This is a genomic window from Zoogloea sp. 1C4 (assembly GCF_009469605.1).
Classification (GTDB): Bacteria; Pseudomonadota; Gammaproteobacteria; order Burkholderiales; family Rhodocyclaceae; genus Zoogloea; species Zoogloea oryzae.
Genome location: NZ_SSXU01000009.1, coordinates 1 through 162,587, shown reverse-complemented (window position 1 = coordinate 162,587; position 162,587 = coordinate 1). Strand labels below are relative to the sequence as shown.

The window sequence follows — 162,587 nt, the reverse complement described above, 5'->3', positions numbered from 1 at the left end:
CAGACCGTGCTTGACGCCATCGCGTGTGCCCGCTGCCACATCCAACCTGATCGAAGTTACCCCAGGCCACGACGCGTCAAGCCGCACCAGCATTTGGCATATAAGGGGGCTTAAGTTGGGAGCATTGGTCGCGCAGGCCCCTCATGATGAGATTGATTTGGCGCATGTACATGCTCTGACTGCCAATCGCGCCCATCAGGAATTTCCAGTGGGCGGCCTTAAGCTCGGAGGCAGAGAAAGCAATCGGCTTAACCTCGATATCCGGGTACTCGGCCCGGCGATCATCCACCTTGTTCGCAGGGGTAAGAATCAGCACATCCTTCAGCGCTTCTGGGTTGGCCTTGTAACGTTCGCGAAGGACACGAATCTCCTCATCCACCGAGTTGGCATTGATCATCGAGGTAAACTCCGGTGCATAATCCTGCGTCGGGCTGTAATGGAAGATGACCGTGGCAAGCGGGCTTGGCAGCACGTTGATATGCTGGAACGGCATGGAGGCCATCTCGATTACCGTTCCAAGGGTGTAGCTCTTGCCGCCGCCTTGAACCCCAAAGAGACTGATCGTGTGGGTGTGGTTGAGATCTAGCGCGACCTTTCTACCGGAGACCTCTCCGAGTAATCCGTACTGAGGCGAGTCGCCATTGACGCCGAGCATGATGTCATAGCTGGCCTCTGCTTGAGGCACAGGCTCAGACGCCGGGTGCCCTTCAGGCTCTGGTTCAGCATGCGCTTCCGGTATCGCAGCCACGGCAGGTTGTTCGTCCTCCTTTTCGACTTCCGAAGCGATAGAAGGCGGAGGGGGTGGCTCGACAGGGCTCACCTGTTCTTCTGCCTCTTGATGAGCAGGCGCAGGTGCTCCCTCTGCGGCCGAGGGTGCTGGCGCGGTGATTGGTACCTCCGGATCATCGTCCCAGAGCTCATCCACCGTCCAGGACGTTGACCGTGCTCTCTTGGGTGCGATAAAGGCCGCGGTCTCAAGTTTTGGCACGTTCGGTATGAACTGCTCGCTAAGAAGGTGCGCGGTCGGTTCTTCCTCAATCTCGACGGAAACAGGCTTGCGGCAGTTCTCCAGTAAGGCGCGAATGAGATCCTTACCGATGCGGTGGAATTCAATGCCAACCTCGTTGTCCGGGGCCTCGGTTCCGGTCTTGTCGAAGTCGAAGATCAGGGCGCAGCGTCTGAACTGAAGCGAGTAGCCCTGCTCGATGGATTCAAGTAACCCTCGTGCTTCCTGCGCAGCAGTCGCATCAAAGATCCCGTAACGCAGTGAGCGCTCTAGATAGAAACGAAGGATCTGAGCCAACTCCCGGCTCTTGAGCAATCTATCCGGCCGGTCCGGCTTCTTCAAGGCCGGGTCAAAGTGGCGCTGGAGGATGCGCTCGCTCTGATTGATCTGGGCGGAAATCCGTTCCTTCAGTTGGTTGAAGGCCGCAAAGTCGCCAACTTGCGAATAGCATTTCACCTCGACCAGGTTGCAAGTGATCGTTCTGGTGTTCAAATCCAAGTCGAACAATCCCAAGTCGGTGCGTTGCAGGCTGATGGCATCATTGACATCGTCTGACTCACCGCTTGAGCGGTAAAGGTCCGTGTGCGCATCCAACGGCACAATGACCTGATTGCTCAATGCGCCCTGATATTCGAGGTAGAGCCGAGCCAAAGCCAGACCAAGTGCTTCCGCCTGTTGTGTGCGAGCAGAAATCAGCTTCAGGGCAAGCTGACCGGACAGCGACCGCAGATTTGCCAGGATCTGAACCGACTGCTCGCCGTCGGCGGACAAGCCATGCTCAAGCAGCACCGGCTTCAGCATCGCCTCCAGTTCATCGTTTGAGCGCGACGAGATGATCAGGTTGTGTGTCGCCTGGGAGCTGGCTCCCGGCACATAGTCAATCAGATAGTCCGGTCTGTTCTTCCGGCCGCCATGGTCGAAGAACTCAATCCCCATATTTCGGTCGATGGTGAACACCCAATCGCTGATCTGGTGAACCTCGTAGATCAGTTCTCGTTGGGCCACATCGAGGCCAAGGGTCACCACAGGCACAGCCTTGAAGCTGGCACCAGAAGCAGCAACCGCTGAGGTAGCAAAACAGAGGTGTCGGCTCAGGGACGACAGCAAATCGAAGCACGCCGCATGGTTGTCCGCGCCGAGGGAGCGCCCGACAATCGGCCGCTTGTTCCAGAAGGTCCCCGAATCGTCATCAACGAACTCAGTGTCGAAGTCCTGTATCAGCCCATGCAGCGGGGTCACCCCCATCGGCTTCTCTGCAATGGAAAGCTCCTCGGCGGGAAACACATCCAGAAGAACACTGATGTGCGCCGGGAACTCCTTGGAATTTGCATGGAATTCATTCAGTGGGTGCTTGGCCAAGTTCAGCTTGGAGAACAGATGGCTGCCCGTTGAGGTCGCAAATGCGTCGGCGGCCTCGTTTACCGTGGCTCCGGGACGGACCATCGACTCAAGTGCCTCGCCCAAAACAGGTGAGTCGGGATCGGTGGTAAAGAGCCGCACGTCATAGCGCAAATCGGCATGCTCGCGCTTCTGCTGGAGCGATAGCAGAGCCTCCGCAATCACCGAGCCGGCCCCGGGGTTGAAGATGTTCAGTGATAACTCTCGAACATAGGGATGCTGAGAGAGATAGCGCTCGATCTTGTCCGCAATGACTTGTCCGGAAATATCTGATCCCGCCGCAGAGGGCTCGGCCAAGCCGAGAGCTGAACAGATTTCCGCCATCAGACCACGGGAATTTTCCTCGGTCGTCGGGGCGTAGAGCGCCCAGAAAGCATTCAGGTTGTCCACCGGAGTGAAGATGCGGCCATCCTCGACGGGAATACCGACCGGATAGGCAGAGGGCACAAGGCCATCCAACAGCGCGGAACGGACGTGAGGAATGTGATCCTTCCCGCCTGACTTGATCTTCTCAATCCAATCCTTACCCAGGGCGACCCAACTGCTCAGCCACAAGGCACGGAGCGGATGGGTTGGGGAGACCAAAACAGCCTCCCGGTGCCTTCCACCGAAGTCGGTCAAGATGACATGAATGGAATCGACGGCCAGCACATTTCTGAGCGCTTGCAAGTGTTGCTGACGCTCGGCACCAGAAGTCGTCTCGGCCTGACGGATGAGGTTCCTGACCAAGTCAAGGTAGCTTTCAGCATACGCGAGGCATTCCCTTTCCGAGTCGCGGAACGAAAGCCCCTGCATGATCAGCTCGGCAGTGTCTTTGCGCACTGCTGCAAAAAACTCTTCGCGGGCAGCCAGGAAGGAAGCCATCGCGGCGGAAGATGGCAGCGTGAGTCCAACCTCGGAAGGCGGCTCGGCGGTATCCAGATTGATCTGCATTCGCCAGCCTGACGGGTGCTTGGGCTCCGCCAAGACGCGCTGCTCGATGGTTTTGAGCATACGCGAAAGCGGGATCTGAACCGCGCCCTCACGACCGAATTTTGCGTGTAGGGTTTCCTGGCGAGAGGTCTTCTTGGAACGACCGCCCTCGGCCCAGGCGACACCACTGATGGCGATATCATCGGGATCGCGTTCATCGCCCAGGGCAGTCAGTTGCAGCCGGAAACGCGCATGCTCCAGGCTCTGCTCAATGGGTATGGCGCGTTGCGGTGGTTCTTCCTCGATGTTGCCACCGGGCAGGACGTAGAAAGGTTCGCTCTCGTAGGAACGTCTTGCGCCCTCGGAGACGGAATCCGCTTCCAGCGGAATCGGATCGCCATCGGCCGTCCAAGGCATTACACGGATGAAATGCCAGCCTTCCTCGAATTCGATCTTATTGAGCTTGGCCAAGTTGGTCGTGCATTGCAGGCGGTTCGGCGTCCAGGCCTTGACTTTTTTAGATTTTCCTACCGGGCCGTCATTCTGCGAAATGATCTGAACCGTAAAATGATCAAGCCCGCTGACCTTGCCGGGGTGAGGGCTAACCTCGAACACCACGTTCATTTTGCGGCGGTCGTTCGGCACCAGAACCTGTTGCCCGATGAGGCCGGAGAGTTGGTCGTCGGTCTCATCCTCCTGAACGACCGGCAAGTCGGTCTCCAGCACTGTCAGCAGGACCTTGTCCAGCGAAAGCTCTTCCTGGAACGTCCACTTGTCGAAAGAAATGCTCCACCAGCTCTTGTCGGTCGCGATGGGCGGCGTCCAGGATTCGGGCTCCTGGACATCGTATTTTTCAAAGTAGGTGAATAGTCGCAACTCCAATGCCTTGTCGCTGAGTCCCATATCGGCGATACGACCACGAACCGACTTGTGCGAGGCCATCAGACTGCGGACGCTGCCAAGGTTACGGCGAATCTTGCCATTGACCATGCCGGGATCGGCAAAGAGCTTGAAGTCTGGAATCAACGTCAATTCATACAGGCTGGCCCCGAGGGTTTCTCCATCAATCCCGTTTTCGAGCGCAGTGAGCAGGTACCGCACGCGGGAAACATGGTCGGCAAACAGCCACTCCTCCTCGGTGAGGATGCCCAAAAGATCGCGAGCATGGCCAACCAGTGTTGTCGGGAGCCGATCAAGCAGCGAGTCGATAAGGTCCTCGTAGATACCGGCGAAGGTCAGCTCCTCGAAGGTCGCCACACCGAAAGAGTCCTCGGCGCTGGTGCGAAGCGAAGTCGGTATGAAGACCAGCAAAGGCTGACGCAGCTCGCCGTTCGCGTCCGGGTTGCGCAACTCCACCAGTTTGGTGGAAGTGACTCGGAAGGGCTGGCCCTCCTGATCATGGCTGCCGAGGATAAAGATGTTTCCGTCGGGCCGGGTCCGACGTAGTTCCTTGCAGACCGACTCCATTACTTCGTCATCGAGATCGGTGACCCGCATGCAGTGGCCTGGGCCACGGTCACCCAGGATCGCTTCGATACGGGGGCACAGCAGACAAGCGACCGCCGCGTTCAACTTATCCTGGGAAAGCTTGGTGAACGCATTACTCATGCGTGCCTCCCGTTTTTATCTGTTCCGTCATTTCTCTCAATCGCATAGCGGGGCGATACCTTCTGGGTCACGTAGGCATCCGACAGGTCCTCGTAGAACCCGATTTCACGCAGGCGACGCTTGAAGGCTTCGAGGTTGAGGCGCAGGGCGCGTCTGTCGAGGATGCTGCCGTTGGCCTGTGCTCCTTCCGGCAGCCGGTCGATGTGAAGGCCGTAGCGGCTTCTCAAAAAGGCCAGCAACTCCTCGATGCGAACCTCGCGGGTCACGAAACGCCCGTCATCCTGAGTGAGCACAGCCACCTGAAGGAGCACTTCAAGAAGCTTGCTTCCCAGCACAAACCGCCGAGGACTTCCCTTGGTTCGGGATTGGGCCAGCAGGCCGTTCTCCTTGTTCTTCAGCAGCAGTGAGTCCAGGCACTCAGTGATGTACTGGCGGTGATACTTGCCGCGATATGCCATCAGGATTTCGATGAAGGATTCGAACTCACCAAGGCCCATGGCGGTGACTTCCCGGATCTCCGGATCGATGTCCTCGTTTCCAGAGGTCGATTCCTCGATCAGGCTGGCCAGGCGGAACTTGAAGTAGGCTTGGAGTTCGGCGTCGTGCTCGGGCTTCAGTAGAGAAACCAGATCGCCGACGGTGAACACGCCGCCCCCTGGAGTAGCCAGCTTGCCCGTCTTCTTGCTCAGGTATTCCGCCATCTCATCGAGCTTCTTGACGACGAAATTGGCCTGCACAAAGGCAGGAATCTGGCGATAGAGCCGGTCAGTGGACTTGCGAGCCAGCTCGACCATATGCGGATTGTTGATGTCCCCCATATCCACGACCAGCGCCACGGGATCAGGTGAACTCTCCAGCGCATTGTCCGAGCGCTGCTTCACTAGCTTGGGCAGCATCTGCAACAGCTTGAGGTGGTAGAGCGCCAGATGGAATGCCATCAGGGTTTTGAGATAGTCCACCAGCACCGAGCGAGGAATATAGGGCTCATAGGCCAGTAGCCGCAGAATGTCGTCGGCCATGATGTCGGCCTGATCGATCAGAAGTGGTGGAAAGCGCTCGGGCTCCTTGGAGTCCTGTGTGTCCTGAGTAACTTGGGAGTCGAAGCGAAGTAGCGCTTGGGTTTCTACATCGACGACCGTGCCGGATTCATGCCTACCGGTTACATGGTCAATCCCAGGGAAAAAGAAGCGTTTTAGCGTGTCTCGGGCGGCCTGGCCCTTGCCTTTGCGGGCATAGTAGAGCATCCAATAAATCTGCTCGGCTGCCCCATAATCACGGCAGTGCTTCGCATTTCGAAATTTGTAGGTCTCTCCATGAAGCGGGCGCGGAGAGGCGACAGCTTGATTCGACTTGCCCCGATTTACCACATCAAGAAGTTCGGTCTCTACCCACTTGTGGACAATGGAGGGATGTTCGTCAAAGCCCTCAAAATACTGCTTAACCTCTTCGGACAGCATCATTTCATCTGCAAATTCTTCTGGCTGTAAAATATTTGCGCGTGGCGGCTTGCGACTGCCATAGCCATTGAATTTGAGGCGAGGAAAGAGCATGGTCAGCACACGATCCATTTCCGTGTGCTGCCAATGCAAATAACTGACCTTAGGTGTTCTGAACTCCTTGTCTCTACCCTTGATTGACATGATATTCAGCCCCCTTTTCAGAAACACCCAATGCCAATACGCCATCCTCTTTTCTGTTTATCTGGTAGAACCGGAGCCCATTTTCCGTCAGCAGAACTTCTTGATAGAGTGCAGCAGATAACAGGTTTTTAAATACAGCCAGACTTAACAAGAAACCTTCCTGTTCCTCGATGCTGGGACGGTAGCCGTTGTTGAGCCGCATCAGCATTTCATAGATGTCAAGATTGATGCGCAGGCTGGCCTTGTGCCCGTCGCCGGAGTCGTAAAGCAGCACCAGCGCCTGAGACAGGCATTCAAGGAAAGGATGAGCCGCTGTTTCCTGCTCGGTGCGGAGCGTGAAATGGTCGCCGTCAAAGAGACGGTAACTGCGGATGGTGCCCTTATCCACCTGGCGAACACGCAGCGCCAACTGGTTGCCCAAACGCGCCGGATCGCTCAGACCTTCGCCCCGGTTGATGGCTCGAAGAATGGCGGTAACCTCATCTGCGCTTTTTGCTCCCGGCTGCTCAATGGCATCCAGGAAGGGATCGATGCTTCCATATGGCAGCATCTCCTTCCAGCCGATGTCGCGTCGCTCAAAGAAATGGCGACGGCGCATATGCGATAGATAATTGCGGTGCTTGGCGATCAGTCGAGCACGGTTCTTCGACGAGTAATCGCGAGGCAGATTGCGGAACAGCGTCGCCACAAGTTCATCGTCGTACCCAGCCCGCTCCGCGAACGAGAAGCGGCTCATGGCCTTGGTCTTGGGATTGAGGAAGCCAAGCTCGCGGTCCAGATCGGGATTGCTGACTTCGGCAACGTCAATCTCGCGCAGCAAGGCAATCAGCCGGTCATTGGATCCTTCCGCCCCACCAAGCCACGAGTTGAAATAGAAACCGTCAAGGATGCGATTCTGGGTTTCTTCTCCGCCGTTCTGATAGAGGTGGTGAATGCCGTCGCAATCCTGGGTGCCTACCAGCATGAAGGCCAGCGCCGAACGAAGGTCGCGCATGGTGATGTGCAGTCGGCCGCGCAGGTGGGTGATGGTGTAGAGCATCTTCAGGCGTTCGATCACCTTGGGACCGGCAACCGGGTCCTGGAAGGTCCGGGCGTTGTGATAGGCGTAGCATTTGCCCTTGAGATCGCACTTGTCGCATGCCTGCCAGTATTCCTGCTGCGTCATGCGGGCGATCAGCCGCTCCAGAATCGAAGGCTGACCTTCCTCGGGTTCGGCGACCACCGAGCGCAGGTTGAGGTTGATAACTGCGATACCGCCTTCCGGAGCAGCTCCGGCCAAGCCATGCTGGATCTGCTTGGCGAGCAACGGGAACTCTTCTTCATGCTCAAGGAAGAAGTCGACCAGCCGTCCCTCGTTGATGGCGATCAGGCGGGTCTGATTCTCGGGCCAGCCGGAGGCATCCTTGCCCGCGAAGGGAGCGAAGAACTTCTGAAGCACGGCATCGTTGCGCTCGTCGCCTTCATCCTGGCTGCCGTCGTAGTTGCTTTGGTAGGTATGCCCCTTGAGCTGGAACACAGCCCCATTCGCGCCGCGCTGCATCTGTGCGCCCTTGCTCTCGGCAAAGGCCTCGAACTGCTGGATGAAGGCCGTCTTGCCGTCACCGGCGTTACCGCTGATGATTACCAAACGGAACTCGCCCTTGAGCAGCGCGGGCTTGAGCTTCTCGTCCAGATAGGTCGGCACGTAGGTGGCCTTGCCAACTTCGTCGAGGCCACGGGTGCCTGCGTTGGACACCTGGCTCTGGCTATAGAGCGTCAGCAGGTGGGTGACAAAGGGGTTGGTATTGGGCTTGGTTGGCTCGAAACCCAGCTTGGACACCACCTTGGGTCCGGCACCAATCTCGCCGGTCGTCAGCACCGAGCGCAGGCGCTTGACCTCGGCCAGGGCAATCAAGAACTCCTCCGCCGACGCAAAACGGTCCTTGCGCTCCGGCGCGATCATCTTCGCCAGCACATTGACCAGCGACGAGCTGAGGTCGGCGCAGCCTTTGAACTGCTTGGGGTCCCTGGGCTGAGTCTTGATCGGCGGCGTGGGATCGTCGAATGGATACTTGCCGGTCAGGCACTCATAGAAGGAGATGCCCAAGGCATAGAGGTCACGATCCATTCGATCCGAAGCATCCGGCTCGGAGGAGTAGTCGTAATCCGGCGGCAGGTAACGGCGCGTGCCGCCACCACCTTGAACCTCATCGTTCTCGGAGACCGCGACGTTGAAATCGATGATGCGGACGCCTTTGTCCGTCCATAGCAGATTGGAGGGCTTGACGTCCTGATGGTAAACGCCGTGCTTGTGGAGATGGGCCAGCCCCTCGGCGGCCTCGCGCACGATGCGCACGGCATCATCCAGCGACAACGCCTCGGCATCGATCAGATCGGAAACATCCAAACCTTCCACATACTCAAAGACAATGTAAGGCGTCTGCTTGGCATCGGCCATGCGATCCGCCCAGATCACCTTCACCACATGCGGATGTTCGGGGAGATTGGTCAGGGTCTTGTACTCGCGGCGCAGCCGTTCGTACACGCTGCGACGGTCCTTGGTCACCAGTTTGATGACGCGCACCACATCGCCCAGGGAATCGAACACCTTGTAGGCAACGCCGAAGCCGCCGCTACCCAACTTCTTCTGAATGCGGAAGCGATCCGCCAGGATGAAATCCTGCGGCAAGTTCATCAGGTTATCCGGGAGCTGTGGCACAACCACGGCCGGGCCGCTCACATCCGGGCCGGAGTCATTCTTGGCCTCGGGCAGAATCAGGTCATCCAGGGCCTTGCGAGCGATGGCTGCGCTCGTGTGCCGTTCCTCGGGGTCAAACTCGCAGAACTTCTGCAACCACTCGTCGATCCCCTTGGGCAGGTCCGGCTTGTGCTCCGAGGGCTTGATGGGGAACTTGCCATCGGCCTCCATCATCTGGTCGACGCTTTCAAAGGGCAGCTCGCCGGTCAGCAGTTCGTAAAAGATCAGCCCGGCGGCATAGAGGTCGGAGGCAATGCTGGCCTGGGTCGGGTCCTTGAAGCACTCTGGAGCCTGGTAGGCAGCATCCAGATCATCCACCACCTGATCGGCGATGGTAGAGGTGCGGTTCTTGCCCACCCTGGCGAAATCGAAATCGGTTACCCGGGCCTGGCCGCCCTTGGTCAGCAGAATGGCGTCCGGGGTCAGGTTGCGGTGGATCACCTCATGCCGGTGCGCATGGTCCAGGGCCGACAGCACGTCGCGCATCACTTGGAGCTTCTGATCGAAGGTCAGCGCCATCGAGACCTTGTTGATGTGGAGGCGCAGGGCCTGGCCAGGCAGATCCTCAGTGACCAGCACCACCTTGTCTTCATCGTCGGAGACGAACAGATCCTTCACCGCTAGCACATTGGCGTGGGTCGGCATGTGCGCCACGGCGCGATAGGCGTTGCTGATCTTCTTGAACTCTTCCTTGCGGGCGGCCTCGTCCTGGTACGGGTCGGCCTGGTAGACCCGCAGGCGGGCCATGCCGCCGCTCTTGCCCAACAGGTTGTGCTTGGCGCGGTACTCGGTATAGCGGTCGGTGCCGCCGAGCTTCTCTTCCACTTGCCAGTCGCGGAACACCAGCGCCGCGCTCTTGGGCTTGGCGTTGCCGGTGATCGCCTTGGCGATCTGGGAATGGAAACGGGTGATGCTATCCAGCCGGTTGTCAGGGATGCGGCTCGCGTCGCGGAAGTATTTCAGGCAGTGCTTGAAGTCGGTCACGTCCGGGCTGTCGATGCCCGCCTGATCGAACACGGTGGCGTCATCGGCAGTGAGCAACACGGCGGCATGGACATGAGCCTTGCGCAGCTCGATCTGTCCGGGATTGCTATCGCGGATGAAGCTGGCCATCACCTTCGCGTGGTGACGAAGCTTCGCGAGGGGCGAGTGAAACGGTTGCCGCCCCTGCGGATACCACTTGGAGCCATACACATCGATGTTGCCCCGCGTCCCTTTGACATCCACCAGATACACCGCGTGAGGCGCGAGGATGGCGATGTCGATCTCGAATACCTCCTGGCCTTGGCGCATCTCGAAGTTGTGGAAGATCAGCCAACCATCGGGCAGATGATCCCGAAGGAAACCGATGGCCTGGCGTTCAGATTCGTTCGCGGGTTGCCCGATGGGTATGACCTTCGCCATTAGCGGCCTCTCTCCTCAATGGTGCGCTCGACGAGGGTGCGGGCTTCGTCTTCGAGCCTTATGGCCTCATCGCGGGCCTCATAAGCCTCCAGGACTAAGTCATGGCACTTCTTGCGGACCGCCTGTTCTGGGTAAGGGATCGGTAAAGACGGCAAAACTGCATAATGGAAATCTTGAAGTTTGCTTCCTGTCGAAGCAGAGCGGAGCATTCGGAATGCCGTTTCTGAACGCATAAATGCAAACAGCGCCCCTCGTTCGATCTTCGCTTCGTCGGCAATGACTCTCAGGAAGTGCTGTGAATAGGCTCGCTCCAGCATGCTTCCGGTTATATACTCAGCACGGCAGAATAACTCCCCCTCACCAAGCGTTCCTTGGGCGGCCACCAGTATCGTGCCATCGGAAACGAGAACTTCCTCTCCAACTGAGGCTTTAGCAATCCAACGCCCTTCTGGACGCAGCCAAAAAATCTGCTTTTGGCCAACCAGTTGATAGGAGTGTTCGGGAGCTGCATCAATTCGCTTAAATCTTGGACCGCTGCGTAACGTTCCTTCCTCGCATATTTCACCAAGCGACTTGTACCGACCTAGTTTGATTTGCGAGCAAAGCCGCTCAAATCGAGGATTAAAATTTAAAGCCCGCAAAGACTTCGAACTTACAGAGGTGGCAAATCCAAGATCACTGCCCCACGAGTGCCACTCCGTTGGATTAATATCTGAAATCCCAACAGAATCAAAATAGAGTTCCGTAGCCTCGTTAAGCTTTGCTTGACTGTTACTAAGAAGGCTTCCAGAGCGCTGGATTAACTGGTCTGCAACCGCCTCCACCTCTCCCAATCGTGGCACAGGCAAGTTGCTGACATGGTGTGGTTCTATACTTTGAATTATCGACCCGTAAGTTCCAGAGACAACAAGAGGAATTCCAAAGCGAGATGACAGATAAGCAAAGATGTAGCCTTCTGGTACTTTATTCGCGTCGGGAACTATCCGCATTACGTGCTCAGAGCAGGCCATGCCATCCATGCTCTCGCGAGCAAACGCCATCCTCCCTGTCGTACCTGAACGAGTAATCAGCGTCCAGCCTTTCCGTATGGTGAACTGTGAGTTTCTGTTCACCTGCTTCTTGGACAGCAGGGGTTGGTACGTGAGGTCGAAAGCCAAAATATCTGTGCTTCCCATAAAGGGAACACCATGCTGAGCATCCAGAACATACTGTCTGCCCTCTCTGCCTGCATGAAATATGTCTTTTGTAAGGCTCTCAAGTGGTTCTGCGCTGAACTGCCTCATTAGTTCGGCAGCTTCTATAGCGCCAGACATATAAGGCCCGCAGTCCAAGCGACGGCCATTGTGCTCCAGCCAAGAACTTGGCACAGCTTTTACCTGGAATTTTCTGCTCATAACGTCACCTCGCCGGTTGCGCGGAATTCCTTGTATTTCTCTGCCACCAGCGGCAGCTCGTCATGAACGCGGCGGTTGCGACGTGTGGTCCGGCGGATTTCCACTTCACCACCTTCACGAACTCGCTCAATCACTTCCTCATCGAAAACCAGTTCTTCACCATCCAGGGCTCGCTGGAACAGGAGATTGCCCCGGGCATCGACACCAGCCCGATCCACCACGGCCATGAAGACCCTGTATTCGGGATGCTCGGTATTGATCAGTTCCTCCTGGCTGCGGCGGCGTAATACCAAAAGGCTCGGCAAGGCGGGCGTCAGGCCATATTCCTTCACCGTGACCTTGAACGGCTCCACCGGCAGGTCAACCGAGGCCAAGACCTCGCAGTGGCGCAGAATCCACCAGCGCACGTACTCATCGCCGGGATTGCCCAGCAAGCCGTCGGGCAGCAGGATGCCCACGCGGCCGGTGCCGGGTTTCACCCATTGCAGGGCGCGTTCGATAAACAGCACCTCGGGCGGCACACCGCCGGTGCTCAGATTGCCGGTGTTGCGGAATCCACCTTCCTCGTCGCGCTCCCAGTTGTTGCCCAGGTCGTAACGCTCCAGGATGGAGGCGTCGCTGACCGTGTCTTGAGTCGAGAACCAGGGGTTGAGCAGAACCATATCCATGCTGCCCAGCGGCATGGCCGGGCGAGCGGCTTCAATGCCATCCAGATCGCCGTCCGGGAAGGTGCGAGCATCGATGCGGAACACACGACCGGGATTGCCGGTGGTGAACAGCAGGTTCATGCGGCTGGCCACGGCCAGGAAGGGATCAATGTCGCAGCCGAGGGCATTGCTGGCCGCCCAGGCGGCGGTTTCGTTTTGCGCTTGGCGGATCTGTTCGTTGGTGGCCTCTTCAGGCGTGGTGCCGAGGCCTGCCAGTTTCTTCTTGAAGATGTGCGCGGCGGTCATGGCCAGGAAAGTGCCGGTACCGCTGGAGCAGTCCATGATGCGTTCGCCGGGTTGCGGGTCGAGCATCTCCACCGCCATTTCGGCCACATTGAGCGGCGTGGGGTAGCGGCCCTCACGGCCGTCCATCACGCTGCGGGCAACCGCACGGAAGGCCCCGGTGCGGTGACGGGGCTGGGTTTCGCTCAGGGAGTAACGGGCCAGCTCCATGACCACGCGGGCGGTCTCGTGGGGTTCCAGCGTCAGATCCCAGCCACGGGTCAGCAGGTTTGGTTGCCAGGCCTTGGCGGCGGCAATGGATTCGGTGATGCGCTGGGCAATGGCCTGTTGGCCCGCCTCGGTGAAAGGCTCGTCACCCCTGATCCAGAACCTGCGCTCACCGGTGGGCAGGGTCTCGTCGTGGATCTTGGCCAGCATCAGCACGGCCAACTGCTTGAAGGAATCCTTGTGATCGAGACCAAGGTTGCGGTTCAGATATTGGCGGCAGCGCATCAGGGCGTCTTCCAGATCTTCCGCTTCGGCGCTGACCTGAATGACACCGCCGGTGCGATCGAGATCGGTGGTGCGTTCGCCCGGAACCGGCCAGACACCCAGCGGTTTGGGCCGGACTTCAAAACGGGTGCGCTCGACCTGGAACAGGAATTCCTCCTGTCCGTTGGTCCACATGCCAAGGGTCGCGCCCGGGATCAGTTCAAGCAGTTCCTTGAGCTCGCGCAGGTCGGTGTCGGCCTCGACAATGGAGCGGAGCTTGTCGCGCTTTTTCTGATTTTTGCAGACGATGATGCGCTGCAGATTGTCGTTGTTGTGCTCGGCATCGGGGCGGAAAATCGCGATGTCGATGCGCTTGCGCCCCTGGCCGGAGATCTGCGGGTTGTAGTTCACCTCCAGGTCGTTCCGATCAAACCCGTAGCTTTCGATGAGCTGGCGCAGAACCTTCTGCACCAGCAGCTTTTTGGCTGAGGCGCTTTCCTTGTTGCCGGTCAGGATGTCGATGAAAAAGTTATCCGGGCCGCTCTCTTCGGCAGCATCCTGCGGGGCCTCGATGATGTCGTCGTCGTTGTCGTCGCTCATCTGCTTGCCACCTTATTCGCGGGGCGTTCATGCGTCCGGCTGGGCGAGGATCTCTTGGTGGGTGTCCGCCCATCGTGTTCGCTTAGGAATTCACGGTACTTCTCAGCGATGACCGGCAGATCGTTGTCCTCGATCTTCTCACTGCGGGTCAGGGTCCGTTCCACGAAGCGTCCACCGATGCGGATGCGCTCGACGTGCTGCTTGGGTTCAACGATCTCTTCGCCATCCGGTGTGCGCTTGTAGAGCTTGTTGCCGCGGCGGTCGAAGCCAACCTTGTCGGCAACGGCCATGAAGACTGGGTATTCCTCGGCATGGCCCAGGGCCTCGCGATGCTTCTCCTGGTCGTCCTTGCGGCGCAGGAACAGCAAGCTGGTGAGGATGTTGACGTTGGCTTCGGCAATGAAGGCTTCTACCGGCAGGTCGACGGAAGCAAGCACCTGCGTTTCGCGCATGATCCACCAGCGGATGTATTCCGCGGCCGGGTTGCCGAGAACTCCGTCGGGAAGAACGATGCCCATGCGGCCGGTTCCCGGCTTGAGCCACTTGATGCAGCGCTCGATGAAGAGGATCTCGGGGGCAACGCTGCCCTTGAGAACGCCGGTGTTGCGGAATCCACCTTCGCCGTCCGGCTCCCAGCTATGAGCCAGCTCGTACTGCTCCAGAATGTGCTTGTCGGTAATCGGGATGTCGGAGCCGAAGGGAGGATTGGTGGCGATGATATCCACCGACGCCAGCGGGATCTCCTTCTTGACGCTCGGCAAGTCCGCTAGATGCCCCAGCGGAAACTCCAATGAGTTGATGTTGTAAATGTGTCCACGGCCGTCGCCCGCCAGCACCATGTTCATCTGAGCGGCGCGGATCAGGAACGGGTCGAAGTCCGTGCCGAAGACATTGGCGGCGGCATACTCTTTCAGCCGTTCGTGGATGTTCAGGAACTCGGTGGTGTTCTCGTTTCCGGCCTGGATGTTTTGCTCTTCGCGGAACTTCTTCAGCATGTGCCCCAGGGTCGCGACCAGGAAGCCGCCGGTGCCACAGGCCGGGTCCAGCAGAGTCTCGGTCTCTTTGGGGTCGAGCATCTCAATGACCAGCTTCACGACGCCTCGAGGAGTGAAATACTGGCCCCGGTCGCCACGCAGGTTAACGCCAACCAGCTCCTGGTAGGCCAAGCCCTTGGCATCGACGTCAGTTCGGGTGAAGTCGTACTTGGCCAGTTCCGAAACGATAAAGGCCAGTGCCCGGTCGGAGAGGGTGATCTCCTCGTTGCCTCGGAAAATATTCTTGTACTGCTTCTTGACCTCGGTGAAGAGCTCCTCGATGCGGGCACGGATGGCTTTGCGCCCTTGTGGCTCGAACTGCTCCCTGGGACCAGCCCAGAAACGGCGCTGCCAGGCCTGCCGCTGCTTGGCACGCAGGTTCTCGTCGTGCATCTTGCAGAAAATTAGGTACAGGAATTGCCAGAAGGCGGCGTCCTTGGGCATGCCCTCGTTGCCATGAATGAAGTTGTGGCAACGCCGGAAGGTGATCTTCAGCATCTCGTTGTCGGCGACACGGGTATGGGCATCGGAGATGACCTCCTTAGTGCCGACCGACTCTTCGGCCATCGGCCAGTCGCCGATGGGGTTGCACTTGGTTTCGAAGCGCTTCTGCTCTTTCTCGACAAAGAAGAACTCCAGGCCGTTGGTCCACAAGCCGTATTGAACGGCATCGACCTCGCGCATGATGGTTTCGATCTCGTCGAGGTCTTTGGCGGCCTGCTCAAAGTCGCGGATGCGCATGGCATTTTTGCCGACGTTCGGTTCCTGGCGGCAAATCACGGCGCGGCTGAGATTCTCAATCGTGTGGTCCTTGCCGTGGTGGAAGATGGCCACATCCACCTTCTTGCGCCCGCCAATGGAGAAATCCAGCTCCATGTCTTCCGGCGAGAATCCGTATTCATGGATCAGGGCACGAACCACCCGCTGCCGGACGAGTTCTTTTTTCGTTTCCTTGACCTGTCTTCCGGAAACGTAGTCGAGCGTATATCCCGCCGGGATGGTGTTCTCGGCCTGCTTGTTCTTCTTTCTGCTCATATAAAAACTCCGTTCACCGAGGCTGGGGTCATTTCTGGTCTTCCTCGCCGAAATCATGGGTTGTGTGTTTCTGCTGCTCTATCCATGCATCGATGTCCTTTCGGGCGAATCGCCACTGACCTCGCACCTTGAACGCAGGTAGTTCTCCGGCCTGGGCCATGGAGTAGACCGTCTTCTCGCCGACCTTTAAGAGCGTGGCGACCTCTTTAACCGTGAACACCTCTTCCCCAAGCATTTGTTCGCTCCTGAAAAGTGACGACGTGGGCAGGTTGGCCGGCATGGTCCTGGCCCAACATCGGCAGGAAAGAGCAAACTTTACCAAACAATGGCGCAGTCTACTAAGAGTGTTGTATGTTGCACAACACTAAACATTCGGGGTAGGATGTGCGGCATGACTAGCTTTGGAGAGACGATTCGCGACCTTCGGGTGGCGCAGAGCCTTGGGTTGCGCGAGGCGGCAGGCATAGTCGGCATTTCGCCGGCCTACCTGAGCCGTATCGAGCGTGGCAAGGAGTCTCCGCCTAGGCCCGAGGTCATCAAAGCTCTAGCGAAGGTGCTGGCGGCAGATCCCGACGTCTTGTTCCGCCTATCGCATTCGACTGACCCTGAAGTCGTCGACTACTTGCACGCGCAGCCTGAAGCGATGGCTTTAGTGCGATACCTCAAGGAGGCGTCATTGCCCGCAGAAGACGTCGCAAAGTTGTTGGAGCTTGCCGAGTCGCTGTCTCGCCCTACCAAGTAGGAGAACTGGGCAGGAGGCCTGCAGCAGGCGGCCCGAGTGGATAGTGAGGTGCTGCGATTTCAGTGGCAGCGGCTTCAATGCGCGGGGGATAGGCATGGCACGAATCAGAAAAATCGAGATCGCCAACTTCCGCGGCATCCAGCTGCTGGCCTGGTGCCCGACGCCAGGCATCAACTGCCTGATCGGCCCGGGCGACAGCGGCAAGTCCACGGTACTGGACGCGATCGATCTATGCCTGGGGGCCAGGCGCAATGTCCAGTTCTCGGATGCGGACTTCTTCGGCCTGGACATCACGACCCCAATCAGCATCACGCTGATGCTCGGCGACCTCGATGACAGCATGAGGACGCTGGAGAGCTTCGGTGCGTTCCTGCGCGGATACCATGCCAACACTGGCGTCGTCGAAGACGAGCCCTCTGCCGGCGCGGAGGTTGTGCTCTGCCTGAACTTGACGGTCGCCAGTGACCTGGAGCCCTCGTGGACCCTTGTCTCCGACCGCGCCGCACAGCAAGGCATCGTTAAGACGCTCGCATGGAAGGATCGCGTCGCCCTGGCGCCCACTCGCATCGGCGCGCTGGCGGACTTCAACCTGGGATGGCAGCGCGGCTCGGTACTGAACCGCATCTCGGAAGAGCGAGCCGACGCTTCAGCCGCTCTGGTCAAGGCCGCAAGGGATGCACGCAGCGCCTTCGGAGACCAGGCCGAACAACAGTTGGGAGAAGCGCTGGGGATCGTCACCACCACTGCTCAGGAGCTGGGCGTCAACATCGGCGCCAAGGCTAAGGCGCTGCTGGATTCGCATTCGGTGTCGTTCGGTGGCGGCACCATCTCCCTGCACAACGAAAGCGGCATCCCGCTTCGCAGTCTGGGCGTCGGGTCCACGCGTCTGCTTGTCGCTGGCCTGCAGCGCAAGGCGGCCGGTCAGGCGTCGATCGTGCTCTCGGATGAACTGGAGTACGGGCTGGAGCCGCACCGCATCGCGCGGTTCCTGGGTTCCCTCGGTGCCAAGGAGGCCGCAGCTCCGCTGCAGGTGTTCCTCACCACCCACTCACCCGTGGCGCTGAGAGAACTGTCGGGCGGCCAACTCTTCGTCCTGCGCCGCGGCCCCCTCGGCCACGAGGCTCGCCTGGTCGGCGCCGACAATGATATCCAGAGCACGATCCGCCTCTATCCCGAGGCCTTCCTGGCTGGCTCCGTGGTCGTGTGCGAGGGAGCCAGCGAGATAGGCCTGCTGCGCGGACTGGACTTATACAGGCTTGACCAGGGGAATGCATCGCTGGCTGCATTAGGCGTGGCCCTCGTCGACTGCGGCGGCGGGGAGCCGGATCGACCGTATGCCCGGGCCGCAGCATTCCAGTCTCTGGGCTACCGGGTGATGGTGCTGCGCGACGATGACAAGAAGCCCACACCTGCTATCGAGCAGTCATTTGTCCAGAACGGTGGCACCGTCGTCGCCTACCGAGCGGGCCGGGCGCTGGAGGACGAGCTGTTCGGCAGTCTCACGCCGGCTGCCTGCCAGAGGCTGATCGGCTACGCCGACGAATTGCATGGCGACCTGATCATCGAACACCTGCGCACCGTCTCGAACAACACGCTCACCTTCCAGCAGATCTGGGACGAGATCCAGAACACCGGCCTCCTGTCGGCCGAGCGCAGGGCCATTCTTGGTCAGGCGGCGCGCATCCGAAAGGCTGGCTGGTTCAAGCAAATCTCGTGGATGGAGGACGTGGCGAGGACCATCGTTGCACCGGACCTGCATCTTTGCGATCAGGGCTTCCGTGCTCTGATGGACCAGGTATTCGGGTGGGCCGCTGATGGACCACGTTGAAATCGACCTTCGTGCAATCGAACGCGGAACCGTCACCGCACCGGCCGGCTGCGGCAAGACACAGTTGATTGCCCACGCGCTTGCCGGTCATCGGGGCAACAAGCCCATCCTCGTGCTGACACACACGAACGCCGGGGTCGCGGCCCTGCGCGGCCGGCTGGACCGCGCCGGTGTGCCAGCAAGCACCTATCGATTGAGCACGATCGATGGCTGGGCCATCCGGCTCATCTCGACCTTTCCCGGCCGCAGCGCCCACGATCCGGAGATTCTGCGGCTGGCTGCACCTGCGCGGGACTACCCGGCAATCCGCGACGCCGCCTGGAAGCTCCTGCAAGCCGGGCACGTCAGTGAGGTGCTGAAAGCCTCATATGCGCATCTGATCGTGGATGAGTACCAGGATTGTTCGGTGCCTCAGCACTACATCGTCTATTTCCTCTCGTTGATCTTGCCGACCTGCGTGCTGGGCGACCCCATGCAGGCGATCTTCGGATTCCGGGGCAATGCGCTGGCCGACTGGAACCAGCACGTGTGCGCGCATTTTCCTGTCGTCGGGGAACTGGCAACGCCCTGGCGATGGCGCAACGCCGGCGCGGAAGCGCTGGGACAATGGTTGCTGGAGGCCCGCCGGTTGTTGGCGGTGGGGCAGTCGGTGGATCTGCGTAGTGGGCCACCGGAGCATGTGACCTGGATGCAGGCCGTACCACCCAACGACCATGCCCAGCGCCTAGCCGCTGCGAGGACGGCATCGCCAACCGCTGACGGGCGCGTGCTCATCATCGCAGATAGCCGCAACCGAGCAGCACAGCAGAACTTTGCGAGCCAGACGCCGGGCGCTTCGACGGTCGAGGCCGTCGATCTGCAAGACCTCATCGCCTTCGCCAGCAACTTTGATGCGGGGGCACCGAATGCCCTCGCGCAGTTACTGGCGCTGGCGCAGAGCGTCATGACCAATGTGGGCGTGGCGGAGTTGACGCGGCGCCTGGAGTCGTTGGCAAAGGGAACTGCAAGGAATCCTCCGAACGAGGCAGAAAGCCGCGCACTGGCGTTCGGGCGCGCGCCCTCTCTCGCTGCGGCCGCCGCGCTGTTGTCGGAGCTGCGGGCACTGCCGAACGTGCGTGTGCATCGGCCGGCCATCCTCTACGGGGTGCTCAAGGCGCTCCGAGAAGCCTCGTCGGGGGCCGTCCCTCTGACAGAAGCGGCCCGGCGCGTGCGGGAAGAGAACCGGCTGTTGGGGCGCCCGCTACCAAAGCGCGCCGTCGGCAGCACGCTGTTGCTCAAGGGGCTGGAAGCCGAAGTCGCGGTGCTGCTAAATATCGAGGGCATGAGTGCGCAGAACCTCTACGTCGCCATGACCCGGGGGTCGATGAAGCTCGTAGTGTGTAGCGCCAGTCCAGTGATCGGTTAGAGACACTTCTTGAATGTCGCCGCCGCAATGCACACCGCCACGCAGAGCAATGCGGCGCTGGGCAGCAGGATCAGCAGCGGGTTCACGCTGACCGGCAGTGCCAGGTAAGTCACCCACGGCAGTACGGCCAGCGGGATCAGGCTGGCCCTGGCGCGGTGATAGATGAACCCCGACTCGCGGCCCGCGCCGAAGCGGCGGATGTCCACCAGCCCGACGAAGGCGGCACGCTGCGACGACATTGGTTTGTGTGCCGCTATTCCACAGGGGAGAATACTGATCCTTGGCCTGAGCCTGGCACCAACTCAATATACAGGGCATTTCGGCCAACAATGACAGCGAGCGTTGGTCGCTTATCCCGACGCTTGGCCGACAGACGGTTCCACTCCGATCTATCGAGGCCCGACGGGTTGGGGTTGTCTTCCGGATGGGTGTGCCATTCGCCCAAATAGCGGATGGTTCCCTGGCTCGCCGTCCATCGAGCCAGTGCAATGGCTTCGTGGCCGAATGGCATTCTCTCGAACAGGTAGCGAAACCGTTTGTCCCATGCCGTGGGAACCGTTGCATGCTCAATGAGCATGTGAGTTCCATGGACCGAACCGAGTAGCAGCCCGCCAGCTTCGCAGTCAGAATCACTGGCCTGGACATGCTGGCGGAAGGTCTCCAGCGTGGACTTCGAAAAATGCAGCAGCGTTCTGTTGTCGTCGGCCTCCCAAGAACTCATGAATTGCATAATGGGCACTCCCGATCCCGCGGCGGATCGCAATCGGGTGTGGCAAGCTGCTGGGCGCGGTCGATCAACCTGGTTCGTAACGCGGGGGTATAAACGCCGTTGACCCAATCGAGGGTCATCTCAGCGCCCAGGCTGGCAGCGTGCACCGACACCGAAGCGGGGAATGGCACGTACAAGCCTTCGCATCCATGCCCCGCCAGAATGGCAGGAAGAGGATCAGTGATAGAACGGAACTCGCCTCTTCTGTTGCTATGCCAAAGACATCGATAGCACGCATCAGATGCTTTCGTCCTCAGGAGCGCACGGACAGCCGTTCCCGGCCCCTCGATCCAGACCGAAAGCATGGGCGTCGGAGGCGGATAGTGGCCGCACAGCCAATGCCCGAGAGATTCTTCCCCGGTGGCATCTATGAGCAGGTCCAGCTCTCCCAGTTGGGCATGCCTGACATCCACGGGCAGCGCGCGAATCTCGGCGCCTGGCGCCAAGCGCTTGAGTTCCTTCGCCATAGCCTCGGCCTTGTTCGACAGCAGGTCCGGGAATCCGAGGCGATGGCGCCCGATGTTTTGCGGGAGAAAGCAATCGAAATCCACCAACGTGAGTTTTCCGCCACATGTCCCCGCCCCAGCCTTGACAAGCATGTCCGACAGATAGCCACCAATCGTGCCGCATCCAACGACGGCGATGTTCTTCCCTGCAAGCGTCTTTGAGTTCGGCATGTTCCGCTGGGCAAGGTACCGATCGTCAATTCTGACCACCGAAATGGGCATCACCTTCAACCCATAGCTCGAATCCCTGCGATCTGCGAGCTTGCTCTTTTGGACAGGACTTTGGCGGTCGTAGAGAACCGCAAAGCCATAGGTCATCAGCGGAGACTCGATGACGATCAGAACTCCGTTGGCCTTCTTCCTCTCCCCCTCCTTGATACGCTCGTGAATCTTGCGCCGGCACCGGGGATCAAGAGTGCTCTGCCACGCCAGGATATCCCCGACTGTTTCAGGAGGCCAATTGCTAGTCAGAGGGCGCGGTTGAGCACCGGTCTTTACTCGGTAAGTCAGCACCGTTCTATCGGTGACCTGGTAGCCGAGCGACTTCAGCTTTTCAGTTGTTCGATCTTCGTTGTCGGTGATGAACCACAAGGGGCACCCATTGGCATGCGCGACGATGCAGTTCTGTCGCCCTAGATCCTCGCCTTGCATGTCCACGAAACAATGCCAGCCGTGCCAATAGGCGAAGAACTCTTCCGCGAGGTCTTCGATCATCTCCCCCTGCATGATCTGCCCGAACACGACGGCCGCGCGTTGCAGGCACGCCAGCGACTGTCCGACAGGATCGTAGATGTCCAGAACGACGGTGCCCTTGGCGAGATAGCAAAGCCCGCCATCTGCGCCAAGATGAGGAACCGCTGCGGGCAGCTCAGGAGGGATTTCCAGCAGCCGGATGCGAGGCAAGTCGAAGAACGTGGGGTCGAGCTGGACTTCGCACGGACAACCCTTGTCCGCTTGGGGCGAGGTCAACCGCCCGTGCAGCCTGAACCAGCCGTCATCCGTCTTGCCAACAAACGCGAAGCCTCGCTGCTTGAAGGCCTCGATCACGTCTGCGACCGCTGCGGCGCTGCTCATCCAGCTTTCGTTCGTCCGATGAGTTCGCTAGGACCAGCAGTAGCGGGAGCCGCGGCAATGGTGGCGGCAACGGACACCACCTTGACCCGATCCGGCTCGTTCGGAAAACGCGGGCCGAATTCGCCTCGCATCCAGATGCAGGCCTGTGAAGGACTGCCGGCGCCGGTTGCTCCGCGAAGCACCTTCTCAAACTCTTCGAATGCTTTGGCCGCATCTTCGACACCCGCTTGGCCAAGTCGCTCCGTGAGCGATTCGGACTCTTCCACGGGGTTGTTCACTCCCCCACGCAACCGGGCTGGCAGTGCCGCGACGACATCCAGCAGAGCGAGGTCGTCGCGCCTATCGCGTTTCTCAAAGAGCGGGGCCGCGGCGGCCATCAACAGGATCGAGGCAGGTCCTCCGCTGGACCACTTCCAATCGCGGAACGCCTTCAAGTAACGAACCACGCGGCGGAACTGCTCCCCCTTGGCTTCCACTTCGCCCAGGAACCATTCCTTCACGGGCCTCGGGTCAGAGGACATCCAGTTGCATTCACGATGGGCCAGGAGAACCTTGTCAGCCGGCAGCGCGGTCCAGGCATCGCGCTCTGCCATGTTCACCGCTTCCGTCAGCGAGTCGTAGCCATATCGCTCCATCGAAGCCTTTGCGAGCGTGACAAATTCCTCGTCGGGAATGGCGTACAGAGGAATATCAATGTGAGCATACGCAGCAATGACGATGCGGATGCAGGTCGGCTTGTCGGTGACAAGCTTCCACCGCCTTTCCTCGACCAGCGGCTTCAATGCTTCTTCCGCAGCGGCAAAGAACACCGTCGCCGCAGTGCTGGGACGCTTCGTCTGCGAGACGAAACTCATTGGCAGATAGCAGCCATCATCGACATCCGCCTGCTGAGGGTGTTGTGCCGGGGCGTTCAGCGTCTTGTATGCCCACGACCCTTGCGTGAAGAAGCGCGGCTGCGGCACGTCTTCCGTGTATCCGTTTGCCCTAAGCACGCGGGGGATGCCTGTGCGCAGGCAGTCCCTGACGTCAGTGCGTGCGCTGGCGATCCAGGCGCGCTGCCCAGGCGTCAGATCCAGCTCGTCGTGCATGCAGGATTCGTCATCAAGGGTGGTGAAGAAGAGTGGGCTCAAGTTCAGCATGCGGCCTCCGGAACATTCTTGTTGGGGCCGTGATAGAAGATGGGAGCGCCGGCCTGGTGCGCTCGAAATGGTTGGAAAAGAGGATCGCCGAGCGCACGCTGCGCCGCGTGGTTGCCGCGATCCTTGAGCGTATTCGTGGCGCCAATGGAAACCCGATCCAGCGCCTTCACGTCCTTGCTTTGATCCGGCGTCGCCTTGTCGTCGATCTGGAAGTAGTTGTTGCCCAACGCCTGCCGCAGCATGTAGTCCACCGACGACTCCTGGGCGGAGATCACGAGATCGAAGAGTCCCCCGCGCCACTTGCCGAATCCGCGGTCGAGGCTGGCGCCGCCACGAACGGTCGCACCGATGGTCATCGTGCCGATGGCGAGGACCCGAACCAGCGCATCCTGCTTCGGCGCCAGGAACGTCTTGACTTCGTGCAACCCGAACAGGCCCGGGGCGTTGCCCACCAGCCCCCCATCCGCGAAGACACCGCGGTCGTTGCGCGCCAGAGGAAAGTAGACGGGCGCGGCGGCTGTCGCCAACGCCACATCAACGACCTTCATGCGGTGATCCAGCTCAAAGGACGGATGGTGCGGTGTCTTGAAGAACTGCCCGCGTCCCGTCGAGTAGTTGACTGCCGGCACAAGAACACGATGCTTCAGGTCACCTATCGTGGTCCCTTGGAAGCGCTCGGTCAGTACCTCTTTCAATCCCGCTGAGTCATGCTTTGCAGTCAGCCAGAATCCCAGAAGCCGCCGCGGCAGGCTGCGGCAGCCAAAGATGCGGCTGCCCTGTTCTTCAAACAGTGCCTTGAGTTCGTAGGCCGGAATTTCCGCAGCCAGCCCCAAAGCCAGCATCCCTCCTGCCGATGTGCCGCAAATCAGATCAAAGTGCGAAGCGATCGGACGGCCCAGCACGGTTTCGAGTTCGGCGAGAACCGTGGCGGTGTACAGGCCGCGATAACCGCCCCCTGACAGGGCGAGCACATGGTAGGTAGGGATGCCCGTCATGGCACTTCAGCCCTTCGGCGGGAAGGAGTCGTTGCCGTGGCTGTCCTTGTCACGGATACGGCCATCCGGACGATGGATGACGAGTTCGGATTGCTGGTTGCGTGCGATATCCCTCGCTGCGTCAATGGCCTGTTGCTGCGTGTCGTGCACGGAGGTCGCCCGCTGATTGCCGGCTCCCTTCACGGCCCAACCGTCCTGATGAGGAACAACATGCTGATTCTTGCCTGCCATGATGACTCTCCTACAGTGGAACTATCGAAGTCCCAGCCGCTCGGCTAGGTTGTCAACGGCCGCCCGCTGTAGCACAATTCGTTGCTCACGCAGACAACAGGAAGGCCGAGCCAATCCAACCTGGAGCAGGCGTAAAACCTACATCTGTTGTCTGGCTGGACAACAATGTATCAGAGCGCGTGCGCCGGTGCAACTGGGCGTGCGGTGTGCGCCTTTGAACATCAACCGGATGTGGAGGGGCAACAGAGGGCTTGGCCCTTCTTCCCGCAACCGCAAGGATCAGAACTCATGCCGCAAACAGGCCTAGGCGTCGCCCTCAAGACGCTACGCGAACGCAGAACCCTTTCCCTGCGTGAGATCGGCCAGCTATCGTCAGTTGATCATGCTTATGTCCACCGTCTCGAAACAGGCGAGAAGACAAACCCATCCCAAGACTTGGTTGAGAAGCTATTGAAGGTTCTCAAGCCTGGGGAAAGAGATGCCGCACTCGTGATGTGGCTGGTTGACCACGCAGATGCTGATCCAAGCCTTGTTGAATTCGTGCTACAAGATCCCTCGATCAGCATCGATGTTTTTTCGGCCGCGGCTGGAGTCAGGCATCGGGGAAATGCAAGGCCTGATCCCGCGACGCTCATCGCCCGAATCAAGAAGGCCTTCGACGACGACGAGGACGACTGAACATGGACGAGGCGGATGTCAGGCAGAGAGCGCGCGCGTTTGTCGCGAGAGTCGATGTTTCGAACATCCGAGAAGACCTGTCCCCGTATGTGACCGCGGCTAACGCCAAGGTCAAGAAGGATGAGCTTGGCGATGGGGAGTCCGGCTATACCGTTACCAAGCCGAACGGGAAGCACATCATCACGGTGAATTCGCTGGAAACCGAAGAGCGCCAGCGCTTCACTGTCTGCCACGAAATAGCTCATATCGTGCTCGGCTTGGAATCAAGTCACGACGAGGTGCCGTCATGGTCCTATGCAAAGCGACATCCGAACGAGATCGCCTGCGACACGTTTGCCGCTGAACTGCTGATGCCCTATCAGCAATGGCTCTCCGCTGTTCCCAAGGAAGAGCCCTCCCTGGATCTCATCCAACACATGGCCGACTTGTTCGGCACATCATTCCCTGCAGCGGCGTCAAGGTTTGCCAGTCTTAGTGACATGCCGTGCGCATTCGTCACCATGGAGCGCGGTGCGGTGCGGTATGCCGCACGCTCAACGGCCTTGCGGCAAGCTGGGGCCTGGATACCTCCCAGGTCGGTCATTCCAGCAGGCTCCGTGGCTCACCGAATCCGCTCTTCAGGGAATAGCTCCACTGATACGGGGGAAGTTTCACAGGACGTCTGGTTCGACAACTGGGAAAAGGGCCTTGACCTCTGGGAACTTTCAAGACATTACCAGCGCACCGATACCACCATCTCCTTGCTATGGTTCGACAGCGACGATTTGCCGGAGGTTGAGGTGAACCGCTTCGGCGCACGTGTCGAAGACGATGGAGGCTTGGCTGAACTGACGGGAGAACTGCCATGGCCGGGGCGAAGCAGGCGCCGCTGAAAAGCGATCACGGCCACGACCGCAAGGAGGTTACTCCTATACGCCATTCGCGCGTTCTTACAGGTACTTCTTGAACGTCGCCGCCGCAATGCACACCGCCACGCCGAGCAACGCGGCGCTGGGCAGCAGGATCAGCAACGGGTTCACGCTGACCGGCAGTGCCAGGTAAGTCACCCACGGCAGCACGGCCAATGGGATCAGGCTGGCCCTGGCGCGGTGATAGATGAACCCCGATTCGCGTCCCGCGCCGAAGCGGCGGATGTCCCGGCGCACCAGGCCGTCCACGAGGCCGACGAAGGCGGCCATCAGGAACAGCGGCAGGGTCAGGCACAGCACCAGCAGCCGCACGAGGAAGACCAGCGTCGTGTAGGCCGCCGCGATCAGGTAGCTCTCCACGTTCACGTAGACCAAGCCGATGTAGTAGCGGAAATCCTTGGTCGGGCGATGGCTGCCGGCGCTGGCCTGCCCCGAGGCGTCGCGTATCCAGTCCAGCAGGCCGCTCTTCACGAACAGCCAGTCGTAGCCCTGCTCGACCAGCCGGTGCGCGGTGCGCCCAGGCTCCTGCACCAGCGCGCTGCGCGTGAAATGCGTGGAGAGCTGATCCAGCTCGTAGTGCAGCATGCCCTGCGCGTGGCGCCAGCCCTGCTCGGGCCAGAAGAAGTGCATGCCGACGCATTCGATCAGGATGCACAGCAGCAGCGCGCCGCACAGCACGCCGAAGAAGCGGAACGGCAGCGCGACCAGGCCGGCGATCAGCCCTTGCTGTCGTTGCTGCTGGCGCTGGGCCGCGACGGCCGGATCGCTCACGCTTCGGCCTCTTCAGCCGCGGCCATCTGCTTGAAGTCGTCCAGCAGGTCGTCGGGCAGCGCTTTGTCCTGCAAGCCGGGGATGCCTTGGTTCTCCCACCAGTCTCCTGCCTCGACGTAGTGCTGCCGCATGTAGCCGGCCAGCTCCTGCAGATCCTTCGGCATGGCTTCGTCGGGGTCGGGTGCCGGAAGCGGCATGCGGACTTTCCAGAGGTTGCCGCCCTCGGTCAGCGCGAAGCATTGCCCCTTGGGTAGTGCCACCACATGCGCGGGCTCGATCAACGGCACGCTGTTGCTGCTGATGCGGTCCTGGGTGTTGGACGTGAAGGCGGTATTGCCGTGCGGGTCGGAGCTGTCGGTGGCGCCGCTCATCAGTGCCGTGGCGTACACCTCGACCTTGGGCAGTTGTCGCGTCAGCAGCTCGGCGGTGGCGGTCTCGCGCACGCGCAGCATGAACAGGTTGTTGAAGTTGCCGACCACCTGGCCGGCCTTGGCGCGGTTGCCGATGCGCGCCTCGATGTCGCTCAAGGTCTGCGTGTAGGCCGTCACCTGCACGCCGGCACCGCCGCCCTTGTTGACCATCGGGATGAACTCGTCGCCCATGAGTTCATTGAATTCGTCGGCATGGACGTTGATCGGAATCTTGGTGCCCGCCGCGGCGCCGGGTAGCCCGTCGTCGATGCCGAACTTGTAGATGTGGCCGGCGACCGAGACCAGATCGCTGAACATCGAGTTGCCCACCGCCGCCGCGACTTCGGCGTCGGACAGCGCATCCAGCCCCACGTAGACCACCGCGCGTTTGCGGATGACCTGCATCCAGTCGAAGATCGGCCGCGGGTCGCTCAGATCGGAGTAGTTCGGCGCGAGCAGTTGCGCGATCTTGCCGGTGGTGAGCTTCTCCAGCAGCGGCAGCAGCGAAGCGACGATCTTGTCGAAGTACGTCCGGTCGTAGCGCACGGCGCTGCGCAGGCCGTCGAGCACCGGGTCATAGATGCGCACCTGGGACAGGTACTGTTCGAGGGCCACCACGCGCTTCTCGCGCCCGATCATGTTGCGTGGGATGTTCTTGTCGTTCAGCTTCGCTTCGAGCTGGACGATGATCTCCCAGGCCTTCGGCTCGTTTTTGGCGAAGTAGTGCTGGGCGTACTCGATGAACAGCGCGTCGATGTTGATGACGTGGCGCTGGATCAGCAGGTAGTCGGGACGCTGCCCCAGCTCGACCAGGGCGCGGGCGATGATGTTGACGAAGCGCCAGGCGAATTCGCGGAACGCGGCGCTGTTGCCTTCGCCCGAGAGCTGCCCGGCGATGCGCGTGGCTACTTCGGAGATCCGCCCGAACCGGCCCACGGCGTTGTAGCGCGCCGAGATGTCCGGCCAGCCCAGATGGAACACGTAGAACTCGCCTTCGCGCCCGGCGCGCTTGGCCTCGACGTACATGCGCTTCAACAGGTCCGCATCGCCCTTGGGGTCGAAGACGATCACCACCTCGTGCTCGCCGCGGACCTTGCGGCGGATGTCCTGGGTGACGAACAGCTCGGCCAGCCGCGTCTTGCCCACGCGCGTGGTGCCCAGCACCAGGGTGTGGCCGACGCGCTCGCCCAGCGGCAGCGTGACATCGACCTCGTGCGGCTCGATGCCATGCAGGCGCGGCATTCCGCCGAGCGGCGGCAGCGGCCGCGCCGGGTTGAGCGGGCTGTCCCAGGCCAGCGCGCGCGCCAGCTTCGAGACAGGAAACGGAGCGAACTCAAGCCGCTCCTCCAGCCGCCGGGCGGCCCGGTAGATCACGGTCGGCTCGACATAGCGGCGGAACTCCGGCCGGTAGGTCTGCATCAGCCGGTGCGTGTGCCGCTGCTCCCAGCGAAAACCCCGGCCGACGAACAGCCGTTGCTGACTCACCGGCACGTCGCGGCTGGTCATCACGTAGCGCGGCAGACGGCGGATGTTGCGGCGATAGCGCAGGATCGCCCAGGCATCGCGCAGGCGAATCGCGCCGAAGGTCAGGAAGGCCAGCGCCGAGCCCAGGCCGAGCAGCGGGTTCAGCGCGAGCGACCACGGTGCCACCAGGCACAGAATCGCGGCGCCGGCGCAGACCGCCACGGTATGAAGCTCCACCGCTGGCCGCAGCAGCACCTCGACCGCATGCGGTTGGGCCATTTGCGCACCTACTGCTCGACACCGGTGGCCGTGATGAGCACCGGGTAGTGGCGCAGGCCCAGGCGCTGGGCCAGGTCGTCGCCGGAGACCGGCGAGAGGGTGAGGCCGGGAGCCAGCCTACGCAGCGCCGTCAGCGCGGCCACCGACTCCACGTTGACCACCAGGCCCACGGCGCCCAGCTCGCGCAGCGCCGCCTGCCGCTGCCGCAGCCAGGCGCGCGAACGCTCGTCGTCGCCGATCAGGAACAGCGCCGTCAGGCCCGGCGCCCGGATGACGCGGCGCTGCACCTCGCCCGGCGACAGTTGCGTCGAGCGCACCGGCAGCATGGCGGCTTCGGCGTCGGCCGTGTTGCCCGCGCGAGGGGCCGGCATCGGGGCCGGCGGCGTGGCCTGATCTGGCTGAGGATTCAGCGACTGGTAGTACGGCAGCGCGGAGTCGCCGCCACGGTCTTCGACGACGATCAGCGGCGCGGAGGCGGTCTGGGCGAAGACGGTGGTCGTGGACAGCAGCCCGATGGCGGCGATGAGAACGATGTGGTTCATGGCGTAGTGGCCTGAAGGGTTGGAACGGGAACGCCGGGGTCGAGCACGCGGGTCAGGTGCCGATGCACACTGCGCCGGTAGCGCGCCGCGGGTGCCCCGCCGGCGGGCCGGTGATAGCGGCCGATGGCAAGCAGCCAGTCCTCGCCCGGCGTGTACTGTTCGCGCAGGATTTCCGCCGCGATGGCGAGGTTGCGGTACGGGTCCAGCAGCTCGCAGGGCTGCGTGTAGCGATGCGTGTGGTAGCCGAGATTGACCTGGCCGAGACCGGCGTCGATGCGATTGGCCGGCGTGTGGGCGAGCGCCCGGCGCAGCCCCGCACAGGCCTCGGCGCGGGTGGCGTAGCGCTGCGGCGTGCCGGCGACGTTGAGCGTCCACGGCCAGGGGATCAGGCGCCCGCGCAGCATGGCGCCGCTCTCCTGCAAGGCCACCGCGTACAGCACCGCCGCCGGCACGTCTGCACGATGCGCCGCCAGTCGATAGGCCGGCGGCGGCACTTCCCGCGCCAGGGCGGCCAACGCCCAGCCGCCGGTGGCGAGCAGCAGCGCGGCGCTGGCGCAGCGGATGGCGACGCGGGACGGCCGACGCTCCCGGCCCGGAGTACCTATTGCCGCTGCCACTGGCCGTTCACCTCGCGCACCACGGCCGGCAGCTCGCCGGGCAGGCCGAGCGACAGCCAGCGCCCCGCATCGTGGTTGAGCGTGATGGTGCGGGCGCGCACCCTGGCCGGGTCGATGCCCGCCTGGGTGGCCCACTGCCGGATGCGCGCGTCGTCCTGACGGCTGCCGACCATGTAGAGATCGAAGGCCGTGCCGGCCGCCTGCAACTGCTGCACGCGCTGCGCGCACGGTGCGCAGTCGGCCTTGACGAAGACCGCCAGGCGCCCGGAGCCGGTGTTGCCGGCACCCTGCGCCTTGGCGCCGGGGAGGCTCACGCGCGGCTGGCCGGGAAACAGGCGCTGCCACGCCGCGTCGTAGGCCCGCTGGTAGGCCAGCGTCTTGCCGACGCGCCGGGCCTCGGCCTGCACCTGCAACTCCGCATAGCGCCTGCGCTCCTCCTCGCTGCGGGCCTCGATGCCCAGCGCCGTGAGCGGATCGAGCTGGGGCGAATAGACCCCGAGCGGCCCCTGCATCAGTTGCCGGTAACGTGCCCACTCCTCGGGCTGAAGCCCCCACTCCCGCGCCTGCCTCTCGTCGAGCGCGGCATCAGTGCCCGGCTGCACCTGGGCGGGCACCATGCGCGAGTTCGTCACCGGGGCCGGCTGGGCGGATGCGCCGAAAGCGGCGAACAGCACGATGGCAGCGAGCAAGGGCCGCAGGTTCATGGCGACCTCCTACGGCACCGCAACGCGCTGCGTCTGGCCGTTCACCTGGAACACGCCCGCCTGCGCCTCGATGGACTGCAGTTGCCAGCCGCCCTCGGCATCGCCCTCGCGCAGCAGCCGGGCACCCGCGAGCGAGGCCGCGGCGGTGGAGGTGATCGACAGAAAGCGCTCGCCTCCACGCAGCTCCACGCCGAGCACCCGGAACGGCGGCTCCGGCGCCTTGGGCTTCGTCGTAACCGGAGCGCGCGGGCGAGCGGCGGATGCCACCTGCCGGGTTTTCTCCAGGCGGGTTTCGATTCCGTTCACGCGCGCCAGCAGCGTCTGCAGGTCGACGGCCAAGGCCCTCGCCTCATCGGCCTCTTCGAGGCGCGCCATCCGTTCGTCCAGCGCCTGCCGCGCGGTGGCGAATTCGGCCTGGCTGATCGGCGCCGGCCGGCGCTTGTCCGCATCGGCCTGTTGTTCGAGATCGGCCACGCGCAGGACCAGCGCATTGACCTGCGCATCCTGTGCGGTGCTCTGGGTCTGTTCGGCGAGCCGCGACAGGCCGACGCTGTTGATGAGTGCCACGGCACTGATGAGCAGCAGCCAGAAGGCCGCGGCGACCTTGAGCCAGCGCGTGCGGGAATTGCGCTCGGATGGCGCTTGGGGGAAGGTCATGGCTGCATCTCCTCGGGCCGGTCGGCGTCCGGCACGGGCGTGGCGGTGCCGGGCGGGTCAGCGGAATGGAAGGTGGGAGCACCGTGCCGGCTGAAGCAGACTTGGCGGGTCAAGTCATCGACCGACAGCTCCCAGGCGGGGCCGGCAAGGGTCAGCAAGGCATCGCGCAGCATCAGCGGGCCCAGGCGCAGGTGTGCGGCAGGCAGCGGCAGCGCGTAGAGCGTAGCGGCCTCGGCCGCATCGCAGAGCCGATAGCCGGAGCGCAGCAATACGTGGCGCATGGCATCGCCCACGCTGGCATCGAGCATGGGCGGAATCGAGACCTCCACCGCCTGCTGCAAGAGATCACGCTGCGCAGGTTCCGGCACCAGCTCGACCAGGGTGTAGCGGCCGTAGCGGGCCACGGGCACCAGTCGCTGCTCCAAAGCTGGCTCGTCGGGTGGCGGCGCTTCTATGTGGTCAGGGGTGGCCGGTGTCGTCGTGCAGCCGGACAGCAGGCCGCTGAGCACGACGAAGATGCAGAGGAAACGAGGCAAAGACGGCAGCATGTGGCACCCCACGGTGACGGGATGCCTGCACCATTGCAGAACCGTGCTGCGCGGGCTGCCGAAAATCCGAAACGCGCGGCGCCCCATTTCCCCAAGAAGGGGCGCTCGCTACACAGTTCGACCACCCAAACAAGGAGAAGGAAGTTGGCGAAAGACGATGCAGATAAAGCGGGCAGCACCGCCGCTGTCGAAAAAGGTCTTGGAGCGCTGGAGAGAGCCTGGGATGCCCACTGGGCGTTGCGGTTGATTTGCCTCGTCCTGTTCCTCGACATGGCCATGATGCTTCGTGCCGGTCGAGGGCTGTGGCAGTGGTCGGCCGGCGACAAGGCGCTACTGAGTGATGTGGGATGGGTCGCAGTCCTCGTCGTCGCCTTCAGCTTCGCGGTAGCCATCGTGATCCCCGTCGTCCTGATCGTGCTGCGTCAGATCAGCGTTATCGTCCTCAGTTGGCTGCCGGGCTTTCTCACGGCTTCGGCTGAGCCGGCCTACCAGAGGCCACTGGGATATGCACCTGCACGCGACTTCCGAAACCTGGCTCTGCGCGAGAAGGACAATTTCCTGTTCCGCATGTATGAGGCACATGAACAGAAGAAGCAGGCCGAGAGACTGGCTCGGGAGCGAGCCGGCGAGCTGACGGCGGCAGCCCTTCTGGCGGCGCTGGCGGATTGGCTGCTCGTGCAGTGGATCTCCGGTAGCGTCGGCTTGATCGGCACGATCGTCGAGGCGCTGGCCGGCTGGGCGCCCATCGTCACGGCGGTCACCCTGCTGTGCGCTGGTTTCATCCTGAAGTGGGCCTGGTTCTCGGACACCCCTCCCGACGTGATCTACTACCCGCCGCTGGATCAAGAACTGCGGGACAAGGAACGGGAAGCCCGCGGGCTTTGCTGAAGAAAGAAGCGGCCCCCGAAGGGGCCGCCAAGTTCAGCAACGCTCAATGCACCAACTGCCGAGCCAGTGCCACCTCCACCGAGTCGCCATCCTGGTTCAGGACATCGAGCCCGGATTCAGGAACGTCGCCCGAGGTGGATTGCGACACCATGATCTTCCGGGCCATCAACCCCAGGCAGGTCATCTGCGAGGAGTTGGCGTAGCCGAGGTAGATCACGCGCACCGGCTGCTTCTGGCCGATGCGCCAGGAGCGCCGGGCGGCCTGCTGCAACGAATACACGTTGTAGCCGGACTGGAGGAACACGATGGTCGGGAACTCCAGCAAGTCCAGGCCGGTTTTCACCAGCTCGGGATTGGTGATGAGCACGTCGATGCCACGGTCCAACTGCTCGGCGATCCAGTCCTCGCGGCGGGAGGCATCCACGCTCGCGCGCAGCACCGCCACCTTGAAGCCTTCCTGCTCCAGCAGCACCTTCAAACGCGACGTGGTGTCGCGCGTGCCGGTGTAGACCGAATAGACCAGGGTCTTGCGCCCTTCTGCCTTCTCCTGCTTGCAGATCTCGATCAGCTCGCGTTCCTTGGGCATCACCTCCAGCTCGTTGAACTGAGCCGGAACGAACGCCAAGGTGTTGCGCGTGCGCGGATGCACCACCGTTTCCGACCGGAAGCAGCAGTCCGGCCAGGCCAGCAGCACGTTGAGGACCACACCGAGCAGCGTCGTGTCGCGCTTCGCCAAGGCCTGCTTCAGCTCCTGGGTCAGCCGACCCGCCAGATCGCGGTAGGCCGCGGCTTGCGCCGTGTCCATCGCGACTTCGCGGAACTCCTCGTCGTAGGGCGGCAGCACGTTGCCACCGATGTCCTTCAGCTTGAGGAAGACCGTGAACGGCAGGACGCAACGCAGCACGCCCTTGGGACCGAACCCCGGCGCTTTGACCGTGCGCACCGATACCTTGGTGCCCTTGGCCGTCTTGTGCGCCGTGCCCGCGCTCTCGGAATAGATGTCCTTGAGCACGCCGTGATCGCGCATGAACGCCATCGCGGCCGAGGTCATGCTGCCGCTCTTGGTCGGGCGGTAGCCGTCTTCGATCATCCGCCCAGGCAGGGCTCGGAACAGCAGGTGGAACAGGTCGTCGCCGTAGCCGCCCATCAGTGTGCCGGTGAGCAATAGCGTCTTGCGCGCCTTGGCCGCCAACACCCCCATGGCCTGGCCCTGTGCGGAGCCGCCGTTCTTGTACTCGTGCGCCTCGTCGGCGATGAGCAGGTCGAACGTGCCTTGGGGAAGCTGCCTCTTGATGAACTCGGACGGCTGGTAGCCGCCCTCGCCGAAGCCGAACTCCATGTTGGCCATCGCACGTTCCATGCGGTGGGCTTGCCGGTCCGAGAAGACCAGCTCGCCGTTGCCATCCATCAGGTTGATGAACTCGTGGATGTTGTCCCCGAGCATCGACGCGAGGAAGGCGTCACCGAACTTCTGCATCAGCTTCTGCGCGGTGACTTCGCCAATGGTTGGAATACGCTTCAGTGCCTTGAGCACGGTCGAGGACTGGTCGCTGGCGGACAGGCCTCTGGGACGGATCAGCGTCCACAGCGGTGAGGTGCAGTGGCTGCATTTACGGCGGGACTCTTCCGCTTCTAGATCGATGGTGTTGACAGGCTCGCCGTCCAGGTCGGTGATGACATGCCCGCAAGCCGGGCAGGCCCCCACGTCGCCGTGAGGCGTGCGCCGCCGAACGAAGACAGGCTTCCAGTGGAACCCCATCCGCATCCGCACGCGGCCCAGGACGAAGAACTCCTGGCCCTGCGCCGGCACGCCCAACTGCTCACGCAGTTTCAGCAGCTTGACCAGCGTGTCCGGGCCGTTGAGCACCCAGACCTTGGCCCCGGCCACCGTCTCCTGGATTTCGCGCCGCCACTTGTAGACCAAGTGGGGTGGCGAGAGCACCAGGGTGCGGCGGTAGCCTTCGGCGTTGAGCACGGCGGCGGTGGCAATACCCACCGTCGTCTTGCCGCAGCCCATCTCGCCGTTGACGATCGCGGCGCGTTCGCCGCGATCGACCAACAGCTCGGTGACGGCGTGGACCACATCGGCTTGCGCCGGGAACAGCTTGCGCTTGAGCGCGGCGAGGATCAGTTGCCGATGCACCCGCACCTGGCCGGTGTAGACCGGAGGATTGGCGCGGTTGAGCGAGTCGAGCAGCTCGTCGCCGAACTCGGACACGAAGTCCTGCAGGCTGAGCGTGAGGGGTGAAGCGGCCGCTTCGAGCAGGTCGCCCTGCACAGCGGTTTCGAGAACGGTTTCGAGATCGAGGGACATGGTGATGCTCCAAAAAAATGAGGCATGCACCTCCCCCACGGGGCGGTGACATGCCCCTGGGTGGGAAGAAAGATGCGGCATAGAAACGTGTAGGTGCCGCTGGATGCGGATCAGTATTCGCTGGGCAACAGCAGCGTGGTGACGCTGCGATCCCATTCGGTGATGATCCAGAGCTTCAGGTCGCGCGTGACCTGGTAGGACGAGAACAGACGATCCTCACCGGATTGCAGCGCGGCGTCGTTCTGCCGTCGATCGCTGTCGTCCAGGTCGCCCCAATCGCCATGAAGATGGCGGCGCAGGTACGGCGAGGGGTTGAGCCAGCCCTGTCGGACCAGCTCGTCAACGCCGGCGGTCATGACCACCTGCCCTGGCGAAAAGCGTGCTTGTGACGCGAGGTTGAGGACTGCGAGTGCCATGGTGGTTTCTCCTTCTGGAAGAAGGGGCCGCGGCACCCCATCGGGGCAACGTGACCCCGGTGGGTGGATGAAAGCGACGGCGAACCGTCAGGGAACCGCGATCAGCGATCAGCGATCAGCGATCAGCGGATGGTCAGCACTTCGCCCCACGTAGGCGAGCCCAGCGTCAAGTCCCATGCACGAATGACCGGCACGAACTTGTCGGTGAGGATGCGCGTCTCGGCCACGGAGCCGTCGTCGCGTTCGGTGTATTCCGTCTGGAGAGTCTTCTCCTTGTGGGTGTCACCTTTGACCACCAGCACTCGCCCCGACTTGGACTTCACCACGCCGGAGATCGCGCCTGCGGCCAAGGCCAAGGCGAGATGCCAGTGCGACAAGGCCCGCGCGGGCGGACGCAGCGATTGCTGCGCGGCGCCCAGGTGGGTATCGAGCGCCGGCCAGAGACCTTGCAGCCGGCCGACTTCATCGGCGAACTGCTCGGGCTCCATCGTCACGCGATAGAAGTGCTCCGGCTCGGCCGGGCTGGCAGGGACGGTGTAGGGCAGGAACGGCCATTCGATCGGCAGCTCCTCGGCTTCGGCGTCGCCCTGTCCGATCTGCAGCAGCAGACCGCGGGTGGCCTTGACCGAATCCGATGCCTGGTCGCGCTGACGAATCCTGCGACCGAAGATCACCACCTGCTTGAACTGCGTTTCCACCGCACGGTAGATGCGCAGGTCGGCGAAGTGGCGCGTCAGCCATCCGACCAGCTCGGCGTCGAGCACGTAGGACGGCACGATGAAGATCAGCACGCCACCGTACTGCAGCAGCGGCAGCGCGCGCTGATAGAACAGCTTTTCCAGCCGCGCACGGCCCTGGCCCTGATAGCCGATGTTGCCGTTCACGTCCTTGCTCAGGTCGCCATACGGCGGGTTCAGCCACAGCAGCCCGAAGGACTGGCGCGAGATCAGCGTGTCCATCAGGTCACCGTGGATGCAGCGATCGACCAGTTGCCGTGCGTGGCGGGCACGCTCGGCGTCGTACTCGACGGCGAAGGCCTGGACCTGCTCGCGCCCGAGGGCGTGGGCGGCTTCGGCGATCGCCACGCCTTCGCCGGCGCAGGGATCGAGGATGGACATGGAGCCGGGAGACGGCACCAGTGCGGACAAGGCCCGCTCCAGCGTCGGCTCGTCGGTGGGGAAGTAGCCGTTACGAATGAAATTGCGCGCCAGGCGCGGAAACATGAGTGCCATGGATTTCTCCTGGTGATGGATGAGGGAAGGCGGGCACGCGCGGCGCGCATGCCCGTGGGGATGGCTCACGCCACACGCCGAAGCGGTGCGTTCGCGGCCAGTTCGTACTGCGTGGTGCCGAGGGTGCCGTTGCGGATCAGCTCGCCCAACGCCTTCGTCAGCGCCGGAACATCGAGGGCCAGCCGATGGCCTTCCAGCGGCCCGAGGGCCAAGGGAAGACCGGTCAGCATCCGCCGTGTCTGCAACAGCTCCAGCACGGTGTCGCGCCAGTGGTCGAGCAGTGGCAGCGGGCAGGTGTCCTGCACCAGCGTCCACAGCCGGTCGAGCCGGTGAGCGGAATTCCTGGGCAGAAGCGCTAGCGCGCTGGCGTTGGCCTTGTCTGGCTTCACGCAGCGACGATCGAACAGCCACACATTCGTCAGCGAACCGAACAGCGTTCGCCGATAGGCGCGGGTGATGCGCTTTTCCAGGTTCTCGACGTTGCCGACGAAGACCGGGATGGATGCGCCCTGCTCGGTGATGACGTGGAACTGGTCGAGCCCCTGTTCATCCCGGCCGAGGGTCAGGCGGGCAAGGAACTCCTGAACGGCGGTGTCGCGCGCCCAGATCGAGAGAAAGACGAGATTGCCCTGCTCGTCACCGACGCAACCGTCGGCCATGAGGTCGGGGCATTCGTCGATGCGGTACAGCGGTTTCGCGGAAGAAGGTGCAGGCATGGTGATGTCCTCTTGGAAATGAAGGAGCAACCACAGCCCGCGGGGCCGTGCTCGCCCCGGTTGGGTGAAGGAAGATGCGTGCCGCTAGACAGCGCGGCCCGCGTGGAAGCGGTGAACCCGCTCGCGCCACTCGGGGCTTTGCACCGGCGCCATGTCGAGATAGCGCAGCGGGCACGAGTAGTAGTACGGATGCACGGACTCATCGAGGGACTTGTAGCCCCAATCGCCGCCCGAGCTTTCCAGCAGATGGCAGCCGATGTAGCAGACGGACTCACCGGCCGCGAGGCCCATGACGCCCGCTTGCTTGGCGGTGACGCGAACCACGGTCCACAGAACGTCGCCGTCCAGCGTGTGGTCGATGACTTCGCAGCAAGCGCGTTCGGACGCCTGCGGAGCGATCAGCTCGCGGATCAACTGATCGCGCGTCTGACGAACGAAGGTCCAGCCCATGAAGGTCTCCTTGAAGAAATGGCCGGAGCCCTCCCCGTCGGGGGAGAACCCCGGCGGGTGGCGGAATGCCGCGCAAGGCGGCGGATGGATCAGGCAGCTTTGAGGTGCCAGTCCTGGGACAACGGAGCGAACTCGTAGCCGAGCTTGTCGAGACGGTCGCGCTGCTGACGCAGCACACGACGATCCACGGTCGCATCGAGCTTCACGGTCTCGCCCAGGGGCCACAAGGCACCGAACAGCGCCGCGTCGTCTGCCTCGGCCGAGGCCGCAGCGGACACGGGAGCCGGTTCGCTGCCAAACGGCGTGGTATCGACCAGGGGATCGCGCGGACTGCGCGGCTTCGCCTTCGGCTTGGCCGGGGGCGATGCCGGCGCGGGCGCCTGCGCTTCCTCGTCGATTGGATCGACTTCCTGCGGACTCAGCCGGCGGGCTTCGTCGCGGCTCAGGGCGTCGATGTTGGACAGCGTCATCCCGCCCAGATGGGCGCGGATCTCGATGACCATGCGGCCGTTGGCGTTGTACGTGGAGGGGCGAATCTCGACGATGACGAAATCACCGTCGTACTTGCCCTCGCGGTACTGATCGAGTTCGGCGTTCTTCACGACGAACTCGCCGATCGAGGTCGCCAGGCGGCCGACGTTGAAGTCGCCGTTCCTGCCGTGGATGGTCTTGATGGCCAGTTGGCCGGGGATGGTGATCATGAAGGTCTCCTGCGGACGAAGAGAGGACAAGGCCCCGGGGATGGGGCCTTGCGGATCAGAACGACTCGGCAACGGCCAATGCGGGGGCATCGGCAGCGTCGTCGGCAGCATCGGCGACGGGCTTGGAAGGCTCCGGTGCCGAGGCTTGCTGAGCGTCGGACGTCACAGGGACTTCCGGGTCCCGCTCGTCGGTCTCGGTCGGCTTGGGTTCGGCCTTGTAGACGAGCTGGCCGTCGACCTTGATCCAACTGACGAACAGCAGGCGGGCCTTGAGGCTCACCCCCTGCTCGCCGGCACGCTTGCCCTTGGAGTAGGTGAAGGTGTCGGTCCACAGGTCGCCCAGGCGGAACCCGATCATCACCTTCTTCTCGGCGTCGACCGCCTGAATGCAGCGGCGCACCAGGTGCTGCGCTTCCGATCCCGATACGCGCGTGTCGAAACGCACATACGAGACGTCATCGCTGGGACCGTTCAGGGCCGCGATGTCGCAGGCCAGGAACGCATCGCCTTTCTTGGGCTTCACTTCGCGGATGCGATTGAGATACCCGAGGCCGGTGATGTGCAGATCGAAGTAGGACTTCTCGGTGGAAGTGGTCATGGTGAATCTCCTGGGAACAATGAGGCGGAGACACACCCGACCCAAGGCGGGGAAGGTGTGGAACCCCCGCGTGGGTTGATGGAACAGCTTGGTGGCATCGCCATCGAGAACCGATGGCCGTTCGCGCATGGATGCCGGTGCGAACTGGGGTGATCGACGCGGTCGGAACCGCGTCGCAGCCTTGAAGATCGTGGCTGCCTGGGCATGTCGCTGACGGACGTCAGCGGAACATGGCCGGAAGCGTGGCGCCGGGACGGCGCGCAGGCGAGCGGCAATCGGCACTCGCGGCTGTCCGCATTGCCGGGAAGAAATAGGCCCCCTGAGCGGGGGCCAGGGATGGGCGGTCAGTTACCGCTGGGCGTGGAAGGAGCCGCCTGCAGCGACAGGTGTGTCGCGGTGGCGGACACGTCGAGGTCGTCCTCGCTGTGCAGGATGCGCGCAAACACGCCCTCCTGCGGATCGAAGAACTCGCCAAAGTCATCGCCGCCGAACTCGGCGCGCGCCAGCTCCCACCAATAGTCGAAGGCATCGACATCCGGGTTGCAGCCGGCGGCGTAGGCGATGGTCTTCTGGCGACCATCGGGCCGGCGCTCGCCGCGCTCGGCCAGGAAGTACACGCCCTGATCCTTGACCAGGATGACGTGGCATTGATTCGCCACCGCTTCGGCGAGCACGGGCCGCAGCTCCGTGCCTTTGAATCGAACAGTCATGGGTGTGATCTCCAGGGAGGCAGGAAGAGAGGCTTCCCGCCGCGAGGGCGGGAAGCTGCTGGGAGGTCAGTGCCGGACAGCCTTGCGACCCGACAGGCACTGCACGCGGATGCGTCTCCAGCTCCCGTCGTCGAACAGCCGTTCCAGCGTCTCGCCGAGGGTGTCGAAGAACACCTCATCGACCCGTTCGATCAGCTCTCCGTCGCGGTGCAGCTCCACCGCGTAGAGGTCGGGGCCACGCTCATACAGCACGGTGACGCGACCCTGGAACTTCATCGTGGCGACGGTGAAGCCGATGGCCGGCGGCGTGCGGATGATGTCGGCGGGCAGCGGATCGACCCAGGTGATGTCCCGCGCACCGGCATCCACCAGCATGTGGGTGATGCGACGGAAGCCGTCGGGAGCGGGCAACTGCTCCAGTTGGTCGATCAGTTCCTGCAGCTCGGGGCAGCGGGGCTCGGGGATCGGCAGCTTCGCCGGTGCGGACCCGAGCACGAACCGCTTCACCGTGTAGGGCTGGCCGTCGGCGGTGAACTCGGTCTGCTCCTCGGGCGTGTCCGCCCGCTGACCGTCGAAGCGGCGTCTGACATAGGGTTCGACCTGCACCTTGGCGCCCTCGTCGGGCACCTCGGTCACGAGCGTTCGATCGAGCACCGCGAACTCGGCTCGTCCCGTCTTGACGACGATGGCCTCGTCGGTGGTGGCGATGACCTTGCCCTCGAAAGGCTTCGGGTCGATGTGAAAGCCCAGCGTCGAAACCTTGGGCTGGCCGTTGAAGATGTTGAACTTGAACGAACGGACGTTGGAAGGCACATGACCGACAACGAGCGTCGGCATCTGTGCGCGGATGGCTTGGGTATCCATGGGGAGACTCCTTGTGGCAACCAAGGGACTCCCGCCCGCAAGGGAGGCGGTCCCTTGAGGGTGAGGTGGATGGACGCGGTATGCGTCCGGCGAAAGAAACGACCAGCACGGCGAACCGCGCCGCAGTCTCGAAGGTCTCGACTGCCTGGGCATGCTGCCGGCAACGCCAGCGAACATGCGGCCAGCGTGCGGCACATGGCGGCGGCCGTCCGTTGGGAATCGGCAATGCGCCGGCACCGCGTTCCGCGAAAAAGAAGAGCCCCGACGTGGGGGCTCGAATGGGTTGCGGGTTACTCGTCGTCGTAGAGCGTCAGCCCGTCCAGCACGGGCGCGTCGGCATCGAACACCAACATGCGAACGTCAGCGAGCGCAGCCAGGTGCAACACTTCCACGAGGGACTCCGGCACGCCCTTGGCCCGGTGCTCCTGCCGCAGCTCTTCGGCGGTGATGCCCTCGACATGCTGCAGGTTCGCATCCGTCCAGGGCGTGGCGATCAGCTTCACGCCGACCGCCGGGCTGTAGGGAATGCGGAAGGCCACGAACAAAAAACCGCCCGGCGTGGCGATGTCCGCCAGTTCGGCGAGGAAGCGGCCGGCCTCCTCGGTGATGTGCGCCGAACTGATTTCCCAAGCACGGCTGTAGAACCCGGTCTCGAAGCGCAGGCGGCGTACCACCTCGCGCGCGGCTTCCTCGGAGTAGGTATCGCCGACGTGCAGCGGCTGGCCGGCTTCTTCGGCCATGACGGCGTAGACGAGGTTTCGGGCGATGCCGTGGCTGGGGCACTGCGCGTCCAGCTCGGGCGGCACGTTCTGGCCTTCCGTGATCAGCGCGAAGTCGTCGCAGAAGACGCAGGCATGGCGCTCGACCTGGCTGTCCGGCAGGTGCGACTGCGAGACGTGCAGCGGCAGATAGCTCAGCGGGCAGTCGTCGTCGTAGGAAATGGCGAGCAGCCGTTGCACGGACAGGCCATCGTAGCCGCGGACGAAGGGGTTGTTGGAATGGGACATGGGATTCCTCCAGCAGAGGATGGCCGAGGCAATCCCCTGCCGGGGATTGAACCCCAGCGGGCGGATGAAGTGGCAGCCGGTCAGCCGGCAGCGGTGTCGGGCCGCCCTGGTGGCGGGCGGTGCAGGTCAGTGGAAGATGCTGATTCGGAACATGGCCGCTCCTGCGAAAGGAAGGAGGGACATGGCCCCGAACGGGGACGCATGTCCCTCGTGGGGTGGGATGAAAGGACGGTGGGTTGCCAGGCGCGGCTCACCAGCCGTTGTAGTGCAGCGTGAGGTCAGCGATGACCTGGCGCCGTTCCAGATCGAGGCCGCCGAAGTCGGACAGCCCCTCGAAGCCGCAACGCTTGAGCATCGCGCCGCCCTCGCGGGAGTTGTAGAAGCTCACCATCGCGGACAGGAACATGCGTTGACCGCTGCTCAGCACGCCCAGGGCGTCGTTGAGCATCAGCATGTTGGGCCGCAGGTCCCACTTGGTGGTGGCACGCTGCAGACCTTCGCGTGTGCCGTCGCCGAACCACTCGTGGCCGGCGATCTGCGCGCCGCGCTTCCAGGCCTCGAAGAAGGCCTGCGGTGCAGCGTCGAAGTGCGCCTGTTCCAGCGCCATCTGATCGAGCACGTCTTCGGGTAAAGACAGATTCATGAGAGAACTCCTTGAAGGGTGGGAATCAGGGGTGAGCGCGCTGTGTCCAGGCATGGGTATCCAGGGCGCGCTGTGCTGCGAGGTGGGTCGGGAAATACTCGACGGACTCCCGCGATACCGGGCCTTCGTCGTCTTGCGTGCCGATGTAGTGACCGGCCGCGCTGCGCAGCACCTGTAGCGGCAGACGCTTGCCGGTCCAGGCCAGCGCCAGCGCACCACTGCGCACTGCGGTTGCAGAGGAAGATGCGGAAGGTTCAGACATGCCGTGCTCCTTGGTGGTGGGGCGGGGAGCACGCATCCCGCAGGGGATGGGGTTCCCCTCGGGTGGTTGAGAAAAGTGCATCGTCGCCAGGCCGGCGAGCGTCCGCGGTGGGCGATGCGAAGCGGACTGGATCGGTCGACGCGGCGAACCGCGTTGCAGTCTTGAAGACCGAGACTGCCAGGGCATGCCGCTGACGACTTTCAGCAACGCATGGCGTGAGGATGGGCGCGAAGCATGGCTGCCGTCGCAGGGAAAACCGAATCGCGGACGGCCCGCTTTAGGGCAGGCCCGCGTCACGGGACAAGGCAAGGACCAGGGCGCCGAAGGCCACGCGGGCCTTCGGCTGGAGAGGAAGGAAAACCACCTGTGGGCTGCGTCAGCGCAGGCCGTCGTCAAAGCCGTTCGCTGCGTCAGCAATCGCACCCGGCCCGTTTCGTGGCTGGGGCCGGAAACCTCTGGCGTGCATCCACACACAAAGGGAGCCCGTTGTTCCGCCGGCGGGCACCGGCACGGAATACCCTCGGCCCAAGGGGCCTCCTCACGGCTCGCGCGGCGGCAAGGCGTCAGGAAGCCCCTCGTGGCCGAGGCAAGGCACACCGATCAAGGGAATGGCGGCGGGCGCGATTCGTGGAGCAATGACCTTCTCGCCCCGTCGCCCGATGGTGGGCAGACGGGGCGCGCACACCGTTGCAGAAGGAGACGCGCGCTTTGGAGTCCCGCGCGGTGCGGGACGTTTGCCTCGCCGCCAGTGAAGGGCCGGCGCGGCAGGGGGAAGCGAGGATCAGGACGCCTTGGAGGCAGCGCGCCGCTTGCGCGGTGCGCTGCGCCGGCCCGTCGGGGACTCGAGCGGCAACGTGCCCTTGCAGTCCGGGTAGCGCGAGCAGGACCAGAACGCGCCGCTCTTGCCCGTGCGCTGCTGCATCGGTGCGCCGCACTGCGGGCAGGCCGGCGCCGGCGGCAGCTTGAGCGAGAGCGTTGCGCCGCGGTACTGCTGCACGAGCTGGCCGACCCACACGGACTGCTTCTCGATGAAGGTGTCCAGCGCCATCTGGCCGGCCTCGATCATGTCGAGCGCCTGCTCCCACACCGCCGTGGTGCCGGGGTCGGCGATGGCCGAGGGCACCGCGTCGATGAGCGTGAATGCCGCGTCGGAAGCGCGGACGGCGCGGCCTTTCTTGACCAGGTAGCCGCGACCGATCAGACCGTTGATGATGTTGGCGCGTGTCGCCTCGGTGCCGATGCCGGTGGTATCTCGCAGCTTCTGTTTCAGGCGCGGGTCGGTCACGAACTTGGCGACGGTCTTCATGGCCTTGATCAGCTCGCCCTGCGTGTAGGGTTTGGGCGGCAGCGTCTTCAGCGCCTTGAGATCCACCTTTCCGACCGGGCAGGACAGGCCCGCATGCAGGGCGGGCAGCACCTGGCTGCGCTGCGCATCCTCGCCATCGGCATCGTCCGGCCCCGGCGTCGCCAGCACCTCACGCCAGCCGGTGACGGCGATCTGCTTGCCCACGGCCGCCAGCGACTGACTGCCGCACGAGAACTGCGCTACCGTCCGGTCGAACTCATGGTGCGGGAGGAACTGCGCGAGGTAATGGGCGCGGATCAGCCGGTAGACGGCCAGTTCCTTCTCGTTCATGGCCGACAGGTTGGCGGGCTCCAGCGTCGGGATGATGCCGTGGTGAGCCGACACCTTGCCGTCGTTCCATGCACCCGAGCGCTGTTGGCGATCCAGGCGGTCGATCAGCGGCCGCAGGCTGGGGTCGGTCTTGACCAGGCTGTCGAGTACGGTCGGCACCTCGGCCAGCATGCTCTCGGGTAGGTAGCCCGAATCCGAGCGCGGATACGTTGTCGCCTTGTGTGTCTCGTACAGCGCCTGGGCAATGTCCAGCGTCTCCTGCACGTCGAGGCCCAACTGCTTGGAGCACACCTCCTGCAGCGTGCCCAGGTCGAACGGCAGCGGCGGTGCCTCGCGCACGCGCTCGGTGTCCACCGACACGACCTGCGCATCGCGTGCCGCGCGAATGCGATCCGCAGCCTGCTGCGCCACCGGCTGCTGAAGGCAGCGACCCGCTGCATCCGTGCTGCCTTCGGGCGGTATCCAGCTCGCGGTGAAGGATTGGCCGGCATGGGATAGCAGCACATCCACGGCCCAATACGGCATGGAGACGAATCGCGCGATCTCGCGATCACGATCCACGACCAACTTCAGCGTCGGCGTCTGCACGCGCCCCACCGACAGCACGCCCGTATAGCCGGCCTGGCGCCCCAGCAGGGTGAACAAGCGGCTCAGGTTCATCCCGATCAGCCAGTCGGCACGCGAACGGGCGAGTGCGGAGAAATACAGCGGCAGCGTCTCGGCGGACGGTTTGAGCGCGCCCAGCGCCTTGCGGATCGACGCATCGTTGAGCGCCGACAGCCACAGGCGCTGAATCGGCCCGCGGTAGCCGCACAGGTCGATGATCTCGCGGGCGATCATCTCGCCCTCGCGGTCGGCGTCGGTCGCTATCACCAGCTCGCCCGCCTTGGCGACGAGCTGCTGCACGACCTTGAATTGCGCTGCGGTCGCCGCCTTGGGCTCGACACGCCAACGCTCAGGAAGAATGGGCAGTTGCTCGATGGCCCAGCGCTTGTATTGCTCGCCGTAGCCTTCGGGCGGAACCGCCTCCACCAGATGACCGATGCACCAGGTCACGACGACACCCGCGCCGCTGTAGCAGCCGTTGCCGCGTTGAACGGCACCCAGCACACGGGCGATGTCCTTGCCCTGGGAGGGCTTCTCGCACAGGAACACGCGCATGAAGCCTCCTTGGAAATGTGCGGTTCATCGGATGGGCGTCAGCTTGGCGGGGCCAGGAGATGCCGGCAGCAAGGAAGCCGATTGATGCAGACACCGCTTTGTGATCGGCAGGCGGTCCGTTGCCGCAGCGGTGCGCATAGACCGCAGGAGTTGGCACAGCAAGAGCGTCGTTTCTGGAGGGCGGCTGGAACTCCGTGGACGACCTTGGAGCTATCCCCTGGGGATAGCTCGCTGGTGCATCGCGGGCGTATGACGGTTGCTACAGCCGCCCTCGGGGGAACGGCGATGGGCGAATTACTGTCCGCCGGCGGGCTTGGCGCTGAGCGCCACCGACTCGATGCGGTACGGCAGGATGCCCACGCGCCGCGCCTCGACCTTGAACGTCACGCGCTCGTTCTCGTCGGCGTCCTCCCATTCGTCGCGCACGGTGCGGCCCTCGACCAGCACCCGCATGCCTTTCTGGTACAGCGTCTTCCAGTGCTCGGCGTCGCGGTGCCACAGCTCCACGGGCGCCCAGAAGCCGCCGCGATCTTCGTACTCGCCGTCCTTCTTCGGGATCGGGTTGTCGAAGTAGACGTTCAGGCGCAGCAGCCGGCGCGGCTCGTCGTTGCCGTTCGGAAATTCGCGGTAGTCCGGCGCAGAACCGATGTTGCCCTCGCCGACGAAGTGCGTGCTCATGGTGACTCCTTGGTGGTGGGTGGAACGGACGCGGTATGCCCGTGGACGCGCCGCAGGTAAGCCGCTTCGGCCTGCGCGGCCTTGTTGGCGCATTCCAGGGCTTGGCGAGCGATGCTGTGGGTCAGACTGATCTGCATGTTCAGCACGATGCGCTGCAGTTCGATCGCGTACAGCTCGTCGATCAGCGAGGCCGGCGTCGCGGGGTTGGCCAGCAGGGCCTCCCACAACGCCACGCCCATGGAGGAACGGTCGAGGTTGCGCCAGCGCAGGAAGGTCGTCCCTGCGCCAGTGGCCTGCTGGGCCAGTTGCACGTCGAGCAGGCTGAAGGGATAGGCGCGCGCCTGGGGCAGCACGCGCCGCTGCGCCAGGCCAATCACGTCGTCGCGCAGCGCTGCGCACTGGCTGGCCCAGGTCTCCAGACTCCCCTTACCCTTAAAAGGCTGTAAAAGGCCTTTTAGGTAGCCTGCGTGTTCCAGCCGCTGGAAGTCCGCCTGTTCCAGCGCCACGAAGCGCGTGGAGTGGCTGATGGGGATCGATGCTGTCATGCGCCCGCAGCCTCATCGCCCGCCGCACCATCGGCTGTGCCATCCGTGTGAGCCGGCGCATCGGGCTCGATGGCGGGCGCTGCAGGCGGCGTGCCGGGCTTGGTCGTCCGCCGCGCGATCGGTGGCGCGAAGCGCGAGCGGCGCGTGCCTTCCAGCACGTCCTGCGGCAACTCGCCGAACTTCTCCAGCGCCGCTCGCGCCGCCGCGTTCTTCGCCGCGAAGTCGTCGCGCGTGGTGCCCGAGTAGCGGTACTGCTGGGCCAGCGAGAACAGGCTGCGCAGCGCGTGCGCGCCATCATTGAGCCAGCGCTCCAAGGTGCTGCGGTCGATCAGCGCCGTGTGGTGCGCCAGGATGAGTTTGCGCGCCAGGTCGTCGTAGTCAGCCAGCAGGTACACCGCCATGAAGCCGAGCTGGGCGTTCACGAACAGCGGCAGCTTCACCGGCTGCACGTTCATGTTCTCGCCCAGGGACAGCGCCGCTGGCACGTCGGCCAAGGCCTGATCCACCTGTTCGCGCAGGGTCTGCAGACGGGTCTTGGTGTCGGCGAGCTTGTCCTCGATCCGCAACATCCACCAGTCCGAGTACGGGTCGTCCTGCTCGGCGCCGCGCTTCATCTTGTTCATGGCGCCGATGAAGCCGTTGAGACCGATGATGCCTGGGCGCCCCTCGGTCGGCGCACGGCCGTGCCAGATGCGCGAAGCGTGGTGCGTGTGCAGCGTCAGCGACATCGCGCTGCGCAGCGATCCGAGATTCAGTTGCAGGGGTTCTGTGCGTTCGTTGGCCATGAGAGCGACTCGCGGTGAAGGGGCGAGTCGCCAGCATCGGCATCGGCCGGAAGGCTGTCAGTCAACAAACCGCAGCCCATGCGCGCCCGGTTTGTTCTGCGCGGAAGGCTGTGTGTGCCGGCTATCCCCTGGGGATAGCTCGGCGGAGTCGTTCGCGACTCGCGCGGAGGTGAGACCGCGTCGCGGGGCTATGCCTCGCGAGGTCTGTACCAGGCGGCCCGTTGCCCCTCCACCTCACGGTAGCGAAGCTCGAACAGGCGGCACTCGTGCACCACCTGCCGCCAACTGCTGCAGCCGTACTTGGCTGGAAGCTGCTCGGGATGCCGGTCCGCGATCCAGCGGCCAGCGGCGGCGATCGGTGTCCAGCCCTCGACGGCCAACTGCGCGGCGGCCTCGCGTAGCGCACGAACGATGCCGGCGGCCGGCCAGTCCACCGTGCCGTCCGGCGCGATGCCATTGACCACCAGGTCGTGGAACACATCCGACTGGACGAATTCCGCTGCCAGGCGCCGCGCCTGATCCATGTGCTCGGCCCAGCCGCGCAACTGCTCGAAGTGTTGATCGATGCGCGTGTAGGCGAAACCGAGTTCGTCCTGTGCAGCGCGGCACCCGTCCACGGTCCATAGATCGTGCTGGTCGATGAAGTGGTGCACCAGTGTGTTGCGCAGCGATACCAGGTCTTTGAGGTCGGCCTGGGTCTTGGCGTAGTCCTGCGCAGACAGGCTCAGTTGCACGCGCGTGCGAAAGGAGATCACGTCGCCGGGAAGATCGTCGTCGCGTTCCTCGCCGCCATTTCCATCGGTGACGACATACGAACCAAACAGTTGTCCGATCAACGTGCCCAGGGTCTTGGTCGCGGCATCTTCAATCCGCGCTGCGCGAATGGCCTCCAGCGAATGCGCCGGGCCTGAAATCTCGTGGTGGGCCACGATGGCTTTCATGAGGCGCTCGTATTGTTGAAGGCGCAACAGGCATCTGCCCAGCAAGCGCTGAACGTCTTGCTGTAGTGGTTGCAGTGCGTTTGTGGCGGGGGAAGTCGTCATGTCCATCGTCGGCCGGGCTCGTGCGTGGCTGTCCTCGTCTGATTCACAGGCGACAGTTTCGCCTGTCATTCGGCGGGCGACAATCGAGCGCGGCGGAAAGATGTCTGTTCCAGCTATCCCCTGGGGATAGTCAACATCAGCGATCACGCAAGGCTTCTCGGAGCTGAGCCAGGTAGGCACGTGCGACCTCGGGGTCAGCCGCACGGGATGCCGGCGGTGACGAGGGCGCAGGTGACGGGGGCGCTGGCGGTGCCGATGCACTTTCTCCGGCCCAGGCCTTGAACTCCCCGCGGATCGCCTTCTGGATGATGCCAAACAGGTAGCCGGCCGGGTTGCGTACCGCGCTGTTGTGGCAGCGTGCCGCCCACTCGTCGAGAACGGCCTGCCTCTGCGCCTCGTCCACCTGCTGCAGCGCCACCAGCGCGCCGGCCTGCTGCTCGTCCTTCAAGCGCAGGAAACGCTCGGGTAGCCGCAGGTTCTGCAAGGCCCTCGCGCGCGGTACTGTACGTACTTCATTTATACGATCATTACGTACTGTACGGTCCTCCTTCGGAATCCGAAGAGAGCCGTCCGGCGCGGGTTTCGGTCCTGCTTCGGATTCCGAAGACGGGCGCGCAGCATTCCGAAGAAGGGCTTCCTGGCCTTCTTCGGATTCGTGGTCCGCACCCTCCTGTGGATAACCTGGCGTCGTCCAGCCATGCAGCGCCATGCGCTGCGCCAGCACCTGCAAGCGGGTCGGCAATGTGCGACCGCTGAGCAGCGGGTCTTCGGCAATCTCCTTGAGCGTGTTCATGCCCACGATCTGTACCGCCTTGGCGGCATGGGTCAGCGCCTGGCTGACCAGGCCGAGGTAGTCGGCATCGAGCTGCATCGCCTCGAAGGGCGACAGCGGTTCGTCGTGCAGCACGTAGAGGTTGCCTTGGATGCGGCCGGTCTTCGGGTCGCGCCGCCGCCGCGCCAGGCTGAGCCAGCGCGTCAGCCGCAGCAGCGTCAAGGCGCGCGCCACGGTCTCGTGCGAGGCTTGCGCAGCACAGGGCATGGACGCCAGATAGGGGCGGAGCTGGTCGTAGGTGGGAAAGGCGGTCACGCCGTCGTCGTTGAGCTGCAGGCGGAACACCTGCCAGGCGTTGCGCTCCAGCGGCGTCAGGCGCCGGTCGAGGAACAGCCTGCGCGGCACGCTCTCATGGCGGTTGCCGCTGTAGAGGAAACCGTCGGCGGCCGGCGCCGTGCCCTGCGCCGGTTCCTTCGGCTCAAGGTGCCGCAGCGCCTCGTCGAACAACGCCGACAGCGCAACCGGGCCTTCGCGCCGTGGTGCGCCGCCCGTGGTCATGGCTACACCAGCCCCTGGTCGATCCAGTTCCGTATCGCCGACCAGATCACCGACATGGGCAGGCTCATGGCCTCGGCCAGGTCCATGGTCAGCGCCAGCATCGCCATGTCGTCGGTCGGGGCGATATGGCGCTCGGCGACGCCGGCCTTCCAGCGCTCCCACAAGGCCACGTCCTGCGCCTCGTCGAGCACCGGATGCCGGCCCTTGCGCTTGGGCAGCCCGAGGATATCGCGGCGCAGCGCCACTTCCTGATGCGTGAGGCCGTAGAACTTGCTGACCATCTCCGTGCTCGCCCCCAGGCGCAGCATGCGGTCCACCGTGGCGATCTCCCGCTCCACGTCGTGCACCTGGCTCAGCAGCCGCTTCAACACTTCCCGGTTCACCGACACCGAACACCACGACACCGTGGCATTCACCAGCATGCTCACGAGCTCGGGGTGTTTCAGCGCATCCAGCTCCTCCTCGCCGAAGCCCATGGCCTTGCAGCGGCGCAACTGGCCGTTGCGCAGGTCATGCAGGGCCTGGGCGATCACGGCCTGGTTGAGCGGGTGCGGTGCCGACATACGGGAGCCTCCCGCGCTCAGGAATCCTGGCTCGCTACGCCGGCTTCCAGATCCAGCAGCCGGCGCGCCAGGCGCAGCAGACGGAACAGCTTCACCAGCGCAGCATCGCTCAGGCGTGTGGCCGAGCCGCCATGGCCATGGAGCAGCGCCGCCAGCTCGTCGGCCAGCCGCGCGCGGTCCAGTCCGTTCGCGGCGGGCGGCGCCGCACTCAGCGCATGCAGCAGGGTCAGCACCGCCCGCGCGAACGCCGGCAGCGCCTTCGCCTGGCCCACGGGCGGCGCCACGCAGACGAAGCCGATGCCGCCGTCGCTGGCCTCAATGTGGTCGGCTACCGCTGCGTCCCCGGCGATCTCGCGCGCGAATTGCGCGATGTGCACGCGCAGGCGATCCGGCGCGTCCAGCCCCGGCTCGATGTACCAGACATCCGAGATGGGATAGAGCCCGCCAGCCTGCACGGGGATCGCACGCAGCGCGTCGGCCTCGAAGTCGGGTAGCTTGTCGCCGAGCTGGTCCGCGACCATCCGTTGGATGGACTGCAGGCGCTCGGTGGTCGGCGCCGGCGTCACGATGTGCCCTTGCAGGCGCTCGTCGCGTTGCCCGTGCTGCTCCTCCGGCGCTTCGGGCGGTGCAGGCGGTGTCGCTGCTGGCGCCGGAGGCGCGACCGGCGTGGTGTCGCGCGGCACAGACGAGGCGGGTGGCTGCCGAGGGGCGGAGACCGGCGGGGGAGGAGCAGCAGGCACGACAGGCGCTGCCGATGGCGTCGGCGCCGCCGGTTCGCTGGTCAGCGCACGCTGGCGGCTTTCGCTGTCGTTGATCTCCAGCGCCAGCGTGTCGTAGTCCGCCTCCAGCAGCTCGGCCATCTGGCCGACCAGCTCGTCCTGCACCCGCTGCGGCGAGAAGTCGTCCGGCTGTGTGTCGAACTGCGTCAGCACGTCCTGAAACAAGGTGGCGAAGTCCACAGTCACGGTGCGGCCCAGCGCACGCCGCTCCCAGGTGCGCTCGCACGCCTTGCGCAGCACCGCGAGCCGGTCCACCTGATGCCGGCCCAATCCGCCGTACAACAGCGTCGGGATCGCCGGCAGTAGATTGCGCACCGCATCGTTCATGCGGCTGATGTGTGACTGCGGCACCGGATAGCCGTCGGCAGTCAGTCGCCGCGCGAGTTCGCTCTGCGACAGCGCCTGGCCGCTTTCCTGCTCGTAGAACTCGCGCGCCTTCTCGATGCCCAAGGCCCGCTCGATGAAGGTCAGCCCGCCGCGCAGCTCGTTCTCGGCCAGATGCCCGGTCAGCGCCACGATTTCGCCGCGCGCCGGCCACGGGCGGAACAGGCACGCAATGCGGAAGAAGCGCTCCTCCTTGGTCTCGCTCCACAACTCGCGCAGGATCGCCAGCCGCGTGTTGCCGCCGTTGCGAATGATGTAGTGCGCCTCGCCCGGCCTGCGCGTGATCGCGGGGGGCGCGTCCAGCCCGCGTTCGCGGATGGACGCCTTGATCTCCGCATAGGCCGGGTTGCGCGTCACGCGCGGGTCGTGGTCGTAGGGCCGCAACTGGTCCAGCGTCACCACCATCGGCGTGTCGGCGATGGGGTCGCTCAAGGTCGCGGCCGAAGGGCCGCTGCGCTCGAAGCCGGTGGCCAGCAGCTTGGCAGCCATGTCCTGCGGCGTCAGCTCAGCCACGGCCGTTCTCCTGCGCCTGCCGGTCGGCGCGGCGAAGTTGCGCGCGGGCATTGCGGTCGGCACGGTGGTCGCTCGCAGTCGAACTGGTGTAGATCGAGGCGCAGCCTCGTTTCGTGAATTTCAGGTGCCCGCCGGACGTGCGTACCACGCGCCAGCCTTCGCCCAGCGCGAACTCGATCAGCGCGCGCAGCCGTTCACGGCCGCGCGCCAGTTCATGCGCGCTCGCCATGGCCGGCCCCTCCCGCATCGGTCCGGCCGGTGACCTGCGCGAAGCGCTCCCGCCACGCGGGGAACAGCTCGCCGGCCAGCGTGCGCATGGTGTCCAGCGCCGCGGGCGCCGTGCGTCCAGTCGGCTGCCGGTACTCCACTCGATGTACCGGCAATCCTCGTGTCGCAGCGCGCGGATAGGCCTCGATGGCCGGCACGTCGATGTCCAGCACCTGCACGCCGACCTGTTCCTGGAACACCTGTCGCAGCGCCTGCTGGACAAGCCGCGCGTTCGACGACACCGGATGCACACGGTTGATGAGCAGGCGCAGCGGCGGCGGTTCGATGCCCAGGTGCCGATACGGCGCGATGTCCTCGATCAGTTGCAGCGTGCCGCGCCGCAGCTCGCGCGCCGCGAGGATTTCCGGCGTTACCGGCGACAGCGCCAGGTTGGACGCCAGCACTGCCATCTCCAGCAGCACGCTGCGCGCGCCCTGCGTGTCGATCAGCAGCAAGTCATAGTGCGGGCGGAAGACGGGTAGCAAATGGCGCAGTCGCAGGCGCCCATCCGGTGCGTGCAGCAGCAGCGTGTTCAGTTCGCCGCGGTCGTCGTTGGAGAGCACCAGGTCCAGGCCAGCGATTGCGGTGCGCGACACCAGTTGCTCGATGCGCCGTTCGTTGAATGCCAGCATCTCGTAGATGCCGCCGGGCGCGCGCACGTCCAGCGTGAAGTAGCTCGACAGCGTGGGCTGCACGTCCAGGTCCAGCAGCAGCACGCGTAGCCCGGCATCGGCGATGAAGCCGCCCAGGTTGGCCGCCGTCGTGGTCTTGCCCACGCCGCCCTTGGTCGAAATGATGGACACCACCTGCATAAGCTTCTCCTCGTCGAATGGCATGAACCGAGACGAGGCGTCAGGCGCGCTCTTTGAGGCGATCAGCGATCCACTGTTCGATCTCCACCGAGTCCCAGCCCACCGCGCGCACGCCCAGGCGCAGCGCCTTGGGGAACTTGCCTTCCTTCATCAGGCTGTAGATGTGCGCGCGCTTGAAGCCGGTCTTGGCTTCGACCTCGGCGCGGCGCAGGATGCGGTGCTCGGGCGGCAAGGCCGGCGCGATGGTCTGCGAAGACATGAGAGGCACTCCTTGACGCTCGATGGCGTTGTTCAGAAAGTGCCTCGCATTCCATATGCTGCTGCTGCGAGATTCACTGCAACTGCAGAACACGCAACTGCAATTGCAGTCTGCTGTTACAGGCTCAGCGCGATGCCTCCAGGTGGCGACGCGCCTGTGCCAGCTTGCTCCACAGCGTTCGCTCGCTGATGCCGGGCCGCCCTTCATGGTGGGCCAGTAGCGCACTGATCACCGCATCCATGTTGCGGAAGGACGAGTAGGCAGAGCCCGCGGGGGACTTGCCCAACAGCAATGTCAGCAGGCCGCCAATGATGTTCAGGTAAGTCGATTCGCTGCGCAGGCCCGGTTCACTCGCATCGCCCTCACGAATGCTACTGGCATGCTCCTTCGCCAACGCTTCGTGCTGTGCCTTCAGCGCCGCATGTAGTTGTGCGAGTTCGGCAAGCTGCAGCTTGGCGGCCTCGCGATCGGCTAGCAACACGTTCAGCATGGCGACGCTCACCGAAGGATGCAGTTCGCGCTCGATGCCGTCGAACAGGAATGGAGGCCGCTCACCGGGGTAGTAATGCGACATCCACGCCTTCAGGTCGACGTGGCGCACGATCAACGCAGGATCGTCGAGTGCGGGGCGCTGAGGTTCCTGCGCCATGCCTGCCTTGCCGTAAGAAAGCTCATCGTGTGCCAATGCGTCGAAGATGCGCTCGGAGAAAAGGCGCAGCAAGGGCCAGCGCGGAAAGTCGTTCGGCTCAGGCATGGCACGTGGCCCGAGCGTTTCCAGAATCCGCGGCTCAAAGCGCAACAGTCCCGCCCAACGGACGGCCGCCTCGATCGGGCGGTAGTAGATCCTGGCGCCAAAGGCAAGGCAACTCGATTTCTCCATGTCGCGTGCGTCCCATCGTCGGATCGAACTCTGGCAGACGCGCACCGCCCAAGTGGGCGAGGCGATTGCCCAGAAATCCGGATGAAGCGCAGGACCGGCCGGGATCGTGGAAGGAAGCGTTGCATCGGCGCTGACGGCCGGCTAAGGGCGAACTACATCTTGCTACGCTTGAAACTCCTCAACCATGATGCGGGCGCTTTGCCTTTGGACCGGCACGCGGCTTGGTGGTCGCGCTCCCCTGGAGTCAAGCATGGGTGCCGCGCTTTACCCGAAACCTGGCCAAAGTTTTCCGTAGGAATTCCAACGGCGTAAAGTGCCAATGCGTCAACAGGATGAGCCGGTTTGCAACCAGCAAAAGCTCATGCGTTCCGCGTCAGTGAAATGACCGCGGCGGCGAGCCCGCAGGCGAGTGCCGGAGTACGGAAGGGCGCAGCAATTGCGTCGAAACTGGAATCAGTACAGCGCATGAGCCATGCAGATCGGGGCAGCCGCAAGACCAAAGATGAATCGCGCAATCCGAGAAAACTAGCCGCGCACCTTTCGATAGATCTGCGTCAAATCGCGCGTGATGTGCTTGCGTCCTGATGACATACACGTTCGGCGCGTTCGATGAACCGCTGCAACGGCTCCGTCATGCCACCCTCGGTTCGTAACAGATAGGTGGTTATCGATGCGCTCTGACCGGCCAACGGGCGGACAACAACATCCGCCGGCTGGCAAGTTGCCAAGTGCGCGGCAGTGGAAAAACCTAGCCCGTACCCTGCGGCCACCAACGTCAGCATCAGCCCGTGAGAAGCGGCATACTCAGCCACGATCGGTTGGACATCGACAGAGCGGAACAGTCGTTCGCTCTGCCGACCGCAACCTTGGCATGCCCGTGGATCACAAAGTACCAGCGGATAGCTCACCACTTCCTGCAACGGCACTTCCTTGAAGGCTACAAGCGGGTGCCGTGCGGGCAGGATCACTACCAAGGGGTCGGCCCACAGCGGCTCAGCAATGATCCCGTCCTCCACTTCATTGACCATTGCAAAGCCGGCGTCGAACAGATTTGCGTTCAGCCCCTGCACGAGTTCGGTCAGCGGTACTTCGGAGAGCCGGATGTTTACCTGCGGCGACTCTTCGCGGCACAGTGCAAGCAGTGCTGATAGCCTCGCCCGTCCTATGTCTCTCGACAGCGCGATTCGCAAAATGCCCTGAGAACCGGAGGCAGCAGCCTTCGCGCTGGCCACTGCCTGCTCAACGCTCAACATGATGCGGCGGGCGTCGTCGAGGAAGACTCGCCCTGCCCAAGTCAGGGTTGCGCCCCGCGGCGTGCGACTGAGCAACGTCACGCCTAGAGTTGTCTCCAACTTGCGGATCGTGCGTGATAGGGGAGATTGTTCTATATGCAGCCGCCTAGCGGCTCGACCGAAGTGCAGTTCCTCGGCTACAGCAATGAAACAGCGAAGATGACGTAAGTTCATGCGCAGTCCCTCGTGACGTGACCAGTCCTTATGATCGTAGGGAGCCGCATGCGTGCGGAGACGAGGCCGGCATGTCTTGCAGCGGCTGCCGTCGCTGGCTCACAGCACGCGGGCAATGGTGTCCGGAGTTATTGCAACGCTGCTTGAACGCGGGCGGCGGTCATGGCGGATGGCTAGCTAGATCACTCGCGCCAGCGCGCCTCGGCTAGTCTTCTGTGGCCGCAGCGACCCGAGGAAGACAGTCGCGGCGTCTTACGTCACTCCCCGAGGGCGAGCGATTTGGTCTGTCGACACGGGCGGCGGCGCAGCGTCTGAAGTTCGCGCCAGCGGGCATCGCGCCGGATGAACTGTCGATGGGCATGTTCGGCGAATTCGAGATCGCCACCTGTAACCGCGCTGCTGAAGCACTGCGGCCGGAGCAGTCGCAGCAAGCGGCTGACGCGGGCGGACAAGCAATTCCTGTAACATGTGCCGCGCATCTTCACTGCCTTGCAGCAAGCCCGCGACAGCGTGAGGGGAGCGGCCAACGGCCTTCACGGTCAGCAACGCATTACGCTGTCCGATGGCATCACCCCGTCGCGCTTGCCGACCTTGCTGGCGTTAAGCTGGCAGGAGGAGCCCGACGTCGAGTTGCGCCTGTTCGAGGTGTCACTGTCGCAGCAAATCAAGGGGCTGCATGGCGATCTGCATGACCTAGGGCCCAGTCTGGTGAAGTGGATGACGACATCGTGGCTAAGGCGCTTTGGAGCGCCCCCCCTCATGGTCGCGGCGCCGGCATGGCATCCGCTGCTCAAGCACAAACGTATCTCACTGGACGAGGTGCTGCGTTATCCGCTGGTGCTGGTGACCCACATGCATACGGGAGTCATGCACGTCAGATCCAACGAGTGCTGCCGCGGGTGAAGCAGGAACCCGTGATCGCTGCACGGGTGGCTTCCTGGGAACCTGAAACGCGTCGAGGTATTGGAGTTGACCCGGTTCCGTGGACACATCATTCTTTGTGTTCAAGGAGTCGCAAATGTCAAAAGTACGACCGCCGTACCCGGCGGAATTCCGCCAGCAGATGGTCGAGCTGGTTCGAGCCGGGCGCTCACCCTCGCAGCTCTCTCGTGAGTTCGGTGTCACGGCCCAGTCCATCACCAACTGGGTCGGCCAGGCCGCCATCGACGACGGCAAGCCTTTACCAGGCAAGGAAGGCCTGACCACCGCAGAGCGGGAAGAATTGGTGCGGCTGCGCCGGCAGTTGCGCCAGGTCCAGACGGAGCGCGACATCTTGGCAAAGGCTACGGCCTGGTTCGCCGGTCGCAGCGATGCGACATCCACGAAGTCTTCGGACTCGTGATGGCGAACCAGGCCGACTTATCCGTGCGCACCATGTGCCGCGTCCTTGGTGTCTCAGCCAGCGGGTTCTATGTCTGGCGAGAGCGTGCCCCGTCCCAGCGGCAGCATCGCCAACGCGGTGATGACCGAGCGCATCCGCCAGATTCATCAGGACTCCTACGAGTCCTACGGCATGCCCCGGGTGCGTGCCGAGCTCATCGAGCAAGGCGTGTGTATCAGCCGCCAGCGCGTGGCTCGTCTCATGCGGCAAGCCGGCATCCACGGCATCAGCAAGCGCAGAGGCTTCACCGTCACCACCCGCCGTGACAAGCGTCAGACCCCGGCCCATGACCTGGTCAACCGGCGTTTCCACGCCACAGGTCCGAACCAGCTGTGGGTGGCGGACATGACCTACGTGCCCACCTGGATGGGCTTCCTCTATCTGGCCGTGGTCATCGATGTCTGGAGCCGGCGCGTGGTGGGCTGGGCCATGGGAGAGCGCATGACCGCCGACCTCGTGCTCGCGGCGTTGAACATGGCCCTGGAGCAGCGCAAACCCAAGAGTGTCATCCACCACTCGGACCAGGGCAGCCAGTACACGAGCGTGGCCTTCGGCGAGCGCTGCCGGCAGATGCAGGTGCGACCCTCGATGGGAACGGTGGGCGATGCCTACGACAACGCGATGGCCGAGAGCTTCTTTGCCAGCCTGGAAGGCGAACTCATCGAGCGCAGCACCTTCCAGAGCAAAGCACAGGCCCGCATGGCAGTCTTCACCTGGATTGAAGGCTGGTACAACCCCCGGCGCCGGCACAGCGGTCTGGGCTACCTCTCACCCCTGAACTTTGAAAGGAGCAACGAAGCGCTGTTTGATGTTGTTGAAGATGCCGTCGTGCATGTCCAGACAACACCCGAAACGGTTTGAGAATCAAACCAATACACGTCCACGGAAGTGGGTCAACTCCAGTATATTGATTGGACAGAAGCTAGTCTTCCGTCAACAGGTGTAGCCATCCCTTGCTAGCGGCTTCCACCATAGAACTTTTCCACGAACGAGCGACGGTAACTCTGGTGGCAGGCTAGGCAGCTTTGCTGGGTTTTGGAGAAAGCCGCGATGACTGCTTGGCCGTCATTCCGCTGTGCAGCCTCGCCCATGGCGGTCGCGGCGTCATGAACCTGTCCATCAAGACCCCGAAACTTTCCAGCGTCTGCCCCAAGCCAGGCAAGGATGCGCATCTTTTCCGACATGGGCGGCTCGGCATGCTTGGCAATTCGTGGTGCTAGCTCGGCGACCAGTGGCCAGTCTTCTTTGGAGATCGCGCCCGTGACGACTTGCATGTCGCGCCCGAGTCTTTCCATTATGGTACGAAGCGCCATTGGCTTTGCCGCCTCTACGGACTGCGCACCGAGTGCCGTGGCGAAGGTTGCCAAGAGCACGGACAGCGAGACTGTGAAGAACGATCTGGGTTTCAAGGGCTGGTTCACGAATTTCTCCATTGATGTTGTGACGAATGCTTTGGGTCTAACGAATGGTTGCAGGTGTCCTCAAAATTCCAAGCTCAGCGCGATCGATCCGAATGCGTGATAGCCCGCCTGCTGGTCGAACTCGCGGGTTCTCCAAACGCGCATCACGGCAAGCCGCACGCCACGTCCAGCAACGATCCATTGGCTGCTGATGCCGAGAGCTGCTTGCGCGACCCAAGGCCGCCGGCTGACATGGTGGCTATTCCGGAACATGTTTCCGTCGAGTGAGAAGTCCCAGGCGACGGCTTTACCCTCCAGGTTCAGGAAGACATGTGCCCCAGGTTTGGGCGCCAGGACCGATTGCGGCGTTGTCGTGCGCAGATCGGCAACACCAGAGGGCGGGCGGTTCTCCGCGCCAGGGCGGATCGGATAGCTGCCGAAGTCGTTCGGTATGTTCCAGCCCGCGCGAAACTCCACGCCGGTACTGGCGGCGGTTTCAATGTTTCCGACCCGCAGGGCATAACTGCCGATCACGTCGCTGCCCCATCCAGGGCGGACCGCACCCTCCGTGTACGGCTTGAACTTGCGTTCCATGGCCATCTGAAATGTCGGCTCGTTGCGCAACTGGTTGTCCCAGCCGCGAAAGCGCTCAATGCCGCGTGCCCGATGCACCAGATCCTGAGATTGCTCGGCCAGCGACCAGGGGCCGATCACGCCCAGGGTCAGCTCACGCACGTCAAGCATTTCGTAGCTGGCGGCTTGTGGGTGGATGCGGCGATTCCACGCCAAACCCAGGTAGAGCAAACCAGCGTACGGTCGGTCATCTGGAATCACATCGGTGCGCGTCTTGTTCTCAGGCGTGTACATGGCTTGGCCAAAGCGCACAACGAGGTTTTGCGACGACGAGTGGGCGCCGGCGTCGTGCCAGAAGCCTGGATCAGCCCAGCCGATGAAGCGGGCATACAAACCAATCGGCTGGGGCAGGCACTCCGGACGGAGCCCGCCTTGCAGATCGCGTGAGACTGCTGTTAGCGCGACACCGTTGGTGTAGTTGCGATCGGAGCCGGTGAACAAATCGTTCTCCAGACGCAGGGTGCCGCCCCGCAAGCGCAGGGATTGCCCTGGCGAGCAGGAGGTAGGATTTGCAGAGAGCGAGAAGTCGGAACCGAAAGCAGAAATCGGGCTGAACAATGCACAGGCAATCAACAAGGTGGCGCACTGCATCGACTGCTGCACCTTGGTGCCGCACAGGCTCCGGCAATACCCGTCGACGCCGATCATGTCGCCCCATCGCCTGCTGCCCTGTTGACGTAAAAGCGTTCGAGGGCACTAACGATTTCCTCGGCTTCGTCTACGCAGGTGAACAAGTCGAGATCGGATGAAGAGACATAGCCTTCGTCGAGCAGAAGATCGAAATCAACTACGCGACGCCAGAATGCACGGCCGACCAGCACCACCGGAATACGCTGCATCTTTTCGGTCTGGATCAAGGTGAGCACCTCGAACAGCTCATCGAGCGTTCCATAGCCACCGGGGAAGGCCACCAAGCCCTTGGCGTGCAACAAGAAGTGCATCTTGCGCAGCGCAAAATAGTGGAATCGGAACGCCAAATTTGGGCACATGTAGGGGTTGGGTGCCTGTTCGTGGGGCAGCGTGATGTTGAGGCCAATCGAACGTGCGCCGACCTCGAAAGCACCGCGGTTGGCGGCCTCCATGATGCCGGGCCCACCCCCGGTGACGACGACGAAATCACGGCGGTTTTGCTGCTGGAAACGCGCCGAAATAAGGCCCGAGAAACGCCGCGCTTGCTCGTAGTGGCGTGCCTGTTCGACCCGGCGATTGGCTCGGGCAAGCTCTTGCCTCAGCCCGACATCCTCCGGAGTGACGCGCGCCTGACGCTCCAGCGCGCCAAGACGGGCTTCTGCCGTCTCGGCATCGCTCACGCGTGCGCTGCCGAAGACCACTACCGTCGAGCGAATGCCTTGCTCGTGCAGGATGCGGTCAGGCTTGAGCAGTTCGAGCTGCAGTCGCAGCGGCCGCAGTTCTTCCTGGCCAAGCAGCTCGATGTCTTCGTACGCAAGACGGTACGTTGGCGACTCGCGGATGGCGCGCAGGCGTTCATCGAGATCTTCGGCGGGCTTCATCACTCGTGCGCCAGAAAGTCCGGCCAGCGCAGCGCATGACCATGCTCGGGCACCGTGACCTGCCAGCCGAGTTGCCGTTGCAAGAGTTCGGCGAAGGTCTGGGCGGCGGACAGTTCCCCATGCACCACGAAGGTTTGCGCCGGGGGGTGAATAAAACCCCGAGCCCAATCCAGCAACGCCTTTTGGTCGGCATGCGCCGAGAGGCCATCCACGCTGTGGATCGCAGCACGTACCGGAATGTCCTCACCGAAGATGCGCACGCGTTCGGCCCCCTCGATCAGGCGCCGGCCAAGCGTCCCCTGCGCCTGGAAACCGGGAAACAAGATGCTGCATTCGCGGCGTGGCAAGTTGTGCCGCAGGTGGTGCCGGATGCGTCCCGCATCGCACATGCCGCTGGCAGAAATGATGATGGCTCCGGAGCGGATCCGGTTCAGCGCCATGGACTCCTCAGCGCTCGCTGTGAAACTCAGGTATGGGAGGTTCTCGCCGCGCGCGTGCCAGCCGGCCAACCGCTTCGCCTGTTCGTCGAACAATTCGAGATGCTCGCGCGTGATGCGCGTGGCCTGCGTGGCCATCGGCGAATCGACAAATACCTTCGGTTGCCGCAGCCGCCCCTCGCAGGTGAGTCGGTGCAGGTGATAAAGGATTTCCTGGGTTCGGCCGACCGCGAAGGCCGGCACGATGACATTGCCGCCGCGTTCGAACAATGTCTTTTCGACGATGCCGATCATTTCCTCTTCGGTCGCCGAGAAATCCTTGTGCTGGCGGTTGCCGTAGGTGGACTCGATGACGAGGATGTCGGCGTCCTCGATGGTTGTCGGGTCGCGCAGTATCGGGCGCCCCGGCTGGCCGAGGTCGCCACTGAAAACGAGCTTTGTCGGGTCGCCATGTTCGGTGACCCAGACCTCGATGATGGCCGACCCAAGAATGTGCCCGGCATCGCGGAATCGGGCGCGCACCCCGACGCGGGGCGCGAACTCCCGGTCGTATTCGATGCCTCGCACCTGCTGCAAGCAGTCGCTGGCATCCTGCAGCGTATACAGCGGCGGCAGTGCGTCCTTTCCGCGGAGTCGCTGCGCATTGCGTTTTGCATCGCTCTCCTGGATGTGGGCACTGTCGGGCAGCATCACGCCCAGCAGATCAACCGTGGCGGGAGTGGCGTAGATGGCCCCCTTGAACCCGGCGCGCGTGAGTTTGGGCAATAGCCCACTATGGTCGATATGGGCATGGGTCAGGAGCACGAAATCAATCGACGCCGGGTCGAACGGGAATGGCTCATGGTTGCGCGCCGCCGCCGTGCGGCCGCCCTGAACCATGCCACAATCCACCAGGAAGCGTACGTTGAGCGCTTCCACCAAGAAACACGACCCGGTGACTTCGCGCGCAGCGCCCAGAAAATGCAGTTTCATGGGATGCTCACTCCGGTTTTTTCTTTTGTATCGGGCAAGTGCTCAGGCCAAGCAGACGGTAGCCCGGACAGCGGCCAGCCAGGCCGGTGATGAGCGGCATGAATCCAATGAGTCCCAGCCAACGCCAGGATGAATCCAGCCACAGCGGGAGGCTGAGCAGAACCAGTCCGACGACGATGCGGACAATGCGGTCGAGACTTCCAACGTTGATTTGCATGACGGTCTCCTTGTGTTGAGTCAACGGCTTGAAAACGCGACGGGGGCGGCAGCGCCCCGCAGCGGATGGGTTGCGGTCGATGCCGTCGTGGATACGTCCCAGCCGCCACCAAGGGCCTTGTACAGCGCCACCAGTTGCACGGCGGCGTTGGTATGTGCGCGCGCGGCTGCGGTTTCGGCTTCGTGCAGGCTGCGCTGGGCGGCCAGCAGTTCGACCAGCGCAATGTCGCCTGCCGCATAGCGCGCCTTGGCGTGGCCGTAGCTGGTGCGCGCGGCATCCAGTGCCATACCGCGGCGCTCAAGCGTGTCTAGCCCGCCGTGGTAGTCGCCCAGCGCGCGCTCGGCGTCGCCCAGCGCCGTCAGCACCGCCTGCTCATAGGCCAGCGCGGCCTGCCGCTCGGCCGCCTCGCGTGCCCGAATTTCGGCGCGCACACGGCCGCCGTCGAACAGGCGCCAGGAAATCAGCGGCAGGATGGAAAAACGCGAGCTGGATGCATCGAACCAATCGCCCGTACTGAGCGCTTGGAACCCGCCGCCGACACCGATGGAGAGTTTGGGGAACAACTCGGCCGTGGCCACGCCGATGTCGGCGGAACTCGCTGCCAGGCGACGTTCCGCAGCCAGCACGTCCGGGCGCCGGCGCAGCATCTCTGCGCGCTCGCCCACCGGCAGCGCCCGCAGCGTGCTCGGCGTCAAGGGGCCATCCAGCAGTGCCAGCTCCCGCTCCGGCGGCGCGCCCAGCAGCACGCCCAGGCTGAGTATCGCGGCGCGCTGACGCGCCTGGATATCCGGGATGAGCGCGTTGACTGCTGTCCATTGGGCGTACGCCGCCTCCACGTCGGCGGCCGACGCGTCGCCCAGCGCATGCCGCAGGCGCACCAATTCCAAGGTCTGCTGCAGCGTATCCAGTGTGGCCTGTTGTGCGTGCAACTCGTAGCGGGCGCCGACGGCGGTGAACCAGGTGCGCGCGACCTCGGCCACGATGCGCATGCGTACGCCCTGCGCCTCGGCTTCGGTCGCCTGCAGGCGGGCGCTGGCGCCTTCCAGCGCCCGCCGCCTGGCCCCGAACAAGTCGGCCTCCCAGGCCGCGTCGAAGCCCGCGTCGTAGATGGTCTGCGTGGCGTCAAGGCCGGGGATCGAACCTACGGGCAGGGGTCCGTTCTCGCTTTGACGGCGCCGGTTGACGCTCGCGCCAGCGGCGGCGGTGGGCAATGCCTCGCCGGCCACACGATCGCGCAGGGCGCGTGCCTCATCGATGCGTGCCGCAGCCTGGCGCAGATCCAGGTTCTGTGCCAGCGCCGTGGCCATCAGGCGATCGAGGATGGGATCGTCCAGTGCAGACCACCATTGGCTCAAGTCTGCGGACTGAGATTCGCTTGCCAACGGCAAGCTCCAGCCGCTGCCGACGTCGACCGGCGGCGGCTCGCGGTAGTCGGGGCCCACGCTTGCGCAGGCAGTCAGCAGCACGCAGGACAGGGCCAGCGCGAGCGGACGCGCGCGCCCAGGGGTCAGGCCGGTGACGGTTGCGCGAAGAAAGGGAGTGCGGGGCTTGGATTTCATTGCAGGCGTCCTCGGACGAATACGGTGGCCATCGTCAGCGTGGCCAGGGCGATGACCGCCAGCGGCCACAGGCTGGCGAGAATGTCACCGGGCGGCATGGCCTTGAGAAAGCTGCCTTCGACGATGATGAGGAAGTGGGTCAGCGGAATGGCCTGAGCCAGCCATTGCAGGACGACAGGCATGTTTTCCACAGGCGTCGCAAAGCCTGACATCAGCACCGCCGGCACGCCGACGGCGAACGCCCCCAGGATGGCCTGCTGCTGCGTCATGCTGACCGCGGAAATCATCAGACCGATGCCGACCACCGAGGCGATGAACAGCACCAGGCTGGCAAGCAGGAGTGCAAACGAGCCCGTAAACGGGATGCCGAACAGGAAGACGCCCGCGCTGATCATGAACAGGCCCAGCCCGGTGCCAATTGCGAGTGCCGGCAGCGACTTGGAGATGATGATCTCGGGCGTCGAGGTGGGCGACACCAGCAACTGGTCGAAGGTGCCCAGCTCGCGCTCGCGCGCGATCGACAACGAGGTAATCAAGAGCGAGCTGAACAACGCCAGGATGCCCGTCAGCCCGGGCACGATGAACCAGCGGTAGACCAGATTCGGGTTGAACCAGTGGCGCACGACCACGGGCGTTGGTGCCTGGGCGTCGGGCACGACCTCGGCGCCGACATCGGCGGCGATGGTGGACAGATAGGCCACGGTGATCTGCCCGGAGTTGCTGCGCCGGCCATCTACCAGTACCTGCGCGCGGCCACTTTCGCCGGCAGCGATGGAGCGCGAGAAATCCACCGGGATGGCGAGCGCGGCGATCACCTCGCCACGGTCGATCAGCTCGTGCAGTTGCTGCTGGCTGTCGACATGCCGGATGTGGGTGATGAAGCGGGCGCTGTCCAAGCGCTGTACCAGCTCGTGCGACCAGCGCCCCGTATCCTGGTCGTAGACGGCGATATCGACGTTGCGCACTTCCAGCGTCGCGGCAAAGGCGAACACCAGCAACTGCAGGATCGGCGGCACGAACACCACCATGCGGCTGCGCGGGTCGCGCAGGACGCTGAGCACCTCCTTGATGAACTGGGCGCGCAGGCGGGTCAACGAGAATGCGGACGTCAACATCGCTTCACTCCAGGTTCTTGCGCGTGGCGCGCTTGGCGATCACGAAGAACAGCACCCCGATCGCCGCCATGGCCGCCAGGTTGGGCAGGAACACGGCCCAGATGTCGCCGGCCAGGAACACCGTCTTCAGCGAATCGACGAAGTAACGCGCCGGAACCAGCCGGGTGATGGCCCGGATCGGCGCGGGCATCGCGTCGATCTCATACAGAAAGCCCGACAGCATGAAAGCCGGCAGAAAACCCGTGAACAGCGCGATCTGCGCTGCCAGGAACTGGTTGCGTGCCAAGGAGGAAATCAGCAGACCCTGACCCAGCGCCGGCACCATGAACACCGCCGACAGCAGCAGCAGCGCCGCCAGCGAGCCCCGCATCGGGACCCCGAACACGAACACCGCCAGCGCCGCCGCACCCAGCGTGGACAGCATGCCGAGCACGAAGTACGGCAGCAGCTTGCCGATCAGAATTTCGGCCACCGAGGCCGGCGTGGACAGCACCGCCTCCATGGTGCCGCGCTCCCATTCACGCGCCACCACCAGTGCAGTCAGCATGGTGCCGATGATGGTCATGACGATGGCGATGGCACCGGGAATCAGTGCGCGTCGGCTTTCCAGCTCGGGGTTGAACCAGTAGCGCGGTTCCAGCATGACGGCCTGCGCTGGTGCTCCGACGTCCAGTCCGGCACGCCAGGACTGGACCACGCCACGGGCGTAGTTCTCGACGTAGTTGGCGGTATTGGGGTAGGAGCCATCGGTGACGATCTGCACCAGCGGCTCGCTGCCACGCTGGGCCAGACGCTGCTCGAAATCCTGCGGAATCACCACGTAGCCGCGCAGGTCGCCTGAGACCAGTTGGTCGGCCACTTCGCGCCGGTCATGGGCGAAGTGCGTATTCAGGAAGCGGGTGCCCGAAAACGCTGCGGCCAGCGAGTGTGCCGATGCGCCGGGCGACTCCAGGACCACGCCGACACGGACATCCTTCGCATCCAGCGACACCGCATAGGCGAACAGCAGCAGCAACACCACTGGCAGCACGAACGCGATCAGCAGCGTCGAGGGGTCGCGCAGCGCCTGGTAGCTTTCCTTGGTCACCAGGGCGCCCAAGCGCCGCAGATCAAAACGGCGCAAGTCGGTCTGCAGGGGGCCACTTCCGTCTTTGTGCATTGTGGCGCCGTTCATGTGGCGGCCTCCAGCTCGCGGTCTGACGACTCCACCAGGTGAATGAAGGCGTCCTCCATCGTCGGGTCGGGTCGTTCGGGGCTGACCGCCGAACGTTTGAGCGCGTCGGGCGTATCCAGCGCGATCAGTTGCGCACGCGAGAGCATGGCCACGCGGTCGCAGTATTCGGCCTCGTCCATGAAGTGGGTGGTGACCATGATGGTCACGCCCTTGCGGGCCAGTCCGTTGATGTGGGTCCAGAATTCGCGCCGGGTGATCGGGTCCACGCCCGAAGTGGGTTCATCCAGGAACAGCACGGGCGGCCGGTGCATCAGCGAACAAGCCAATGCCAGGCGCTGCTTGTGGCCCAGCGGCAGGGAATCGGGCGTGGCGGACAGCCAGTCGCCCAGATCGAAGGTTTCGATCATCTCGGCAATGCGCTCGCGCCGGGTGTTGCCTTCCAGTCCGTAGACGCCGGCCGAGAATTCCAGGTTCTGCTGCACCGAGAGCAGGCCGTAGAGCGAAAACTTCTGCGCCATGTAGCCGAGCCGGCTCTTGGCTGCGCCGGTGGCGCGGCGCAGATCATGGCCAACCACATGCGCTTCGCCAGCAGTGGGTTTCAACAGGCCGCACAGCATCTTGAAGGTGGTGGACTTGCCGGCACCGTTGGGGCCGAGCAGGCCGAAGATTTCGCCCTTTTGCACCTCGAAGCTGACGTTGTCGGTGGCGGTGAACTCGCCGAAGCGCTTGGTGAGGTTTCGGCACGACACGGCAATGTCGAAACCCAGCTCAACCGGCGGCAGACGCTCGGCCAGCGTCGACGTGCCGCCGGGGCCGCCACCGAGCAGATCGATGAAGGCGTCTTCGAAGCGCGCAGGCACCTGCGCCAGCCGCACCTGCGCCTGATCGGACAGGGCCTGGAGCTGCTCCGCCTCGGCGCCCTCGCGCAACACCACGCGCACGCCGGCGCCCTGGATCACGCCATCGCTCACGCTGGGCAGGTCGAGTGCCTGGGTCAGGACCGCTCGGCGCTCGGCACCGACGTCTTCCAGACGGAAACTGCGGCCTTCGAGCCGCGCGGTGAGTTGCTGCGGCGGGCCATCGAACAGGAGCTGTCCCTGGTTCAGCAACAGCACGCTCTCGCAGCGCTCGGCTTCGTCGAGATATGCGGTGGACCAGACCACGGCCATGCCCTCGTCGGTCAGCGCCTGCACCATGCGCCACAAATCCTGGCGGCTGACCGGGTCGACACCCACGCCCGGCTCGTCCAGCAGCAGCACCTTGGGCCGCGCCATGAGCGCACAGGCAAGGCCCAGCTTCTGCTTCATGCCGCCGGAGAGCTTGCCGGCCAGACGCTTGGTGAAGGGCCCGAGCCGCGTGAACTCCAGCAGCTCGGCAAACAGATCGGCGTTACGATCCACATCCATGCTGCGCAACTGCGCATACAGGCGCATGTTCTCCATCACCGACAGGTCTTCGTACAGACCAAAGCGTTGCGGCATGTAGCCGCTGGCGACGTGGATGGCGTCGTTGTCCTTGACTACGTCATAACCGGCCAAGGTGACGTGGCCGGCGTTCGGCATCAGCAGGCCGGTCAGAATCCGCATCAGCGTCGTCTTGCCGGCGCCGTCGGGGCCGACCAGACCCGTCAGCCGTCCATAGTGGATGCGCGCGCTCAAGCCCCGCAGCGCCTTTACGTCGCCGAAATGCTTGTCCACGTCTTCGATGACGATGGCAGCGTCTTCGCCCGCACCCGCAGGCACGGCGGCGATAGCAGGGCTTGCCTGCATTTCAACGCTCCCCCGCCGGGATACGAGTGCCGGCTTTCGCATCGACCTCGATCGTCACCGGCATGCCCTGGCGCAAGGCACTGTCGCTGTCGGCTTCGTCGATGACGATGCGCAGGCGGTAGACCAGATCCGTGCGCAAATCCGTCGTCTCCACCGTCTTGGGGGTGAACTCGGCGCGCGGCGAGATGAAGCCGATCTGGCCGCGATAGACCTTCTCTGATGAATCGCTTTTGACGCGCACCACAGTACCGGGCGCGATGCGCCCCAAGTCCGACTCGCCCACGTAGGCGCGCACGTAAACCGGCTTGTCCAGGCTCAGGCTGTAGACCGCGCTCTGGCTTGCGACCATGCTGCCGGGCTCCCGCACTCGTGCGATGACGGTGCCGCTACTGGGCGCCATCAACTCGGTGTCCGCCAAGGCTGTCGTGGCTTGCGCTGCGGCGGCCTGTGCGGCCGCAAGGCGAGCTTCTGCCGCGGCGATGTCTTCCTTGCGAAAACCTTCGGATGCTTGCGACAGGGCCGCCTTGGCCGCTTCGACGCCAGCGGTTGCCTGGTCGCGCGCCGTGCGGGCGGCATCGACCGTGCGCTGGCTGCTGGCGCCCGATGCCAGCAGGCCACTCTGGCGCTGGAAATTGCGCTCGGTCTCGGTGGCGAGCGCCTGGGCCTGCCTGAGGGCTTCGCGCGCCTGGGTGATTTCCTGCGGTCGCAGGCCGCGGCGCAGCTTGGCCAGTTCCGCCTGCGCCACCTGCACCTGGGCCTGTGCTGCCGCAAGTGCTTCCCGATAGGGTTGCGCGTCAAGCGCCGCCAGGCGCGCGCCCGCGCTGACGGCATCGCCCTCATCGAAAGCCATTTGCATCACGCGCCCGGGCTGACGGAAGGCCAGTTGCACCTCGCGGATGTCGACGTTGCCGTAGAGGCGCAATGCATCTTGTTGTCCATGGTCGCGCGACAGCCAGAACGCCAGTGCGCCGCCAAGAGCGAGCACGACGACGGCGATCACGACCCAACGGGTTTTCTTGAAGAGGAGGTTTGGAGTTTTCATCGATGGGTTTCCGCTGGATAAAGGTGCTCAGTGCTCGCGTGCGACCGGCGCATTCGCCGCTGACCGGCGCCAGGCGATGGCCGCTATGCCAGCCCACACCAACGTGCGCAGCGTCATGGCGACCACCGTGCGTCGCTCCCAGGCGCCACCCAGAGCCACATGCACTCCGAAAGCGAGGAACACGAGTGCGGTCGCCACCGTGATGACAATCGCCAACCACGCGGCCCAGCGCCGGCGCATCCACAAGCCGACGCCGGCGACGATGTAGGCGAACCCGGCCAGAAAATTGAACCAGAGCACGAAAGGCACATAGTGGCCGGCAGCCTGGCGCGCCGCGCCGTCGACAAACAGAACGGCGCCGCCCTCCCGAAGAGTGAGCAGGCCGAAGCCGATCGCGAGCAGGGAGATCAGCCAGTTCCAGAGGCTGCGTTGTGGATGAGTGGTCATCTTCATGGCCTTTACTTGATCGCGGAAACTCCCAAGCCTTCGCCGTCGTCGCGGCGTGCGTGTGCGTTCCGCCGGGCGGTCGGGCTGAGTGTTGAATGACGCGGATTCGCGCTGGAGGCGCAACGCGATCGCATGACCGTGGTGTGCCTCTCGGCCGACCGGGCAACTGCGTGGCGGCAGGATGGAAGGCGTTTCATCGGGTGTGCGTGATGCCACGGAGATAGATGGCAAACACGGCTGGCGCATCACGACGAATGCGACTGACCTTGCCGGCCAACAGCGACTGCATGACCAGTCCCTGGATCGTGCCGATGAACAACACGGCGGCGGCATCCACGTCCAGATCCGCATCCAGGTCGCCTTGCGCCTTGCCTGCCTCCATCAGGCGGCGCAGGCGCTGTTCGTATTGACGGAGCAAGGTCTGCACCATCCGCTTGGCGAGCGTCTCGCCAGAGCGTTGCAGTTCTCCGAACAGCATGCGCGGCACGCCGGGATGCTTGGCCACGAAGTCGATGTGCGTCATGAACATGGCTTCGAGTGCTGCGGCAGGAGACGCGGCGCCCTCGGCCGCCTTGTCCACGCGCACCAGTAGACGCTCACCGACCCAGGTCATCGTTGCCTCCAGGATCGCGTCCTTGGTGGGGAAGTGGCGAAACAGCGCGCCCTGCGTCAAACCCATTCGATCGGCGATGGCCGTGGTCGTGATTTCGGCCGGGTTTTGCTCCGCGGCCAAGTCCACCACCGCTTGCACTGTGGCAGCACGCCGCTCTTCAGCGGACAGATGTTGAGGACGTTCGCTCACCGATCAGACTCCATAAAGTAAGTGACCTATTACTATCCTAACATGCAAAACATCCGCGTCGCAAGATCGGGAATACGGTTCATCGCACGGGAAAGGATGGTTCCTGCCCCATCCATGGATCGTGGCCAAGTGAGCTGACGAGACCCAGGAAGCGAACACACCCCTCAGGCGGATCATGAGTAATCGGTCGGCAAGTCGGCCACCTCAGTCAGAGCAAGAGAAGCGATTTCGTTCGAGCGAAGGCGGAAATCCCCCGGGCGTTCTTCAAGGCTTTGCATCTTTTCCCGTAGGCATTATGATAGTAATAAGTTACTTACAACATCGGAAGATCAGAGATGAACACCCTTGCCATACCTGACAAGCCCGCGCCGGCACCGTCCGTCTGTCACCCCGATGTCCTGGATACGCTTGCGAACGCGTGCCGGGCACGCGGCACTGGCGGGTTGTCGCCGGCGGCGGGTTTGCTGGCTTGGTACGACTGGGCGCTGCACCTGAGCCTTTCACCGGGCAAGCAGCGCAGCCTGATCGACAAGGGGTTGCACAAGCAGCGACGCTTGGCGCGTTACGTCGCGCACGCTGCAAGTGCCCACGGCTGCCCCACGTGCATTGAGCCGTTGGAACAGGATCGGCGCTTCGAGGCGCCGGCCTGGCAGCAATGGCCGTTCAACGTGATCCACCAGGGCTTCTTGCTGCAGCAGCAGTGGTGGCACAACGCCACGACCGGCGTGCGCGGCGTGTCGCGCCATCACGAGAACATGGTCACTTTCGCCGGGCGGCAGTGGTTGGACATGTGGTCGCCATCGAATTTCGTCTGGACCAACCCGGAAGTGCTGGAAGCCATCAAAACCAGCGGCGGCGTCAACCTGTGGCGCGGCGCGATGAACTTCCTCGACGATGCACAGCGTCTTGCGCTTGACGATGAACCGGCCGGGGTCGAAGGCTTCAAGGTCGGCCAGGACGTGGCGGTCACGCCAGGAAAGGTGGTGCTCCGAAACCACCTCATCGAACTGATCCAGTACACGCCGACGACGCCCGATGTGTATGCCGAGCCGGTGTTGATCGTGCCTTCCTGGATCATGAAGTACTACATCCTCGACCTGTCACCGCACAACTCGATGGTGAAGTACCTGGTCGACCAGGGGCATACGGTGTTCATCCTTTCCTGGAAGAACCCGACCGCGGCCGATCGCGACCTCGGCCTCGAGGATTACCGGTGGCTGGGGGTCATGGATGCACTGGACGCGGTCACGGCCATCGTGCCCGAGCGCAAGGTGCAGGCGGTTGGCTATTGCCTGGGCGGCACCTTGCTGACGATCGCCGCAGCCGCGATGGCGCGCGATGGCGACGAACGGCTGCGCAGTTTGACGCTGCTGGCGTCGGAGACCGACTTCCGCGAGTCGGGCGAAATCGCGCTTTTCATCGACGACAGTCAACTCGCCTGGCTGGAAGCCGGGATGTGGGACAAGGGCTATCTCGACGGCAAGCAGATGGCCGCCTCTTTCCAGATGCTCAACTCGCGCGACCTGATCTGGTCGCGCCGCGTGCGCGAGTACCTGCTGGGCGAACGGCAGGAGTTCAATGACCTGATGGCATGGAATGCCGACGTGACGCGCATGCCGTATCGCATGCACAGCGAGTACCTGCGGCGTTTGTATCTGAACAACGATCTGGCCGAGGGACGCTACCGGGTCGGCGGACGGCCGGTGGCGATCGCCGACATCGAAGTGCCGATGCTCATCGTCGGCACGGTGCGCGACCACGTTGCCCCCTGGCCATCCGTGTACAAGATGCATCTGCTCAGTGATGCAGAGCTGACCTTCGTACTGACCAGCGGCGGGCACAACGCCGGCGTGGTCAGCGAGCCGGGGCACCCCCGGCGCAGCTACCAGATTGCGACCCGCAGCGTCGGCGCTCGCTACGTCGATCCGCAAACGTGGCGTACCGAAACCCCTCTGAATGAGGGCTCCTGGTGGCCAGCCTGGCAGCAGTGGCTGGCACGACATTCGACCGAGCGGGTATCGCCGCCCGCCATGGGCGGCACGCAGGTCCCGCTTGGTGATGCACCGGGAACCTATGTGGCAATGCGCTGATACGACGCGCCGAAGCCGAGACAAGACAAGACCATTTCAACAGGGACATCGCTAGGGATGGCCTACACCCGCCCCGAAGGGGGCCCACCATGACCGAAGGGCACTGCAATGAGCAACGAACTGCCAATCCATCTCTACAAAGCCAATGCCGAGCTGCAACTGCAGATCACGCGCTTGCTGCAGGAGAGCAGCCATCACTGGCTCGAAGTCATGCAACAGCTCAGCGCTGGCAGCGTGCTGGAGACCACCTCGCGCATCCAGGGCCTCCAACAGGCGGCCGACTGGCAAGCGCTCGCGACCTTGCCGTCCGAGGTGTTCTGGCGTCTGTGCCAAGGCCGCATGGGCGATGCCCAAGCGGTCGGGCAAGTAGCAGCCAAGAGCCAGACGGCCTTTGCCAATGGACTGCGCCAGGCGCTCACGACTTGGCAGGAGTCTGTCTCCGAGGCATTCGGCGCGAGTGGCGACGCAGCCTCTTTCACGCAGCTTTGCCAGCGCTGGACGCAGCCCTGGACCGCCCCAAGCGCCGTACCCCAGGGCAAGACCAAGAAATGAGGGGACGGCAATGAATACGACGCAACGGACGGCGCTGGTGACGGGAGGCAACCGGGGGTTGGGCGCTGCGATCGCCCGTGCCCTGCACGATGCCGGCCACCGCGTGATCGTCACGCATACCCCCGGCAACACCACGATTGGCCAGTGGCAGCAAGCGCAAGCGACACAGGGCTACACCTTTGCTGCCTACTGGGTGGATGTATCCGACTACGAATCAACGCAGGAACTGGCGCGGCGCATCCACGCCGACGGTCATCGGATCGACATCCTGGTGAACAACGCCGGCATCACCCGCGATGCAACGCTGCGCAAGCTCGACAAGGCCGGTTGGGATGCCGTACTGCACACCAACCTGGACTCCATGTTCAACGTCACCAAGCCGTTCATTGATCCGATGGTCGAGCGCGGCTGGGGTCGCATCGTCAACATCTCGTCGATCAACGGCAGCAAGGGCCAGTTCGGGCAGACCAATTATTCGGCGGCCAAAGCCGGCGTGCACGGGTTCACGAAGGCGCTGGCGCAGGAGGTCGCGCGCAAGGGTGTGACGGTCAACACCGTGTCGCCGGGTTATCTGGCCACCGAGATGGTGATGGCGGTGCGGGAGGACATGCGCCAGAAGATCATCGATGCGATTCCGGTTGGCCGTCTGGGCCAGCCGGACGAGATTGCGGCACTTGTCGCCTTCATCGCCAGCGAAGCCGCCGCCTTTATGACCGGCAGCAACGTGGCGATGAACGGCGGCCAGCATATGTATTGAGTAGTCGAGGGGCCTGCGGCATGAAAGTCTGGACCATTCGCTTGGGCAGTTCACCGAAGAGCATCCTTTACACACTCGGGTGCTCGGACACGAAGCATGCGCATTGACACGAGGGTGTTTGCGTGCTGACGGATAGTGATCTGCAAGTCCTCCGGTTGACCGCACGTTTAGCAGGCGTCGTCACCCTGATCCTGATTGACATCCCCATCGCTTGGTGGCTGGCTCGTACCAAGACCTGGTGGAAAGGGCCGATGGGAGGCTGCCTTGGAGCCTAGATTGCTACGCTATTTCGTTGCAGTCGCGGAAGAGCTGCATCTCGCCCGCGCGGCCGAGCGTCTCGGGATCGAGCAATCTCCCGTATCGCGAGCAATGCGCGACCTGGAAAGCCAGCTTGGCGTGCAGTTGTTCGACCGCAGCACCCGCCTGACGCGGCTGACCTGGGCCGGCCAGGTGTTCCTAGGCGAATGCCGACGCGTGATGGCCACCGTGGAGCAGGCAGTCAAGAGTGCCAAGGCGGCGGCACAGGGCTACCAGGGCCATCTGCGCATCGCGATCTGCGACGGCCTGGCGCAGCCCCGCATCGCCACCTTGCTGGCACGCAGCCGCGAGGAGGAGCCCGAGATGGAGATTCGCGTCTTCGAGCTGCCGTTCGCGCAGCAGCTCAAGACGCTGCACGACGATCTGCTGGACATCGGCTTTGCGTTGTCAAACGCGGTACATGATGGCCTCGTCGCCGAGCCGGTGTGGACCGATCCGCTGTCGGTGATCGTGCCCGCACGCCACCCCTTGCTGGCACACGTGCAGGTGCCGCTGGCCGAAGCCCTGAAGTTCCCGCTGGTTCTGTGCCATCCCGAATCGGGATCGGGCTGCCGCCATCAGATTCAAGCGCTGCTGCAGGACGCAGGCACGCCGCTCAAGCTGGTCGATGAAGTGACCAGCCTGGGCGTGATGCTGACCCTGGTCGGTGCCGGCTACGGCATCGGCTTCGCCATCGCCTCGCAGGTGCAGACGCTACAGCGCCCGGACATCTCCATTCGTCCCTTGGCCGGCAGCCCACCGGTGCTCTCTACCTACCTGCTGCGCCGCCGGGGCGAACCCTCGGAGCCCATGAAGCGGTTCATCGAGCGGGCGAAAGGCGGGCGGGACCGCGCCTGTCGATGATGAGTCAATCCTTTGAGGACGCAGCTCACCTGTCCGTAGCGGCCTGTGGCGTGATGTGCCAGTGGACAGATAGACTTCGGTATGAAATCCGATGCTCTGGCTGTTGATGGATGTGCTTGGCTCGCTTTGGATCACCCGCAACGGCCTGCGTTGACCAGGCCGAAGACTTGAGTCCACAATCGAGTCCATTCCGTGACGCTTGGATCGGAAAAAACGTTCGTAATAAACGAGTTAGCGACCGGGTGCTGTTCCCATCGCCCGCTCCACATCGGATTCCGGCAGGTCATTGATCTGCAAGCAAAAAGCCAACCTGAAGAGGTTGGCCTTTTGCTGTCTGGTCGATTCCTGGTCGGAGGTGGGTAGGGCTCGGTCAGGTCACATCAAGACCGATCGCTGGCGCACCACAGTATTCACTTCCCGCCGTCAGTCCGCGTAAAGCCAGGTAGCCCGGATGCCACATCACGAAATGCAGCCAGCGCAGCCTCCAGGTGCTCGATGATCTCCTGCTGCAACACATCCGGAGGTGGCAGGTCGTCCAGGTTTTCCAGGCTGTCATCCTTCAGCCAGAAGATGTCCAGGCTCGCCTTATCGCGGGCGATCAGTTCGTCGTAGGTAAAGAACTTGAAGCGCTCGGTTTCCTTGCGCGCATGCCGGTTTTCGGGGTTGTAGCAGACAACGAAATCCTTCAGGTCGTCGAGCCTCAACTGGCGGGTCTTGAGGGTGAAGTGCTTGTTCGTGCGCAGGTCGTAGAACCACACACCTTTCGTATGCACCCGCCCATCCTTTGGCGCGTTGTCGAAGAACACCACGTTGGCCTTCACGCCCTGGGCGTAGAAGATGCCGGTAGGCAGCCGCAGAATGGTGTGCACATCGCAGTTCTCCAGCAGCTTGCGGCGGATCTTCTCGCCGGCGCCGCCTTCGAAGAGCACGTTGTCAGGCAACACCACCGCGGCCTTGCCATCCACCTTGAGCATGCTGACGATGTGCTGCAGAAAGTTGAGCTGCTTGTTGGACGTGGTCTGCCAGAAGTCCTGCCGCTCATAGGTGAGCGCATCGCGATCTTCCTCGCCCTCCTCGTTGGTGATGGTCATGCTGCTCTTCTTGCCGAAGGGCGGGTTTGCCAGCACGTAATCCACCCTGATCTTCGGCTCGGCGATCAGCGCATCCGCGCGCTCCACCGAAGGTTCACCGTCCAGTTCACCGATGTTGTGCAGAAACAGGTTCATCAGGCACAGGCGGCGCGTGTTGGGCACGATCTCGTTACCGTGGAAGGTCTTGTCACGCAGGAAGCGCGCCTGCCTTGGGTTGAGCTTCAGCAGGTCCCGGCGCAGCCACTCGGCGTGATCCTTCAACCACTGCCCGGAACCCGACAGCCACTCGTTGGCCGTCAGGAAGAACCCACCCGTGCCGCAGGCCGGGTCGGCAATGGTCTTTTCCGGCTGGGGGCGGACGCAGGCCACCATCGCCTGGATGATCGCCCGGGGCGTGAAGTACTGCCCGGCGCCGCTCTTGGTGTCTTCCGCGTTCTTCTGCAGCAGGCCCTCGTAGAGGTCGCCCTTGGTGTCGGCATCCAGCCCTATCCAGTTTTCGGCATCGATCATCTGCACCAGGCGTGCGAGCTTGGCCGGGTCCTGGATCTTGTTCTGAGCCTTGAAGAAGATCGCACCCAGCATGCCCGACTCCGAGCCCAGCTTGTGCAGGATCGCCAGATAGTGGGCCTCCAGCGGCTCGCCGGTCTTGCCGCGCAGGCTCGCCCAGTCGTAGCCCGCGGGGATGCGGGTGTCGCGCTTGTAGGGTTCCTGCGCGTATTCATGGGCGAGCTTGAGGAACAGCAGGTAGGTGAGCTGCTCCAGATAGTCGCCATAGCCCACCCCGTCGTCGCGCAGGGTGTGGCAGAAGTTCCAGACTTTCTGGATGAGGGAGGAGGTGTTCATCTTCAGCGTTCCGTGGCGGCGGGCATCAAATACCCATCAAGTAGCGTTCTCTTCGCACCGCTTTGTTTTTTAATGGGTTTATTTTCTCGGACGACAAGTGCCGGGCGTTCCGTCAAGTACCCATCAAGTAAATCACGCCCAACTCGGCACGTAACGCCTAAGCTTGGGAGCCGCGTCGGGGTCGTGCAGACGGACCATTCCCGCACCTAAAGCCTCCTTGATGAGGCGAGAGGCGGTGGCGCTGTTCTTCGTATCGATGCCGAAGCGTTCCCGCAGGGAGCTATTGGTCATGAATTCCCGCTGCACATATCGCAGGCAGGCGTGCAGATACACGGCGCGGACACGATCCGCCTGATCCATCTGCGTCAGGCTGCGAGGTGCGAACAAGGTGCTGCGGGTCGAGTCGCCCACCACTTCGAAGGCCGGTGCAGGCAGCTGGTAAAACTCCGCCTGGGACACCACCTTGTCCACACCGCTGCCACGCTCTTCACAGATGCCCATGCGCCGCATCAGCGAAGCCAGTGCCTCATTGCGGGAGCGCGGCGGACTATCCAGCATCCGGGCGGTGTCCACCAGAGGCAGGCCCGGGTTGGTGATCTCCATCCGGTCATCAAAGATCTCCACCATGGGACCGCTGCCAGTGATGGAGAAATCCTGATGGATCAGTGCATTGGCAACCAGCTCCCGAATTGCCAGCTCCGGATACACCGGAACCGCCTTGCGTAGCGCTTGCCCGATCACCTCATTGACCGGAAGAAGTCCATTGATGAAGCCGATCAGCCCCTCGAATCCAGCCGCATAGCCTTTGGTGCCCGTCTGCTCCCGCAAGGTCTCCACGCGGCCTTTACCCTTGTAAACAATCACACGCACGGCCTTGCGCTGAAGTCGCCCGAAATCCGACAACTGCTTGGCCAGCAGGATTGCGCCGAGATTCATCACATTCCAGTAGCCACCACCAGCGGGCTCGATCAACCGGTCGGCGGCAAGGGCATCCAGAATGGCAGCCCGGCCATCAGGCAAGGGGCGGTCAATCAGGTCAAAGTAGCCCGGGTAATCCAGCCGCTTCAGCACCTCATCCGCGCTCAGCTTTTCGACGGCCGGCAAGCGCTCGAAGGGCGTGGCATCGAGCACGCGCCAGAGCTCACGTTCTTTTTCCTGGAAGTCTTTCAGGCGCTTCTTGTAGGAACCGATGCGGATGAACTCGGCCCCGCCGAACTGCACGGGGTGTCGGTACGCGCAATCAATCTCCAGCAGCACCAACGGCAATCCATCCAGTTCCAGCCGGACAAAGTGAAAGCCAATTTTCGGGGCCAGCTGACGCAGCAGCCAGCTCTCCAGTTCTTCGTTGCCGATACGTTTGCAAGCAGGGTCGAAAGTCGTGCCGATCGCCTGATGCGTCGCATCATCCACGCCCCAGAGCAGATAGGCATGGGCCTTGCCCTCCAATGCCGCGGTGTTGGCCAGCGCCGAGATGTACTCGCCTATCTCCTGCGGCTCCGCATTGTTGTGCTTGAACTCCAGCCAGCCCGTTTCGCGTGGCAGGGAACACAGTTCGTGAGCCAGGCTGGCCCAATACTGTTCGTCACGCATGGGAGGTTTCTTTCGCCTTGCGTCCGCGGGGTTTCTTCGCACCGGCTTGTGCGCCCCGCTGGTCGCGGATGCGTTCGAGCAGCGCGCTGGCGGGTTCGTCGTTGGGGTCCTGCGGCACAAGCTGGCCGGAGAAGGCAGCGCGGAGGATGTTCTGGAGTTGGGTGGAGGATTGCTTTAGGGCGAGCGCTATCGCAGCCCCCTGCCGTTGAGCCTCATCTGTCAATTCCCGTAATACACGGACGATCTCCAACTGCTCTTCGACTGACGGCAAGGGAAACTCCAACGTGCCAAATCGGCCAGCACCCAGATGCGCAATATTTGTCGTGATCTTGGCAATCTTGCGGAACTTGCCCGAGTGCATGTAATGCAAGAAAACAGCAAGCGCGTACTCGGCCAATACACCGCTCTCCGCTCGGAATCGAACCAGTGTGTTTGTGAAGCATGCTCGTGGAAGCTCGCCGCGGAAGATGGCAGGACGCCCGACCCACTCCAGACTTTGCCCTTCATTCAGCAAGACATCTCCGGCAGCAAGCTTGAATGCTGCTTCGTCCTCCTCGGAAAAGTGCATCTCCATAACATCCGAGACATCGATACGCTCCTCAAAGACGTTCGCCACTCGCAGATAAGGCACCATATTTGGGCCGGTATGAAACTGTGGAGCCCTCTGGCGACCAAGCTGCACCGCTCCCATTTGCTCAATTCGCGCCCACGCCCACCCCTCCGGCAATTCCGGCAGCTCAGCGGTATCCGACTGCACCGGCTCGGGGTATTTCTTCTGCCAATCCTTTGGCGGGGTCTTGCCTTGCGCCTCGAACTTCGCGAGCTGCCCGGCTTCCCAGCGGGCGCGGCGCTCGGCGAGGATGCGCTCCAGCAGCTGCGCGCCGGTCTCAGTGGGGCGATTCCGCTGACGCCATTCGGCGGTGAGGTCGCCGGACACGGCGGCTTTCAGCAGGGATTGACGGTACTGCGCGAGTTTCTTCTGCGCCGCCTTGAGCTCGGCCACGCCGGCGTCGAGGTCGGATAACAGTTCTTCGAGTTTAGCGACGATACGGGTTTGTTCGCCGACTGGGGCAACGAACAAAGGCAATTGCCGCATAGCTGCGCTCGTGAGCTTCAATCGAGTTGAGCCCGTAACGAACGGGCGATAGTCGACGACATTGAGTTGGTGGCAAAGAAACCGGTTGTCAATTAAGCCGCCCGCTCCGGCAAGAACATGGGCGTGGTTGTTGACCCAGAAGCGCCCGTTCGCTAGGTAGGCCTTGTCTTTCACCGGGTCAAGAAACGGTGCCGCATCTTCACCGAGTAGCACTCGCTGGCCCTCTGATCTGTAAGAATCAATGAGCCCAACTTGGCCGGTTGCACCGTAATACGGGTAGAGGTCGCGCTCAGATTTGCCGCTAACGCGACTCTCTCGTTCGGATGAGTTGATGGGTTCGCGCTCGAAATCCAAGACGTCGACAACTGAATCCAATGTCGTCTGACACCACCCACTCGGCAATTCCCTCACGCCACCAACTCCCCATTCATCTCATCCATCAACGTATCCAGCTCCTTGCCGAACACCCCCCAGGCTTTCTGCAGCCCGCCCTTGTCCGCCAGCTCCGCGTAGTCGAAGTCATCCCGGTGGATGGCGCAGGCGCTGGCGATGTGGTCCTTCATCAGGCGCAGCCATTCGGTCTGCTCGGGGGTGAAGGCGGTGGCGCGGCGCGCATTGTGCCGGAAGATCCAGGCCTGGAAGCGTTTATCCACCTCGTCGGCGAAGGGCTTGAGTTCGCCGTCCAGCCCCAGCGCGAAGCGCAGCAGCGAGACCAGATCGGTGAGCTGGCGCTTGCTGTTCAAGCCCTTCACCTGGCTGGCATGCACGCGGGCGTAGGCGCTCCACAGTCGCTCGGTGGTGAGCATCAACGGCGGCCGGGCGAGGTGGGCGTGGAGTTCTTCGATCATCTCGAAGCTCAGCGCCCGACGCTGGTAGGGCTGCTGGTAGAAGAAATCCAGTGCGGCGATCTCGTCCTTGTGCTGCTTGATGTAGTCGGCAAAGCCCTGGATCACGGCCCTGGCCTCTTCCTCGGCTTGCTCGGCAAAGCCCGAGAAGACCACCTGATCGGTGTTGATGTGGTCGATGAGCTGCTCGCGCTCGCGGCGGGCGTTCTCGATCTCGTCGCGCAGTTCGGGCTTGTCGAAGGGCGCGCAGGCGGCGGCCACGCGTTCGGCGCGGGCGGCCTCGATCTCCTCGGGCAGCAGGGTGTCCTCGGTGCGGGTGATGCCTGCGGCCCTGGCGGTGGCCAGCGCAGCCTGCACGACGGCGTCCGGGTCGAGCGCGGCGATCAGGCGCTTGCCGAGTTCACCCACCGGAATGCCGCCGCTGGCTTGCTCGATGCGAGCCTGGGCCTTGGCGTCGAGCTGCTTGGCAAGGCGTACCAGCCGGTTGGCAAGGGAGAGCACGGTGTCGTCGTCGCGGCTGCCCATGGCCACGCCTTGCAGCAGGTCCTTGAGCGGCACGCCGGGCTTCTTTTCCAGCGGCCGGCTTTCGGTCTTGAGGGATTTCTCTACGCCCACGGCGTCGATCAGCACGAAGCGGGTCTTGGCACCGTCCGCGCTGTTGCTGACGCGCTTGAGGCTGTCGCCATCGAGGCTGCGCACCCCGCGGCCTTTCATCTGTTCGTAGTAGCCCCGGCTGCGCACGTCGCGCATGAACAGCAGCACTTCGAGCGGCTTCACGTCGGTGCCGGTAGCGATCATGTCCACCGTCACGGCGATGCGTGGGTTGTAGTCGTTGCGGAAGCTGGCGAGCACGCTGTCGGCGTCTTCCTCGGCGCGGTAGGTGACCTTCTTGCAGAAGGCATTCCCCTGGTCATACACCTCTCGAACGATGTTGATGATGTCGTCGGCGTGGCTGTCGGTCTTGGCAAAGATGAGCGTCTTGGGCGTCTCTTTGCGGGCCGGAAAGATCTGCGTCTCGACGGCGGTCTTCATGGCCTGGATCACCTGGCGGATCTGGCTGGGGTTGACCACAGACTTGTCGAGCTCCTTGCCGGTGTAGGCGGTGTCGTCCTCGGTCTGGGCCCAGCGACGCTTGCGGGTCTGGCGGTCGCGGTGGTCCACCCATTCGCGGGCTTTCAGCGCGGCGCCTTTCTGGGTGATCTCGGTTTCGATGGTGTAGACGTCATAGCCGACGTTGACGCCATCGGCGACGGATTGCTCGTAGGTGTATTCGGCGACGATGTTCTCGTTGAAGAAGCCGAAGGTGCGCTTGTCAGGGGTGGCGGTAAGGCCGATCAGGCTGGCGTCGAAGTAGTCGAGCACCTGCTTCCACAGGTTGTAGATGCTGCGGTGGCACTAGTCGATGATGATGAATTCGAAGGTCTCGACCGGTACGGCCGGGTTGTAGCGGACGAGCTTTTCCTGCTTTGCGGTTTGCTGGACTTCGTTGAGCGAGACATCCTCGGCCGATTCGTCGATCGGTTCGCCGCTAAGGATGGAGTACATGCGCTGGATGGTGCTGATGCACACCTGCGAATGCGGGTCGATGCTGGGCGAGGCGAGGCGCTGCACGTTGTAGAGCTCGGTGAACTTGCGGCCATCGTCGGGCGGCGTGTAGGCCATGAACTCCTGGTGGGCCTGCTTGCCGAGGTTTCGGGTATCCACCAGAAACAAAATGCGCTTTGCCCCACCGAACTTGAGCAGGCGATAGACCGAGGTGATGGCGGTAAAGGTCTTGCCCGCGCCGGTAGCCATATGTACCAGAGCCCGGGGCTTGCCCCGCGCCAGCGACCTCTCCAGCCCGGTGACGGCGCTGATCTGGCAGTCGCGCAGGTTCTCTTCGGGCAGCGGTGGCATCTGCCCGGCAAGCCTCGCGCGCAGGGTGTCCGGCTGCGCCAGCCAGGTGGCCAGGGTTTCCGGCTTGAAGAAGTGGAAGATTTCGCGGGATCTCGGGGCTGGGTCGGCGCCGTCGGTGAAGCGGATGATCTGGCCGGTGGCCTCGAACAGAAAGCGCAAGGGCGCGTCGCCCTTGCGCCACTTGAGCCGGGCGGAGGCGTAGCGCTCGGTCTGGGCCTCGGTGACAGTCAGGTTTTCGCCGGCGCTGTCCCGCTTGGCTTCGATCACGCCCACCGCGTCACGGGCAACGAACAACACGTAATCCGCAGGCCCGGTATCGGTGGGGTACTCGCGTACTGCGATGCCAAGCCCCGCCGACAGGTCGAGCTTCTTCAGATCCTGCACGATCCAGCCAGCCTTCTCCAGCCGACTGTCGATCTCGATTCTGGCCAGAGACTCCGGAGTCATCGCTTTTTCTACGCTCGCCGCTTTTTGTTGATGTTCGACGAATATTTTAGTGGAGATAGACGGATGCCTTCACCTCTATTGCAGAAGATTCCGGGCAAGATGCAGCTATTCGTTCCGGTTTGCCCCTACAGCAGGTGCCGATCACCAAAACTTGAAGCCGCAACAAACATCGCCCACGAGAGCGAGCCCCCCCAAGGCGAATCCTCAAACCCTAAGCGGTCCCTCCCCCTGTCGGCAACCTCCCCAACTCCGCCTGCAACCGCTCAAACAGCGCCATGACGTCCTCGGTACGCTGCACGCAGCCCAGCACCACCTTCTGCGACTTGGCGCTGCGCGGCTCGGACACCTTAGTCGGACACCTTAGTCGGATACCCCAGATCGGTCAGCCAGCGCGGGATAGCTGTAGGTCCTGGTCAGCCCCAGGTCTTCATGGGCGTACGCTCGTAGGAAGGCCCGGCGCAGCAGATCGCTGGCGGGCATGCCCTCGCGGACGTTGAGCGTTGCCTTCCCCTCGGCACGGAGCCGGGAGCGGATCAGGCCCAGCTGGATCGCCTCGTCGAGCGACCGCCAGTCCGTCATCGTCTTCAGGCAGCGCTTGCCCCGCCACGCATCGAGGGTGGCCCGTGCCGAGTCGAATTCCTCGACGCTGGCCCACGGCCGCGTGTCGAGGCTGACGTGACCCCGCTGGCGGCTCGCCACGTCGATCATCCGCGGGTTGCACGGCGCCCGCTTTTTGCCGCCAGCGCCTCCGGCGAGTCCTTGCCCTTGAGCGCTTCCTGCTCGGTGCGCAGCGCTCGCGCTGCCTTCACGGAGGGCCCGAACAGGCGCGTGCGCGGCACGCCATCGACCAGCGTGTCACCGGGAAACAGGCGCCACGGGTAAAGGACGCCTCAGCGGATCTCGGCCGCCGTCGCGTAGGCTGTACCCTGTAGCAGAAAGATCAGGCCCCTGCCGCCGCGGGAGACGGCGAACACCGGGAAGCGGGTGTCGTCCGGGTGCGCGAATTCGACGAGGGCATACCCGGCCACATGGCAGAGGTAGTCCTCGACGTCGAGGCTCGCCCGCGGGTTCTCGAGGTCGATCAGCGGCATGTCCGCGAGGCCGGTCGAGTAGGCCCCGGTCAGGAAGGCTTCCTGAATCCGCCGCATCGGTGTCGGCTCGACGCCCTTGATGGTGCGCCGCTTCTTGGTCAGGGCGTTGTAGGCCTCGGTAGTGGCCTTGTGCAGCCCGAAGGCCTGCAGGCTATACGCCCCTACGGCGGGAGTTGGACAATGGCTGCTGACAGGATGGGAGTAGCTCCGACAGATGAAACGTACGGCAATCTGCCGTATAATTTTCCAAAGGAGAAACAACGCCATGCCCACAGTCAACCCCACCGCCCGGCTTGAAGCCCGAATCAGCACCGACCTTCACGCGATGCTCAAGCGCGCCGCGGAGTTGCAGGGGCGAACCATGACCGATTTCGTGGTTGCCGCCGTACAAGACGCAGCCCAACGCGCCATCGAGCAGGCTGAGGTCGTCCGGCTTTCGCTGGCAGACCAGGAGTGCTTTGCTCAAGCGCTGCTGTCACCGCCCCAGCCCGCGCCGGCCCTGGACCGTGCCTTTGAGCGCCGTCGCAAGCTCCTGCAGGCGGAATGAGCGGGGCACCCTTTCGCGTCGCGCCGCTCGATGCCGCCCATGAGCGCGATGAATTCCGCTGCGGTTCCGCTGCGCTCGACCGGTATCTGCGAGAGCAAGTCACTCAAGACATCCGGCGCCGCGTCGCGGCGTGTTTCGTTGCGCTGACCGGTGAGCAGCGCATCGCGGGCTACTACACCCTCGCGTCGGCAAGCCTGCTGCTGGCCGACCTGCCCCCTGGAATCGGCAAGAAGCTGCCCCGCTACCCGACCGTGCCGGCCGTTCGCATGGGGCGCCTGGCGGTCGATGAAGCCTTCACTGGGCAGGGACTCGACGGTGCGCTGCTGGCCGATGCGCTGGAGCGGGCAATCCGATCGGAGATTGCGGCCTACGCCCTGATAGTCGATGCCAAGGATGACACGGCTGCCACCTTCTACCGACACCACGGCTTCATCCCGCTGCCAGACACGCCATTGACGCTGTTTCTTCCGCTCGCAACCGCGCAGGCGTCGCAGAACAGGGGCAACGAGACGCACTGATCTGCGCCCGCTCCACATCGGATCCCGGCAGGTCGTTGATCTGCAAGCAAAAAGGCCAGCCTAAAGAGGTTGGATTTTTTTGCCTGGTCAGGTGTCGATCGAGGCAATTCAGGCTCGATCAGTCCCTGAAAACCCCTCCAGTCACTGGCGCCGAAAGCACGCTCCAGCCCTGAGTCCACCGGGGGGCACGCTCCCGCTGCGCTCGACGGGATCTCACCAGCCAGCCCCCAACCACCGGCCTTTCCTTGACATCCCGTCCGGGCACCGCGCTCCCGCCCCCCCGGCGCCTGCCGCTGTCTCGCCTTTACGCCCGCACATCCACCCGGGCACGGAAAAAGCTCTCAAGCAGAGCGGGCGCCGCGTTCTGCTCCGCCCTTACCCGAGGAGGCCGCTGCCATGTGCCCTGCGCTCAAGGCTCACCGGATCAACATCGCCCTGTGCCTCTTCCACGGGGCGCTGGCGGTGTTTCTGTTGATCCTGCTGCCGGTGGATGCGGCCTGGGGCTGATTGCTGTTGCCGTGGGTGTTGGTCGCCAATGGCTGGTGGGCGCTCATTCACGAGTCGCTGCATGGGGTGCTGCACCCGGATCCGGGGGGAAACCTGCGCTGGGGGCGGATTCAGGGGGTGTTGTTTGGTGCGCCCTACGAGTTGCTGCGCGGGGGGCATCTGCTGCACCACGCGTTCAGCCGGGACGAGCGGGACAGGACGGAGGTCTTCACGCCGGGGCCGCGGGGGCAGGCGGCGGTTCGGCTGGCCTATTACTTCCGGTTGCTGGGCGGGCTCCATCTCTTCGAGGTGGCGGGCGGGCTGGTGGCGCTGCTGCCGCGCCCGATCATCCGGCGTGTGGCGCGTGCGCTCGCCCGGGACGACAACGTCGTCGAGGCCCTGGCTGCCCGGCTGCAGGCGCCGGACACCTTCCGGCGTTACCGGACGGATGCCGCGGCGATCGCGCTGCTCCATGCGCTCGCCTTCGCGCTGTACGGCGCCCACGCCTGGATGCTTTTGCTGGCGCTGGCCGGGCGGGGGCTGCTGGTGAGCCTGCTGGATAACGCCTTTCACTACGGCACACCCCTCGGCCAGCGCCGGCATGCGCGCAACCTGGCCGCGCCTCCGGTGCTCGGGGGGCTGATCCTCAACTTCAACCTGCACGGCAGCCATCACCTGCGCCCGGGCCTGCCGTGGTGGCGGCTGGGCGAGTTTCACTGCGCGGCGGGCCATCCGGTCGACGGCGCGCTGGTTCCCGCCGTGCTGGCGCAGCTGGCCGGGCCGATTCCGCTGGGCGACTCTCGCCTCCAGGCGGCGCCTTCCCCAGGGCACGGGGCGAAGCCAGGCTGACCGCGCCCGGGCAATTTGCCCGACCTGCCTGCCGATTTTGCCCGTTGCCCGGCGGGAGGCCCCCCGAACCCCGCGCCGGGCCTAGAATCCGCAAAAACAAGACCTCATCCATTTCCCCGGAGACAACCCATGAAACGCGCCCCCCGCCGCCAGCTCATACTGGCGCTTGCCGCCCTGCTGCTCACAGCCCACCTGCCGGCCCAGGCCGACGAACAGATGGACGCCATCCACAAGCGCGGGCGGCTCAAGGTGGCCGTGTACAACAACTTCCCGCCCTATTCCGACGCCGGCAAGGGCATCGACGTGGAGCTCGGGCAGGCGCTGGCGGCAAAGATGGGGCTGCAGGCCGAGATCATCGGCTTTCTGGCCGGCGAGGACATGGGCGACGACCTGCGCAACATGGTCTGGAAGGGCCACTACCTGCGCGGCGAGCCGGCCGACGTGATGCTGCGCGTGCCGGTGGACCCGGTGTTCGCCAAGGACAACGAGCAGGCGCGCATCTTCGGTGCCTACCAGCAGGAGGTGATGGGCATGGCGCGGGTCGCCAGCCGCATCCCCGCCCCCAGCGGCTCGGCGGCGGTGGCGCTGGAGGTGTTCACCCGCGAGAAAATCGGCGTCGAGGGCGACACCCTGGCGGATGCCTTCCTGGGCGGCGCGCTGCAGGGCCGGCTGCGGTCCAACATCACCCACTTCAAGTCGATCGGCGAGGCCGTCAAGGCCCTGAAGGAAGACAGCGTAGCCGCCGTGATGGCGCCCCTGGCCGAGCTGGAAGGCGCGCTGGTGGGCGAGACCCGCTTTGCAGTGGAAGAAGCCAAGCTGGGCGAACTCAACCCCAAACGCTGGGCCATCGGGATGGCCGTGAAGGCCGATTCCGAGGAACTCGCCACCGCCCTCAGCAGCGCCCTCGCCGACCTGCAGAAGGACGGCACCGTGGCCGCCATCTTCAAGCGCCACGGCGTGACCCTGCGCACCCACTGATCCGGGCCGAACGATGCGCACATCCATTCGACTCCTCCCCGCCCTCTGCGCCCTGGCCCTCGCTCCGGCCTTCGCCGCCGACATCGACTGGCCCACCTACGGGCTGGATCTGAACAACCAGCGCTACGCCACGCCCAGCCAGATCAACACCGGCAACGTGGGCAGGCTCACCCGCGCATGGGCCTACCAGAGCGGCGTGAAGGCCACCTTCCAGAGCACGCCGATCATGGTGGATCGCACGGTGTATCTGTCGCTGCCCTTCAACGGCGTGGTGGCGCTGGATGCCGTCACCGGCAAGCAACTGTGGCGCTACGAGCACCCGCGCAAGAAGGATTACCCCATGTGCTGCGGCCCGGGCAACCGGGGCGTGGCGGTGGCCGACGGCAAGGTCTTCATCGGCACCGTGGATGCGCGGCTGGTGGCGCTGGACGCGAAATCCGGCAAGGTGGTGTGGGATGTGGAGGTGGCCGACAGCGACAGCGCCCGGCAGGAATCCGTGACCACCCTCAACGAATCCGACCCGCTGCGCAAGGCCACCATCGCCGGGCAGTCCGGCGTGGGCATCGCCATGGCGCCGGTGGTCTACAAGGGCAAGGTGCTGATCGGCGTGACCGGCGTGGGCTACGGCCTGCATCTGGATTCCGACCGGGACGGCGCGCCCCTGGGCGCGGTGGTGGGCTTTGCCGGCAGCTACGGGCGCCCGGGCTTCCTCGCGGCCTTCGACGTGGCCACCGGCAAGCGGGTGTGGCAGTTCGACACCATCGCCCCGACCAACTGGGAAGGCGAGTTCCGCCGCACCACGCCGGATGGCGTGTCGCTCCACCGGGACATCGACAAGGAGCGCGCCGACCTGCCCAGATACCCGGACGCGGCCCACTACGGCGGCGGCTCGGCGTGGTCCACGCCGGCAATCGACACCGAAAACGGCCTGCTCTACTTTGGCACCGGCAACCCGTCGCCCCAGATGGACGGCACCTCGCGGCCGGGCGACAACCTGTACACCGTGTCGCTGGTGTGCCTGGATGTGGCCACCGGCAAGATCCGCTGGCACTACCAGCAGGTGCCCCACGACCAGTGGGGCTACGACGTGGCGAGCCCGGCGGTGCTGTTCGACTACCCGCACGAGGGCAAGGTGGTGCCGGCGGTGGGCCAGGCGGCCAAGATCGGCTGGTACTACATCCACAACCGCCTCACCGGCGAGTTGCTGAAGAAATCCGACGAGTTCGTGGTGCACCAAAACACCTTCACCAACCCCACGCCGGAAGGCCAGGTGATCCTGCCGGGCGTGCTGGGCGGCATCAACTGGTCGCCCACCTCGGTGGATGCGAAGAAGCTGGTGGCCTATGTACCGGCGATCCACTGGCCGGTGAAATACACCAAGAAAGTGATCCCCGCGACCAGCGCCAAGCCGGCGGTGGAATACACCACGCTCGAGCCGCTGATGGACGTGCCCCGCTGGGGCGTGCTGTCGGCCATCGATCTGGCCACCGGCCGGATGAAGTGGCAGCACAAGACCGCCCAGCCCCTGGTGGGCGGCGTGCTCGCCACCGCGGGCGATCTCGTCTTCATGGGCGAAGGCAACGGCCGCTTCAACGCCTACGACGCCGCCAGCGGGCAAACCCTGTGGAGCGACCAGCTGGATGCCGGCGTCAATGCGCCGCCTGTGACGTGGCAGATCGACGGCGTGCAGTACGTGGGCGTGGCCGCCGGCGGCAATCAGATCTTCGGCTACAAGGCCGGCGACACCTTCCAGGTCTATCGCCTGGGGCAGTAACGCGGCGAGGCCCGGCCCCGGGCCTCAGCCGATCAGCTTGAGCTTCATGGCCAGCCGGGCGAGCTCGATGTCGGTGCGCACGCCCAGCTTGGTCTTGATCTGGTAGTGCACGTTCTGCACCGTCTTCGGGCTGATGTTGAGGATGTTGCCGATCTCCTCGGTGCCCAGCCCATCCAGCAGCAGGCGCAGGATCTCGAACTCCCGCGGGTTGAGCTCGTCGGCCGGGTTGCCGGCGCCTTCCAGCAGGGTCAGCGCCATCTCCGGCGCGATGTCGGGGCTCAGCACCTTCTCGCGGCGGGCCACCTTGTACACCGCCTGGATCAGCACATCCGGGCTGCTGCTCTTGGTCACGTAGCCCAGCGCCCCGGCGCGGATCGCCTGGGCCGCGAAGAGCGGGTCGCGGTGCATGCTGAACACCAGGATGCAGGCCTCCGGCTGGCGCTGGAGGATGCGCCGGGTGAGCTCGATGCCGCCCATGCCGGGCAGCGACAGGTCGAGGATGGTGAGGTCGGGCTGGCCTTCGCGCAGGATCTGCAGGGCCTCTTCGGCAGAGCCGGCCTCGGCCTCGACGCGCAGGTCGGCCCGGCGCTCCAGCAGACGGCGGTAGCCTTCGCGGACCACCGCGTGGTCGTCGACGAGCAGGATGCGGATCACGGGGTCTCCTTGGTGGTGGCGTCGTCGGCACTGGCGACGGGTAGCTGCACGCTTACCCGCGTACCGCGCTCGGGCGCGGGCTCGATGCGCAGGGTGCCGCCCAGCGCCAGCACCCGCTCCTCCATGCCCAGCCGGCCAAAGCCGCCGGGCTTGCCGGCGGGGCGGGTGTCCTCGCCGCCATAGCCGAGCCCGTCGTCGCGGATTTCGAGCAGCAGCCCGGTTGCCTCGCGCCGCAGCGTCACCTCAACCCGGCCTGGCTGGCCGTGGCGAACGGCATTGGTGAGGCTCTCCTGGATGATCCGGTAAACGCTCACATTGATGTTGTCGGGCAGGTCATCGAGCCCCTCGTCGGCCTGCAGCGTGAAGCGAATGTCGCGGCTGCGCTGGTTCCAGCCGGCGATCAGCTGCCGGAGGCTGGGCAGCAGCCCGAACTCCTCCAGCCCCGTGGGGCGCAGGCGGTGGAGGATCTGCTGCAGGGTTTCCATCATGTGCCCGACTGTCCTGACGATGGAGTCGGCACACGGGCGCAGGGCCGGCACGCCCTCGTCGGCGAGTTCGCGGGCGAAGGCGGCCTCGGCGTTGAGGGACGCGAGATACTGGCCGAACTCGTCGTGCAGCTCCCGCGCCAGGTGCTGGCGCTCCTCCTCGCGCACCGACAGCAGCCGGTGGGCCAGGCGCTGCTGGCTGTGGATGGTGCGGGCGAGGCGGTCGGCCAGATGATTGAAGCCCTCGGCGATGCGGTTGAGCTCGATCAGCGCGAAGCCGGGCATACGCGCCTTCAGGTCGCCCCGCTCCATCCGCCCAAGGGTGCCGAGGATCGCCTCGGACGGCGCCAGCGCGTTGCGCACCGGCCGATACACGAAGAAGCTGAAGAGCAGGATCATCGTGCTCACCGCCACCAGATTGGCCATCTTCAGGGCCAGCTCCAGCACCTCGCGGCCGTAGTTGGGCGTGACCACCAGCTGCCCGCCGGTGATGCCCGGGTACTGCCCGATGCTGCCGCGAAACTCCGCGTCGTTTCCCACCACGCGGCGCATGAACGCCTCCACCGGCGCCGGCAGGCTAACCGCCTCGGCAAAGCACTGGCGATAGGTGGCGTGGGTATGAAAATCGCTCATCTCTATGCAGAAATCGATCACCTGCCCCATCGCCTTGAGGGCGGAAAGATCCAGGTTGAGCTCGGCGAGGGTCGCGTCGTAGGCCGAGTAGTTGCGGTTGATCTCTTCGGTGATGAGCTGGCGGATCGCCACGCCGGTGCGCTGAATGTCGCCGCGCACCCGGTAGCGGGCCTCCAGCAGCGTGACCACCGCGCCCAGCAGCAGCACGATCAGCGCAAACAGGCTGACCCGGACGAAGAGATGGCGCTTGAGGTCGAGCGGGCGCAGGCGGGGAGCGGCAAGCATGGCGAGGGGTGTCAACTTCGGTGGACCCACAGGATGCCGCAAAACCGCAGGGTAATTTGCCCGACGTGACGTGGGGCATCCGCCCGACCTGCCGACTCTCAGAACGCGTCCTTCGGCGCCTTCTTCTCGAACACCGGCGAGGCCGGGCGCTGGAAGTTCACCTCCAGCATGTCGGACCGGAAATCGGTACCGGCATCGTTGCCGGAGAACAGGTCGGCGATCCGCTTGCCGGACTTGAAGACCATCACCGAGATGCCCTGGGCCATGCCGGTGGCCTCGACCACGTAATAGGTGAAGGGGCCGCGCTGGAAGGCGAAGATGTCCTCGCCCATCCGCGGGCCGGTGGCACGGCTGGTGAGGGCGGCCCTCTCTGCGGCGCTGGCGACGTGCTCGATCTCCACCTCACCCGGCTTGCCGTAGCGATAAACGAAGCGACCGAAGGGCTCCTTCGGCTTGTCGGCGCAGAGCGAGACGAGCTTGCCGCTCTTGCGGACGACGCCGTTCCCGTCGAGCTTGCCCATGCGGGCGGCGCCGGCCAGCCGGGCATCGTCGATCCCCGCGCAGGCCGCGTACGCCCGAAGCCTCGCCTGCCCAACAGTTTTCCGGGACAATCCGGGCCCGTCCCGCCAGCCCTTCGCCCGCCCATGCAGCCGCTCCTCGACGCCATCGCCGCCCTCACGCCGCCCACCGACGCCGGGCGTATCTTCCACGGCCGTGGCGGGCTTCATCCGGGCTGCGAGCAATGGACGCTGGACGCCTATCCGCCGGTGCTGCTCCTCACCAGCTTCGAGCCGGCCACCGATGACGAGCTGGCTGCCATCGGCGCGGCGCTGGAAGCCCGTTGGGCGCAGGTCGCGCCGGGCGAGCCGCTCAACTGGGTGTATCAGTACCGCTTCGAGGCCCGCGCCGAGACGCGGCTGATGGCCGGCAGCGTGCCCGAGCCCCATGTGGTCAGCGAGGACGGGGCGCGCTTCCGGGTGCATCTGCTGCGCGGGCTCAACCACGGCTTCTTCCTCGACATGGCCGAGGGCCGGCGCTGGGTGCGGGCGCAGATGGCGGCGCGGCCGGGGCAGCGGGTGCTCAACCTGTTCGCCTACAGCTGCGCGTTCTCGGTGGTGGCGCTGCAGGCGGGCGCCGGGCAGGTGGTGAATGTGGACATGGCCGGCGGCGCGCTCTCCATCGGCCAGAAGAACCACCAGCTAAACGGGCTGGGCGCGGGGGCGAGCTTCATGCCCCACGACATCTTCGCCTCGTGGGGCAAGATCAAGCGCAGCGGGCCCTACGATCTGGTGGTCCTCGACCCGCCCAGCTACCAGAAGGGCAGCTTCGTGGCCGAGAAGGATTACGCCCGGCTGGTGCGCCGCCTGCCCGACCTGCTGGAGCCCGGCGGACAGGCGCTGCTGTGCCTCAACTCGCCCAAGCTGGGGGCGGATTTCCTCCACGGGCTGATGGCCGATAACGCGCCGGCGATGCAGTTTGTGGAGCGCCTCGCCAACCCGCCGGCCTTTGCCGACGTGGCCCCGGAGCGGGCGCTGAAGGTGCTGGTCTACCGCGCACCGGGCTGAGGCGCCCTGCGCGGAAGTCAAGTTCCGGCAAGAAATGCCGAAGAGCGTGTGTCACCCGCGCACGTCCTGCCACGACGGGTGGCCTGCCCGATCAATCATCCGATGGCCCCTGCCATGTTCAAGCCCCTTCGCGCCGCCTGTGCGCCGCTTCTCCTCATCGCCGGGCTGGGCCTTGCCCAGCCGCTGCTCGCCAACGATCACGGTGGCGGGGGCGGCGCCGACCTCGTCACCCTCGAGACGATCACCACCAACCTGGCCGCGGACGCCGACGGTTCGAGCCGCTTTGTGCAGCTGGCGATCACCCTGCGTCTGGACGACCCGAAGGGCGCGGCGGCGATCAACGCCTACATGCCCCAGGTGCGCAACGACATCCTGATGCTGCTGGCCGGCCACAGCGGCGCCGAGCTGAAGACGACCAAGGCCCGCGGCGACCTGGCCGAGGAGATCCGCGACGCGATCAATGGCATCGTCGGCAACCCGGCCTACACCGACAAGCGCGGCCATCGCCAGCCCGCCATCGGCCCGGTGAAGACCACGCTGTTCACGAATTTCATCATCCAGTAGGTGCGGCCGGCAAACGCGCATGCCTGTTGAATTCATCACACACTCAAGTCTTGTTCGGTAATACCGTAACACCGGCATGGCCTTTGCTATGTCAAAGAACAGAAAACAGGACGGAGACACCGACATGAACACCCTGCACTTTCACTTCCAGTTGGGCACCGCGCTGCGGGCAATCCTGGCCTGGCTGGCCGATACGACCCAGGAGAGCCGTTCCGCGCGGCTTTCGACCATGGGCATGGCGGCCTGCCGGCGGGATGGCTACGGCTTCGAGCACCCGGGCGAGGACCACCGCTTCCGCTGAGGCGCGCACCAGCATGGTGCATCCGGCCGACCCATGCGCACCACTGGTGCCCCGGGCCAGGCACCCCGTGGATCGGACTTCGGTCCGAGCAACAGGGTGCAACCACAAGATGCCCGAAAGTGACAAAGCCGCCCGCGGGCGGCTTTGTCGTTGCTGGCGCGGGAGCGCTCAGTTGGCAGCGTCGTCCGCGGCAGCCGCCGCGTCGTCGGTGTTCTCGACCGGCAGGGTGACGGTGAAGGTCGTCCCCTTGCCCACCGTGCTGGCCACGTCGATGGTGCCGTGGTGCTTGCCGATGATGCCGTAGGCGATGGACAGGCCGAGCCCGGTGCCCTTGCCGATGGGCTTGGTGGTGAAGAAGGGCTCGAAGAGATGGGCGAAGTTCTCTTCGGGGATGCCCACCCCGTTGTCGCTCACGTGGATGCGCACGGTGCCGGTGGCGTCGTGCTCGGTGGTGATGACGATCTCGCCCTTCTCGGGGATGGCGTGGGCGGCGTTGACCAGCAGGTTCATGAACACCTGGTTGAGCTGCGAGGCGATGCAATACACCTGGGGCAGCGCCGGGTCGTAGTTCTTGACCACGGTGCACTTGTACTTGATCTCGTTCCAGATGATGTTGAGGGTCGAGTCGATGCAGGCGTGCAGGTCGGCCCAGCCCCAGCCGGCGCCGCCGACGCGGGAGAAATCCTTGAGGTTCTGGACGATGTCCTGCACCCGGGTGAGGCCGTCCTTGGATTCGCTGAGGAGCTGGAAGATGTCCTCGTGCACGAAGTCGAAATCCTTCTGCTTCTTGAGGGCTGCCAGCTCGGCGGCGTCGGGAGCGGGCAGCGCGGCGGCGGCCTTGTCGTCGTAGGCCCGGAGGATCTCGAAGATGCCCGTGAGGTAGCCTTCGAGGGTGGTCACGTTGGAGCGCACGAAGCCGATCGGGTTGTTCAGCTCGTGGGCGACGCCGGCGGCGAGCTGGCCCAGCGAGGCCATCTTCTCGGACTGCAGGAGCTGGTTCTGGGCGTCTTCGAGCTTGCGGTTGAGCTCGCGCTGGTGGGCCAGGGACTGGGCGAGCTGCTCGCGCTCACGGCGCAGCTCGATCTCGGCGGCCACCTTGTCGGTCACGTCGTTGGCGTAGACCACCACCCGCGGCGGGTTGCCGGGCACCGGATAGACGGTGACGTGGAAGATGCGCCCCCGGTTGGCGGCGTCGATCTCGGAGCTGTGGCCGGTGGCGAGCACCTCGGCGATCTGGTCGGCCAGGCGGATGCCGAACTCGGGCGGCAGCAGGTCGAAGAGGTTCTGCCCCGACAGCCGGGCGGGCGTCGAGCCGAAGAACTCGGCGCCGATGCGGTTGATCGCCATCAGCGCACCATCGGGGGTGATCATCGCGATGAGCTGGTCGGCGCTGTCGAGGATCGCCCCGAGGGTCTCGGTGCGCTCCATGACCCGGGATTCGAGGGTCTCGTTCTGGGTGCGCAGCTCGTCCTGGGCCTGCTTGAGCTTGAGGTGGCTCTTCACCCGTGCCAGCAGGATCGCGGCGCGCAGGGGCTTGGTGATGTAGTCGGCGGCGCCCAGCGACAGGCCGTGCTGCTCGTCCTCGTCATTGACCCGGGCGGTCACGAAGATCACCGGGATGTCGCGGGTCACCGGGCTGGCGCGCAGGCGCTGGATGACCTCGTAGCCGTCCATCTCCGGCATCATCACGTCGAGCAGGATCAGGTCCGGGCGCGGATCGGCGGCGGCAATGCCGAGCGCCACCGGGCCGGATTCGGCGGTGAGCACGTTGAAGTGCCCCTCCAGCATCCGGCTGACGCCTTTCAGGTTGATCCGGGAATCGTCCACCACCAGGATGGTGGGCGCCCCCGGCTCCACCGAGGGCTTCTGTCGTTCTGGGGTCGCCAGCATCTTGTCGTCTCCCGAGGTCTTGCGCGCACCGGCTCTCTCCGGGCACAGGCTTCGTCACATCCGGTCATTACGGAAGCCCGTCCACACGACTTGATAGCCCGCCAAAAATATCCTGTCTGCAAGCGCCGGGCCGTGGGGCGGCGCCGGTTTACCCGGATGGGCCGCTGTCATCCTTTTCTGGGATCATCCGGTCTTTGCCCATCCGGAGCCGCTTCCGATGCCTGACTCCTCCAGCACCCTGTTCACACCCTTTTCCCTCGGCAAGCTCAGCCTGCCCAACCGCATCGTCATCGCGCCCATGTGCCAGTACTCGGCCGACGGCGACGGCAACGCCACCGACTGGCACCTGATCCACCTGGGCAGCCTGGCCCTCTCGGGTGCCGGCATGCTGATCATCGAGGCCACCGCCGTGTCGCCGGAAGGCCGCATCACCCACGACTGCCTGGGCCTGTGGTCCGACGCCAACGCCGCCGCCCTGGGCCAGGTGCTCGACAGCGTGCGCCACCATTCGTCGATGCCGCTGGCGATCCAGCTCGCCCACGCCGGCCGCAAGGCCTCCAGCGCGGTGCCCTGGGCCGGCGGCCAGCTGCTGTCGGTCGAAGACGGCGGCTGGCCCTGCGTGGCCCCGTCGGCAGTGGCCTATTCGGATGCCGAGCCCGCCCCCACGGCCCTCGACGCCGCCGGCCTCGTGCGCATCCGCGACGCCTTCGTGGCCGCCGCCCGCCGCGCCGCGCGCATCGGCATCGACTGCGTCGAGCTGCACGGCGCCCACGGCTATCTGCTCCACGAGTTCCTGTCGCCCCTCAGCAACATCCGCGACGACGCCTACGGCGGCAGCCTCGAAAACCGCATGCGCTTCCCCCTCGAGGTGTTCGACGCGGTGCGCGCGGCCTTCCCGGCCGACCGCCCGGTGGGCATGCGCATCTCCGCCACCGACTGGGTCGAGGGCGGCTGGGATCTGGAGCAGAGCGTGTCCTTCGCCCAGGCCCTCAAGGCCCGCGGCTGCGACTTCATCCACGTGTCCACCGGCGGGCTGTCGCCGCTACAGAAGTTCGCAGTGGCGCCGGGCTTCCAGGTGCCGTTTGCCGAGCGCATCCGCGCCGCAACCGGCATGCCCACCATCGCGGTGGGCCTCGTCACCGAAGCCGAACAGGCCGAGGAGATCGTCGCGAAGGGTCAGGCCGATCTGGTCGGCGTGGCCCGGGTGATGATGTACGACCCCCACTGGCCGTGGCACGCCGCCGCCAGGCTCGGCGCGAAGGTGAATGCCCCGCGTCAATACTGGCGCAGCGCGCCGCGCGGTGCCGGCGATTTGTTCACCGGCGCGAAGATCGGCATGCGCTGAAGCGGCGTCAGGCGCTGGCCGGGCGCCGGTGACGCAGGATCGAGCGCACCATCGCCTCCGGCTCGATGGGCTTGGCCAGGTGATCCACCATCCCGGCCGCCAGGCAGGCCGCCCGCTCCTCGTCGAGGGCGTGGGCGGTCTGGCCGATCACCGGCAGATCCGGGGCGATGCCGCCCAGCAGGCGGGTGGCCGTGTGGCCGTCCATCACCGGCATCTGCACATCCATCAGCACCACGTCGAAGGACGCCGCGCCCTTGGCCAGCACGCAGTCGATGGCCGCCTGGCCGTTATCCACCAGCGTCACCTCGGCGCCTTCGCTGCACAGGTGGTCTTCGAGCACCATCTGGTTCACCTCGTTGTCCTCGGCCACCAGCACCCGGATGCCGGTCAGCCGGGTGCCGGGTTCGCCGTCGGCGCCCTCCGGCTCGGTCTCGGCCGGCGCCGCCGCCAGCGGCACGTAAGGCAGGCGCACCTCGAAGCTGCTGCCCTGGCCCTCGACGCTCTCGGCGCGCAGGCTGCCCCCCATCAGCCCGACGATGCGATGGGTGATCGTCAGCCCCAGCCCGGTGCCGCCAAACCTGCGGGTGGTGGAGTTGTCGGCCTGTTCGAAGGGCGCGAAAACCTTCTCGATGTCGGCCTGACGCATGCCGATGCCGGTGTCGCTGATGCGCAGCACCAGCTCGTCGCCCTCGGCCCCGGCGTAGAGGGTGACGCTGCCGTGCTCGGTGAACTTGATGGCGTTGGAGAGCAGGTTCACCAGGATCTGCCCGATCCGCAGCGGATCGCTGATGCACGCCGCCGGCAGCGACGGCGCCCGCTGCAGGCGGATCGTCAGGCCCTTGTCCTCGGCGCGTTCGTCCATCAGCGCCAGGGTGTCGCCGATCACCTTGATCAGATCCACCTCGATGGCCTCGATGCCCAGCTTGCCGGCCTCGATCTTCGAGAAATCGAGGATGTCGTTGATGATGCCCAGCAGCAGCTGGCCCGATGACAGGATGCGCCCGAAGGTGTTCTGCGCGGCATCCCGCCCGACGCTCTCCCGATAACCCATCCGCGCCAGGCCCAGCACGCCGTTGAGCGGGGTGCGGATCTCGTGGCTCATGTTGGCGAGGAACTCGCTCTTCACCCGGGCCAGGCGCTCGACCTCGGCGCGAGCGGTTTCCAGATCGGCGGTGCGCGCGGCGACGAGCTCCTCGAGGCTGTCCCGGTAGCGGGCCAGCTCTTCATCCTTGCGAATCCGCTCGGTGACGTCCTGCAGGATGGTGATGCCGCCCGTGATGGTGCCGTCCGCATCCCGCAGCGGCGCGCAGGACACCGACACCAGCAGCTCCTTGCCGGCGTAGGAGGTGCGGTAGCCGCCCTCGTACTCGCCCAGCTCGCCGGCCAGCGCCGCGCGCATGGCGGGCAGGATGCGCTGGTCCTTCAGCGTCTTGCAGTCGAGGCTCAGCATGTACTCGTGGGGCACGGCCATGATGTTGGCGAACTGCAGGTTGCAATAGACCACCTTCAGATCGGTGCCGTACTGCAGGATGCCCACCGGCGAATACTGCAGCAGCAGGCGGTTGCGCTCCTCGCTCTCGCTGCGGGCCAGCTCGGCCAGCTTGCGGTCGGTGACGTCGGCCTGCACGCCCTCCCACAGCACCGCGCCGTCGTCGAGCCGCGTCGGCCGGGCGATCACCCCGACCCAGCGGATCTCGCCCCTCACCTGGACGCGACCCTCCCAGGTGAAATCGCGCTCGCTGTCGAAGCTGCCCGCCCGCGCATTCTTGAGCGCCGGGCGATCGTCCGGATGAACCTGGGAGAACACCTGCCGCGCGTCGGCCATCGCCGCCTCCACGGTCACCCCGAGCTGCGAGCAGAAGCGCGGGCTCACATAGGTGAAGCGCGAAAGCCCGTCGGGCTGCCAGCGGAAGCCGAACACGCCGGTGGGGATGCGCGCCACCAGCTTCTCGTAGTCGGCCACGGCGCTCTGCAGCGAGGCCTCGACCTGCTTGTATTCGGTGATGTCCTGCACCGCACCGTGGACGCTCAGCGGGTGGCCGGCGGCATCGCGCTCCATCAGGCCGACCCCATGCACCCAGCGGATCGCCCCGTCGCGGCAGATGATGCGGTAGCTCTGGTCGAAGGGTTCGCCGTTCTGCACCAGCCCGACCATGAAGCGCTCGATCACCCGGCGGTCGTCCGGATGAACCAGCTCGATCCAGTCTTCCGGCACGAAGGGCCGCTCCCGCGGCACACGGAAGACATCACGCAGGGTGGGCGAAGAGGTCGTGACCTTGTTGCTCAGGTCGATGGAGTAGACGCCCAGCTTGCCGATGCCCTCGGCGGCGGCCAGGGCCCGGTCCCGCACGCGCAGCTCGCCCAGGGTGGCGGCCAGGCGCACGTTGGACTCCCTCACCTGGCTCGCATCGTCCTGCTGACGCCGGTAGAGATGGCCGATCAGCAGCGCCGAACCGCCCGAGACGATCAGGAAGGCCGTCAGCAGGATGCCGGTCTGCCAGGCTTCCCGATGCCACTGCACGAGATAGTCGTGGCTCGATAGGCTCACCCCCACCACAAAGGGCAGGCCATCGACCCGCTGCACGGCCAGGAAGCGTTCGCTCCCGTCGCCGCCATCGCCGCTGTCCGTGGCGCGGAACACCGCGGCGTTCTGGCCGGCGCCCAGGCGCTCGCGCACGCCCTCGGCCGACCACACCTCGCCGATCTCGCCGGCCGGGCCGGTGACGGGCGGGTAGCGGGTGATGAGGCTCAGATCCTGATAGCGCAGCATCGCGCTGCCGCCGGGCCCGAGGCTCGGACGGGACAGCATCGCGGTGAGGTATTCGACCGGCACGATGGCCACCACCACCCCGGCAAAGCTCCCGTCGGCGCGGTTGTAGCGGCGGGCAAAGGGCACGATCCAGGTCTTCACGACCCGCCCGATCACCGGCCGCGACACCGTAAGCCCGGCCGCCGGATTGGCCTTCAGCGTGCGGAAGTATTCCCGGTCGGAGATGTCGGCCTTCAGCACCGGACCAAGGGCCCCTTCCCAGCGCAGCGCGCCGTTGGCGTCGTAGACGCGCACGCCCTCGATCTCCGGCAACCAGCCCTTGTAGCGCATCAGCATTGCGCGGATCTCGTCGGCGGTGAGGTAGGACTGCCCTTCCGCCTCCTCCCGTTCGAGTTCGTCCGCCAGCGCCCGCAGCGCCAGATCGATGGTGCGACCGCTGTTGGCGAGGCCCTGATCAAGGGCGCCGGCCAGGTTGCGGGCGTTCTGGGCTACCAGGGCTTCCGTCTGGGCGCGGCTGCCGATGAGGCTGAACACCCCCAGCCCGATCGCCAGCAGGTTGCTCAGGACCACCGCCATGATCAGCACGACGACGAAACGTCGCTGTCGCTCCGGCGCGAGGAGGGTGGAGAGGAAACGGGACAGCACGTTCATGGGCGGCGGCGACCTGGATCGGCAAGCGGGCTCGACCTTTCGCAACCCGTTGCGAAGGCCTGTCGCTCTCTATCGGCATCCAGCTGCTGCCCTGAAGGCTGGGCGCGGTGACGGGCCTTATCGGCGGGCGAAGATCGGGGCGCTGAGGATCACCTGGCGCTGGATTCCCACCAGCCGTTCGACGATCACCCGCCACGCCAGACTATCCACCCGGGCCCGCGCCGCCAGATGCAGGCTCGCGCGAAGGTCGGGGGATTCGGCCAGCGCCACCGCCCCGGCCACGAAGCCGGGCTCGTCGCCCGGCTCGGCCAGCCATCCGTGTACCCGGTGGTCGATCAGTTCATGGGCAGCAGCGTCCCGGTAGGCTACCACCGGCAGACCGCTGGCGAGCGCCTCGGCCACCACGTTGCCGTAGGTTTCGGTAAGACTTGGAAACACGAACAGATCGGCGCTGGCGTAATGCGCGGCCAGCAGCACGCCGGTCTGGGCGCCGACGCACACCGCCTCGGGCAGCCGCGCCCGCAGCTGCGGCAGGGCCGGGCCATCGCCCACCAGCACCAGCCGCGCCCGAGGGTGGCGGGCCCGCACGGCCACGAAGGCCTGCTCCAGCAGGGCCAGGTTCTTCTCGGGGGCGATGCGCCCCACGTACAGCACCGCCAGATCATCGGGCGCCAGCCCCCACTGGCGGCGCAGGGCATCGCTACGCCGAGCGGGGTCGAAGAGGGTCGTATCCACCCCGCGGGAGACCACATCCACCCGCGGGATGCCCTGCCCCGCCAGCTCGGCGCACAGGGCGCGGGTGGGCACCAGGGTCAGGTCGGCCCGGTTGTGGAACTTGCGCAGGTAGGCCGCGATGGGCCGCTTGAGCCAGCCCACGCCGTAGTGGCCGGTGTAGCGGTGGAAGTTGGTGTGGAACTCGCTGATCACCGGCAGGCGCAGCTTGCGCGCCGCGGTGAGCGCCGACCAGCCCAGCGGCCCCTCGGTGACCACCTGCACCACGTCCGGCCGCTGGTGCGACCAGCGCCGCAGCAGCACCTTCTGGGCCGGCAGCCCGAGCTGCAGGTTGGCGTATTTGGGGATCGGGATGCCCCGGGCGAGCATCTGCTCGACCCCGTCGGCGGCAATGACGGCTCCTTCGTGGGCCTGGCGCGGGCGGATCAGATCCACCCGGTGGCCGGCGGCGACGAGCCCCTCCACCATGCGCCCGGTGGTCATCGCCACCCCGTTGATTTCGGGCGGATAGGTTTCGGTCACCACGGCAACCCGCAGCGGGCCCTTGTGGCTGACGATTTCCTGGCAGACGAGTCCGGCGTTGTCCATCCGCCCAGTGTCGCCGGCGGATGCTGCACGGGCGTTACCGGCAGGTGATGGTGGGGTGACGGCCCGCCCGGTCCACGAAAAACCGGCGAGTCCCCACCCGGCTGGCTGCCCCGGCCGGGTGGAAACTCGCCGATCTCTCAGGAGGGCGACCACTGCCGCCCTCCCCCTCCCAGCCCTTGCTGGCGCTTACTGGCCGCCCTGGTCGGTGGTGCCGATGACCACGGTGGTCACCTTGCCGCCGATGGTCAGCAGCAGGCGCACCGGCAGACCGCCCGGCGGCACGTTGGTGGCCGACACGCTCATGCTCTGCGGATCGTGCTTGATCCACGCCGGCACCGGGCTGCCGTTTTCCATGCGGATGGTGCTGGCGGCAAGGGCAGACTGCCCTTCGCCGGCATAGACATCCTTCGGCACGCTGAACACGAAGGTGGACTCGCCGCGCGGGATGCTCACCCGCACGAGGCCCGTCTGCGTGCTGGCCGGGGCCTGCAGGAGCTGCACATTGACGCCGGACTGGCTGCCCTCGGAAGTCACCGCCGACGACGCCCCCGAACCGCTGCCAGCGGCCGGCGCCGAAACCGCGCCGGACACACCGCCGCTGCCTGCGGTGGCCGGAGCCCCCGCCTGCACGCCGCCGCTGCCCGCCGTACCGGAACCGGAACCGATGCCGGCGCCCGAGGCGATGCCGCCCGAACCACCCGCGCCCAGGCCGGACGACGCGGTGCCACTGCCACCCAGGCCTCCGCCCGCACCGCCAAGACCACCTCCCGTGGCGCCGGTGAGGCCGCTGCTGGCGCTGCCGCCAGCGAGACCGCCGGAAACCCCACCCGAGCCGCCCACCACGCCGCTGGAGCCGCCCGTGCCCGGCAGGGCCGAATCGAACACCTGCGCCTGCGGCTGCACCGGCGTGTAGGTGGTGACCGGGGTGGCCGGAACCGGCGGCGGCGGCACGACGCTATCCAGCGCCGAGATGTTGCCGGTGGTGCTGGCGGTGGTGGCGACGAGGCGGTAGTTGCCCGCGTCGGCACCGGCCAGGGCGATGCCCTGCACCTGGATCGGCTTGCCGAGGCCGACTTCCGCCGTATCGAAGCTGGCGCTGGTGTAGGACAGATTCAGCAGATCGCCGGCCAGACGGTTGTCGGACAGGCTGACCGGGGCGCTGGTGCTGCCGTCGTACAGCTTGCCGTTGGTGCTGACAGCAACCGTCAGGGCACGGGCGGCCACGTCGGCAGTGGCGCCGGAGAGGTCGCTGACCGTGTAGTTGCCGGCGTCGGCGCCGGTGAGGCCCAGACCGGCGATGGTCACCGCCCTGGCGCTGCCAGCCTGCTTGTTGGCGAAGCTGCCGGTCACGCCACTGGCGTCGATGCCCACCGTGTCGCCCATCACCACGCCGGCCAGCACCGCAGCGCCGGCGTCGACGCTGGCCACGCGGGTGCCGTCGTACACCTTGTTGGCGGCAATGATGCCGCTGGCGGTGAGGGCCTTGGCGGTAATGTCGGCAAACGCCGCCGCATCGCCAATGGTGTAGTTGCCTGCATCGGCGCCGCCCAGGGCCAGGCCGCTGACGGTGACCGCCTTGGCCACGCCCACGTTCTTGCTGGCGAAGCTGCCGGTGGCCGCGGTGGCCACCAGGCTCACGTCGTCGGCACCCTGCACGCCGCTGGTGAGGCGGCCGGCAGTGGTGTCGAGGGTGGCCGCGGTGGTGCCGTCGTACACCTTGCTGGCGGCGCTGATGCCATCGGCGGTGAGGGCCCGCGGGGTGATGTCGGCGGTCGGTGCCGCGCTGGTCGTCACCGTGTAGTTGCCGGCGTCGGCGCCGTCGAGGACAAGGCTGGTGATCGCCACCGCCTTGGCTGTGCCGACGTTCTTGTCGGCAAACTGGCCGGTGCCGCTGACGCCCACGCTGTCGCTGCCCACCAGGCCGCTGAAGCTGGCGGCGCCGGTGTTGAGGGTGGCGGCGGTGGTGGCGTCATACACCTTGTTGCTGGCGGTGATGCCGCTCACGGTGATCGCCTTCGGGGTGATGTCGGCGGTGGTGGTGGCCGCGCCGGTGAAGACGTAGTTGCCTGCGTCCGCGCCGCCCAGCACGATGTTGCCGATGCTCACCGTCTTGCCGGTGCCGGCGTTCTTGTCGGCAAACACGCCGCTGGCGCTGGCCACGCTCAGCACGTCGCCCGCCAGCGTGCCGGTGAAGCCCGCCGCGCCGGTGTTGAGGGCGGCCGCCACGTTGCCGTCGTACACCTTGCTGGCGGCGGTGATGCCGGTGACCGCCGTCAGGCTGGCCGGGGTGATGTCGGCGGTGAGGCCGACCGGCAGCTGCAGCGTGTAGGAGCCCGCGTTGGCGCCCGAGAGCGCGATGCCGGTGACGGTGACCGCCTTGCCGGTGCCGGCGTTCTTGTCGGCGAACACGCCGCTGCCGAGGCCCACGCTCACCACGTCACCGTCCAGCAGGCCGGACAGCACGGCGCCGCCAGTGCCGAGCACCGCCGCGGTGGTGCCGTCATACACCTTGCCCAGGGCCTGCACGCCGGAGATGGTCAGCAGGCGGCCGAGGATGTCGGCGGTGGTGATGGCGGTGGTGTTGAAGGTGTAGTTGCCGATGTCAGCGCCGCTCACGCTGATGCCATTGACCGTCACCGTCTTGCCCAGGCCGCCGTTGGCGTCGCTGAAGGCGGCGCCGGTGTAGCTGACCGCGAGGCTGTCGCCGCTCGCCCGGTTGTCGGACAGGGTGACGCTGGCGGTGGTGTTGCCGTCGTAGGCCTTGTTGATGCCGGCGGCCGACACGTTCAGCGTGGCCTTGCTGATGTTGGCGAAGGCGGCGGTGGTGGTGTTGGCGGTGTAGTTGCCGGCGTCGGTGCCCGACAGGCTGATGCCGGAAACCCCCACGTACTTGTTGAGGCCGACGTTCTTGTCGAGGAAGTTGGCGGTGTAGCCGAGGGTCAGCACGTCGCCGTTCACCCGGTTGTCCGCCAGGCTGACGGTGGCCGTGGTGGTGCCGTCGTACACCTTGTCGACGCCGGTGGCGGACACCGTCAGGGCGCGCGGGGTGATGCTGGCGTGCATGCCGGTGGGCTGGATCAGGTTGTAGTTGCCGCCATCCGCACCCGACAGCACGAAGGCGCTGCCGTTCACCAGCTTGTTGGCACCCACGTTCTTGGTGTCGAAGCTGCCGGTGATGGTGCCGATGCTCACGTCGTCGGCGCCGATCACGCCGGTGAGGCCCGCCACGCTGGTGTTGATGGTGGCGGTGGTGGTGCCGTCGTACACCTTGTCCATGGCCACCACGCCGACCACATTCACGTTGGCCCTGACGATGCTGGCCGTGCCGGTGGCCGTGGAGGCCACCTGGTAGTTGGTGGCGACGCCGCCATTAAGGCCGTCCAGCAGGCCGATGCCGGTGATGGTCACGGTCTTGCCGGTGCCGGCGTTCTTGTCGGCGAAGCGGGTGGTGCCGGCCGAAACCGGGATCACCGTCTCGCTGCCCACCAGGCCGACGAGGCTCATGCCGTTGAGGGTGGCGTTGAGGGTGCCGTCGTAGGTCCGGTCGGCCACGTCGGCCACTACCGTCAGCTGGGCCTTGTCGATGGTGCTGGTGGTGTTGCTGGCGTAGGTGACGGCGTAGTTGCCGCCGCTGGCGCCGTCATTCACCGTCACGCCGCCCACCGTCACCGTCTTGCCGCTGCCGGCGTTCTTGTCGGTGAAGGCGTAGGTGCCGCCGGAGAGGCTGTCGAGCGCGCCACCGTTGCTGGCGTTGGTGTAGAGCGTGCCGGACAGCACGACCGGGGTGCCATTGGCCGACAGCCCGCCGTCGTAGGCCTTGGTCACGTCGCTGGTGCCGACGGTGATCGCAGCCTTGTCGATGGTGCTGGCGGTATTGCTGGCGTAGGTGACGGTGTAGTTGCCGCCGCTGGCGCCGTCATTCACCGTCACGCCGCCCACGGTGACCGTCTTGTTGCCGGTGCCCGCGTTGGCGTCGGTGAAGGCGAAGCTGCCGCCCGAGAGGTTGTCCAGCGCGCCGCCGTTGCTGGCGTTGGTGTAGAGCGTGCCGGCGGTGACCACGGCCGTACCGGCGGCGCTCAGGGTGCCGTCGTAGGTCTTGGTGACGTCGCTGGTGCTGACGGTGATCGCGGCCTTGTCGATGGTGCTGGTGCTGTTGGCCACGTAGCTGACGGTGTAGTTGCCGCCGCTGTTGCCATCGTTCACCGTCACCGCGCTGGTGTTCACCGTCTTGCTGGTGCCGGCGTTGGCGTTGGTGAAGGCGAAGGTGCCGCCCGACAGGTTGTCGGCGCCGAAGAGCTGGGTGCCGCCCGCCGCGACCACCGCCGTGCCGGCTGCGCTGAGGCTGCCGTCGTAGGTCTTGGTCACGTCGGAGGTGGTCACCGACAGGTTGGCCTTCGTCACGTCCACCGTCTGGCTGCCGCCCACGAAGGTGTAGTTGCTGGCGAGGCCGGCGCCGGCGGTGCCGTCACCCACCAGGGAAAGGCCGCTCACGTCCACCGTCTTGCCGGTGCCCACGTGGCGGGTCGCCACGCTGCCGGCGCCCGACAGGGTGAGGGTTTCGCTGCCGACCAGGGTGCCGAGGGTCAGGTCGCCCGTGCCCACCACGGTGGTGCCGTCGTATACGCGGCTGCCGGTGAGGCTGACCGCGTAGGGGTTGATGGTGCTGGTGGTGTTGCTGGCGTAGGTGACGGTGTAGTTGCCGCCGCTGGCGCCGTCATTCACCGTCACGCCGCCCACGGTGACCGTCTTGTTGCCGGTGCCCGCGTTGGCGTCGGTGAAGGCGAAGCTGCCACCCGAGAGGTTGTCCAGCGCGCCGCCGTTGCTGGCGTTGGTGTAGAGCGTGCCGGCGGTGACCACCGCGGTGCCCGCCGCAGTCAGCGTGCCGTCGTAGGTCTTGGTGACGTTGCTGGTGCTGACGGTGATCGCCGCCTTGTCGATGGTGCTGGTGGTGTTGGCCACGTAGCTGACGGTGTAGTTGCCGCCGCTGTTGCCATCGTTCACCGTCACCGCGCTGGTGTTCACCGTCTTGCTGGTGCCGGCGTTGGCGTTGGTGAAGGCGAAGGTGCCACCCGACAGGTTGTCGGCGCCGAAGAGCTGGGTGCCGCCCGCCGCGACCACCGCCGTGCCGGCTGCGCTGAGGCTGCCGTCGTAGGTCTTGGTCACATCCGAGGTGGTCACCGACAGGTTTGCCTTCGTCACGTCCACCGTCTGGCTGCCGCCCACGAAGGTGTAGTTGCTGGCGAGGCCGGCGCCGGCGGTGCCGTCGCCCACCAGGCTGAGGCCGCTCACGTCCACCGTCTTGCCGGTGCCCACGTGGCGGGTCGCCACGCTGCCGGTGCCGGAGAGGGCGAGCGTCTCGCTGCCGACCAGGGTGCCGAGGGTCAGGTCGCCCGTGTTCACCACGGTGGTGCCGTCGTACACGCGGCTGCCGGTGAGGCTGACCGCGTAGGGGTTGATGGTGCTGGTGGTGTTGCTGGCGTAGGTGACGATGTAGTTGCCGCCGCTGGCGCCGTCATTCACCGTCACGCCGCCCACGGTGACCGTCTTGTTGCCGGTGCCCGCGTTGGCGTCGGTGAAGGCGAAGCTGCCACCCGAGAGGTTGTCCAGCGCGCCGCCGTTGCTGGCGTTGGTGTAGAGCGTGCCGGCGGTGACCACCGCGGTGCCCGCCGCAGTCAGCGTGCCGTCGTAGGTCTTGGTGACGTCGCTGGTGCTGACGGTGATCGCCGCCTTGTCGATGGTGCTGGTGGTGTTGGCCACATAGCTGACGGTGTAGTTGCCGCCGCTGTTGCCATCATTCACCGTCACCGCGCTGGTGTTCACCGTCTTGCTGGTGCCGGCGTTGGCGTTGGTGAAGGCGAAGGTGCCGCCCGACAGGTTGTCGGCGCCGAAGAGCTGGGTGCCGCCCGCCGCGACCACCGCCGTGCCGGCTGCGCTGAGGCTGCCGTCGTAGGTCTTGGTCACGTCGGAGGTGGTCACCGACAGGTTGGCCTTCGTCACGTCCACCGTCTGGCTGCCGCCCACGAAGGTGTAGTTGCTGGCGAGGCCGGCGCCGGCGGTGCCGTCGCCCACCAGGGAAAGGCCGCTCACATCCACCGTCTTGCCGGTGCCCACGTGGCGGGTCGCCACGCTGCCCGAGCCGGAGAGGGCGAGCGTCTCGCTGCCCACCAGGGTGCCGAGGGTCAGGTCGCCCGTGCCCACCACGGTGGTGCCGTCATATACGCGGCTGCCGGTGAGGCTGACGGCAAACGGGTTGATGGTGGCGGTGGTGCTGGCGGTGGTGTCGGCCAGGGCGTAGTTGCCGGCGTCAGTGCCCGTGAGGGTGATGCCGGTGATGTTCACCGTGCCCGAGGTGGCGCTGGCGTTCTTGCTTGCGAAGTTGCCGGTGGCGGTATCGACCGCCAGCACGTCGCCGGCGTACTTGCCGGTAAAGCCGGCCGATCCGGTGGCGAGGGTGGCGCTGTCGTTGCCGTCGTAGGTCTTGTCGCTGGCGGTGATGCCGGTGACGGCGCTGAGGGTGGCCTTGGTGATCTTGCCGATGTTGGCGTCGATCGCAGTGGAGCCACTGGCGAGCTTGTAGCCATACACCACGATGCTGCCGGCGCTGGCCGAATCGATCACCGGGCTGACCGAGACCTTCTTGGCGTTACCGACGTTCTTGTCGTCGAAAGTGCCGGCGGTGCCAAAGACCACCGCGTCGCCCGCCAGCAGGCCGGCGGTGACGTTGTAGTTGCCCTGGACGAGCGTGGCGGTAACGGTGGAGTCATAGACCCGCTCGACGCTGCCGGTGAGGGCCACGGAGAGCTCCGGCGCCAGGGTGTAGAGCAGGCCATTGCCGGTGCCCAGCACGCTGGTGGTGCCGTAGGTGGCGTCGTACTGCTTGAAGTCCGGCGCGAGGCCGCCGAGGGTGTCGGCGGCCGGGTCGGTGGACCACACCTGCCAGTGGCCGGTATCCACCGTCAGCGCGGCGGCGCCGGCGTGGTTGGTGAAGTTGGCGGCCGAGGCCAGGGTGATGTCGGACGCGCCGCTCACGGTGATGCCCTTGTCGAGCACGATGTCGCCGCTGGTGGTGCGCAGGGTGACCGGACCGCTGGCAGTGATGCCGTCGATGCCGCCGGCGGTGCCCACCGCCAGGGTCTGGGCGTTGGCGAGGGACAGCGCGCCGGAGACGCTGCTGGCCGCCACGGTGCCGATGCGGTTGGCGTTGTCGAGGGTGACCGACTGGGCGCCGGTGATCGCCAGCGTGCCCACGCGGACCGCGGTGTTGGCAGCCTGGGTGAGGTTGCCGGTGCTGCCCACCGCCAGGTTGGCGGCGGTCACCGAACCAAGGGCCAGATCGCCGCTGGCGTTGAGGGTGGCGTTCATGCCCACCGCGGTGGCGGCTACGTGGCCGCTGAACTGGTTGCCGGCGTTGCCCAGGTTGAGGGCACCGGCGCCGCTCACGGCGGAGCCGGCGTTGGCGGCGCTCTGCTGGACGATCAGGCTGATCGCGCCCAGATCCAGCGCGCCGGACTGGTTGATGCCGGTGATGCCCGACGAGCCGGAGTCGCTGAAGGTGCCCTTGGTGGTGATCTTCAGCAGGCCGCCGATGTTGTTGCTGTCGTTAAGCACGATGGCGTTGCCGCTGGCGACCGCCGAGATGGTCTTGCCACCGGCGTCCGACACCACCTGCAGGCCGCTGGCGAGCTTGGCGCCGGCGACGCTGGCGGTGGAGGTGGTCACCCCGTTGAAGGCCGAGGCCTGCAGGGTGGTGCCGCTCATGCTGAGGGTGATCACGCCGAACAGGCGGATCTCGTTGCCCGACACGGCTGCCGAGCCACCGCCGATGAGGTTCTTCGACGAGTTGCCGGAGCTGAACTGACCCGCGCCGACCAGATCGAAGCTGCCGCCCACCTGCAGGAAGGCGTCCTCGGCCGGCGGGGTGCCGGCCTTCTGGGTGACGGCGCCGGTGCTGTCGAGGGTGAAGGCGCCGGCGATCAGGGAGTCGTCGAGCACGGTGCCGGCGGCGTGGACGTTCTTGACGGCAACGTCGGCGGCTTCGTAGGCGGAGGTGTCGAGGGTCAGGTTGCCACCGATCAGGATCGGGGCGCCGACGGCCTGGGTCAGCGGGCCGCCGAGGGTCAGGCTGACGCTGGAGCTGCCGGCGGTGTTGGTGATGCCGACGATCTGCAGCGCGGCGGTGTCGACGGTGCCGACCTCGACGCCGTCCTGATCCACGAAGGCCAGGCTGGCGCCGCCAGAGAGCAGCGCGGCGAGCACATCCACGTCGTTGCCGGTGTTGGCGAGGGTGACGTTGCCGGCCGACTTGATGGCCAGCTTGGCGGCCTTGATCGGCGCGGCACCGCTCTGGGTGATGACGCCGGCCGACTCGAGGCGCAGCTCGTCGAGGGCGTGGGTGCCACCCAGCGCGGCAACAAAGTTGAGGCCGCCGCTGCCGGTGGCGAGGCGCAGGGTGCGCGGGGTGCCGGCGGCGTCGCTATCGACCGTGCTGGCGAACTGGATGGTGCTGGTGCCGCCGCCGGTGTTGATGCTGACCGGGCCGGTCAGGGTGGCGGCGGACGCGAAGGTGACATCGGCGCCGTTGGTGGTGATGTCGCCCGCGGTGCTGATGCCGCCACCGGCGGTGATGTGGACGGCCCCGTCGGCGTTGATGTCGCCGGACGCCGACAGCGCCGTGGTACCACTTTGATTGAGGGTGACGCCGCCACCGTTGGTGGTGGTGATGCCGGCGTTCACCGCGAGGTGGGTGCCGGCGAGGCTGACCCCGGCGGCGGTGTCGGTATCGACGGCGCCGTTCAGGGTGGTGGTGCCGCTGCCAGCGGTCTGGACGAGCGCGCCGGCGCTGATCGCGTTGGCGGTCACGTCGTGGGCGCTGGTGACGGTGAGGGTGCCGAGGCGGCCGCTGGCCGCGCCGCCCACCGCGCCGGTGAAGCTCACGTCGCCGCTGCCGGCGACGACGGTGAGGTTGTTGCCCTCGCCGGCTTCGGAGTTCAGCGTGCCGCCGAAGCTGACCGCGCTGTTGGTGGTGGTGACGGTGACGCCGGTGAGGAGCTCGACCGCGTCGTTGTAGGTCTGGGCGCCGCCGGTGGTCACGTTGCCGCCGAGGCGGGTGGTGCCGCCGGCGTTGGTGGTGACGCTGGCCGCGCGCACCGCGTCGGCGAACAGGGTGGTGCCGGTGCTATCCACCGCCAGGGCGCCGAGGGCGGTGGTGCCGCCGACCAGGCCGCTGAAGGTGACGTCGGCGCTGCCGCTGCCCACGGTGAGGGCCGCCGTCTGGCCGGCGGCGGAATCGACGGCCTTGTCGAAGCTGACCGCGCTGTTGGTGGTAGCAAGGCTGACGGCGGTGAGCACTTCCACATCGTCCTGGAAGTGCTGGGCGCCGGTGGTGGTGATGTTGCCGCCGAGCTGGGTCTTGCCCGGGGCGTCGGTGGTGACGCTGGCCGCCGTGACCGCCGCGTTGAACAGGGTGGTGCCACCGCTGTTCACCACGATCGCGCCCGGCGCGCCCTTCACGGCGCCGCCGACCACGCCCATGAAGCTCACGTCGCCGGTGCCGGCATTGACGGTGAGCGGGTTGGCTTCGCCCACGCCGCCGGTGACCTGGGAATCTACGCTGCCGCCGAAGGTGACGGCGCTGTCGGTGGTGGCCAGGGTGAGCGGGGCCTGCAGCTCGACCGCGTCGTTGTAGGTCTGGGTGCCGGTGGTGGTGATGTTGCCGTTGATCTGGGTGGTGCCGCCGGCGTTGGTGGCAACGCTGGCGGCAGTCACCGCGGCGTTGAACTTGGTGGTGCCGGTGCTGTTGACCGTCACCGCGCCGAGGGTGGTGGTGCTGCCGACCACATCGGTGAAGGTGACGTTGCCGCTGCCGGTACTCACGGTGAGGGCGTTGGTCTCGCCAGTCTCGGAATCCACCGTCTTGTCGAAGGTGACGGCGCCGTTGGTGGTGCCGAGGGTGATGCCCGAGCGGACTTCGACGATGTCGTGATAGACCTGCGCGCCGCTGGTGGTGACGTTGCCGTTAAGCAGCGTGGTGCCCGGCTCGTCGGTGGTGACGCTGGCGGCGCTCACCGCTGCGTCGAAGCGGGTGGTGCCGGCGCTGTTGACCACCAGCGCGCCGAGGGGGCTGGTGCCGCCGACCGTGCTGCTGAAGGTGGCGTTGCCGGTGCCCACCGATACGGTGAGGCCGCGCGGCGTGCCGTCGGCGTCGAGGCTACCGTTGAAGACCACGTTGCCGCTGCCGGCGCCGGTGCTGAGCACCCGGTCGCCGCCGCTGACCTGGGCCGGGCCGGTGACGCTGATGTTGCCGCCGGCCGCCGCGGTGGCGGCCACGCCACCGCTGGTGTCGATGGAGCCGGCCAGATGCACGCCGCTGCCGCCGGTGAGATCCACCGCGCCGCCGGTGCCGGTGCCGGTGCCCTGGCCCAGCGCGGTGATGGTGGAGGTGGTGAGCACGCCGTCGGCGTTGAGGGTGACGCTGCCCGCCGAAGCGCCGCTGGCGCCGGCGCTGCCGCTGGTGACCAGGGTGCCGGTGTGCACGTTGCCGCCGCTGGCGGTGGTGGCGACGTTGATCGCCCCGCCGTTCTGGTAGGCGCCGGCGGCGTAGGTGATGTCGCCGAGGGTGGAGATGGCGACCGAGGACGAATCGAAGCTGCCCACGCCGGTGGCGCTGAAGCTGCCGCCGCGGGTGGTGATGGCTTCGCTGACGGTGACGGCCACCGGGCTGCTGCCCAGGTCGATGGCGCCGCCCTGGGTGCTGATGCCGGTGACGACACCGTCGCCGCCGCCGACGGCGTAATCGGCGCCGCTGCGGTAGGTGAAGCCTTCACCGACGCCGGTGATCTTGGCCGCAACCAGATCGACGGCGTTGGTGGTGTCGAGCAGGCTGGAGGCCTTGGCGGCGTTCACCAGCAACTTGCCGGCGTTGATCTCGTTGCTGCCGTCGGCCTGGCTGACTGCGCCGGCCGCGGCGTTGAGGCGCACGGTGCCGCCGTTGCCGTTGGCACCGGCGCCATCGCCGGCTCCGCCGCGGGCGGTGATGGCGCCCGCCACGGTGAGGGTGTCACCGGCAGTGGTGAGGGTGATGTTGCCGGCATCGCCGCCGGCGCCGCCGAGGCCAATGTCGGCATCGGAACCCGAGGTGATGATGTTGCCGGTGCGCAGGTTGCCGGTGCTGCCAGTGGCGGTGGTGGTGAGGCTCACCGAACCGCCGGCGGTGCCCGGGGTGGCGCTGCGGGTGTCGATGGTCTGGCCGGCCGAGTCGATGCCCGGGGCCGACAGGCTGATGGACGCGCCGCCGGTGGTGATGCCGGTCGGATTGACGGAGCCGATGGTCAGCGCGAGCTTGCTGGACAGGTTGACCGCGCCGGTGGCGTCGGAGGCGAAGGTGCTCACCTCGTTGAGGGGCACGCCGGTGTTGGCGGCGTTGAGGGTGTAGCTGCCGCTGCCCTGCAGGCCGAGCTTGGCCGACAGGATGGCGCCGGTCTGGGTGACCGGGCCGGCAGAGTTGAGGACGGTGCTGCCCAGGGTTTCGACGCTGGTCACCGAGAAGCCGTCGGCGTCGGTGAAGCGTATGGTGCCGCTGGGGGTGGACGTGCTGCCGGCGATGGCCGCGTCGGCGGCGTCGCGCACCTTGACGGTGAGGCTGTTCACGTCGTTGCCGGCGGCGTTGAGGATGATGTCGGCGCCGCTGTTGCTGAGGGACTTCACCGTCAGGGTGTCGGCCACGACGGTGCCGGGGAAGCCGCTCGAGTCGGTGGAGATCGCCCCGTGGGCGGTGAGCGTGGCGGCGCCGGTGGTTTCGATCTGGCGCACCGCGAAGCCGTTGGCGTCGTTGTAGGTGATGGTGCCGCTGCCAGCCGCCGCGCCGCCGGCGTTGCGGCTGCGGAGGCTCAGTTTGGCCACGTCGTTGGTGGCGTTGGTGAGGGTGATGCTGCCGTTGTTGGCGGTGGTGACGGCAAGGGAATCCGACGCGAGGGTGGCGCCCGCCCCGACCTGCTGGACGAGGCCGACGGCATCCACCGTGACCGCGCCGCTGGAGCTGATGTTGGCCAGATCCGCGGTGGAGCCGGAGGTGATGGAGATGGTGCCGGTGCCCGCCTGGTAGCTGTAGTACTGGCCCATCACGAAGCCGCCGGTGCCGGAGGCGGTGACGTCGATGGTGCCCGCGCCGCCGGTCTGGAGCATCAGCGGGGCGCCGGCCGAGCCGGTGGAGTGGGTGATGGTGTCGCCACTGAGCAGCAGGTTGCCGCTGGTGGAGATCACGCTCTTGGAGAGGTTGACCTCCTTCTGGGCGACCACATTCACGCTTCCGCTGCCGGTGGTGATGGTCTGGTTGACCTGCACGTTGCCGTTGGTGGCAACCGCCGGGGTCGAGGTGGTGGCGTACAGCGAGACGCTGCCCGAGCCGGTGGTGAGGGTGCCCGGGGTGGTCAGGTTGCCGTCGAGGGAGCGGAACTCGATGTTGCCGGTGGTGGTGGTGAGGTTTTCGGTGGCCAGCACGAGCTGGGTGCCGGCGATGGCGGTGATCGAGGTGCTCTGGGCCAGCTTGCCGGTGAGGGCGTTCATGCTGAGCTGGTTGGCGTCGCGGATCGACACCTGGCTGCCGGTGGAGGTGACGGTGACCTGGCCGGTGAAGTCGTTGAGGGCGCTGTCGAGGGTGATGTTGCCGGTGTTGCCGAAGATCGAGGCGGTGGTGGACTTGATCGACGAGCCGGTGGTCTGGGACACCGCGATGCCCTTCAGCACCATGTCGACACCGGTGGCGTCGACGCTGTGGGTGTCGAGGTCGAGCACGCCGTCGGTGGTCTCGATGCTGGAGGCCGCGCCGGCCACCACGTCACCGGTGAGCTTGAGGCCGGCGGTGCCGGCGCCGCCCAGATCCTTCAGGGTGAGCGCGCCGGTGGTGATGAAGCTGCCGAGGTTGTCCAGGTAGGTCTTGTTGAGGGTGACCACGCCGGCCTTGCCAGCCAGGGTGGCGGCCGACAGGGTGCCGGTGTCGGCGACCTGGGCGACGGTACCGGTGACTTCCTTGCCGCTGACGCCGAGGGTCACGGTGCCGGCGGTGGCCGACACCACGTTGAGGGTGGCGTTGGTGGCGCCGACGATCTCGATGGCGGTGCCGGCGGTGCTGGCAGTCTGGGTTGTGCCGAGCAGGCTGATGTTGAAGGCGTTGCTGCCGCCATCGACGCGGATGCTGCCGCTGTCGGCATCGATGACGGAGCCGAGGGACTGGGTCACGCTGTCGCCGCCCAGGAACACGTCGCCGTGGGCGGTGATGCTGCGCACGCCGATGGCCAGGGCGCCGCTGGCGCCGTCGCCGGTGGCGGTGCGCAGGCGCAGGCCGCCGGCGCTGGTGATGCTCTGGGTCAGCGAGAGGCCGGAGGTGGAATCGTAGGCGTCGAAGTCGTACTGGACGGCGGCGTTGTCGCCCACCGAGATCGCCCCCAGCTGGAAGATCTTGTTGCCGGTGTTGGCGAGCACCGCCGAGCTGCCGCCGGTGACGTTGAGGGTCTTGATATCCACCGAGGTGGTGGCGCTCTGGGTGATCGCGCCGGTGATGGCGCCGATGGTCGGGGTGCTGTCGCCGAGCACCAGGCCGCCGTTGGGGGCGCTGATGTTTGGCAGGGCCAGGGCGCTGGTGCCGCGGATGGTGACGGCGCTGGCGCTGGCGCTGGCGGTCTGCACCGTGCCGCTCAGCACGATGTCGCCGGAGGCGGTGCCGTCGTGGCCGGTGAGGGTGATGGTGCCGCCGCTGGTGCCGGTGGACGGGCCGGTGCCGACGCTGCCGCCGGTGGCGTTGATGCTGCGGGAGGCCTGGATGATGCCGCGGCCGGTGAGGGCGATGTTGCCGCCGCCGCTGGCGTATTCACCGGCGGAGATGCCGTAGGTGGTGAGGGTGCCGGTGCTGTTGTTGGTGATGGAGCCGCCGCCGGTGAGGGCGATGCCGCCCGTGCCGGCGCTGATGGCGCCCTGAATGTTGACCCAGCCGTTGGTGTTGCCGCCGTAGCCGCCCACGCTGACCGACTTGGTGGCAGCATTGGCGGAGAGGCTGCCGGTGCTGGTGAGGGTGATGCCGTAGTTGCCGTTGGAAATGCTGACGTTGCCGCTGGCCGACGACACGGCGCCGACCACCGTGAGGTTGCGATCCTGGTTGTAAAGGTTGAAGTTGCCGCCGGTGGCGAAGTAGCCGAGCCGGTAGAACTGGTTGCTCGAGTTCATATTCACCGAGCCAGCCACCGCACCGATCACGTCGGTAGTGTCGGACTCGGAGTAGATGCGACCGACCTGGGTGACGTTGCCGGTGAGCGGCACGTCTGCTCCGCCCACGCCAGTGCCGACGCCACCGAGCACCACCTTGCTGCCGCTGCGCAGCTCGATGTTATGGAGCTGAACGTTGTTGGCGTTCTGGATGAAGATGTCGTTACCCGAACCGATGATATAGAGCCGGTTGTTGAGGGTGACGTTGCCGCCGCCAGCGTCGAGGATCAGGTCGCCGCCGCCGCCGTGGTGGGCCTGCAGATCGACGGAGTTGATGATTCCGGCAGCGCCGGAATAGATCTCGATGCCCTTGGCGTACATCGTGCCGCTGGTCAGGTTGGCGCCGCCGGTGGTGGTGATGGTGATCTTGCCGGCACCGCCGTGATGGCCTTCGATGGAGCCCGAGGCGCTGAAGCCACCGGCACCGGCGGTCAGCACCATGCCCTTGCCCCGGTTGGTGCCCGACAGCGTCATGGCGCCCTCGGTGGTTGCGGTGAGCAGGGTGTCGTAGCTGCCGTCGTAGATGTTGGTCAGCAGGAGCCCGTTGCCCTCGGCATCCTTGTCGTAAAGGGTGATCGCGCCGCCGCGGCGCACATAGCCGACCTGGCCGATCTCGTTGGTCACGTTGCTGAGGTTCAGCGGGCCGCCCAGCTGGAAGGCCTGGATGACGCCCACCTTGACCGCGGTGTTGGCCGCCTGGCTCACGGCGCCATTCGCGTACAGCCAGTGGCCGCCACTGCCGTTGAGGCTCTGGTAGGTGTTGCTGCCGAGCACCAGGCCGCCGCGGTTGCCGGCGACGCCGGCCGTGATGTCGCCCAGCTGCACGGCGGCGGTGTCGTCGATGGTCACCGCGGCGCTCGAGTTGCTGCCCGCATTGACGGTGCCCGCGAGGGTGACATCCCCGAGGGTGTTGGTGGCGTAGTCGCTGCCGTACAGCGTGACCGTGCCGGAGGTGGACGAGATGGTGGAGCCCGCCGACTGGGTGATGCCGCGGCCGCGCAGCACCACATTGCCGGTGGTGGCGGTGATGTTGCGGGTGCCGACGGCCAGGGCGCCCACACCCGTGCGGATGTCCACCCCGGTGGCGGTGACGTCGCCGGTGAGGGCCATGCCGGTGACGCGGCCCTTGGCCTGGATGGTCAGGGCGCCGCCGAGGGTCACGCCGCCCAGCTCGTCGATGATGTTGGAGTTGTCGCCGACATTGATGGTGGTGGTGGACGCCACCTTCAGGGTCTTGATGTTGATGGTGTCGCTGTAGCTGGCGCCGGAGTCGTACTGGAGCACGTCGCCACGCACGTCGGCGTTGCTGGCCGCCGAACCACCCGAGAGCTGGCCGATCTCGAGGGTGCCGCCGGTGGCGGTGGCCGCCCGGATCACCACTGCCCCGCTGCTGGCGGTGGCCACGTAGGCGTTCTGCAGCAGGATCGCCGAGGTGCCGGCGGTGTCGGCGTCGGTGCTGGTGAGGGTGCCGTACGACTGGATGCGCCCGCCGCCGCCATTGACGCGGATCTTGCCGCTGCCGGCGTTCACGGTGGAGGCCATGCCGGCGGCGCCGGTGTTGCCGAAGGTCACGCCGACGCCCGAGAGGTTCACCTGCCCGCTGGTGGTGGTGATGTCCAGGTAGTCGCCGGTGAGGTTGAGCGCGCCGGCGCTGGAGCTGACCGTGATGGCGCCGCCGGTGCTGGTGAGGTCGGTGTCGTAGCCGTTGGAGATGTTGCCCGAGGCGCTGAGGGTGATCGCGCCGGCGGCGGTGGTGAGGTCGGCGTAGTTGGCGAGCGTGAGCGTGCCGTTGGGGGCCGCGATGCTGATCGGTGCGCCGCTGGCGGTGCTGGTGACCGAGCCATAGACGGTGACGTTCTCGTCGCCGGCCACGTTGTTGGCGCTGCCGGTGGTCTGCAGCTGCAGGCCGGAGGCGCCGTCGTAATACTGGGCGTAGATGTTGCTGCCATTGATGAGCAGGCGGCCGGTGCTGTTCACCGCCACCAGGCTCTTGGCCGAGACGTTGCGGTTGAGGCTCAGGTCGGTGCCGGTGCTGACCAGGATGTCGCCGAGGCTGTTGGCGCCGCCGACGCTGCCGCCGCCCACGTCCCAGCCCACCGAGATGGCGCCGCCGCCGGTGCCGTTGAAGGTCAGGTCGTTACGTTCGGCGGCCTTGCTGTAGAGGTTCTGGGCGACGCTGATGGCGCCGCTGCCGCGGGTGAAGGTGACGGCGTCGTCGAGCCAGGTGTTGATGGTGTTGAGGGTCACCGTGCCGTTGCCGGTACGGGTGTCCACGGTCATCGCACCGCTGCCGTTGGCCACGGTGTCGTCGCCCAGATGGATGTTGTAGCTGGCGTTGATGGTCACGCCGCCGGCGGCGTTGGTGGTGAGGTTCTTCTCGACGGTGGTGTTGGCCGACGAGGACACCGTGAAGCTCGACAGCGGGGCCGAACCGCCGACCACGCCGCGCAGGCGCACGTCGCCGGTGCCGGCGGTGAGGGTCAGGCTGCGCGCGGTGCCGTCCGAATCGATGGTGGACAGGGCGTAGATGTTGCCCGACGTGGCGCCGGTGGAGACCAGCCGGTTGGCGGTGAGGATGGTCGGGGTCTGCAGCTCGATGTAGCCGCCCAGGCCCTGGGTGCTGGCGCCGGAGTAGCCGCCGCCGATGGCGAGCAGGTCGCCGTTCAGGTAGATGTTCTTGCCCGTGCCGGGGGCGCCGATGATGATGTTGCCGGCATTGCCGCCGTTGCGGTTGGTGGGGTTGGAGGCTTCCGGGGTCGCGTCGCCCCCCGAGGTGGTGATGGCGCCCACGTTCACGTCGCCGGTGGTGGCGGTGATGCCCACCGCCGCGGCGTTACTGCCCACGCCCAGCAGGTTGTTGGCGCCAGTGGTGGTGATGGCCTGGAGGGTCACGTTGCCCTGGGCCGTCACGCTGACCACGCCGGACGCCGTGCCGGTGTCGCCGTCGGCGGTGGTGACGATGTTGGCGCCGGCGATGGCGGTCACGTCGCCACTGGTGGCGGTGAGGTTGACCCGGCCGCCCTTGGTGCGGATCGGGTCGTTCAGGGTGATCGAGGTGCCGGTGACCGACACGGTGCCGCTGGCCTGGCCGGCGCTGCCGGCGGTGCCGCTGATGACGTTGCCGCTGGCCGAATCCAGGGTGACGGCGCCGGTGCTGCTGTCGCCGAGGGTGATCGCGCCGCCGGCCGAGGCCGACACCACGGTCACCGCGCCGGTGATGTGGGCCAGGGAGATGGCGCCCAGGCCATCGGCCGACACGCTGGTGTCGCCGCCGGCGTGCACGTTGCCGGTGTAGATGATCGAGCCGTTGGAGCCGCTGGCGGTGGACAGGGTCAGCGCGCCGCTGCCGCTGTCGAGGCCGGTGGCCGAGCCGCCGGTGGTGATCGAGCCGCCCGAGGCGATGCTGACGCCGCTGGTGGCGCTGGCGCCATTGAGCACGGTGGCCACCGAGTTGACGAGCTGCACGCTGCCGCTGGTGGTCGCCAGCGACATCGCACCGACGAAGCGGTTGCTGGCGGTGGTGAGGTCGATGTTGCCGCCGGCGGTGAAGCTGGCGGTGCCGGCCACGTCATACACGCCGGCCCCGGAGACGGCGCCGCCCGCGACGACGGTGAGGTTGCCGCCGTAGGTGCGCACGGTGCCGGCGTTGCTCAGGGCGCCGCCGGTGGCGGTGAGGATCATGTTGCCGTTGCCGGCGGCGATCATCGAGACGCCGCTGTTCACGGTGATGTTGTTGGCGGCGGTGAGGCTCAGCGAGTAGTTCGAGAACCAGCCCAGGGTGCTGGCGACGGTGATGTTGCCGGCCTGGCTGCCGCCGCTGCCGGTGGTCACTGTGACGTTGCCGTTGGCCAGCGCGTTCTGCAGGGTGGCGACGCTCAGCACCGAGTCGTCGCCGTCGGCGTCGAAGCCCGAGGCGATGGTGTCGGCGCCGCCGCTGATGGTCAGGTTGTGCGGGTCGAGCAGCAGGGAGCCGGCCTGGCCGGCGCTGGCAAGCAGGTTCACCTGGCCACGGAAGTCGAGCACGCCTTTGCCGGAGACTTCGGCAAAGCCGCCGTCGCCGCCGTGCGCGCCGCCTTGGGCGCTGATCTGGCCGAGGAAGCGGGTGTTGCCGTCGGCCCACACGATCACCTTGCCGCCGTTGCCAGCGTCGGTGGCGTCGGCACGGATCACCGCGCCTTCGGCCACGAAGGTGGCCTGCGCGTTCGCGATGTCGGGGTTCTTGCCCTGATAGTCGCCGCCCACCAGCACGGTTCCGCCGCCGGTGGCCCCGGAGGCATCCAGCTCGGCGCCTTCAAACAGGCCGACGTGATCGCCGGTCAGGGTGATGCTGCCGCCGCGGCCACGCCGGCTGCCGGCGCGCAGGCTGCTGCTGTCGAGGATGGCGGTGGTCGGCGGGGTGTTGTCGGCGGGCGCGGTGGGCGCCTTGCGCGGGCCGCCCTCCAGGCGGACCTGCCCGCCGGCGAGAAGGCCGGAGACATCCATGGTGGCGGCAGAGAGAGTGATGTTGTTGCCCGCCTCGACGTGGACAGCGCCGCCCTCGCCTGCTTCGGCGGTGGCGTCCACGGTGCCGGAGACGGCCACGTCCTGGGCCGCCTTGACGGTGACTTCGCCGCCCTTGTCGGCGCCGGAGACATCCAGCTTGCCGGTGGCGGTCTGGGTGACGGTGTCGGCGGTGATGCTGACGCGGCCGCCGCTGCGGCTGGCGCCGGCCACCACGGGTTCGGTGGCGGCGGCGCCCTTGGCGGAAATGGTGCCGCTGTTCACGACCACCGGCGCGGTGACGCTCACCTCGCCCGCCGGGCTGCCGTCGCGGCCAGCGTCGGCGCTGACGGTGCCGGTGTTCTCGACGCGATCCGAGGCTTCCAGGACGATCTTGCCGCCCTTCATGGCCATGCCGGTGGCTTCGAGCTTGCCGCTGTTGCGCACGATGCCGCCCTGCAGGCGGTCCACGGCCCGCGCGGAGAGAATGATGACCCCGCCCGGCGCCACCACGGCGCCCTTGTTCTCGACGAGGGCCTTGATCTTCGAGGGTTCGACGACGATGCCGGCGAGGCTGTTATTGCCGTCGAACTGCAGCGTGACACGCTCGCCCGAGGCCAGCGCGACGGTGCCCATCCGGGCGACGATCACGCCTTCGTTGCGCACTTCGGGCGCCAGCAGGGCGATGTAGCCGCCCAGCGCGGCGCGCAGTTCGCCTTCATTGACGACGCTGCCGGTGCTGCCGTTGCGGGCAAAGCTGGACTTGCCGGCCATGAAGTCGGCGTTGGCGACGTCGTGGGTCGAGGCCACCAGGCCGCCCACGTCCACGCTGGAGCCCTTGCCGAAGTACACGCCGTTCGGATTGACCAGCACCAGCTGGCCGTTGGCGGTGATCTTGCCGAGGATCTGCGAGGCCTGGGTGTCCATCACCCGGTTGAGGGTGGCCGACGCGGCGGACGGCTGGTTGTAGTTCACCTGGGCCGCGGCGCCCACGTTGTAGCTGCTCCAGTCGATGACCGCGCGGTTGGAGGCCTGGTTGATGTCCATCCGCGCGCCGCCCTGGCTGATCGCGGCCTGGCCGGCCACCACGTTGCCGCCGGTGGGCAGCTGGCCGGCGGCCGGCGGCGCCGCGAAGGCGTTCATCCCGAAGGTGAGCAGCGCCGCACCCAGCAATCGCTCACGCCAGCGCCCCGCGCCCTCCCCCGTCACCGTGGCGGCGGCCGCGCCGCCCACCCGGGCTTCCGAACCGGTCACGCCGCTGGACTTGCCGCGGCCGCGCGCGATTTCCGCGACGACGACCCAGGCATCGTGGCGATGGCTCCAGACAAGACGGTAGATTCGGTTCATCGATGCATGCCCGTTCATGGGAGCGCTCCTTCAGGATTCAGATTTCAGGTGACGTGGGGTGCGGAGGGGTGCCGGATCAGTTGGCCAGGCCGGAGGGCGCGGGCTGACGGCGAAGGAGTTCGAGCAGGTTGCCCAGGGACAGCAGGTGGGCGTAGATCAGGCCCAGCTCGCCGGTGGCGAACCATGCCTTGAGGGTGTCTTCGGGGATCTCGCGCAGCTTGGCCTCATCGACCACCAGCAGGCCCTGCAGGGTGAAGTTGCGGCCGTCGTTGAGGGCGGCGCTGGCCTGGGCTTCCATCAGGATGCCGGCCTCTTCCAGGTGCTGGACGAACTGGCGGGTGAGGATGTTCTGGCGCTGGAACTCGGTGAGCATCTCGAGGGCGCCCTGGATCGGCGCGGCCGGCTCGCCAGCGGCGTCGAACAGGGGCTCGCCCTCGGCTTCGTTGAAGCCCTCGAAGTCGCGGTCGACGCACAGGGTCAGCTGGTCTTCACCGGTCTCGGCGAAGACGAAGGGGTAGCGGCGCACGAAGGCCGGGATGTACGGGGCGGTCCACTTGCCGTCGTCGTCCACGTAGAGGTTGCGGCCGCCGGGCAGGCCGGTGAGCGCCACCGGCACGAGGTCGCCGTTTTCGACGCGCAGAAAGGCGATCGGGCTCTGGCGGGCCACTTCGGCGAATTCGCCGATGACGATGGGCAGGCTGGTGGCGTGGCCGGCAAAGTCGAGGCTGTCGGCGGGCTTGAGCTTGAGGGCGGCGTGCTGGTTGCGGTCGAGGGCGACGACGTTCTTGTAGAAGAGCAGAGTGGTCATGGTGTTGTGGTCCGTAGGCTGGGAGGGAACGGGAAGTCGGAGGCGGATCGCGGGGCGGGTCAGAACGGGAGCGTGGCCATGAACCAGAAGCGGTTCAGGTCCTTGGTGCCGTCCTGGTCCTTGCCGGTGGCGGTCGGGTTGGGGTTGGTGCCGATGCGGTGGGCCCAGGTGAGCCGGAAGTTGGCGCGGAAGGGCGAGGCCCAGGCCATGCTCATGCCGGCGCCCTGGAGTTCCAGGCTGTTCTTGACTGCGGCGCCGGTGAAGTCGTTGTTGTGATTGACCTTGACCCGGCCCCAGTCGTAGAAGCCGGTGAGGGACAGGTTCGCGGGCAGGCGGTAACGCAGCTCGAGGTTGATCAGGTCGCCTTCGGAGCCGCCGGCCTCGCTGGCCGGGTAGGCGCGCACGCCGTTGGCGCCTCCCAGGTAGAAGCGCTCGCCGGAATCCAGGTTGCGGCTGGCCATCTGGCCGCTCCAGGCGGCGAAGAGGGTGAGGTCCGGGGTGATCGCCTGCAGGCGGTTGAGCGCGTAGCGGTAGATCTGGTAGCTGCCCTGGGTGTTGGCGCCGGCGGCGTCGGACACCTGGTTGGGCGAACCGCCGAGATCGACCTTGCCCGACGAGAGGGTCAGCGCGCCGGTGGTGGCGCCGCCGCCACCGAGGCTGTCGAAGGCGTTGCCGGACAGGCCGACGCTGGCCACGTTGATGCCGTAGTCGCTGGTGGCCGCGTCGAGGGATTCGTTGTAGTAGCTCTTGCGATCCCACGCGAAGCGCAGGTAGAGGTTCTTCATGCGGCTGCGCACGATGGGGTAGCTGGCATCCACCCCGGCGCTGCTGGAGCGGCCGCGCAGCTTGTAGCTGGAGAACTCCGGCGTCACCACGTCGTAGCGCAGGCCCGAGTAGTTGGCGCCGAGCCGCCAGCCCTGGTTGCCGACAGGCAGCGAATACACGCCGCGCACGTACTCGCTGCCTTCGCTCTTGATGAGGTTCACGCCGATCTGGTCGCCCAGGCGAAAGGGGCTGCCGGCGAACAGCGAGGCGGTGACGCGGTTGCCGCCGGTGGAGCGCGAGCCGGTGTTGTCGAAGCCCACGTCGCCACTCAGAAAGGGCTCCGGCTCCATGTTGAGGAGCAGGTCGGTCTCGCCGTCGTTGGCGCCTTCCTTCAGGTTGCCTTGCACCGTGACGCCGGGCAGGTCATCCACCAGCAGCAGGGCGCGGTCGACGGCTTCGGCATTGAGCGGCTGGCCGGGCTGCTGGGCGGCGGACACCATGCGACGCGCCACCTCGGGGGACAGGCGCAGGCTCTCGGGGGCTTCGATCAGCACGCTGCCGAGCACGGCCTCGACGATCTGGATGGTGACCACCCCGTTCTCGATCTCCTGCTTGGGCAGGTAGGCGCGCACCACCCAGCCGGCGTCGCGGTACACCGCGGCCACCGCGGCGGCGGCCTTCTGCAGCTCGCTGAAATCCAGCGGCCGGCCGACCCACGGGGCCACCGCGGGCTGCAGGCGGCTCTCGTCGAGCAGGGTGTTGCCCACAAAGCGGAAGCGGCTGACGGTGATGACCATGCCGCTGACGGGCTTCATCTCGGGCTGGGGGGCAACGCTCGGTCGGCGGACCTGGGGCAGGTTGGGCTGCTGGCCGCGCTCGATCTGCTGCATCAGTGAGCCCGCATCGGGGGCGGCGCTCTGGGCCTGGGCGGCGCCGATGCCGCTGGCGAGGGCCAGGGCGAGGACGGCAAGGGTCGTCGGGTGGGTTTGGCTATGCAAGATGGACCTCGGCAATCTGTGGCTGACGGGCACCGGCAGGCCAAAAAGCGACCTGTCACCAACTTCATCGAGCCCTGAACGGACGCAAAAATACCATCTTTCTCGTTTTTTTCAAATTTGCATTTATTGATGATTGTCGGCGCTTGCCTTGAAATGCCATTCCAAGGCCGCACATTTAACATTTTTATGTTTTATATCAATGATATTTTGCTGATCAACGGCCACCTTGGCGATGCTCAAAATGGGAACCACGCCAGACGCAATACCTCAAATTCGTTAAATTAGACATAATCGATAGGGGTTTTGCCTAAATGGCCGCGCGGGCGGACGGACAAGGGCACGGCGCACGCCGGCCGGGTGGGCATGCGTCGACGCCAAACCCCTGAAACGGCAGCGGAAAAGGCATATCATTCGGCCCCTCATGCGCATCGAACATCTCCGCCAGCGCCTTGCCGATCTGGGCGCCAAACCCGTGCACATCCAGCGCGTCCTGCGCGCGTGGACGCACGCCCTGCCCCTTTCCGCCGGCCCGGCCCGGCGCGGCCCGAACCTGCCCCAGGCGGTGCTCGACGCCCTGCCGGCGCTCACCGCCGAGCTCGACGGCCTCGCCCGGCTGCATTCCGAGCACCCGGCCGAGGACGGCTCGGCGCGCCTGCTGGTGCAGCTGCCCGACGGCCAGACGGTGGAGAGCGTGCTGCTCCCCCGCGACGGCCTGTGCGTGTCGAGTCAGGTGGGATGTGCGGTGGGCTGCGTGTTCTGCATGACCGGCCGGGACGGCCTGCTGCGTCAGGTGGGCAGCGCGGAGATCGTCGCCCAGGTGGTGCTGGCGCGGCGCCAGCGGGCGGTGAAGAAGGTGGTCTTCATGGGCATGGGCGAGCCCGCCCACAACATGGAAAACGTGATCGAGGCGATCCAGCTCCTCGGCACCGAGGGCGGCATCGGCCACAAGAACCTGGTGTTCAGCACGGTGGGGGATCACCGCGTCTTCGAGCGCCTGCCCACGCTCACGGTCAAGCCGGCGCTGGCGCTGTCACTCCACACCAGCCGCGCGGATCTGCGCTTCGAACTGCTCCCCAAGGCTCCGCGCATCAGCCCGGACGAGCTGGTGGAACTGGGCGAAACCTACGCCCGCCGCACCGGCTACCCGATCCAGTACCAATGGACGCTGATCGACGGGGTGAACGACACGCCGGAAGAGCTGGACGGCATCGTCCGCCTGCTCGCGGGCAAGTACGCGATCATGAACATGATCCCGTACAACGCGGTGCCCGACCTGCCCTTCCGCCGCCCGGCGTGGGACAAGGCCGCCGACATCGCCCGCCAGCTCCACCGCCGCGGCATCCTCACCAAGCTGCGCAACTCGGCGGGGCAGGACGTGGAAGGGGGCTGCGGGCAGCTGCGGGCGCGGGTGCTGGGCGACGAAACCCGGCCGGCAGAGGCGCCGGTGAAGTTCGTGAGCAGATCGTAGATCGGGTTGGCCAAGCGGGCGTGACCCGACATGGAAGCGCCGCCCCCGTCACGCCAGATCCGAAGGCCCCGCGGGCGGCTCGACAGCGCGTCGGCGCTGCGTGTTGATAACGTGGGAGGTGTGTCGGGTTACACCCTGACGGGCTAACCCGCCGGGCGGGTGGGGGAAGTCCCTTTGTAGTCCTACAGAACTAATTAGTGCATTTAGTCAACGCAGTAAGCAGCAGGAGGACCAAAAAGATCAGAATTAAGGCATCCCTATCTCCGCTGTCTCTCGTTCTCCACCCATTTATGGTCCTGATTTTGTACGTACCTCTAGTTTTAGTTCCAGCCGCGACCATCACAAAGTAAATCACGGCCACAACGAGTACGACTAAGAACGCGAAAAAGTCTTTCATTTTTTCTCAAATTCGGAATTTAGTCTCGATAGTCGAGTGAAGTTCGTTCATCGAAATTGACGGACCCTCTCGCCAAGAAAAAACAACGGACTCACCCCTCCATCAACACCTTCCGCAGCCCTTCCGGCACATCGGTGAGCACCAGCGTGTTGTTGGTCGGGTCGTACTGGACGGTGCCCGAGCGCAGGCCGGCGCGTTCGAATTCCAGCTTCCAGTCCTGCGCCGCGGCCTTGAAGCGGATCAGCGGGCGCAGGGCGCGCTTGTCGGGGACGAAGCCGGTGGCGAGGTCGACGGCCTCGTCCTGCAGGCGCTCGACGAGCTTCTGGGGCGCGTCGGGGAAGACCTGCTCGGCCACGCTGGCGAGATCCAGCGGTGCGCCGCTCTCGTGCATCTCCTCAAGCACCAGGTGGGCGCGCTCCAGCAGTTCGTCGCGGGCCGGGGCTTCGAGCTGCTGGGTGTCGGCGAAGTGGGTGAGCGTCTCGACGAGCTTCTTGGTCTCCTTGAGAGCGATGACCACGTCGGTGCAGCCGAGAAAGCGCTTGAACCAGCCGGCCACGTCGCCGCGCCCCTTGAGGAAGGCGATGTAGCGCTCGGCGCCGGCCTGCCAGGCGGTGAGGTCGATGCGCCCGGCCACCTGCAGGCCCGAGAAATCCAGGTGCGGGTTGTCGTGGATGGCGAGGCCATCGTCGATCACCGAGCCGACGGTTTCCTGCAGGAGCGCGAAGTACAGGCAGTCCGCCCCGAAGATGGTGGCGCGGGCGATGACCAGAAAGCCGGCCTCTTCCACCCCATCCTCATCCACCCGCTGCTGCAGGTGGGCCAGCGCCTCGGCGCTGAAGGCGGGGAAATCCAGGCTGCCGTCACGGGTGTAACGGCGCACCAGATTGATCATCGGGAAGTTGTGCTCGTCCCGCTCGAAGCAGCCGTAGCCCTTGCCCGGGCGCTCGGCGAAGTGGCGGCACAGGCGCTCCATCAGGCCCACCGCCGGCGCGTCGATGACGTTGGGCGCCGGCCGGGGCTGGACGCGGGACGGCCCTTCGCCGAGGCGGGCGAGACGGTGGATGACGAGGGCGGAGATGACGTGGGTCTGTTCCATGGCGGGACGGGTGCTGCGGGTGATGATTGAGGTGAGAAGCGGTGCGGGCGTGCTGCCCGCGGCCGCTCAGAAACGCATCTTCTTGCGGTTGCCGGGCAGCTGGCGGAGCTGCTCGCGGCGCAGTTCGGCCGCGGTGGGCTTCTTTGCCGGCGCAGCCGGCTGGGCGGCGGCAAGCTCGGGCGGGATGTTGGCGCCCACGCCCCGCGGGCAGAAGCCGGTGGTGGCGCAGGTGCAATTGACGCAGGGTTTGCGGGAAGGCTTCATGGGTGCTTAACCAAACAGGACGAGCCCCCAGACTACCACCGCATTCACCAGCGCCACGAAAACCGCGGCGCTGCCGATGTCCTTGGCGCGCTTGGCAAGGTGGTGCTGCTCGAAGGAGATGCGGTCCACCGCCGCCTCGACGGCGGAATTGACCAGCTCGACCAGGATCACCAGCAGCACGCTGGCGATCATCAGCGCCTTGCCGATGCCGCTGGTGGGCAGCCACAGGGCCAGCGGCACCAGCACCGCGGCCAGCCACACCTCCTGGCGGAAGGCGTCTTCGTTGCGATAGGCGGCGGCGAGGCCGGCCATCGAATAATGAAAGGCGTTCCACACCCGGGTGATGCCGGTCTTGCCTTTGAAGGGGCTCTCGTTCATGGCGATGGCAAAAATCGGCAAGCCTGCGGGGCTCAGGTGACAGGGATGTGATCGGCCAGGTAGCGCTGCACCTGGGCGGCAAACGCCTCGGGCACCTCGAAGGGCGCCAGATGCCCGGCATCCAGCGCCACGAAGCGCCGCTCGGGGATCATGTCGGCCATGCGGCGCACCACCTGTGGCTGGGAAACCTGATCATGCAGGCCCGCCACCACCAACGCCGGTACGTCGATGGCGGCGAGCGAGGCCCGCTGGTCGAAACGCACCAGCGCCCGCATCGCGGCGCGGTAGCTGTCGGGCGGGATGTCGGCCATCACGTCGACGGCGGCATGAAGCACCTCGGGGTCGACATCCGGCCCGACCATCGTCGGGATCAGGTCCACCGCGATGTCGCGCATGGTCGCGCCTTCATCGAGCGGGCCGATGCGCCGGGCCAGGAAGGCCTGCTGCAGCGGCCCCGCGGGCGCGCCGAAGGCCGGCGTGCAGCACGCCAGCACCAGCCCGGACACACGCGCCGGAAAGCGCGCGACGGTCTGCAGGGCGATCATCCCGCCCATGCTGTGGCCGACGAGCACCGCGCGATCGAGCTCCGCGGCGTCGAGCAGGTCGACCACCGCCGCCGCATAGCCGTCGAAATCCACCGGGTCGATGGGCGCGCTGGCGCCGTAGCCCGGCATGTCCCACGCGAGCCCGCGCCAGCCCGGCGGGGTGATCGCCGGCAGGATCGACGCCGCACCCTTCGCGCCGCCGCTCACCCCGTGCAGGAACAGCAGCCCGCGGGGGCCGGCGCCGGTCTCGATCCAGCGCGGGGCAGCCATCAGGCGAGGCGCTGGTAGGCGCCGCCCTGGAAGAGCAGCGGCTTCTTGTCGGCGTCACGGTCGAAGCGGATCACCTCGTCGATGAAGACGATATGGTCGCCGCCCGGATGGCGCGCATGGGGCCGGCACACGAAGCGGGCGCAGCAGCCGGCGAGCAGCGGCACGCCGCCCTCGCCGTCGGTGAACTCGACGCCGGCAAAGCGGTCTTCCACCCGGCTGGCGAAGCGGTTGGAGAGCTCCTGCTGGTCTTCGGCGAGCACGTTGATCGCGTACACTGGCGCGTTTTCAAGGGCCGGCACCAGCTGCAGGTGGCTGGACAGGCTCCACACCACAAGCTGCGGCACCAGCGACACCGAGTTGAAGGAGCTGACCGTGAGGCCCACCGGCCGGCCGGCGCCGTCGCGGGTGGTGACCACCGTCACGCCGGTAGGAAACATGCCCAGCGTGTCGCGAAAGGCGCGCACCGCCGGGTCGTTCTTGGGAGCATTCATGATGAAATCGGACTGGCCGGGCAAGTTTGCAGCCCGGCAACCTGTTTGGGGAGGCGCGATTATCACGCGCCGCCCGGCGAGCGTCGAGGGGATGCTGCGGTGAACAAATCCTGGCCCGCGGGCATCGCGCCCTTTCCCGGCACGCCCTTCGCCCGCCGCCTGATCGACTGGCAGCGCCACCACGGCCGCCACGACCTGCCCTGGCAGAACCGCGACGCCTACCGGGTGTGGCTGTCGGAGATCATGCTCCAGCAGACCCAGGTGGAGACGGTGATCCCGTATTACGCGCGCTTCCTGGAACGCTTCCCGACCCTCGAAAGCCTCGCCGCCGCGCCGGTGGAGGATGTGCTGGCCCGCTGGAGCGGCCTGGGCTACTACGCCCGCGCCCGCAACCTGCACAAGTGCGCCCAGGCGGTGATGACCCGCCACGGCGGCACCTTTCCGGCCGACCCGGCGCTGCTGGCCGAGCTGCCGGGCATAGGCCGCAGCACCGCCGCGGCGATCAGCGCCTTCAGCTACGGCACCCGCGCGGCGATCCTCGACGGCAACGTGAAGCGCGTGTTCGCCCGGGCCTTCGGCATCGACGGCTTTCCCGGCACCAAGGCGGTGGAAAACGCCCTGTGGGATCTCGCCGAGGCCCTGCTGCCCGAGCGCGACGTGGACATCTACACCCAGGCCCAGATGGACCTGGGCGCCACCCTGTGCACCCGTGGCAAGCCCCGCTGCGGGCAGTGCCCCCTCGCCGACGGCTGCGTGGCCCTGCGTGACGGCCGAGTGGCCGAACTGCCCACCCCGCGCCCGAAGAAAGCCGTGCCCGAGCGCCACGGCCGCTTTGCGGTGATCGTCGCGAACGGCGCGGTGCTGCTGGAGCGCCGCCCCCCGGCTGGCATCTGGGGCGGCCTGCAGAGCCTGCCGGAGCTGCCCGAAGGCGCCGACACGGCCGAATGGGTCGCCCGGCGCTTTGGGTTGCCGGTGACGCGGGTCGCGCCGCTGCCGGGGCTGCGCCATGTGTTCACCCACTTCGTGCTGCATCTGGCCCCGGAGCGGGTGGAGGTGGCTGCCGGCGACGGGGTGCGGGACGCGGACGGGCTCGACTGGTGGCCGCTCGACGCGCTGGCCGACGCGGCCCTGCCGACGCCGGTGCGCAAGGTGCTGGAGGCGCTGCAGCGCGCTACCGGCTGAACCCCCAGCCGGCCCTCACTCCGCGGCGCGCTTGGGCGCCCGGCTTTCCACAAAGGTGCGCAGCGTCCAGATCAACTGGGGCGACAGCACCGTCTTCCAGGCCGGCATGTGGCTCACCCCGACGCGGACCTTGCCGTTCTGCACGGAATCCAGAAAGTAGGCGTCGTTGTCGGCCAGGCAGTGGGCGCGCACCGCCGGGTCGGCGATGGGCCGGCAGGCCTTGTCGAGGCGGGCGAGGTCGGGGCCCGGCATGTTCCGGCTCACCGCATCGACGCCGTGGCAGCGGGCGCAGGTCTGGTTGAAGAGGGTCCGGCCAATCTCCGCCGCCCGGGCATTGCCCCGGTAAGGGTTGCCCTCGCCGGCCGGTGGCGGCGGCAGGCCGGTGGTGTCCACGTCGAAGGTCGCAACGGCGGGCTCGGCCACCTCGAAGGCCAGGGCGGGCTGGACGAGCAGCGCCAGCGCCCCCGCGACGACAAGTCGGAAGAAGGAAGTCATGGCGTCACCAGTCGGTCGGACAGCCGACGCAGCCGTCGAAGGTCGAGTCGGGAAAGATCGTGTAGCGCAGCAGGGCGCCTTCCAGGTTGGCGCCGCGCAGGTCGGTGGCGTTGAACTTGGTCTCCTGGAGGTTGGCGTTGGTGAGCCGCGCCTTGTTGAACCACGTGAAGGCGGCGCGGGCCGCTTCCATGTTGGCCGCGGAGAGATCGGCGCCAGTGAAGTCGGCGCGCATGATGCGGGCGAACTCCAGGTCGGCCCCGACGAGACGGGCGTTGCGGAAGGAGGCGCCCGGCGCGTTGGCCTTGGAGAGGCGCGCGCCGCTGAGATCGGCGCCGTCGAAGATCGCCCCGGCCAGATTGGCTGCGCGCAGGTCGGCCCGGGCGAGGTTGGCGCCGGTGAAGTCGGCCCCGGCGAGGTCGAGGGCCGACAGATCCTTGTGGCGCAGATCGGCGCCCCGGCAGCGGGCGTGGGGCCACATGCCGCAGGTGCCGTGCACTTCGGGTTCGGCGGGATTAGCCCGCGCACCGGCCTCGGGGCCGGCAAGAAGCAGCGCGACGGCCATCGCCGCCAGCGCCGCACGCGGAAAGACGGACAGCATGAGGTGTCCTTTCTCGTTGGATGGAAGGACGACGGCCGGCGATGCGCACCGGGCGCACGCCGCCGTCGCGGCCAGGCTGGCCGGCGATGCCCGCGGGAGACGGCGCGGACATCGCCGGGTCAGGCTCAGCGACCTGCCTTGGGCAGCTTGAAGACCCAGTAGGAGCCGCCCTGGGTGACCTGCTTGGTCAGATCGGCCATGTCGCCGCCCCACAGGGGCACGGCGCCGCCGTAGCCGGAGGACAGGCCGATGTACTGCTCGCCGTCCTGTTCCCAGGTGATGGGCACGGAGACGATCCCGGAGCCGGTCTGGAATTTCCACAGTTCCTTGCCGGTCCTGGCGTCAAAGGCCTTGATGAAGCCATCCGAGGTGCCCGTGAAGAGCAGCCCGCCGGCGGTGGTCAGCGTGCCGGCCCACAGGGGGAACTTCTCTTTGTGTTCCCAGGCGATCTTGCCGCTCTTCGGATCGATCGCGCGCAGGGTGCCCACGTGGTCGTCGAACAGGCGCTTGATGCGGAAACCCTGGCCCAGGTAGGCGGAGCCGGCCTTGTAGGTCAGGTGCTCGGTCCAGTAGTCCATCGCCCAGTGGTTGGCGGGGATGTAGAACAGGCCGGTGTCCGGGCTGTACGACATGGGCATCCAGTTGGTGCCACCCAGAAAGGGCGGGGAGACGAAGACACTGTCACCCTTGTCGGCGCCGGCCTTCGGCTCGGGCGGACGGTTGCCCGTCTCGATGGGCTTGCCGGTAGTCAGGTCCCAGCCCTTGGCCCAGGTGATGCCGTCCACGAACGGCCAGGCGCCGATGAGCGACGTGGGCTTGTTCGGGTAGCCGGCGCCGTTGGTCAGCTTTTCCCGGTCGGTCACGAAGAAGAAGCCGTTGCGGTCGGCGTGGGCGGATGCCTTCACGAGCTTGCCGGTCTTCGGGTCCTTGTACTCGAAGAGCACCACCGAGTTGTTGCCGGAGAAGTCCCAGGCGTCGTTGGGGGTGTGCTGGAAGAAGCCCTTGAGTTCGCCGGTGCTGGCGTCCACGTAGGCCTGGCCGGAGGTGAACAGGCTGGGCCAGTTGCGCGGATCGTCGCCTTCCTGGGTGCGCTTCCAGGTGTTCCACGGCGCCGGGTTGCCGGTGCCGATCACGACCATGTTCTTCTCGAGGTCGAAGCTGGCGGTCTGCCACGGGGCGCCGCCGCCGTGATGCCAGGCCTCGGTGGGCTTGCCGTCCTTGTCCTTCGGCCAGGTGGGGGCGCTGGCGTCGCCGGTGGGGGTGCTCTCCTTGCCGTTCAGGCGACCCATGTGGCCTTCGACCATCGGGCGGGCCCAGACTTCCTCGCCGGTCTCCGGATCGCGGGCGAACAGCCAGCCCACCACGCCGAACTCATCCCCCGACGAGCCGTGCACCAGCAGCACCTTGCCGCTGTGCTGGTCCTGGATCACGAAGGGCGCGCCGGTCATGGTGTAGCCGACCTTGTGGTCGCCCCACTTCTTCTTCCAGACCACCTTGCCGGTGTCCTTGTTGAGGGCCACGATGCCGGCGTCCAGGGTGCCGAAGTAGATCTTGTCGCCGTAGATGGCGGCGCCACGGTTGACCACGTCACAGCACGGGCGGATGTCTTCCGGCAGGCGGGCCTCGTATTCCCACAGGCGCTTGCCGGTCTTGGCCTCAACCGCGTAGATCCGCGAGTAGGACGAGGTCACGTAGATCACCCCATCATGGACGAGCGCCTGGGCCTCCTGGCCGCGCTGCTTCTCGCCGCCGAACGAAAAGCTCCACACCGGCACCAGGCCGGCCACGTTCTTGGTGTTGACCGTCTTGAGCGGGCTATGCCGCTGAGCCTTCAGGCCCAGGCCGTAGGTGAGCACGTCGCCCGGGGTCTTGTCGTCGTTGCGGATGTCGTCCCAGGTGACGGCCTTGCCAGCGGCCTGGGCGCCACCTGCACACAGCGTGGCCAGCGCAAGCGCCAGCAAGGCCGGCTTGAGCCGACGGGCTTGATTGATTCCTTTCATGGGGACTCCTTGTCTCCGGATTGTTGTGATGTCCTGCGCGTGGCCATCGACCTCCCGTGATGCCAACGCCCTGCGCTAAATCCAGTATCCAAGGCGCGCTTTACCCCTGTCGCGGGAGATGCTCCCCGCAACGTCGGGAAACTTTCCCGGCCTGAAAACCGCCTCAGGCTGGCACGGGCGTTGCACACTGTTCCGTTCGAGGACAGCAGAACCAAAGGAGCACGCGATGAAATGGCTTGGTGAGAACCGGGGCGCGCAAGGGGCGCAGGAGACCACACACGCCCTCACCGAAGCCCCGACGGGCCCGATGGCCCACGAGGCGGCGACGGCCGACCGGCACACCGCCGCCAGACGCGGACAGCACCGCCCGCGGAGACGTCCTACCCTGCCGCAGACAGACCGCTCCAATGTGACGCAGCCGGCAGGCACAGCGGAGCGCGGCGCGGGCAGCGCGGCAGAGACGGGCCTGCAATGATCCGGATCATGCTCGTGGAAGACCACGCCGTGGTGCGCACCGGCTACCGCCGACTGATCGACGCAGAAACGGATCTGGTGGTGGTGGGCGAGGCGGCCACCGCCGATGAGGCTTATGGGCGGTTGTGCGAAAGCGGCGGCGTCGACGTGGCAATGGTGGATCTGAGCCTGCGCGAGAGCAGCGGCATCGATGCCATCCGGCGCATGCTGGCGCGGGAACCGCAGCTGCGGGTGCTGGTGGTCAGCATGCACGACAACCCCAGCTTCGTCGTTCAGGCGATGCGCGCAGGCGCTCTTGGCTACCTCACCAAGAACAGCGAACCGGGCGAGGTCCTGACGGCGATCCGCGACGTTGCCGTGGGGCGCCGGGTGCTGTCGGCCGAGGTGGCGCAGGGCGTGGCGAGCGCGGCCCTGGCCGAGGAAGCGCCCCTTTCACGGCTCACCCCGCGGGAGTTCGACGTGCTGCGCATGGCGGTGAACGGTGAATCGGTGGATGCCATCGCCCAGCGCCTGCATCTGAGCCAGAAGACGGTGCACAACCACATGTCGTCGGTGCGTCAGAAACTCGGCGTCGACAACGACTTCCATCTCCTGCGGCTGGCCGTGCGACATGGGCTGACCGACCTGCCCGCAGGCGCCCCCCTGCGCATGGCCCCCACCTGACGACGGCCCCTGCGTCGCGCCCCCATCAGCCAGTCTCTGCGCCGGAACGAGCTCAGCCCACCAGCTTGTGCTGCTTGAGGTAGGTGTGGAGGATCTCGAGCCGCGAGATCGTGTCGTCCAGTTCGAGCAGGCGCACGCGGGCTTCGGGCGGGATGGGCAGCACCTCCGCCAGGCGGTAGCCGACCCAGGTGGCGTCGTCGAAGCGGTGGGGCGGCGGGAAGACGGTCTCGCCGGCGTCGCTGACGATGGCCTGGAGCAGCGGCAGCATGTCGGCCAGCGCGGGCGGCACGGGCTGGGGCGCGGGTTCAGGCAGCCATTCGACGCGGGCGGTCTGCAGCTTGTCGTGCTGGATGGTGCGCTCGACGATGCGGAAGCGCGGGCCGCCGCGGGTGGTGATGAAGAGCAGCCCCGGCTGGGACATGTCCCAATCGACGATGCTCGCCATGCAGCCGATGTTGTGGGGCACCGCCGCATCGCCCACCTCGGCGCCCTCGCGGATCAGGCACACGCCGAAGGGCGCGTTGGCCTTCATGCAGCGGGCCGCCATGTCGAGATAGCGCGCCTCGAACAGCTTGAGCTGCAGCAGGCCATCAGGAAACAGCACCACGCCCAGGGGAAAGAGCGGGATCTCGGCGGGCAGGGCTTGGGCGGTCATGGCGGGATGGGGAGTGGGTGGTGGGAAGCAGGTAATGGGTAATGGGTAATGGGTAATGGGTAATGGGTAATGGGGAGTGGGGAGTGGGGAGTGGGTGATGGCTGAACCGGCGTGGCCGCTGCGATTACCTCAGTGACAGATCAGAAAACGGGAAAGGGGTTCAGCAGCTTCCACCCATTTCCCACTACCCAATCCCCACTACCCAAAAAATCAATGCCGATGCACCGCCCCGATGCCCTCGTGGGCCACGCCGTGGGCGTCGGCGGCGTGGTGGCCGTGGCGCAGACGGTCGTGCACACCGATGTCGTGGGGCACCCATTGCTTCACCAGCGAGCCGACGATCATCCCGACCGCGCTGGCGATCAGCCCGGCCAGCTGGGCGGGCACGAAAGGGTCGTCGCCGCCGGCCAGATGCACGCCGAGCCACACCGAAATGCCACAGAAGATCGAGGCCAGCGCGCCCTGGTTGGTGGCGCGCCGCCAGTACAGCCCGCACAGCAGCGGGATGAAGGCCGACACCAGGGTGATCTGGTAGGCGTTCTCGACCATCTTGAAGATCGTCGCCTTGGAGAACATGGCGTACAGCGTGACCAGCACGGTGAAGATCAGCGTCACCACACGCATCCAGAACAGCAGCTTTTTATCGGTGAGGTGCGGCAGCGCCGGCTTGAGGATGTTCTCGGTGAAGGTGACCGACGGCGCCAGCAGCGTGGCCGAGGCGCAGCTCTTGATCGCTGACAGCAGCGCGCCGAAGAACATCACCTGGGCGAACAGCGGCGCCTTGGAGAGCACCAGCTCCGGCAGGATCATCTGGGAATCGGAATCGATCAGGCGGGCGACCATCTCCGGGTCGATCAGCGTGGCGGAATAGGCCAGGAACATCGGCACGAAGGCGAACAGGAAATACAGGCTGCCGCCCAGCACCGAACCCCACACCGCGATCTTCTCGGACTTGGCCGACTGCACCCGCTGGAAGACGTCCTGCTGGGGGATGGAGCCCAGCATCATGGTGATCGCCGCGGCGATGAAGGCGATCACCTCCTTCGCATCGGGCGGCGGCAGCATGTTGAACTTGCCGGATTCCATCGCGTGGTTCACCACCACCCCCACCCCGCCAGCCATGCCGCTCACCTCGCCGCCGATCCACAGCATGCCGATCACGATGATGATCATCTGCAGGAAATCGGTGACCGCCACCGCCCACATGCCGCCGAACAGGGTGTAGATGAGGATGGTGCCGGAGCCGATCCACATGCCCATCGTCTTGCTGATCTCACCGCCCGACACCACGTTGAACACCAGCCCCAGCGCCGAGATCTGCGCGCCCACCCAGCCCAGGTAGGAGATCACGATGGCGACGGTGGTGAGCACCTCGACACCGCGCCCGTAGCGCTTCTTGTAGAAGTCGCCGATGGTGAGCAGGTTCATGCGGTACAGCGGCGCCGCGAAGAACAGGCCCACCAGGATCAGGCACATCGACGAGCCGAAGGGGTCGGCCACCACGCCGTGCAGCCCCTCGTTGAGGAAGGTGGCCGGCACGCCCAGCACGGTCTCGGAACCGAACCAGGTGGCGAACACCGTGGCGGTGACCATGTAGAAGGGCAGATGGCGGCCGGCCACCGCGAAGTCCTTGGTGTTATGGACCCGCGTGGCGGCGGCGAGGCCGATGGCCACCGAGATCAGCCAGTAGGCAATGACGAACCAGAGAAGCATGCGCAAAAACGGAAAAAACGTTGGCGAATCCGCGGATTATAGGGGCCTGGGGGCGGAAAGAGGGAAACCCGGAACAGCGGCCTGCGCGACGCACCAACTCGGGGCACAGCCGCCTGCGTGCCCCCGTTGACCCCCGTCAAGGTGCACCGGGCAGCGGGCGCCTATAGTCCCGCCGCGTCATTCCTGCCGCCCCACTGCCCATGACTTCAGCGCGCCAAATCGAACTGGTCTGCCCCGCCGGCAGCCTGCCCGCCCTCAAGACCGCCGTGGACCACGGCGCCGACTGTGTTTACCTCGGCTTCAAGGACGCCACCAACGCCCGCAACTTCAGCGGCCTCAACTTCGACGACAAGGCCCTGGGCGAAGGTGTGCGCTACGCCCACGACCGCGGCCGCAAGGTCCTGCTGGCCCTCAACACCTACCCGCAGACCGACAACTGGCAGCGCTGGACCGGCGCCGTGGATCGGGCCGCCGCCTTCGGCATGGACGCGGTGATCCTCGCCGACCCGGGCCTGATGGCCTACGCCCGGCGCGTGCATCCGGACCTGCGCCTGCATCTGTCGGTGCAGGGCTCGGCCACCAGCTACGACGCGATCAACTTCTACCACCGCCACTTCGGCATCTCCCGCGCGGTGCTGCCGCGGGTGCTGTCCCTGGCCCAGGTCGAGCAGGTGATCGCCAACACGCCGGTCGAGATCGAGGTCTTCGGCTTTGGCGGGCTGTGCGTGATGGTGGAAGGGCGCTGCGCCCTCTCCGCCTACGCCACCGGCGAGTCGCCCAACTGCAACGGCGCCTGCTCGCCGGGCAAGCACGTGCGCTGGGAGCAGACCCCCAAGGGCATGGAGACGCGCCTGGGCGGCATCCTGATCGACCGCTTCGCCGACGGCGAGCGGGCCGGCTACCCCACCCTGTGCAAGGGCCGCTTCGACGTGAATGGCGAGACCTACTACGCCATCGAGGAGCCCACCAGCCTCAACACCCTCGAGCTGCTGCCCGAGCTCGCCCGGGTCGGCGTGCGCGCCATCAAGATCGAGGGCCGCCAGCGCAGCCCGGCCTACGTGGCGCAAGTCACCCAGGTATGGCGGGCCGCCATCGACCGCCTGCTGGACGACCCGCAGCCCTTCCGCGTCGACCCGGCCTGGATGAACGCCCTCAACAAGAACTCCGAAGGGCAGAGCCACACCCTGGGCGCCTACTACCGCCCCTGGAAATGAGCCGCCCCCGAACCGCCCGAAAGCCCGACCACCGATGAAACTCGCCCTCGGCCCCCTGCTCTACTACTGGCCCCGCCAGTCCACCCTCGCCTTCTACGCCGACATGGCGGATTCGCCGGTGGATATCGTCTATCTCGGCGAGACTGTCTGCTCCCGCCGCCACGAGCTGCGCCTGCCCGACTGGATCGAGATCGCCGAGATGCTCGCCGGCGCCGGCAAGGACGTCGTGCTGTCGAGCCAGGTGCTGGTCGAATCCGAATCCGACCTCAAAACCCTGCGCCGCATCGTCGCCAACGGCACGTTCCGCGTCGAGGCCAACGACATGGGCGCGGTGGAGCTCCTCACCAGCGGCGACGCGCCGGTCACCAACTGGATCGCCGGCCCCACGCTCAACATCTTCAACCCGGTCACCCTCGGCATGTTCGCCGACCTGGGCGCGACCCGCTGGGTGGCCCCGCCGGAGATGTCGCGCAAGCAGATCGCCGAACTGCGCCACGGCCTCGGGCGCGACATGGAAACCGAGATCTTCGCCCACGGCCGCCTGCCGCTGGCCTACTCGGCGCGCTGCTTCACCGCCCGCCATTTCAATCTGCAGAAGGACACCTGCGAGTTCCGCTGCCTGCAGTTCGCCGACGGCATCCCCCTCAAGACCCGCGAGGGCGAGCCTTTCCTCACCCTCAACGGCATCCAGACCCAGTCGGCCCACGTGCACACCCTGCTGGCCGACCTCCCCGCGGTGGTCGCCGACGGCATCGACATCCTGCGCATCAGCCCCCAGGGCGAGCACACCGCCGAGATCGTCGATCTCTTCCGCCGCGCCGTGGATGGCCTGATCCCGCCCATGGATGCCCTCACCGATGCCCTGCCGCTCCTGCCGGACGAACCGTGCAACGGCTTCTGGCACGGCCGCCCGGGCGTCGAACAGTTCGTCACCCTCTGAGCCCAGAGCCCGCCGATGAAAATCCCCGCCTTCACCCTGCCCGGCCCCTTCGCCCGCGTGGGCGCCCGCCTGCCGCAGCTGCCGCCCACCCTGGCGCTGGTCACCGGCCTCAACCTGGCCCTCGACCGCCTTCTGCCCCGCGACACCCTGGAACCCCTCACCAGCAAGCGCCTGCTGCTCAAGGTAACCGACGCCGGCATGGCGCTGCGCTTCACCTTCGGGCCGCGGGGCTTCAGCCCGCTGTTCGACGGGCGCGACCCGGATCTCACCATCTCGGCCAAGACCCGCGACTACCTGGCCCTGGCGCTCCGCGAGGAAGACCCGGACACCCTGTTCTTCAGCCGCCGCCTGCTGATGGAAGGCGAGACCGACCTGGGCCTGCTGGTCAAGAACACGCTGGATGCGGTGGATTGGGACGGCGTGATGGCAAAGCTCGCCGCCCTCAAACTGCCCGGCGCCGCCCAGCTCTTCGCCCGCGGGCACTAGGCCCGCCGTCGGCCCTTAGCCGACGATCTCGTCCAGCCGGTCCAGCACCGCAGCGTCCACCGCCACGTCGAACTTGCGGGCAAAGTGGGCGGTGGATCGGGCGATCGCCGGCAGATCGGCACAGCCCAGGGTGCGCGGATGGGGCTCGCCCGCCACCCAGTCGATGTAGCGCAGCGGGTCGTTCGCCACCTTCAGCCCGGGGTCGTTGGCGAGGATCGTCTGGATGTAGGACTCGTCCGGGCAGATCACCCGGTAGCGCTCCTGGCGCCGGTAGTGCTCTGCCAGGCCGCGCTGCTCCCGATGAAAACGCAGCAGATGCTCGGCCGCCTTGCCGTTGGCGCAGAACCACTGGCTGCCGAAATAACAGCGGAACGCCTCCGAAAATGGCGTGAAGTGGCGTGTCAGCAGCGGATGCTCCAGGGTGAAGAAGCGATCCGCCGGCGCGCCGCCAAACAGCGCCGCCACATGGAAGCGGAAAGTCCGGTAGCGCCGGAAATACATCTTGTCGGCGGGCTCCCGGCGGCGCTCGTAGCTGATCTCCCGGTGCTCCACAAAGGCATCGAAGGGGCTCGCGGCCAGATCGGCGAGAATCTTCTCCGCCGGTTTCACCGGATAATCCGCCGCGCTCAGCAGCACGAACCAGTCGGGCGGATTGGGCCGGGCATACAGCGCCTCGATGCCGCGCAGGGTCGCCTCGACAATCGAGAAACGCCCCCAGCCGGTCACCTCATGGGGCCGCACGAATGAAAAATTTGCGCCAAAACCCCGGGCCGGCAGGTCAGATTTCGAAAAATCGTGGTGACAGACGATGGGCGGCGCGTCGAACATGCGGTCGAGCGTGCCGATCAGGCGGCGGACCTGCGGCGTGTTGGCGTGGGTCAGCAGAACAAAGCCGATTCGTTGGGGCATGGCGTGAAGCTTGATTGGCGGGCAGCAGGCCGCTCAAGCATAACCCGAGCGGCCGCCCGGCGGCACGCGCGCCAACGACCCGCTAGAATTGCGACAACCCGCCCAATCTCCGGCCCCATGCCCACCCACCCACGCCGAAGCTCGCCCCTCGCCGCCTGGTTCGCCGCCGTCATCGGCGTACTGATCGTCTACGCCTGCCTGCACCCCTTCACCGGCTGGCGTGACACCGGGCTGCCGGTGTTCGACTTCCTGTACCAACCCTGGCCGCGCTACTACGGCCGGGTCGACCTCATCGTGAACGTGCTCGGCATCATGCCCTTCAGCTTCGCGCTGGTGGCGGCCATGCCGTCGCGGCTACCCAAGGGATGGGCGGTGGTGGTGGCGATCCTGGTCACCTTCGCCCTCAGCCTGTCGGTCGAAACCCTGCAGAACTTCCTGCCCAGCCGGGTGCCGTCCAACGTCGATGTGGGCTGCAACACCCTGGGCGGCATCCTTGGGGCGCTGGCCGGCGGACGCTGGAGCGGCGCCCTGTTCGACCCCCGCAGCGGCCTCACCCGCTGGCGCCACCGGCGCATCGTGCCCGGCCACGTGGGCGAGATCGGGCTGGTGCTGCTGGGCCTGTGGCTGCTCACCCTGCTCACCCCCGAGAGCCTGCTGTTCGCCACTGGCGACCTGCGCCGGCTGCTCGATCTGCCCACCCCGCTGCAGTTCAACCCAACCCGCTTCATGAAGGTCGAGGCCGCCATCGCCGCCAGCCAGCTGGTGGCCGTGGGGCTCACCGCGCGCTGCGTGATGCGCCAGTTCTCCCCGTGGCCGCTGGTGCTGCTGGTGGTGCTCGGGCTGGGTGCGAAGACCCTCGCCTCGTCGGCCTTCTTCGCGCCGGGCGATCCGCTCCACTGGGCCACCCCCGGCGGGCAGATCGGGCTGGCCGCCGGCACCATGGTCCTCGCCGCCTGCCTGCTGCTGCCCGCCCGCAGCCACACCATGCTGGCCGGCATGGCCCTGCTGGTGGGCACTGCGCTGGTCAACCTGGCCCCGGAGAACCCCTTCCTGCCCACCGACGTGACCCTGATCCAGCGGGGCAACTTCCTCAACTTCCACGGGCTCACCCAGCTCACCGCCAGCCTGTGGCCCTTCGTCACCTTTGCCTACCTGGGCCTGCTGGGCGCCAGCACGCCCCGCGACCCTTATCGCGGGCGCTGAAATCCGCCGCCAGCGGAACGATTGACCGATAATCGCGTCATTTTCCAGAACACCCCCGATTTGCGGAGACGCCCGATGAGTTATTTCCAGCACCACGTTTTCTTCTGCTGCAACCAGCGCGCCGAGGGCGAAACCTGTTGCGCCAACCACGGCGCGGTCGAGCTGCAGACCTACGCCAAGGAGCGCATCAGCGCCCTGGGCCTCAACGGCAAGGGCCAGATCCGCGTGAACAAGGCCGGCTGCCTGGGCCGCTGCGACGACGGTCCGCTGCTCGTGGTCTACCCGGAAGAAACCTGGTACACCTTCGTCGATAAATCCGACATCGACGAGATCATCGCCGAGCACCTGCAGAACGGCCGGATCGTCGAGCGCCTGAAGATCTGAACACCATGGCAGCCACCGAAACCGCCCTCATCAACGGCCCCGACGGCCCGATCGAGCTCATCATCGACACGCCGGCCCAGGTGCGCGGCATCGCGCTGATCTGCCACCCGCACCCACTGTTCCACGGCAGCAACACCAACAAGGTGGCGCACACCCTGGCGCGGGTCTTCCGCGACCTGGGCTACGCGGCCCTGCGCCCCAACTTCCGCGGCGTGGGCAAGAGCGTCGGCGCCCATGACCACGGCGGCGCCGAGACCGAGGACATGCTGGCCGTCATCAGCTGGGCCCAGAGCCGCTGGGGCGGCCTGCCGCTCGCGCTCGGCGGCTTCTCCTTCGGCGCCTACGTGCAGACCCGCGTCGCCGCCCGGCTGGCCGAAGGCGTCACCCCGGCCGGCCGCATCGTGCTGGTGGGCACCGCCGCCGGCACCGTCACCGGCGCGCGCAGCTACACCACCGAGCCCGTCCCCGACGACACCCTGGTGATCCACGGCGAGGCCGACGAGACCGTGGCCCTCGCCAACGTGATGGAATGGGCCGCCCCCCAGGAGCTGCCGGTGGTGGTCGTGCCTGGCGCCGACCACTTCTTCCACGGCAAGCTGCACATCATCCGCAAGATCATCGAACGCGCCTGGAAACCCCTGTGATCCGTCGCGCCCGCCAACCCCGGCCTGCCCCGCAGGCCGCCACGCCGAGGTCCAACCGATGAAACTCGTCGCATCGCTCACCAGCCCCTACGCGCGCAAGATCCGCGTCGCCCTCGCCGAGAAGGGCCTGCCCTTCACCCTCGAGGTGGACATCCCCTGGCTGCCCGAAACCGCCGTGCCGTCCTACAACCCGCTGGGCAAGGTGCCGGCGCTGGTCGCCGACGACGGCGAGGTGTGGTACGACTCGCCGGTGATCGCGCTGTATCTCGAAACCCTCGGCGGCGCCCCGCTGCTGCCGGCCGAGCGCCTGGCCAGCCTGCCGGTGCGCCAGACCGAAGCGCTGGCCGACGGCATCACCGACGCCGCCGTGGCGGCCTTCCTCGAAGGTAACCGCCCACCCGAGAAGCAGGATCAGGCCGGCATCGAACGCCAGCTCACCAAGATCCACCGCGGCCTCGCGGCGCTCGAAGAGCGCCTTGTGCAGCGCAAGGGCTTTGGCGGCGCGGCCATCAACATCGCCGACATCGCCGTGGGCTGCATGCTGGGCTATCTGGACTTCCGCTTCGGCCACCTGCACTGGCGCAGCACCCACCCCAATCTCGCCGCCTGGGCCGCCGACCTGCTCGCCCGGCCGTCCTTCACCGACACCGCCCCGCCGCCCGCCTGATGCCGCTCCAGATCGACGGCCTCGTCAAACGCTTCGGCACCGGCGCCGACGCCCGGGAGGTGGTGCGCGGGATCGACCTGCACCTCGTCCCCGGCGAATGCTTCGCGCTGCTCGGCCCCAACGGCGCCGGCAAGACGACCACCCTGCGCTGTGCCCTGGGCCTCACCGGCGCCAGCGGCGGCAGCATCCGCCTGTGCGGCGAGCCGGTGCCCGAGCGCGCCCGTGAGGCCCGCGCGCGGGTCGGCGTGGTGCCCCAGCTCGACAGCCTCGACCCGGATTTCACCTGTGCCGAGAACCTGCTGATCTTCGCCGGCTACTTCGGCATCCCCGAGCGCGACATCCGCCCGCGCGTCCCCGAGCTCCTCGCCTTCGCCGGCCTCGAGGGCAAGGAGAACGCCCGCATCCAGTCGCTCTCCGGCGGCATGAAGCGCCGCCTCACCCTGGCCCGGGCGCTGGTGAACAAGCCGGACCTGCTGATCCTCGACGAGCCCACCACCGGCCTCGACCCCCAGGCCCGCCACCTCATCTGGGAGCGCCTGCGCCGGCTCACCGCCGAAGGCACCACGATCCTTCTCACCACCCATTTCATGGACGAGGCCGAACGCCTCGCCAACCGGCTGGCCATCCTCGACGGCGGACGCATCCTCACCCAGGGCAGCCCGCGGGAGGTGATCGCCGAGCACATCGAACCGCAGGTGGTCGAAGTCTTCGGCGAATGGAACGGCGGCGGCACTGGCGCAGCCGCCTGGGCCGCCGAGCACGCCGCCAGCCTCAGCAAGCGCTGCGAGATCAGCGGCGAGACCGCCTTCTGCTACACCGACGACGCCGCACCGCTGCTCGCCCACCTGGCCCACCAGCCAGGCCTGCGCACCCTGCACCGGCCGGCCAACCTGGAAGACGTCTTCCTCAAGCTCACCGGACGCGAACTGCGCGACTGATCTCGAACATGCCGTCCATCTTCGCCCCACCCCGGCTGTCATCCCGCCTCCTTGCCGTGTGGCGCCGCAATTTCCTGGTCTGGAAGAAGCTCGCCCTGCCATCCATCGTCGGCAACCTGGCCGACCCGGTGATCTACATGCTGGGCCTCGGCTATGGGCTCGGGATGCTGGTGCCGGAGGTCGAGGGCGTGTCCTACATCGCCTTCCTGGCCGGCGGCACGCTGTGCTATTCCACGATGAACGCCGCCACCTTCGAGGCGCTGTACTCCGGCTTCTCGCGGATGCACGTGCAGAAGACCTGGGAAGCCATCATGAACGCCCCGGTGGCGCTCGACGACATCGTCGCCGCCGAACTGGTATGGGCCGCCAGCAAGGCCACCCTCGCCGGCACCGCCATCCTCGGGGTGATCGCCGCCTTCGGCTTTGCCGCCTCGCCGCTGGCCCTGGCGGCGATCCCGGTGGTCTTCCTCACCGGGCTGTGCTTCGCCGCCCTTGGCCTCATCATGACCGCCCTGGCGCCGAGCTACGATTTCTTCATGTACTACTTCACCCTGTTCATCACGCCGATGACCATGCTCTCCGGGGTGTTCTTCCCCCAGAGCCAGCTGCCCGACGCGGTGCTCGGGGTGGCCAACCAGCTGCCCCTGGCCCACGCGGTGGCGCTGGTGCGCCCGCTGCTGCTCGGCCAGATGCCCCAGCAGATCGGCTTTCATCTGGCCGTACTGGCCCTCATCACGGTGCTGGCCTTCTGGCTGGCCCTGGCGCTCACCCGGCGCCGCCTGCTCAACTGACGACGACGACCATGACCGCTCCTGCCGAAACCCTCCTCGTCCTCACCAACCTGCCCGACGCCGACAGCGCCAAGCAGGTCGCCCGCCAGCTGGTCGAGCAGCGCCTCGCCGCCTGCGTGAACATCCTGCCGGCGTGCACCTCGGTTTATCGCTGGAACGACGCCGTCGAATCCGCCACCGAAGTGCCGGTACTCATCAAGACCACCCTCGCCCGCTACCCGGCTCTCCAGGCCGCGCTCACCGAGGTCCACCCCTACGAACTTCCCGAAATCATCGCGGTCCCTCTTCACGAAGGCCTGCCCGCCTATCTGGCGTGGGTCGGCGCCGAAACCACCGAGCAGCACCCCTGATTTCTTGATCCATCCCCTGGCAGGGCCGCCGTCCTGCCGCCACACTGCCGGCCATGATCCGTCTTATCCGCCACCTCCTCGCCTTCGCCGCATTCCTGCTCGCCGCCTTCAGCGTACACGCCGCCGGTGAGCCGCTGCCCGTCGAACAGGCCTTCCGAGCCACCGCCCGCGCGATTGACGACCACACCGTCGAAGTTCGCTTCCAGATCGCCGACGGCTACTACCTCTACCGCCACCGCTTCAAGTTCGACGCCGAGGGCGTCAGCTTCGGCGAACCCGCGCTCCCCGCCGGCAAGCCCAAGAAGGACGACGCCTTCGGCGAAGTCGAGATCTACCGCAAGGAACTCGTCTTCACCCTGCCCGTCACCGCCGGCAAGCCGCCCTTCCCGCTCACCCTCGTCAGCCAGGGCTGCGCCGACATCGGCATCTGCTACCCGCCGCAGACCCACACCCTCGACGTGGCGCTCTCCAGCGGCGGCCCCGGCGAGAGCCTGCTCGCCCGGGCGCTGGGCAAGGGCGACGCCCCCGCCGCCACGCCCGCCCCGGCTGCGGCCGCCGACGACCACGACGAATCCGGCCGCATCGCCCGCCTGCTGGCTGGCGGCAGCACGCTCGCCACCCTCGCGAGCTTCTTCGGCTTCGGCCTGCTGCTGGCCTTCACGCCCTGCGTATTCCCGATGATCCCGATCCTCTCGGGCATCATCGTCGGCCACGGCCACGCCATCTCCAAGGGCCGCGCCTTCAGCCTGTCGGCGCTGTACGTGCTGGGCATGGCCGTCACCTACGCCGCGGCCGGTGTCGCTGCCGGGCTCTCGGGCACGCTGCTGTCGGCGGCGCTGCAGAACCCGTGGGTGCTGGGCGGTTTGGCGCTGGTGTTCGTGGTGCTGTCGTTCTCGATGTTCGGCTTCTACGAGCTGCAGATGCCCACCGCGCTGCAAAGCCGCCTCTCCGACACCGCCAGCCACCAGAAGGGCGGCTCGCCCGGCGGCGTGATCGCCATGGGCACCCTGTCGGCGCTGATCGTCGGCCCCTGTGTGGCCGCGCCGCTGGCCGGCGCCCTGCTCTACATCGCCAAGACCGGCGACGCCACCCTCGGCGGCATCGCTCTGTTCGTGATGGCGCTGGGCATGGGCGCGCCGCTGATCATCGTCGGCGTGCTCGCCCGCAGCGCCCTGCCCAAAACGGGCCCGTGGATGGAGAACGTCAAGCGCGCCTTCGGGGTGATGCTGCTGGCGGTGGCCGTGTGGCTGGTCTCGCCGGTCCTGCCGGGCGTCGTCACCATGCTCGCCTGGGCGGCGATCCTGGTCGTCTCGGCGATCTACCTCCACGCCCTCGATCCCCTGCCGCCCCACGCCAGCGGCTGGCAGCGCTTCTGGAAGGGCTGGGGCGTGATCGCCCTGCTGGCCGGCACGGCGATGTTCATCGGCGCCCTGGCCGGCTCCCGCGATCCCCTGCAGCCCCTAGCCATCCTGCGCGCCCAGGCCGCCGCAGCCCCGGCAGCAGAGACGAAGTTCCAGCGCGTGCGCTCGGTGGAAGAGCTCGACGCGGTGCTGAAAACCGCCACCCGCCCGGTGATGCTGGATTTCTATGCCGACTGGTGCATCTCGTGCAAGGAGATGGAGCGCTTCACCTTCGCCGACCCCGCCGTTGCCCGCCGCCTCGCCAGCTTCCAGCTGATCCAGGCCGACGTCACCGCCAACAACGACGACGACAAGGCGCTCCTCAAGCGCTTCAACCTCTTCGGCCCGCCGGGCATCATCTTCTTCGACGCCACCGGCGCCGAGCGCAAGGCGCTGCGCGTCGTCGGCTTCCAGGAAGCGGAGATTTTCGGCAAGGTGCTGGATTCAGCACTCAAAAATCCGCCACAAAACCCGTTATAATCCGCGACTTGCTTCGAGGAGCGCTGCAAGACCGCCGGGTGCAATGCCCGCCGTCCCAGGCTCGATGTCAGTGCCGCCGGGCTTGCCCGACGCACCAGAAACCGCGCTCACCCGTCCATGCTTTGTTTGCAAACCCGTGCCGGGCACGGGGAGACGCGGTGAGCCGTTCGTACGCAGCCACCCGCAGTACCGCGCAAGCTGTTGCGCGTTCTCCCTTCCCGGCCACACGTTCGAGGAAATCTCATGAACACTGTGGCTGAAAAGTTCACCGATTACGTCATCGCCGATCTCTCCCTGGCCGACTGGGGCCGCAAGGAGATCAAGATCGCCGAAACCGAGATGCCGGGCCTGATGGCGATCCGCGACGAGTTCGCCGCCGCCCAGCCCCTCAAGGGCGCGCGCATCACCGGCTCGCTGCACATGACCATCCAGACCGCCGTGCTGATCGAGACGCTCACCGCCCTCGGCGCCGAAGTGCGCTGGGCGTCGTGCAACATCTTCAGCACCCAGGATCACGCCGCTGCGGCCATCGCCGCCCAGGGCATCCCGGTGTTCGCCGTGAAGGGCGAGACCCTGGTGGATTACTGGGACTACACCCACCGCATCTTCGAGTGGGCCGACGGCGGCTACTCCAACATGATCCTCGACGACGGCGGCGACGCGACCCTGCTGCTGCACCTGGGCGCCAAGGCCGAGAAGGACATCTCCGTCATCGGCAAGCCCTCGTCCGAAGAAGAAACCATCCTCTTCGCCGCCATCAAGGCCAAGCTGGCCGTGGACCCGACCTGGTACTCCACCCGCCTCGCCCAGATCAAGGGCGTGACCGAGGAGACCACCACCGGCGTGCATCGCCTGTACCAGATGCACCAGCGCGGCGACCTCAAGTTCCCGGCAATCAACGTCAATGACTCGGTCACCAAGTCCAAGTTCGACAACCTCTATGGCTGCCGCGAATCGCTGGTGGACGGCATCAAGCGAGCCACCGACGTGATGATCGCCGGCAAGGTCGCCGTGGTGTGCGGCTACGGCGACGTGGGCAAGGGCTCCGCCCAGGCCCTGCGCGCCCTGTCGGCCCAGGTGTGGATCACCGAGATCGACCCGATCTGCGCCCTGCAGGCCGCGATGGAAGGCTACCGCGTGGTCACCATGGAATACGCCGCCAGCCTGGCCGACATCTTCGTCACCACCACCGGCAACTTCCACGTCATCACCCACGACCACATGGCCGCCATGAAGGACCAGGCCATCGTCTGCAACATCGGCCACTTCGACAACGAGATCGACGTCGCTTCCATCGAGAAGTACCAGTGGGAAGAGATCAAGCCCCAGGTGGACCACGTGATCTTCCCGGACGGCAAGCGGATCATCCTGCTCGCCAAGGGCCGCCTGGTTAACCTCGGCTGCGGCACCGGCCATCCGTCCTACGTGATGTCCAGCTCCTTCGCCAACCAGACCATCGCGCAGATCGAGCTCTACACCCGCACCGCCGACTACCCGGTGGGCGTCTACACCCTGCCCAAGCACCTGGACGAGAAGGTCGCGCGCCTGCAGCTCAAGAAGCTCAACGCCCAGCTCACCGAGCTCACCGACGAGCAGGCCGCCTACATCGGCGTGCCCAAGCAAGGCCCGTACAAGGCCGAGCACTATCGTTACTAAACTTGATTCAAGCCCACCGAGAATCCACAATGGAACCATAATGATTCCATTGTGGATTAAGCCATGCCTGTCACGCTCACCATCAAGAATGTTCCGGACAAACTGGCCGAGCAGCTTCGTGCACTCGCCGCGGCCCATCACCGTTCGCTTCAGGGCGAGCTGATGGCGATCGTCGAAGCCGTCGCACGCAACGAGGATTCCGCCAAGGCGCATCCGCCCCTCCCACCCGCCTTGGCTGCCAGCCATGGCCTCGAGGGTCCCCAAGCGGCCTCGTCCGACGATCTACTCGATCAACTTGATTCAATCGTGACCGGAAGCCAGTGGGGTCAGGCGCCGATCCTCACCCGTAGCCAAGCCCATGACCGCGCGCTCTCGCGAGAATTCGACTACCAGTTACAGGAAGAGCAGGCGCAGTACAAACCATGAGTTCGCCCTACTTCCTCGACACCAACATCCTGATCTACGCAACCTCGCTGGCCAGCGACCACGCAGCCAAGCGGCCCATTGCCCGAAGCTGGGTGGCCCGCACCGACTGGGGCCTGTCCACGCAGGTACTGATGGAGTTCTACGCCAACGCTCGCCAGCCCCGTCATGGCCTGCTGCCGACAGCGCCCCAGGCTTTTGTCGAAAGCCTGGCCGCCAGACGCCCTGTCCAAGCAGTCGATCGTGAACTGGTGCTCGCGGCCCTCAGTCTGCGTAACCGTTACAACCTTAGCCACTGGGATGCGGCAATCCTTTGCGCCGCAGCACGCCTCGGCGCCCACACCGTCATCAGCGAAGACCTCTCCCACGGGCAGCAATACGACGGCGTCACCGTCCACAACCCGTTTGTGGCTTAGCCCCCACCCCAACACGTGATGCACCTTCAACAACGACTCTCGTCGCACGACCAATGAGCAAGCTGGAAGCCACCAAAGAATCCCTGCGGATTCTTTACGAGTCCGATACGCGCCCTTGGGTTGTCGCTTACTCGGGCGGCAAGGACTCGACCGCCGTTCTTCAGCTGGTGTATGAGCTGCTCATGGAAGAGCAAGCTGCTGGCAAATCGGGCAAGCCCGTCTTCGTCGTATCTTCAGACACCGGCGTAGAGGCACCCAACGTCGCTCAGTACGTTTCAAGCACCTTGAGCCAGATTGGTCTTTCCGCCAAAAAGCAACGACTGGATCTGTCGGTCGAGTTGGTTACGCCGGAAGCAGACGAGGAGTTCTGGTCGAAACTCATCGGACTGGGGTACCCCCCCCCAACCCGATGGTTTCGCTGGTGCACCACAAACATGAAGATCAAGCCCTCGCGGAGAGCAATCGACGCGATCACCCGCAAACACGGCAGCGTCATTCTGTTGCTCGGAACACGCAGCAACGAGAGCGTATCCCGAGGCAACGCCATCGCCGCTCGCGAAACCAACCAGTTTGGGTTGAATCGTCACCACGAAATCCCTGATGCGCTGGTTGCAACACCCATTGTGGACTGGACCACCGACGAAGTTTGGGACTATCTCTACTCCTACCCGCCCCCGTGGGGAGGTAGCCACGACTTCATGCTGTCGCTCTACCGCCAGGCCAACGGAGGAGAGTGCCCGGTCGTGCTTGATCTCAATACGCCATCCTGCGGCGGAAGCCGCTTTGGATGTTGGACTTGCACGGTGGTGAAGGAGGATAAGTCGATGCAGGGCTTCATCCACTCCGGGGAGGAGAAGCTGCAACCATTGGCAAATTTTCGCGACTGGCTGAAAGCCATTCGCGAAAATGCCGAACGTCGCTCGCCACTTCGTCGCGACGGCAAGTCAGCCGGCCCTGGCCCGTTCAACCCGAACACGCGGATGGAAATTCTCGAGAAGCTGCTCACGCTGGAACAGGGCGTGGGTTTCCCGCTCATCTCTGATGAAAGCCTGGCCTTCATTCAGAAGACATGGCGCGAAGAGTTCGATTACAGTGACATGGCACGCCAAATCGCAAGTCGTTTCGGCCGGGAGAACGCCATGGACAAACCCTTCACTTGCCTGCAATCCGACGATCCACTACTCGAAGTTTGCGCGCGCGACGCCGATTTCCCGCTAGAGCTCGCGCAACGCCTACTGGACACCGTAAAAAGCCAATACGCCTACCTCGACCGGTGGGGTGCCAAGACAGAACTGGAACGTGACATTACCGCGCTGATCGAGAAGGACATCGAACAGGCAAAGCTTGCAGACCCCGCCCATGATCTTTGAGGAAATCCGTATCACCAACCTGTTTTCCTACTTTGGACAACAGGTCTTCGAGTTGCCCACTCCGACGGCAGAGCGGCCGTTGGTCCTGATCTCGGGGCGTAATGGCTTCGGCAAGACCAGTTTCATCAATAGCGTGAAACTGCTGTTTCTGGGAACCAGCGCAGACATGTTGCAGCGGGTCATCGATGGCACCAAGCTTCGCCCTAACAGTTATTTGCTCGGGCATGGCAAGGAGTGGCGCGGCATTTTCAATCGTCGCGCCCGCGAAATTGGCGAGTCCGACACCCGCTATGGCGTTCGAATCAAATGGCGAGAGGATCAAGGCACCGTAGCCGCTGAACGTTATTGGATCCTCACCGGCAACGAAGCTCAACACCATCTGCACATCGAAACCGACTTCGACACTGATTTCGGCCACGTCATCGACGACGAAGACAGCGCCGAAGAGTTCCTAGAACGACGCCTGCCCAAGAGCGTCGTGCCTTTCTTTTTCTACGATGGCGAGCAGGTACAGCAGATTGCCGAAGCCAACCGAGAAGGTCAGTTGCGGCAAATTGAGCGCCTGCTCGACATCAGCACCATTGACACCCTCGATGAATACCTGGGGCGAGCTATATCGAAGTGGCGGCAAAGCGCCCAAGCGCCGGAAATCCAAGCTGACCTGAAGCAACTGGAGGGGCAAAAGCAACAAAGCGAAGGTCAGCTGCAGTCACTGCAAGCCAAACGAGACGAACTACAGGCAGACATCGATCACGAGGATCGCACCATCCTCCGCCTGCAGCGCAAGAACGATTCGCTCCGTGCCAAATCGCTTCAGCGGGACGAGCCCAGGCTGCGCAAGCAACTCGCCGATACCCGAGAACAATATGAGGCCTTATGCCTCAGCATCGGCAACACGCTTCCCCAGGCTGCCCCGCTATGGGCTGCCTCACCCTTGGTTCAACAGGTCGCAGCGCAGCTGGCAGAGGCAACCCACAATCCGAATCAAATGCTTGCCGAGCAAATCAAGGAAGTTGCCCAGTACCTTCCCGAACAGTTGTTCGACCGTCCGATGCACTCCAGCCCACCGCTGACCGACGCCCAGAAGCAGCACTACAAACACAAGCTGCGAAAACTCTTCGACGGTCTCACCGAACTGCCCAGCGGTGGTTTCTTCAGTCTGAAAGCCAGCGATATTCTCGACCTAAGGGGCCGCTTCGACTACTTCCGACAAGCCGAGCGTGAACGGGGGCACCTGGCAGACGACTTGAAGACAGCAAGCCGCCTGCGCCGCACCATGCAGGATCTTCAAGCGCAACTGGACGCGCTCGACAACATCTCTCCGGAAGAGCAAGAAGACTTCAAGCGCCGGGAAGGCGAGATTGCCGAGGCAGCACAGCGCCGGGACGATTTCATGCGGCAGATGGGCGGCGTCGACACAGAGAGCACCAATCTGCAAATCCAGTTGGACAAGATCAAGACGGAGATAAGCCGCAAGCAGACAGAACAGGTCAAAGGCGAGATCAACTCACGGCGCATTGCCCGGGCACGTCAGGCCCAGCAGCTGTTCGACGACTACAAGAAACGCCTCAAGGACAGCAGGCGCGAGGACATCGAGCGGCAGATCAATCTGCGCTTCAAGTCACTGATGAGTTCCCACGGACAGATCGACCGCATCACCATCGATGCCGATTTTGCGCTGACCTACCTGAGCGCGGATGGCCAGGAGGTCGGCATGGCGAATATTTCTGCGGGGATGAAGCAGCTGATGGCACACGCCCTTCAATGGGCTCTCAAAGATTTTACTGGGAGTTTAGCGCCAGTGATCTTTGACAGCCCATTGGGGCGCCTTGATCGATCTCACCAGCATAACCTCCTAGAGCATTTCTACCATCGCGTTGCTCATCAAGTGATCTTATTGCCAACAGACTCAGAGCTCGATATTGAAAAGTACCGCTTGATTCAACCGCATGTTTGCGCCGAATTCCGTCTCGAAAACGCGGACGGCGAGCACACTAAAGTGATTACTAACGCTCGCATGTACGACGTGGAGACGGCCTGAGATGGCAACCAAGATCTACACCGACCGTCAGGACGAGCAAGTCATTGAGACGGTGCTGAAGAAGGGGCTAAAGACCAGCCTGCCGAAATGGAGCGTGCTGCGGCTTGCCCTTGGTCGATCCTTGCGCATCGAAACCGAACCTGATGAATCTCTCGACCACAGAGAGAGCGGCGGCAAGGAGTACGACCTTGAACAGCTAACCGGTGACGGTAAAACTGGCGACGACAACATCACGCCACTGCTACGCGCCATGCTGTCGGTTCGCCATGGCGAAGACTTGTTTGCCGACAACGATGCCTTTGTCCGCTGGTTACAACGCCACGTCCGGCGGGGACTGCGGGAGTTTCGCAGCGCCTGGATGGAATCCCACGATTTTCACGACTATCTGCTCCATGAGTTGCTGGGCGATGTAGCGGGAACCGTCCCCCAAACGCCGACCGACGACAGCGAAAAGCTTCTCCGCGCGCTGGCTGAAATCGGCATCCCTGCCGAAGTGGTATCCCTCCAGAATGGCCCACGCCTGAGCCGTTACCACGTCCGCCTGCGCGACGTGAATGATCACGGCCTGCTCACCCGTGGCCTGGACAAGCTTGCTTTCGCCCTCGGCCTGGGCGATCAAGGCGTATTTGTGTCGTCGACTCTGGAGCCACGCATCGCCGCCGTTGATGTACCCCGACCGGCAAGCCACTGGCACCCGGTGCAGCCAGCAGCGCTTTACACCTGGCTGGCACAGGCACCCGCGGAATGGCGCTTGCCGGCCTATCTGGGCGAGGATGTGGGCGGCGATGGGGTCGGCTTCGACCTCGCCAGCGCCCCTCATCTCTTGATCGGCGGCACAACAGGCAGCGGCAAGAGCGTCTGTCTGCATGCGCTGCTACTTTCCCTTTTAGAGCGACACAGCCCGGAACGCCTGCAATTACTGCTGATCGATCCCAAGCGCGTCGAACTCGCCCCCTACGCCAAGTTGCCGCATGTGATCGGGCAACAGGTGCTGTGCGATGCGCCCGACGCGCTGAGCAGCCTGCAGCAACTCGTGGACGTGATGAATCAACGGGAAGCCACACTGGCGAGCCTGGGTGCCCGAGACATCGACGACCCGCGCGCAGCGAGTCAAGGGTGGGCCCGCATCGTTGTGATCGTAGAGGAACTCGCTGATCTGATTTTGCAATCCGGAGCGATCGAAGAGCCACTGGTACGCCTTGCCCAGAAAGCTCGCGCCAGCGGCATCCACCTCGTCTTGGCAACCCAGCGCCCCGACGCTCAGACCTTCTCCGGTTTGCTGCGCTCCAACATCCCCAGCCGCATTGCCCTGACAGTCCAGAAGGCCACCGAATCCCGCATCATTCTTGACGATGTTGGCGCAGAACAGCTGCTTGGCAAGGGAGACATGCTGGTCAAACTTATCGGCCAGCCCCTCATCCGGGTGCATGGCGTGTTGATTGGTCACGACGACATCGCCCAAGGCGTCGCCCGGGCGAAGAGGACAAACTGATGAGCCTGCTGATCCACGAGTTCACCCCATTATGGCTAACCATCGACCGCATCGGCCCATTTCAGGAGCGGATGGAAGAGATCGATTTCACCGACGCTAACAACGAGTCCTGCAATCTGTACCTCTTCCTGTCCAAGAACGGGCGAGGTAAGACCACCGCACTGGAACTGATGGCAGCACTGATGGGAATGCTGGGCTGTGATGACATCCGCCAGATGGTCGAGCGACGTGGCAGCACCAGTGAGCGACCATTCGATCTGGAACATCTGGATCGTGGCAAGGGGCGCGCCCAGTGGGACTTGCGGGTGCGTTACAGCGAGGACGGCATCGAACGAACGGTGGTGCTTTCGCTGCTGGCCGGCTGGATGAGCTCCGATCTTAGCCTGCGTTTCTGGGATGAAGAGGCCTTGAAAACGGTCGGTGCAAGTGGCTGGCATCGTTTTGGCTTTGCCCGCAGCGATAACGGCATCTGGCAATCCATCGGCAAGAAAGACATGTGGCTGGAGTCTCTCAATGGCGACATCACGAACTCCATTGGACAAAAGGTGGGGGGCATCGAGGACAGCACGCTCGTATGGCCAACGCTGATCTATTTTTCCGCTTACCGGAATGTCACGCCTATTCTCCCTTCCGAAGAGCGCAGCATCAGTGCGCCACGCGACTGGAACTATCGTCCGCTGCACGCCTTCCGCACGGAGGGCCGCTTCTGGCGCGACTCGCTCGACAACTTGTTGGTGTGGCTAAAATGGCTGGACGACGGGCGTTTTGAACGTGCCCTGCAACTGGTGAATGAGCGGGTATTCCATGAAACCACCACGTTCATCAAAGACGTCTCTCGCGAGCCCCCCGAGGCCATTGTACTGCACGACGGTCATCGCCTCCGCCTAGATGCGCTATCCAGCGGAGAGAAAAGCCTTGTGCAGTTGTTTTTGCGGCTTGGCACCCACATGACGCGCAATACGATCCTGCTGATTGACGAGCCCGAAGCCCATCTGCACGACCAGTGGAAATACCGCCTGTTCTATCAGCTGAAGGCCTTGGTGCGCGATTGCTACCCCGGCCTGACGATCATCGTCGCCACCCATTCGCCAGAAATCATGGAGGCCTTTGCCGTTGAGCTGAATGAGAAAAATCTGCGCAAAGGCGGCTACTTCTTCGAGACCCCCGAAGAGGAGAAAAAGAAACAACAAATTCGCGACGAGGCAAAAAACCTTTATGGCGACGCTTAAACAACAGACCCCCTCCAGCCCACAGCTGGTTTCCGAGTACCGCGGCAAGACCGTCGTATTTCTGGAAGGAGAGACCGACGTCAATCTGTTCCGCAACTACTGGTTCAAGCATCGGCTTGATAAGCTGGACTTCACCGAACCCAATGCCGGCATTGGCTGCGTGGGTGTCGTGAATAACGTAAGCAACTTTCGCCGAAACGGAATCGCTGCGTTTGGGCTGGTGGATCGTGACAAGTTGCAGGCAGACAAGAATTGGGATCTCGCCTGGGAGACCGACGATGCCGTTTTTAGCGCAGCCCGCCCTTATGGCAAACACGTCTGGATTACCCGCTACTGGGAGATCGAGAGCTATCTGATCGAACCTCGGATCATCGAGAGACATCTGTGCCACACCGCAAAGGGAAGAGCACCTCGATCATCCGCGGAGGTTGAGTTGGAATGCACCGCACATGCCGAAGCCCTCATTCCACATGCCGCCTTGAACGCTGCAAAGCGCATGCACGGAGAAGGGGCGTGCGGTGACGGTCAAACTTCCAAGTTTCCGTCACGCAACGAGGTTGAAGTGGAATGGCGTCGTCTCAAGGCGTCCGAAGACATAAGCGATGAAGTCTGGCGTGACTATTTGGCCGCAGTCCCCAAGGTCGAAGCATTTGCGGATGGAGATACACCCAGTCAGAAGTTGGCAGGCCTGCTGAGGTGCGTCAACGGCAAGGCGATGCTTCATCGGATCAAGACGACGCATAAGCTTCAGGGCGATCCGACCTTCTTTCTTGCGGAGGCAATCCTCCAACAAGACGTCATCCCCGACGAACTCCGACACTTTGTGGACGACTTTTGCACGACTGCCGACATTAGATAGCAGCCGAACCCGACAATCAAAAACGATTACTCATTTATTGGAGACAAACGCCCATGACCGGCAAGATCTCCTAGCAAATTTATTAGCAGGATTCACATGCAATGACCCACCCAAGCCCCCTCTCCATCGAATTTTTCCCCCCGCAAACGGCCGAAGGCGCCGACAAGCTGCGCACCGTGCGCCAGAAGCTCGCGGTGCTCAAGCCCGAGTTCTTCTCGGTCACCTTTGGCGCGGGCGGCACCACGCAGGAGCGCACCTTCGAAGCCGTCTTCGAGATCCAGCAGGAAGGCCACCAGGCCGCGCCGCACCTGTCATGCATCGGCTCGACCCGCGAGCACATCCGCGAGATCCTGCAGCGCTACCAGGCCGCCGGCATCCGCCGCATCGTGGCCCTGCGCGGCGACCTGCCCTCGGGCGTCGGCTTTGCCGGCGAGCTGCGCTACGCCAACGAGCTGGTGGAGTTCATCCGTGCCGAAACCGGCGACCACTTCCACATCGAAGTCGCCGCCTACCCCGAGTACCACCCCCAGGCCCGCACGCCGCAGGACGACCTGCTCGCCTTCAAGCGCAAGGTCGAGGCCGGCGCCGATTCGGCCATCACCCAGTACTTCTACAACGTGGATGCCTACCTGCACTTCCGCGACGAATGTGCCGCGCTGGGCGTCAACGTGCCCATCGTGCCGGGCATCATGCCCATCGTGTCCTTCTCCAAGCTGGCCCGCTTCTCGGATGCCTGCGGCGCCGAGATCCCGCGCTGGATGCGCCGCAAGTTCGAAGCCTTCGGCGACGACAGCGACAGCATCAAGGCCTTCGGGCTGGATGTGGTGAGCGAGCTGTGCGAGAAGCTCCTCGCCGCCGGCGCGCCGGGACTGCACTTCTACAGCATGAACCAGTCCGCCGCCACGCTGGCCATCTGCCAGCGCCTCGGCATCGGCGCCTGAGATGAACGCCCCCCGATGCGCCTTCGGCGTGGAGGGCCGGCTTAGTACAGCCGACCCGTTCGGCAGGCATAGCGCAGTGCGCCATGAAATCCCTGCCTCACCCCCCCACTGGGGGGCGGGCCGGCCGCTTCGGAGCGGCCGTGCGCGGCCGGCCCCTGGCCCTTGCCTCGTGTCTCAAGTATCACAGCCCTGCGGAACGGAGAACTGACATGCGCGACCCCTACGAAGTCCTCGGCGTTGCACCGAGCGCCCCCGACGAGGCCATCAAGACGGCCTACCGCAAGGCGGCGCGCCTGTACCACCCGGACCGCAACCCCGATCCCAACGCCGCTGCGCGCTTCCGCGACATCCAGTCCGCCTACGAATTGCTGGCCGATCCGGCCCGGCGGCGCGACTACGACCTGCTGCGCCAGCGCAACCTCATCGACGACCCCCAGCAGGAAGCCACCTTCCTCTGGAACGCCTACATTGAAAAGGTGATTGCTTGACCTCGTTTTACTTCGAAGACATTTTCGAGCGCTACGCGACCGAAATCGACGACCTGCGCTCCGACTCGGAAGGGCGCGACGTACTCAAGCGCCGCCTGCGCGACAAGCACAAGGAATTCCCCTTCCTGCTGTCGATGATCGACACCGCCCCCGAGATGGTCGCCCCCGCCTTCCACGGCGCCTTCCGCTTCACGAGCCAGACCCTCGTCTATGGCGCCGCCCACAGCGAGCCCGGCGACGGCGACTTCCCCAGCTGGAGCGAGCTCGCCCGCACCCTGGAGATCGCCGACTGGGCCCGTCCGCTCATCGACCAGTGCCTCAAGCAAGACGGCGGCGACAGCTTCCTCGTCACCACCGCGGTGCTGGAGCACATGCTCGGCAGCGGCCTTGCCGTGCGCGCCGCGCCCGAATCCAGCCGCGACCATGACGAGGACGACGACGCCGAGGATCTCTCCGAAGCCGGCGACGAGTGGATGTCGGAGCAAGGCTTCGACGCCGTCGAACGATAAGCACGCAGGAAAGCCCCGAATGAACGCCCTTGTCATCAAACAGACCCACGCCCTGATCCAGGCCGGCGAGATCGCCGAGGCCGAATCCGCCCTGGCCGTCATCGCCGAACAGGAGGGCGACCACGCCCTCGTCGAAGTGCTCGACGAGATGGCGCCCAAGGATGTCCTCGCGGTGATGCGCGAGTACGACACCAGCAAGGAATCCATCATCAACATGGTGGTGAGCCCCGAGCAGTTCGTCGCCGCCATCATGCTCGAGCGCCAGTACGGCGAGCCCCTCGAAAAGTACGTCCCGCGCCTGCGCAACACCATGAACGCGGTGATGCACCGGAGCAGCGGCAGCTGCGCCGAGGTGCTCGAATGCCTCGCCGAGCACGACGAAGGCGTGCGCCTCCTGGCCGACTACTTCACCGACCACTACGACTCGCTCCTCGCCCTCGCCTACCACGGCGTGTTCGAGGTCGAGGTGGATCTGGAGCGCGCCTTCACGCCCAAGTCGGCCATCGGCTTCGACTCCGAGCGCATCGACGAGCTCGACCAGGGCCTCGAGATCGGCGACGCCATCGAGATGGTCAAGGCCCGCGTGTCCCGCACCGAAGTGGCCGACGGCGACTGGATGGAGACCGCCTGGCTGCTGCGCCACGAGTTTTCCGACACCTTCGAGCTGCTCGTCATCGAGATCCAGGACCGCATCGCCCGCGCCAGCGAAGCCGCCCGCCTGCCGGTGGCCGACACCGAGCCCGGCGTGCCCAAGCTGGACGACGAGGACGAAGAATCCGCCATCTGATCCACCCAACCTCCTGACCCGCGCGTGGCCCACCGGCCGCGCGCGCCCGAGCCCGCCATGTCCAACGCCCAAGCCCTCACGACCGTCGACAGCCGCCCCTACTTCGAGCGGGTGCTGCGCCACGCCCTGAAGGAAAGCCTCATCGACGCCGCCCGCCTCGACGGCATCCGTCGCGAAGGCGCCAAGGGCATCGTGCAGCTCGCCAGCTTCTTCAGCACCGCCAACCTGCGCCCCGAGCTCGAAGCCGCCCGCGGCCGGCTCGTCACCCTGGTCGGCCTCGCCCTCGAAGCCGAATCCGGCGGCAAGCTCGACGCCGCCGCCCGGCTCCTGCGCGACAAGACCCTGCTCGCCCTCTCCAAGGCCGGCGCCGACCGCCTGCGCCGGCTCCACGCCCTGCCCACCGAACGCCTGCTCGGCGCCCCCGAAGTCCTGCGCGAAAGCGAAAAGGATTTCCTCGCCCGCAGCACCGTCGAGCCCGGCATCACCTACTCCCGCTATCTGGCCGAACACGGCGCCCGCGAACGCAACCAGCAGTCCATCGACGCCGCCTACTGGCTCGCCGGCAAGTTTGGCGTGGCCCGCGACGACGCCCAGGAATGGCACGTGTTCTGCGAATCGGTCATCAACAGCGCGCTGCTCGTGCTGTTTGCCGAAAAGAAGCCCGGCGGCTTCTTCAGCGTCGACCGCTTCCTCAAGCTCGCCGAAGCCGCCACCAAAAAGCGCGGCACCAGTTTTGGCGTGCTGGATGGCTGGCTCGAAGACGCCCCGCCCGCCATCCGCCGCGTCATCGAAAAGGAATGCACCCGCTTCACCGCCGAAGTGCTGCCCCTGCTACGCGAACACCCCGCCACCGAGATCTACCGCAACCAGGACCGCTTCTCCGGCCTGTTCTTCTTCGACAGCCACTCCATCGGCGAAATCACCCACCACGACAAGGCCTGCGCCGCCGAATGGCAACGCATCATGGGCACCCAGGGCGAACACCCCGACGTGCAATGCGGCGTGCTCCTGATGGTCGCAACCGGCCTCGAGCCCACCCGCAGCCTGCGCAAGAAAGACGCCCTCGCCATCTGGGACAACTTCAGGAACACCGGCTTCGACACCCCCGCCGTCGCCCGCTTCATCGAAAACGTCGTCCCCTTCGAATACCAGTCCGACATCCGCCGCCTGTGGGACGAAGACCTGGGGCCGGAGGCCAGTCAGCAACTGGATGGGGATGACGAGACTAGGGTGCTTAACTATCTGCAGGAAACGTGCAGGACGAGCTGGAAGAAGAAGGGGTGAGGGGCGCCCGAAGGAACGGCCGGTGATCGGCCTTTGCTGACGTTTTGATGTCTAGCCGTTGGGGTCTGCAATGTTTCAGATAACTGCCGGCCAAGGGTGGAGTGCATTAAACGGCAGCCTGTCGATTCGGCCAATGAGAACAAGCGGCGATTTCGGACCGTTTGCCACGTACTGCGTCCCCAGAATTCGACACTGAATATAAACAGATAATCGATACAGAAAAGACAAAGCGCCCGATGGGCGCTTTGGGTTTTGGCGGGGGAGTCTGCTCTTACCCACCACTTGCAGCGAACGTTCTAGCTTCCCTCAGTGGTCTGTTGCCTTAACCCCCAGAGACTTGGCGCCATTGCACTTGCATTTCAGGTTTACTTCGATCTTCATTTCTTGCTCCTTTTCTTCGGCGAACCATCGATAGAGAACTTGATCTCCAGCATCGAGATGATGGAGGCGAGGATCAGCAGACCACCTAGGAAGTCTCCGAACATCCCACCCACAAGCAGCAGAGCAGGTAAGTCATTAACTGTCGCATAGTTTAGCGCACTTCGCAGCGGTGCGTAAAGACATCAACAGATCTCTCAACCTGGCGAGCTCACGCGCTCGATCCAATCCTGCCTTCGAGACCTCAAGGACCTAATGTTTAGCTCGGGATTGCAGATTACCGTGGTCAGCCGACCAGCGGCGCATGAATGATCGCTATTCTCAGCAGGCTCGGTCGACAAGTCGGCCGAGTGTCACTCAATTCAGCCGGGTAGATACTGTTATCCCAGTCAAGCCCCGTGGAGCGCTGGCTGGAATGTCTGGCTCGACTTGAGGACACCGTAGTTCCGTAGGTCGGGTCAGCACAGCGTGACCCGACATTGTGGGGTCAGGCCGGCACTACCAGAAAATACTATTTGATCAACGACAGTTATCGACCCATAGGAGCCGGTCGCGGAGTAAACCGAAATGCCTGAGAGCGACCATCCGACAAACGTTTAGTCGGCCTTCCGCTTCTGCTGTCTTGCTTTCACTACTATTTCCAGCTGAGGCAACCTCAAACGCCAGAAAGCAATGCTGAGCGTCGTGGCGTGATCAGACCACGTTCGGTCTGTTGCCTTCAGCTTCTTCGAAGCTTGGACTAGGACATCTGATGTGCTCAAACATCTCTTGCGCGAGCGCTGAAATCTCCTCTGCGGTATGCCTGGGTGGTCTCTTCATGGGCTCGGCTAGGTGCGGGATGGCTTCGGCGAGTGCTGCTAGAAGCTTGTGCTGACCGAGCTTTACCAGCCCTCCACGCAAACGCTGATTACGTGCGTACGCGTTTCTGAGGAGATGTGCGGGGTCAAATGCCAATGCTCCCAACTTAACGCCAACCCCCTTGTGAACCCGCGCCACTCTCGGTAAAATTCATACCGTTAAGTCATTGATAAATAGACAGTATGAACTCAAACACTCGATCCCCAATCGCTGCTGGATG

General features: G+C 65.4%; 130 protein-coding genes, 2 pseudogenes and 1 riboswitch. Of the genes and pseudogenes, 48 read left to right on the top strand and 84 right to left on the bottom strand.

Annotation, left to right across the window (positions count from 1 at the left end):
• Nucleotides 1-76 precede the first annotated feature (76 nt).
• The 7 genes from GH681_RS13100 to GH681_RS13070 are packed head-to-tail and all read right to left on the bottom strand — an operon-like array spanning nucleotide 77 to nucleotide 16,469.
• Entirely contained in the window at nucleotides 77-4,924 is a 4,848-nt protein-coding gene (locus GH681_RS13100; protein WP_228111899.1) for a hypothetical protein, read from the bottom strand.
• Nucleotides 4,921-6,492, bottom strand: coding sequence for a hypothetical protein (locus tag GH681_RS13095; RefSeq protein ID WP_228111898.1), 1,572 nt, complete (start codon nucleotides 6,490-6,492; stop codon nucleotides 4,921-4,923). The genes GH681_RS13100 and GH681_RS13095 overlap by 4 nt, the downstream gene beginning before the upstream one ends.
• A gap of 55 nt (nucleotides 6,493-6,547) precedes the next feature.
• Complete coding sequence (locus GH681_RS13090; RefSeq protein ID WP_153161895.1) at nucleotides 6,548-10,705, bottom strand: protein kinase; 4,158 nt, start codon at nucleotides 10,703-10,705, stop codon at nucleotides 6,548-6,550.
• Nucleotides 10,705-12,099, bottom strand: coding sequence for a restriction endonuclease subunit S (locus GH681_RS13085; RefSeq protein ID WP_153161894.1), 1,395 nt, complete (start codon nucleotides 12,097-12,099; stop codon nucleotides 10,705-10,707). The genes GH681_RS13090 and GH681_RS13085 overlap by 1 nt, the downstream gene beginning before the upstream one ends.
• A complete protein-coding gene (locus GH681_RS13080) occupies nucleotides 12,096-14,120 on the bottom strand; it encodes an N-6 DNA methylase (protein ID WP_153161893.1) in 2,025 nt (674 codons plus the stop codon). The genes GH681_RS13085 and GH681_RS13080 overlap by 4 nt, the downstream gene beginning before the upstream one ends.
• The gene (locus GH681_RS13075; RefSeq protein ID WP_153161892.1) at nucleotides 14,117-16,189 is read right to left on the bottom strand and encodes an N-6 DNA methylase; all 2,073 of its coding nucleotides are present in this window, start codon (nucleotides 16,187-16,189) and stop codon (nucleotides 14,117-14,119) included. The genes GH681_RS13080 and GH681_RS13075 overlap by 4 nt, the downstream gene beginning before the upstream one ends.
• Before the next feature lie 28 nt (nucleotides 16,190-16,217).
• Nucleotides 16,218-16,469 (bottom strand): helix-turn-helix domain-containing protein, encoded by a 252-nt coding sequence (locus GH681_RS13070; RefSeq protein ID WP_228111897.1) that lies wholly within the window; start codon nucleotides 16,467-16,469, stop codon nucleotides 16,218-16,220.
• 111 nt (nucleotides 16,470-16,580) lie between these two features.
• Between GH681_RS13070 and GH681_RS13065 the strand changes: the two genes are divergently transcribed.
• The 3 genes from GH681_RS13065 to GH681_RS13055 all read left to right on the top strand — a co-directional run bounded on the left by GH681_RS13065 (nucleotide 16,581) and on the right by GH681_RS13055 (nucleotide 20,164).
• Nucleotides 16,581-16,931: a helix-turn-helix domain-containing protein gene (locus GH681_RS13065; protein ID WP_153161891.1), complete on the top strand. Its 351-nt coding sequence runs from the start codon at nucleotides 16,581-16,583 to the stop codon at nucleotides 16,929-16,931.
• A 94-nt stretch (nucleotides 16,932-17,025) separates the two neighbouring features.
• Entirely contained in the window at nucleotides 17,026-18,759 is a 1,734-nt protein-coding gene (locus tag GH681_RS13060; RefSeq protein ID WP_153161890.1) for an ATP-dependent endonuclease, read from the top strand.
• Complete coding sequence (locus GH681_RS13055; RefSeq protein ID WP_153161889.1) at nucleotides 18,746-20,164, top strand: UvrD-helicase domain-containing protein; 1,419 nt, start codon at nucleotides 18,746-18,748, stop codon at nucleotides 20,162-20,164. The genes GH681_RS13060 and GH681_RS13055 overlap by 14 nt, the downstream gene beginning before the upstream one ends.
• On the opposite strand, the pseudogene GH681_RS13050 reads toward GH681_RS13055, so the two are convergent.
• From GH681_RS13050 to GH681_RS13025, 6 genes and pseudogenes are all read right to left on the bottom strand, one after another.
• A pseudogene (locus tag GH681_RS13050) lies at nucleotides 20,161-20,388 on the bottom strand (DUF4400 domain-containing protein); the annotation flags it as partial. The gene GH681_RS13055 and the pseudogene GH681_RS13050 overlap by 4 nt on opposite strands.
• A 29-nt stretch (nucleotides 20,389-20,417) precedes the next feature.
• Nucleotides 20,418-20,894: a Mov34/MPN/PAD-1 family protein gene (locus GH681_RS13045; protein WP_153161888.1), complete on the bottom strand. Its 477-nt coding sequence runs from the start codon at nucleotides 20,892-20,894 to the stop codon at nucleotides 20,418-20,420.
• Complete coding sequence (locus GH681_RS13040) at nucleotides 20,882-22,513, bottom strand: ThiF family adenylyltransferase (protein WP_077566026.1); 1,632 nt, start codon at nucleotides 22,511-22,513, stop codon at nucleotides 20,882-20,884. The genes GH681_RS13045 and GH681_RS13040 overlap by 13 nt, the downstream gene beginning before the upstream one ends.
• Nucleotides 22,510-23,652: a cyclic GMP-AMP synthase DncV-like nucleotidyltransferase gene (locus GH681_RS13035; RefSeq protein ID WP_017462923.1), complete on the bottom strand. Its 1,143-nt coding sequence runs from the start codon at nucleotides 23,650-23,652 to the stop codon at nucleotides 22,510-22,512. The genes GH681_RS13040 and GH681_RS13035 overlap by 4 nt, the downstream gene beginning before the upstream one ends.
• On the bottom strand, nucleotides 23,646-24,647 hold the full coding sequence (locus GH681_RS13030; RefSeq protein WP_017462924.1) for a CBASS cGAMP-activated phospholipase: 1,002 nt from the start codon (nucleotides 24,645-24,647) through the stop codon (nucleotides 23,646-23,648). Before GH681_RS13030 ends, GH681_RS13035 begins: the two co-directional genes overlap by 7 nt.
• 6 nt (nucleotides 24,648-24,653) lie before the next feature.
• A complete protein-coding gene (locus GH681_RS13025) occupies nucleotides 24,654-24,878 on the bottom strand; it encodes a DUF2188 domain-containing protein (RefSeq protein ID WP_023093135.1) in 225 nt (74 codons plus the stop codon).
• 288 nt (nucleotides 24,879-25,166) lie between these two features.
• Here GH681_RS13025 and GH681_RS13020 point away from each other — a divergent pair, with 288 nt between their 5' ends.
• On the top strand, nucleotides 25,167-25,556 hold the full coding sequence (locus GH681_RS13020) for a helix-turn-helix transcriptional regulator (RefSeq protein WP_017462926.1): 390 nt from the start codon (nucleotides 25,167-25,169) through the stop codon (nucleotides 25,554-25,556).
• A gap of 2 nt (nucleotides 25,557-25,558) precedes the next feature.
• On the top strand, nucleotides 25,559-26,428 hold the full coding sequence (locus GH681_RS13015; RefSeq protein WP_017462927.1) for an ImmA/IrrE family metallo-endopeptidase: 870 nt from the start codon (nucleotides 25,559-25,561) through the stop codon (nucleotides 26,426-26,428).
• Nucleotides 26,429-26,485: 57 nt separating this feature from the next.
• Here GH681_RS13015 and GH681_RS13010 read toward each other — a convergent pair whose 3' ends face one another.
• The 7 genes from GH681_RS13010 to GH681_RS12980 are packed head-to-tail and all read right to left on the bottom strand — an operon-like array spanning nucleotide 26,486 to nucleotide 32,456.
• Nucleotides 26,486-27,235, bottom strand: coding sequence for a TIGR03747 family integrating conjugative element membrane protein (locus GH681_RS13010; RefSeq protein ID WP_017462928.1), 750 nt, complete (start codon nucleotides 27,233-27,235; stop codon nucleotides 26,486-26,488).
• A complete protein-coding gene (gene traD / locus GH681_RS13005) occupies nucleotides 27,232-29,388 on the bottom strand; it encodes a type IV conjugative transfer system coupling protein TraD (RefSeq protein WP_153161887.1) in 2,157 nt (718 codons plus the stop codon). Before traD ends, GH681_RS13010 begins: the two co-directional genes overlap by 4 nt.
• Before the next feature lie 8 nt (nucleotides 29,389-29,396).
• Entirely contained in the window at nucleotides 29,397-29,930 is a 534-nt protein-coding gene (locus GH681_RS13000; protein ID WP_017462930.1) for an integrating conjugative element protein, read from the bottom strand.
• The gene (locus GH681_RS12995; RefSeq protein ID WP_153161886.1) at nucleotides 29,927-30,547 is read right to left on the bottom strand and encodes a lytic transglycosylase domain-containing protein; all 621 of its coding nucleotides are present in this window, start codon (nucleotides 30,545-30,547) and stop codon (nucleotides 29,927-29,929) included. Before GH681_RS12995 ends, GH681_RS13000 begins: the two co-directional genes overlap by 4 nt.
• The gene (locus tag GH681_RS12990; protein WP_153161885.1) at nucleotides 30,532-31,251 is read right to left on the bottom strand and encodes a TIGR03759 family integrating conjugative element protein; all 720 of its coding nucleotides are present in this window, start codon (nucleotides 31,249-31,251) and stop codon (nucleotides 30,532-30,534) included. Before GH681_RS12990 ends, GH681_RS12995 begins: the two co-directional genes overlap by 16 nt.
• A 9-nt stretch (nucleotides 31,252-31,260) precedes the next feature.
• Nucleotides 31,261-31,908, bottom strand: a complete 648-nt coding sequence (locus tag GH681_RS12985) for a hypothetical protein (RefSeq protein ID WP_153161884.1) — start codon at nucleotides 31,906-31,908, stop codon at nucleotides 31,261-31,263.
• On the bottom strand, nucleotides 31,905-32,456 hold the full coding sequence (locus tag GH681_RS12980) for a PilL N-terminal domain-containing protein (protein WP_153161883.1): 552 nt from the start codon (nucleotides 32,454-32,456) through the stop codon (nucleotides 31,905-31,907). The genes GH681_RS12985 and GH681_RS12980 overlap by 4 nt, the downstream gene beginning before the upstream one ends.
• 144 nt (nucleotides 32,457-32,600) lie before the next feature.
• Here GH681_RS12980 and GH681_RS12975 point away from each other — a divergent pair, with 144 nt between their 5' ends.
• Nucleotides 32,601-33,344 carry a hypothetical protein gene (locus GH681_RS12975; RefSeq protein WP_017462935.1) on the top strand — a complete coding sequence of 248 codons (744 nt, stop codon included), beginning with the start codon at nucleotides 32,601-32,603 and terminating at the stop codon, nucleotides 33,342-33,344.
• A gap of 43 nt (nucleotides 33,345-33,387) precedes the next feature.
• Here the strand turns inward: GH681_RS12975 and GH681_RS12970 are convergent, their stop codons facing one another.
• The 25 genes from GH681_RS12970 to GH681_RS12845 all read right to left on the bottom strand — a co-directional run bounded on the left by GH681_RS12970 (nucleotide 33,388) and on the right by GH681_RS12845 (nucleotide 56,358).
• A complete protein-coding gene (locus tag GH681_RS12970; protein ID WP_153161882.1) occupies nucleotides 33,388-35,658 on the bottom strand; it encodes a helicase-related protein in 2,271 nt (756 codons plus the stop codon).
• Nucleotides 35,659-35,768: 110 nt separating this feature from the next.
• Complete coding sequence (locus GH681_RS12965; RefSeq protein ID WP_153161881.1) at nucleotides 35,769-36,074, bottom strand: hypothetical protein; 306 nt, start codon at nucleotides 36,072-36,074, stop codon at nucleotides 35,769-35,771.
• A 122-nt stretch (nucleotides 36,075-36,196) separates the two neighbouring features.
• Nucleotides 36,197-37,306: a DUF6094 domain-containing protein gene (locus GH681_RS12960; RefSeq protein WP_153161880.1), complete on the bottom strand. Its 1,110-nt coding sequence runs from the start codon at nucleotides 37,304-37,306 to the stop codon at nucleotides 36,197-36,199.
• Nucleotides 37,307-37,371: 65 nt separating this feature from the next.
• A complete protein-coding gene (locus GH681_RS12955) occupies nucleotides 37,372-38,022 on the bottom strand; it encodes a hypothetical protein (RefSeq protein WP_017462939.1) in 651 nt (216 codons plus the stop codon).
• A gap of 84 nt (nucleotides 38,023-38,106) precedes the next feature.
• Nucleotides 38,107-38,472 carry a hypothetical protein gene (locus tag GH681_RS12950; RefSeq protein ID WP_017462940.1) on the bottom strand — a complete coding sequence of 122 codons (366 nt, stop codon included), beginning with the start codon at nucleotides 38,470-38,472 and terminating at the stop codon, nucleotides 38,107-38,109.
• An 89-nt stretch (nucleotides 38,473-38,561) separates the two neighbouring features.
• Nucleotides 38,562-39,173, bottom strand: a complete 612-nt coding sequence (locus GH681_RS12945; protein WP_004255049.1) for a DUF3275 family protein — start codon at nucleotides 39,171-39,173, stop codon at nucleotides 38,562-38,564.
• 55 nt (nucleotides 39,174-39,228) lie between these two features.
• The gene (locus GH681_RS12940; RefSeq protein ID WP_017462942.1) at nucleotides 39,229-39,771 is read right to left on the bottom strand and encodes an STY4534 family ICE replication protein; all 543 of its coding nucleotides are present in this window, start codon (nucleotides 39,769-39,771) and stop codon (nucleotides 39,229-39,231) included.
• Nucleotides 39,772-40,115: 344 nt separating this feature from the next.
• Nucleotides 40,116-40,481, bottom strand: a complete 366-nt coding sequence (locus tag GH681_RS12935) for a DUF3085 domain-containing protein (RefSeq protein WP_153161879.1) — start codon at nucleotides 40,479-40,481, stop codon at nucleotides 40,116-40,118.
• Nucleotides 40,482-40,547: 66 nt separating this feature from the next.
• Nucleotides 40,548-41,345: a GTPase gene (locus GH681_RS12930; protein WP_153161878.1), complete on the bottom strand. Its 798-nt coding sequence runs from the start codon at nucleotides 41,343-41,345 to the stop codon at nucleotides 40,548-40,550.
• A gap of 290 nt (nucleotides 41,346-41,635) precedes the next feature.
• Nucleotides 41,636-42,352 carry a hypothetical protein gene (locus tag GH681_RS12925; RefSeq protein WP_017462945.1) on the bottom strand — a complete coding sequence of 239 codons (717 nt, stop codon included), beginning with the start codon at nucleotides 42,350-42,352 and terminating at the stop codon, nucleotides 41,636-41,638.
• Nucleotides 42,353-42,602: 250 nt separating this feature from the next.
• On the bottom strand, nucleotides 42,603-42,995 hold the full coding sequence (locus GH681_RS12920) for a hypothetical protein (protein ID WP_003141051.1): 393 nt from the start codon (nucleotides 42,993-42,995) through the stop codon (nucleotides 42,603-42,605).
• Between the two features lie 25 nt (nucleotides 42,996-43,020).
• The gene (locus tag GH681_RS12915) at nucleotides 43,021-43,257 is read right to left on the bottom strand and encodes a hypothetical protein (protein WP_010792170.1); all 237 of its coding nucleotides are present in this window, start codon (nucleotides 43,255-43,257) and stop codon (nucleotides 43,021-43,023) included.
• A 781-nt stretch (nucleotides 43,258-44,038) separates the two neighbouring features.
• Nucleotides 44,039-46,054, bottom strand: a complete 2,016-nt coding sequence (locus GH681_RS12905) for a DNA topoisomerase III (RefSeq protein WP_153161877.1) — start codon at nucleotides 46,052-46,054, stop codon at nucleotides 44,039-44,041.
• A 294-nt stretch (nucleotides 46,055-46,348) separates the two neighbouring features.
• Nucleotides 46,349-46,732: a single-stranded DNA-binding protein gene (locus GH681_RS12900; protein ID WP_004362284.1), complete on the bottom strand. Its 384-nt coding sequence runs from the start codon at nucleotides 46,730-46,732 to the stop codon at nucleotides 46,349-46,351.
• A complete protein-coding gene (locus GH681_RS12895; protein WP_012584773.1) occupies nucleotides 46,729-47,277 on the bottom strand; it encodes a DUF3158 family protein in 549 nt (182 codons plus the stop codon). The genes GH681_RS12900 and GH681_RS12895 overlap by 4 nt, the downstream gene beginning before the upstream one ends.
• A complete protein-coding gene (locus tag GH681_RS12890) occupies nucleotides 47,274-48,062 on the bottom strand; it encodes a PFL_4669 family integrating conjugative element protein (RefSeq protein WP_017462948.1) in 789 nt (262 codons plus the stop codon). Before GH681_RS12890 ends, GH681_RS12895 begins: the two co-directional genes overlap by 4 nt.
• A gap of 188 nt (nucleotides 48,063-48,250) precedes the next feature.
• Nucleotides 48,251-49,003 (bottom strand): OST-HTH/LOTUS domain-containing protein, encoded by a 753-nt coding sequence (locus GH681_RS12885; RefSeq protein ID WP_194271229.1) that lies wholly within the window; start codon nucleotides 49,001-49,003, stop codon nucleotides 48,251-48,253.
• 238 nt (nucleotides 49,004-49,241) lie between these two features.
• Nucleotides 49,242-50,435 carry an STY4528 family pathogenicity island replication protein gene (locus GH681_RS12880; RefSeq protein WP_153161875.1) on the bottom strand — a complete coding sequence of 398 codons (1,194 nt, stop codon included), beginning with the start codon at nucleotides 50,433-50,435 and terminating at the stop codon, nucleotides 49,242-49,244.
• Between the two features lie 2 nt (nucleotides 50,436-50,437).
• The gene (locus tag GH681_RS12875; RefSeq protein ID WP_153161874.1) at nucleotides 50,438-50,998 is read right to left on the bottom strand and encodes a DUF2857 domain-containing protein; all 561 of its coding nucleotides are present in this window, start codon (nucleotides 50,996-50,998) and stop codon (nucleotides 50,438-50,440) included.
• A gap of 17 nt (nucleotides 50,999-51,015) precedes the next feature.
• Nucleotides 51,016-52,674 carry a ParB family protein gene (locus GH681_RS12870; RefSeq protein ID WP_153161873.1) on the bottom strand — a complete coding sequence of 553 codons (1,659 nt, stop codon included), beginning with the start codon at nucleotides 52,672-52,674 and terminating at the stop codon, nucleotides 51,016-51,018.
• Complete coding sequence (locus GH681_RS12865; RefSeq protein ID WP_010792179.1) at nucleotides 52,667-52,903, bottom strand: hypothetical protein; 237 nt, start codon at nucleotides 52,901-52,903, stop codon at nucleotides 52,667-52,669. Before GH681_RS12865 ends, GH681_RS12870 begins: the two co-directional genes overlap by 8 nt.
• Complete coding sequence (locus GH681_RS12860; RefSeq protein WP_153161872.1) at nucleotides 52,887-53,753, bottom strand: ParA family protein; 867 nt, start codon at nucleotides 53,751-53,753, stop codon at nucleotides 52,887-52,889. The genes GH681_RS12865 and GH681_RS12860 overlap by 17 nt, the downstream gene beginning before the upstream one ends.
• Nucleotides 53,754-53,793: 40 nt before the next feature.
• Nucleotides 53,794-54,012, bottom strand: a complete 219-nt coding sequence (locus GH681_RS12855; RefSeq protein WP_004255100.1) for an AlpA family transcriptional regulator — start codon at nucleotides 54,010-54,012, stop codon at nucleotides 53,794-53,796.
• Between the two features lie 124 nt (nucleotides 54,013-54,136).
• The gene (locus GH681_RS12850; RefSeq protein ID WP_010792182.1) at nucleotides 54,137-54,892 is read right to left on the bottom strand and encodes a hypothetical protein; all 756 of its coding nucleotides are present in this window, start codon (nucleotides 54,890-54,892) and stop codon (nucleotides 54,137-54,139) included.
• A gap of 554 nt (nucleotides 54,893-55,446) precedes the next feature.
• A complete protein-coding gene (locus GH681_RS12845; RefSeq protein WP_059401254.1) occupies nucleotides 55,447-56,358 on the bottom strand; it encodes a LysR family transcriptional regulator in 912 nt (303 codons plus the stop codon).
• Nucleotides 56,359-56,826: 468 nt separating this feature from the next.
• Here GH681_RS12845 and GH681_RS12840 point away from each other — a divergent pair, with 468 nt between their 5' ends.
• Nucleotides 56,827-57,261 carry a LysR substrate-binding domain-containing protein gene (locus GH681_RS12840; protein WP_228111896.1) on the top strand — a complete coding sequence of 145 codons (435 nt, stop codon included), beginning with the start codon at nucleotides 56,827-56,829 and terminating at the stop codon, nucleotides 57,259-57,261.
• Nucleotides 57,262-57,376: 115 nt separating this feature from the next.
• Nucleotides 57,377-58,600 (top strand): annotated as a pseudogene (locus tag GH681_RS12835) (IS3 family transposase).
• 95 nt (nucleotides 58,601-58,695) lie between these two features.
• Here the strand turns inward: GH681_RS12835 and GH681_RS12830 are convergent.
• The 12 genes from GH681_RS12830 to GH681_RS12775 form a co-directional block, all read right to left on the bottom strand.
• Nucleotides 58,696-59,172: a cytochrome c gene (locus GH681_RS12830; RefSeq protein ID WP_153161871.1), complete on the bottom strand. Its 477-nt coding sequence runs from the start codon at nucleotides 59,170-59,172 to the stop codon at nucleotides 58,696-58,698.
• A gap of 48 nt (nucleotides 59,173-59,220) precedes the next feature.
• Nucleotides 59,221-60,420: a lipid A deacylase LpxR family protein gene (locus GH681_RS12825; protein ID WP_153161870.1), complete on the bottom strand. Its 1,200-nt coding sequence runs from the start codon at nucleotides 60,418-60,420 to the stop codon at nucleotides 59,221-59,223.
• Nucleotides 60,417-61,283: a TIGR00730 family Rossman fold protein gene (locus GH681_RS12820; protein WP_153161869.1), complete on the bottom strand. Its 867-nt coding sequence runs from the start codon at nucleotides 61,281-61,283 to the stop codon at nucleotides 60,417-60,419. The genes GH681_RS12825 and GH681_RS12820 overlap by 4 nt, the downstream gene beginning before the upstream one ends.
• A complete protein-coding gene (locus GH681_RS12815) occupies nucleotides 61,283-62,692 on the bottom strand; it encodes an MBL fold metallo-hydrolase RNA specificity domain-containing protein (RefSeq protein ID WP_153161868.1) in 1,410 nt (469 codons plus the stop codon). The genes GH681_RS12820 and GH681_RS12815 overlap by 1 nt, the downstream gene beginning before the upstream one ends.
• Nucleotides 62,693-62,699: 7 nt before the next feature.
• The gene (locus GH681_RS12810; RefSeq protein ID WP_015476688.1) at nucleotides 62,700-62,909 is read right to left on the bottom strand and encodes a DUF2892 domain-containing protein; all 210 of its coding nucleotides are present in this window, start codon (nucleotides 62,907-62,909) and stop codon (nucleotides 62,700-62,702) included.
• Nucleotides 62,910-62,929: 20 nt separating this feature from the next.
• The gene (locus GH681_RS12805; protein WP_153161867.1) at nucleotides 62,930-64,468 is read right to left on the bottom strand and encodes an efflux transporter outer membrane subunit; all 1,539 of its coding nucleotides are present in this window, start codon (nucleotides 64,466-64,468) and stop codon (nucleotides 62,930-62,932) included.
• A complete protein-coding gene (locus tag GH681_RS12800; protein WP_099589929.1) occupies nucleotides 64,465-65,583 on the bottom strand; it encodes an ABC transporter permease in 1,119 nt (372 codons plus the stop codon). Before GH681_RS12800 ends, GH681_RS12805 begins: the two co-directional genes overlap by 4 nt.
• A 4-nt stretch (nucleotides 65,584-65,587) precedes the next feature.
• The gene (locus tag GH681_RS12795) at nucleotides 65,588-66,757 is read right to left on the bottom strand and encodes an ABC transporter permease (RefSeq protein WP_099589928.1); all 1,170 of its coding nucleotides are present in this window, start codon (nucleotides 66,755-66,757) and stop codon (nucleotides 65,588-65,590) included.
• On the bottom strand, nucleotides 66,754-68,526 hold the full coding sequence (locus GH681_RS12790; RefSeq protein ID WP_153161866.1) for an ATP-binding cassette domain-containing protein: 1,773 nt from the start codon (nucleotides 68,524-68,526) through the stop codon (nucleotides 66,754-66,756). Before GH681_RS12790 ends, GH681_RS12795 begins: the two co-directional genes overlap by 4 nt.
• Before the next feature lies 1 nt (nucleotide 68,527).
• A complete protein-coding gene (gene hlyD, locus GH681_RS12785) occupies nucleotides 68,528-69,568 on the bottom strand; it encodes a secretion protein HlyD (RefSeq protein WP_017462963.1) in 1,041 nt (346 codons plus the stop codon).
• 27 nt (nucleotides 69,569-69,595) lie between these two features.
• Complete coding sequence (locus GH681_RS12780) at nucleotides 69,596-70,021, bottom strand: hypothetical protein (protein WP_083768689.1); 426 nt, start codon at nucleotides 70,019-70,021, stop codon at nucleotides 69,596-69,598.
• Between the two features lie 187 nt (nucleotides 70,022-70,208).
• On the bottom strand, nucleotides 70,209-70,817 hold the full coding sequence (locus GH681_RS12775; protein WP_004255154.1) for a TetR/AcrR family transcriptional regulator: 609 nt from the start codon (nucleotides 70,815-70,817) through the stop codon (nucleotides 70,209-70,211).
• Nucleotides 70,818-71,152: 335 nt separating this feature from the next.
• Here GH681_RS12775 and GH681_RS12770 point away from each other — a divergent pair, with 335 nt between their 5' ends.
• The 4 genes from GH681_RS12770 to GH681_RS12755 all read left to right on the top strand — a co-directional run bounded on the left by GH681_RS12770 (nucleotide 71,153) and on the right by GH681_RS12755 (nucleotide 75,377).
• Nucleotides 71,153-72,907: an alpha/beta hydrolase gene (locus GH681_RS12770; protein WP_153161865.1), complete on the top strand. Its 1,755-nt coding sequence runs from the start codon at nucleotides 71,153-71,155 to the stop codon at nucleotides 72,905-72,907.
• A gap of 108 nt (nucleotides 72,908-73,015) precedes the next feature.
• Nucleotides 73,016-73,459, top strand: coding sequence for a phasin family protein (locus GH681_RS12765; protein WP_013721835.1), 444 nt, complete (start codon nucleotides 73,016-73,018; stop codon nucleotides 73,457-73,459).
• A gap of 10 nt (nucleotides 73,460-73,469) precedes the next feature.
• Nucleotides 73,470-74,216, top strand: a complete 747-nt coding sequence (gene phbB, locus GH681_RS12760; protein WP_059401259.1) for an acetoacetyl-CoA reductase — start codon at nucleotides 73,470-73,472, stop codon at nucleotides 74,214-74,216.
• A 264-nt stretch (nucleotides 74,217-74,480) separates the two neighbouring features.
• A complete protein-coding gene (locus GH681_RS12755) occupies nucleotides 74,481-75,377 on the top strand; it encodes a LysR family transcriptional regulator (protein ID WP_013721833.1) in 897 nt (298 codons plus the stop codon).
• 410 nt (nucleotides 75,378-75,787) lie between these two features.
• On the opposite strand, the gene GH681_RS12750 is transcribed toward GH681_RS12755, so the two are convergent.
• From GH681_RS12750 to GH681_RS12725, 7 genes are all read right to left on the bottom strand, one after another.
• Nucleotides 75,788-77,311 (bottom strand): class I SAM-dependent DNA methyltransferase, encoded by a 1,524-nt coding sequence (locus GH681_RS12750; RefSeq protein ID WP_153161864.1) that lies wholly within the window; start codon nucleotides 77,309-77,311, stop codon nucleotides 75,788-75,790.
• Between the two features lie 132 nt (nucleotides 77,312-77,443).
• A complete protein-coding gene (locus tag GH681_RS12745; protein ID WP_153161863.1) occupies nucleotides 77,444-78,901 on the bottom strand; it encodes an ATP-binding protein in 1,458 nt (485 codons plus the stop codon).
• Nucleotides 78,894-80,408, bottom strand: a complete 1,515-nt coding sequence (locus GH681_RS12740; protein WP_153161862.1) for a restriction endonuclease subunit S — start codon at nucleotides 80,406-80,408, stop codon at nucleotides 78,894-78,896. The genes GH681_RS12745 and GH681_RS12740 overlap by 8 nt, the downstream gene beginning before the upstream one ends.
• On the bottom strand, nucleotides 80,405-82,204 hold the full coding sequence (locus tag GH681_RS23700; protein ID WP_228111894.1) for a type I restriction-modification enzyme R subunit C-terminal domain-containing protein: 1,800 nt from the start codon (nucleotides 82,202-82,204) through the stop codon (nucleotides 80,405-80,407). Before GH681_RS23700 ends, GH681_RS12740 begins: the two co-directional genes overlap by 4 nt.
• Nucleotides 82,205-82,237: 33 nt before the next feature.
• Nucleotides 82,238-83,185: a DEAD/DEAH box helicase family protein gene (locus GH681_RS23695; RefSeq protein ID WP_228111893.1), complete on the bottom strand. Its 948-nt coding sequence runs from the start codon at nucleotides 83,183-83,185 to the stop codon at nucleotides 82,238-82,240.
• 360 nt (nucleotides 83,186-83,545) lie between these two features.
• A complete protein-coding gene (locus GH681_RS12730; protein WP_153161861.1) occupies nucleotides 83,546-83,893 on the bottom strand; it encodes a hypothetical protein in 348 nt (115 codons plus the stop codon).
• A 182-nt stretch (nucleotides 83,894-84,075) separates the two neighbouring features.
• A complete protein-coding gene (locus GH681_RS12725; RefSeq protein WP_153161860.1) occupies nucleotides 84,076-84,543 on the bottom strand; it encodes a hypothetical protein in 468 nt (155 codons plus the stop codon).
• On the opposite strand from GH681_RS12725, the gene GH681_RS12720 reads away from it, so the two are divergent.
• From GH681_RS12720 to GH681_RS12700, 5 genes are all read left to right on the top strand, one after another.
• Entirely contained in the window at nucleotides 84,542-84,823 is a 282-nt protein-coding gene (locus GH681_RS12720; RefSeq protein WP_153161859.1) for a DUF1778 domain-containing protein, read from the top strand. The genes GH681_RS12725 and GH681_RS12720 overlap by 2 nt on opposite strands.
• A complete protein-coding gene (locus GH681_RS12715; RefSeq protein WP_153161858.1) occupies nucleotides 84,820-85,341 on the top strand; it encodes a GNAT family N-acetyltransferase in 522 nt (173 codons plus the stop codon). Before GH681_RS12720 ends, GH681_RS12715 begins: the two co-directional genes overlap by 4 nt.
• Nucleotides 85,342-85,848: 507 nt before the next feature.
• Nucleotides 85,849-86,676 carry a fatty acid desaturase gene (locus tag GH681_RS12710; protein ID WP_153161857.1) on the top strand — a complete coding sequence of 276 codons (828 nt, stop codon included), beginning with the start codon at nucleotides 85,849-85,851 and terminating at the stop codon, nucleotides 86,674-86,676.
• Between the two features lie 129 nt (nucleotides 86,677-86,805).
• Nucleotides 86,806-87,654: an ABC transporter substrate-binding protein gene (locus tag GH681_RS12705; RefSeq protein WP_153161856.1), complete on the top strand. Its 849-nt coding sequence runs from the start codon at nucleotides 86,806-86,808 to the stop codon at nucleotides 87,652-87,654.
• 13 nt (nucleotides 87,655-87,667) lie between these two features.
• The gene (locus tag GH681_RS12700; RefSeq protein ID WP_153161855.1) at nucleotides 87,668-89,428 is read left to right on the top strand and encodes a PQQ-binding-like beta-propeller repeat protein; all 1,761 of its coding nucleotides are present in this window, start codon (nucleotides 87,668-87,670) and stop codon (nucleotides 89,426-89,428) included.
• Between the two features lie 24 nt (nucleotides 89,429-89,452).
• On the opposite strand, the gene GH681_RS12695 is transcribed toward GH681_RS12700, so the two are convergent.
• The 3 genes from GH681_RS12695 to GH681_RS12685 all read right to left on the bottom strand — a co-directional run bounded on the left by GH681_RS12695 (nucleotide 89,453) and on the right by GH681_RS12685 (nucleotide 92,096).
• Nucleotides 89,453-90,082 (bottom strand): response regulator transcription factor, encoded by a 630-nt coding sequence (locus tag GH681_RS12695; RefSeq protein WP_153161854.1) that lies wholly within the window; start codon nucleotides 90,080-90,082, stop codon nucleotides 89,453-89,455.
• On the bottom strand, nucleotides 90,079-91,485 hold the full coding sequence (locus GH681_RS12690) for a sensor histidine kinase (protein ID WP_153161853.1): 1,407 nt from the start codon (nucleotides 91,483-91,485) through the stop codon (nucleotides 90,079-90,081). The genes GH681_RS12695 and GH681_RS12690 overlap by 4 nt, the downstream gene beginning before the upstream one ends.
• Before the next feature lie 98 nt (nucleotides 91,486-91,583).
• Complete coding sequence (locus GH681_RS12685) at nucleotides 91,584-92,096, bottom strand: hypothetical protein (protein ID WP_153161852.1); 513 nt, start codon at nucleotides 92,094-92,096, stop codon at nucleotides 91,584-91,586.
• A gap of 33 nt (nucleotides 92,097-92,129) precedes the next feature.
• Between GH681_RS12685 and GH681_RS12680 the strand changes: the two genes are divergently transcribed.
• The 3 genes from GH681_RS12680 to GH681_RS12670 all read left to right on the top strand — a co-directional run bounded on the left by GH681_RS12680 (nucleotide 92,130) and on the right by GH681_RS12670 (nucleotide 93,915).
• Nucleotides 92,130-93,050, top strand: a complete 921-nt coding sequence (locus GH681_RS12680) for a class I SAM-dependent methyltransferase (RefSeq protein ID WP_153161851.1) — start codon at nucleotides 92,130-92,132, stop codon at nucleotides 93,048-93,050.
• A gap of 114 nt (nucleotides 93,051-93,164) precedes the next feature.
• A complete protein-coding gene (gene fliL, locus GH681_RS12675) occupies nucleotides 93,165-93,614 on the top strand; it encodes a flagellar basal body-associated protein FliL (RefSeq protein WP_194271227.1) in 450 nt (149 codons plus the stop codon).
• Between the two features lie 124 nt (nucleotides 93,615-93,738).
• Entirely contained in the window at nucleotides 93,739-93,915 is a 177-nt protein-coding gene (locus GH681_RS12670; RefSeq protein ID WP_153161849.1) for a hypothetical protein, read from the top strand.
• A gap of 168 nt (nucleotides 93,916-94,083) precedes the next feature.
• On the opposite strand, the gene GH681_RS12665 is transcribed toward GH681_RS12670, so the two are convergent.
• Nucleotides 94,084-95,805, bottom strand: a complete 1,722-nt coding sequence (locus GH681_RS12665; protein ID WP_153161848.1) for an ATP-binding protein — start codon at nucleotides 95,803-95,805, stop codon at nucleotides 94,084-94,086.
• A 217-nt stretch (nucleotides 95,806-96,022) separates the two neighbouring features.
• Between GH681_RS12665 and GH681_RS12660 the strand changes: the two genes are divergently transcribed.
• The gene (locus GH681_RS12660; RefSeq protein ID WP_153161847.1) at nucleotides 96,023-97,150 is read left to right on the top strand and encodes an NADH:flavin oxidoreductase/NADH oxidase; all 1,128 of its coding nucleotides are present in this window, start codon (nucleotides 96,023-96,025) and stop codon (nucleotides 97,148-97,150) included.
• A gap of 7 nt (nucleotides 97,151-97,157) precedes the next feature.
• On the opposite strand, the gene GH681_RS12655 is transcribed toward GH681_RS12660, so the two are convergent.
• The 5 genes from GH681_RS12655 to GH681_RS12635 all read right to left on the bottom strand — a co-directional run bounded on the left by GH681_RS12655 (nucleotide 97,158) and on the right by GH681_RS12635 (nucleotide 124,541).
• The gene (locus tag GH681_RS12655) at nucleotides 97,158-100,571 is read right to left on the bottom strand and encodes an ATP-binding protein (RefSeq protein WP_153161846.1); all 3,414 of its coding nucleotides are present in this window, start codon (nucleotides 100,569-100,571) and stop codon (nucleotides 97,158-97,160) included.
• 117 nt (nucleotides 100,572-100,688) lie between these two features.
• Nucleotides 100,689-101,891: a glycosyltransferase family 1 protein gene (locus GH681_RS12650; protein WP_153161845.1), complete on the bottom strand. Its 1,203-nt coding sequence runs from the start codon at nucleotides 101,889-101,891 to the stop codon at nucleotides 100,689-100,691.
• A gap of 186 nt (nucleotides 101,892-102,077) precedes the next feature.
• Nucleotides 102,078-121,988: a YDG domain-containing protein gene (locus GH681_RS12645; protein WP_153161844.1), complete on the bottom strand. Its 19,911-nt coding sequence runs from the start codon at nucleotides 121,986-121,988 to the stop codon at nucleotides 102,078-102,080.
• Nucleotides 121,989-122,046: 58 nt separating this feature from the next.
• Nucleotides 122,047-122,778: a SapC family protein gene (locus tag GH681_RS12640; RefSeq protein WP_153161843.1), complete on the bottom strand. Its 732-nt coding sequence runs from the start codon at nucleotides 122,776-122,778 to the stop codon at nucleotides 122,047-122,049.
• A gap of 59 nt (nucleotides 122,779-122,837) precedes the next feature.
• Nucleotides 122,838-124,541 carry a ShlB/FhaC/HecB family hemolysin secretion/activation protein gene (locus tag GH681_RS12635; RefSeq protein ID WP_228111892.1) on the bottom strand — a complete coding sequence of 568 codons (1,704 nt, stop codon included), beginning with the start codon at nucleotides 124,539-124,541 and terminating at the stop codon, nucleotides 122,838-122,840.
• 421 nt (nucleotides 124,542-124,962) lie between these two features.
• Here GH681_RS12635 and GH681_RS12630 point away from each other — a divergent pair, with 421 nt between their 5' ends.
• A complete protein-coding gene (locus GH681_RS12630) occupies nucleotides 124,963-126,009 on the top strand; it encodes an RNA methyltransferase (protein WP_153161842.1) in 1,047 nt (348 codons plus the stop codon).
• Between the two features lie 488 nt (nucleotides 126,010-126,497).
• On the opposite strand, the gene GH681_RS12625 is transcribed toward GH681_RS12630, so the two are convergent.
• From GH681_RS12625 to GH681_RS12605, 5 genes are all read right to left on the bottom strand, one after another.
• The gene (locus GH681_RS12625) at nucleotides 126,498-127,502 is read right to left on the bottom strand and encodes a nucleoid-associated protein (RefSeq protein WP_153161841.1); all 1,005 of its coding nucleotides are present in this window, start codon (nucleotides 127,500-127,502) and stop codon (nucleotides 126,498-126,500) included.
• Between the two features lie 66 nt (nucleotides 127,503-127,568).
• Nucleotides 127,569-127,766, bottom strand: coding sequence for a hypothetical protein (locus GH681_RS12620; RefSeq protein ID WP_153161840.1), 198 nt, complete (start codon nucleotides 127,764-127,766; stop codon nucleotides 127,569-127,571).
• A gap of 6 nt (nucleotides 127,767-127,772) precedes the next feature.
• Nucleotides 127,773-128,144 carry a diacylglycerol kinase gene (locus tag GH681_RS12615; protein ID WP_153161899.1) on the bottom strand — a complete coding sequence of 124 codons (372 nt, stop codon included), beginning with the start codon at nucleotides 128,142-128,144 and terminating at the stop codon, nucleotides 127,773-127,775.
• A gap of 32 nt (nucleotides 128,145-128,176) precedes the next feature.
• Complete coding sequence (locus tag GH681_RS12610; RefSeq protein WP_153161839.1) at nucleotides 128,177-128,959, bottom strand: alpha/beta fold hydrolase; 783 nt, start codon at nucleotides 128,957-128,959, stop codon at nucleotides 128,177-128,179.
• Nucleotides 128,959-129,450, bottom strand: a complete 492-nt coding sequence (locus GH681_RS12605; RefSeq protein ID WP_153161838.1) for a flavin reductase family protein — start codon at nucleotides 129,448-129,450, stop codon at nucleotides 128,959-128,961. Before GH681_RS12605 ends, GH681_RS12610 begins: the two co-directional genes overlap by 1 nt.
• 99 nt (nucleotides 129,451-129,549) lie before the next feature.
• On the opposite strand from GH681_RS12605, the gene mutY reads away from it, so the two are divergent.
• Complete coding sequence (gene mutY, locus GH681_RS12600; RefSeq protein ID WP_228111891.1) at nucleotides 129,550-130,632, top strand: A/G-specific adenine glycosylase; 1,083 nt, start codon at nucleotides 129,550-129,552, stop codon at nucleotides 130,630-130,632.
• Between the two features lie 15 nt (nucleotides 130,633-130,647).
• Here the strand turns inward: mutY and GH681_RS12595 are convergent, their stop codons facing one another.
• The 3 genes from GH681_RS12595 to GH681_RS12585 all read right to left on the bottom strand — a co-directional run bounded on the left by GH681_RS12595 (nucleotide 130,648) and on the right by GH681_RS12585 (nucleotide 133,725).
• Nucleotides 130,648-131,127: a c-type cytochrome gene (locus GH681_RS12595; RefSeq protein ID WP_228111890.1), complete on the bottom strand. Its 480-nt coding sequence runs from the start codon at nucleotides 131,125-131,127 to the stop codon at nucleotides 130,648-130,650.
• Between the two features lie 4 nt (nucleotides 131,128-131,131).
• Nucleotides 131,132-131,725, bottom strand: a complete 594-nt coding sequence (locus GH681_RS12590; protein WP_153161837.1) for a pentapeptide repeat-containing protein — start codon at nucleotides 131,723-131,725, stop codon at nucleotides 131,132-131,134.
• Nucleotides 131,726-131,850: 125 nt separating this feature from the next.
• On the bottom strand, nucleotides 131,851-133,725 hold the full coding sequence (locus tag GH681_RS12585) for a methanol/ethanol family PQQ-dependent dehydrogenase (RefSeq protein WP_153161836.1): 1,875 nt from the start codon (nucleotides 133,723-133,725) through the stop codon (nucleotides 131,851-131,853).
• 471 nt (nucleotides 133,726-134,196) lie between these two features.
• Between GH681_RS12585 and GH681_RS12580 the strand changes: the two genes are divergently transcribed.
• Nucleotides 134,197-134,862: a response regulator transcription factor gene (locus GH681_RS12580; RefSeq protein ID WP_194271226.1), complete on the top strand. Its 666-nt coding sequence runs from the start codon at nucleotides 134,197-134,199 to the stop codon at nucleotides 134,860-134,862.
• 52 nt (nucleotides 134,863-134,914) lie between these two features.
• On the opposite strand, the gene GH681_RS12575 is transcribed toward GH681_RS12580, so the two are convergent.
• Entirely contained in the window at nucleotides 134,915-135,517 is a 603-nt protein-coding gene (locus GH681_RS12575; protein WP_153161834.1) for an LON peptidase substrate-binding domain-containing protein, read from the bottom strand.
• 210 nt (nucleotides 135,518-135,727) lie between these two features.
• Nucleotides 135,728-137,230 carry a sodium:solute symporter family protein gene (locus GH681_RS12570; RefSeq protein WP_153161833.1) on the bottom strand — a complete coding sequence of 501 codons (1,503 nt, stop codon included), beginning with the start codon at nucleotides 137,228-137,230 and terminating at the stop codon, nucleotides 135,728-135,730.
• 200 nt (nucleotides 137,231-137,430) lie between these two features.
• Here GH681_RS12570 and GH681_RS12565 point away from each other — a divergent pair, with 200 nt between their 5' ends.
• Genes GH681_RS12565 through GH681_RS12555 form a run of 3 tightly spaced genes read left to right on the top strand, consistent with a single transcriptional unit; the run spans nucleotide 137,431 to nucleotide 139,870 of the window.
• Complete coding sequence (locus GH681_RS12565) at nucleotides 137,431-138,444, top strand: peptidase U32 family protein (protein ID WP_153161832.1); 1,014 nt, start codon at nucleotides 137,431-137,433, stop codon at nucleotides 138,442-138,444.
• 34 nt (nucleotides 138,445-138,478) lie between these two features.
• Entirely contained in the window at nucleotides 138,479-139,384 is a 906-nt protein-coding gene (locus tag GH681_RS12560) for a U32 family peptidase (protein ID WP_153161831.1), read from the top strand.
• A 15-nt stretch (nucleotides 139,385-139,399) separates the two neighbouring features.
• Complete coding sequence (locus GH681_RS12555; RefSeq protein WP_153161830.1) at nucleotides 139,400-139,870, top strand: SCP2 domain-containing protein; 471 nt, start codon at nucleotides 139,400-139,402, stop codon at nucleotides 139,868-139,870.
• Between the two features lie 15 nt (nucleotides 139,871-139,885).
• Here the strand turns inward: GH681_RS12555 and GH681_RS12550 are convergent, their stop codons facing one another.
• Complete coding sequence (locus GH681_RS12550) at nucleotides 139,886-140,779, bottom strand: beta-1,6-N-acetylglucosaminyltransferase (RefSeq protein ID WP_153161829.1); 894 nt, start codon at nucleotides 140,777-140,779, stop codon at nucleotides 139,886-139,888.
• A 117-nt stretch (nucleotides 140,780-140,896) separates the two neighbouring features.
• Here GH681_RS12550 and GH681_RS12545 point away from each other — a divergent pair, with 117 nt between their 5' ends.
• From GH681_RS12545 to GH681_RS12445, 21 genes are all read left to right on the top strand, one after another.
• Nucleotides 140,897-141,982, top strand: coding sequence for a VanZ family protein (locus GH681_RS12545; protein WP_153161828.1), 1,086 nt, complete (start codon nucleotides 140,897-140,899; stop codon nucleotides 141,980-141,982).
• Between the two features lie 75 nt (nucleotides 141,983-142,057).
• A complete protein-coding gene (locus tag GH681_RS12540) occupies nucleotides 142,058-142,366 on the top strand; it encodes a ferredoxin (protein WP_153161827.1) in 309 nt (102 codons plus the stop codon).
• A 5-nt stretch (nucleotides 142,367-142,371) separates the two neighbouring features.
• Nucleotides 142,372-143,010: an alpha/beta hydrolase gene (locus GH681_RS12535; RefSeq protein ID WP_153161826.1), complete on the top strand. Its 639-nt coding sequence runs from the start codon at nucleotides 142,372-142,374 to the stop codon at nucleotides 143,008-143,010.
• A gap of 58 nt (nucleotides 143,011-143,068) precedes the next feature.
• The gene (locus GH681_RS12530; protein ID WP_153161825.1) at nucleotides 143,069-143,677 is read left to right on the top strand and encodes a glutathione S-transferase; all 609 of its coding nucleotides are present in this window, start codon (nucleotides 143,069-143,071) and stop codon (nucleotides 143,675-143,677) included.
• Entirely contained in the window at nucleotides 143,677-144,615 is a 939-nt protein-coding gene (locus GH681_RS12525; RefSeq protein ID WP_153161824.1) for an ATP-binding cassette domain-containing protein, read from the top strand. The genes GH681_RS12530 and GH681_RS12525 overlap by 1 nt, the downstream gene beginning before the upstream one ends.
• 8 nt (nucleotides 144,616-144,623) lie before the next feature.
• A complete protein-coding gene (locus tag GH681_RS12520) occupies nucleotides 144,624-145,406 on the top strand; it encodes an ABC transporter permease (RefSeq protein WP_153161823.1) in 783 nt (260 codons plus the stop codon).
• An 11-nt stretch (nucleotides 145,407-145,417) separates the two neighbouring features.
• Nucleotides 145,418-145,756 carry a divalent-cation tolerance protein CutA gene (gene cutA, locus GH681_RS12515; RefSeq protein WP_153161822.1) on the top strand — a complete coding sequence of 113 codons (339 nt, stop codon included), beginning with the start codon at nucleotides 145,418-145,420 and terminating at the stop codon, nucleotides 145,754-145,756.
• 53 nt (nucleotides 145,757-145,809) lie between these two features.
• Complete coding sequence (dsbD, locus tag GH681_RS12510; protein WP_153161821.1) at nucleotides 145,810-147,636, top strand: protein-disulfide reductase DsbD; 1,827 nt, start codon at nucleotides 145,810-145,812, stop codon at nucleotides 147,634-147,636.
• 9 nt (nucleotides 147,637-147,645) lie between these two features.
• A riboswitch (S-adenosyl-L-homocysteine riboswitch) is annotated at nucleotides 147,646-147,752 on the top strand.
• A gap of 127 nt (nucleotides 147,753-147,879) precedes the next feature.
• Entirely contained in the window at nucleotides 147,880-149,292 is a 1,413-nt protein-coding gene (ahcY, locus tag GH681_RS12505; RefSeq protein ID WP_153161820.1) for an adenosylhomocysteinase, read from the top strand.
• Between the two features lie 63 nt (nucleotides 149,293-149,355).
• Nucleotides 149,356-149,718: an Arc family DNA-binding protein gene (locus tag GH681_RS12500; RefSeq protein ID WP_153161819.1), complete on the top strand. Its 363-nt coding sequence runs from the start codon at nucleotides 149,356-149,358 to the stop codon at nucleotides 149,716-149,718.
• Nucleotides 149,715-150,131, top strand: a complete 417-nt coding sequence (locus tag GH681_RS12495) for a PIN domain-containing protein (protein WP_153161818.1) — start codon at nucleotides 149,715-149,717, stop codon at nucleotides 150,129-150,131. The genes GH681_RS12500 and GH681_RS12495 overlap by 4 nt, the downstream gene beginning before the upstream one ends.
• 53 nt (nucleotides 150,132-150,184) lie before the next feature.
• On the top strand, nucleotides 150,185-151,501 hold the full coding sequence (gene dndC / locus GH681_RS12490; RefSeq protein ID WP_153161817.1) for a DNA phosphorothioation system sulfurtransferase DndC: 1,317 nt from the start codon (nucleotides 150,185-150,187) through the stop codon (nucleotides 151,499-151,501).
• Nucleotides 151,491-153,542: a DNA sulfur modification protein DndD gene (dndD, locus tag GH681_RS12485; RefSeq protein WP_153161816.1), complete on the top strand. Its 2,052-nt coding sequence runs from the start codon at nucleotides 151,491-151,493 to the stop codon at nucleotides 153,540-153,542. The genes dndC and dndD overlap by 11 nt, the downstream gene beginning before the upstream one ends.
• Nucleotide 153,543: 1 nt before the next feature.
• On the top strand, nucleotides 153,544-155,034 hold the full coding sequence (locus GH681_RS12480; protein WP_153161815.1) for an FtsK/SpoIIIE domain-containing protein: 1,491 nt from the start codon (nucleotides 153,544-153,546) through the stop codon (nucleotides 155,032-155,034).
• A complete protein-coding gene (locus tag GH681_RS12475) occupies nucleotides 155,034-156,263 on the top strand; it encodes an AAA family ATPase (protein WP_153161814.1) in 1,230 nt (409 codons plus the stop codon). The genes GH681_RS12480 and GH681_RS12475 overlap by 1 nt, the downstream gene beginning before the upstream one ends.
• Nucleotides 156,250-157,122: a hypothetical protein gene (locus GH681_RS12470; RefSeq protein ID WP_153161813.1), complete on the top strand. Its 873-nt coding sequence runs from the start codon at nucleotides 156,250-156,252 to the stop codon at nucleotides 157,120-157,122. Before GH681_RS12475 ends, GH681_RS12470 begins: the two co-directional genes overlap by 14 nt.
• Nucleotides 157,123-157,223: 101 nt before the next feature.
• Entirely contained in the window at nucleotides 157,224-158,063 is an 840-nt protein-coding gene (gene metF / locus GH681_RS12465) for a methylenetetrahydrofolate reductase [NAD(P)H] (RefSeq protein ID WP_153161812.1), read from the top strand.
• 209 nt (nucleotides 158,064-158,272) lie between these two features.
• Nucleotides 158,273-158,551, top strand: coding sequence for a DnaJ domain-containing protein (locus GH681_RS12460; protein WP_153161811.1), 279 nt, complete (start codon nucleotides 158,273-158,275; stop codon nucleotides 158,549-158,551).
• Nucleotides 158,548-159,060: a hypothetical protein gene (locus GH681_RS12455; protein WP_153161810.1), complete on the top strand. Its 513-nt coding sequence runs from the start codon at nucleotides 158,548-158,550 to the stop codon at nucleotides 159,058-159,060. Before GH681_RS12460 ends, GH681_RS12455 begins: the two co-directional genes overlap by 4 nt.
• Nucleotides 159,061-159,079: 19 nt before the next feature.
• Nucleotides 159,080-159,847: a hypothetical protein gene (locus tag GH681_RS12450; protein WP_153161809.1), complete on the top strand. Its 768-nt coding sequence runs from the start codon at nucleotides 159,080-159,082 to the stop codon at nucleotides 159,845-159,847.
• 57 nt (nucleotides 159,848-159,904) lie between these two features.
• On the top strand, nucleotides 159,905-161,131 hold the full coding sequence (locus tag GH681_RS12445; RefSeq protein ID WP_153161808.1) for a hypothetical protein: 1,227 nt from the start codon (nucleotides 159,905-159,907) through the stop codon (nucleotides 161,129-161,131).
• Nucleotides 161,132-162,587 lie beyond the last annotated feature (1,456 nt).

Excerpts from the sequence above, each read along its gene's own strand:
- GH681_RS13100 (WP_228111899.1), bottom strand. The coding sequence starts at position 4,924 with ATGAGTAATGCGTTCACCAAGCTTTCCCAGGATAAGTTGAACGCGGCG.
- GH681_RS13095 (WP_228111898.1), bottom strand. The coding sequence starts at position 6,492 with ATGGATCGTGTGCTGACCATGCTCTTTCCTCGCCTCAAATTCAATGGC.
- GH681_RS13090 (WP_153161895.1), bottom strand. The coding sequence starts at position 10,705 with ATGGCGAAGGTCATACCCATCGGGCAACCCGCGAACGAATCTGAACGC.
- GH681_RS13085 (WP_153161894.1), bottom strand. The coding sequence starts at position 12,099 with ATGAGCAGAAAATTCCAGGTAAAAGCTGTGCCAAGTTCTTGGCTGGAG.
- GH681_RS13080 (WP_153161893.1), bottom strand. The coding sequence starts at position 14,120 with ATGAGCGACGACAACGACGACGACATCATCGAGGCCCCGCAGGATGCT.
- GH681_RS13075 (WP_153161892.1), bottom strand. The coding sequence starts at position 16,189 with ATGAGCAGAAAGAAGAACAAGCAGGCCGAGAACACCATCCCGGCGGGA.
- GH681_RS13070 (WP_228111897.1), bottom strand. The coding sequence starts at position 16,469 with ATGCCGGCCAACCTGCCCACGTCGTCACTTTTCAGGAGCGAACAAATG.
- GH681_RS13065 (WP_153161891.1), top strand. The coding sequence starts at position 16,581 with ATGACTAGCTTTGGAGAGACGATTCGCGACCTTCGGGTGGCGCAGAGC.
- GH681_RS13060 (WP_153161890.1), top strand. The coding sequence starts at position 17,026 with ATGGCACGAATCAGAAAAATCGAGATCGCCAACTTCCGCGGCATCCAG.
- GH681_RS13055 (WP_153161889.1), top strand. The coding sequence starts at position 18,746 with ATGGACCACGTTGAAATCGACCTTCGTGCAATCGAACGCGGAACCGTC.
- GH681_RS13045 (WP_153161888.1), bottom strand. The coding sequence starts at position 20,894 with ATGCAATTCATGAGTTCTTGGGAGGCCGACGACAACAGAACGCTGCTG.
- GH681_RS13040 (WP_077566026.1), bottom strand. The coding sequence starts at position 22,513 with ATGAGCAGCGCCGCAGCGGTCGCAGACGTGATCGAGGCCTTCAAGCAG.
- GH681_RS13035 (WP_017462923.1), bottom strand. The coding sequence starts at position 23,652 with ATGCTGAACTTGAGCCCACTCTTCTTCACCACCCTTGATGACGAATCC.
- GH681_RS13030 (WP_017462924.1), bottom strand. The coding sequence starts at position 24,647 with ATGACGGGCATCCCTACCTACCATGTGCTCGCCCTGTCAGGGGGCGGT.
- GH681_RS13025 (WP_023093135.1), bottom strand. The coding sequence starts at position 24,878 with ATGGCAGGCAAGAATCAGCATGTTGTTCCTCATCAGGACGGTTGGGCC.
- GH681_RS13020 (WP_017462926.1), top strand. The coding sequence starts at position 25,167 with ATGCCGCAAACAGGCCTAGGCGTCGCCCTCAAGACGCTACGCGAACGC.
- GH681_RS13015 (WP_017462927.1), top strand. The coding sequence starts at position 25,559 with ATGGACGAGGCGGATGTCAGGCAGAGAGCGCGCGCGTTTGTCGCGAGA.
- traD (WP_153161887.1), bottom strand. The coding sequence starts at position 29,388 with ATGGCCCAACCGCATGCGGTCGAGGTGCTGCTGCGGCCAGCGGTGGAG.
- GH681_RS13000 (WP_017462930.1), bottom strand. The coding sequence starts at position 29,930 with ATGAACCACATCGTTCTCATCGCCGCCATCGGGCTGCTGTCCACGACC.
- GH681_RS12990 (WP_153161885.1), bottom strand. The coding sequence starts at position 31,251 with ATGAACCTGCGGCCCTTGCTCGCTGCCATCGTGCTGTTCGCCGCTTTC.
- GH681_RS12985 (WP_153161884.1), bottom strand. The coding sequence starts at position 31,908 with ATGACCTTCCCCCAAGCGCCATCCGAGCGCAATTCCCGCACGCGCTGG.
- GH681_RS12980 (WP_153161883.1), bottom strand. The coding sequence starts at position 32,456 with ATGCTGCCGTCTTTGCCTCGTTTCCTCTGCATCTTCGTCGTGCTCAGC.
- GH681_RS12970 (WP_153161882.1), bottom strand. The coding sequence starts at position 35,658 with ATGTCCCTCGATCTCGAAACCGTTCTCGAAACCGCTGTGCAGGGCGAC.
- GH681_RS12965 (WP_153161881.1), bottom strand. The coding sequence starts at position 36,074 with ATGGCACTCGCAGTCCTCAACCTCGCGTCACAAGCACGCTTTTCGCCA.
- GH681_RS12960 (WP_153161880.1), bottom strand. The coding sequence starts at position 37,306 with ATGGCACTCATGTTTCCGCGCCTGGCGCGCAATTTCATTCGTAACGGC.
- GH681_RS12955 (WP_017462939.1), bottom strand. The coding sequence starts at position 38,022 with ATGCCTGCACCTTCTTCCGCGAAACCGCTGTACCGCATCGACGAATGC.
- GH681_RS12950 (WP_017462940.1), bottom strand. The coding sequence starts at position 38,472 with ATGGGCTGGACCTTCGTTCGTCAGACGCGCGATCAGTTGATCCGCGAG.
- GH681_RS12945 (WP_004255049.1), bottom strand. The coding sequence starts at position 39,173 with ATGATCACCATCCCCGGCCAACTGGCCATCAAGACCATCCACGGCAGG.
- GH681_RS12940 (WP_017462942.1), bottom strand. The coding sequence starts at position 39,771 with ATGACCACTTCCACCGAGAAGTCCTACTTCGATCTGCACATCACCGGC.
- GH681_RS12935 (WP_153161879.1), bottom strand. The coding sequence starts at position 40,481 with ATGACTGTTCGATTCAAAGGCACGGAGCTGCGGCCCGTGCTCGCCGAA.
- GH681_RS12930 (WP_153161878.1), bottom strand. The coding sequence starts at position 41,345 with ATGGATACCCAAGCCATCCGCGCACAGATGCCGACGCTCGTTGTCGGT.
- GH681_RS12925 (WP_017462945.1), bottom strand. The coding sequence starts at position 42,352 with ATGTCCCATTCCAACAACCCCTTCGTCCGCGGCTACGATGGCCTGTCC.
- GH681_RS12920 (WP_003141051.1), bottom strand. The coding sequence starts at position 42,995 with ATGAATCTGTCTTTACCCGAAGACGTGCTCGATCAGATGGCGCTGGAA.
- GH681_RS12915 (WP_010792170.1), bottom strand. The coding sequence starts at position 43,257 with ATGTCTGAACCTTCCGCATCTTCCTCTGCAACCGCAGTGCGCAGTGGT.
- GH681_RS12905 (WP_153161877.1), bottom strand. The coding sequence starts at position 46,054 with ATGCGCGTGTTCCTGTGCGAGAAGCCCTCCCAGGGCAAGGACATCGCC.
- GH681_RS12900 (WP_004362284.1), bottom strand. The coding sequence starts at position 46,732 with ATGAGCACGCACTTCGTCGGCGAGGGCAACATCGGTTCTGCGCCGGAC.
- GH681_RS12895 (WP_012584773.1), bottom strand. The coding sequence starts at position 47,277 with ATGACAGCATCGATCCCCATCAGCCACTCCACGCGCTTCGTGGCGCTG.
- GH681_RS12890 (WP_017462948.1), bottom strand. The coding sequence starts at position 48,062 with ATGGCCAACGAACGCACAGAACCCCTGCAACTGAATCTCGGATCGCTG.
- GH681_RS12885 (WP_194271229.1), bottom strand. The coding sequence starts at position 49,003 with ATGAAAGCCATCGTGGCCCACCACGAGATTTCAGGCCCGGCGCATTCG.
- GH681_RS12880 (WP_153161875.1), bottom strand. The coding sequence starts at position 50,435 with ATGACCACGGGCGGCGCACCACGGCGCGAAGGCCCGGTTGCGCTGTCG.
- GH681_RS12875 (WP_153161874.1), bottom strand. The coding sequence starts at position 50,998 with ATGTCGGCACCGCACCCGCTCAACCAGGCCGTGATCGCCCAGGCCCTG.
- GH681_RS12865 (WP_010792179.1), bottom strand. The coding sequence starts at position 52,903 with ATGGCGAGCGCGCATGAACTGGCGCGCGGCCGTGAACGGCTGCGCGCG.
- GH681_RS12860 (WP_153161872.1), bottom strand. The coding sequence starts at position 53,753 with ATGCAGGTGGTGTCCATCATTTCGACCAAGGGCGGCGTGGGCAAGACC.
- GH681_RS12855 (WP_004255100.1), bottom strand. The coding sequence starts at position 54,012 with ATGTCTTCGCAGACCATCGCGCCGGCCTTGCCGCCCGAGCACCGCATC.
- GH681_RS12850 (WP_010792182.1), bottom strand. The coding sequence starts at position 54,892 with ATGGAGAAATCGAGTTGCCTTGCCTTTGGCGCCAGGATCTACTACCGC.
- GH681_RS12845 (WP_059401254.1), bottom strand. The coding sequence starts at position 56,358 with ATGAACTTACGTCATCTTCGCTGTTTCATTGCTGTAGCCGAGGAACTG.
- GH681_RS12830 (WP_153161871.1), bottom strand. The coding sequence starts at position 59,172 with ATGGAGAAATTCGTGAACCAGCCCTTGAAACCCAGATCGTTCTTCACA.
- GH681_RS12825 (WP_153161870.1), bottom strand. The coding sequence starts at position 60,420 with ATGATCGGCGTCGACGGGTATTGCCGGAGCCTGTGCGGCACCAAGGTG.
- GH681_RS12820 (WP_153161869.1), bottom strand. The coding sequence starts at position 61,283 with ATGAAGCCCGCCGAAGATCTCGATGAACGCCTGCGCGCCATCCGCGAG.
- GH681_RS12815 (WP_153161868.1), bottom strand. The coding sequence starts at position 62,692 with ATGAAACTGCATTTTCTGGGCGCTGCGCGCGAAGTCACCGGGTCGTGT.
- GH681_RS12810 (WP_015476688.1), bottom strand. The coding sequence starts at position 62,909 with ATGCAAATCAACGTTGGAAGTCTCGACCGCATTGTCCGCATCGTCGTC.
- GH681_RS12805 (WP_153161867.1), bottom strand. The coding sequence starts at position 64,468 with ATGAAATCCAAGCCCCGCACTCCCTTTCTTCGCGCAACCGTCACCGGC.
- GH681_RS12800 (WP_099589929.1), bottom strand. The coding sequence starts at position 65,583 with ATGTTGACGTCCGCATTCTCGTTGACCCGCCTGCGCGCCCAGTTCATC.
- GH681_RS12795 (WP_099589928.1), bottom strand. The coding sequence starts at position 66,757 with ATGAACGGCGCCACAATGCACAAAGACGGAAGTGGCCCCCTGCAGACC.
- GH681_RS12790 (WP_153161866.1), bottom strand. The coding sequence starts at position 68,526 with ATGCAGGCAAGCCCTGCTATCGCCGCCGTGCCTGCGGGTGCGGGCGAA.
- hlyD (WP_017462963.1), bottom strand. The coding sequence starts at position 69,568 with ATGAAAACTCCAAACCTCCTCTTCAAGAAAACCCGTTGGGTCGTGATC.
- GH681_RS12780 (WP_083768689.1), bottom strand. The coding sequence starts at position 70,021 with ATGAAGATGACCACTCATCCACAACGCAGCCTCTGGAACTGGCTGATC.
- GH681_RS12770 (WP_153161865.1), top strand. The coding sequence starts at position 71,153 with ATGAACACCCTTGCCATACCTGACAAGCCCGCGCCGGCACCGTCCGTC.
- GH681_RS12765 (WP_013721835.1), top strand. The coding sequence starts at position 73,016 with ATGAGCAACGAACTGCCAATCCATCTCTACAAAGCCAATGCCGAGCTG.
- phbB (WP_059401259.1), top strand. The coding sequence starts at position 73,470 with ATGAATACGACGCAACGGACGGCGCTGGTGACGGGAGGCAACCGGGGG.
- GH681_RS12750 (WP_153161864.1), bottom strand. The coding sequence starts at position 77,311 with ATGAACACCTCCTCCCTCATCCAGAAAGTCTGGAACTTCTGCCACACC.
- GH681_RS12745 (WP_153161863.1), bottom strand. The coding sequence starts at position 78,901 with ATGCGTGACGAACAGTATTGGGCCAGCCTGGCTCACGAACTGTGTTCC.
- GH681_RS23695 (WP_228111893.1), bottom strand. The coding sequence starts at position 83,185 with ATGACTCCGGAGTCTCTGGCCAGAATCGAGATCGACAGTCGGCTGGAG.
- GH681_RS12730 (WP_153161861.1), bottom strand. The coding sequence starts at position 83,893 with ATGATCGACGTGGCGAGCCGCCAGCGGGGTCACGTCAGCCTCGACACG.
- GH681_RS12720 (WP_153161859.1), top strand. The coding sequence starts at position 84,542 with ATGCCCACAGTCAACCCCACCGCCCGGCTTGAAGCCCGAATCAGCACC.
- GH681_RS12725 (WP_153161860.1), bottom strand. The coding sequence starts at position 84,543 with ATGGCGTTGTTTCTCCTTTGGAAAATTATACGGCAGATTGCCGTACGT.
- GH681_RS12715 (WP_153161858.1), top strand. The coding sequence starts at position 84,820 with ATGAGCGGGGCACCCTTTCGCGTCGCGCCGCTCGATGCCGCCCATGAG.
- GH681_RS12705 (WP_153161856.1), top strand. The coding sequence starts at position 86,806 with ATGAAACGCGCCCCCCGCCGCCAGCTCATACTGGCGCTTGCCGCCCTG.
- GH681_RS12700 (WP_153161855.1), top strand. The coding sequence starts at position 87,668 with ATGCGCACATCCATTCGACTCCTCCCCGCCCTCTGCGCCCTGGCCCTC.
- GH681_RS12690 (WP_153161853.1), bottom strand. The coding sequence starts at position 91,485 with ATGCTTGCCGCTCCCCGCCTGCGCCCGCTCGACCTCAAGCGCCATCTC.
- GH681_RS12680 (WP_153161851.1), top strand. The coding sequence starts at position 92,130 with ATGCAGCCGCTCCTCGACGCCATCGCCGCCCTCACGCCGCCCACCGAC.
- fliL (WP_194271227.1), top strand. The coding sequence starts at position 93,165 with ATGTTCAAGCCCCTTCGCGCCGCCTGTGCGCCGCTTCTCCTCATCGCC.
- GH681_RS12670 (WP_153161849.1), top strand. The coding sequence starts at position 93,739 with ATGAACACCCTGCACTTTCACTTCCAGTTGGGCACCGCGCTGCGGGCA.
- GH681_RS12665 (WP_153161848.1), bottom strand. The coding sequence starts at position 95,805 with ATGCTGGCGACCCCAGAACGACAGAAGCCCTCGGTGGAGCCGGGGGCG.
- GH681_RS12660 (WP_153161847.1), top strand. The coding sequence starts at position 96,023 with ATGCCTGACTCCTCCAGCACCCTGTTCACACCCTTTTCCCTCGGCAAG.
- GH681_RS12655 (WP_153161846.1), bottom strand. The coding sequence starts at position 100,571 with ATGAACGTGCTGTCCCGTTTCCTCTCCACCCTCCTCGCGCCGGAGCGA.
- GH681_RS12650 (WP_153161845.1), bottom strand. The coding sequence starts at position 101,891 with ATGGACAACGCCGGACTCGTCTGCCAGGAAATCGTCAGCCACAAGGGC.
- GH681_RS12645 (WP_153161844.1), bottom strand. The coding sequence starts at position 121,988 with ATGAACGGGCATGCATCGATGAACCGAATCTACCGTCTTGTCTGGAGC.
- GH681_RS12640 (WP_153161843.1), bottom strand. The coding sequence starts at position 122,778 with ATGACCACTCTGCTCTTCTACAAGAACGTCGTCGCCCTCGACCGCAAC.
- GH681_RS12630 (WP_153161842.1), top strand. The coding sequence starts at position 124,963 with ATGCGCATCGAACATCTCCGCCAGCGCCTTGCCGATCTGGGCGCCAAA.
- GH681_RS12625 (WP_153161841.1), bottom strand. The coding sequence starts at position 127,502 with ATGGAACAGACCCACGTCATCTCCGCCCTCGTCATCCACCGTCTCGCC.
- GH681_RS12620 (WP_153161840.1), bottom strand. The coding sequence starts at position 127,766 with ATGAAGCCTTCCCGCAAACCCTGCGTCAATTGCACCTGCGCCACCACC.
- GH681_RS12615 (WP_153161899.1), bottom strand. The coding sequence starts at position 128,144 with ATGAACGAGAGCCCCTTCAAAGGCAAGACCGGCATCACCCGGGTGTGG.
- GH681_RS12610 (WP_153161839.1), bottom strand. The coding sequence starts at position 128,959 with ATGGCTGCCCCGCGCTGGATCGAGACCGGCGCCGGCCCCCGCGGGCTG.
- GH681_RS12605 (WP_153161838.1), bottom strand. The coding sequence starts at position 129,450 with ATGAATGCTCCCAAGAACGACCCGGCGGTGCGCGCCTTTCGCGACACG.
- GH681_RS12595 (WP_228111890.1), bottom strand. The coding sequence starts at position 131,127 with ATGACTTCCTTCTTCCGACTTGTCGTCGCGGGGGCGCTGGCGCTGCTC.
- GH681_RS12590 (WP_153161837.1), bottom strand. The coding sequence starts at position 131,725 with ATGCTGTCCGTCTTTCCGCGTGCGGCGCTGGCGGCGATGGCCGTCGCG.
- GH681_RS12585 (WP_153161836.1), bottom strand. The coding sequence starts at position 133,725 with ATGAAAGGAATCAATCAAGCCCGTCGGCTCAAGCCGGCCTTGCTGGCG.
- GH681_RS12580 (WP_194271226.1), top strand. The coding sequence starts at position 134,197 with ATGATCCGGATCATGCTCGTGGAAGACCACGCCGTGGTGCGCACCGGC.
- GH681_RS12575 (WP_153161834.1), bottom strand. The coding sequence starts at position 135,517 with ATGACCGCCCAAGCCCTGCCCGCCGAGATCCCGCTCTTTCCCCTGGGC.
- GH681_RS12570 (WP_153161833.1), bottom strand. The coding sequence starts at position 137,230 with ATGCTTCTCTGGTTCGTCATTGCCTACTGGCTGATCTCGGTGGCCATC.
- GH681_RS12565 (WP_153161832.1), top strand. The coding sequence starts at position 137,431 with ATGACTTCAGCGCGCCAAATCGAACTGGTCTGCCCCGCCGGCAGCCTG.
- GH681_RS12560 (WP_153161831.1), top strand. The coding sequence starts at position 138,479 with ATGAAACTCGCCCTCGGCCCCCTGCTCTACTACTGGCCCCGCCAGTCC.
- GH681_RS12555 (WP_153161830.1), top strand. The coding sequence starts at position 139,400 with ATGAAAATCCCCGCCTTCACCCTGCCCGGCCCCTTCGCCCGCGTGGGC.
- GH681_RS12550 (WP_153161829.1), bottom strand. The coding sequence starts at position 140,779 with ATGCCCCAACGAATCGGCTTTGTTCTGCTGACCCACGCCAACACGCCG.
- GH681_RS12545 (WP_153161828.1), top strand. The coding sequence starts at position 140,897 with ATGCCCACCCACCCACGCCGAAGCTCGCCCCTCGCCGCCTGGTTCGCC.
- GH681_RS12540 (WP_153161827.1), top strand. The coding sequence starts at position 142,058 with ATGAGTTATTTCCAGCACCACGTTTTCTTCTGCTGCAACCAGCGCGCC.
- GH681_RS12535 (WP_153161826.1), top strand. The coding sequence starts at position 142,372 with ATGGCAGCCACCGAAACCGCCCTCATCAACGGCCCCGACGGCCCGATC.
- GH681_RS12530 (WP_153161825.1), top strand. The coding sequence starts at position 143,069 with ATGAAACTCGTCGCATCGCTCACCAGCCCCTACGCGCGCAAGATCCGC.
- GH681_RS12525 (WP_153161824.1), top strand. The coding sequence starts at position 143,677 with ATGCCGCTCCAGATCGACGGCCTCGTCAAACGCTTCGGCACCGGCGCC.
- GH681_RS12520 (WP_153161823.1), top strand. The coding sequence starts at position 144,624 with ATGCCGTCCATCTTCGCCCCACCCCGGCTGTCATCCCGCCTCCTTGCC.
- cutA (WP_153161822.1), top strand. The coding sequence starts at position 145,418 with ATGACCGCTCCTGCCGAAACCCTCCTCGTCCTCACCAACCTGCCCGAC.
- dsbD (WP_153161821.1), top strand. The coding sequence starts at position 145,810 with ATGATCCGTCTTATCCGCCACCTCCTCGCCTTCGCCGCATTCCTGCTC.
- ahcY (WP_153161820.1), top strand. The coding sequence starts at position 147,880 with ATGAACACTGTGGCTGAAAAGTTCACCGATTACGTCATCGCCGATCTC.
- GH681_RS12500 (WP_153161819.1), top strand. The coding sequence starts at position 149,356 with ATGCCTGTCACGCTCACCATCAAGAATGTTCCGGACAAACTGGCCGAG.
- GH681_RS12495 (WP_153161818.1), top strand. The coding sequence starts at position 149,715 with ATGAGTTCGCCCTACTTCCTCGACACCAACATCCTGATCTACGCAACC.
- dndC (WP_153161817.1), top strand. The coding sequence starts at position 150,185 with ATGAGCAAGCTGGAAGCCACCAAAGAATCCCTGCGGATTCTTTACGAG.
- dndD (WP_153161816.1), top strand. The coding sequence starts at position 151,491 with ATGATCTTTGAGGAAATCCGTATCACCAACCTGTTTTCCTACTTTGGA.
- GH681_RS12480 (WP_153161815.1), top strand. The coding sequence starts at position 153,544 with ATGGCAACCAAGATCTACACCGACCGTCAGGACGAGCAAGTCATTGAG.
- GH681_RS12475 (WP_153161814.1), top strand. The coding sequence starts at position 155,034 with ATGAGCCTGCTGATCCACGAGTTCACCCCATTATGGCTAACCATCGAC.
- GH681_RS12470 (WP_153161813.1), top strand. The coding sequence starts at position 156,250 with ATGGCGACGCTTAAACAACAGACCCCCTCCAGCCCACAGCTGGTTTCC.
- metF (WP_153161812.1), top strand. The coding sequence starts at position 157,224 with ATGACCCACCCAAGCCCCCTCTCCATCGAATTTTTCCCCCCGCAAACG.
- GH681_RS12460 (WP_153161811.1), top strand. The coding sequence starts at position 158,273 with ATGCGCGACCCCTACGAAGTCCTCGGCGTTGCACCGAGCGCCCCCGAC.
- GH681_RS12450 (WP_153161809.1), top strand. The coding sequence starts at position 159,080 with ATGAACGCCCTTGTCATCAAACAGACCCACGCCCTGATCCAGGCCGGC.
- GH681_RS12445 (WP_153161808.1), top strand. The coding sequence starts at position 159,905 with ATGTCCAACGCCCAAGCCCTCACGACCGTCGACAGCCGCCCCTACTTC.